General features: G+C 50.7%; 218 protein-coding genes, 1 other RNA gene and 1 riboswitch (2 of these 220 running past the window's edge). Of the genes, 89 read left to right on the top strand and 130 right to left on the bottom strand.

The features are described 5' to 3' along the window. A protein-coding gene (locus J9260_RS03055) for an SdrD B-like domain-containing protein (protein ID WP_210219587.1) crosses the window boundary here: on the top strand, window positions 1-845 show its final stretch. 2,305 nt of this gene lie to the left of the window's left edge; only the last 845 of its 3,150 coding nucleotides appear in the window; the start codon falls outside the window, past its left edge; the stop codon is at window positions 843-845. 10 nt (window positions 846-855) lie between these two features. Here the strand turns inward: J9260_RS03055 and J9260_RS03050 are convergent, their stop codons facing one another. The 6 genes from J9260_RS03050 to J9260_RS03025 all read right to left on the bottom strand — a co-directional run bounded on the left by J9260_RS03050 (window position 856) and on the right by J9260_RS03025 (window position 9,762). Beyond that, window positions 856-2,445, bottom strand: a complete 1,590-nt coding sequence (locus J9260_RS03050) for a peptide chain release factor 3 (protein ID WP_210219586.1) — start codon at window positions 2,443-2,445, stop codon at window positions 856-858. Window positions 2,446-2,569: 124 nt separating this feature from the next. Next, window positions 2,570-5,017, bottom strand: coding sequence for a S8 family peptidase (locus J9260_RS03045; RefSeq protein ID WP_210219585.1), 2,448 nt, complete (start codon window positions 5,015-5,017; stop codon window positions 2,570-2,572). Window positions 5,018-5,220: 203 nt separating this feature from the next. After that, complete coding sequence (locus tag J9260_RS03040; RefSeq protein ID WP_210219584.1) at window positions 5,221-6,402, bottom strand: lytic murein transglycosylase; 1,182 nt, start codon at window positions 6,400-6,402, stop codon at window positions 5,221-5,223. A 72-nt stretch (window positions 6,403-6,474) separates the two neighbouring features. Then, window positions 6,475-7,029 carry a 16S rRNA (guanine(966)-N(2))-methyltransferase RsmD gene (rsmD, locus tag J9260_RS03035; RefSeq protein WP_210219583.1) on the bottom strand — a complete coding sequence of 185 codons (555 nt, stop codon included), beginning with the start codon at window positions 7,027-7,029 and terminating at the stop codon, window positions 6,475-6,477. Beyond that, window positions 7,019-8,332, bottom strand: coding sequence for a M16 family metallopeptidase (locus tag J9260_RS03030; RefSeq protein ID WP_210219582.1), 1,314 nt, complete (start codon window positions 8,330-8,332; stop codon window positions 7,019-7,021). Before J9260_RS03030 ends, rsmD begins: the two co-directional genes overlap by 11 nt. Window positions 8,333-8,337: 5 nt before the next feature. Next, window positions 8,338-9,762, bottom strand: a complete 1,425-nt coding sequence (locus J9260_RS03025; protein WP_210219581.1) for a M16 family metallopeptidase — start codon at window positions 9,760-9,762, stop codon at window positions 8,338-8,340. 45 nt (window positions 9,763-9,807) lie between these two features. Between J9260_RS03025 and ftsY the strand changes: the two genes are divergently transcribed. From ftsY to ftsX, 3 genes are read left to right on the top strand one after another with little or no spacing between them, the layout of a single operon-like run. Next, window positions 9,808-10,818, top strand: a complete 1,011-nt coding sequence (ftsY, locus tag J9260_RS03020; RefSeq protein WP_210219580.1) for a signal recognition particle-docking protein FtsY — start codon at window positions 9,808-9,810, stop codon at window positions 10,816-10,818. 12 nt (window positions 10,819-10,830) lie between these two features. After that, a complete protein-coding gene (gene ftsE / locus J9260_RS03015; RefSeq protein ID WP_210219579.1) occupies window positions 10,831-11,478 on the top strand; it encodes a cell division ATP-binding protein FtsE in 648 nt (215 codons plus the stop codon). Next, window positions 11,475-12,461: a permease-like cell division protein FtsX gene (gene ftsX, locus J9260_RS03010; RefSeq protein WP_210219578.1), complete on the top strand. Its 987-nt coding sequence runs from the start codon at window positions 11,475-11,477 to the stop codon at window positions 12,459-12,461. Before ftsE ends, ftsX begins: the two co-directional genes overlap by 4 nt. A 1-nt stretch (window position 12,462) precedes the next feature. Here ftsX and J9260_RS03005 read toward each other — a convergent pair whose 3' ends face one another. The 4 genes from J9260_RS03005 to J9260_RS02990 are packed head-to-tail and all read right to left on the bottom strand — an operon-like array spanning window position 12,463 to window position 18,207. Further along, window positions 12,463-14,091, bottom strand: coding sequence for an ABC transporter ATP-binding protein (locus tag J9260_RS03005; protein ID WP_210219577.1), 1,629 nt, complete (start codon window positions 14,089-14,091; stop codon window positions 12,463-12,465). Continuing rightward, window positions 14,088-15,269 (bottom strand): ABC transporter permease, encoded by a 1,182-nt coding sequence (locus tag J9260_RS03000; RefSeq protein ID WP_210219576.1) that lies wholly within the window; start codon window positions 15,267-15,269, stop codon window positions 14,088-14,090. Before J9260_RS03000 ends, J9260_RS03005 begins: the two co-directional genes overlap by 4 nt. Beyond that, window positions 15,262-16,338 (bottom strand): ABC transporter permease, encoded by a 1,077-nt coding sequence (locus J9260_RS02995; RefSeq protein WP_210219575.1) that lies wholly within the window; start codon window positions 16,336-16,338, stop codon window positions 15,262-15,264. Before J9260_RS02995 ends, J9260_RS03000 begins: the two co-directional genes overlap by 8 nt. 12 nt (window positions 16,339-16,350) lie before the next feature. Then, a complete protein-coding gene (locus J9260_RS02990; protein ID WP_210219574.1) occupies window positions 16,351-18,207 on the bottom strand; it encodes a peptide-binding protein in 1,857 nt (618 codons plus the stop codon). Between the two features lie 60 nt (window positions 18,208-18,267). On the opposite strand from J9260_RS02990, the gene J9260_RS02985 reads away from it, so the two are divergent. The 9 genes from J9260_RS02985 (at window position 18,268) to dapE (ending at window position 25,080) form a co-directional block, all read left to right on the top strand. Next, entirely contained in the window at window positions 18,268-19,059 is a 792-nt protein-coding gene (locus J9260_RS02985) for an enoyl-ACP reductase FabI (RefSeq protein WP_210219573.1), read from the top strand. Between the two features lie 165 nt (window positions 19,060-19,224). Further along, window positions 19,225-19,770: a hypothetical protein gene (locus tag J9260_RS02980; protein WP_210219572.1), complete on the top strand. Its 546-nt coding sequence runs from the start codon at window positions 19,225-19,227 to the stop codon at window positions 19,768-19,770. 95 nt (window positions 19,771-19,865) lie between these two features. Then, window positions 19,866-20,987 carry a hypothetical protein gene (locus J9260_RS02975; protein WP_210219571.1) on the top strand — a complete coding sequence of 374 codons (1,122 nt, stop codon included), beginning with the start codon at window positions 19,866-19,868 and terminating at the stop codon, window positions 20,985-20,987. 8 nt (window positions 20,988-20,995) lie between these two features. Further along, the gene (locus J9260_RS02970; RefSeq protein WP_210219570.1) at window positions 20,996-21,232 is read left to right on the top strand and encodes a hypothetical protein; all 237 of its coding nucleotides are present in this window, start codon (window positions 20,996-20,998) and stop codon (window positions 21,230-21,232) included. A 7-nt stretch (window positions 21,233-21,239) separates the two neighbouring features. Continuing rightward, complete coding sequence (locus tag J9260_RS02965; protein ID WP_210219569.1) at window positions 21,240-21,692, top strand: hypothetical protein; 453 nt, start codon at window positions 21,240-21,242, stop codon at window positions 21,690-21,692. Window positions 21,693-21,715: 23 nt separating this feature from the next. Then, window positions 21,716-23,155: a siroheme synthase CysG gene (cysG, locus tag J9260_RS02960; protein WP_210219568.1), complete on the top strand. Its 1,440-nt coding sequence runs from the start codon at window positions 21,716-21,718 to the stop codon at window positions 23,153-23,155. 3 nt (window positions 23,156-23,158) lie between these two features. Continuing rightward, the gene (locus J9260_RS02955) at window positions 23,159-23,581 is read left to right on the top strand and encodes a S24 family peptidase (RefSeq protein ID WP_210219567.1); all 423 of its coding nucleotides are present in this window, start codon (window positions 23,159-23,161) and stop codon (window positions 23,579-23,581) included. Next, window positions 23,578-23,925, top strand: a complete 348-nt coding sequence (locus tag J9260_RS02950) for an ArsC family reductase (RefSeq protein ID WP_210219566.1) — start codon at window positions 23,578-23,580, stop codon at window positions 23,923-23,925. Before J9260_RS02955 ends, J9260_RS02950 begins: the two co-directional genes overlap by 4 nt. Window positions 23,926-23,940: 15 nt before the next feature. Further along, window positions 23,941-25,080, top strand: coding sequence for a succinyl-diaminopimelate desuccinylase (gene dapE, locus J9260_RS02945; protein WP_210219565.1), 1,140 nt, complete (start codon window positions 23,941-23,943; stop codon window positions 25,078-25,080). 15 nt (window positions 25,081-25,095) lie between these two features. Here the strand turns inward: dapE and J9260_RS02940 are convergent, their stop codons facing one another. After that, complete coding sequence (locus J9260_RS02940) at window positions 25,096-25,560, bottom strand: DNA-binding protein (protein ID WP_246499606.1); 465 nt, start codon at window positions 25,558-25,560, stop codon at window positions 25,096-25,098. A gap of 349 nt (window positions 25,561-25,909) precedes the next feature. On the opposite strand from J9260_RS02940, the gene J9260_RS02935 reads away from it, so the two are divergent. The 11 genes from J9260_RS02935 to J9260_RS02885 all read left to right on the top strand — a co-directional run bounded on the left by J9260_RS02935 (window position 25,910) and on the right by J9260_RS02885 (window position 36,691). Beyond that, a complete protein-coding gene (locus J9260_RS02935; RefSeq protein WP_210219564.1) occupies window positions 25,910-28,090 on the top strand; it encodes an LPS-assembly protein LptD in 2,181 nt (726 codons plus the stop codon). Further along, entirely contained in the window at window positions 28,083-29,219 is a 1,137-nt protein-coding gene (locus J9260_RS02930; RefSeq protein ID WP_210219563.1) for a peptidylprolyl isomerase, read from the top strand. The genes J9260_RS02935 and J9260_RS02930 overlap by 8 nt, the downstream gene beginning before the upstream one ends. Window positions 29,220-29,224: 5 nt before the next feature. Further along, window positions 29,225-30,214 carry a 4-hydroxythreonine-4-phosphate dehydrogenase PdxA gene (pdxA, locus tag J9260_RS02925; protein ID WP_210219562.1) on the top strand — a complete coding sequence of 330 codons (990 nt, stop codon included), beginning with the start codon at window positions 29,225-29,227 and terminating at the stop codon, window positions 30,212-30,214. Between the two features lie 342 nt (window positions 30,215-30,556). After that, a complete protein-coding gene (rsxA, locus tag J9260_RS02920; RefSeq protein WP_210219561.1) occupies window positions 30,557-31,138 on the top strand; it encodes an electron transport complex subunit RsxA in 582 nt (193 codons plus the stop codon). Then, window positions 31,138-31,731 carry an electron transport complex subunit RsxB gene (rsxB, locus tag J9260_RS02915; RefSeq protein WP_210219560.1) on the top strand — a complete coding sequence of 198 codons (594 nt, stop codon included), beginning with the start codon at window positions 31,138-31,140 and terminating at the stop codon, window positions 31,729-31,731. Before rsxA ends, rsxB begins: the two co-directional genes overlap by 1 nt. Then, window positions 31,728-33,317 (top strand): electron transport complex subunit RsxC, encoded by a 1,590-nt coding sequence (rsxC, locus tag J9260_RS02910; protein WP_210219559.1) that lies wholly within the window; start codon window positions 31,728-31,730, stop codon window positions 33,315-33,317. The genes rsxB and rsxC overlap by 4 nt, the downstream gene beginning before the upstream one ends. Further along, window positions 33,314-34,339 (top strand): electron transport complex subunit RsxD, encoded by a 1,026-nt coding sequence (gene rsxD, locus J9260_RS02905; protein ID WP_210219558.1) that lies wholly within the window; start codon window positions 33,314-33,316, stop codon window positions 34,337-34,339. The genes rsxC and rsxD overlap by 4 nt, the downstream gene beginning before the upstream one ends. 3 nt (window positions 34,340-34,342) lie before the next feature. Then, entirely contained in the window at window positions 34,343-34,993 is a 651-nt protein-coding gene (rsxG, locus tag J9260_RS02900; RefSeq protein ID WP_210219557.1) for an electron transport complex subunit RsxG, read from the top strand. Continuing rightward, window positions 34,993-35,643, top strand: a complete 651-nt coding sequence (locus J9260_RS02895) for an electron transport complex subunit E (RefSeq protein WP_210219556.1) — start codon at window positions 34,993-34,995, stop codon at window positions 35,641-35,643. The genes rsxG and J9260_RS02895 overlap by 1 nt, the downstream gene beginning before the upstream one ends. After that, window positions 35,640-36,272 (top strand): endonuclease III, encoded by a 633-nt coding sequence (gene nth, locus J9260_RS02890; protein WP_210219555.1) that lies wholly within the window; start codon window positions 35,640-35,642, stop codon window positions 36,270-36,272. Before J9260_RS02895 ends, nth begins: the two co-directional genes overlap by 4 nt. Then, a complete protein-coding gene (locus J9260_RS02885) occupies window positions 36,272-36,691 on the top strand; it encodes a DUF1841 family protein (protein WP_210219554.1) in 420 nt (139 codons plus the stop codon). The genes nth and J9260_RS02885 overlap by 1 nt, the downstream gene beginning before the upstream one ends. Window positions 36,692-36,722: 31 nt before the next feature. On the opposite strand, the gene J9260_RS02880 is transcribed toward J9260_RS02885, so the two are convergent. Next, the gene (locus tag J9260_RS02880) at window positions 36,723-37,067 is read right to left on the bottom strand and encodes a hypothetical protein (protein ID WP_210219553.1); all 345 of its coding nucleotides are present in this window, start codon (window positions 37,065-37,067) and stop codon (window positions 36,723-36,725) included. 296 nt (window positions 37,068-37,363) lie between these two features. Between J9260_RS02880 and J9260_RS02875 the strand changes: the two genes are divergently transcribed. The 3 genes from J9260_RS02875 (at window position 37,364) to J9260_RS02865 (ending at window position 40,444) form a co-directional block, all read left to right on the top strand. Beyond that, window positions 37,364-38,155 (top strand): inositol monophosphatase family protein, encoded by a 792-nt coding sequence (locus tag J9260_RS02875; protein ID WP_210219552.1) that lies wholly within the window; start codon window positions 37,364-37,366, stop codon window positions 38,153-38,155. Window positions 38,156-38,296: 141 nt separating this feature from the next. Then, a complete protein-coding gene (locus J9260_RS02870) occupies window positions 38,297-39,751 on the top strand; it encodes a hypothetical protein (RefSeq protein WP_210219551.1) in 1,455 nt (484 codons plus the stop codon). Between the two features lie 204 nt (window positions 39,752-39,955). Then, a complete protein-coding gene (locus J9260_RS02865) occupies window positions 39,956-40,444 on the top strand; it encodes a hypothetical protein (RefSeq protein WP_210219550.1) in 489 nt (162 codons plus the stop codon). Between the two features lie 57 nt (window positions 40,445-40,501). Here the strand turns inward: J9260_RS02865 and nrfD are convergent, their stop codons facing one another. The 12 genes from nrfD to dsrA all read right to left on the bottom strand — a co-directional run bounded on the left by nrfD (window position 40,502) and on the right by dsrA (window position 51,471). Further along, window positions 40,502-41,710, bottom strand: coding sequence for an NrfD/PsrC family molybdoenzyme membrane anchor subunit (nrfD, locus tag J9260_RS02860; protein ID WP_210219549.1), 1,209 nt, complete (start codon window positions 41,708-41,710; stop codon window positions 40,502-40,504). Between the two features lie 20 nt (window positions 41,711-41,730). Beyond that, on the bottom strand, window positions 41,731-42,483 hold the full coding sequence (gene dsrO, locus J9260_RS02855; protein WP_210219548.1) for a sulfate reduction electron transfer complex DsrMKJOP subunit DsrO: 753 nt from the start codon (window positions 42,481-42,483) through the stop codon (window positions 41,731-41,733). Then, window positions 42,480-43,001, bottom strand: a complete 522-nt coding sequence (locus J9260_RS02850; protein ID WP_210219547.1) for a hypothetical protein — start codon at window positions 42,999-43,001, stop codon at window positions 42,480-42,482. Before J9260_RS02850 ends, dsrO begins: the two co-directional genes overlap by 4 nt. Before the next feature lie 38 nt (window positions 43,002-43,039). Continuing rightward, window positions 43,040-45,001 carry an NAD(P)-binding protein gene (locus J9260_RS02845; RefSeq protein WP_210219546.1) on the bottom strand — a complete coding sequence of 654 codons (1,962 nt, stop codon included), beginning with the start codon at window positions 44,999-45,001 and terminating at the stop codon, window positions 43,040-43,042. Between the two features lie 26 nt (window positions 45,002-45,027). Continuing rightward, window positions 45,028-46,584 carry a sulfate reduction electron transfer complex DsrMKJOP subunit DsrK gene (gene dsrK, locus J9260_RS02840; RefSeq protein WP_210219545.1) on the bottom strand — a complete coding sequence of 519 codons (1,557 nt, stop codon included), beginning with the start codon at window positions 46,582-46,584 and terminating at the stop codon, window positions 45,028-45,030. Between the two features lie 12 nt (window positions 46,585-46,596). Further along, window positions 46,597-47,364: a respiratory nitrate reductase subunit gamma gene (locus J9260_RS02835; protein ID WP_210219544.1), complete on the bottom strand. Its 768-nt coding sequence runs from the start codon at window positions 47,362-47,364 to the stop codon at window positions 46,597-46,599. Between the two features lie 119 nt (window positions 47,365-47,483). After that, window positions 47,484-47,819 carry a TusE/DsrC/DsvC family sulfur relay protein gene (locus J9260_RS02830; protein ID WP_202717955.1) on the bottom strand — a complete coding sequence of 112 codons (336 nt, stop codon included), beginning with the start codon at window positions 47,817-47,819 and terminating at the stop codon, window positions 47,484-47,486. Window positions 47,820-47,850: 31 nt separating this feature from the next. Next, window positions 47,851-48,156, bottom strand: coding sequence for a sulfurtransferase complex subunit TusB (gene tusB / locus J9260_RS02825; protein WP_210219543.1), 306 nt, complete (start codon window positions 48,154-48,156; stop codon window positions 47,851-47,853). Between the two features lie 14 nt (window positions 48,157-48,170). Continuing rightward, window positions 48,171-48,575 carry a sulfurtransferase complex subunit TusC gene (gene tusC / locus J9260_RS02820; RefSeq protein WP_210219542.1) on the bottom strand — a complete coding sequence of 135 codons (405 nt, stop codon included), beginning with the start codon at window positions 48,573-48,575 and terminating at the stop codon, window positions 48,171-48,173. Window positions 48,576-48,588: 13 nt separating this feature from the next. Beyond that, on the bottom strand, window positions 48,589-48,981 hold the full coding sequence (gene tusD / locus J9260_RS02815; RefSeq protein ID WP_202717958.1) for a sulfurtransferase complex subunit TusD: 393 nt from the start codon (window positions 48,979-48,981) through the stop codon (window positions 48,589-48,591). Window positions 48,982-49,009: 28 nt separating this feature from the next. Continuing rightward, window positions 49,010-50,086, bottom strand: coding sequence for a dissimilatory-type sulfite reductase subunit beta (gene dsrB / locus J9260_RS02810; RefSeq protein ID WP_210219541.1), 1,077 nt, complete (start codon window positions 50,084-50,086; stop codon window positions 49,010-49,012). Window positions 50,087-50,169: 83 nt separating this feature from the next. Next, window positions 50,170-51,471: a dissimilatory-type sulfite reductase subunit alpha gene (gene dsrA / locus J9260_RS02805; RefSeq protein ID WP_207251252.1), complete on the bottom strand. Its 1,302-nt coding sequence runs from the start codon at window positions 51,469-51,471 to the stop codon at window positions 50,170-50,172. 321 nt (window positions 51,472-51,792) lie between these two features. On the opposite strand from dsrA, the gene J9260_RS02800 reads away from it, so the two are divergent. The 5 genes from J9260_RS02800 (at window position 51,793) to J9260_RS02780 (ending at window position 54,320) form a co-directional block, all read left to right on the top strand. Then, entirely contained in the window at window positions 51,793-52,698 is a 906-nt protein-coding gene (locus J9260_RS02800; RefSeq protein WP_210219540.1) for a TauD/TfdA family dioxygenase, read from the top strand. Beyond that, entirely contained in the window at window positions 52,686-52,883 is a 198-nt protein-coding gene (locus tag J9260_RS02795; RefSeq protein ID WP_210219539.1) for a hypothetical protein, read from the top strand. Before J9260_RS02800 ends, J9260_RS02795 begins: the two co-directional genes overlap by 13 nt. 5 nt (window positions 52,884-52,888) lie before the next feature. Then, window positions 52,889-53,578, top strand: coding sequence for a type I-MYXAN CRISPR-associated protein Cas6/Cmx6 (gene cas6, locus J9260_RS02790; protein ID WP_210219538.1), 690 nt, complete (start codon window positions 52,889-52,891; stop codon window positions 53,576-53,578). A 117-nt stretch (window positions 53,579-53,695) separates the two neighbouring features. Beyond that, the gene (locus J9260_RS02785) at window positions 53,696-54,040 is read left to right on the top strand and encodes a TusE/DsrC/DsvC family sulfur relay protein (protein WP_207251250.1); all 345 of its coding nucleotides are present in this window, start codon (window positions 53,696-53,698) and stop codon (window positions 54,038-54,040) included. An 88-nt stretch (window positions 54,041-54,128) separates the two neighbouring features. Continuing rightward, a complete protein-coding gene (locus tag J9260_RS02780; RefSeq protein ID WP_093069477.1) occupies window positions 54,129-54,320 on the top strand; it encodes a hypothetical protein in 192 nt (63 codons plus the stop codon). A 56-nt stretch (window positions 54,321-54,376) separates the two neighbouring features. Here J9260_RS02780 and J9260_RS02775 read toward each other — a convergent pair whose 3' ends face one another. Together J9260_RS02775 and J9260_RS02770 are read right to left on the bottom strand one after the other, a co-directional pair. Next, the gene (locus tag J9260_RS02775) at window positions 54,377-55,198 is read right to left on the bottom strand and encodes a hypothetical protein (RefSeq protein ID WP_210219537.1); all 822 of its coding nucleotides are present in this window, start codon (window positions 55,196-55,198) and stop codon (window positions 54,377-54,379) included. Window positions 55,199-55,318: 120 nt separating this feature from the next. Next, a complete protein-coding gene (locus J9260_RS02770) occupies window positions 55,319-55,987 on the bottom strand; it encodes a Fe2+-dependent dioxygenase (RefSeq protein WP_210219536.1) in 669 nt (222 codons plus the stop codon). A 64-nt stretch (window positions 55,988-56,051) separates the two neighbouring features. Between J9260_RS02770 and J9260_RS02765 the strand changes: the two genes are divergently transcribed. Next, on the top strand, window positions 56,052-56,369 hold the full coding sequence (locus tag J9260_RS02765; protein ID WP_210219535.1) for a hypothetical protein: 318 nt from the start codon (window positions 56,052-56,054) through the stop codon (window positions 56,367-56,369). Window position 56,370: 1 nt separating this feature from the next. Here J9260_RS02765 and J9260_RS02760 read toward each other — a convergent pair whose 3' ends face one another. From J9260_RS02760 to aroC, 12 genes are read right to left on the bottom strand one after another with little or no spacing between them, the layout of a single operon-like run. Continuing rightward, a complete protein-coding gene (locus tag J9260_RS02760; protein WP_210219534.1) occupies window positions 56,371-56,724 on the bottom strand; it encodes a YajD family HNH nuclease in 354 nt (117 codons plus the stop codon). 29 nt (window positions 56,725-56,753) lie between these two features. Continuing rightward, window positions 56,754-57,356: a 2OG-Fe(II) oxygenase gene (locus J9260_RS02755; protein WP_210219533.1), complete on the bottom strand. Its 603-nt coding sequence runs from the start codon at window positions 57,354-57,356 to the stop codon at window positions 56,754-56,756. A 14-nt stretch (window positions 57,357-57,370) separates the two neighbouring features. Beyond that, window positions 57,371-59,980, bottom strand: coding sequence for an aminopeptidase N (gene pepN, locus J9260_RS02750; protein ID WP_210219532.1), 2,610 nt, complete (start codon window positions 59,978-59,980; stop codon window positions 57,371-57,373). Window positions 59,981-59,992: 12 nt separating this feature from the next. Next, window positions 59,993-60,838: a DUF4743 domain-containing protein gene (locus J9260_RS02745; protein ID WP_210219531.1), complete on the bottom strand. Its 846-nt coding sequence runs from the start codon at window positions 60,836-60,838 to the stop codon at window positions 59,993-59,995. Window positions 60,839-60,842: 4 nt separating this feature from the next. Beyond that, window positions 60,843-61,487, bottom strand: a complete 645-nt coding sequence (locus tag J9260_RS02740; RefSeq protein WP_210219530.1) for an SPOR domain-containing protein — start codon at window positions 61,485-61,487, stop codon at window positions 60,843-60,845. Next, window positions 61,472-62,233 (bottom strand): type III pantothenate kinase, encoded by a 762-nt coding sequence (locus J9260_RS02735; protein ID WP_210219529.1) that lies wholly within the window; start codon window positions 62,231-62,233, stop codon window positions 61,472-61,474. The genes J9260_RS02740 and J9260_RS02735 overlap by 16 nt, the downstream gene beginning before the upstream one ends. Continuing rightward, complete coding sequence (locus J9260_RS02730; protein ID WP_210219528.1) at window positions 62,230-63,018, bottom strand: biotin--[acetyl-CoA-carboxylase] ligase; 789 nt, start codon at window positions 63,016-63,018, stop codon at window positions 62,230-62,232. Before J9260_RS02730 ends, J9260_RS02735 begins: the two co-directional genes overlap by 4 nt. Continuing rightward, entirely contained in the window at window positions 63,008-64,192 is a 1,185-nt protein-coding gene (locus tag J9260_RS02725; protein WP_210219527.1) for an MFS transporter, read from the bottom strand. The genes J9260_RS02730 and J9260_RS02725 overlap by 11 nt, the downstream gene beginning before the upstream one ends. 18 nt (window positions 64,193-64,210) lie before the next feature. Beyond that, the gene (locus J9260_RS02720; RefSeq protein WP_210219526.1) at window positions 64,211-64,687 is read right to left on the bottom strand and encodes a PIN domain-containing protein; all 477 of its coding nucleotides are present in this window, start codon (window positions 64,685-64,687) and stop codon (window positions 64,211-64,213) included. Further along, entirely contained in the window at window positions 64,684-64,938 is a 255-nt protein-coding gene (locus J9260_RS02715; protein WP_210219525.1) for a UPF0175 family protein, read from the bottom strand. The genes J9260_RS02720 and J9260_RS02715 overlap by 4 nt, the downstream gene beginning before the upstream one ends. 13 nt (window positions 64,939-64,951) lie before the next feature. Further along, window positions 64,952-65,521 (bottom strand): Uma2 family endonuclease, encoded by a 570-nt coding sequence (locus tag J9260_RS02710; protein ID WP_210219524.1) that lies wholly within the window; start codon window positions 65,519-65,521, stop codon window positions 64,952-64,954. After that, window positions 65,508-66,617 carry a chorismate synthase gene (gene aroC / locus J9260_RS02705; protein WP_210219523.1) on the bottom strand — a complete coding sequence of 370 codons (1,110 nt, stop codon included), beginning with the start codon at window positions 66,615-66,617 and terminating at the stop codon, window positions 65,508-65,510. Before aroC ends, J9260_RS02710 begins: the two co-directional genes overlap by 14 nt. 277 nt (window positions 66,618-66,894) lie before the next feature. On the opposite strand from aroC, the gene J9260_RS02700 reads away from it, so the two are divergent. Beyond that, entirely contained in the window at window positions 66,895-67,509 is a 615-nt protein-coding gene (locus tag J9260_RS02700; protein WP_210219522.1) for a metal-dependent hydrolase, read from the top strand. Here J9260_RS02700 and J9260_RS02695 read toward each other — a convergent pair. Beyond that, complete coding sequence (locus J9260_RS02695) at window positions 67,495-67,857, bottom strand: hypothetical protein (protein WP_210219521.1); 363 nt, start codon at window positions 67,855-67,857, stop codon at window positions 67,495-67,497. The genes J9260_RS02700 and J9260_RS02695 overlap by 15 nt on opposite strands. Before the next feature lie 81 nt (window positions 67,858-67,938). Here J9260_RS02695 and J9260_RS02690 point away from each other — a divergent pair, with 81 nt between their 5' ends. Both J9260_RS02690 and J9260_RS02685 read left to right on the top strand, forming a co-directional pair. Then, complete coding sequence (locus J9260_RS02690; protein WP_210219520.1) at window positions 67,939-70,221, top strand: hybrid sensor histidine kinase/response regulator; 2,283 nt, start codon at window positions 67,939-67,941, stop codon at window positions 70,219-70,221. Between the two features lie 96 nt (window positions 70,222-70,317). Then, window positions 70,318-71,010: a response regulator transcription factor gene (locus J9260_RS02685; protein ID WP_210219519.1), complete on the top strand. Its 693-nt coding sequence runs from the start codon at window positions 70,318-70,320 to the stop codon at window positions 71,008-71,010. Window positions 71,011-71,012: 2 nt separating this feature from the next. Here J9260_RS02685 and J9260_RS02680 read toward each other — a convergent pair whose 3' ends face one another. The 6 genes from J9260_RS02680 to J9260_RS02655 form a co-directional block, all read right to left on the bottom strand. Then, complete coding sequence (locus tag J9260_RS02680) at window positions 71,013-75,188, bottom strand: DUF11 domain-containing protein (protein ID WP_210219518.1); 4,176 nt, start codon at window positions 75,186-75,188, stop codon at window positions 71,013-71,015. Between the two features lie 72 nt (window positions 75,189-75,260). Then, a complete protein-coding gene (locus J9260_RS02675; RefSeq protein ID WP_210219517.1) occupies window positions 75,261-75,668 on the bottom strand; it encodes a type II toxin-antitoxin system VapC family toxin in 408 nt (135 codons plus the stop codon). 2 nt (window positions 75,669-75,670) lie between these two features. Beyond that, complete coding sequence (locus J9260_RS02670) at window positions 75,671-75,925, bottom strand: ribbon-helix-helix protein, CopG family (RefSeq protein ID WP_210219516.1); 255 nt, start codon at window positions 75,923-75,925, stop codon at window positions 75,671-75,673. Between the two features lie 178 nt (window positions 75,926-76,103). Then, window positions 76,104-77,525, bottom strand: a complete 1,422-nt coding sequence (locus tag J9260_RS02665) for a lectin-like protein (RefSeq protein WP_210219515.1) — start codon at window positions 77,523-77,525, stop codon at window positions 76,104-76,106. A gap of 168 nt (window positions 77,526-77,693) precedes the next feature. Next, a complete protein-coding gene (locus J9260_RS02660; RefSeq protein ID WP_210219514.1) occupies window positions 77,694-79,055 on the bottom strand; it encodes a C-type lectin domain-containing protein in 1,362 nt (453 codons plus the stop codon). Window positions 79,056-79,123: 68 nt separating this feature from the next. Continuing rightward, window positions 79,124-79,609 carry a hypothetical protein gene (locus J9260_RS02655; RefSeq protein WP_210219513.1) on the bottom strand — a complete coding sequence of 162 codons (486 nt, stop codon included), beginning with the start codon at window positions 79,607-79,609 and terminating at the stop codon, window positions 79,124-79,126. Between the two features lie 335 nt (window positions 79,610-79,944). On the opposite strand from J9260_RS02655, the gene aceK reads away from it, so the two are divergent. Beyond that, the gene (gene aceK, locus J9260_RS02650) at window positions 79,945-81,690 is read left to right on the top strand and encodes a bifunctional isocitrate dehydrogenase kinase/phosphatase (protein ID WP_210219512.1); all 1,746 of its coding nucleotides are present in this window, start codon (window positions 79,945-79,947) and stop codon (window positions 81,688-81,690) included. A 61-nt stretch (window positions 81,691-81,751) separates the two neighbouring features. Here aceK and J9260_RS02645 read toward each other — a convergent pair whose 3' ends face one another. The 3 genes from J9260_RS02645 to J9260_RS02635 form a co-directional block, all read right to left on the bottom strand. After that, a complete protein-coding gene (locus J9260_RS02645) occupies window positions 81,752-98,395 on the bottom strand; it encodes an IPTL-CTERM sorting domain-containing protein (protein WP_210219511.1) in 16,644 nt (5,547 codons plus the stop codon). A 282-nt stretch (window positions 98,396-98,677) separates the two neighbouring features. After that, on the bottom strand, window positions 98,678-99,736 hold the full coding sequence (locus J9260_RS02640) for an IS701 family transposase (RefSeq protein ID WP_210217672.1): 1,059 nt from the start codon (window positions 99,734-99,736) through the stop codon (window positions 98,678-98,680). After that, complete coding sequence (locus tag J9260_RS02635; RefSeq protein WP_210219510.1) at window positions 99,733-101,775, bottom strand: hypothetical protein; 2,043 nt, start codon at window positions 101,773-101,775, stop codon at window positions 99,733-99,735. Before J9260_RS02635 ends, J9260_RS02640 begins: the two co-directional genes overlap by 4 nt. Window positions 101,776-102,031: 256 nt before the next feature. Here J9260_RS02635 and J9260_RS02630 point away from each other — a divergent pair, with 256 nt between their 5' ends. Further along, window positions 102,032-102,406: a UPF0175 family protein gene (locus tag J9260_RS02630; RefSeq protein ID WP_210219509.1), complete on the top strand. Its 375-nt coding sequence runs from the start codon at window positions 102,032-102,034 to the stop codon at window positions 102,404-102,406. Beyond that, window positions 102,403-102,909, top strand: coding sequence for a PIN domain-containing protein (locus J9260_RS02625; RefSeq protein ID WP_210219508.1), 507 nt, complete (start codon window positions 102,403-102,405; stop codon window positions 102,907-102,909). The genes J9260_RS02630 and J9260_RS02625 overlap by 4 nt, the downstream gene beginning before the upstream one ends. An 86-nt stretch (window positions 102,910-102,995) precedes the next feature. On the opposite strand, the gene trxA is transcribed toward J9260_RS02625, so the two are convergent. The 14 genes from trxA to ffh all read right to left on the bottom strand — a co-directional run bounded on the left by trxA (window position 102,996) and on the right by ffh (window position 114,646). Beyond that, window positions 102,996-103,370 (bottom strand): thioredoxin, encoded by a 375-nt coding sequence (gene trxA / locus J9260_RS02620; protein ID WP_210219507.1) that lies wholly within the window; start codon window positions 103,368-103,370, stop codon window positions 102,996-102,998. 21 nt (window positions 103,371-103,391) lie between these two features. Next, window positions 103,392-103,994: a UbiX family flavin prenyltransferase gene (locus J9260_RS02615; RefSeq protein ID WP_281419422.1), complete on the bottom strand. Its 603-nt coding sequence runs from the start codon at window positions 103,992-103,994 to the stop codon at window positions 103,392-103,394. Window positions 103,995-104,003: 9 nt separating this feature from the next. Then, complete coding sequence (gene mpl, locus J9260_RS02610) at window positions 104,004-105,353, bottom strand: UDP-N-acetylmuramate:L-alanyl-gamma-D-glutamyl-meso-diaminopimelate ligase (RefSeq protein ID WP_210219506.1); 1,350 nt, start codon at window positions 105,351-105,353, stop codon at window positions 104,004-104,006. Window positions 105,354-105,369: 16 nt separating this feature from the next. Beyond that, the gene (locus J9260_RS02605) at window positions 105,370-107,181 is read right to left on the bottom strand and encodes a putative bifunctional diguanylate cyclase/phosphodiesterase (protein ID WP_210219505.1); all 1,812 of its coding nucleotides are present in this window, start codon (window positions 107,179-107,181) and stop codon (window positions 105,370-105,372) included. A 79-nt stretch (window positions 107,182-107,260) separates the two neighbouring features. Further along, window positions 107,261-107,605, bottom strand: coding sequence for a 50S ribosomal protein L19 (gene rplS, locus J9260_RS02600; protein ID WP_210219504.1), 345 nt, complete (start codon window positions 107,603-107,605; stop codon window positions 107,261-107,263). A 9-nt stretch (window positions 107,606-107,614) separates the two neighbouring features. Further along, entirely contained in the window at window positions 107,615-108,364 is a 750-nt protein-coding gene (gene trmD, locus J9260_RS02595) for a tRNA (guanosine(37)-N1)-methyltransferase TrmD (protein ID WP_407058184.1), read from the bottom strand. Window positions 108,365-108,370: 6 nt separating this feature from the next. Continuing rightward, complete coding sequence (rimM, locus tag J9260_RS02590; RefSeq protein ID WP_210219502.1) at window positions 108,371-108,877, bottom strand: ribosome maturation factor RimM; 507 nt, start codon at window positions 108,875-108,877, stop codon at window positions 108,371-108,373. A 3-nt stretch (window positions 108,878-108,880) separates the two neighbouring features. After that, window positions 108,881-109,135 (bottom strand): 30S ribosomal protein S16, encoded by a 255-nt coding sequence (gene rpsP, locus J9260_RS02585; protein ID WP_210219501.1) that lies wholly within the window; start codon window positions 109,133-109,135, stop codon window positions 108,881-108,883. Window positions 109,136-109,305: 170 nt separating this feature from the next. Beyond that, a complete protein-coding gene (locus tag J9260_RS02580; RefSeq protein ID WP_210219500.1) occupies window positions 109,306-110,013 on the bottom strand; it encodes a DUF1287 domain-containing protein in 708 nt (235 codons plus the stop codon). 130 nt (window positions 110,014-110,143) lie between these two features. After that, window positions 110,144-111,382, bottom strand: coding sequence for a hypothetical protein (locus J9260_RS02575; RefSeq protein ID WP_210219499.1), 1,239 nt, complete (start codon window positions 111,380-111,382; stop codon window positions 110,144-110,146). Window positions 111,383-111,591: 209 nt separating this feature from the next. Next, window positions 111,592-111,981, bottom strand: coding sequence for a hypothetical protein (locus J9260_RS02570; RefSeq protein WP_210219498.1), 390 nt, complete (start codon window positions 111,979-111,981; stop codon window positions 111,592-111,594). Between the two features lie 264 nt (window positions 111,982-112,245). Next, window positions 112,246-112,548, bottom strand: coding sequence for a hypothetical protein (locus J9260_RS02565; RefSeq protein WP_210219497.1), 303 nt, complete (start codon window positions 112,546-112,548; stop codon window positions 112,246-112,248). Between the two features lie 223 nt (window positions 112,549-112,771). Further along, window positions 112,772-113,035, bottom strand: a complete 264-nt coding sequence (locus J9260_RS02560) for a hypothetical protein (protein ID WP_210219496.1) — start codon at window positions 113,033-113,035, stop codon at window positions 112,772-112,774. A 228-nt stretch (window positions 113,036-113,263) separates the two neighbouring features. Beyond that, the gene (gene ffh / locus J9260_RS02555) at window positions 113,264-114,646 is read right to left on the bottom strand and encodes a signal recognition particle protein (protein WP_210219495.1); all 1,383 of its coding nucleotides are present in this window, start codon (window positions 114,644-114,646) and stop codon (window positions 113,264-113,266) included. A gap of 128 nt (window positions 114,647-114,774) precedes the next feature. Between ffh and J9260_RS02550 the strand changes: the two genes are divergently transcribed. From J9260_RS02550 to J9260_RS02530, 5 genes are all read left to right on the top strand, one after another. Next, window positions 114,775-115,602, top strand: coding sequence for a cytochrome C assembly family protein (locus tag J9260_RS02550; protein ID WP_210219494.1), 828 nt, complete (start codon window positions 114,775-114,777; stop codon window positions 115,600-115,602). Then, complete coding sequence (locus J9260_RS02545) at window positions 115,599-116,888, top strand: HlyC/CorC family transporter (protein WP_210219493.1); 1,290 nt, start codon at window positions 115,599-115,601, stop codon at window positions 116,886-116,888. The genes J9260_RS02550 and J9260_RS02545 overlap by 4 nt, the downstream gene beginning before the upstream one ends. After that, on the top strand, window positions 116,881-118,242 hold the full coding sequence (radA, locus tag J9260_RS02540) for a DNA repair protein RadA (RefSeq protein ID WP_210219492.1): 1,362 nt from the start codon (window positions 116,881-116,883) through the stop codon (window positions 118,240-118,242). The genes J9260_RS02545 and radA overlap by 8 nt, the downstream gene beginning before the upstream one ends. 206 nt (window positions 118,243-118,448) lie before the next feature. Beyond that, window positions 118,449-120,077, top strand: a complete 1,629-nt coding sequence (locus tag J9260_RS02535; protein WP_210219491.1) for a DEAD/DEAH box helicase — start codon at window positions 118,449-118,451, stop codon at window positions 120,075-120,077. Window positions 120,078-120,081: 4 nt separating this feature from the next. Beyond that, complete coding sequence (locus J9260_RS02530) at window positions 120,082-120,285, top strand: YdcH family protein (RefSeq protein ID WP_210219490.1); 204 nt, start codon at window positions 120,082-120,084, stop codon at window positions 120,283-120,285. On the opposite strand, the gene J9260_RS02525 is transcribed toward J9260_RS02530, so the two are convergent. From J9260_RS02525 to J9260_RS02510, 4 genes are all read right to left on the bottom strand, one after another. After that, the gene (locus J9260_RS02525) at window positions 120,282-121,229 is read right to left on the bottom strand and encodes a Nudix family hydrolase (protein ID WP_210219489.1); all 948 of its coding nucleotides are present in this window, start codon (window positions 121,227-121,229) and stop codon (window positions 120,282-120,284) included. The two genes, J9260_RS02530 and J9260_RS02525, sit on opposite strands and share 4 nt — an antisense overlap. Further along, window positions 121,229-122,437 carry a bifunctional glutamate N-acetyltransferase/amino-acid acetyltransferase ArgJ gene (gene argJ / locus J9260_RS02520; protein WP_210219488.1) on the bottom strand — a complete coding sequence of 403 codons (1,209 nt, stop codon included), beginning with the start codon at window positions 122,435-122,437 and terminating at the stop codon, window positions 121,229-121,231. The genes J9260_RS02525 and argJ overlap by 1 nt, the downstream gene beginning before the upstream one ends. Before the next feature lie 25 nt (window positions 122,438-122,462). Next, window positions 122,463-125,159, bottom strand: a complete 2,697-nt coding sequence (secA, locus tag J9260_RS02515; RefSeq protein ID WP_320374342.1) for a preprotein translocase subunit SecA — start codon at window positions 125,157-125,159, stop codon at window positions 122,463-122,465. A 140-nt stretch (window positions 125,160-125,299) separates the two neighbouring features. Then, window positions 125,300-126,259 (bottom strand): M23 family metallopeptidase, encoded by a 960-nt coding sequence (locus J9260_RS02510; protein ID WP_210219486.1) that lies wholly within the window; start codon window positions 126,257-126,259, stop codon window positions 125,300-125,302. An 89-nt stretch (window positions 126,260-126,348) separates the two neighbouring features. Between J9260_RS02510 and J9260_RS02505 the strand changes: the two genes are divergently transcribed. Next, window positions 126,349-126,774 carry a hypothetical protein gene (locus J9260_RS02505; RefSeq protein WP_210219485.1) on the top strand — a complete coding sequence of 142 codons (426 nt, stop codon included), beginning with the start codon at window positions 126,349-126,351 and terminating at the stop codon, window positions 126,772-126,774. Here J9260_RS02505 and lpxC read toward each other — a convergent pair. The 18 genes from lpxC to J9260_RS02415 all read right to left on the bottom strand — a co-directional run bounded on the left by lpxC (window position 126,771) and on the right by J9260_RS02415 (window position 145,488). Continuing rightward, entirely contained in the window at window positions 126,771-127,688 is a 918-nt protein-coding gene (gene lpxC / locus J9260_RS02500; protein ID WP_210219484.1) for a UDP-3-O-acyl-N-acetylglucosamine deacetylase, read from the bottom strand. The genes J9260_RS02505 and lpxC overlap by 4 nt on opposite strands. A gap of 234 nt (window positions 127,689-127,922) precedes the next feature. Beyond that, window positions 127,923-129,089 (bottom strand): cell division protein FtsZ, encoded by a 1,167-nt coding sequence (gene ftsZ, locus J9260_RS02495; protein ID WP_210219483.1) that lies wholly within the window; start codon window positions 129,087-129,089, stop codon window positions 127,923-127,925. A gap of 17 nt (window positions 129,090-129,106) precedes the next feature. Beyond that, a complete protein-coding gene (gene ftsA / locus J9260_RS02490; protein WP_210219482.1) occupies window positions 129,107-130,348 on the bottom strand; it encodes a cell division protein FtsA in 1,242 nt (413 codons plus the stop codon). Between the two features lie 2 nt (window positions 130,349-130,350). After that, a complete protein-coding gene (locus J9260_RS02485) occupies window positions 130,351-131,148 on the bottom strand; it encodes a cell division protein FtsQ/DivIB (protein WP_210219481.1) in 798 nt (265 codons plus the stop codon). Continuing rightward, a complete protein-coding gene (locus tag J9260_RS02480; protein ID WP_246499601.1) occupies window positions 131,145-132,071 on the bottom strand; it encodes a D-alanine--D-alanine ligase in 927 nt (308 codons plus the stop codon). The genes J9260_RS02485 and J9260_RS02480 overlap by 4 nt, the downstream gene beginning before the upstream one ends. Beyond that, window positions 132,071-133,504, bottom strand: coding sequence for a UDP-N-acetylmuramate--L-alanine ligase (gene murC / locus J9260_RS02475; protein WP_210219480.1), 1,434 nt, complete (start codon window positions 133,502-133,504; stop codon window positions 132,071-132,073). The genes J9260_RS02480 and murC overlap by 1 nt, the downstream gene beginning before the upstream one ends. Beyond that, window positions 133,501-134,622: an undecaprenyldiphospho-muramoylpentapeptide beta-N-acetylglucosaminyltransferase gene (gene murG, locus J9260_RS02470; protein WP_210219479.1), complete on the bottom strand. Its 1,122-nt coding sequence runs from the start codon at window positions 134,620-134,622 to the stop codon at window positions 133,501-133,503. Before murG ends, murC begins: the two co-directional genes overlap by 4 nt. After that, window positions 134,619-135,839, bottom strand: coding sequence for a putative lipid II flippase FtsW (ftsW, locus tag J9260_RS02465; RefSeq protein ID WP_210219478.1), 1,221 nt, complete (start codon window positions 135,837-135,839; stop codon window positions 134,619-134,621). The genes murG and ftsW overlap by 4 nt, the downstream gene beginning before the upstream one ends. Continuing rightward, window positions 135,836-137,209 (bottom strand): UDP-N-acetylmuramoyl-L-alanine--D-glutamate ligase, encoded by a 1,374-nt coding sequence (gene murD / locus J9260_RS02460; protein ID WP_246499599.1) that lies wholly within the window; start codon window positions 137,207-137,209, stop codon window positions 135,836-135,838. Before murD ends, ftsW begins: the two co-directional genes overlap by 4 nt. Further along, window positions 137,209-138,291, bottom strand: a complete 1,083-nt coding sequence (gene mraY / locus J9260_RS02455; protein ID WP_210219477.1) for a phospho-N-acetylmuramoyl-pentapeptide-transferase — start codon at window positions 138,289-138,291, stop codon at window positions 137,209-137,211. Before mraY ends, murD begins: the two co-directional genes overlap by 1 nt. Next, a complete protein-coding gene (locus tag J9260_RS02450; protein WP_210219476.1) occupies window positions 138,291-139,637 on the bottom strand; it encodes a UDP-N-acetylmuramoyl-tripeptide--D-alanyl-D-alanine ligase in 1,347 nt (448 codons plus the stop codon). The genes mraY and J9260_RS02450 overlap by 1 nt, the downstream gene beginning before the upstream one ends. Then, window positions 139,634-141,148, bottom strand: a complete 1,515-nt coding sequence (locus tag J9260_RS02445) for a UDP-N-acetylmuramoyl-L-alanyl-D-glutamate--2,6-diaminopimelate ligase (protein ID WP_210219475.1) — start codon at window positions 141,146-141,148, stop codon at window positions 139,634-139,636. The genes J9260_RS02450 and J9260_RS02445 overlap by 4 nt, the downstream gene beginning before the upstream one ends. Further along, window positions 141,145-142,941, bottom strand: a complete 1,797-nt coding sequence (locus tag J9260_RS02440; RefSeq protein WP_210219474.1) for a peptidoglycan D,D-transpeptidase FtsI family protein — start codon at window positions 142,939-142,941, stop codon at window positions 141,145-141,147. Before J9260_RS02440 ends, J9260_RS02445 begins: the two co-directional genes overlap by 4 nt. 50 nt (window positions 142,942-142,991) lie before the next feature. Next, window positions 142,992-143,264: a cell division protein FtsL gene (gene ftsL, locus J9260_RS02435; RefSeq protein WP_210219473.1), complete on the bottom strand. Its 273-nt coding sequence runs from the start codon at window positions 143,262-143,264 to the stop codon at window positions 142,992-142,994. Further along, the gene (rsmH, locus tag J9260_RS02430) at window positions 143,261-144,208 is read right to left on the bottom strand and encodes a 16S rRNA (cytosine(1402)-N(4))-methyltransferase RsmH (RefSeq protein ID WP_210219472.1); all 948 of its coding nucleotides are present in this window, start codon (window positions 144,206-144,208) and stop codon (window positions 143,261-143,263) included. Before rsmH ends, ftsL begins: the two co-directional genes overlap by 4 nt. Beyond that, window positions 144,208-144,663, bottom strand: coding sequence for a division/cell wall cluster transcriptional repressor MraZ (mraZ, locus tag J9260_RS02425; protein ID WP_210219471.1), 456 nt, complete (start codon window positions 144,661-144,663; stop codon window positions 144,208-144,210). Before mraZ ends, rsmH begins: the two co-directional genes overlap by 1 nt. 280 nt (window positions 144,664-144,943) lie before the next feature. Next, window positions 144,944-145,292, bottom strand: an RNA gene (gene rnpB / locus J9260_RS02420) — RNase P RNA component class A. Between the two features lie 25 nt (window positions 145,293-145,317). After that, on the bottom strand, window positions 145,318-145,488 hold the full coding sequence (locus tag J9260_RS02415) for a hypothetical protein (RefSeq protein ID WP_210219470.1): 171 nt from the start codon (window positions 145,486-145,488) through the stop codon (window positions 145,318-145,320). Window positions 145,489-145,659: 171 nt separating this feature from the next. Beyond that, a riboswitch (TPP riboswitch) is annotated at window positions 145,660-145,756 on the top strand. A gap of 27 nt (window positions 145,757-145,783) precedes the next feature. Here J9260_RS02415 and thiC point away from each other — a divergent pair. Continuing rightward, window positions 145,784-147,646 (top strand): phosphomethylpyrimidine synthase ThiC, encoded by a 1,863-nt coding sequence (gene thiC, locus J9260_RS02410; protein ID WP_246499597.1) that lies wholly within the window; start codon window positions 145,784-145,786, stop codon window positions 147,644-147,646. Window positions 147,647-147,701: 55 nt separating this feature from the next. Further along, window positions 147,702-148,658 carry a hypothetical protein gene (locus tag J9260_RS02405; RefSeq protein ID WP_210219469.1) on the top strand — a complete coding sequence of 319 codons (957 nt, stop codon included), beginning with the start codon at window positions 147,702-147,704 and terminating at the stop codon, window positions 148,656-148,658. Here J9260_RS02405 and J9260_RS02400 read toward each other — a convergent pair whose 3' ends face one another. The 6 genes from J9260_RS02400 to J9260_RS02375 form a co-directional block, all read right to left on the bottom strand. Next, window positions 148,659-149,576, bottom strand: a complete 918-nt coding sequence (locus J9260_RS02400; RefSeq protein ID WP_210219468.1) for a Na+/H+ antiporter NhaC family protein — start codon at window positions 149,574-149,576, stop codon at window positions 148,659-148,661. Then, the gene (locus J9260_RS02395; RefSeq protein WP_210219467.1) at window positions 149,534-150,085 is read right to left on the bottom strand and encodes a Na+/H+ antiporter NhaC family protein; all 552 of its coding nucleotides are present in this window, start codon (window positions 150,083-150,085) and stop codon (window positions 149,534-149,536) included. Before J9260_RS02395 ends, J9260_RS02400 begins: the two co-directional genes overlap by 43 nt. A 381-nt stretch (window positions 150,086-150,466) precedes the next feature. Continuing rightward, window positions 150,467-151,075: an exosortase H-associated membrane protein gene (locus J9260_RS02390; protein ID WP_210219466.1), complete on the bottom strand. Its 609-nt coding sequence runs from the start codon at window positions 151,073-151,075 to the stop codon at window positions 150,467-150,469. Next, window positions 151,072-151,557 (bottom strand): exosortase H, encoded by a 486-nt coding sequence (xrtH, locus tag J9260_RS02385; RefSeq protein ID WP_210219465.1) that lies wholly within the window; start codon window positions 151,555-151,557, stop codon window positions 151,072-151,074. Before xrtH ends, J9260_RS02390 begins: the two co-directional genes overlap by 4 nt. Window positions 151,558-151,604: 47 nt before the next feature. Next, window positions 151,605-151,928, bottom strand: a complete 324-nt coding sequence (locus J9260_RS02380; RefSeq protein WP_210219464.1) for a hypothetical protein — start codon at window positions 151,926-151,928, stop codon at window positions 151,605-151,607. 18 nt (window positions 151,929-151,946) lie between these two features. Then, complete coding sequence (locus J9260_RS02375) at window positions 151,947-152,867, bottom strand: serine/threonine protein kinase (protein ID WP_210219463.1); 921 nt, start codon at window positions 152,865-152,867, stop codon at window positions 151,947-151,949. Window positions 152,868-153,105: 238 nt separating this feature from the next. Here J9260_RS02375 and rpsF point away from each other — a divergent pair, with 238 nt between their 5' ends. From rpsF to J9260_RS02325, 10 genes are all read left to right on the top strand, one after another. Beyond that, complete coding sequence (gene rpsF / locus J9260_RS02370; protein ID WP_210219462.1) at window positions 153,106-153,495, top strand: 30S ribosomal protein S6; 390 nt, start codon at window positions 153,106-153,108, stop codon at window positions 153,493-153,495. A 23-nt stretch (window positions 153,496-153,518) separates the two neighbouring features. Then, on the top strand, window positions 153,519-153,746 hold the full coding sequence (gene rpsR / locus J9260_RS02365; protein ID WP_210219461.1) for a 30S ribosomal protein S18: 228 nt from the start codon (window positions 153,519-153,521) through the stop codon (window positions 153,744-153,746). A 57-nt stretch (window positions 153,747-153,803) separates the two neighbouring features. Then, a complete protein-coding gene (locus J9260_RS02360) occupies window positions 153,804-154,712 on the top strand; it encodes a DUF2232 domain-containing protein (protein ID WP_210219460.1) in 909 nt (302 codons plus the stop codon). A 46-nt stretch (window positions 154,713-154,758) separates the two neighbouring features. Then, the gene (rplI, locus tag J9260_RS02355) at window positions 154,759-155,205 is read left to right on the top strand and encodes a 50S ribosomal protein L9 (RefSeq protein ID WP_210219459.1); all 447 of its coding nucleotides are present in this window, start codon (window positions 154,759-154,761) and stop codon (window positions 155,203-155,205) included. A 163-nt stretch (window positions 155,206-155,368) separates the two neighbouring features. After that, window positions 155,369-156,751 carry a replicative DNA helicase gene (dnaB, locus tag J9260_RS02350; RefSeq protein WP_210219458.1) on the top strand — a complete coding sequence of 461 codons (1,383 nt, stop codon included), beginning with the start codon at window positions 155,369-155,371 and terminating at the stop codon, window positions 156,749-156,751. A 26-nt stretch (window positions 156,752-156,777) separates the two neighbouring features. After that, window positions 156,778-157,851, top strand: coding sequence for an alanine racemase (alr, locus tag J9260_RS02345; RefSeq protein WP_210219457.1), 1,074 nt, complete (start codon window positions 156,778-156,780; stop codon window positions 157,849-157,851). A 93-nt stretch (window positions 157,852-157,944) separates the two neighbouring features. Next, window positions 157,945-158,685, top strand: a complete 741-nt coding sequence (locus J9260_RS02340; RefSeq protein WP_210219456.1) for a hypothetical protein — start codon at window positions 157,945-157,947, stop codon at window positions 158,683-158,685. A gap of 84 nt (window positions 158,686-158,769) precedes the next feature. After that, window positions 158,770-160,233, top strand: coding sequence for an ATP-binding protein (locus tag J9260_RS02335; RefSeq protein WP_210219455.1), 1,464 nt, complete (start codon window positions 158,770-158,772; stop codon window positions 160,231-160,233). Between the two features lie 13 nt (window positions 160,234-160,246). Continuing rightward, window positions 160,247-160,927, top strand: a complete 681-nt coding sequence (locus J9260_RS02330; protein WP_210219454.1) for a response regulator — start codon at window positions 160,247-160,249, stop codon at window positions 160,925-160,927. Between the two features lie 143 nt (window positions 160,928-161,070). Beyond that, complete coding sequence (locus tag J9260_RS02325; protein WP_210219453.1) at window positions 161,071-161,475, top strand: periplasmic heavy metal sensor; 405 nt, start codon at window positions 161,071-161,073, stop codon at window positions 161,473-161,475. Window positions 161,476-161,548: 73 nt separating this feature from the next. On the opposite strand, the gene J9260_RS02320 is transcribed toward J9260_RS02325, so the two are convergent. Further along, complete coding sequence (locus J9260_RS02320) at window positions 161,549-162,151, bottom strand: L,D-transpeptidase (protein ID WP_210219452.1); 603 nt, start codon at window positions 162,149-162,151, stop codon at window positions 161,549-161,551. Between the two features lie 132 nt (window positions 162,152-162,283). Here J9260_RS02320 and J9260_RS02315 point away from each other — a divergent pair, with 132 nt between their 5' ends. Beyond that, a complete protein-coding gene (locus J9260_RS02315; protein WP_210219451.1) occupies window positions 162,284-162,838 on the top strand; it encodes an SPOR domain-containing protein in 555 nt (184 codons plus the stop codon). Between the two features lies 1 nt (window position 162,839). On the opposite strand, the gene J9260_RS02310 is transcribed toward J9260_RS02315, so the two are convergent. The 3 genes from J9260_RS02310 to rpoH all read right to left on the bottom strand — a co-directional run bounded on the left by J9260_RS02310 (window position 162,840) and on the right by rpoH (window position 165,430). After that, the gene (locus tag J9260_RS02310) at window positions 162,840-163,322 is read right to left on the bottom strand and encodes a hypothetical protein (protein ID WP_210219450.1); all 483 of its coding nucleotides are present in this window, start codon (window positions 163,320-163,322) and stop codon (window positions 162,840-162,842) included. After that, window positions 163,307-164,074, bottom strand: coding sequence for a T6SS effector amidase Tae4 family protein (locus tag J9260_RS02305; RefSeq protein ID WP_210219449.1), 768 nt, complete (start codon window positions 164,072-164,074; stop codon window positions 163,307-163,309). The genes J9260_RS02310 and J9260_RS02305 overlap by 16 nt, the downstream gene beginning before the upstream one ends. 486 nt (window positions 164,075-164,560) lie before the next feature. Continuing rightward, window positions 164,561-165,430, bottom strand: coding sequence for an RNA polymerase sigma factor RpoH (rpoH, locus tag J9260_RS02300; RefSeq protein WP_210219448.1), 870 nt, complete (start codon window positions 165,428-165,430; stop codon window positions 164,561-164,563). Between the two features lie 162 nt (window positions 165,431-165,592). Here rpoH and J9260_RS02295 point away from each other — a divergent pair, with 162 nt between their 5' ends. After that, complete coding sequence (locus J9260_RS02295; RefSeq protein ID WP_210219447.1) at window positions 165,593-167,302, top strand: coiled-coil domain-containing protein; 1,710 nt, start codon at window positions 165,593-165,595, stop codon at window positions 167,300-167,302. 6 nt (window positions 167,303-167,308) lie between these two features. Here J9260_RS02295 and J9260_RS02290 read toward each other — a convergent pair whose 3' ends face one another. Together J9260_RS02290 and J9260_RS02285 are read right to left on the bottom strand one after the other, a co-directional pair. After that, window positions 167,309-167,788, bottom strand: a complete 480-nt coding sequence (locus J9260_RS02290; protein WP_210219446.1) for a DUF302 domain-containing protein — start codon at window positions 167,786-167,788, stop codon at window positions 167,309-167,311. Beyond that, window positions 167,785-168,207, bottom strand: a complete 423-nt coding sequence (locus tag J9260_RS02285) for a DUF302 domain-containing protein (RefSeq protein ID WP_210219445.1) — start codon at window positions 168,205-168,207, stop codon at window positions 167,785-167,787. The genes J9260_RS02290 and J9260_RS02285 overlap by 4 nt, the downstream gene beginning before the upstream one ends. Window positions 168,208-168,466: 259 nt before the next feature. On the opposite strand from J9260_RS02285, the gene J9260_RS02280 reads away from it, so the two are divergent. Further along, complete coding sequence (locus J9260_RS02280; RefSeq protein ID WP_210219444.1) at window positions 168,467-168,724, top strand: hypothetical protein; 258 nt, start codon at window positions 168,467-168,469, stop codon at window positions 168,722-168,724. 45 nt (window positions 168,725-168,769) lie between these two features. On the opposite strand, the gene J9260_RS02275 is transcribed toward J9260_RS02280, so the two are convergent. From J9260_RS02275 to J9260_RS02240, 8 genes are all read right to left on the bottom strand, one after another. Beyond that, window positions 168,770-169,393, bottom strand: a complete 624-nt coding sequence (locus J9260_RS02275) for a DoxX family protein (protein WP_210219443.1) — start codon at window positions 169,391-169,393, stop codon at window positions 168,770-168,772. 124 nt (window positions 169,394-169,517) lie between these two features. Next, window positions 169,518-169,895: a 6-carboxytetrahydropterin synthase QueD gene (queD, locus tag J9260_RS02270; RefSeq protein WP_210219442.1), complete on the bottom strand. Its 378-nt coding sequence runs from the start codon at window positions 169,893-169,895 to the stop codon at window positions 169,518-169,520. A 77-nt stretch (window positions 169,896-169,972) separates the two neighbouring features. Next, the gene (locus J9260_RS02265; RefSeq protein WP_210219441.1) at window positions 169,973-171,289 is read right to left on the bottom strand and encodes a DUF3131 domain-containing protein; all 1,317 of its coding nucleotides are present in this window, start codon (window positions 171,287-171,289) and stop codon (window positions 169,973-169,975) included. Further along, window positions 171,286-173,166 (bottom strand): glycosyltransferase, encoded by a 1,881-nt coding sequence (locus J9260_RS02260; protein WP_246499595.1) that lies wholly within the window; start codon window positions 173,164-173,166, stop codon window positions 171,286-171,288. The genes J9260_RS02265 and J9260_RS02260 overlap by 4 nt, the downstream gene beginning before the upstream one ends. Then, window positions 173,132-175,279 (bottom strand): glycoside hydrolase family 2 protein, encoded by a 2,148-nt coding sequence (locus tag J9260_RS02255; RefSeq protein WP_210219440.1) that lies wholly within the window; start codon window positions 175,277-175,279, stop codon window positions 173,132-173,134. The genes J9260_RS02260 and J9260_RS02255 overlap by 35 nt, the downstream gene beginning before the upstream one ends. Before the next feature lies 1 nt (window position 175,280). Continuing rightward, window positions 175,281-175,712: an ATP-binding protein gene (locus tag J9260_RS02250; protein WP_210219439.1), complete on the bottom strand. Its 432-nt coding sequence runs from the start codon at window positions 175,710-175,712 to the stop codon at window positions 175,281-175,283. Beyond that, entirely contained in the window at window positions 175,712-176,914 is a 1,203-nt protein-coding gene (locus tag J9260_RS02245; protein WP_210219438.1) for a nucleotidyltransferase family protein, read from the bottom strand. Before J9260_RS02245 ends, J9260_RS02250 begins: the two co-directional genes overlap by 1 nt. Before the next feature lie 42 nt (window positions 176,915-176,956). Beyond that, window positions 176,957-177,295 carry an STAS domain-containing protein gene (locus tag J9260_RS02240; RefSeq protein ID WP_210219437.1) on the bottom strand — a complete coding sequence of 113 codons (339 nt, stop codon included), beginning with the start codon at window positions 177,293-177,295 and terminating at the stop codon, window positions 176,957-176,959. Between the two features lie 199 nt (window positions 177,296-177,494). Between J9260_RS02240 and J9260_RS02235 the strand changes: the two genes are divergently transcribed. Together J9260_RS02235 and J9260_RS02230 are read left to right on the top strand one after the other, a co-directional pair. Then, window positions 177,495-178,646: an FIST signal transduction protein gene (locus J9260_RS02235; RefSeq protein ID WP_210219436.1), complete on the top strand. Its 1,152-nt coding sequence runs from the start codon at window positions 177,495-177,497 to the stop codon at window positions 178,644-178,646. Next, window positions 178,643-180,304 (top strand): response regulator, encoded by a 1,662-nt coding sequence (locus J9260_RS02230; RefSeq protein WP_210219435.1) that lies wholly within the window; start codon window positions 178,643-178,645, stop codon window positions 180,302-180,304. The genes J9260_RS02235 and J9260_RS02230 overlap by 4 nt, the downstream gene beginning before the upstream one ends. Here the strand turns inward: J9260_RS02230 and J9260_RS02225 are convergent. Next, window positions 180,288-181,487, bottom strand: coding sequence for a PP2C family protein-serine/threonine phosphatase (locus J9260_RS02225; RefSeq protein ID WP_210219434.1), 1,200 nt, complete (start codon window positions 181,485-181,487; stop codon window positions 180,288-180,290). The genes J9260_RS02230 and J9260_RS02225 overlap by 17 nt on opposite strands. 106 nt (window positions 181,488-181,593) lie before the next feature. Between J9260_RS02225 and J9260_RS02220 the strand changes: the two genes are divergently transcribed. Genes J9260_RS02220 through J9260_RS02195 form a run of 6 tightly spaced genes read left to right on the top strand, consistent with a single transcriptional unit; the run spans window position 181,594 to window position 187,516 of the window. Then, window positions 181,594-181,965 (top strand): Hpt domain-containing protein, encoded by a 372-nt coding sequence (locus J9260_RS02220; RefSeq protein ID WP_210219433.1) that lies wholly within the window; start codon window positions 181,594-181,596, stop codon window positions 181,963-181,965. A gap of 24 nt (window positions 181,966-181,989) precedes the next feature. Then, window positions 181,990-182,541, top strand: a complete 552-nt coding sequence (locus tag J9260_RS02215) for a heme NO-binding domain-containing protein (RefSeq protein ID WP_210219432.1) — start codon at window positions 181,990-181,992, stop codon at window positions 182,539-182,541. Next, window positions 182,507-183,895 (top strand): ATP-binding protein, encoded by a 1,389-nt coding sequence (locus tag J9260_RS02210; RefSeq protein WP_210219431.1) that lies wholly within the window; start codon window positions 182,507-182,509, stop codon window positions 183,893-183,895. The genes J9260_RS02215 and J9260_RS02210 overlap by 35 nt, the downstream gene beginning before the upstream one ends. A 16-nt stretch (window positions 183,896-183,911) precedes the next feature. Then, window positions 183,912-184,424, top strand: coding sequence for a hypothetical protein (locus J9260_RS02205; RefSeq protein ID WP_210219430.1), 513 nt, complete (start codon window positions 183,912-183,914; stop codon window positions 184,422-184,424). Further along, window positions 184,417-185,880 carry a DUF3131 domain-containing protein gene (locus J9260_RS02200; RefSeq protein ID WP_210219429.1) on the top strand — a complete coding sequence of 488 codons (1,464 nt, stop codon included), beginning with the start codon at window positions 184,417-184,419 and terminating at the stop codon, window positions 185,878-185,880. The genes J9260_RS02205 and J9260_RS02200 overlap by 8 nt, the downstream gene beginning before the upstream one ends. 34 nt (window positions 185,881-185,914) lie before the next feature. Further along, complete coding sequence (locus J9260_RS02195; protein ID WP_210219428.1) at window positions 185,915-187,516, top strand: DUF3131 domain-containing protein; 1,602 nt, start codon at window positions 185,915-185,917, stop codon at window positions 187,514-187,516. 19 nt (window positions 187,517-187,535) lie between these two features. Here the strand turns inward: J9260_RS02195 and opgC are convergent, their stop codons facing one another. Then, window positions 187,536-188,765, bottom strand: a complete 1,230-nt coding sequence (gene opgC / locus J9260_RS02190; RefSeq protein ID WP_210219427.1) for an OpgC domain-containing protein — start codon at window positions 188,763-188,765, stop codon at window positions 187,536-187,538. Between the two features lie 171 nt (window positions 188,766-188,936). Between opgC and smpB the strand changes: the two genes are divergently transcribed. Continuing rightward, on the top strand, window positions 188,937-189,419 hold the full coding sequence (gene smpB, locus J9260_RS02185; RefSeq protein WP_210219426.1) for an SsrA-binding protein SmpB: 483 nt from the start codon (window positions 188,937-188,939) through the stop codon (window positions 189,417-189,419). Between the two features lies 1 nt (window position 189,420). Here smpB and J9260_RS02180 read toward each other — a convergent pair whose 3' ends face one another. Beyond that, window positions 189,421-189,861 carry a molybdenum cofactor biosynthesis protein MoaE gene (locus J9260_RS02180; RefSeq protein ID WP_210219425.1) on the bottom strand — a complete coding sequence of 147 codons (441 nt, stop codon included), beginning with the start codon at window positions 189,859-189,861 and terminating at the stop codon, window positions 189,421-189,423. A 1-nt stretch (window position 189,862) separates the two neighbouring features. Further along, entirely contained in the window at window positions 189,863-190,096 is a 234-nt protein-coding gene (locus tag J9260_RS02175; protein WP_210219424.1) for a MoaD/ThiS family protein, read from the bottom strand. A gap of 104 nt (window positions 190,097-190,200) precedes the next feature. Here J9260_RS02175 and recQ point away from each other — a divergent pair, with 104 nt between their 5' ends. Together recQ and J9260_RS02165 are read left to right on the top strand one after the other, a co-directional pair. Then, window positions 190,201-192,042 (top strand): DNA helicase RecQ, encoded by a 1,842-nt coding sequence (gene recQ, locus J9260_RS02170; RefSeq protein ID WP_210220693.1) that lies wholly within the window; start codon window positions 190,201-190,203, stop codon window positions 192,040-192,042. 153 nt (window positions 192,043-192,195) lie between these two features. After that, window positions 192,196-193,695, top strand: coding sequence for a prolyl hydroxylase family protein (locus tag J9260_RS02165; RefSeq protein ID WP_210219423.1), 1,500 nt, complete (start codon window positions 192,196-192,198; stop codon window positions 193,693-193,695). Here the strand turns inward: J9260_RS02165 and rsmA are convergent. The 3 genes from rsmA to J9260_RS02150 all read right to left on the bottom strand — a co-directional run bounded on the left by rsmA (window position 193,667) and on the right by J9260_RS02150 (window position 197,101). Then, the gene (gene rsmA, locus J9260_RS02160; RefSeq protein WP_210219422.1) at window positions 193,667-194,455 is read right to left on the bottom strand and encodes a 16S rRNA (adenine(1518)-N(6)/adenine(1519)-N(6))-dimethyltransferase RsmA; all 789 of its coding nucleotides are present in this window, start codon (window positions 194,453-194,455) and stop codon (window positions 193,667-193,669) included. The genes J9260_RS02165 and rsmA overlap by 29 nt on opposite strands. 61 nt (window positions 194,456-194,516) lie before the next feature. After that, complete coding sequence (locus tag J9260_RS02155; RefSeq protein WP_210219421.1) at window positions 194,517-196,637, bottom strand: OmpA family protein; 2,121 nt, start codon at window positions 196,635-196,637, stop codon at window positions 194,517-194,519. Between the two features lie 50 nt (window positions 196,638-196,687). Continuing rightward, a complete protein-coding gene (locus tag J9260_RS02150; RefSeq protein ID WP_210219420.1) occupies window positions 196,688-197,101 on the bottom strand; it encodes a hypothetical protein in 414 nt (137 codons plus the stop codon). A 191-nt stretch (window positions 197,102-197,292) separates the two neighbouring features. Between J9260_RS02150 and J9260_RS02145 the strand changes: the two genes are divergently transcribed. Then, window positions 197,293-199,908 (top strand): OmpA family protein, encoded by a 2,616-nt coding sequence (locus tag J9260_RS02145; protein WP_210219419.1) that lies wholly within the window; start codon window positions 197,293-197,295, stop codon window positions 199,906-199,908. Between the two features lie 78 nt (window positions 199,909-199,986). Here J9260_RS02145 and J9260_RS02140 read toward each other — a convergent pair whose 3' ends face one another. Genes J9260_RS02140 through J9260_RS02125 form a run of 4 tightly spaced genes read right to left on the bottom strand, consistent with a single transcriptional unit; the run spans window position 199,987 to window position 202,871 of the window. Beyond that, window positions 199,987-200,394, bottom strand: coding sequence for a PIN domain-containing protein (locus J9260_RS02140; RefSeq protein ID WP_210219418.1), 408 nt, complete (start codon window positions 200,392-200,394; stop codon window positions 199,987-199,989). Further along, window positions 200,384-200,620, bottom strand: a complete 237-nt coding sequence (locus J9260_RS02135) for a hypothetical protein (RefSeq protein WP_210219417.1) — start codon at window positions 200,618-200,620, stop codon at window positions 200,384-200,386. The genes J9260_RS02140 and J9260_RS02135 overlap by 11 nt, the downstream gene beginning before the upstream one ends. 31 nt (window positions 200,621-200,651) lie before the next feature. Further along, window positions 200,652-202,292, bottom strand: coding sequence for a ubiquinone biosynthesis regulatory protein kinase UbiB (gene ubiB / locus J9260_RS02130; RefSeq protein WP_210219416.1), 1,641 nt, complete (start codon window positions 202,290-202,292; stop codon window positions 200,652-200,654). A 9-nt stretch (window positions 202,293-202,301) separates the two neighbouring features. Next, window positions 202,302-202,871, bottom strand: a complete 570-nt coding sequence (locus J9260_RS02125; protein WP_210219415.1) for a DUF2058 domain-containing protein — start codon at window positions 202,869-202,871, stop codon at window positions 202,302-202,304. 117 nt (window positions 202,872-202,988) lie between these two features. Between J9260_RS02125 and J9260_RS02120 the strand changes: the two genes are divergently transcribed. The 5 genes from J9260_RS02120 (at window position 202,989) to hemW (ending at window position 206,457) form a co-directional block, all read left to right on the top strand. Further along, the gene (locus J9260_RS02120) at window positions 202,989-203,660 is read left to right on the top strand and encodes a cytochrome b/b6 domain-containing protein (protein ID WP_210219414.1); all 672 of its coding nucleotides are present in this window, start codon (window positions 202,989-202,991) and stop codon (window positions 203,658-203,660) included. 64 nt (window positions 203,661-203,724) lie between these two features. Beyond that, the gene (locus J9260_RS02115; RefSeq protein ID WP_210219413.1) at window positions 203,725-204,012 is read left to right on the top strand and encodes a type II toxin-antitoxin system Phd/YefM family antitoxin; all 288 of its coding nucleotides are present in this window, start codon (window positions 203,725-203,727) and stop codon (window positions 204,010-204,012) included. 3 nt (window positions 204,013-204,015) lie between these two features. Next, entirely contained in the window at window positions 204,016-204,432 is a 417-nt protein-coding gene (locus J9260_RS02110) for a type II toxin-antitoxin system VapC family toxin (protein WP_210219412.1), read from the top strand. A gap of 31 nt (window positions 204,433-204,463) precedes the next feature. Continuing rightward, window positions 204,464-205,312: an ATP-binding protein gene (locus tag J9260_RS02105; RefSeq protein ID WP_246499593.1), complete on the top strand. Its 849-nt coding sequence runs from the start codon at window positions 204,464-204,466 to the stop codon at window positions 205,310-205,312. Then, a complete protein-coding gene (hemW, locus tag J9260_RS02100) occupies window positions 205,309-206,457 on the top strand; it encodes a radical SAM family heme chaperone HemW (protein WP_210219411.1) in 1,149 nt (382 codons plus the stop codon). The genes J9260_RS02105 and hemW overlap by 4 nt, the downstream gene beginning before the upstream one ends. On the opposite strand, the gene J9260_RS02095 is transcribed toward hemW, so the two are convergent. Then, window positions 206,454-207,383, bottom strand: coding sequence for a lysylphosphatidylglycerol synthase domain-containing protein (locus J9260_RS02095; protein ID WP_210219410.1), 930 nt, complete (start codon window positions 207,381-207,383; stop codon window positions 206,454-206,456). The two genes, hemW and J9260_RS02095, sit on opposite strands and share 4 nt — an antisense overlap. A gap of 68 nt (window positions 207,384-207,451) precedes the next feature. On the opposite strand from J9260_RS02095, the gene lptF reads away from it, so the two are divergent. From lptF to J9260_RS02080, 3 genes are read left to right on the top strand one after another with little or no spacing between them, the layout of a single operon-like run. Then, window positions 207,452-208,522: an LPS export ABC transporter permease LptF gene (lptF, locus tag J9260_RS02090; protein WP_210219409.1), complete on the top strand. Its 1,071-nt coding sequence runs from the start codon at window positions 207,452-207,454 to the stop codon at window positions 208,520-208,522. Next, window positions 208,519-209,586 carry an LPS export ABC transporter permease LptG gene (lptG, locus tag J9260_RS02085; RefSeq protein ID WP_210219408.1) on the top strand — a complete coding sequence of 356 codons (1,068 nt, stop codon included), beginning with the start codon at window positions 208,519-208,521 and terminating at the stop codon, window positions 209,584-209,586. The genes lptF and lptG overlap by 4 nt, the downstream gene beginning before the upstream one ends. A 16-nt stretch (window positions 209,587-209,602) precedes the next feature. Beyond that, window positions 209,603-210,670, top strand: coding sequence for an EndoU domain-containing protein (locus J9260_RS02080; RefSeq protein ID WP_210219407.1), 1,068 nt, complete (start codon window positions 209,603-209,605; stop codon window positions 210,668-210,670). Here J9260_RS02080 and J9260_RS02075 read toward each other — a convergent pair. From J9260_RS02075 to J9260_RS02050, 6 genes are all read right to left on the bottom strand, one after another. Further along, complete coding sequence (locus J9260_RS02075; RefSeq protein WP_246499591.1) at window positions 210,667-212,226, bottom strand: AmpG family muropeptide MFS transporter; 1,560 nt, start codon at window positions 212,224-212,226, stop codon at window positions 210,667-210,669. The genes J9260_RS02080 and J9260_RS02075 overlap by 4 nt on opposite strands. Window positions 212,227-212,279: 53 nt before the next feature. After that, a complete protein-coding gene (locus J9260_RS02070) occupies window positions 212,280-213,065 on the bottom strand; it encodes an exodeoxyribonuclease III (RefSeq protein ID WP_210219406.1) in 786 nt (261 codons plus the stop codon). After that, window positions 213,065-213,994, bottom strand: a complete 930-nt coding sequence (argF, locus tag J9260_RS02065; RefSeq protein WP_210219405.1) for an ornithine carbamoyltransferase — start codon at window positions 213,992-213,994, stop codon at window positions 213,065-213,067. The genes J9260_RS02070 and argF overlap by 1 nt, the downstream gene beginning before the upstream one ends. A gap of 63 nt (window positions 213,995-214,057) precedes the next feature. Next, window positions 214,058-215,224, bottom strand: a complete 1,167-nt coding sequence (locus J9260_RS02060) for an aspartate aminotransferase family protein (protein WP_246499589.1) — start codon at window positions 215,222-215,224, stop codon at window positions 214,058-214,060. Window positions 215,225-215,374: 150 nt separating this feature from the next. Further along, on the bottom strand, window positions 215,375-215,962 hold the full coding sequence (locus J9260_RS02055) for a superoxide dismutase (protein WP_210219404.1): 588 nt from the start codon (window positions 215,960-215,962) through the stop codon (window positions 215,375-215,377). Window positions 215,963-216,055: 93 nt separating this feature from the next. Further along, a complete protein-coding gene (locus J9260_RS02050; protein ID WP_210219403.1) occupies window positions 216,056-217,240 on the bottom strand; it encodes a PDC sensor domain-containing protein in 1,185 nt (394 codons plus the stop codon). A 198-nt stretch (window positions 217,241-217,438) separates the two neighbouring features. Between J9260_RS02050 and J9260_RS02045 the strand changes: the two genes are divergently transcribed. Then, window positions 217,439-218,464 carry a hypothetical protein gene (locus J9260_RS02045; protein ID WP_210219402.1) on the top strand — a complete coding sequence of 342 codons (1,026 nt, stop codon included), beginning with the start codon at window positions 217,439-217,441 and terminating at the stop codon, window positions 218,462-218,464. A gap of 12 nt (window positions 218,465-218,476) precedes the next feature. Here the strand turns inward: J9260_RS02045 and J9260_RS02040 are convergent, their stop codons facing one another. Beyond that, window positions 218,477-218,734 carry a Txe/YoeB family addiction module toxin gene (locus J9260_RS02040; RefSeq protein ID WP_210219401.1) on the bottom strand — a complete coding sequence of 86 codons (258 nt, stop codon included), beginning with the start codon at window positions 218,732-218,734 and terminating at the stop codon, window positions 218,477-218,479. After that, window positions 218,725-218,982, bottom strand: a complete 258-nt coding sequence (locus J9260_RS02035) for a type II toxin-antitoxin system Phd/YefM family antitoxin (protein ID WP_210219400.1) — start codon at window positions 218,980-218,982, stop codon at window positions 218,725-218,727. Before J9260_RS02035 ends, J9260_RS02040 begins: the two co-directional genes overlap by 10 nt. 177 nt (window positions 218,983-219,159) lie before the next feature. On the opposite strand from J9260_RS02035, the gene J9260_RS02030 reads away from it, so the two are divergent. The 5 genes from J9260_RS02030 to J9260_RS02010 all read left to right on the top strand — a co-directional run bounded on the left by J9260_RS02030 (window position 219,160) and on the right by J9260_RS02010 (window position 223,576). Continuing rightward, window positions 219,160-220,086, top strand: coding sequence for an ATP-binding protein (locus tag J9260_RS02030; protein ID WP_210219399.1), 927 nt, complete (start codon window positions 219,160-219,162; stop codon window positions 220,084-220,086). Further along, window positions 220,083-220,418: a hypothetical protein gene (locus J9260_RS02025; protein ID WP_210219398.1), complete on the top strand. Its 336-nt coding sequence runs from the start codon at window positions 220,083-220,085 to the stop codon at window positions 220,416-220,418. The genes J9260_RS02030 and J9260_RS02025 overlap by 4 nt, the downstream gene beginning before the upstream one ends. Before the next feature lie 29 nt (window positions 220,419-220,447). Then, window positions 220,448-220,846 carry a hypothetical protein gene (locus J9260_RS02020; protein ID WP_210219397.1) on the top strand — a complete coding sequence of 133 codons (399 nt, stop codon included), beginning with the start codon at window positions 220,448-220,450 and terminating at the stop codon, window positions 220,844-220,846. 517 nt (window positions 220,847-221,363) lie between these two features. Continuing rightward, window positions 221,364-221,717: a hypothetical protein gene (locus J9260_RS02015; protein WP_210219396.1), complete on the top strand. Its 354-nt coding sequence runs from the start codon at window positions 221,364-221,366 to the stop codon at window positions 221,715-221,717. Between the two features lie 83 nt (window positions 221,718-221,800). Next, on the top strand, window positions 221,801-223,576 hold the full coding sequence (locus J9260_RS02010) for an N-acetylglutaminylglutamine amidotransferase (RefSeq protein ID WP_210219395.1): 1,776 nt from the start codon (window positions 221,801-221,803) through the stop codon (window positions 223,574-223,576). Window positions 223,577-223,580: 4 nt separating this feature from the next. Here J9260_RS02010 and J9260_RS02005 read toward each other — a convergent pair whose 3' ends face one another. Together J9260_RS02005 and J9260_RS02000 are read right to left on the bottom strand one after the other, a co-directional pair. Beyond that, window positions 223,581-224,072, bottom strand: coding sequence for a PIN domain-containing protein (locus J9260_RS02005; protein ID WP_246499736.1), 492 nt, complete (start codon window positions 224,070-224,072; stop codon window positions 223,581-223,583). Further along, window positions 224,059-224,409, bottom strand: coding sequence for a type II toxin-antitoxin system prevent-host-death family antitoxin (locus J9260_RS02000; RefSeq protein WP_210219393.1), 351 nt, complete (start codon window positions 224,407-224,409; stop codon window positions 224,059-224,061). The genes J9260_RS02005 and J9260_RS02000 overlap by 14 nt, the downstream gene beginning before the upstream one ends. 209 nt (window positions 224,410-224,618) lie before the next feature. Here J9260_RS02000 and J9260_RS01995 point away from each other — a divergent pair, with 209 nt between their 5' ends. Continuing rightward, window positions 224,619-225,818 (top strand): pyridoxal-phosphate-dependent aminotransferase family protein, encoded by a 1,200-nt coding sequence (locus J9260_RS01995; RefSeq protein ID WP_210219392.1) that lies wholly within the window; start codon window positions 224,619-224,621, stop codon window positions 225,816-225,818. 6 nt (window positions 225,819-225,824) lie between these two features. Here the strand turns inward: J9260_RS01995 and J9260_RS01990 are convergent, their stop codons facing one another. Further along, a complete protein-coding gene (locus tag J9260_RS01990) occupies window positions 225,825-226,628 on the bottom strand; it encodes a transglycosylase SLT domain-containing protein (RefSeq protein ID WP_210219391.1) in 804 nt (267 codons plus the stop codon). Between the two features lie 58 nt (window positions 226,629-226,686). Between J9260_RS01990 and J9260_RS01985 the strand changes: the two genes are divergently transcribed. Continuing rightward, window positions 226,687-227,256 (top strand): protein disulfide oxidoreductase, encoded by a 570-nt coding sequence (locus J9260_RS01985; protein ID WP_246499587.1) that lies wholly within the window; start codon window positions 226,687-226,689, stop codon window positions 227,254-227,256. Window positions 227,257-227,264: 8 nt separating this feature from the next. On the opposite strand, the gene J9260_RS01980 is transcribed toward J9260_RS01985, so the two are convergent. From J9260_RS01980 to J9260_RS01970, 3 genes are read right to left on the bottom strand one after another with little or no spacing between them, the layout of a single operon-like run. After that, window positions 227,265-227,969 carry a sulfite exporter TauE/SafE family protein gene (locus J9260_RS01980; protein WP_210219390.1) on the bottom strand — a complete coding sequence of 235 codons (705 nt, stop codon included), beginning with the start codon at window positions 227,967-227,969 and terminating at the stop codon, window positions 227,265-227,267. Then, window positions 227,969-228,298 (bottom strand): heat shock protein HspQ, encoded by a 330-nt coding sequence (gene hspQ / locus J9260_RS01975; RefSeq protein WP_210219389.1) that lies wholly within the window; start codon window positions 228,296-228,298, stop codon window positions 227,969-227,971. Before hspQ ends, J9260_RS01980 begins: the two co-directional genes overlap by 1 nt. A 50-nt stretch (window positions 228,299-228,348) precedes the next feature. Further along, on the bottom strand, window positions 228,349-229,596 hold the full coding sequence (locus J9260_RS01970) for a multifunctional CCA addition/repair protein (RefSeq protein WP_281419413.1): 1,248 nt from the start codon (window positions 229,594-229,596) through the stop codon (window positions 228,349-228,351). A 211-nt stretch (window positions 229,597-229,807) separates the two neighbouring features. On the opposite strand from J9260_RS01970, the gene J9260_RS01965 reads away from it, so the two are divergent. Further along, window positions 229,808-230,686: the 5' portion of an NAD(P)/FAD-dependent oxidoreductase gene (locus tag J9260_RS01965; RefSeq protein ID WP_210219388.1), read on the top strand. Its footprint extends 393 nt past the window's final position; 879 of the gene's 1,272 nt are visible here — the first part of the coding sequence; its start codon is at window positions 229,808-229,810; the stop codon falls past the right edge of the window.

Raw genomic sequence — 230,686 nt, 5'->3', positions numbered from 1 at the left:
GGGTGTACGACGGCGCGGGACGCATTGCCGAAACATTGACGGATGCCAACGGCAATTACATGTTTTGGGGATTAAAAACGCATTACAGCTATCAACTGGTATTGGATAAACCCGACGATTACCTTGCAGGCAATCCGCTCGGCGGCTTTCCAGAGCATACCGCATTGGAAGCAACCACGGGTGCAGCAGGCAGTTTTACCCCGGATTACGCGATTGGCTTGAGCCAGCCTGCCAGTTTGGGCAACAAAGTGTGGTTTGACCGCAATGCTGATGGTGTACAAGACCCGGATGAAACCGGCATCGCTAATGTCAGCGTTAGCTTACACAATACGCAACACACGCTGGTGGCAAGCACGCGCACCAATGCGGACGGGCATTACGGCTTTGACAATGTTCCGGCGGGCGATTATTACTTGCGCTTTGCGGAGTGGCCTGCGGGTTACGTCGCATCACCTATTCACGCCAGTGGTGATAAAAATACTGACAGCGATGTAGCGGCAAACACTAGCACGGCAATGCTGACGTTAACGGCGGGCGCACGTGATTACACTTGGGATTTCGGCTTAACCCTACCGCGCCAAATTGATTTACAACTCAGCAAACAAGCCAATAAAAACAGCGTCACGCGCGGCGAAAGTGTCACATACACCTTGAGCCTGCTCAATGCCGGAACCGATGAAGCATCCGGGGTGCAAGTGCAAGACCGTTTGCCGCCGGAGTTACGCTTTCAAACCGCCACGCCGCCGGGCGATTATGATCCCGCGACGGGCGTGTGGAACGTTGGCTGGTTAGGCGCAGGGCAACGCGCGGAATTGCAAATTACCGCGCAGGTGGTTGCACCGTGAAGTCAGCGGTTTACACCGCTACGCCATGCTCACGAGTAGAGTGGAACTTAATATCCGGCCATTTTTCCTGCGCCATTTGCAGGTTAATGCGGGTCGGCGCGATGTACACCAGTTCCCCCGAATGGTCGTAAGCGAGGTTTTGCGAGGCTTTCGCTTTGAACTCTTCAAACTTTTTCTCGTTGGTGGACGTAACCCAGCGTGCGGTTTGCACGTTTACGCCTTCAAACAGCGCGTCGACTTTGTATTCGTCTTTGAGGCGTTGCGCCACTACATCGAACTGCAACACACCGACCGCACCGAGGATCAGGTCATTGTTATTGAGCGGTTTGAAAAGCTGAGTCGCGCCTTCTTCGCACAATTCCGCCAAACCTTTTTGCAATTGCTTCATTTTCAGCGGATCACGTAATTGCGCACGACGGAATAATTCCGGGGCAAAGTTAGGAATCCCGGTAAATTGCAGATTTTCGCCTTGGGTAAAAGTATCGCCGATGCGAATGCTGCCGTGATTGTGGATGCCGATAATATCGCCGGGGTAAGCGTCCTGCACGTGTTCGCGGTCGGAAGCCATAAAGGTGAGCGCGTCGGGGATTTTCACTTCTTTACCGATGCGCACGTGCTTGGCTTTCATGCCCTTTTCAAACTTGCCGGAACAGATGCGCATAAACGCCATGCGGTCACGGTGTTGCGGATCCATATTCGCTTGGATTTTGAAAACAAAGCCGGTGAAAGGCTCTTCGGCGGCTTCGACTTTGCGGGTAGTGGTCGGGCGGGCTTGCGGCGCGGGCGCGTTTTCCACGAAACCATCCAGCAATTCGCGGATACCGAAACTGTTTAACGCGGTGCCGAAATACACCGGAGTGAGCTTGCCGTCGAGATAAGCTTGCAAGTCGAATTCGTGGCTTGCGCCTTTCACCAATTCGATTTCTTCGCGTAACTCGTCGGCTTGCGTGCCTAGTAGTGTATCGAGTTCGGGGTTATCTAAGCCTTGGACTTCTTCGTAATCCTGACGGCGTTCGGTGCTGGGTTTGTAGAGGATTACTTTGTCTTCGTAGAGGTGGTAAATCCCTTTGAGGCGTTTGCCCATACCAATAGGCCAGGTAATCGGGGCGCATTTAATCTTCAGCACCGTTTCCACTTCATCCAATAACTCAATCGGCTCTTTGCCTTCGCGGTCAAGCTTATTAATGAAGGTCATAATCGGGGTATCGCGCAACCGGCACACTTCCATCAAATTAATGGTGCGTTCCTCAACCCCTTTTGCCACGTCGATGACCATCAACGCAGAGTCCACCGCCGTCAATACCCGGTAAGTATCTTCCGAGAAATCCTCATGCCCCGGCGTATCGAGTAGGTTAACAATGCGCCCATTGTAGGGAAACTGCATCACCGATGAAGTCACGGAAATGCCCCGTTCCTTTTCCATCGTCATCCAGTCCGAAGTCGCATGACGACCCGCTTTACGACCCTTGATCGTACCCGCAAGCTGGATCGCGCCCCCGAACAACAACACCTTTTCGGTCATGGTGGTTTTGCCCGCATCCGGGTGGGAAATGATAGCGAAAGTACGGCGGCGAGCAGTTTCTTGTTGAAGTTCGGTCATGGTATTCACAGGGTTCGAGCTGTTGGAAACGGCGGATTATAGCGGAAAACCGTAAATTGCCGCTATGCTGCTTTTAGTGCTAAATCCTTTACCGTACTTTCACTATGCCACAATCAAAACATGATCACTTCACCGTAACAGAAAACGCCCCCGTTTTTTGCCGATAGTAAGTCGTTGCTTCCAGCGTATAAGTCCCCGCTGCCAGCGTCCGCTTGATTTGTGAATTGGTGGAGCCATTACTGTCGTCATTAGAAGCCAGCACACTGCTATCCGCGCTGCTGCCGTTTAATAAATACAAGAAGGTATCTTGCTGATCAGACTTGAGGTCAATGGTAACGGTAGCAGCTTGGGTCAAGGTAAAGCGGTAATAACCTGCGAAGTAAGTGCTGCCGCGTTTACGCGCCGCACACGTTTCCCACTGCCCATTGGTAGTCGCGCCCAAAGCCACTGCGGTAGGTTCGCAATTGTTCTGTGTGGTGGGAGCAGTTGCCAGTGTTGCACTGATGGTGAATTCGCCTGCACGCCCTGCGGCATAAGTGGTGGCTTCCAGCACGTAAGTGCCCGCTGGCAGATTACGTACAAGCTGCGAGTCGGTCGTGCCATTACTATCATCATTGCTCGCCAGCACACTGCTAGTGGTTTGATCACCTGCCAGCAAATAGAGATAAGCATCTTGTTTGCTGGATTTCAGATCAAATTTTACGGTGGCTGCCGTCGCTAAGGTAAAGCGGTAATAACGTGCGTAAAACCCACTACCGCGATGCTGGGAAGCGCAACCCGCTGCCCATTGCCCCGTCAAAGTTTCCGCATTATTTAACACCACCGGATCACATACCGAGGTAGAGATTGGAGTCGCGCCCACAGTCACATTGGTAACACTGGTGGCAGTTAAGCCCACGTCATTGGTAACTGTTAAACGAAACGCCAGCGTGTCAGCCGTTGCCGGAGCTACGAACGTGGGGTTCGCGGCAGTATTATTGCTCAAGGCAACAGGTGTGCCAGCGGTTTGTTGCCAACGATACTGGCGAATATTACCGCCGTATCCACCCGCCGTTCCCGTACCTTGCAACGTTACCCCCGCACCCATAGACACGTTTTGATTCGCACCTGCTTGTGCCAAAGGTGGTGTTTTCACCGACATAACCGCCCGATAAGCATCCAATGCCCCCGCGCCACACAAGGCAGTGCTGCAATCGTTGCCCGTTCCGGTAACAAACAAACGCGCAGATGCTTTGAGCTTTTGTTCCAGTAATGCGGGAATTTCACCAGCGGGAATGCTGCCATCACGCAAATGCGGATTAGCCGCCAACATCAGCGCAATCACCCCCGAAACGTGCGGTGTTGCCATGCTTGTGCCGTGATAAGCCGCGTAAGTATGTTGATCGGTGGGCGTGGTTTTACCGCCATTCACTGTTGATAAAATTGACACACCGGGTGCAGCAATATCAACGCCCGCGCCGGTATTACTGAAACTGGCTTTACCGCCGGTACGCGCCAAGGCGGCGACAGCAATCACGTTGTTGCAGTTTGCGGGGCGATGGGTGGAAACGTTTTGGTTGCTATTGCCCGCCGCGACGACGACCGCTGCACCACGCGCGGTGGCAGCATCAATAGCATTTTGGTAAGTCGAGCCGCAACTTCCGCTACCACCTAAGCTCAGATTAATCACTTTCGCAGGGTTGGGGTTCGGCACACCGTTGATGGTTTCACCGGATGACCAACGAATCGCATCGCTAATATCCGACAAATAACCGCCGCATTTACCCATGCCCCGCGCCATTAAAATTTTGGCATTCCACGCGACACCTGCCACACCCACAGCGTTATTGCTGACCGCGCCAACAGTGCCTGCAACGTGTGTGCCGTGCCATGAACTGTTGCGTACCGAACATCCTGAAAACGCACTGTCAGCAGCATCCGTCGCGGAAATCCAATCCCCCGGATCGCTGGGGTTGTTATCGCGCCCATCACCATCATTAGCGCGTGCAGGCGTATTGACGAAATCGTAACCCGACGTTGCCGCTTGCCCACCCAATAAACGTGCGGATAAATCCGGGTGATCCAGCACGCCCGTATCAACAACGGCAACCACAATCTCCGGTGCGTTAGTGACCTCACCCCACGCTGCGGGCAAATTTGCCGCACCACCGTCGGCATTTGCCGAACCGTAATGCCACTGGCTCAAAAACTGCGGATCATTCGGGGTAATATCAGCGGTGGGAAACATTAACTGATCCGGCTCGGCGTATTCCACATCCGGGTCAGTGCGCAATAATGTGGCGTAATCTTGCGCTTCCTGAATCGTCATGATGCCGGGTAATTGCACCACATGCGCATTGCCGCCCATTGAGCGTTCATAACTCGCCGGAATGCCCAGCCCCACGTTTGCAATCGCCGCTTCCACTTGGGTTTCCGCGCTAAACATCATCGAACGCTGTGCCGTCGGGCGCAATTTAACAATGATCTGGTCGGTTGCCCCCGCTAACTGCGGTTGTAACGGTGGCGGCTCTGCTGCCCAAACCTGAGCGGTTAACAACAAAACCAGCGGACTCAACCATAAACGCGGGAGCATAAACAATACCTCGTCGACCCAAACCCATAAAGAAAAATACACTTAAAAATCAATGATCAAAGTGTATTTAGCCAAGAACTATGGGGTTAAGCATAACGAGGACTGCTTAAAAAACCGTGCGCACCCTAGACTAGTGCCGTTTATTTCCAGACTAGAGCCGTTAGAGTATAAAAAAAGCGGATAAGCGGCATAAGCGCAATGCCTTACAACTGACTCAATAATTGTGCATCAGGATAACCGTCAGCAGGTAACTTCAACTCCTGTTGAACCGAACGCACGGCATTGCGGGTTTCTTCACCGATAATGCCGTCAACTTTGGTAATGTTTAAACCACGCTGCTTCAACTTCGCTTGTAGTTGTTTAGCCTGCCCCAAGCTCAAGGTCGCTACCGGGCCATTACCAGAGCGCAATACCGGCGCACCCGACAACCGAGTGGCGAAATAAGCGGCGGTCGTGGAATACACCGAGGACTCATTCCACGCCAAAAATACATCAAAGTTAGGAAATGCCAAAAATGCTGGGCCATTGCGCCCCATCGGTAACAACAACGCTGCCGTGCCACTACCACTCAATGCGCCGCCGTCTGCTTGAGTAACGCCCTGTTCTGCCCAACTAGACAGCGGTAATTTATTATCCAAACGCGCTTGCGACCAATCCATTTCGCGGGGAGCTTTTACCTCCTGCAACCACGGCTCACCCGCACGCCAACCTGCTTCCTTCAACATCACTGCCGCAGAAGCCAACGCATCAGCATGGGAACGGATCAAATCACGCTTACCATCGCCGTCAAAATCAATTGCATGTTGATCATAACGCGATGCCAATAACTGCAACTGCCCCAATTCGCCCGCCCATGCGCCGCGCATTTTCGCCGGGGTTAAATCACCTTTTTGCACCAACCACAAAGCGTGTTTGAGTTCAGTACGAAAGAAATCGGAGCGGCGGCAATCCCACGCCAATGTCAGCAACGAACGTAACGTCGACATATCGCCGGTATTGCCACCAAAATCGGTTTCCAAGCCCCAAAATGCGGCTAACACTTCACCCGGTACGCCGAATTGCTGTTCAATGCGTTTGAATAAATCGGCATTTTTCTTGAGTAATTCCCGCCCTTTACCCAAACGGTAAGGCACAACTTTTTTCCCGGCAAAACTCAAAAAATCCAATGCGAAGGTTTGTTGCGAACGGTCACGCTGAATCACCGATTTGTCCGGTGTCATCCCTGCTAAAGCTGAATCGAATACTGCTGGCTTTAACCCTGCCGCCACCGCCTCCGCTTTGAAATCCTTCAACCAGGCGGGGAAAGCTTGTTCAGAAGTACACTCCGCCATCACTGGCGTTGACGCTAGGCACGCCAACAGGCATACGAATTTTAAATAGCGCATAAATCATCCTTGATGAAATTTCAAATAAGCAACGAGTGGAGTATAGCAGGTACAGGCATTTTCAAGGGTGCGTCAACTCTGAACCAACAACAAACTCCGCACCTGCCCCGCAGTGGTTTCCCGATGCACCTGCAATCCGAAACGCGCAAAATCCGTTTCCGCTTCGCTTTCCTGCTCCAAATAAATCATCCCATCCTGTTTAAGCAATGCCTGCGCAAACAGCTTTTCCAACACCGGCTCTAACAACTTTTGGCGAAATGGAGGATCAAGAAAAATGAGGTCGAACGCTTCCGTCTCACGCCCCAAATAGCGTAACGCATCGTCATGCACCAACCGCGCATTCCGTGCTCCCAGCAACGTCAAGTTATCACGCAACGCTTGCGCCGCCGCAGGATGCTTTTCCACCATCACCACGTCCCGCGCTCCACGCGATAAGGCTTCCAGCCCCAACGCGCCGCTGCCCGCAAACAGATCGAGGCAACGCGCACCCGGCACATGCCATTGTAGCCAGTTGAACAAGGTTTCACGCACCCGATCCGGCGTAGGCCGCAACCCCGGCACATCCGCAAATTTCAACTTACGGCTGCGCCATTCGCCACCAATAATGCGTAACAGATTATTTTTCATCGCCACCCACGATTACCGTCACCATTTTGTCGGGTTGCACGCGCCGCTTAAACGCCTCCGTAATCGCTTCACTGCTTAACGCATTGACTTTACTGGTAAACGTATCCAGATAATCCAACGGCAATTGATAAAAACCAATCATCCCCACGTATTCCACGATTTGGCTGTTATTTGCAGTGCGTAACGGAAATCCGCCGGTAATGTCTTTTTTTGCCGCTTCCAGCTCTTCCGCAGTCGCGCCTTCTTGCTGAAACTGCTGCAACGTATCACGCGCCACTTTCAAGGCTTCATCGGTTTGTTCCAGTTTGGTTTGCAAGCCCAATTCAAACACCCCTAACTGCGCAAACGGTGCAAAATAGCTATAAACGCTGTAACTCAAACCGCGTTTAGTGCGCACTTCCTTCATCAAACGCGATGCAAAACCACTGCCCCCCAACACCTGATTGCCCATGTACAAGGTGTAAAAATCGGCATCGCCGCGTTTATTACCAATCTGCCCGATTAAAATGTGCGCTTGCGCTGAAGGGTAAGGAATCTTCACCGTTTTTGCCTCAGTTAACGGCTTCACTTCAGGAATCGAAGCTGCTGCCGCACCCGCTGGCAATGCCGCAGCAATTTTTTCCGCCAACGCTTCTGCTTGCGCACGCTCAACCGCGCCCACCATCGCCAGTAAACCGTTTTTCGCCACGTAATATTGCTGATAAAACGCTTTAAGATCAGCCACTTTCAACGCCGGAATGCTACTTTCCGTGCCGTTCGCAGGCTGCCCGTAAGGGTGATCGCCATACAACGCTTTATAAAACGCTTTATTCGCCAAACTTTCTGGGTCTTGCTTCTCGCCCTGCAATGCCACCAACGTCAGCTTTTGAATGCGCTTGAAAGCAGGTTGCGGAAAATCCGGTTGGGTAATGACTTTTAACCACAAATCCAACGCCGTTTGCTGGGGTTTTTCCAGGGTAATCGTGCGCAAACTAATCGCTGTCATATCCATTGACGCACTTGCTGAAAACTGCGCCCCCACCGATTCAAATTGCTCAGCAAGCTGGTCTTCACTCAAGCCCGCAGCACCCGTATCCAGCATTTGCGCGGTCAACATCGCCAACCCCGGCTTTGCACCATCACGCGCACTGCCTGCGTCAAACTGCAAACGTAAATCCAGCATCGGTAATTCCGGTGCGTGCACGTAATACACCCGCAAACCATTGCTGGTTGTCCAATGTTCGATCTTCGGGGCGGCCTGAGCAACACCGCTCACACTCAACAACCACAACACCAACGGTACTAAAACGATTTTTTTCAACATGGTGCTTATCTCACAAAATTAGGCGCGATTTTCGGCTTGTTCGGGTCAATCGGTTGCGGGTCAAGTTCGGCGATGGTCAAACCGTCTTCCACGAGGTACTTTTTCGCAACGGCTTGCACTTGTTCGGGAGTAATCGCCAAAATATTATCCACATAAGCATCCGCTACCGCATAACCCAAGCCCACCGATTCATACGAACCCAACAGTGTGGCTTGATGGCGTTGCGAATCACGCTGGTAAATTTCACCGGCAATCACTTGCGCTTTGACCCGTTCCAACTCCTCGGCACTCACTGGCTGTTGTTGCAATTTCGTCACCTGTTCCAGCAACGCAGTTTTCACGGTTTCCAGCTTTTCGCCTTTCGTAGGCATTCCGCTCAACACAAACAAATCCGGCAAACGCCCGTCATTGCTGTACCAAGCACTGGCTTCTGAGGCAATCGCCTTGCCACGCACCAGATCCTTGGCGAAACGCGAGCTATTGCCGCCGTCTAAAATGCTTGCCAACACATCCAATGCATACGGCTCCCACGCCTCTTTTGCACCCAATAAACCTGGTGCTTTGTAACCCATCATCAAATACGGCAACTCCGCCGGAGCTTTCACCTTAATATGACGCACGCCTGTTTGCGCGACTTCTTGCTGCGGTTTGGGCGGCGGAATCACTTCCGTCGGTTTAATCGCGCCATAATATTGCTGGGCTAAATCACGCACTTTTTGCGGATCTACGTCACCAACCACCACCAGCGTGGCGTTATTGGGGGCATACCAACGTTCATACCATGCGCGTAAATCTTCCACCTGCATCGCATTCAAATCCGCCATCCAACCAATCACAGGGTTGCGGTAAGGGCTATTCATAAACGCCATTGCATTGAATTGCTCGTAGGTGAGCGAGGTCGGTTTATCATCAGTGCGCCACCGCCGCTCCTCCTTCACCACCTCAATTTCTTTTTTGAACTCTGCCGGGGGTAACAGCAAATTGCGCATCCGGTCGGCTTCCAATTCCATCGCCACCTGCAAACGATCTGCCGCGATGACCTGATAGTACGCGGTGTAATCCTTGCTGGTGAAGGCGTTATCCTGCGCCCCATTTTCATTGATAATGCGGTTAAACTCACCATCGGGGTGCTTTTGCGTGCCTTTGAACATCATGTGCTCAAGAACGTGCGACACCCCGGTTAAACCATTTTGCTCGTAACTGGAACCGACTTTGTACCACAATTGCATCACCGCAATTGGCGCACGTTTATCCTGTTTCACTAGAATTTTCAAACCGTTATCCAGTTTATATTCATAGACAGGGTTTTCTGTTTTGACGCGCTCAATCGCAACGGCGGGGAGTGTAAAAAAACCTGCAAATAAACAGGAGAAGGCTAAAATTGTTTTGGGATTACGGATTTTGCCGGTAAATGTTAGTATTCTTCGCATCTTTCACCTGTATAGCATAAATAAGCTTGGGCGGTTCATTGTACGATGTTTGGATTCGGAAAGAAAAAAAACCAGGAATTGGCTGACGTTAGCCCTTCCCCTCAACCCGTAGCGCAACCCGTCACACAAGATGCGGGTTTGTTTGCACGCTTAAAACGCGGCCTTTCAAAAACCAGTAATACGCTCACCGAAGGAATGAGTGCCCTGGTATTAGGCAAGAAGAAGGTCGATGATGAGGTTCTTGAGGAATTAGAAATGCGCTTGCTGACTGCCGATGTGGGTGTGGATGCCACTCGCGCAATCATGAGCGACCTGTCGAGCCGTGTCAGCCGCAACGAACTGGCGGACATGGACGCACTGATGCAAGCTCTTTACAACAAGATGCACCGCATTTTGCGCCCCTGCGCTCAACCGTTGGAAATCGTTTCGGAACATCAACCGTTTGTGATTTTAATGGTTGGCATTAACGGCGCGGGTAAAACCACCACGATTGGTAAACTCGCCAAAAAATTCCAGCAGCAAGGTAAATCGGTAATGTTGGCAGCAGGTGATACGTTTCGCGCCGCAGCGGTGGAACAGCTCACCATTTGGGGCGAACGCAACCAGATTCCGGTGATTGCGCAAGGCAACGGTGCGGATTCTGCCTCGGTTATTTTCGACGCGGTGCAGGCCGCCAAAGCGCGTAAGATTGATATTTTGCTCGCCGATACCGCTGGTCGGTTACACACGCAAACTAACCTGATGGATGAGTTGAAAAAAGTTAAACGTGTGATACAAAAGTTTGATAAACAAGCCCCGCACGAAGTGATGCTGATTGTGGACGCGAGTATCGGGCAAAACGCCTTGGTACAAGCCCGGCAATTTAACGAAGCTTTAGGTCTGACGGGGATTACGGTCACAAAATTGGACGGGACTGCCAAAGGCGGTATCCTGTTCGCGATTGCCGAACAACTGAAAATTCCGGTACGTTTCATTGGCGTAGGTGAAAGCATTGACGACTTGCAAGAGTTTGATGCTTACGAATTCACCAGTGCCTTGCTTGCCGGAGATGATTAAAACGAAAGCACCATGATTGAATTCAAGCAGGTCAGCAAGAAATACCCCACGGGGCAGCTCGCGCTTTACAACGTCGATTTAACCCTAGAATCGGGCGAAATGGTGTTTATCACCGGGCATTCCGGCGCGGGTAAAAGCACCTTGTTAAAACTGGTGGCGATGCTTGAACGCCCCAGTCGCGGTGAAGTCTGGATCGGCGGGAAATCGTTAAGCCAAATGGGGAAAGCCCACATCCCTAATTACCGCCGCCGCATTGGGTTTATTTTCCAAGACCCCCACCTGTTGTACGACCGCAGCGTGTTCGACAATATCGCGCTACCGTTACGCATTGCGGGGATGGGACACAGCGAAATCCGCCGCCGGGTACAGGCCGCTTTGGATAAAGTAGGCTTGCTGGGCAAGGAAAAAACCTTTCCGCTGATGCTTTCCGCCGGGGAAAAACAACGGGTAGGCATTGCGCGAGCAATGGTCAATAAACCTACCATTATTCTGGCAGACGAACCCACCGGCAACCTCGACCCGGAACTGGCGCAGGACATTATGTTTACCTTTGCGCAATTCAATGAGCTGGGGGCAACCGTAATGATTGCCAGCCACGACCACACCCTCGTGGAGCGGATGCAAAAACGCACCATCGTGCTGCAAAAGGTGGAAGCATGAGCTCACCAACCAACACTAAACAACCACCAAAACGCAAAGCCAGTGCCACTAAAAATCCGTTGGCGGCATGGTTTAACCAGCAGCGCAATGCGATTCAATTCAGCATGGAACGCTTGTGGATCAACCCTTTATCAACGTGGATTACCCTCGCGGCAATTGCGATTGCGCTGTCATTACCCACCAGCTTGCACTTGCTGCTGAAAAACTTGCAAACACTCACCGCAGATAAACGTGAAGTGCCGACCATTACTCTGTTTCTCAAGCAAAATGTGGGTGAGCAACAAGCCAAAGACATGGCAGAACTGGCTTCCGCACTCCCAGAGGTGGAAGGCGTGCGTGTCGTTACCCGCGATCAGGCATTGGAAAATTTCCGTAAAATCACCGGCTTTGCCGAAACTTTGGACAGCCTCGATGATAATCCTTTGCCCAATGTGCTGATTATTACCCCGCGATTGCAATTACTGGGTAATGCAACGCTGGATGTCGAGGCGTTTTCCACCAAGTTGAAAAAGTACAACGAAGTCGAAGATGTGCAAATCGACGTGGAATGGATTCAGCGACTCCGCGCTATTTTGAGCATTGCCGAGCGCATTATACTGGTGGTTTCGGTACTGTTGGGCTTGACCGTGTTATTGGTGGTGGGGAATACCATTCGCCTTGATATTGAAAATCGCAAAGATGAAATCCGCGTCACCCGCCTGATTGGGGCTACCAATGCCTACATTCGCCGCCCGTTTATTTACGGCGGCATTTGGTTTGGCTTGTTTGGCGGGGTGCTGAGCTTAGTTATTGTGCATCTTGCCCTGCTATTTTTGGTGCAACCTGTAGGGCAATTGGCAACGCTTTATGGCAATACCTTTATCATTAGCGGTGTCGATGTCGCCATGACGCTCAAGATTCTGTTAGCCAGCAGCTTGCTAGGGATTGTTGGTGCGTGGCTTGCGGTCGGGCGTTATTTGTGGCGCGATGAACAGCTTGCTTAAGTCAACACGTTAAACGTGGCACTGCGGCGAGTAATTTTTGAGTGTAAGCATTTTGCGGGTCGCCACACACTTGCGCAGTTGCGCCCTGCTCCACCACTTTGCCTTTATACATCACCACAGTTTGGTCGCTGAGGTATTCGACCACCCCGATATTGTGGGTAATAAACAGCAAAGTCAGGTTACGATCAGCACGGATTTTCAACAGCAATTGCAGGATTTCCGCCTGCACTGACACATCCAGCGCACTGGTTATTTCGTCGCATACGATAAATTCCGGGTTCAGTACCAATGCGCGTGCCAATCCAATCCGCTGACGTTGCCCACCGGAAAATTCGTGCGGATAACGCCACAATGCTTCACGCGGCATTTGCAAATCAGCCAGAATTTGTGCCGCTCGCTCTAAACGCTCTTCTTGATTTGCACCGATACCGTGTACTTTCATCGGCTCAGTCAGCGTAGTTTCAATCAATAAACGCGGGTTCAACGACGACTGCGGGTCTTGAAACACCATCTGCATTTTCGGACGTAACGGGCGCAATTCACTGGCAGACAACCCAGTCAATTCCTGCCCATGCAACTGAATGCTACCGCTGGTGGGTTTTCCCAACTGCAATACTGCCCGCCCTAGCGTGGTTTTTCCACACCCCGATTCCCCCACCAACGCCACGATTTGCCCCGCTGTCACCGACAGCGACACATCATCGACTGCCCGCAGATGATCGACAGTACGCCGGAAAATGCCTTTACGCAGCGGGAACCATACGTTGAGATTGCGGATAGAAAGCAGCGGGGAGGGTGCATTAACAGACGACAGTACTTCCTTACGCTCCCGCTTCAAATTCTCTGGCACTGCCGCCAGCAACTGCTGCGTATACGGATGTTGCGGATGGCGTAACACCTGTTGAGTGCTACCCACTTCCACCAGTTTACCGCGTTGCATCACCCCCACTTGTTGCGCCATTTGTGCGACTACGCCGAAATCGTGGGTAATAAACAGGGTACTCATCCCAGTATCGTCTTGCAGTTTACGCAGCAACCGCAAAATTTCTGCCTGCACGGTGACATCCAACGCGGTCGTTGGTTCGTCAGCAATCAGCAACTCAGGCTCACACGCCAATGCCATCGCAATCATGACGCGCTGGCGTTGCCCACCGGATAATTGGTGTGGGTAATCGCGCAACCGTTCACGAGCGTGGGGAATTTGCACTTGCTCCAAGGCCAATAACACCCGTTCCTGCGCTTCCTCATCACTCATCTGCGGGCGGTGTAACTGCAAAGCCTCGCTAATTTGTTCACCAATCGTGAATACCGGATTCAGCGAGGTCATCGGTTCCTGGAAAATCATTGCTATTTGTGAACCGCGTAGCTCCCGCAACTGCGCGTCTTCCATGCGCAACACATCACGCCCGTTAAATAAAATTTCACCGTGCGGATGCGAAGCCAAACCCTGTGGCAACAGCCGAATAACTGACAGCGCGGAAATGGATTTACCACTGCCCGACTCGCCCACCAAACAAAACGTTTCGCCCTTGGCAATGCTGAAACTGATGTCATCCACCGCTTTCACCAGCGTCGCACCCGTGTGCAAGTGAGTGTGTAAGTGCTTTACCTCAAGTAACGGCTGGCTCATCCATTGACTCCCGCGTTACGCGACAATTGCGGGTCAATCGCATCGCGGAATGCCTCCCCAATCAGATTATAAGCAAATACCGTGAGGAAAATCGCCCCGCCCGGAAACACCGCCATCCACCAGTTAAACAGCGACGATTTCACCGCCTGATTCAACATTTGCCCCCACGACGGCGCGTCCACTAAGCCTAAGCCTAAAAAGCTCAAGGTCGCTTCCGCCAAAATCGCCGAAGCCACCCCAAAACTCACCCCGACTAATAACGGCGCAACCCCGTTCGGTAGCATGTGCCTGAACAAAATCGACGACAGCGGCAAACCACCCGCCACCGCTGCCTGCACATAATCTTGTTTACGCAATTTCAGGAATTCCGCCCGAATGTACCGCGCATACCCCGACCAACTGGTGACACCGATAATGATCATCATCATGTATAAACTGCGCCCGAAAAACGCTACGAATGTCAGCAGCAAAAACAGCGTCGGAATCGACTCAAAAATCTCCACCAAGCGCATTCCCAGCATGTCGATTACGCCGGAAAAATACCCCATTAAACCGCCCAGAATCACCCCGATTACCAAGGAAATGCCTGTAGCAATCAAGCCAATACTCAAAGCAATCCGCGAGGCATGAATCATTCGGCTCAATACATCCGCGCCGTTTTCCTCAGTCCCCATCCAATGGGTGCGCTCAGTCGCCTCTAATGGCTCTTCCAAACCGGTATCGCCAAAATCGCGTAAATAATCCTGCGGGGTGTACTCAATCGGCGGCATCACCCGCCACTCGACTTGGGTGTAAGCTGCGCTGCGAAACTGATCGTAAATCACCACACTCGGCGGCGTAAGTAAGGCGTTGATTAGCAACGTTGCCAGCAATGTCCCCGCGATAAAAACCAGCAACCGTTTCCCCGCACTCCACGACACCCCCGCTAAAATCACCAACAGCGCGAACATCGCCAGCACCAACACATCTTCCTTGGTCAAATAATCCAATACCGGCGCGGAAATCACCCCGTCTTTACGCATTAACAACGGCATCGAATTCGCCAGAAACGGCGCGAATACTCCCGCAAAACCCAGCACCGCAATCCACGCAAAACCCAGTTTTACGCCCCAGCCTTGCCAAGTTTTACGCCAAATACGCCGGGAAAATGACTCGCGGCTGACTTCATGTTTAGTCATAGCTCACCCTCGGATCAGCCAAGGTGTAACAAAAATCAGCAATCAAATACCCTATCAAGGTCAAAAATCCGCTAATCCAAGTAATCGACAGCACCAACTCACGGTCACGGCCTTTCACTGCCTCCACCGCTAACTGCCCCATTCCATTGATACTAAAAATATTTTCCACAATCAGCGAACCAGCTAATAAACTCGGCAATAGCCCCGCCGATACTGTAATCAACGGCAATAAACTGTTACGAAACACGTGCCGCCATAACACATCTGGCTCTGCCAGCCCCTTAGCGCGGGCAGTGCGTGCGTAATCCGCGTGCAAATTTTCCAACACCGATGTTCGGGTCAATTTTGCCAAACCCGCAAACCCGGCATACGACAAACAAATAACCGGCAAAACCAAATGCCACACCCGATCCAGCAAGAAACCGGACACAAACACGCCGTTCAAGAAGTGCGGCAAAAACGGCATATCTTGTGCTGCACGACTGGAAATCCCGGCGGTCGGGAACCACTGAAAATGTTGCACATTAGCGAAAAACCCCAGCAACAATACCCCCGCCAGCATCGTTGGCATCGACCACAACGCCAGCATCGACACGTTAGAAAACACGTCAAAACGCCCGCCGCGATCTTGCGCCGCCTTCACCCCAACAATAATCGCAACCAAATAAATCAACGGAATCGTTACCGCATTCAGCAACAAAGTAATCGGAATGCGTTCCGCCAGAATCTCCCCCACCGGTCGCCCGTACATAAAACTCGTGCCTAAATCCATGCCCTTGGTGAAGGAAAACCCGTTGTAATCACCTTCAGCATCTTGGGTAAAGCCAATCGGCGACACATTATTCAACCAGCGCAAATACTGAATCGGCGCAGGCTGATCCAACCCATAACGCTGGTTGTAATACGCCATTAACGCCTGTTTTTCCTGCGGCTTCATATCCGAGCCTTCTACCAGCGTTTGCGCACTGATCCCGCCCGGCGACAATACCATGACGCTAAACACCACCAGCGTAATCCCCAACAAGGTGGGAATCATCAGCAACACACGACGTAACAGGTAAGTCAGCATCGTAACACCCCGTTACTGTTGGTACTTTTGCTGGGCGGAAGGCACGTAATTTTCCAACGGCAACAGCCCACGGTTTAACCCCAGCTTGGTCATTTGCAGGTTGTGAATGCGCTTATCAATAAACGCCAAAGTCTTACGGCGCATTAAAAACGTATAAGGTTGATCGTCATACATAATATGCTCCGCCTGTTGCCACAACGGCATCCGCGTTGCTTCATCCACCGTCGCCCGCGCCTTATCAATCAAGCTATCCAATGCCGGATTTTTGTAGCTGATGGTATTATCACCGTCGGTTTTTGCCTGCGAACTGTGGAACATCTGGTAAATGTCGGTTTCAATACCGCTCGTCCAACCCAGCGTAATCGCGTCAAAATCCTTTTTATTCAAAGACTCCAACATGACCGGCCATTCTTGTGGGAACGGGATCATTTTCACCCCAGCCTTAGCGTATAAATCCTTGAGTAGCAACACCATACGTTTGGTATCTTCATTCGCATCGAAATACGTCAACTTGAATTCAAACGGCTGCCCCGCTGCATCTTCCAGCACCCCGTCTTTATTGCGGTCTTCGTAACCCACTTCCTTCAACAAGGCTTGGGCTTTTTCCAGATTAAACGCATACGGCTGTAACGCAGGGTCGTGTTGCTTACTGGTATTGCTAAACGGGCTAACCGCAGGCTCGGCGTAATCCAAAAACACGTCTTTAATCACGCGCTGCACGTCGGTCAAATGCGACATCGCTTGACGCACTCGCTTATCTGCAAAGCGCGTTGGTTTGCCGCCACGTTCTTGATTCCAGCCAATGTAACTGTAACCAGCCACAGGCGGCATGTACTCGAAATTCTGACTTTTACCCATCATTTGCGGGTCTTGTTTCAAATCCGCGTATTCGTTGGGGCGTGCGCCGTAAGCATCAATTTCACCATTGCGATAGGTGGTTAAACGCGCACTGTCGTTTTGAATGATTTTCCACAAAATGCGGTTGTAAGACGGCTGTACATCACCCCAGTAACGCTCATTGCGCACCAGTTCCACATTGCCTTTATCCGGTGTCCAGCCTTTAGGATCAGGCATTTGATAAGGGCCGCTCCCCAATAACAAACCTTTTGACTCATTAAACGCCTGCGGGGTTTTCAGGTAAGGCTCGTAAAAATGTTTGGGGAAAATCGTCATGCCGCCCGCCAGCGACAATGCCTCGAAATACGGCTCTTTGTAAGTGAACACGACTTCGTATTTACCATTGGCTTTGACACTCGCGATTTTCTCCAGATACGCACGCTCACGCGGAGCTTGAATCGCCTCAGTCATAATAAAATTAAAGGTGAACGCCACATCGTCCGCCGTCAGCGGTTTACCATCTGAAAAGGTCACGTCATCGCGCATCTGGAAAGTAATCGTCAAGCCATCCGCGCTCACTTGCCAGCTTTTGGCAATCAAACCTTCCCACTCTAGCGTATCGGGGTTGCGGGTAATCAGACTTTCCTGCACGTAACTTTGCACATCAGAGGCATATGCATCGGTAGATACCAGCGGGGTAAGCGTTTTAAGGTTATTGCCAAACGCATTCACGCTCCAGTCGCCTTGTGCATAACCGGCTTGTTGGGTCATGGCGTGAGCGCGGTTAAAGGCAGCCGCCACCGCAGGCGTGGTTGTTGCTGTAGCAGCATTATCACTGCGGGCAAGCGTGCCACTACTCACCGCACTGCGTAAGTCGCGCATGTCTTTGGCCTGAGCTTGCAACGCGGTTTGCATTTCCGTCAGCCGCAACCATTGGCGGTCAATCTGGTACATAACCAGCAGCAACAGCGTGATTAATACGGCGATAAGGGCGTAGAGAATCCAGTCTTTGGCGGTGAGTCGTTTTTGCATGTTGTTCGTGTATACTGATGAATTTTACCAAAGCATAACACCAAGTTTAAGGAGAATCACATGGGTTTTCTCACTGGCAAACGCGCCCTGATCACCGGGATCGCAAGTGACCGTTCCATCGCTTACGGTATTGCCGAAGCCATGCACCGCGAAGGCGCGGAACTGGCCTTCACTTACCAAAACGACAAACTCAAAAGCCGGGTGGAAAAAACCGCCGCTGCCTTCGGCTCCAGCATTGTGATTCACTGCGACGTGGCAACTGACGACAGCATCGCGGCGGCGTTCACCGAACTCGGTACGCACTGGGATGGCGTGGACATTGTGGTTCACTCCATTGCTTTCGCCCCCAAAGAACAACTGAACGGGAGCATCGTCGACAATACCACCCGCGAAGGCTCAATGATTGCGCACGACATCAGTGCTTACAGCTTTATCGCCATGGCACGTTACGCGAAACCGTTGATGGCAGGCCGTAACGGTTCTTTGCTGGCGTTGAGCTATTTGGGCGCGGTTGCCGCTATCCCCAACTACAACGTGATGGGCATGGCAAAAGCCAGTTTGGAAGCGGCGGTACGTTTCATGGCCGCTGATTTGGGGCCACAAGGCATCCGGGTTAATGCGATTTCCGCAGGCCCGATTCGTACTCTTGCAGCGGCTGGCATCGCCGGATTCCGCAAAATGCTCGACCATTTCGAGAAATATGCGCCCATGCGTCGTAATGTCACCATTGAAGAAGTCGGCAATGTTGCAGCGTTCCTGTCATCTGATTTAGCATCCGGTGTCACGGGTGAAATCACCTATGTGGATGGCGGTTGGAATATTCTGGGCATGTCCGGGTTAGGCGAAGAATAACCCCCGGAGCGGAGCACTGGTGGTGATGTTAGCAAGCAAATCCTTGCTGCATCACCACTCACCGCGCCAATAACGTTGACCGCCAGCCTCAAATAATAATGAAAAAATAACATAAAATTTATCCACGCTATACTACGGTATAAGCTGTGTTTAGGAGGAACAACAATGACAACTGCTATTTTTGGCAAAACCCCCAAAGGCATCCAAGAAGTTGAAACCAAAGCGAATGGTTTATCCATGATCGAACGCTGGGTTCTAATTTCGGTTGATGGTAAACGTACTTTTGAAGACCTTAAAGCCCTGCCGCGTGTCAACGACCTCAATGCGGTGCTGACACTGTTGGAAACCGGCGGTTACATCCGCAAAGTGGGGTCATCATCCGCTTCGGTTGCCAACGCTGCGGCCAATACCGCAACACCAACAACGCCGAATACTACGAACGCCGCTTCCGGCTCTGCTACACGTTTTCGTGAATTACCTGCTAGATTTGATCCCGCCACTTTTAACATGGCAAAAAACTTTATGGTTAACACCTTGAATGCGTTCAAAGGCTTTTACGGCGCAACCAGTTTGGTGCGCAGCATTGATCATTGCCAAACCCATGAAGAACTACGCGATTTGTTCGATGCATGGCACGAGTCCATTTCCGGCACCCGTCAATGGCAAAAACAAGGCGCAGACTTACAGAAAAAGTTGCTGGATGTGATTTGAAGGCAACGGCTAACTACCACAACAGGGTTATTGGCATCGTACCGCCCTACCCCCGATAATCTTGAGTCATTATCTGGGAAATAGGTACACGCCCCTTGCAGCTTTCCAACGAAGACAACCTGCGGCTCAACGTCCTGCTTGCCCAACCGCTGCAAGCCGTGCGCATCAACGAGTCCACCATGACCGTCCACGCCCTGACCGATCGGGGCGAAGCGAAAGTGCGCCTTAATCCCACCGCGCGTGACGAGCAATACCTGCGCTGGGTACGCGAATTACTCTCCATGAAAGTCACCGGCTCACCCGGCGGCTACCCGATCTTCCTGAAACGCTGGACGCGCATGGGTCACGCCCGCAATAACCTCGACCAAATGCTGCTCCTCGGCGAACCCGAAGCCGTCGCCGCCGTCGTCTACACCCCCGGTTTAAGCCACGACATCGCAAAACGCGCTTGGTGGGCAAGCCCCAGTGCCACCAACGCCCGCTGCCTCCTAGAAAATCCCGAAGTTGTCGCGGGCGAACTTGGCAAAGAACTCACCGCTTACCTGCTCGAATTCCTGCCCTTCGAGGAAATCCAACTCGACGTAGTAGACACCGTGCGCCTCTGCCTGCAAGGTGAACTCATTACCCCCGCCGAACGCAGCAAACTGTGGGAACGCGCCAAACGCAAAAACCCGTTCTACATCGGTTTCCTGCACGCTGACCCCACGTACATTCCCTTGCCCACCAAGCCGCACCGCCACCACGCTAACCTCATCGCACAACTGGCAACGCAACTCGACGCAAACAACCCCTACGCCCAAGCCCTCAGCCAAACCCTAGATAGCGCAGGGCAAAACTGGTTACGCGCCCTGCAACTCGCACTCGAAAAGCCCGTCGATCAAGAAGTCGTCATTTCCTTGTTCATCGCCATCGACAAACGCTTCCCGCTACCTTTACCGGAATCGCGCGGAGTACGCGACCTGAATACCGCCCTGCAACGCGCTGAACAATTCTGCCACACGGATGATGATAGCCCTGCCGACGCAAAAGCCGTGCGTGACACCTTGAATCCCGATACATTGCCCCTATTTAAGGCTATGTTAATATTGGCGCAAATGGGGGAAGACTCCCTCATTCCGTATTTTGGCGGCAACGATTCGGTCGGTTCAGTGATGCGCAAACGCCTCGAACCCTTGATCAACCCCTTGTTGGCGCAAACCACCCTTTTACTCAAATAGGTACACCCATGCCCTACTACGTGTTCACAATCACCCAACCCAACCCGATGATCAAAAATCTGGACATGCAGCAAGCCTGTGAAGTTTACAAAGACGCGCGTGAACTGGCGCGTGACTTGCGAGCCAAGCAAGAACCGGGCGACAAAGCCATCGTCAAAATCGTCTTCGCTGCCAGCCAACTCGAAGCCGAAGAAAACCTGCACGAAACCCGCGAAAAACCCATCCTGATGGAATGGGAAAAGTAAGCAGCGCATGGATGAAGACCAATACCGCAGTGTTTACCGCGAAGTTAACGCCAACCGCTGCGTATTCGAGAAGGCATTAAATAATCGCCGTTGCGATTGCAGCCGTCACGAGCGTTTCCTGCTGGCAACCCGCGAAGCTGTCGGCTGCCTGTCAGAGGCGAGTCTCGCCAATTGCACAGTCTTTTTGGAGACATTGCGTGAAAAATCCCGCTTTGCGCTGCGTGAAACCCTGATTGATGGCCCATTGCCACACAATAAGGAACTCAAAGTGCAAGCAGGTGGCACATTAGCCCTGCAACAGCACCTTTTTCCTGAGCAAACAGCGGCAAAAACCACGCAAGACATCTACGAATTGGTCAACATTGCGCTGTCAAAATACGCTAACATTGCCGATTTCCCGTATGGCGAACTCATCAAAGGTGTCGTCCACTACGAAAGCCGCCCCAAACGTGGCAAATAAACATACCCAGTTTTAGGTGACAAATGGATCGTTTTCCCGTTTTTCTCGACCTGCATAACCGTCAGTGCCTCGTGGTTGGCGGTGGCAAAGTAGCCGAACGCAAAGTGGATAGCCTGCTCAAAGCGGGAGCTGTCGTCACGTTAATTGCCCCCGACATCACCACGGAAATGGGCATTATCACTAGCGGACAAAACGTCCAGTACCATGCACGTCCGTTTGTTGATAGCGACATTGATGGGCAATTCCTCGTCATTGCTGCCACCAATAACCCTAGCGTCAATGCGCATATTGCCAGCCTTGCCGATGCGCGGAATATGCCGGTGAATGTGGTCGATGATGCCTCGGTTGGCAATTTCATTATCCCCTCTGTCGTTGACCGCTCGCCCGTCACTATTGCCATTTCCACCGGCGGAGCGTCCCCCGTGTTGGCTCGGCAATTGCGCATGAAGCTGGAAACCATGATTCCGCCCCAATGCGGCGAACTCGCCGGTATCACCGAAGAATACCGCGACATTGTGAAAAAACACCTGCCCGAAGCACAGCGCAAAACCTTCTGGGAACAAGCCCTGAAAGGCCCCTTTGCCGAACTGGTGTACGCAGGTCACGTCGAGGATGCGCGGCGTTTGCTGGATGAAATGCTGGCAAGCTACCCCAACGGACAAACGATGGGCGAAGTGTATTTGGTCGGCGCAGGCCCCGGCGACCCGGATTTGCTGACCTTCAAAGCCTTACGCCTAATGCAGCAAGCCGATGTAATGGTGTACGACCGCCTCGTCTCCAAGTCGATTCTGGACATGGCAAACCAACGCGCCGAACGCATTTACGTCGGTAAAGAAAAAGCCAGCCACGCCGTACCGCAAGACCAAATCAACGACTTGCTGGTAAAACTCGCCAAGCAAGGCAAGCGCGTGTTGCGTCTGAAAGGCGGCGATCCGTTCATTTTCGGGCGCGGCGGCGAAGAAATCGAAACGCTGGCGGAAAATGGCGTACCGTTCCAAGTTGTTCCCGGCATTACCGCCGCATCCGGCTGTTCGTCTTACGCGGGGATTCCGCTGACCCATCGCGATTACGCGCAATCCTGCACCTTTGCCACCGGGCATTTGAAAGACGGCAGCATCGACCTGAATTGGGCGCAATTGTCACAACCGAATCAAACCGTGGTGTTCTACATGGGTTTAACTGGCATTGAAGTGATCAGCCAGCAATTGCAAGCCTTCGGGCGTTCCGGCGATACGCCTGCGGCATTGGTCGAGCAAGGCACAACCCGCAACCAACGTGTTCACATCGGCACGATTGCCACCTTGCCGCAATTGGTGAAAGACAGCGGGGTTCGCGCCCCCACCCTCACCATCGTCGGCGAAGTGGTGCAGTTGCATAGCAAATTGCATTGGTACGAACCGCAACGCCACGTGATTGCCAGCGAATTCAGCCTCGATCACCCTGTTGCCCCTGTAGAGGTATAAGCCATGTCCGAAACCCGCATCAGCGTTGAAACCTTCAAGCAAAACTTGACTGCCACCGGGCAAGATTTCAAACACAACATGAGTTCCGAGGGGAATTGTTCCGAAAACGAACCCTACGCCATGCAAGTCATCGACGACAGCATGGAACCAGAATTCGCCAAAGGTTGCGTGATCGTGATCGACCCGACCGGCATCGTGCGGGATGGCGCGTATGTGTTCGCGATTGACGACAAAGACGAATACATTTTCCGCCAGTTGCGTATTGTCGAAGGCAAATACATCCTCGTTGCCCTCAATGACGACTACGAAGCCATCGAAATCAGCGGCATGAACCGCATCGAAGGCGTGATTACCCAACGTTCGGCGGGCAGTTACCGACCACCGAACGGTAAACGCCGCACTTACCACAAGTGGTACGACAAATGACGATTATGTACGGCATCCCCAACTGCGACACCGTGAAAAAAGCCCGTGCTTGGCTGGGCGAACGCGGCATTGAATACACCTTCCACGATTTTCGTAAGGATGGCGTAAATCCGGTATGGTTACGTGCATGGGTAGCAGAATTTGGCTGGGAAACGCTAGTCAACCGCAAAGGCACGACTTGGCGCAAACTGCCAGAAGAAACCCGCGAAAACATGGATGAAGCGATTGCGTTAGTGGTGATGGAAGAATTGCCGTCGATCATTAAACGTCCGCTGCTTGATACGGGAACGCGTCATGTGGTGGGCTTTTCACCGGATGCTTACCGCGAGCTTTTTCAAAACTAAAACAGAGATTCTTTGATGTCCGCTACTCTCGATCTTGCTATCGACCTGATTTCGCGTCCCTCCGTCACGCCATTGGACGAAGGTTGCCAGCAATTACTGGCTGACCGCCTTGCGTCGCTGGGCTTTGTGGCTGAACACCTGCGCTTTGGTGACGTGGATAATATCTGGCTACGCCGTGGCACGACCTCACCCGTGTTTTGCTTTGCAGGGCACACCGATGTTGTCCCCACCGGGCCTTTAGAAGCATGGGATAGCCACCCATTCCAACCGGAAATCCGTGATGGAATGCTCTACGGGCGCGGTGCGGCGGATATGAAAGGCAGCATTGCTGCGTTCACCATTGCCTGCGAAAACTTCGTGCGCGAAAACCCTGATCATCAAGGGTCGATTGCATTTCTGATCACCAGTGACGAAGAAGGCCCGTCCATCAATGGCACGGTCAAGGTCGTGGAATTGCTGGAACAACGCAATGAGAAAATCGACTGGTGCTTGGTCGGCGAACCTTCCAGCACTTGCTGCGTGGGTGACGTGGTGAAAAACGGGCGGCGTGGCTCACTCAATGGCGTACTAACCGTGATCGGGCAGCAAGGGCATGTGGCTTACCCACATTTAGCAGATAACCCTATTCACCGTGCCGCACCTGCTTTAGCGGAACTGGTGAGCATTGAATGGGATAAGGGCAATGAGTTTTTCCCACCAACCAGCTTCCAGATTTCCAATATCAAGGGCGGGACGGGTGCAAACAATGTGATTCCGGGTACGCTACACGTGGAATTTAACTTCCGCTTTTCGACGCAACAGACTGAAATGGGTTTACGCGAACAGGTAGAAGCGATCTTTAACCGTCACGGGTTTGGCTATGAATTGAAGTGGACGCTTTCAGGCAATCCGTTTTTGACACCGCGCGGGGATTTAGTCGATGCGAGTGTCGCAGCGATTCAGGCGGTAAATGGGCAAGCGACGGAATTATCGACTTCTGGCGGCACATCTGACGGACGCTTCATTGCACCCACAGGTGCGCAGGTGATGGAACTGGGGCCAGTCAATAAGACCATTCACAAGGTCAACGAATGTGTCGCAGTGGATGATTTAAACGCGCTCACCATCATTTACCAAAAAGTCTTGGAGCGGTTGCTGGGGCAAGTGTCGGGCTAATGCCCGACAAACCCACTATTTAAAAGTCTTGCGAGGGCGACCGCGCTTACGCTGGGTAATTTGCCCCTCTTCCAATTCGGCGGTTGCCCAATCGGTCAAGCTTTTGTGAATATGCTCGGCGACAACGTGTAAGCGTTCCTCTAACGCAGCGCGGAAAAAGTTTTCGCGTTGCTCGCTGATACGTAGTGCTTCTTGCAACTCACGAATTTCTTCACGTGCTCGCGCTTCCATTTCCTCTAATTGGCCGCGCAATTGCTCCACTTTGTTACTTAACTCTTCCCTGATTTTGCGTTTTTCTTCAGCAGCTTGCGCACGCACGTCGGATAACGTACTGGAAGTTGCACCTTTTGGACGACCCCGCCCACGCTTTTTGGTAGTTTCTAATTGCATTTTCGTTTGACCTGCATGTTTCTGTTCAGCCTCATCCTTGATTGCCGTTTGCCGCTCTGCTATTTCATCCGAATATTCAGCCATCATCATTTTTTCCCTCAATCAAATACCGTTATTTGATACCTGATAACACTCCACTCACGTACATTATCTGAATAAGTTTTATACAAATCAAGTTGATTCGTAAATTTTATCTATGAACAAATAAAACTTGGATAAATCACCCAACAGCACCATAGGTTACACCGCAGACTGTAACCGTTTCAAATAAAATGTCACCCCCTACCGTAGATGGCAGACGTGGTGTCCCTCGCTGGGCGTAGCATATCACGATACTTGGTGAATTCACTCGCATAAGTAGCACTTTTGGCGATTTTCGATTGAGTCTACTGGCAGAGTGTGCGATGTTAACACGCTTTAAAATACCACATTGAAGCGCATGGCAAGCTCACTGCATAAAACCCTAACCTGTATTGCCGCTTTAGGATTGTCCGTCAGTCCAACGGTTGCTCTTGCCCAAACGCAATGGATGTCGTGCCCGATACCACCTTATCCGACTGATAATATTGAGCGTCCTGCCGATTTGCCGCCGCAAGCCGTACACATTGAAGCCAATACCGCGCTGTTCCGCGAGCAAGGTGTGTCGGAAATGTCCGGTGATGTGCAAATTTCCCAACAAGATAAAAAAATGCGGGCAGACAATGCGACTTACGAACAAAGCAGTTCGCAAGTGACCGGCAAAGGCAATGTTACCTTTAGCACACCGACCCTAAAGGCCAAGAGCACTGATTTTAATTACAATTTAAACCAAGACAAAGGCGAGTTGCAAAATGCTGACTACCGTTTACCGGTAACAGAAGGTCGTGGTTCCAGCAAACGCATTGTACGCGAAAGCCAGCAATTGACCCGACTTGAGCAAGCATCGTACACCACCTGCCCACCCGGAAATGCGGCATGGAGCTTGAACTCGCCGAATATTCGCCTTTACCACGAGCAAGAACAGGGCACAGCAACTAATGTCACCCTCAAGATACGTAAAGTGCCCATTCTGTATTTGCCCTACATTTCTTTCCCGTTAACCGACAAGCGTAAATCAGGCTTTTTGTTCCCTGTGATTGGTTCCTCAGAAAAAACCGGAATACAAGCGGGCATCCCCTATTACTTTAATCTCGCTCCAAACTACGACATGACGCTCACGCCCACTGTATTGAGCAAGCGGGGTTTGCAGTTGGGGACAGAGTTTCGCTATTTGACGGAAAAGCACCAAGGCGAAGTGAAATACACCCTGCTGCCCAATGACAAAATCGGCACGGTTAGCAATCGTTATTACTACGACCTGAAACACAATACCCAGATCGACGAACGCTCCAGTGTCTCATTGAAAGCAGAAGGCGTTTCCGACGATCAATATTTCGTTGACTTAGGTAACTCGTTGCAAGCAACCAGTGAAGTCAAACTTGAACGACGATTAACTTACAAAACCAGCGGTGACAAGTGGACATTTTCTGCGATGACCCAGGATTACCAAGTCCTTGACGGCGGCATCAAACCACACTCGCGTTTACCACAATTGCTGCTAAATTACCGTCCCCTAGAAAACAGCAAGGGTCTAGACATGCTGGTCACGACCGAATACACCAAGTTTTCAGGCAGTAAAACCGCAACTAACGGTTCACGCTTAGACCTAAAAACGACTGTCAGCAAAAACTTCGCGAACGATGCCGCTTACATCAAACCTTCCGTAAGCCTGCGCCATAGCGAATACACCTTAGACGATGCCAACAAAACCCGTGTGAGTCGCACCTTACCAACCGCCACCGTAGATGCTGGATTGTTTTTTGAACGCGATGTCAAACAAGGCAAGTATTTACAAACGCTGGAACCGCGCTTGTATTACACCCAAACGCCGTACAAAGATCAAAGCAATATTCCGGTGTTTGACTCTTCCGAAAACACCTTTAGCTACGGGCAATTGTTTAGCGAAAATCGTTTTACCGGGAAAGACCGCATTGAAGATGCCAATCGCCTGTCAGCGTCCGTCACCACCCGTTTTCAAGATCAAAAAAGCGGTCGCGAAGTGCTGCGAGCCAGCGTCGGACAAATCTACCACTTTGATGAGCGCAAAGTGACCTTACCAGGTCAAACCGCACAGACAGGCAAACGCTCCGAGATCGTATTTGAAACCGGCGGGCAACTTAACCCACGCACCAATCTCAGCAGCACCACGTTTTGGGACAGTGACACTAAAAAGCTCACCGCCAACCAAGTGGATTTACGTTACAAGGACGATAAAAAGCGCATTGTTAACGTCGGTTACACCAAGCGTAAAGACGAATTTGAAGCAGGTCGTCTATCCTTCGTTGCTCCGGTAAAAGAAAATTGGAAAGCCATCGGCGGCGTGGAATACGACTTACTCAATAACCGCAATCTGGAATCAGTAGTCGGTGCGGAATACGAAAGCTGCTGCTGGAAAACCCGTGTCGCTGGTCGTAATTACCTTCTTCCTGACAATAAAACCCGTGATAATGCCGTATTCATTGAATTTGAATTAAAAGGCTTGGGGAATTTTGGTAGTGGCACTCGTGACCTATTGCAAGACCGCGTTTACGGCTATGAATAAAGTATGGCTGCTGTTAGTGCTGGCGATTACACCGTTAGTGCAAGCAGCAGAAGATGTCGCTATCGACCGAATTGCCGCCGTCGTCAATGACGATTCGGTGTTAATGAGCGAAGCACAGCAACGCATGAATGCCCGTCAACTGAGCTTACGTCAAGCGGTAGACGAGTTAGTGCTGGAACACTTACAACTTCAACAAGCTAAAGACAAGGGCATTCCAGAAGGTGATCCGCAAACGGTTATTACCGCATTACGCGCTCAAATGCTCAAAAATTCGGTTAAAGTCAGTGATCAAGAAGTTGCCGAACTGATTGCCAGTCAAAGCGATACTGTTACTAAGGGTGAAAGCTACCATTTACAGCACATCTTATTGGCAACACCTGCGGGTGTTTCTGCTGATCAAGCCAACCAGACTCGTGAACGCGCAGAGCAAGTGCGCCACCGACTGCTAGCCGGTGAAGATTTTGCGCAACTGGCAAAAACCACCTCCGACTCGCACGCAGCAAAACAAGGCGGCGATTTAGGCTGGCAAGCGGCGGCAAACTTGCCTGCGAGTTTTATTCGCGCACTGGCGTTATTGAAAACCGGTGATATTTCCGAAGTTATTCGTGACGACAGTGGTTTCCATCTCTTAAAGCTGCTGGAGCGCGAAGGTGGAAAGCGCAAGATGACGGAAAATATCCGCACGCGCCATATTTTGGTCAGCACCACTACCCGCGATGAGACCTTAGCCAAGCAAAAAATTGATGATTTGTATCAGCAAGCGATGCAAGGAGGCAGCTTTGCGCAATTGGCAAAAGCCCATTCAGATGATCCCGGTAGTGCCGCCAAAGGTGGTGATTTGGGTTGGGTTACACCCGGTAAAACCGTTCCTGAGTTTGAGCAGGTCATGGCGCAAACACCGCCAAACACCCTGAGCCAGCCGTTTAAAACCAGCTTTGGTTGGCATATTTTACAAGTATTAGCCCGTCAACCTGTGGATCAAACGGTGGATAGCCTGCGCGATAAAGCGGGAGATTTCCTCGCCGAACGCAAAGCGGAAGAGCAATACCAAGCATGGCTGCAAGGTTTACGCAGCAAAGCTTTTATTGAATATCGCATTCCCAGCGATAACAACCTGCAACTACATTGAGCATTATGACAACACGTTTACGGATTGCGCTAACAGCGGGGGAGCCTGCGGGTATTGGCCCTGACATTATTCTGTTACTGCTGCAACAACAGCAATGGGCGGAAGTCGATTTGGTGGTAATTGCTGATCCTGTGGTGTTGCAAACACGGGCGGATGCATTAGGGATTAGCGTGCGCTTACGTGAATATTCGCCGACGACGCTGACAAGCGCGTGTCCGCCGGGTGAATGCTGGGTATTACCCATACCCACCGCCGTACCCGTTGAAGCCGGAGTGTTAAATCCAGCCAATGCACCCTACGTGTTAGCTACCTTGCGACGTGCGGTGGAAGGCTGTTTGAACGGTGAATTTGCCAGCATAGTAACTGCGCCGTTACACAAGGGGGTTATCAATGACGCGGGTATTCCATTCACCGGACACACGGAATTTTTGGCGGAATTAACCCACGCGCCGTTGCCCGTAATGATGTTAGCCAGCCATAACCTACGGGTGGCACTCGCCACCACGCATGTGCCATTAGCACAGGTAAGCTCACAAATTACCCGTGAATCCCTAACCCAAGTATTGACGATTTTGCATCACGATTTGCAGCATAAATTCGCGATTGCGCATCCGCGAATTTTGGTGTGCGGCTTGAATCCTCATGCGGGTGAAGGCGGGCATTTAGGCACGGAAGAGTTAGACACGATCATTCCGGTGGTACAGGCATTGCAACAGCAAGGCATGGATTTACGTGGCCCGTTACCGGCAGATACTTTATTTACCCAGCGTCATTTGCAAGGGGCGGATGCGGTGTTGGCGATGTATCACGATCAAGGCTTACCCGTATTGAAACACGCCAGCTTTGGGAAAGGCATTAATATTACGCTGGGATTGCCGATTATCCGTACCTCCGTCGATCACGGGACGGCTTTGGATTTGGCGGGAACGGGTCAGGTCGAAACCGGAAGCTTGTACGAAGCCATTGCGCTGGCAGTGCAACTGAGCCTGAAATAAAAAAGGGCATCCCGCAGGATGCCCAACCGCTAGGAGGGTAGAATCAGAACCTTTCACCCGTTCTGGTTATGCCTTCCTGCTTTGTTCTGCTATGACGTTGCCATTAGCCATTCGGTTCAAAATAATATAAGAATTTTATAATTTAATTATATAGGTACATCCTAGTCTATGTATGGGAGGCAAGGCAAGTAGGAAAAACACTCACCTGTCAAGGCAATAGGGATAGAAACTTTCTGACAATTATCATAGGCAAGGGCTTTGCTGTAGGTTATAACACAGAAGCTGTGGCACAATGCGCCACCCTAATTGCGTTACAACAACGTCAGGAAAATCGTTACCTGTATGACTGATTATTTGCTCATTATCGTCGGCACTGTGTGGGTCAACAATTTCGTGCTGTCCCACTTCTTGGGATTGTGCCCATTCATGGGAGTTTCACGACGGCTGGAAACCGCGATGGGGATGGGACTCGCCACCACCTTCGTACTCACACTGTCGTCCATCAGCAGTTATTTGGTTAATGCGTATTTATTGGAACCGTTGAGTTTGGAATATTTACGCACCATCAGCTTTATTCTCGTCATTGCTACGGTGGTGGGTTTTACAGAAATGGTTATCCGTAAAACCAGCCCGGTTTTGCACAATATTTTGGGTATTTACCTGCCGCTGATTACCACCAACTGCGCGGTGTTGGGCGTGGCATTGCTGAATGTGCAGGAAAGCCATGACTTTATTGAATCCGCACTCTATGGCATGGGTGCTGCGCTGGGCTTCACCTTGGTATTAGTGCTGTTTGCGGGGATTCGGGAACGCATTGCTGCGAGTGATGTTCCCGGTATTTTTCAAGGCAATGCTATCGGTTTAATCACCGCAGGCTTAATGGCTCTGGCTTTCATGGGATTTTCTGGACTGGTAAAAACCTAATGATTAGCGCGATTCTCGTTATTTGTGGTATGTCGGCCGCCTTTGGTTTGTTGCTGGGCTATGCCGCTATTCGTTACAAAGTGGAAGGCAACCCCTTAGCCGAAAAAGTGGATGCGATTTTGCCGCAAACCCAATGCGGACAATGCGGTTTTGTAGGCTGCCGTCCGTATGCCGAAGCAATGGCGGCGGGTGAAGCCGACATTAATCGCTGCCCTCCCGGTGGTGAAGCAGTGATTAAATCGCTGGCAGAATTGCTAGGGGTGGAAGCCAAACCACTGGATGCAGAAAACGGCGAACATTCCGATGTGCCGTTACTCGCCATTATTGATGAAAACACCTGTATTGGTTGCACCTTGTGTATTCAAGCCTGCCCGGTTGACGCAATTGTCGGCGCGGCTAAACACATGCATACCGTGATTGCCAGCGAATGCACCGGCTGTAAATTGTGCTTACCACCCTGCCCGGTGGATTGCATTGCAATGGTTCCGCTCAAAGCCGAACCCGCTAACTGGAAATGGCCTTACCCGGTATTCTCCCTCGTGCAACAACCTGCCAATGACGCGCAAGCCACCGCGCTTAAGGTGTCGCCATGATTCAGACCTTACGCAAGCTATGGCAAATTCACGGTGGTTTGCACCTTGATTACCACAAGGAAGCATCCAACAACACTCACGCCCGTAATGTGCCGTTAGCCGCAGAATTCATTATTCCTTTGCAGCAACACGCCGGTTACAAGCCCACGCTGACCGCTAAAGTCGGTGATTACGTCTACAAGGGGCAGGAACTCGCATCCCACACGGGCTTTATGAAAGTGCCGGTACACGCCAGCACCTCCGGCACGATTACAGCGATTGAAGAACGCCCGATTGCTCATCCTTCCGGCCTCAAGGATTTGTGCTTAATTTTAACCCCCGACGGTAAGGACGACTGGGGCAATGCCCGGATGTCACCCTACCCCGACCCGCAACAAATCGATCCTGAAACCTTACGCAAACGCATTTGTGCTGCCGGAATCGTCGGCATGGGCGGCGCGGTATTTCCGTCAGCGATCAAACTCAATGTTCACGATCATATTCCGGTGGAAAGCCTGATTATTAATGGCGCGGAATGCGAACCTTACATTACCTGCGATGATCGTTTGATGCAGGAACAGCCGGAAGAAATCATCGGCGGCATCCAAATCATGATGCACATTATCAATGCCCCACAGTGTTTGATCGGGATTGAGGATAATAAACCGCAAGCCATTGCTGCGTTACAAACCGCATTGGAAAAACTGGGTGAAACCCGCGTGCAGGTGATTGCGGTTCCCACGCTTTACCCGACAGGCAGCGAAAAACAACTGATTCAAATCCTTACCGGCAAGGAAGTTCCCAGCGGTGGTCGTCCCGCGAACATTGGTATTGTGTGCCATAACCCTGCGACTGCACGCGCGATTTACCGCGCTATTCGTTGCGGTGAACCGTTGATTGACCGCTATGTCACGGTCACGGGTGAAGGCATTACCCAACCTGCGAATTTCAATGTGCCACTGGGTACGCCGATTGCGCATTTGGTGCAACACGCGGGTGGTTACGCACAACCAGACCCGCAATTGGCGATGGGCGGGCCGATGATGGGGGTGAAATTACCCAGCGATCAAATTCCGATTGTCAAAGCGACTAACTGCATCTTGATTACGCGCCCGGCTGATACCACACCGACCGTGATGCCGTGCATCCGCTGCGGACGTTGCGCACAGAGCTGCCCTGCCAGCTTGTTACCGCAACAATTGTATTGGCACGCCCGCGCCCGCGAATTTGAAAAAGCAGAAAATTACCATTTGTTTGACTGCATTGAATGCGGTTGCTGCGCTTATGTGTGCCCCAGCCACATTCCGCTGGTGGATTATTACCGCTTTGCCAAAGCGGAAATCCGCACACAACGCGATGCCAAAAACAAAGCCGAACGCGCCCGCGAACGCCATGATTTTCATCAGGAACGGCTGGAACGTGCCAAACGTGAAAAGGCTGAAAAGCTGGCAAAACACAAACAACAAGCACAAACCGGCAACGCCGACGACAGCAAACAAGCCGCTATTCAAGCTGCACTGGAACGCGCCAAAGCCAAAAAAGCCCAAACCGCAACGACTGCCAGTAGCGATGCGCCTGTAACGACTTCAGAGAATGCCCCGGAATGATAGTGAACCAACGTCCTGCTCATTCGCTTACCCAACAACGCAATGTCGGCGACATTATGCGCCAAGTGCTGTACGCCCTGCTTCCCGGCACGGCAGTATTGCTGTGGTATTTCGGTTGGGGGGTAATCACCAATCTGGTGTTGGCCATCCTGTTTGCCGAATTGTTGGAATGGGGCATGTTGAAACTGCGCCAACGCCCAGTGCGACCGTTTTTGAGTGATTACAGCGCGGTCGTTACTGCGTGGTTATTGGCTGTCGCCATGCCCGCGTTTTCACCTTGGTGGTTAATCGCGGTTGCGATGCTGTTTGCGATTGTGTTGGCGAAACACTTGTACGGAGGCTTGGGTTATAACCCGTTCAACCCCGCCATGATCGGTTACGCCGCCATGTTGGTATCGTATCCGGTGCAAATGACCATTTGGCCTGCGCCGTTGGATTTCAGCATGAGCCACATCAGCCTTGTGCAAACCTTGCAACAGGTGTTCCTCGGTGGGACCAACGGTTGGGACGCTTTTACCGCTGCAACCGTTTTGGATCACGTTAAAGTCAGTTTAGGCATGGGGCAAACCCTCGGCGAATTACACGCGCAAACGGGCTTTGGCTGGCTGGCTGGCAAGGGTTTGGAATGGGTGAGCCTCGGTTGGTTATTGGGCGGTTTGTGGCTGCTGTATCGGCGCATTATCACTTGGCAAATCCCCGTAGGCTTGCTCGGTGGTTTGCTGCTCATCGCTGGGGTATTTTGGCTGATTAATCCGCAAGCTTACGCTTCACCGCTGTTCCATGCTTTTAGTGGTGCGGCAATGTTGGGGGCATTTTTCATAGCGACTGATCCGGTTTCCGCCAGTACCACACCTAAGGGTAAGTTGCTTTACGCAGCGGGCATCGGCATTTTCACCTACATTATCCGCACTTGGGGCGGCTACCCGGACGGGGTGGCGTTCTCTGTCATTATTATGAATATGGCAGTACCGTTGATTGATTATTACACCCAACCACGGGTTTACGGCACGCCACGGAACTAACCCATGAACGATAATCTGTTGAAAAGCATTCTCAAACCCGGCGGATTCCTCGCTGCTTTCGCGTTATTGGGAACGGTGGCGTTGGCTTCAGCCTACAATTTAACCTTGCCGCGTATTGCTGCCAATGAACGTACCGCCACCTTAACGCGCCTCAACGCACTGGTTAGCCCCTCGGAATACGACAACGACTTGCTGAACGACCAGCGTGTGCTGCCTGCTGCTGCATTCAACAGTGCGGAACCTGTTACCGTTTACCTTGCCCGTAAGCAAAATCAACCGGTTGCCGCACTCTTCACCGTTACACCCGCCAATGGTTACAGCGGTAAAATCCGCCTCGTGGTGGCAGTACGTGCCGATCAAAGTGTTGCCGGAGTGCGCATTTTATCCCACAAGGAAACCCCCGGCTTAGGCGATAAAATCGACGTAGAAAAAAGCGATTGGATTACCCGCTTCAACGGTAAATCCTTGCAAAACCCGCTACTGGAAGGCTGGGCAGTGCGTAAAGACGGTGGTGAATTTGATCAGTTTACCGGCGCAACCATTACCCCGCGTGCAGTCGTCGGCGCGGTAAAAAACACCCTACTTTGGTCGCAACAACACTTTAACGAATTGTTTATTGCACAACCGAGCCGCATCACTCAGGAGTCGAAGTAATGTTTAAACCCGATTACGCCGCCTACCGTGAAATTACCCTCAATGGCTTGTGGAAAAACAACCCCGGTTTGGTGCAGTTGCTGGGTTTATGCCCGCTCATGGCGGTAACGACCAATATGGTCAATGGCCTTGGACTAGGGTTAGCGACGCTGATCGCATTAGTGAGTTCCAATGTGGCAATTTCCATCGTGCGTCATTACATCAGTGAAGAAATCCGCATTCCCGCATTCGTGATGATTATTGCCGCGAACGTGACCCTGATTGAAATGCTGATCAAAGCGTATTTTCACGACCTCTATAATATTCTCGGTATTTTCATTCCGCTGATCGTCACCAACTGCATTGTCATCGGACGTTCAGAAGCCTATGCCGCAAAAAATCCGCCAATTCACGCGGGTTTGGACAGTCTTATGATGGGCATTGGTTTTATGTTGGTGTTGATGGTGTTGGGCGGTCTGCGCGAGTTGGTTGGCAACGGCACATTATTCTCCGAAGCACACCTGATGTTTGGTGAAGCCGCACGCAGTTTAACCTTAAGCTTTGGCGATGACTTCAAAGGCTTGTTGCTGGCGGCACTGCCTCCCGGTGCTTTCATTGGTTTGGGCTTTTTAGTCGCGCTGAAAAACTGGTTAGATCGACGTTCTGCATGAATAAAATCAAACGCGAAGCCATTTTTCAGCGGTTACAACAGGCCAATCCTAATCCCACCACCGAGCTGGTTTACAACAGTACCTTTGAGCTGCTGATTGCGGTTATATTGTCGGCACAAGCCACTGACAAAGGGGTAAACAAAGCCACTGCCAAGCTGTTTCCAGTGGCTAATACCCCAGAAACCATTGCCGCACTGGGCGAAGATGGTTTAAAACCTTACATAAAAACCATTGGCTTATTTAACAGTAAGGGCAAAAACATTATTGCCACCTGTCAACGCTTGATTGAGCAACACCAATCGCAAGTCCCGGCGCAACGCGAAGCCTTGGAAGCCCTGCCCGGTGTTGGTCGTAAAACAGCTAATGTCATACTCAATACCGCATTTCACCAGCCGACGATGGCGGTGGATACGCACATTTTCCGTGTCGCCAACCGCACCGGACTTGCTCCCGGAAAAACGGTGTTAGCCGTTGAAAAAGCCTTGCTGAAACACATTCCCAAAGCATATTTACTGGATGCGCACCACTGGTTAATTTTGTTGGGGCGTTATACCTGCGTTGCTCGCAACCCGCGCTGTGGGGAATGTTTGATTGCCGATTTATGCGATTTTAAGGAGAAAACGGCCTAATGTTTGGCAATGACCGTGATGCGATGCGGCGTTATTACCGCCAATCTTGGCAAAAATTCCAGCTCAAACAACCACTGGACGCGCTCGAACAACAAATCGCGCAAGTCGTCGCAGAACACCCGGAATACCATCATTTGCTGGCTGATGATGAGCGCACCCTGCAACATACCTACCGCCCCGAAGAGGGTCGTACTAATCCATTTTTACACATGGGATTGCATTTGGGGATTCGCGAACAAGCAGCGACTAACCGCCCGCTTGGCATTTTGGCACTTTACCAGCAGCTCACGAATAAGTTTGGAGTGCTTGAAGCCGAACATCGCATGATGGAATGTTTAGCACAAAGCTTATGGCAGGCGCAGCGCAATAACACTGCACCCGATGAAGTGGCGTACCTTGAATGCCTAAAAAAGCTCTAAGACCCTTTGAAAACAGGGTTGTTTGAGCTATTTAATCTAAGGCCACCACGATATTATTTGCCGCATAACTCCCCACATCAAAGGTGCGGGTACGACTCACAGACTCACGACTAGCCTCTGCGACATAACGACCGGGTGGCAGACGGATCGCTAAAGAGTGGCGATTATCGTACACAATGTACGGTTGTAACTCGCGCACGCCATTTTCCACCCGAAACACCGACCAGCGTACCGATGAGTTAAATGCAGGACTTTGATCCAACGTCGCCATTAGCGTGACATTGGGGTTGGGTGTTGCCATTGCAGGCACTGCGACAAAACCACTGATTACGACAGCAGTTGTAGCGAATATTTTACGAATAATGTTCATGGTCATAACGGCATCTCCTTTGCCTTGGCTAATTTTCTAACGTGAAAACCAGTTGCTATGCCATAACATTAATAGAACCCTGCGAAATTACAATTAGATTGTACTTCTGACTCGGATAATTTTTTATTATGAAACTTTATCAAAAAACCTTAACACATATAAAAATATTAACTTCCATCCATGAAACTTATCAATGGCGAACAGATAAGCACCGCAATCACTAAAAAACCCACTGTAGAACTTGCAGAGAACTGTGCTATGCTACTGCGCCCGTAGACCCAGTCCTGTAACGGAGTTCCTTAATGCACCCCATGCTCAGAAAAGCCATCGAAGCCTCTCGTTTGGCTGGTGAAGCCATCCGCCATTACGCCAATCAGGTGCAAAAGCTGGATGTAGAAAATAAAGCTCACAACGATTTTGTGACTAAAGTTGACCGCGAGGCCGAAAACATTGCGATTCGCTTGTTACAACGCGCCTATCCCGACCATGCTTTTTTCGGTGAAGAAACCGGCAAACAAGGGCCTGACAGTGATTACGAGTGGGTAATTGATCCACTGGATGGAACCACTAACTTCCTTTACGGCATTCCGCAGTTTTCTGTGTCGATCGCCTTAAAATATAAAGGTCGTTTGAGCGTTGGTGTGGTTTATGACCCGTTACGTGATGAAACCTTTGCTGCCGCACGTGGTGAAGGTGCGACATTAAACGGACGACGCATCCGCGTTTCTGAGCGCAGCAGTATGCAAAATGCCTTGCTGGGCACAGGTATTCCGTTTCGCGCCAACCAAAACCTTGATTTGTATCTGCAAACCCTGAAAGTGCTAGTGCCTGACACCGCCGGAATACGCCGCCCCGGTTCTGCCGCGCTAGATTTAGCTTACGTGGCCTCGGGTCGCTTTGACGGTTTCTGGGAATTCGGTCTCAATGAGTGGGACATCGCCGCAGGGGTATTACTGATCCAAGAAGCCGGTGGCCTGATCAGCGATATGCACGGCAATAACACTCACATGAGTACCGGCAATGTGCTTGCCGCAAACCCCAAAGTGTTCAAAGAAATGTTGAAACGCTTACACCCGGTTATGCAAAAATACTAAACACACGCGGGGTGGCAATCTTGCTGCCCCTTGCAACCGTTGGTCGCTACCTTTTATCCGTCTTCGCACCTAAATTTGCCGTTATGAACTACAGTCAAAGGGACTAAACACAATAATCACCCTTGCGACAAGGAGTAGCTCATGTCCGACACAGAACAGCAACTTAACGATTTCTTACAAGCTTTTGATGCTGACCCCATCAGCATGATGGAACGCATTCCGCAAAAGTTTGATCAAGATGGCAACCCGATTACCCCGCGTTCCATTTTTTCCCCCACTGCGATTGCCAACAATGCTTATGTGGAAGCCCGCGACAGTATTCGTCAGCAATTTCAGGAAACTGACGGTGAAATGGGAACTCGCGCTGCCTATGAAGCCCACGACAAAGCCGAAAATCTTGTTGATAAGTTCACCTACAGCGATCTCAAGGCAATGGAAACTGCCGGATTACGCTCGGCAAAACTGGCGGAATCACCTTGGTCAGACGACTATTGGGCGATTTATAAAGGCATTTTAGGGGCTCGTTACGCCGATCCTAATTTTCCACAAGTGGAAGACTGGAAACAAAATTACGATTACATCCGTGCTCACAATGCACCTGATATTTTCAAAACTGGCAACGCGGCTGCAATTAATCGGCTGGCACCGGCTGAAAAATACGATCTGCTGGTCGGCGATGCCAACGGCACGTTAACCCGGCGGATGTGGGCGGATGGTAAGTCCATTTATGATGCCAACGGTTCCGTAGAAACCTGGATGGGAATTTGTCACGGTTGGTCGCCTGCGGCTTACATGCTACCACGCCCACGTAAAGCGGTTGTGGCGCAAGCACCTAACGGGGTTGCGATTACCTTTTATCCATCTGATATTAAAGCACTCGCTTCAGTACTCTGGGCAAATGCGATGCCTGCCACGTGCTTTATTGGCGGACGCTGTAACGATGCTAATCCAGCCAAAGATCCGGCAACCGGGCGCGTGACTTCCAGCAAATGCTTCGACACCAACCCCGGCACTTGGCACTTGGCAATGGTCAATCAACTGGGTGCGGGCAAGCGCAGTATGGTGATGGATGTCACTTACGATTACGAGGTCTGGAATCAGCCAGTGTATTCCTACGAATACAGCTACTTTAATCCTAAGCGCATGGCTGCGAGTAACCTTGCGGATGCAATTGTTGCCCGTAATGCGTTTACCAACGATAAATTCAAAGCCTTCCGTAGCAGCCGTACCGTATCTATCGCAGGCATTAATATGCGCGTCGGCTATGTAGTCGAAACCAGCCCTAGCCAACGCCCGGACGATAACCCTAGTCACGATGCGATTCAGTACGTGGATTACCGTTACGACGTGGAATTGGATGCGAATAATAAAATTATCGGTGGTGAATGGTATACCAATAAGCACCCCGACTTTTTATGGACAGCACCGAAAAGCGTTCGCGCTACCACCCGCTACGATCACCTCGCTACTGGCACATGGCAAGCAGGTAAACCATTGCCACAAACATGGCAGAGTGCCGCACCACAAGCCTCCAAAGCCAATGGCGCACCGTTAGCGGCAATCGTTGAACGTCTACTCAACTTTGCCAACAGTTAACCCAATCCGGGGCAGTGCTTTGGTGCTGCCCCACTTTTTAGCAAACCGTGGCGGTTCATGAAAACGACCTTTTCACACTTTACCCCCTTATTATTAGGCAGCCTGTTGAGCCTACTCATGGGCTGCGAGCCTCAAGAATCACCCCAAAAATCTGAACCGGCTCCTCAGAACCCACCAACGACACCCACAGCAATACCCTCACCCATGCCAACAGCAACACCCTCTGAACCCCAAGCACCACCGCCTACTGCCACCACACCACAGGAAGATCACCGTTTGTACTTGCGTTATCTCATCAGTGGGGAAAGTTTTTACAGCGAAATCAAACTCGAACAAGGCATTCTTTACCATACGCAATTTCAAGATACCGATAATCGTTGCGCACAATGGGTGAAAAGCAGTCCTTGCTGGACAGAAGATGATCTAAAAACGACCAGCATGGCACTTAGCCGCGAAGACATCGACAACCTTTACGATGTTATTGGTGAAAGCGGTATTTTCGACATACAGGAAACTCAGCTCGGTGGCGCGAAAAAAGGACAACGCTATTACGCGCAACGTTTAGAGATTCACATGGGAGAGGTAGAAAAACACCTGATTTATCAAAGCTTCCCCGGCGCAACACCGAAACCAGAAGCCTTTCAACGCATGGAAACGGCTTTACAGGAATATGCGCGTAACATACCGCAGTAAGCATAAAAAAACCGGCACAAGGCCGGTTTTTTAGTCGAGACGAACAATAAAACGTATTTACTTGCTGTGCGGATCAGCCACCGCATTCGACAAAGAATCTGGCAGGAAGCGTAATACTTTCACACCGATAGTCACCATGACTAACGCGAGTGCCACACCTCCCAGACCCAACATCAATTCCCAGATACTTGGCGCATACGCATTAATCGCACCGTCAAAGTAATCACTGGAAACTTCAGCACCGGGGAACAAGGTCAACGGGTACGCTTGTCCACCAATCAAAATCACATACAGTTGCGCAAAGCCACCCACGATGGTGAACGCTGCGGCTAACAATAACGCCACGCGGTTATTTGCCAACTTGCGACAGAAAATCAGCGACAGTGGCAACAAACTACCCAACAGGATTTGTCCAACCCAGAACAACTGTGTGTAAACACCGCCGTCGAACAGAATAAAGTTTTCCACACCCGCTTTCTGCGCAATGTACAAACCGGTGAAGTGACGCGCACCTTCCAGCAACAATACACCACCAATGAACACTGCCAACAAGTAACGCAAGCGATTCATCACCACATCACCCAACGGACGACCTGTCCACGTATACGCGAAGTGCAGCACCAGAATGAAAACCGCCAAACCCATTGCAAAGGACATCACGATAAACAACGGAGCCATGACCGCAGAGTTGTAGAAATCACGCGCCACCAAAAAACCGAAGATTGAACCCGTACCAGTGGTCAGAATCAAACGCCATGTAAACGCTGCAACCCCCGCCAACTTGTAAAACTTCTTGACCTTACGATCCATCATTGTCCAAATGTACACCGCAGACAACGCCATGAAGCCGTTATACAGAATGATGTTCCACGCGAAGATCGACTTGAAGTTATAAGTGGTCATGGCAACGATCAAACGATCAGGATGCCCCAAGTCCAACACCAGCACGATCAAACCACCGACCAGCAACGAAATCGCCAGCAATGCCGACAAACGCCCCATTGGTTGATAGATTTTCTTGCCGAATACCGTACCGATTGAACCGACGTTCAATGCACCTGATGCTGCGACGATTAAACCAATCGCAAAAACGTGTGGCAAACCCCAAACAACTTGGTTAGTCATGCCAGTAACATGATGCCCATGATGTTCAGCGTGGAAAAACGCCAGCGCACCCAGCGCGAGGAATGCACCCAAAACCGCCAGCAGGATATAAAAACCCTTGCTGTCTTTGGTTTCGCGGAAAATGATTGCTTGACTAGCCATTGCTGTTTACGTCCTTTCCGTTAGATGCCGTGGTAACGCACGCCAGTGTTCAAACCGAGATCGGCACGGATTTGCTTGCCACCGATGGTTTTCATCGCTTGGCTGACTGCGCTGTTCGGGTCATTCAAATCACCGAAGATCACAGCATCCGGTGCGGCTTCCACACACGCGGGCAACTTGCCTTCGTCAATGCGGTGAACACACATATTGCAGGATTCCACCGTACCCATGCCCCGTGGGGAATGCGGCTTTTGATCTTGCAAGGCTTCATGCACAAAGCTACGCGCTTTGTACGGGCAAGCCATCATGCAATAACGACAACCGATACAGATGTGTTTATTGACTTGCACAATGCCATCCGCACGCTTCATGGATGCACCGGTCGGGCAAACATCGACGCACGGCGGGTTTTCGCAATGCTGGCACATGACCGGCAAGCTGAAACTGTTTTGAGTCAGTTTATCCGTGACTTTCACCACCCGCGCCCAATGCGCTTTTTGGGTGTCAGCAGAATGGGCTTCATCGCCCCAACCGTGTTCTTTTTTGCACGCTGCCACCATGCCTGCCCCACCATCGGTGAGTTTGGTCACGTCAATCAACATACCCCAACGCTTGGCATTGGTGACAGCTTGATCAGCGGGTTTTGCGGCAACTTCGCCAGCGGCGTGTGCAGTTTGCAAGACAAAACTGGGGGCAACCGCAGCCACTGCCGCAACACCACCCAAGGTTGTCATAAAATTGCGACGGTATTCATCAACACGGTTCTGATTCATTTCGCAGCTCCTTGTTGTGGTTGCGTCACCATTTGAACTTCAGCCGCTGTCGGTGCTGCTGCTGCCGTTACACCTTGCGTAAAGTGATGGCCTTCAACGCTACCGACGGTATGCTGATAATTCGGATCTTGATCAATTTGCGGACGATCAGCATGACATTGGAAGCAGTCAATTTTCTGCCCCACCGCTGCATGGCAGGTGGTACAGAAATGTTCCTTGTCACCGTAATGCAAAGGCGTACCGTCTTGCTTAGTCGTGGAAACGTGGCAATTAATGCACTCTTTCAGACTGTGCTGTTTGGTACGGATACCTTCAATCATGGTCGCATCACGCTGATGCATGAGCAGATCCATGTGTTTGGTACGGATAACATCTTCTGGTTCAACACACTGATCAGCCTTTGCTTTTGCTGTGGCAAGGTTGAGGTCAGCCTCCGTAGGGGCTTTGCTACAACCTGCCAACAGCGTGGCAAAAGCCAACGTTGCTGCCAGAAATACGCTTGAAAACTTGCTAGTCATGCTGATTCCTGTCGAGCCTGCACTCATGGAAAGGACGATTACTCGCCCAGACCCATTTCGATGTACCCAGTTGGGCAAACGTCTGCGCAGATATGGCAGCCGATACATTTGGAGTAATCGGTTGCAACATAACGACCCAGTGTCGCCTGTTTCTTAGGCACGCGGTAAACGGCAGTTTGTGGGCAGTAAATAACGCAGTTGTCGCACTCGAAGCACATACCGCAGCTCATGCAACGCTTGGCTTCATTAACCGCATCGGCTTCTGCCAGTGGGTTCATACGTTCTGCAAAGTGACCTAGTACTTCTTCAGCCGTGGGTACGTCTTCAGTACGCAGGTTACGTGCTACAGTATTGAAGTGTCCCAAGAACAAATCTTTGGAAGGCACGATCACGTTTTTAGAACGGTCGTCGTAGTTGTGGACAGCGTATTTCGCACCGTCAGTACCGCGCATGTCTTCCGCACGACTATCTTCATAACCTGCTGGATCTAAACCGGCTTCGTGCAGTTTTTCCATCAGGTCGAAGTGGTGCTTGTCGACTTTAGGACGCTTTTTCAGCTCTTCCGCACGCAAGTACTGATTGATGGTTTCAGACGCAATCGACGCTTGACCGATAGCGGTTGTCAGCAAATGCGGACGTACCGCATCACCAGCAGCGAAGTGACCAGGCTTACCCGGTACTTGATACAGCGCGTCGGCATTGATCTGGTTACGACCATTGTTCAGGGCTTCGATACCGTCCAGCTTACCGAACTGACCGATCGCAGAAACAATGATGTCAGCTTCGATGATGGTTTCTTTGCCGCCTTCTTTCGCGACAGGCATATTGCCTTTCATCACGCACTCAACCACTTTCAAGCCAATTGCACGACCATTCTCATCCAATACCAAGGCAGTTGGCATCACTTCTGTCAGGATGGTAACGCCTTCTTTCAGCGCGTCCTGTACTTCGTGTTCCGCAGCGGTCATTTGATCCAGCGGGAACAACGTGGTCAGGGTAACAGCAGGAGCAGCTTTCTCACCGACTTCACCGTGAACCAGTTTACCAGTCGCGGAATCTTCCGCATTTTCAGCGTAGTTAGCCAGTGTACCGATACGACGTGACACGGAAACCACGTCGATGGAGGTATCACCACCACCTACGCACACCACGCGAGGTGCAGTGTATTTCATCGTGCCTTTGTTATAGGCTTCGAGGAAGTCAACCGCAGACACGCAGTTTGGCGTTTCAGCAAATTTGTCAACGAACAGGCCACGACCGTTCCAGCAACCGACAGTCCACAGGATTGCGTCGAAATCGCTTTCCAGTGTTTCAATGGTTACGTCTTTGCCGACAGTGGTATTGCACTTGATGGTGATGTCACCCATGTCGATGATACGTTGCATTTCAGCACCCAGCTTGTCACGCGGTACGCGATAGCCTGGAATACCGTAGCGCATCATGCCGCCCAGTTCAGGGTGTTGTTCAAAGACAGTAGACGCATGACCCATGCGACGCAACTGATACGCAGCCGCCATACCCGCTGGGCCGCCGCCAACGATGGCTACTTTCTTGCCGCTCAGTTCAGCCGGTGCTTCAAATTTGAAACCAGCAGCAATCGCGCTGTCACCAATGTATTGTTCAACTGAGTTAATGCCGACGAAATCGTCAACATCGTTACGGTTACAGCCGGTTTGGCAAGGAGCTGGGCAAACACGACCCATCATGGATGGGAACGGGTTAGCGTTGGTGGAACGGCGGAAAGCGTATTCCTGCATGGTCATACCAACAGGTGGCTTCTCAATGCCGCGCACGATTTGCAACCAACCACGGATGTCTTCACCCGATGGGCAGCTACCTTGGCAAGGTGGCGTTTTGTGAATATAGGTAGGGCACTTGTGGCTAGTATCCTGCACGAAAATACTGTCGTGCATATTACCCCACTCGTGATCACCGTCTTTAAAACGACGGTACGTGTGACCTTGACCTGAAAGCTTGCTGTCGTGAGCTGCGGTTGCCATGCCTATCTCCTCAATAAATGTCGTAATTAGTCTTCGTCGCCGTCTTCGTCGTCGGGACGTGCCTGCACGGACACTTGCCGTTGCAGGACAAGCGCGTTACTCACCAACTGGTGAACACTAACAATTTGATCCATCGTGAAACCGTAGTACGGCAACACTTTCGTAAACTGTGATTTGCAAATCGCACAAATCGCTGCCATGTGCGTCACACCGTTATTGATGCTGACATGCTTAAGGGCTTCCGCACGCGGCTGAATGCCTTTCACGCGAATTTCCATCAAGTCATCGGTCAGCAAACCGCCACCGCCACCGCAACAGAAGGTCGCGTCATGGATGGTATCGGCTGGCATGTCCACAAAGTTGTTACACACCGCACGGATAACGTTACGTGGAATGTCGAACTGACCACCGGGGTAATCACCCATCCGGCTACCACGCGCTACGTTGCACGAGTCGTGGAAGGTCAATACTTTATCGTCATTCTCGGTCTTGTCGATTTTCAACGTACCGGCTTGGAGATGACTCCACGTAAATTCCAGAATGTGCTGTGGAATCGGGTAACGCTGATCCAAGAAATCAAACGGCCCAGCCAAGGTATTCAGGAAGCTGTACGCCACACGCCATGCGTGACCACATTCCCCAAACACAATGCGCTTAACCTTGTGCTTGATGGCTGCTTCACGAACCCGCAAAGAAACCCGGCGCATGGTCTCGTAAGAGCCGATGAACATGCCGAAGTTACCCGCTTCTGACGCGATAGTACTCATCGTCCAAGTCACGCCGGTTTCGTGGAACACTTTCGCGTAACCAATCAAACCGTCGATATGCGGTTCGGCAAAGAAGTCCGCTGATGGCGTTACCAACAATACTTCCGCACCGTCTTCATCGAGCGGGAAACGGACTTTAATGCCGGTATCCATCTCAACGTCTTCTTCCAAACCTTCCACTGTGTCAAACAGTGCAGGGCCTGGCAAACCGAGGTTATTGCCGATCTTAAAGACCTTGCCGATAATCTCGTTGCAATACTTTTGACCGTAACCAACGTGGTCAAGAATTTCACGTGCTGCCATTGAAATTTCAGCCGTATCAATGCCATAGGGGCAGAATACGGAACAACGACGGCACTGTGAACACTGGTGATAATAGTTATACCAGTCAGCCAACACTTCTTCGGTCAGGTCGGTTGCCCCGACCAGTTTGGGGAAATATTTACCCGCAAACGTGAAGTAACGGCGATAAACTTTACGCAGCAAATCCTGACGTGCCACTGGCATGTTTTTCGCGTCAGACGTGCCGATGAAGTAATGGCACTTATCAGTACACGCGCCACATTTGACGCAAATATCCAAGAACACTTGCAGCGAACGGTAACGGCCTTTCAAATCAGCCATTTTATCCAGTGCGCGTTCTTTCCAGTTAGGGACTAACGAGCCTGCTGCGTCGAAATCTGCCGGAAAATGCAATGCTGTCTGAAAGTCGGGTTTCGCAATGTAGGGGCCTTTGCCCTTCATTACATCGTCGCGTACTGCCGGAACTTCGCAATACCCTTCACCCGTCAACTTTGGAACTTCGTAATCAGCCACGGTGCTTACCTCTTATTTCTTCAGTTCGTCGAGGTAGTTTTTACCTTGACGTTCCAGTTCCAATGCCCAGCCGGATACATGGCGTTTTTCACGCGGGTTATCCACTTGGTTACGAGTCGGGCTGAAAAAGATACCCGGAGCGTGCATTAACTTACTGATCGGGAAAATGATCATCAGCAATGCCACCAACAACAAATGCACCAATACAATCGGTTCGGCTGGCAGACCGGCTTCACCAAAGAAACCAAAGGTCAACATACCACCAAAGAATGCTTTCACTTGCGTCACATCAGTATGCGTTACAAAGCTCATCATCAAGCCGCTCATACCAATCGCAATTAGCAGCGCCAGCATCAAATGGTCAGACGGCGCGGAAATGTAACGCACACGATCCACGAGGAAACGACGCGCCCACAAACCAGCCAAACCCAATACCATTGTGAAACCGGCATAACGACCAAATGGCTGCAAGAACACCAACAAATCACTCATGCCCACGAAATAACGGCTATGGCGGATCAATACCAGCCACAAGGAGATGTGGAACAGGAACGCAAACAACCACAAGGTTTTGTTTGAACGAAACAAGCTCTGGAAAAACACCACTTCACGGAACATGCGCCATACAACACCGCCCTGCGTAATAGGCGCGGGTGTGGTCGGAATTTTCAATGGGGCTGGGGTGTTCCAGTATTGACGGACTTTTACAGCCACACCGCCAATCAAAATCAACGTTGCCGCCCAAAACAACAGTCCGTAAAGGATACTTACGAATGTCACTGCGTACTCCTGAAGTCATTAGTCTCTCTTCTGAAAACCTGTCAACAACAGGGCTTAAGAAGAGGCTCCGGCGAACCGGAGCAATCTTCGCGTCTTACGACCTAACTAGCGACGTATAATTATACGCAACCAGTTGGCTTAGGCAGACCGCCGTATTTACAAGCTTGCTTGCCAGGGCCGTATGGGAACAGGCTGTACAGGTACTTGGAGTTACCTTTGTCAGCACCCAAACGCTTACCAACTGCTTTAGTCAGAACGCGAACCGCTGGAGCGATTTGATATTCTTCGTAGTATTCACGCAGGAAATTCAGGATTTCCCAGTGTTCAGAAGTCAGAGTTACGTCTTCGCCTTTAGCCAGAACTTCTGCAACTTCTGGAGTCCAGTCGTTCAGGTTTTCCAGATAGCCTTCTTCGTCCAGCGCGATGTCTTTGCCGCCAACGTTAATTGATGCCATTGTGTGGCCTCCTGTCAAAAAATGTTAAAACTTACAGCCAGCTTTGGGTGGTGTCGTTATTTGCCGTCAAGTCTACAAAACCTGCGTAATCAACGCTCACAATCCCATCCATTGCTTTGCCTTCCAAACCGCGTGCCGCTAGGTCTGCACCTAACACATACACAGTCTTATCAGACATCGCAGCCTTTATCTTACCAGAAAAGCTTGATCCATCGACTGCACCAACCACGGCATCTTCAATCATCAGGATCGAATCACCTGCATTGGCGTGTGCCAAGCAGCTTTCAAAAGCCACACGTTCAAACGGGGACTTGTTGACAATATGTAACATAGACATGTTCAAATCCTCCGTTAGAAGCTCAAAATCACTTCTTGCTCTGCCATCATTGCAGCCATTTCCTCGCGGTTGACCAGAATAATGGAAGGCTTTTCAGCGTAATCGTCGTCAGCGTCTTCGTAGGTGAGTTCCATCAGGTCATCAACCGTCAGGCCACGCTCTGCCAAAGACTCGGTGGAAACATACAACTTGGTAATGTCGTAGTCACCCAGCGCACGGAAAGTCGGCGAGAAATTCTTCATGCCGGTTGCTTTGCTGTTTTGGCCTTTGGTAATTTGGTAAACACCGTCGTCGATGAATGCCAAACTAACATTTTGCTCAAACGCAGCGGAAATCAATACGACTTCCAAGGCTTCCAGTGCGTAGACCGTGCCGTAAGGAGCTTTGCGGTTTACAAACAGAAAATTCTTTGTAGACATCTTTCTCAGCTCCTTAATCGCCAAACACGACTAAACGATCAGACTGGATACCGCCTTCAACCAACTGACCCAAGCCCGAAATACGGAAACCGGGGGCAATGTTGTTAGCATCCAAACCTTGACGTTTCGCTTCATCGGCATCCATCAAGCCGCGACGTTGTGCCGCTGCGATACAGATAACCAAGTCCAAACCGTGCTTTTCAGCCAACTCTGACCAGGATTTCTGGATCAGGCGGTCGTCAGCCGGTGGAACGCTCAGACGCGTGCCGTTATTTACGCCGTCGTGGTAGAAGAAAACACGGAAAATCTCGTGTCCCTTCTCCAGCGCGGCACGGGTGAACTGCAAGGCAGTATCAGCAGACTGGTGCTGATACGGGCCTTCGTTAACCATAATTGTGTATTTCATTCCGTGCTATTCCTCGTATCGTTGTCGATCAGAAGCGGATGTGCGTTGAAGAGTTCAGGTTCGCACGCGCACCACGCCAGTTGTCGATGTGATACTTGGTGAATGGCAAACCAGTCACTTCAAAGAAACGCGGCCAGCCGATACGCTCAACCCACTCGTTGATACGCTCCCAATCTTTCGCGCCAGCTTTGTAGCACTCCAGAATTTTCTTAACGATCGCGGTCGCTTCAGGCCAACGTGGTGGATTGTTCGGGATACCCGCTGCAACCAAACGTTGGAAAGTAGGCTTACCACGTGCGTTGGAGTGATTACCACCGATCCAAACAGCCAACTGAGTTGCTTCGTGGTCATTGATTTGCATTGGAGGGCATGGCGGGTAGCAAGCACCACAGCAAATGCACTTCTTCTCATCAACTTCCAAGGAAGGCTTACCGTCAACCATTGCAGGGCGAATCGCCGCTACCGGGCAACGTGCTACCACTGTTGGACGTTCGCACACATTACCAACCAGCGCGTGGTTGATTTTTGGTGGCTTAGTGTGTTGAACGTTGATCGCGATGTCACCTTGACCGCCGCAGTTGATCTGGCAGCAAGAAGTGGTGATATGTACGCGGTTAGGCATGTTCCATGACTTAAACTCAGGCAGCAACTCATCCATCATCGCTTTCACAACGCCGGATGCGTCAGTACCCGGAATGTCGCAGTGCAACCAACCTTGAGTATGAGACAGTGAAGTAACAGAGTTACGTGTACCACCGACTGGGAAGCCAGCATCTTCCAATGCTTTTACCAGTGGTTCGACTTTCGCGCCATCCGCTACTTGGAATTCGATATTAGAACGAATGGTGAAGTGAACATAACCTTCGCCATAAGTATCGCCGATGTCCATCAGCTTACGCAGGGTGAACACATCGAGGATACGTTGAGTACCAGCACGAACTGTCCAAACTTTTTCGCCAGTTTTGGATACGTGAACCAAAACGCCTGGGCGTGGGTCTTCGTGATATGCCCACAGGCCGAAGTTACGGCGCATAACTGGGTGCATGTACTGGAAACCATCCGGGCATCCAGATTCAATAGGATCGCGCATTTCTGGTGCGGCCATGTGAAGCCTCCGTCAAACTCAAATTTATCAATAATCTGGGCAACAAGGCAGGGTTAAACACTGCCTTGTTGCGAAGTGCCGTCTTAGGCAGCAGCAGCCATTTTCTCTTCGCGCTTGCGGTTGAACCAAGCTTCAGCAGCCTCGTCCCAACCGTCAGTACGCACGTAAGAAACGTTACGTGGTTGCTTGATCATGTTTGGATCTGGGTCGATACCGATACCTTCGAGGAAGTTCACCAGACCGATACGCTCAATCATTTCGCCGCAACGTTCGTGTTCCAGACCGTTTTCAGCCCAGAAGTCGATGATGGAAGCAGCCAGTTCAACGATGCGCTCGTAATCTTCTTCAGTATCCAGCTTCATGAACGGGATCGTGACGATACCCATCAAGTCGCCGATTTTCAGAGTACGCTTACCGCCGATCAAAACCGTTACGCCTTTGTCGTCACCAACTTGCAGTGCTTTTGGCATAACGTTCAGGCAGTGCATACAACGTACACAGTTGCTGTTATCAACCGTAATGGTGTCGTCATCGTTCAGCTTGATCGCTTGCGTTGGGCAGCGGCTGATAACGTTGTCGAACATGTATTGACGACCCGCAGAACGATCACCTTCTTTGCCAATCTCTTTGGCTTTCTTCATGATCATTTCTTTAACGGCTTCTTGGTTGACTTTCATGTCATCACGCCAAGTACCGATAACGGCGAAGTCCGCACGTTCAATCGCGTTCTGACAGTCGTTCGGGCAGCCAGAAATTTTGAATTTGAACTTGTAAGGCAGAGCCGGGCGATGCACGTCATCCGTGAAGTTATTCATCAGACGGCGATGGATCGCGTGTTCGTTACAGTTGGACATTTCGCAACGTGCTGCACCGACGCAAGACATACCAGTACGCACGCAAGGGCCTGCGCCACCCAAGTCCCAACCGTATTCGTTGATTTCATCAAAGAAGTGTTGGAAGTTAACGCTGTTCGCACCGATGAACATGATGTTGCCGGTCTGACCGTGGAAAGTCTGCAAACCAGAACCCCACTTTTCCCAGCTATCAGCCAATTGGCGCAGCATGTCAGTGGTGTAGTAGTTGCCAGCCGGTGGCTGTACACGCAGGGTGTGGAATTCTTTGGATTCCGGGAACATGTGACCGACTTCAGAGAAGCGCGGGATAATGCCGCCGCCGTAACCGAAGACAGAAATAGTACCACCTTTCCAGTAGCCCATTTTGGTTTCGTAAGAATGCTCCAACTGACCCATCAGGCCGTTGATAACGTTGCGGATGCGCTCATCTGGATGCTCATCACGCAGTTTCTTGAAACCGCTGATGAAGCTAGGCCATGGGCCTTCTTCCAGTACATCCAGCATCGGCGTTGGATAATTGTTCGTTGCCATACCTGCCTCCTCAGTAAAACGATTGCAATGGCGTTTCCTCTTGACCAGCTCTACAACCTAAAAGCCAAGGGGAATGTCAAATCAAAAACGGGTCGCGTAACGTAGTTTCGCTCTATTTGCGAGTGGGCTAAGTGTATGCGTCATATCCTTAACAAAGAATCTCACCCATGGGGTGTTGCTTGAAACCGGGGCATATCCCGAAGGGGATAGACTCTCAACATAATCAAAAATAGTCCACTTGCAGCGGTACAATAGCATATTCGGATTTTTTAATATTGCAAATAGCTATAGTGATTATCGGTCTTTGTCGAGGTCTATAAGATGTACAACTCCCCTTTTAATCTCAATGAGTTAAATACCTATCAAACATGGCGCAACAAAAAATTATCGGCTTACCCTTTACTGCCAGAATCCTTGCTCGTCACGATTGAAGACCCAGAAAACCCCAGTGAAGCCGAAATAGCGCAACTCCAGCACATTTGCCACCAATACAATCTCGCGTTGTACCATTTTGCTCAAGGCGACGTGCGCAGCAAGCGTCATGTGCACCGTTTAGGGCACAAAGTGGGCTTGTTTCGGCTGGATAGCAATTTGTGCGCTGACGAAGATAGCCTCACCTCCTTACACGTTACCTCGCACGCGGGGCAGCATGATTACATTCCCTATACCAACAAACCGCTGAGTTGGCATACTGATGGTTACTACAACCTGCCCGAAGAGCAAATTCACGGTATGTTGCTGCATTGCGCCCAACCGGCACTTGAAGGCGGTGAAAGCTGGTTGATGGATCATGAAATTGCCTACATTTTATTGCGTGATACCAACCCTGATTACATTCACGCATTGATGCACCCGAATGCCTTCACGATTCCTGCCAATATATTGAACGGGGAAATCATTCGCCCCGAACAATCCGGCCCCGTGTTTAGCGTCACCACTGCGGGTCATTTGCACATGCGCTATTCCGCCCGCCAGCGCAATGTGATTTGGCGCGATGACCCGATGACGCGGGAAGCCGCCGATTTCCTATTGAATTTATGGCAACAGGACTCACCTTACAAAATAAGGTACACATTGCAAGCAGGCGAAGGCTTACTGTGCAACAACGTGCTGCACAATCGCACCGCATTTAAAGACAGCGACGATCCGACACAAACCCGCCTACTATACCGTGGACGTTATTTTGATCGGGTGGAAGAACCTAAGGAGACAATATGCTCAGTTTAAGCCAAATTTTGATGGTAGACGGCGACAAGATCAGCAATTTCGAGGAGCTAAAACAGCTCGTGCAGCAACGCGCTCTCGAAACCGGCTCGATCTTTTTCCAGATTGATATTGAACCACCCGGCTACAAAGACCGCCCCGACGATTGGTACGACCAGTTAGAAATCACTTTTTCGTCGGCGAGGTAAGCACGATGTTTTGGCAGGAAGACGAGGACAAAACCCTCCCCTATCAAGCACCCGATGACGTGCTGGACGTGAGTTTCGCCATTTCGTGCAAGCAATTGCCGCTGGATCATGCGTGGGATTTGGCACAAGCCGTCCAGCAAGCCCTGCCTTGGTTTGCCGATGAAATCGTCGCCGGTGTCCACCCCATCCACGTTGCCGAAAGTGGTAATGGTTGGGAACGCCCCGATGATGCGAGCAATCAATTCCTGTTGCCGTCACGGCGCACACGGATGTTTTTACGCATTCCCAAATCACGCATTCCAGAAACCCAAGCACTGTCCGGCACAACGTTGGATGTGAACGGCTACGCGGTCGGTTTGCGGGACATGAAGGAAAAACCGTTCGTACACACCTCGGTAATTTTTGCACGTTACGTATTATCAGATGAAGCGGAAGACGAAAACAGCTTCCTGCAACGCATGGCAGCAGAAGTAAAACGGGTAGCAGATTTCAAGGTGAAAAAGATGCTGTGCGGCAAAAGTCACGCACTGCGTACCCCGCAAGGCGTGTTACACACCCGTCACTTAATGCTGGCAGATTTGGACAGTGACCCGTCTATTCGCTTGCAGCAATACGGCTTAGGCGATGGGCGTAAGCTGGGTTGCGGGCTGTTTATGCCACACAAAGGCATTAAAACCCTGAAACCAACGGAATAGTCACGCACCCTCCCCCTATCCCTTTTGAGGAATGGGAGGCGCACTGCTTTTTCGTATAATTTTGCGGTCAAGAATTTCATCGAATGGCTACATTCACTTTTGCATGAGGAATTAAACATGGCTTACGAAGTAAACGGCACAACCATCGAAACCACTGAAGCAGGTTATCTGGTAGACCTCAACGATTGGAACGAAGAAGTTGCTAAAGTTATTGCTGTTGAAGAAGGCATTGGCGAATTGAGCGAGCGTCATTGGGATGTGATCAACTATTTGCGCGATCAATACATCAACAACGGCGGCACGCAGCCAATGGAACGCATCATCCAGAAAGCAATGGCTGATCAGTGGGGCGACAAAAAGCTGACAAGTAAAGACATGTACACCCTGTTCCCACGCGCACCCAGCAAGCAAGGTCTGAAAGTCGCTGGCCTGCCAGCCACTAACCGTAAAGGCGGCTATTGATTTCTACCCGAAAGGGGGTATTCCCCCTTTTACCGGAATCCGTTTATCCTGTTGTCAGGATTTGGTTAATTTTAAAGAGGCATCGGACATGAGCACTAAGCAAGAGCTGATCAGCGAAATGATTGAAATGCAGGCAAAATTCACTGCTTATGAGCAATCAGGCGAATTCAGTGCTGAAGAGTACTACGTTGGTGAGTGGAAATCTTACCGTGAACGTTATCAGGAACTGGCTAACGAAGTCCGCGAAATGGCTTCTAAAGAAGCGAATTTCTGGAAATAAGCTGCAAAGCTTATGCACCGTAAAAAGCCGCTTATTGCGGCTTTTTTATTGCACGTTCACTGTGCAGAAACCAAACCCCACACATCATCACCGCGCCCACGCCGCACATCATGTACCAACACGCGCTCACCAAGGTGAAATTTACCCGCTAACTGCCTACCGTAAGGTGCGGCATGTACACTCGCAATATACTGCGTCAGATAAACATTCCCCACTGCCGGTAAACCACTGCTAGGAGCGATATGCAACTTCTGGTCGTACCAACCGTAATCACGCAACTCGCCTAAATACACCCACACCCTATCGACCTGTACCGGCAATGGCTCAATATCCGGGCGTTTCGTGGTATTGGTTAATTGACGCACCACACTCCCCGAACGATTCGCCGTCGCAGTACGGTCACTAGCAGCCGCTGGTGGTTTAGTTTTAACTTCACGCTTTACCGGTGCAGGCGCAGGTGTCGCTACGGGTTTAGCAGGCTTAATAGGTTCAACAGGAGCCTTAGGCTCTGGCTCTGACTTAGCAGGCAATGGCGGCGGGGAAACATTAGCATCACGCACATCCGGTACGTCATGTGCGGGCGACGGCGGAGTTAGGGTGGCGACGACTATCGGCTCCGGCGCAATCACAACGGGAGAAGGTGCAGGCGGGGCGATAACCACAGGTGCAGGTGTTGCAACCGGCGCGGAAGCGGTAATCGGCGCAGGCGTAGTCAGCGCACTGGTTTCCGTTTTCTGCTCCAGATCATCTAAGCGATGGTAAAAATACCCAAGCCCAGCCAACGTTGCCGCTTGCAGACTTGCTAAAGGTAGCCACACCACCACTAACTTTCTGTGTGCTACCCACCACGGGGTTCTCTTCACCACCAACCGCGCCATCACAATACTCCTTGATACACCTTCACGGAAATCCCTTCCAGTTTTTACTTCACTAGGTTTTTTGACAAGTCAATATTCGACAAAAAAAGACTTTTTACTGCCGAGTGGTTGCAAGCAAGTTTATACCTCACTCCACATCCGCAATAAGTTGATGTGTACCGTGCTGATATTAGCCGCTTCTTCCGATTGTGGCAGCTTGTTGATTACACCCTCGCGAGCCTGTGCTAACTGGTAAAGCAATTCGCGTTGCATGGGGTCTTTCACCAGGCTTTGCGCCCATGTCACCGCGACTAAACGTTCACCACGTGTCACTTCAGCAACCTGATGCCAACTGCCAGAATCATAGATCACTGCGTCACCGGCTGCACCGCGAATTTTTTGTTCGCCATAAGCGGTGCGAATCACAATTTCCCCACCTTCGTAGTCATCATTGAGAAATACGGTGGTGGAAACGTCGGTACGATACCGCCCGGACATCGGCCCCATTACCGGATCATCCACGTGAAAACCGTAAGTCATACCGGGTTGATAACGTGCGTAAAACGCTGTCGCCACCCGTAATGGCAACACCGCTGCCTGATATTGCGGGTGTTGCACCAACGGTGACATTACCATCGCATTTAAGCGACGATGCAACGGGCTATTCGGGGAAAGTTCTTGATTATACTTAACTTTCGCCGCTTCCATCCCGGCAGAAAAACGCCCGTCGACAAATTCACCCGTGGCTAATAGCTCCTGAACTTCTTTCAGGCGTTGAGAATCAAGTACATTTTTAATCAGTAACAGCATGGCATTTCCTTTCAGGTGTGGAATCGGGTAATCTGCCCTCGAAGCAAACTACAGGTTAACGATGATGCAATTACGGATACAAATCAACGACACCACACGCGATATTGACGTACCGGATTTTATGCTGACAGAGGGCGAAGATTTTTTTGCCCAGATGGATCAGGACATGAGCAAAGGCTACCAAATGAGCCGTTATTGGGTCGACCGCCCAGATCAAGAACAACGCTGCCAGATTGTCGCGGATAAAATTCTCACGGCTTTATCCAACGGCAATCAAAAAAGCGGCACACTAATGGCGGCCTACATTCTCAAACGGATGCCACGGGTGCGTGAAATCCACATGAATACCGAAGGCGATATGAGCGGTCACGAGTTAATTTAACTTAGCCCTTAGACTTCATCCGCTCTTTTAAATCCGCAAAGGGGTTGTGAGTCGCAATTCCCACCCCTTTGGTTCCCGCTGACCCGCCGTGTGCGGCTTCCAGTATTTTTTGATGCTCGTAATCATGGCAATACAAACACAGTAATTCCCAGTTGCTGCCGTCAGTGGGATTATTATCGTGATTATGGTCACGGTGATGCACGGTTAATTCACGCAAATTGGCGTGATTAAATTCACGGGCGCACCGCCCACAAATCCACGGGTATAATTTTAACGCTTGCTCGCGATAACCCTTGGCGCGTTCTTCCGAATTTTTACGGGCTTTGAGAACGACTTTTTCTTGTTCAGGATTCATGCTAAACCTACCCACATCATAAGAAATTATCAGGCAAAAATAACCCACGTTGTCGCGATGTATTTCACCCCAGATTTGATTAAACCAGCGCGGTGTTCATGCGTCCAGAATGGCGGGAATAATACCAGCTTGCCTTTTTCCGGTTGCACACTTAAGTTTTGAAACAAAAAGTCGGTTGAACCACCCGCTTCCACCGGCACATCATTCAAATACCACAATGCTACCAATTGACGCATGGCAAATTGATGACTACCACCGTCAATGTGCCAGTGATAATACTCACCGCTTTGGTAGCGTTGCAGGTTATAACCCATGTCTTTAAACGGGCCTTTGAAATACGGGAACGCTTCCCGAAACTCCCGCAACGCCAACCCCAACGAGCGGTGTAAATTATTATCCACGTCTTTCCAGTGCGGTTTGTCATCGCCACTGACGAAAATATCCGTGGTTTTTTTCACCTGCTGATTGCTGCCCATGTCTTGCCCAATGCGCCCCGCGTATTGATCCGCAAGGTTTTGCTCAAAACGCGCCACCATGTTGTCACACAAAAAACCAGGAATCGCATCGCGCTTTTCAAAGATAAACGAATTAGGCGCGAGTTCACGCAAACTGGATAACGCTGTTTGGGTCATTTCATGTCCTTCCATCAGGTCAAACTTTTACTCACAATTTCAAACACATCACCCGATAAACCTTGCTGTGCTTGAATACGTTCGAGTTGCGCCTTCATTAAACCGCTACGCACTGGCTCATAATGCCGCCAGCTCATTAATGGGCGCACCATCCGTGAGGCAATTTGCGGGTTCATCGCATCCAATTGCAATACATTATCCGCGAGGAACACATAACCGCTACCGTCTTGCGCGTGGAAATGTAATGGGTTACGCATCGCAAAGCTGCCGATTAACGCCCGCACTTTATTGGGGTTGCGCAAATCAAACAACGGATGTTGCATCAGGGTTTGGATTTCCGCCAAGGTTTCAGGCAATGGTGATACCGCTTGCACCGCAAACCATTTATCCATCACCAGCGCGTCGTGTTGCCAACGGTCGTGGAAATGCTGTAATGCCGCATCACGTTCTGGGCATTGAATCCGGTTCAGCACCGCCAACGCTGCCAGCGCGTCGGTCATATTACCCGCCTCTTGGTATTGCTGGTGACACAGCGCGTGAATACCTTCATCTTTAACCCGCCCTAAGTAATCAAGACACACGTTTTTCAAACTGCGTCGCCCGATACTGAGTGCGTCCACCGTGTATTCGCCGTCGGTATTGAGCGCGTCGTATAACGTTTCCAAATCAATCCGCAACGCATTCGCCAACGTGGAGTAAATCAACTCGCGTATCGCATGAATCGCTTCCGGGTCACAAGGCCGTGCCACTTCCGCAATATCCGCTTCCGAAGGCAAGGTCATCGCCTCCGCACGTAGAGCCGGATCTAGGTTGGCATCGGTTAATACCGCCTGATACGCACTGATGAAATCGTGTTCCAAGCCGCAAGCTTCACCGCGCTCTTGCGCCGCCAACATCGCTAAAATCGTTTCCATCGCCAAGCGTTGCCCCGCATCCCAACGGTTAAACGCATCGCTATCGTGTTTCATCAAAAAGATTAATTCAGCCGAGGTGTACGGGTAACTCAGGCGCACAGGCGCAGAGAAACCGCGTAATAATGACGGTACGGGCATTTCAGGAATATCATTAAAGCTGAATTGCTGTGCGGATTCGGTGAGTTTTAATACTGCTGTTCCCACCAAATCCTGCCCTTCACTACCCAGTAAACCCACCGCCAGAGGAATCAAAAACGGCTGTTTGAGCGCAGCTTCGGGGGTTGCCGGACAGTTTTGGGTAACGTGCAAAGTACAGGTTTTTGCTGCCGCGTCGTAATCCATCCGCACCGCGACTTCCGGCGTACCGGCTTGATCATACCAGCGTTGGAATTGCGCCAAATCTGCGCCATTCGCATCCGCCATTGCCGCGAGGAAATCTTCAGTCGTCACCGCTTGCCCATCATGTCGTTGGAAATACAGATCCATGCCGTTGCGGAAACCGTCGCGCCCAAGCAATGTTTGGTACATACGCACCACTTCTGAGCCTTTTTCGTACACGGTCATGGTATAGAAATTGTTAATTTCCATGTAAGCCGCCGGACGAATCGGGTGCGCCATCGGGCTGGCATCTTCCGCAAACTGGTGAGTGCGCAATTTACGCACATCCTCAATACGCTTTACCGCCCGCGAATGCAAATCTGAGGTAAATTCCTGATCACGGAAAACCGTCAACCCCTCTTTCAACGACAACTGAAACCAATCACGGCACGTCACCCGATTGCCCGTCCAGTTATGGAAATACTCATGCCCGATCACCGATTCAATCGCAATGTAATCGCCATCGGTGGCGGTTTCCGGGCTGGCGAATACCAACTTGGAGTTGAACACGTTCAACCCTTTGTTTTCCATCGCCCCCATATTGAAGTCGTCGACGGCTACCACCATGTAAATATCAAGGTCGTATTCCAGCCCGAAACGCTGTTCATCCCACTGCATCGCACGCTTTAACGACTGCATAGCATGATCACATTTGTCGATATTGTGCGCTTCGGTATAAATCCGCAGGGTCACATCACGCCCCGACAGCGTGGTGTAATGATCCTCAACGTGTTGCAAATTACCCGCCACTAATGCGAATAAATACGCTGGTTTATGGAACGGGTCTTCCCACCGCGCCCAATGCCGACCGTCTGGCAAATCACCGCTACCGGTTAAATTGCCGTTGGATAACAACACCGGATACTTGGCTTTATCCGCCAGAATTTGCGTGGTAAACACACTCATCACATCCGGGCGATCCGGGTAATAGGTGATTTTGCGAAAACCCTGCGCTTCGCATTGGGTGCAAAAATTACCGCTGGACTGATACAAGCCTTCCAACGAGGTATTTTTTTGCGGGTAAATCCGCGTCACTATTTCCACCGTTGCCAACGCTGACATCCCAAAAATACGCAAATCGGTATCGCTTAATGCGTAATCATCCGCCGTCAAGGTGCGCCCATTAACCCGCAGAGCCAGCAATTCCAACCTTTCACCGTACAATTCCAACGGCGCGTCCGTAGCCACACCCGCATTACGCCGGTAATTCGCCACGCACGTCACTTGGGTTGATTCCTCACCCAGTTCAAACACCAGCGAAACCGCATCCACCCGATACGCAGGCGCACAATAATCTTTGAGGTAAATGGTTTGGGGTTGTCCTTGTTTCATCTTTTTTTCCTATTATCGGGTTAAAGCAGCGTGAATCGCGCTGTATTCAGGGTGTTGCGGGGTAATCACGCCCATGCGCAACAACAAGTCGATATTCACCAAATTGCAATTGTCTTTGAAATCATCGGTGGTTTCCGTCATCCGGGCAATTTCCACCAACGGAAGTAGTTCAAATTGAAGCACTTCACCGTCGGTATTTTCCGGCTCAAAATCTTCCGGCAACCACAGATCGTAAATGTAAATCGTGGAATTATCCAAGCCGCGCCACCCTGCCTGACGGTAACTGACCGTGCCTACGGCTTGCGCTTGACGGGCTAATGCAGCGGGAATATTGGCTTCTTCTTGGGATTCTTTCACCACATTATCCAATAATCCCAAGCCAACGGGTTGCCCGCCAGCCACCATCTGATCCAGCTTACCCGGCCAAAACGGTTTATCGCGGGAGCGTGTTGCCACCCACACATGAATACCATCGGCTTTACGCACCAAACCGTTCAGGTGTATGCCGAAACTTTTCACACCCAAAAAATTAGTCGCGGCACGCTCGACTTCCATCTGTGCAGTCGCGCCGAACGCGTGGGTAACAGGGTAAGCCTCACCGACCCAACTGTCGATCACACCGCGTGCGTGCAATTCCTGAAACACTGGTGCAACAGCCAGCGTGCGCTCATGGTAATCCAGCAGCGCGGGATTTAAGCGCACTGCGTCGGCTGTCACCGTAAACAGCTCAGCCCATTCGCGCAAATGTTCGGCGAAATCCGGCTGCACCTGCCCGTAAATCTCACCGTCAATCAACAACCCATGGTAATCAGTAGGATCAAAATTATTGCAAGTTTGAATGCGATCTAGGTAACTCATGGTATTACTGACAAGCTCGTGGAATCCGTTGTACGTCCGAAGTAGCATCAATCGCCGCGCTCCAGGTTTGCACCGGCGCGTTGCTGCCAAACGGTTCATCATAGTCCAGCCAAAAGACTTCGCGGGGCGTTTGTTGCTCGGTATAACGCGCATCGTAGCCAAGGTAACGAATGTATTCCGCGTGGCGTTTCGCTTTATTTAAGTTATTGAAAAAGCCGAGTGAAATCGCATTGCGGTAAGGCCCTTCGGTAATCAATGACGCATCCTGCACCGCCGAACGGGTTAAATCATCCACCACTTTGTGAGCTTCTGCTTCATCCGGCAATGGCGGCACGTAAACCAGAAAGTTCAGCGTTTCCATGCTGCGCATTGGGCGGGTGTTCACTGCCAAACCAAAGCCCTGAATTTTTTCCGCCACCAACTGCGCCGCTTTCGCGCTGTTGTAAGGCCCCAACGTATAACAACTGCTTTGCGTGCCTGCTGCGCTGCTGCGATAAACCACTTCCCCGACATCTTGGCGTAACTCCAACGCCGGAATCGACGGTTCCACCAAACTGGGCAAACCCGGCTGCGCATCGGGCGACCAAAAAAAGCCCCACGCGAACAGCGTTGCATTGAGTAATACCAACAGAATCAACACCGGGTACATGCTTCATGCTCCGTAATGTAGCGCAACCCCTGCATCAACAAATCCGGGACAAGGTGGCATTCAAACCGCAACCACGTCTGTAAGCGTTGCGCATCCCCGCCCGTCAACACGTATTGCAATGCGGTATCAAACGCAGGCTGCATTCGCGCACAAATGCCTTCAATCGCCCCCACCACCCCGAACAAACAGCCACCACCAATCGCACGACTGGTGGCATCAGCAAATACACTCGGTTGCTCAAACGATAAACTCAAACGGTTTTGCGCCCGCGCAATCAACGCATCCGCCGACAGTTGCAGGCCGGGCAAAATCAATCCGCCCAAATGCCGCCCGTCGCCATCCAATGCATCCAAGGTAATCGCTGTGCCGCAATCAATGACCACGCACGCTTTTTTACCCAATAAATGATGCGCCGCCACCAACCCCACGAAACGATCCGCCCCCAAAGTCGATGGTTGTTGATAGCCTGACACCACGCCATAAGCCTGCGCCGCCGAACGCGCAATGTGCAATCCAATCGCCCGTTCCTGACACGCCGCCATCACGCTGTCATCAAACAAACCGCTTAACACATGCACCAAGGTAATGTGCGTTGCGCACGGATACCTGTCCAGCAAATCCAGAAACGCCGCCAACGCAGGGCGTTCCCCATACGCCAACGCCTGCTGCACCGAGGCATTCCCCGCAGCATCAAGCTCCGCCCATTTCAGGCGTGAATTGCCTGCATCCACCAGCAAAATTGTCACATGCGCACCGATACATCCGCTGAAGAAAACGCCTTAATAACACCATCCCTGACTTCGAGCCGTAACTGTCCCTGAACATCGACCCCGCAGGCAATCCCTTCGATCACCTCGCTACCCGCCAATACCCGTACCGGGCAGCCGTGCAGCACATCCCAGTGTTGCCAATTGCGTTGGAATTGTGCCATATCCAGCCGCGAAAATACCTGTAATCCTGGTAATAATCGCGTGAGTATCGCCGCAACCACCTGATTACGGTCAAATTCCCGCCCCGCGCACGCCCGTAAACTGCTCCAAGGCTGATCAATCGCACTCGTAGCGGTAGGCAAGCGATTCACGTTTAAACCAATCCCGATCACCACCTGCTGCAACGAACCGACCGCTTCCAACAAGATGCCACCGAGTTTCTGGAGGTGATTATTACCCCCCACAACAATATCGTTAGGCCACTTAATCCCATGCCCTTCAATACCACAATCGCGTAACGCTTCCGCCACTGCCAGCCCCGTCACCAAGCCCAGCATCGGCAAATGCGCCGGTACGGTTTCAAAACACCAACGTAACGACAAATACACATTCGTACCAGCGGGCGATTCCCACGCCTTACCACGCCGCCCGCGTCCCGCCGTTTGTTGTTCAGCGAGGCACACATCGCCACATTGCGCGTGTTGCAAAGCCCAAGCATTGGTCGAGTCCAGACTCGCAAATACCTGAATATCACCCAGCAATTGCGCCACATCCGCCGTTAACGCTGCCCGGATTAACCCCGCATCCAACTCATTGTGCATAATGCTTCCCCAAATCACGCATCGCGTACAAGCTCATAAACAACCCCAGATTGACCACGACCGTCGCAATATAAAACGTTTGTGTTGACCCCAGCGTTTCCCAACCATACCCACTGAGCAAACTACCCAGCGCACCGCCCACGCCATAACTTACCCCGGAATACAACGCCTGCCCACGCCCTTGCAGCCGCCCCGGAAACACATGATGAATCAAATGAATCGCCGATGCATGAAACAACCCGTAAGTTGCCGCGTGTAACACCTGCGCCACCAATAACACCAGCAAATGATCCACCCACACGCCCAACAATATCCAGCGAATTCCCGTTAACAACATCGCCAGCACGAACAAGCGTTCCGCCCCAAAACGCCCGATTAAGCGATGCATAAACACAAACAGCACCACTTCCGCAATCACACCCAACGCCCACATCCAGCCGGTAAAGTTGCGCGAATAGCCGTGATCTTCCAAATACAAACTGAAAAATGTGTAATAAACCCCGTGACTCCCCTGTTGCAGCGCACACGCCAACAACAACAGCCATACCGCCGGTTGACGCATCACTTCACGCAAACGACTGGTATTTTCTGCATGGGCATGGTGCGGTTTATCACGCACCAACCCCGTCGCCACCCAAATCGCAATAAACAGCAGCAACATGGCATCAACTGCACGCTCAATGCCGTAACGCTCCAATAATGGCGGCAAACTCACCACCATCACAATGAAACCCACCGACCCCCACAAGCGAATCCGGCTATACCGCCCAATGTCTGTACCCAAATGATTCAGCGTTAACGCCTCAAACTGCGGCAACGACGCATTCCAGAAAAACCCGAAACTCGCCATCACCAACACCATCCAGCCGTAACTGTTTTGCCAATACACCCCCGCAAAACACACCACCGCCAACGCACTCGCCAACCGAATAATGCGCAACCGCTGCCCGGTATGATCCGCCAACCACCCCCAAATAAACGGCGCGACTACCTTACTCGCCATGAATACCGCCATCAGCTCACCGATTTGCGCAGCCGAAAACCCGGCAACTTTTTTCAGGTACACCGTCCAATACGGCACAAACACGCCGAGTGCAGCAAAATAGGTGAAATAGAAAACCGAAAGCCGCACATAGGGCGGCTTTACGGGGGATGTTGGTAGTGGGAAGTTCATTAGTCAGACTGACTCATTTTATTCATTCACACGCTGTGCCAGTTTTTGCACCAGATTAGGGTGATAACGGATACCATACTGTTGCATGGAATGGACAGCTTCCAGAAATGAATCAATCCAACCTTGTTGTTTCGCTTTTAGGAGAATACCTAGTGTTCCTGTTACCCGTAAACCAAGATACTCTGCCAAATTTCGCCCGATTTTCTCATCAATGATGACCCAATCCGCTTGATTGCGTTTTGCCATGTCGATGGTATGTTTTTCGCCCTTATCTAGCTCTAACAACAATGTAGTATGCACGACAGGTTGCGAAACCACCGGAATCACCCAATCCAACATGCGTAAATTCGGCACTTTAACCCTGCCTCCCACAGCACATTCATCAATTACTTCGGTGACAACATGGACATCCCCAAAACAACGCGGCATCAGGTCAAGACGGTTAATACTGGCAAGAGCGATAAAGGGCGTGGTATTGCAAAAGACGACACTCATAACAGAGCCGTTTCCCGCATCAGGTCATCACCAGAATCTTCCATCAAGACAGCTCCGGCATCCCAAGCCAAATGCAAGAAATTAGCACGAGGAATCTCTAACCAAGTGGCCGCCATACCGGAACTGATACGCCCTTCCTTGAACAAGCTAATAGCTGCCTGCCGCTTCAAGTAATCTGCAAAACGCTCAGCATTCAAATGTAGCCCGATCAGCAGTTCGGGCGGGCAATCTATTTCGATGATGCGATTCATAGGAGTTACTCCTCTATTCATCCCCAAACACATACCCAAAATCCAGCACCTGCCCTGTAAACGGCGGTATTATGAGCTGGCTGCAAGTGGCGACATCATGGCATTCCACCGAAAATGCCACGCGATAACGCCCATTATCCAGTTCATACGCAATCAGGGTTTTGTCTTCCGGGGAAATCAGCCAATAATAAGGCACTTGATAGGCTTGTAAGCGTAGCAACTGAGTGAAGGTATCTTTACGCTCATGCCCCGGCGATGTGATTTCACATACCCAGTCCGGGAGAATTTCCATCATTCCAGTGGGACGGTGAGGTACACGCTCTTTACGCCAACCAGCCAAGTCATGAGCAGGGCAATGGTGCTCGTTATAGCGCACACTGATTTCGCTCATAATCCACCACCCACCGTCGCTGCCCTTACGCCACAACGGTAGAAACTGCCCCGACAAACCTGCCTGCGCCAAGGCATGATCAGATCGTGCCATTGGGCGTTTGACGATTTCACCGTTGATTAACTCAATACGCTCATCCTGCTGACTGGCAAGCAATAAATCATCAACGGTTTTAAGTTTAAGGGCTTCCATCGACAGCTCCCGGAATATCCGGTAAATCCGTCGTCACATCCGCATTCTGCCCGCGATGCCGCAACGCATGATCCATCAACGTAATCGCCAACATTGCCTCGCAAATCGGCGTAGCACGAATCCCCACGCACGGGTCATGCCGACCCTTGGTGATCACTTCCACCGCTTCTCCATCCAAATTCACGGTACGCCCCGGAATGCGCATACTGGAAGTTGGTTTGAACGCCGTATGCACCACGATTTCCTGCCCCGACGAAATACCGCCCAATACGCCCCCGGAATGATTGCTGAGGAAGCCTTGCATCGTAATTTCATCGCGGTGCTCTGTGCCTTTTTGCGCCACGCAAGCGAAACCCGCACCGATTTCCACGCCCTTTGCCGCATTGATCGACATCATCGCGTGGGCAATATCGGCATCCAGCCGGTCGAAAATCGGTTCACCCCAACCGGGTGGTACGTTGGAAGCTACTGTGGTGATTTTCGCACCGACGGAATTGCCCTCTTTGCGCAAGGCATCCATGTAATCTTCCATCGGCTGCACTTTACTGACATCCGGGCAGAAGAACGGATTATTGGCGATTTCGTCCCAATCCAAGGTTTCTGCAACGATGGGGCCGAGTTGCGACAAATAGCCGCGAATCACCACACCGTAACGTTCCAGCAACCACTTTTTGGCAATCGACCCGGCAGCGACACGCATTGCGGTTTCGCGGGCAGACGAACGCCCTCCCCCACGGTAATCGCGGAAGCCGTATTTTTTGTAATACGTGTAATCGGCATGACCGGGGCGGAAGCGATCCATAATATCGCCGTAATCCTTAGAACGCTGATCCGTGTTGTGGATGAGCAGCGCAATCGTTGTACCCGTGGTTTTACCCTCGAATACCCCCGATAGGATTTGCACTTCGTCGGCTTCGCGCCGCTGGGTGGTGTGGCGACTTTGCCCCGGCTTGCGCCGATCAAGGTCAATTTGAATATCGCTTGCAGTGAGGGCGAGTCCGGGCGGGCAGCCATCGACGATGCAACCGATTGCGGGGCCGTGACTCTCACCGAAGGAGGTCACGGAAAATAGTTTTCCAAAAGTATTTCCTGACATAGCTTCCGATTGTAACAGTTATTCTAAAACCTTAGCAGTGGTTGCGAATGCATATTTATTGACCATGCCAAAGGCTTGCTATAAACTCCAGTTTGCCATGATAAAAATAACTGCTAGATCACTTTAACGCAAAAGCCCGTATGGAGAGGGATGCCCGTTCCCTCTCTTCTTTTTGCGCACTTGTCACCGTCATTAAAATTTTGTTCATCACCAAGTAGGAATTTATCTGGCATAATCTTGTCATAAATTACAGCAAAAACAACTTGGGGACATTGCCATGAAAGAATGCAACACGCATCAATTGGCAGCACTAGCGATGGGCATAGGCGCAGGTGCAACGGCTGCTACATTTTTACCAACGTTAGACTGGGCTGTGATTGGGGTCACGGCAATTAGCGGTTACGCAGGCGGTCTCTTGCCTGACATTGATGATCAGGAATCAAGCAACTTCGCCGTCATTAAGAACCTTACGCGCATCGCGGCAGTCATCGTGCCCGGTATTCAGTTTTTTTACCGCCCGACGGACTTATTGCTGGCAATACCGTTAGCATTATTCATGCTGTCGCATTTTTGGGATTTGTTGCATCAAATGACCAAACGCGGCGGCGGTACGCACTCAGTACTAGCGGCGGTTTGTTTGTCGCTGGGGGTGTCATGGGTGGCGTATTTAACCGCAGGGTATGCGGCAGTCGTGCCTGCCTTTATCGCAGCGGGAGTCGGCTATGTGGTTCACCTGTTGCTGGATGATTTGAGCCGCCCACCGCTTCCCCCTAACGCAGAACCTTCGCGTATGGGGTACGCTTTAACAATACTCGGCAAAGGTAAAAGTGTGGAATTTTACGGGCTGCTGAGTATCGGTTTAGCGTGCGCAATCGCGCTATGGGGAATTTAAGCGGTTGCGTTCAATCGTTCCCAGCCATGCTTCAACCCTGGCTAATACGCGCTTAAACGTGTCCTGCAAATCCTGCTGAAAAGCTGCTTGGCTGATCTCAGCCACGGCTTGCCGCTCAACGGTAAGTAACGCGGCTTCTAACGAGCCATCGTCATAAACGCGCACCGAACTGAGTGTTTTATGCGCAAGAGACGCTGCTGCCTTCCAATCCCCCTGATCCAATAATGTGTGCAATAACTCGCGCCGCTCGTTCAGGCGCGGCAAGGCAAAGCGCACGAAGTCAACGGCTTCTTCCTCCCCTAAATCGGCGATAAGTGTGTCTAATGCTAATGTAATTTTGTATTCCATGACTTTAGTAGCTATTTGTATTGAACCTATTGATGCATTATTGCGCCACAGGAGATACCTGTAAAATTTACCACACATTTGATGCTGCTGACTTTGCCAAAATACCTGCTACTGCTATTGATCCTGCTAATAAGCAGCCAAACGTGTGCCGCAGGTTTGGTTGTGCCTGATCAGCGAGCGCAATCGCTTGACCTTGCCCCCTACCTTGAACTGCTGGAAGACCCCAGTGGGCAACTCGACATTACACAAGTCAGCTCAGCAACCTATGCCAAGCATTTTGCAGTAAATAACGCCAGCGTGCCGGATATGGGGCATACCCGTTCAACTTGGTGGGCGCGTTTCCAACTAAGTTCCGGGCAAGCGCAGAAATGGTATTTGTTGCTTGATCGCCCCATCGGGGGTTCAGTCGAAGCTTTTGTCGTACAACAGGGCATATTCTCCCGTTTACAACATCTGGAAGATTTCCGCCTACCTGTATGGAATTTGCAGAATACAGCACAGGACACGCTGACGATATATGTCAAAGCATACAACGACAAAGCACTCCTCAGCCTTCCGCTCAAATTGTTGGCAGCAGATGAGTTGCTCAAAACCAGTAATCAGGAAACCGGATGGTTTATGGCACTGTTTGCCGGGATGTGCATCTTGACTTTGTACAATGCACTTCAGTATTTCAGTTTGCGGGAAAGGGATCATCTCTACCTAAGCTTATTTCTGCTCATGTGCAATTTGTTATTCCTGCGGGATAACAAATTATTCACAATCCCACCATTAACAGATCCAACAAACTTTTTTTACTCTGCGCTCTTTTTGTTAACTCTCGCTGCTGGTTTTTACTACTGGCGTAGTGTTAACAAAAAAAATAATCCGATTCTGGAGCGATTAGGTATCTGGATACCTCTATTATCCGTAGCAACTCTTCCGCTGAGCGGACTGTACTACACAGAGCAGTTCTTTTACGGGTTAACACTTACGCTCGCACCGATTTTCCTCATTCTAATGCCTTACGTTATTCTGACTCACGAAGTGCTGTACGTCCGCCTTGTGGCTTGGGCAACGTTATTAATCGAATTTTCCGTAATCCCTTATCTACTCATGCAGTGCGAATGGATTCCCTACAATACTGACTTTATTTTCCTTGCTCAAATCGGCATTTTGCTAGCGTCCTTGTTGTTATCATTTGCGCAGACAGAACAGACCCGTTACTTGCGGGAAGAAAAAGAACGCATGGAAGCGACTAGCCAAGCCAAAGATGCATTTCTCACCACCATGAGCCATGAATTGCGCACCCCCATTCATGCGATTACAGGGGTTGCTGATTTATTGGGTAAAACAGCGCAATCAGCGGAACAATCGGTGTATCTGGAGAAATTATTATCCTCATCACAACACTTGCAATCGTTGGTAGATGGCATTCTTGATCTGTCACGAATTGAAGCAGGACGGTTGGAACTGGAAACCACGGTTTTCCGGCTGGATGAGGAGTTGGAAAAACTGCGCCAGATGTTCAGTGTACCCGCCCAGCAAAAAGGCTTGCTGTTTTCGGTGTTACAAACTCTGCCTCACGCTTTACAAGTGCGCGGCGACCCCATGCGGCTGAGGCAAATATTGGTCAACTTGTTGGGTAACGCGCTGAAATTTACCGCCAACGGCAGTATTAGCTTATCAGTCCAACCACAGGCAGGAACGCGAGAAGGGCATATCCACCTGCACTTTGTGGTAACGGATACCGGCATTGGAATCAGTTTGAAACAACAACAAAACCTGTTCCAGCCATTTACCCAAGCGGATAGCAGCACCGCCCGCCGTTACGGTGGTTCGGGAATGGGGTTAGTTATCAGCCAAAGGCTGGTGCGATTAATGGGAGGGGAATTGGAGCTGGAGAGCACCCCGGAACAAGGCAGTCGCTTCTTTTTTACATTGGATTTACCTATCGCTGCATCTGAAACACCGCGATTAACTTTGCCCGTAGCGGAAGACAAAAAAGACTTGAGCGGATACCGGGTATTACTCGTCGATGATGATGAGGTAAATTGTTACCTCGGCGAGCGGATGCTGGAACGTTTAGGCATCAAAGCCACGGTAGCCGATAGCGGAAAAGCCGCCCTGCAACAACTGGAACAACACCCGTTTGATTTGGTGATGATGGATGTGAGTATGCCCGATATGGATGGTTACACCACCACACGCTATATACGCAATGCCGGACACACCCAATTACCCGTTATCGCCGTGACCGCCCACGCAATTGAAGGCGAGCGCGAACGCTGTCTGGCGGCGGGTATGAACGACTACCTCACCAAACCTTTTAATCTTGTAACGTTACATCGCTTACTTATCAGCAACCTTATGAAAAGTAACTGAAATGTGACATAAAAAAACGAGGCATATGGGGTGTTTATCGCTATCATTGAGGGATTGATGAGATAACACGCATAATTGTTACAAAAAGTGGCTGCAATGAAACATTTACAAGGGCATATCCTGCTGGTTGAAGACGACGACTTGACCTCCGAGTTGTTGGAAAAATACCTACATTCACACAATCTCAGTGTCACCGTGCTACCTGACGGCGAACGGCTAATTTCAACCATGCAACACCAAAAGGTTGATGCGGTGATTTTAGACATCGTATTACCTGGCAAGTCCGGTCTGGAATGGTTGGAATGGCTGCGAATACACTACCCACAAATTCCTGTGTTGCTGTGCTCACGCCATGTCACCGCCGAAGACCGGGTTATCGGCTTGAGTAAAGGTGCTGTGGATTACATTGTGAAACCCTTCCACCCCAAAGAAGTTTTACTGCGTTTGCATAATGTTTTAGCAAAACCCACCGTGACGTTACCGAGAGTCGGTATTTTCCAACTCGACGCACAACGTGCCATCTTGATTCCCTACAACGGCTCAAGCGAACATCAAAACACCAACCTGACCTTGCATGAAGTGCTGCTGTTGCAGTTATTCTTTGCGCATGTTGGCGACTTGGTGACACGCGATCAGATTGCCGAATGTTTGCACGGCAGCGGCCACGATCCCACCAAGCGCAGCCTTGATATGTTGATTAATCGCCTGCGCAAAAAACTGGGGGATTCGGGCGAGGCTTCGCGCTACTTGCATACCGTTTGGGGCAAGGGGTATCGGTTTACGCCATAACATCACAACACCTTATCACTCGCTAACGGAGCCTCCTCTGCCTGAATTGCCTTGAATAGGGTTTCGCCGATTTTGGCTTGCAAACGCACATACACCCCGTCAGCATTTTTCTTGCCGGGGTCGAGGTCTTTGTCGGTGAAACCTTTGAAGTTGTAGCCTACGCCTGCCCGCCAGTCGTCTGCCACCGTCATGTTGACACCCGCCCCGGCGGAATAGCGGGTTGCACCACCGCTGCTCAGAATACCGCCACGCAATTCCCCGTCAATTTTGTCAGAGAAAGGCACGCTGACACTGGCATCCGCCAGCGCGGTTTTGGTGGTGATGCTTTCACCGTTATCCAGTTTCGTGGTTTGCACTTTACCAGCGGCACGCCCAGAAAGTTCCGTGCCGTTGTCCATACGGAAATTTTTCCAAGCGGAGGCAATGTGGGTATTGCGGTCGCCAGCCGTGCCTTCCACATCGTCGGCTTTCCACTGATACATATACTGGCTGTTAAATTTGCCTTCACCTGCGGGGCGATGTGCTGCACCGACAGTTAAGGTATTACTGAAATCTGCACCGACGGAACTGGATTCTTTGTGTAAGTCATTGCGCACCACACCCGTCCAGTCTTCGCTCATTTTGGCAACGTAACTGCCTTTGACCGCGTAATAATCGCGCTTATCGCCGTTGCGGGTTTCCACTTTCAGGTATTTCTGGCGGTCGGGGTCGCGCTTGTCATCCACTGCAACGGAGACAGCGGTAGCATTTTCCAAAACTTCGCCTTCATTGACTTTGACCACTTCCAACGCGGGGCTGATGGTGAGGTTTTTGTCCACCACATAGTTGCCTTTGACCCCGGTAGCGGTTTCAGCATTGATCATATCGGTGTCACTGAACAAACCTTCGGAGCGGTATTCGGAATACAGTTCGGTGGTTTGTTTGACTTTGGTTTTCGCACCAACGCTGACCACGCTGCGGCGTTGCTCATCCGACAAACCGGAAGTGCCGAGCATATCGTTGCCGTTATCGTATTTGGCGTAAACGGAGGAATCTTTACCCACCAGCAATTCTGCATCGGCTGACAGGTGATTAAAGGCGGAATCGCGGATGTCCTGCTCGTATTCACCCCGTATCCGCCCGCCACGACCAAACACTTTGATATTACGTTTCGCGGCAATCAATGCGGTATCGCGGGAAGACGATTCTTCGCCCACTTGCTGTTCGATATGGCGTAACCCACCTGCAACGCGCCATTCACCAACGCGGGTTTCAGCGCGTGCGCCGACCGCTTGATGCAAAGTTTCGGTGCTGATGTTTTCGGAATGGATACCTTCCAGCTTTAAATCGGTGTCTTTGTTGAGTTGCTGGGTGTGGTCAATCCGCGCTTCGCGGCGGTCTGAACCAATCCCTGCGCCACTGTTGGTAAAGCCTTTGTCGGCTTGCGCTAGGGTGACGGAGGTATTTGCTTCCTTTGACCAGCGGTGGCTGGCTTGCACCCGGTAAGCATTGCCGCCTTCCGCGTCGTCATTGTGCTGCATTTGTGCGCTGCTGACGCTGACGCGGGTATCCTTGTCGGGCTGGTAATCTGCATACACGCCAGACAGGGTATGCCCGTCGGTCGGGTGTGAATCCTTGGTGTAACTGCCGCCAACACTGACGGTTTCGCTAATAGCACGCTTAATCCGCACCCCGGAAACCAAGTAATCTTGCTCGCCCTCCGCCTGCTCACGGTCGTAGCTAACCCGCACAAACACCGGATTCAAGTTGTCATCGTAAGTCGGAATGACGCGGTGGAAACGCAAATCACCCGATACATCATCCAAGGTGTAATCCGTCACCCGTTGCAAAGTGGTGCTAGAAAGCGTCAAGCCGGGATTGTTTTTATCGCGCACCAACAACTCGATCACCGCGCTATTGGCGAGGATGTCGCCCTGCCCCACGCGGAAATTCATGCTCGTACCGTTACCGGGCAGCACTTGCACAAAGCGGCGGTTGTCCTGTTTCGCCGCGAACACATCCACTTCGGTATCTTTGTCGCCGTAATGTGCTGCCGCGCCCGTCAGGTAACGTGCATCCCGCGCCAAATCCAGTTGCGCGGTTTCATTGCTCATGCCTGCGTCAGAACTGTCGACTTCGTAATCGCCGTACATGACGCTGTGTTGCCCCTTTTCCAGCTTGACGTATACCTTGTCCTTGCTGCGGGCTTCTTGGTCACGGATCGAGCCATCGCCACGAGCGGGGGCGTAACTGCTGTCGTATTCGTCTTTCAGGTAAGCACTGTAATTGTAAGTGTCATCATTTTCCTTGGTGCTATCGTAGGCAAAGGTCAGGTGTAAGCCGCCCTTGATCTTGCCTTTGAGGAACACCTTGCCTTCGCCTGTCAATTTTTTGTCGGCAATGTCGCCGTCATGTGCGCTGATGTCCAGATAACCCGTAGCAATCAGCGGGCGCATATACACCACCTGCGCCAGTTTGGATTCGCCCGTCATCTGTTCCGAAGTCACTTTAACCCGGACTTTGCCGGTGCGGTGCGAGCTGCGTAAATGCACCACGCCTTCGCCGTTACGGATCATTACCTGATGACCGGGGGTGGAATCTTGGATGTCGGGTTCAGCCCAACGCCCATCGGAAGCTTCCAACGTCAGGTAGTAATCGCCAGCGGCAAGGTTGCCGTTTTCATCGACAATGCGCACCTTGAGCGGTACTTTGGATACGCCACCATCGGCGGGGAGTTCGTCCTGTTCCGGGGTAATTTCGAGATGTGCGCCCCGTCCGGGGTTGATGAAGGTGGATTTCAAGGCAACCGTTTCTTTGCCAGCAGCGTCTTTGCTGCGCACTTCGACGGTGTTTTCACCTTTTTTCAGCGTCACACCGTACCAGCTTGCGACTTGCACTTGCTTGGCTTCATCACCTAGTTGTTCGCCCAACTGGGTTTCGGGAATCGCGTTGCCATTGACATACAATGTCACGGCGGTGGAAGCCAACGGCAATGCCGCCATGAAACGCCCGTCAGTGCTGGTGTTTTGCTTAGGCCATAACCATGCACCGTTACCGACCGCTTCTTTGCTGACATCCTTGATGGCATCACGCGATGCCCACGGCTTTTCTTCTTCCACCGTTGTTGCCGCTGATTTGGCTTCGTCCTCTAACAACGGGCCAATGAAATCAGGGGAAACTTTGCGTTCGCCCTGCTCAAACACATCGCTGTCGGTGAGTTTTTCGTTAAATTTTTTGACGGCAGCAAACACTTTTGCCGCGTCTTGTTTAGGGCATTCCGCGCTGAAATCAACACGCTTGAAACCGCCATCGGGCATTTCCGCGAAATGGCTGGACGCTTCACCCGCTTGCTGATTGGAAGTGACGCGCAAACCCGTGCCTTTGGGTAACGTGAGGCTGTCGAGTTTGACGGTATGCATCCCCGGTTTGACCGCGTGGAAGTTGAAATCCCCGGTTTTATCGGTGATGGCGTAACGCCCGTCTTCCAGATAAATGCGCACCCCACCGATAGGCAGCAAGGCAGCGTCTTTTTTGTTGGGAGCGCATTCAGCGGGGAAACTGACTTTACCGAAAATCGCGCCTTCGTCTGACAATACGCCATTACGCAGCCGCTTGACTTTGGCTTGCACCGTAGCAGAAGACAAGGTGATGTTATCGGCACGGGTCGCGCTGGCGTAAGCAGTGCTGATATTGTCGTCGTTGCTGCTGGCAGTTACACGCACAACGTAGGTTAAAGTGCGCACCTGTTCCGCCGCCAGCTCGTTCAGTTCAAAGCTGTAACGCCCGTTACCAAGATCGGTCACACCGCTAAACGCACCACCATCCAAGCGCACTGAACCGTCCACCAGCTTGAAACCTTGCGCAAGACGGGTGTTGATCCGGTAATACGGCAGGGTTGCGCCCGTGTGGTTGGCAAAGCTGAAAGTAAACGTCAGCACATCGCCCACTTCGGCTTCGCGCTGGCTGGCATCGAGGCTTAGTGCCAATGGCTGCGTCGTCGCAGTTTCTTTGGCAACGGGTTTGCTTTCTGTGACCGTTAAAGTCACAGCTTGGGATTCATTGACCAGCACCTGCTGAGTAGCAGGATCGGTGTATTGCACCGTCATCGGTGCGCTGACTTCTACAGCGGCTGATGCGTTCGCTGCCATGAGCAACATCGGCATCAGGGAACGCGGCAGTGCTTGGGGTAACTGCGGCATGACACTCTACCTGTTTTTATTATTGTTTTGTTGTCACGGCGGATTGGGTTTGTCAGCTGCGACTATTATTTTTTAGGGGTTGACTGGTAAGCAGTGCAGCCCGTAAGCGCGAAAATCACTATCAATGGCAATCGCCGTTCCAATCTGGAGGCGTTGCGTCACAATAAAGCTGGTGCAGTCTGTAAAGCTGAAACAATGGTCACTGTATTTCAGGAACAATGCCCAAGCCTTCTGTTGATCAGCTTTGGTGATGTACTCAAGACGACAAAGTGTGCCTGAATACAGCAACTCGCCAAACCGGACAGCGGCATTTCGACCCGCCCGATAACGCAGCAAGGTCAATGCTTCATCTGCAATAAAATCCGTTGTCAGTAGTAACGGATAGTGTGCTTCCAGCACTTCAGCGACCCGCTCATGGTCTGGGTCATCTTTATCCATGTAGGCATACCATGCACCTGTATCAACCAAAATGTGCTGCATGGTTAATCCTCGTTCCAACGTTTTTCATGCGTGTATAGAAAATCGTTGTGGTTTCTGCCTGTCGTCTTCCCTTTCCCAGACACAACGCCTTTCAGTGCGAGCAGTGGGTTTTCTGCCCCTTTGGGTTGTGCCGCAACGGGAATATGTGCATCTAACAACTCACGAATAACAGCGGAAATGCTGCGGTTCTTGAGTTTGGCGTAGCGTTGCAGGTTGCGGTACTGCTTATCCTCCAGCGAAACTTGCGTTCTGTGCATGGCGTAGTCTCCTAACATTACATGATGTAATTATTATAGTGATGTAAGTTATCGTCCGCCATATTAATAAACCCTCACCCCAACCCCTCTCCCAGAGGTAGAGGGGCTTAAGAAGGGGAGTTCTCCTGTTCCCCCTCTACCGCTTGGCGGGAGAGGGGGCTAGGGGGTGAGGGTCTTTTTAGTCGATCTTCACACTGAACTGCGCATTCGGGCTAGTTGCACCGACTGCCAAATCACCCGCATTAACCATGATTTTCTTCAGGGTAGCGTCGTATTTGCCTTCATCGTCACCCGCTGCATCGGTTTTCGCCGCACCGCCGAATGTCAATGAATTCGCTACATAAGAGGCATATTGCGGAAGGCTGTAATGCAGATCTACACCTTTCGCTAAGGATTTGCCGCCATTCGTAGCGCGGGTACGCAAGATCGCGCACTGCCCTGAATCCATTTCAGCCAAACGTTCAGTGCCGAAAGCACCATCCGCTTCACCGTCACACGCCACGTCTTTCGCACCTTCCAGCTCTACCGCAACACTTGGCAGTGGGCAGTCAATCTCAAATTCAATCAGGTAGCCTTTATTAGCTGAGCTGGCAATATCATTCCATCTACCGTCGGTATACATCTCTGTTTGAGCTTCGGCACCAGCAGAGTTGTCCGGTTGCGCGGTACTCCAGTTAGTGTAGGCAAATGGCTCATCCCAAGCGGCCTGCGCAACGCCGGGTTTCGCCCAGAAGAACGCTCCACCACCAACTTTACGGCCACCACCGATGAACAATGTTCCAGAATTTTGAGCTTTAGCCACGTTCAGGACAAATGCATTTTCCTGTGCGCTGGCGATGGTTACTAAACGCCCGCGCTTACCGTTATAGATATATTTGTCAGAGTCTGCGAGTGAATCCCACCAACTTAAGTTCTTCTTAACCACGCCATACGCATGACAGTTACCACCTGCTGCTTGCTCCCAAATAACTGGAGTGAAGTCAACGTTAGTATCTTTGAAAGTGATGGTGGCAGTGTTGTCGGTAAGATCAGGACTCCCATCAGCACTGGTGCTAGAAGCCGTATTCCCTTTAGAATCCGTGGCATCCAAGCTCACTTTTAATACGTCATCAACGGCTATTGCCGCAGGCAACACGCTTTCCACGATCAACTTAGCCGACGCGCCCGCCGCCAAGGTGGTGGACGTGATAGGTGTTGTTTCGCCAGAATCCAGCACACCATTGCCGTTGGCATCAAGGTAAATTTTCACCGCAGTAGCATCCAGCGTATCAACACCGTCTGTGAGGTTGGCCGCTGCCAGTGCAAACGTTTCAGAAACGTTACCGTTATTGGTTAAGGTGTGGACGCTGTAAACCTTGCTGGAAGGAATCATCGCCACTTGTTGCTCTGCACCTTGCGTGATGGTCAAGGTGGCTTTACGCACTTCGCGGATGCTGATTTCAACGATGTTGGATTCGGCAGAGTAAGTTTTGCCGCCAATGTCGCTGTAGGTAGCAATGACTTTGTTTTGCAGAATTGCGCCACCGGGCGCAGCAGCAACCGCAATGCCTGTTACCAATGACAAGGTAATCGCACTTGCGAGGGGTTTTAATTTGAACATTTCTATGACTCTCTATTTTTTATATTGTTGGGTTTGTGGTTTTAAGCGTGCCCTCACCCCAACCCCTCTCCCAGAGGTAGAGGGGCTTAAGAAGGGGGGATTCTCCTGTTCCCCCTCTACCGCTAGGCGGGAGAGGGGGCTAGGGGGTGAGGGGTTTCTTGGTATTTATTAGTCGATCTTCACACTGAACTGCGCATATGGGCTAGTTGCATCCACTGCCAAATCACCCGCCAACACAGACACACGCTTGGTAGATGCATCATATTTGCCTGCATCCTCGTCTACTGCATCGGTTTGATCTGTGCCATCAAACTTGATTGAGCCGGTGAGATAGCTAGCGTAAGTCGGCACGGTGTAGTTCAGCAGCACATTCTTAGCGAGCGATTTGCCGTTGTTAGTAGCGCGGCTACGCAGGATTGCACACTCACCGGAATACATATCTTCCAACTTCGCTGTACCAAAAGCCGTATCTGCCGTGCCATCACAGGCGATGTCTTTTGCACCTTCTAGTTCAACCGCTACCGCTGGCAGTGGGCAGTCAATATCAAACTCGATGACGTAAAATGCTGATGCGCTGCTCGTTACGTCGTGCCATACGCCGTCATACCGCCAAGCAAGTGCATCTTCCCCTGCATTGTCAGGTTGTCCTGACATCCAGTTGGTATAAGAGAATGCCTCACCCGTTACCCATGCAAATGGCGAGGTAGCACCACCTGTACGTTTTGCACCAATCCAGTAGTTATTGTTGTTACTATTGACGGCATTTTTGACAAAAGTATTCTCTGCTGCACTGGTAATGGTTGCCAAATGCCCCATTTTACCATTGAACATCGACGCTTCTGCATCAGCCTTTGCTGGCAAATACGACAGTGCTTTATTGACCCCTGCGTAAGCATGGCAGTTGCCGCCCGCCGCTTGTTCCCAAATGACCGGGGTATAGCTGACATTGCTATTTTTGAACGTGATCTTGACCGTATTGGTGCTGGCAGCCGCAGTACCTTTGGAATCCGTAGCGTCCAAGGTTACGTTTAATTTGTCACTGAGCGCGACAGCCGCAGGCAACACGCTTTCCACAATCAACTTAGCCGATGCGCCCGCCGCCAAGGTGGTAGACGTGATGGGTGTTGTTTCGCCAGAATCCAGCACACCATTGCCGTTGGCATCAAGGTAAACTTTCAGCGTGGCTGCATCAAGGCTGTCATCGCTGCCTGTGACGTTAGCCGCCGCCAGTGTGTAGGTTTCAGAAACGTTACCGTTGTTGGTTAAGGTGTGGACGCTGTAGACCTTGCTGGATGGGATCATCGCCACTTGTTGCTCTGCACCGGACGTGATGGTCAAGGTTGCAGTGCGCACTTCGCGGATACTGATTTCAACAATGTTGGATTCAGCAGTGTAAGTTTTGCCGCCAATGTCGCTGTAGGTGGCAATGACTTTGTTTTGCAGGATTGCGCCACCGGGAGCAGCAGCAACAGCAATGCCTGTCATCAGCGACAGTGCGATGGAACTCGCGATGGGTTTCATTTTAAACATGGTTTTGACTCTCATTGGTTTTTTATGATTAGGAGAAAAGGCGTATTCGATACGCCCCTACGGGGAACTTATTTCACCTTAACGCGGTAGCTGTACACTTGCTCCGCATTGCCCGGAATGCCTTCTGTTGGCATCCAGCGCACGTGGGTGTATTGGGAAGCGGGGATAATCGTTTCAACGTTTTCCACCATGCGCTTGACTGGCTCACCTTCAAAGGTTTTGCCGCCGTCAATGCTCACTTCAAACGCTGCGTCTACCGGGGCGTGGGCAGTGTCAGCTTGGTATTCGGTGGTTTTAGGAATCGGCCCGACCACCATCACATTGGACAGCTCATCAGCACTGTTGTTTTTGTAAACAGCACGGAATTCAACAGTGGACTTACGATCAACTTCTTTAGTGGCAGTAGCCACTTCATTGCCTTGCGCATCGGTGGAGATGGCGTAGGCATTCATGGCGATTTGCAGCGGGCCTTTGTCAGCAGCAAAAGCAGCAGCGGCAGAAATTGCCAATGTACCAGCGATCAGAAGGCTTGCGAATTTGGTTTTGATATTCATAGTTGTAACCCAGTTGTTATTAAATTTTGCTATTCCGGCTTTATTTCCGTAGACAAAAAATAACATTTATTTTATCCGGCACACAACACCGCCCATCCTTAATTCACTTGTTTACGATGCGCGGTTTATTGTTTTAAATTAGTTAGTTGCACTTACACATCCGCAACATTTATATTTAACTTTCGCACAAAAGAAACTTATTTGTTTCAAAAATAATAATTTTGTAACTTTTTAGTGCCGTTACTGATGGGACAAACGCTCATTTGTTGCGATGCACAACCATATCTTGTAGTATCAAGCGCATCCTTTAGCGTTTTACTAAGGTTTGTGCAGCCATGTCAGAGCTTTCCTTACACAGCAACCAACTGGCGCGTGGCATTGCCACTACCATCTTGCAAGGTTTTAACCGCCACTTTGAAATCTTCCAGCGCATTACCGTGGATGCCATCAAACGCTTTGAAGCCGCAGACTGGCAGGCGGTGCAACTGGCTTCGCGGGAACGCATTGTGTTGTACGACCGCCGCATTGCGGAAACCGTCGCGATGGTGCGTGATTTGTACGAGGTCAAAACCCTTGATCTAAAGCTGTGGCAGGAAGTAAAGCATTGCTACATCCGTATGTTATTGGATCACCAACAACCGGAATTGGCAGAAACGTTTTATAACTCGGTCTTTTGCCGCCAATTTCCGCGCCAGTATTACACCAACCATTTCATTTTCCTGCGTAGCTCAATTTCGACGGAATACATTGACTCCGAAGAAGCCAGCTACATCGCCTATTACCCCGGTGTCATCGGGTTGCGGGAAAGCATTGCGCAGATTTTGGAGAATGCGGGCTTTGCGCTGCCCTTTGAAGATTTGGGGCGTGATTTACGCAATATTTACAAAACCATTGTGCGGCACTATCGCAATAAAGCGAACCGTAAAGCGCAGCTCAATTTCCAATTAGCGGTGATTCGCAGCCCGTTTTTCCGTAATAAGGCGGCTTATATTGTGGGGCGCATGATCAATGGGCGGGAAGAGATTCCTTTTTGCCTGCCTATTTTGAATAACGAAAACGGTGGTTTATACATCGACACCTTATTGCTGGGGGAAAAAGCCCTGTCGGTGGTGTTCAGTTATTCACAGGCGTATTTTATGATGCCGCATCAAGTGCCTTCTGCGGTGGTGTCATTCCTGCAAAATTTATTGCCGCGCCGTAATACCTCGGAGCTGTATTCCGCGCTGGGGTTGCACAAACAAGGCAAGTCCACATTTTACCGCGATTTTTTGCACCATTTAAAACATTCCACGGATCAATTCGTGGTTGCACCCGGTATTCGCGGCATGGTGATGATGGTATTCACCCTGCCCTCTTACCCGTATGTGTTTAAAATTATTAAGGATAAATTTGCCCCGCAAAAGGAATTTACCCGTAAAGTGGTTGAGGAAAAGTATCAACTGGTTAAACGCCATGACCGCGTAGGACGCATGGCGGATATGCTGGAATACTCAATGGTGGCGTTGCCGACAGCACGGTTCTCCCCGGAATTATTGCAAGAGCTGCAAGATACCTGTGCCAGCAGCATGAGTTACGAAGACGGTAATGTGGTGTTCCGCCATATTTACCTTGAACGGCGCATGATTCCGCTGAATATGTTTATTGAAACCGCTAATGATGAGCAATTAGAAAAAGTCATCGAAGATTACGGCATGGCGATTAAACAATTGGCTGGCACGAATATTTTCCCCGGTGATTTCCTTTACAAAAACTTTGGGGTAACGCAGTTAGGGCGCGTGGTGTTTTACGACTACGATGAAATTAGCTATATGACGGAATGCAATTTCCGCAAGATTCCACCGCCACGTTTCCCTGAAGACGAATTCCGCTCAGAACCTTGGTATTCCATCGAACCCAACGATGTATTCCCGGAAGAGTTCGGCACATTCTTGCTGGCAAACCCACGGATTCGTAAGACATTTTTGAAGCACCACAAGGATTTATTAAGTGCTAAATATTGGCAGGACAAACAAACACGCATCCGCGCAGGTCAGTACGAAGATGTGTTCCCTTATCCGGTAACTGCGCGTTTTAAACGTTAATTGCATCTTCTCTCCATTAAAAAAGGCTCCCGAAGGAGCCTTCATTGCCAGTTACACTTACTTAGCCTTTGCGCCCCCGGCGTTGGTAGCCAAAGGCCACCCACACCATCAGCAAACTCAGGAATAGCAAGCTCCACTCACCCAAAGTCGGGATTTGCGCCGCAGAACCCAGCGAGATGTCGGTAGTATCGTTCGGATCATCCGTACCGCCATTGTCGGTAGTGATGTCGTCGTACTCCGGTTTACCGTCGCCGTCCAAATCCCAGCTTGAATGCGCTTGGTTGGAAATGGTCTGCTGTTCACCTGCTTTGTCGAGCATACTGTAGAAGCGGATGACCACTTCGTTCGCCGCCGTAGCCTCGGTGACATTACCCACATCCGCGCCAATCGTACCGATCCAAATCACCCGACCACGTGGGTAATCGGCACTTGGAGCTTCGTACTTACACGTTTCAGTAACGGATGTGCCACGCGCTTCACAGTAAACACCGTCCGCACTGACAAACTCACCCGCAGACATTGCCGCGTAGTGCGTACCTTCCGGTACACCGTCGTAGACCTTGACCTTAGCTACGCTGTCGCTGCTGCTATTGATCCACACCATTTGCCACAACATCACGTAATCGCCGGTAGCGGTAACGGTTTTGTAAGCACTCGGCGGATCAAAGATGAAGTGCAGTTTCGCCGTGCTTTCATCTTGTGCATTCAGCTCCGCATCAAACACCGTACCGTCTTCCAACACCGGTTTCGCGGTGACTGTCGCGGTATTCACCAAGCTGGTGGTAATACGGTGTTCGTAGTAGTAACGAATCCGCGCATTTGCATCCTTACTCAGCGGTACTAACGAAGTCGGTACAGTACCCAGCGGCTTAAGCTGTGCAGCAGTCAGATTCAGCGTGTTATCGACCAGTGCGATTTGTGCCAAGCCAGTTTCACCCGGATTGGTAATCTCGAAGCAGTAAGTCACGTTTTCCTGCTTGTCCTTGTCGATGTCAACGATGCTCAACTCGCTGGTTGCCGCATCCGTACCACATTTCGCACCTGCGTCGTGGCCTTGGTAAGCGGTTTTCAGCAATTTGATCTCGCTTTTCAGTGCGCTATCAAGAAAGTCCAGCCCGGTACAACCCACATTACCATCCGGCAAGGTGCAGGTGTTTTTACCGTCTGCCACCGATACCAGCACCGGAATGCGGTTATCGTTGCCTTCTGAACGATCAGCCGTGGAAATGTGCGCCGGTTTATCCTTCTCGACGATGACGTAATGACCGGTAATGACTTCATCAAAGGCATAACGCCCGTCTGCATCCGTTACCACCGTTGCAATCCGCACACCATCAGACGGGTCGCCATTACCATCAGGATCGGTGAACAACTCCAGCGTGACACCAGCGATACCGCCACTGGCTTGGGTCAAATCACCCTTACGCTCAGGATCAGGACGGACATACCCTGTCAGGCTACCTTTCGGTTCAGCATCGAGGAACATCAACCCTTGCGGTGCTTCACTTGCCACCAAGGTAAACGGAATCCGGTTGTCATTCTTGTCCGCGCTGTCAGCGGTAGACTCATAATTTGCCGGATCAGTTTCCACCAGCAGGTAACGACCGGGCGGTACTTTCGCAAAGGTAAACGTACCGCTGACATCCGTCAGCACGGTTTCCAGCAAACGACCATCCGCCGGATCACTATCACCATTCGGGTCGGTGTACAAGGCCACACTCACACCCACCAAACCACGTTCAGTGACACCTGCTTGGGTATCGTGGTTGTGGTCGTCAATGACCTTACCGGCTGGAGCCACCCAAGTGGACGGATCGTAAGCCAAGAAGCTAGCATCTTTCGCATCCGAGCCACTTTTCACTACGACCGTCAGGTGTTCGTGGTCAATTACCACACTACCGTCAGTGGTTGCTGGGGTGCTGCCTGTTGCCACAAAACCGGGCTTATGGGTAACGCTCACGGTGTAAGTACCCGGTGGAACCAGCAATTGATAACTGCCATCTTCACCCGTAGTCGTGGTCATCGTTACCGGATTACCGAAGCTATCCGTGCCTGTCACGGTAATCGTTACCCCACCAAGGCCGCCATCTTCCGGCTCAATCGTGCCATTTGCCCACAGGTCATTCAGCACTTTACCGCTGATTACCGCTGGGGTAATGCCCACATCCACCGCGTCATTCAGCGAACCAGACAGGTAAGCTTGCAGCGGACTTGTACCGGAAGCATCCACATCGGAGTCGAGAGCGCGATCTTCACCCTGTTTTGCCGGGGTAAAGCTGCTGTCCAGCGACACCACTTGAATGCTGTATTTACCTTCTGGCACGGCAAACTGGTATTTGCCTTGGGCATCAGTGGTCGTCGCTGCCACAAAACCGCCGTCTTCATTCAGCAGGGTAACGCTGACGTTAGCCAGTGGTGTTTCACCCTCGTCCTGAATGCCGTTGCGATTGCTATCCAGCCACACGTAATCGCCGATCTTGGCAGGCAAAATACCCGCGTCGATAGTTTGATCACCTGACGTACCGGAACCCACCGTTACCGTTGCTATCCCCGTTGCCGGATCAGCGTTGGAATCGGTTGCACGGTCTTCACCTTGCTGGGCAGCAGTCAGTTTCAATGCACCAACCACGAATTGCACGCTGTAAGTCGCCGGAGCCACGTCACGGAAAGCGTAGAAACCGCTGGCATCCGTTACCTGAGTATCCATCGTTTTACCTTTGGCATTAATCAGCTTCACGGTAATGCCAGCAACACCCGGCTCGCCCTCGTCCTGCATTCCATTTTCATTGAGGTCAGTCCAGACCCGATCACCCAATGCCCCGGCAACAACACCGGCATCCAGATTAGTAATGGTATTGGTCGAAGTCACGGTAAACGCATCAGTCAACCCGGTTTCAGGATCAGCGTCAGAATCCACCGCCAAGTCTTCACCCACACCTTTCTCCACCAGCTTCAGGGTTTCCGGCATCACGAACGCGACACGGTATTCACCCGGCAATACGCCAGTGAAGTGGTAAATGCCATCCGCGCCTGTCGTGGTTGTGTCTACGATAGTGCCGTTTTTATCCAGCAAGTTAACCGTAATCCCCACCGCGCCCGGCTCATCGTACAGGCCATCATCCGTGCCGTTGCTGGCACTGTGGTCAAGCCACACGCGCCCGGTCACACTGGCAGGCAATACCCCTGCGTCTACTGTGTCGTTAAAGCCATCCGAGGTTACTAATGCAGTCATGCGGCCGTTAGCATTGGTATCGCTATCCTTCGCATCGTCTGCACCAGCATCGGTTTGGGTAAACACAAAGCCCGTCATGTCTTCCAGTTGCACCTGATACTTACCCGGTAACAAGCCTGTGAACTGGTACAAACCGTTCACGTCGCTCACTACGCGGTAAGGCATTGGTGGTTCTTGATCAACCGCCGGACGCATCACCGGATTACCCGCGTTATCCAGCAATACCAGCGTCACATCACGTACTGAAGGTTCACTTTCATCCTGAACACCATTGGCGTTAACGTCCAGCCACACGCGATTGCCGAAGCCACCCGCACGGTAGAAGCCCGCATCCACACTGCTGATGTCAGCCGATACCAAGGTCACTGGCACACTCAGGTTAGGACGAATATCGCTATCCACGCCATCGTCATTGCCTTGGTCTTGTGCCACCAGTGTGTAGGTTGCTGGCGGATTCACCACCACAACGTAAGCTCCCGGCAACAAACCAGCCACTTCGTATTCACCATTAGGGTTGGTCGTCGTTGTCGCTACCGCCACACCATCCGCCGGATCGCCATCACCGTTAGGGTCAGTGAACACCGTCACCCCCACGCCCGGCAAAATCGGCTCAAACGGATCAGCCTGACCATTACCATCGGTGTCTTCCCATGCAAAACCCATCAAGATTGCTGGTGCAACACCCGCATCCAGATCACGGTTTTGCTCACCCGACAACAGGGTAATAGTCGCTTTACGGCTGATCATATCCGGGTCGGAATCCAACTCGCGTGCCGCACCTTGCGCTGCCGGAACCAACTGCATTCCTTCAGGTAATGTGAACTCCACGGTGTAAACACCCGGCTTCAACCCAGCAAAGTTGTATTTGCCGTTAGCATCGGTCGTAGTGGTTGCATTCACCGCCAGACCTGCGCCATCCGCACCGGACAACACCACCGTAATGCCGCTGATACCCACTTCGTTCGGGTCTTGCAATGCATTTTCATTGGCATCCAACCACACGGTATCGCCAATGCTACCCAAACCGCTATCGAGGAAATCCTGCGCCAGTTTGTCTTCGCCAGAGGCTACGGTTACGTTGATTTGGTTGTCGTTCGCACCTTCCACATCAGCGGTGGAAATCCAGCCGTCGAGATCGGTTGCACGCACGCTGTAAACACCCGGTTTCAAGCCTGTAAAGGTATAGAACCCGTTCGCATCCGTCGTTGTCGGCGTACCAATTTGGGTGTCGCCTTGCCACAAGGTTACGCTGACATTGGCCACCCCACTTTCCAGATCTGCGAATGCAGCATCAGCGTCGATGTCATTACGCACTTGCCCACTGATACTGGCTGGCTGGTAATTCAGGAAGTCGTTTTGCGTGGAAGTTTGACCACTGGTCACCACTACGCTCACCACATCCATGCTTACCACAGTACTGCCTTGGGTTCCGGCTTCGCTACCGGTGGAAACCGCACCGTCAGGGGTGGTTTCAGTGATGCTGTAAGTACCCGGCGGCACAATAAAGCTGTACGTGCCATCCGCAGCGGTAGTCGTGGTTTTAATCACAGGATTACCCAGCAAATCCGTACCGGTCAGCGTAATCACCACACCAGCAACCACTGGTTCGTTAGCGTCTTGCACCCCATTGGCGTTCAGATCGTCCAACACCGCGCCCGAAATCAGCGCAGGTTTTACGCCCGCATCCACACTTTGATTGCCGACGGTGGAAACCACAGTCACTGCCACATTCCCAGCCGCATCAACATCGGAATCCAGATCGTCGTCAGTACCACGGTCGGTTGCAGTAAATTGCGCACCTTCCGGCAATACCACTTGCACGCGGTATTCACCCGGCAATACCCCGGTAAAGTTGTAGAAACCGTTGGCATCCGTGGTTTGCGTCAGCACCGTTTTACCGCTGCTATCCAGCAGGTTAACCGTCACATTTGCCAAACCGAGTTCGCCAGCGTCCTGTATTCCGTCGAGGTTTTCATCAACCCACACACGATCACCCAAGCCGCCAGGTTCAATACCCGCGTCAAGGTTGGTCACGCTATCGGTCGATTTCAGCACAAAGTTAGGGCTATGACCGTCGGCGATTTGCACATCGGAATCCACTGCATCGTCACCACCGGTATCAGGAGTAACAAACTTCATATTGGCAGGCTGGGTAATTTCCACACGGTATTCACCCGGCAAGATACCGCTAAAGCTGTATTGGCCTTCCGAACCTGTGGTAGTCGTCGCCACCATTTCACCGGTTTTTACATCCACCAGTTTCACGCTGACACCGACCACACCGGATTCCGTGTCATCCTGCGCATTCGCATTGCGGTCAATCCATACCCGACCGCTAATCGCGGCTGGCAAAATGCCCGCATCCGTATCACGCAAGTGCTGCCCGGAAACCAATGTTACCAAGGCACTGCCATTCGCTGCCGGATCAGAATCCGCCGCACGGTTATCGCCTTGTGCCGTTTTGGTCAGGACAATGCCCTCCGGTGTCACAAACTTGACGCTGTAATCGCCCGGAATCTTGTTATTGAACAGGTACTGCCCTTCCGCATTGGTGGTGGTAGTCGCTACCACTTCACTTGCTTTATTGAGCAATTGCACTTCCAGACCCACAATCGCTGGTTCTTTAGCGTTTTGAATACCATCTTCGTTAACATCCAACCACACGTAGTCGCCGATACTGCCCAACTGGTAGTAACCCGCATCCACCGCCGTTGAAGAACCTGATTTCAAGCTCACCGCAGCCACACCGCTAGCATTAGCATTGGAATCCAACGCCGTATCATCACCCTGCTGGGCAAGGCTGCGCTGATAGCCATCCGGCAAGCTAAAGGTCACGAGGTAATCCAGTGGCAACAATTGCTCAAAGCGGTATTCACCATTGGTTGCAGTAAAGCTGGCTTTGACCTGCTCAGTTGCTTGCGCCACACCGTCTGCATTCACGTCGCGGTAAAGCGTAACCATCACACCTGCCAGACCCGGCTCTTCCGCATCCTGCACCCCGTTAGCATTGAGGTCGTGCCAAACTTTATCGCCCACCGACACTAAACCAATGTAACCAAAGTCCAGACCGCTAGTGGTTTGCATCGGCAACACTTCCGCTGGTGTCTGATGATCAAACAAACCATCAGGATCGCCGGTTTGCTGCGTACCTGCTGCCAAGCTCGTTGGGTCAACCTTCACGGTATAATCACCCGGCGGCAAATCCGCTGCGGTATACACACCATCCGCGCCCGTTGTCAGCGTCGCAACCGTTTCACCCGCAGCATTCACCACAGTAACCGTAATGTTTGCCAGCAATGCTTCGTCAGGGTCACGTATCCCGTCGGTATCGCTGTCTGTCCACACTACGCCGGTCAATGTGCCTTTTTGCAATGCATCAAGGAAATCATTACCCGTGCTATTTTGTGCCGAAGCCAATACCACCAACACCTTATTGTCATTAGGCGCGGTCACGTCAAAAGTGGATTGCCACTTAGCCAAGTCCGCTTCCACCACCACATAATTTTGTGGTTTCAGGTTAGTGAACAGGTAACGACCTTCGCTGTCGGTAGCGGTTTTCGCCACTTGCACGCCATCGCTGCTGTCACCATTGCCGTCTGGGTCAGTAAACAGGGTAATAGTTACCCCACCAATACCATTGTCAGTATCGGCTGGGTTGCCATTGTAGTTAAGGTCATTACGTACCTGACCCGCAATGCTGCCCACGCGGTAATCGAAGAAGTTGTTGTTTTCCGATTTACCACCGCTGCTCACTGGCGTAGTCAAGGTATCCGCATTCACCACGGCTGCCCCGGTTGCTGTCCCCGGCTGGCTACCGCTGGAGAGGTAATCCACCAGATTAGTCGCTACCAGCGTGTAATTCCCTGCCGGAACCGTGAAGCTGTATTCACCGTTATCATTGGTAGTGGTGGTTGCGGTCACTGGCGTACCGAAGACATCCGTGCCAGTCAACGTTACTGTCACGTTCTTCAGTGCAGTTTCAGCCGCATCCAAGTTGCCATCAGCATTAGTGTCTTCAATCACGTAACCAGACACGACGGCTGGCGGTAAACCAGCATCCAAATCCTGATGATTGTCACCGGAAACCACTGTTACCGCTGCGGTAATACCTGTGGTCAAATCCGCATCCGAATCGGCGGCTGGATTCGCACCCTGTTTGAGCTTGGTAAACGCTGCCAAATCCGGCAATACAAACTCAACGCGGTATTCACCCGGCAATACCGTGAACTGGTATTTACCGGTAGCGTCCGTCAACGCGGTTAATGGATTACCGCCCGCGTCTTTCACCGGATTGCTTTCTTTATCCAGCAAGTTAACCGTAACACCCGCAACCGCAGGCTCACCCGCGCCTTGCGTACCGTCACCGTTCAAATCCAGCCACACGTAATCACCGAGTTTGGCAGGCACAATCCCCGCATCCACGGTTTGATTACCTACACCGGAAATCACCGTCACTTTCACTTCGCCATCCGCTGCCGGATCGGAATCCAGCGTGGTGTCTGTGCCTTGTTTCGCAGTTACAAAAGTCATACCGGTAGGTGGCACAAATTTCACGCTGTAATCACCCGGTTGTACCGCTGCAAAGTTGTAGAAACCATTCGCATCGGTAGTTTGGGTATCGACGGTTGCACCCTTGCTATCCAACAAATTCACCACCACGTTGGCAACGCCCGGTTCACCGCTGTCTTGCAAGTTATTGCCGTTGAGATCCAGCCACACGCGGTCGCCCAACGCACCGGCTGCAATCCCCGCGTCTACGTCACTGACAGTCGTGCCGGAAGCAACGTTAAAGGTATGGCTCTTACCATCTTCCACGCCAACATCGCTGTCTTTGACATCATCGCCGCCTTTGTCTTGTTCCACAAAGCCCATGTTCGCTGGCTCTTGCACCTGCACTTGGTAGCTACCCGGCAATACGCCCGTAAAGGTGTAAACGCCATCCGCACCTGTGGTAGTGGTTGCCACAACCGCTTGGGTGGCGGTGTTAATCAAGCTCACACTGACACCAATCACACCCGTTTCTGGAGCATCTTCCACGCCATTAGCGGTATTGCTGTCAGTCCAAACACGCCCTGTTACGGTAGCCGGTTGCACGCCTGCATCAATGCTTTGGTTGTTTTCACCAGACTTGAGCGTAACGCTGGCTTTGCCATCGGCTGCCGCGTCACTGTCGATCAAATCTGTACCTTCGTCTTGGGTGGTAAACGCCATTCCCGTCGGTAACGTGAACACAACGTCATAAGCACCCGGATACAAGTTGCTGAACTGGTATTTGCCGTTCGCATCGGTTTGCGCTGCTTGTGGTGGCACATCATTGCCATTGCCCAACTTACCGCCCAACGTCACCGTCACACCCGACACACCGGTTTCAGACGCTTGCTGAATGCCATCGCCGTTACTGTCAAACCACACCACATCGCCGATGCTGGCGTATTTATACAGACCCGCATCCACGTCGAGTAGATTCGCGCCACCCGCCAAAGTAATTACCGCAGTACGTCCATTGACCGCACCTGCTACCGCTTGAATATCAACCGCATCGGAATCAGCAGCTTCATCCGGGGCAACATCTGCCGCTACAAAGCCTGCATAAGTTTCCGGTTTCTTAAATTCAACACGGTAATCACCCGGCAACAATTGTTCAAAACGGTACAGCCCCGCGCTAGTCGTGGTGGTGGTTTTGAGAATATTCATGCCGCTGGCATCCAGCAAATGCACGGTCACGCCTGCCACACCCGGTTCACCCGCGTCTTGCAAGCCGTTAGCGTTGAGGTCATCCCACACCTTGTCACCCAAGGCCGCAGCACCCACGTAACCAAAATCCAACCCGCTAGTTTCCGCGCCTGCGGTTACTGTCGTAGCAGTCTGATGATCTTTGAGTGCGTCAGGATCAGCGGTTTGCAATACACCGGCTGGCAACGTGGTGGCATCCACTTTCACGCTGTATTTACCGGGTGGCAAACCTTCGGCTTTGTACGCACCGTCTGGCGTAGTTTGCAGGGTAGCCACGGTCTTACCGTCAGCATCCAGCACCAATACCTTGATATTGGCTAAACCGGTTTCGGTCGGCTCACGCATCCCGTCCGGTTTTGCATCTGTCCACACTACACCGCTCAAGCTGCCTTTTTGTTGCGCATCGAGGAAATCATTACCCGTGCTGGTTTGTGCCGAAGCCAACGCCAACGGAATGCGGTTATCGTTACCACCTTGAATATCGGCGGTGGAAGCCCACTGCTCAAGGTCGGTTTCCACGACTACATAATTGCCCGGTTTCACTGCGTTAAACACGTAGCTGCCCGCGCTATTGGTAGTTGCTGTGCCAACATTGACACCATCCGCCGGATCGCCGTTGCCATCAGGGTCGGTAAACAACGTAATCGTGACACCAGCGATACCCGCATCGGCATCAGCAAAGCTGCCGTCATAATCGCTGTCATTACGCACCTGACCCGCAATGCTGCCCACGCGGTAATCGAGGAAGTCATTGTGTTCGGAAGTTGCGCCACCCACTGCTGGTGTGGTCAATTCATCTTCGTTAACAATCGCCGCACCCGTTGCCGAACCTGCCAAACTACCGCTGGAGAGGTAATCCACAGGCGTGGTTTCCTTGAGGGTGTAAGTTCCCGGCAATACTGCAAAGCTGTATACGCCGTTAGCATCGGTCGTCGCTGTCGCGGTGACTGGCTGGCCTAACGCATCCACACCCGTCAGGGTAATGGTTACACCTGCAATACCGGTTTCGCCGCTGTCTTTCACGCCGTTGGCATTGAGATCTTTCAGCACCGTACCACTAATGCGTGCCGGAGCTAAACCTGCATCCAAGGTTTGATCGCTTGCGCCCGAAGCCAAGGTAACGCTGGTCGTGCTGCCGGTGGTGGTATCCGCGTTGGAATCCTGTTCGGCTGTACCTTGCGCCGCCTGCGTAAATGCCGCGCCGGTTGGCAAGGTAAACTTCACGCTGTATTCACCCGGCAATACCACAAACTGATATTTACCCGCTGCATCGGTCAGCGTTGTTACCGCATTACCCGCAACATCCAATACGGGCGCACCGGCTTTATCCAGCAATGCTACGGTAATGCCTGCAACAGGCGGTTCGCCCGCGTCTTGCTTGCCATCGCCATTGGTATCCAGCCACACGTAATCGCCCAGTTTCGCTGGCACAACACCTGCGTCCACGGTTTGATTACCCACACCGGAAACCACTGTTACCGCGACTTTGCCATCGCCGGAAGGGTCGGAATCCAATGTGTCATCCGTGCCTTGATTTGCACCCACCAGCGTCATGCCTGCCGGGGTTTCAAACTGCACGGTGTAATTACCCGGTAAAACGGCTGCGAAGTTGTAGAAGCCGGAAGCATCGGTAGTTTTGGTGTCAACAACCTTATTGGTGCCATCGAGCAATTTCACGGTAACGTTAGGCACGCCCGGTTCGCCGCTGTCTTGCAGGTTATTGCCGTTGAGATCCAACCACACGCGGTCGCCCAAAGAGCCGGATTTAATCCCCGCGTCGACATCCACAATCGCATCGCCGGAAGCAACCGGGAAGCTGTGGCTAGTGCCGTTCGCAGGGTCTACGTCGCTGTCTTTGGTGTCGTTACCGCCTTCGTCTTTGAGGACGAATTCCATATTGGCAGGTTGCAGCACTTGCACGCTGTAATTACCCGGCACTACGCCAGTGAAGGTGTAAACGCCATCCGCACCACTGGTGGTAGTAGCAATGACTTTACCGCTGGTAGCATCAAGTAAGTTAACCGTTACCCCAACTACGCCGTTTTCCGCACCGTCATCGTCAATGCTGTTGGGGGTATTGTTATCACTCCACACCCGACCGCTAATACTGGCTGGGCGTACCCCGGCATCCAGTGTCAAATTGGTTTCACCTGATTTTAAGGTGGCGGAAACTGTACCGGCTGCGGCTACGTCGCTATCCAAGCTATCGTCCGCACCTTGATCTTGCAGGGTAAAGCCCATGCCTGCTGGCAGGTTGAATTTCACGCTGTAAGTACCCGGATACAGGTTGCTAAAGCGATAATTACCCGCTGCATCAGTAGTGACATCGGTGGCAGTGATTGCCGTACCATCACCGCGTGTACCGGTCAATGTAACCGTCGTCGCAGCCATGCCCGCTTCGTTTACGTCTTGCTTGCCATCACCATCTGCATCGAACCACAAGGTATCGCCAAGGTTAGCGGCTTTATACAAACCTGCATCCACATCGCGTGGTGCTGCACCGCCCGCCAAGGTAAATACCGCAGTGCGCCCGGTCAGCAAATCCGCATCGGAATCTTTCGCAGTATCCCCGCCCTGTTTGGCAGTCACAAAACCGCTGAAGGTTTCTGGTTTCGCAAACTCAATCTGATAATCGCCCGGCGCAAGGTGCGTAAACAGGTATTCACCGTTCACGTCAGTGGTGGTGGTTTTAATCACCGTGTCACCCGCGCTGTTCAACAAGCGCACCGTTACACCGGCAACACCGTTTTCATTCGCGTCCTGCTCACCGTTACCGTTGAGGTCTTCCCACACCCGATCACCAACGCTGGCACTACCCACGTAACCAAAATCCAAACCGCTGGTTTCCGCACCGGCATTCACTGCCGCTGAAGTCTGGTGATCTTTGAGTGCGTCAGGGTCAGCCGTTTGCAATACACCGGCTGGCAACGTCGCCGTGGTGACTTTCACGCTATAGGTTCCCGGCGGTAAGTTATCCGCACGGTACGAACCATTCGCCAGTGTGGTCAACGTGGCTACGGTATTACCCGCTGAATCCAGCACCAACACTGTGACATTCGCTAACGCTGTTTCGCCCGCATCACGTGCGCCATTGCTGCTCGCATCTGTCCACACCACACCGCTCAAGCTGCCTTTACGTTTGGCATCGAGGTAATCGTTACCGATACTGTCTTGACCGGAAGCCAACGCCAGCGCAATGCGGTTATCGTTTGCCGCTTGAATGTCCGCCGTTGATTCCCATTTATCCAAATCCGTTTCAACAATGACGTAACTGCCCGGTTTCACTGCACTAAACAGGTAATTGCCGGTAGCGTTAGTCGTCGCCGTCGCCACACTTACGCCATCAGCCGGATTGCCGTCGTTATTCGGATCGGTAAACAGAGTAATCGTGACACCGGCAATGCCTTCATCCGTATCTGTCAGGCTTGCATCGTAATCCGCATCATGGCGCACTTGCCCCGCAATGCTACCGATGTGGTAATCCAAGAAATCGTTGTTGGCAGAAACACCACCACCCGGTACTGGCGTGGTTAATTCATCCACCGACACCACTGCTGCACCTATCGCAGTTCCGGCAATGCTGCCGCTGGACAGGTAATCAACCGGATTGGTTTCTTTGAGGGTGTAAGTTCCCGGCAATACCGCAAAGTTGTACGCACCGTTCGCATCGGTGGTAGCAGTTGCATTCACGCTATGACCCAGCGCATCAACCCCGCTCAGGGTAACGGTTACGCCTGCAATGCCGACTTCACCCGCATCTTTTACGCCATTAGCGTTCGCGTCTTTAATCACCGCACCGCTAATCCGTGCCGTTGCCAAACCAGCGTCCAGCGTTGGATTATCCGCCCCCGAAGCTACCGTCACGACAGCGGTTACACCCGTCGTAATATCAGCATCGGAATCCTTATCCGCCGCACCTTGGTTCTTTTGGGTGAAGGCTGCATTGGCTGGCAACACAAATTTCACGCTGTACTCACCCGGCAATACACTGAATTGGTATTTGCCCGCCGCATCCGTGGTAGCGGTCATGGCATTGCCACCCGCATCCAATACTGGCGCACCGAGTTTATCCAACAGTTTCACCGTCATGCCTACAACCGGCGGTTCACCTGCATCTTGCTTGCCGTCGCCGTTGCTATCCAACCACACGTAATCACCCAGTTTCGCAGGCACAATGCCCGCATCCACGGTTTGATTACCCACGCCGGAAACGACGGTTACAGCAACTTTGCCATCACCAGCCGGGTCGGAATCGAGGGTATCGTCCTTGCCTTGATTTGCGCCCACCAAGGTCATGCCTGCGGGTGGCACAAATTGCACGGTGTAATTACCCGGCAACAGGGCAGCGAAATTGTAGAAGCCGGTAGCATCCGTGGTTTGTGTTGCCACCACCGCATTCGTGCCATCGAGCAAATTCACCACAACATTAGGCACGCCCGGTTCACCGCTATCCTGCAAGTTATTGCCGTTGAGGTCTAACCACACCCGGTCGCCTAACGAACCCGGTTTAATCCCTGCATCGACATCCACAATCGCGTCACCGGAAGCAACCGGGAAGCTGTGGCTGGTGCCATTTGCTGGGTCTACGTCACTGTCTTTAGTGTCGTTACCGCCTTCATCCTTCAATACGAATTCCATATTGGCAGGTTGCAGCACTTGCACTTTATAGTTACCCGGCAATACGCCCGTGAACGAGTAAGCACCATTCACACCACTGGTGGTAGTGGCAACGACTTTGCCGGTAGCAGCATCCATCAAATTGACGGTAACACCGACCACGCCATTTTCCACGCCGTCGTCGTCAATGCTGTTGTGCGTATTGTTATCGCTCCACACCCGACCACTGACGGTGGCAGGCAATACCCCGGCATCCAGCGTAGTGTTGCTTGCACCAGAAATCAGCGTCGCGCTTACCAAACCAGTAGCAGGAACCACGTCGCTATCCGCCGCATCATCACCCGCCTGATCTTGCAGGGTGAACTTCATATTCGCCGCGATATTGAATTTAACGCTGTAATTACCCGGATACAGATCGGTAAAAGCGTATTTACCAGTAGCATCGGTATTGGTATCCACTGCTGTCAGTGCCACACCATCACCGCGCGTCCCGGTCAAGGTCACACGTACACCGGAAACCCCGACTTCGTTGACATCTTGCACCCCGTCCGCATCGGCATCAAACCACAAGGTATCGCCGAGGTTAGCCGCTTTATACAAGCCCGCGTCTATGTCACGCAGATTGGTTGCACCCGCCAGAACAAAGGAAGAAGTACGACCCGTTGACACATTCACATCAGAATCTTTGGCGTTATCAGCACCTTGATCAGCAGTAACGAACCCCTTATAGGCCGCCGGTTTAGCAAATTCCACCAAGTATTCACCCGGCAAAACGCTGCTGAACAAATACAGCCCGTTTGCGTCAGTCGTTGTGGTTTTAACCACTGTCGCGCCGGTTTTATCCAGCAAGCGCACCACGACACCAGCCACACCCGGTTCACCCGCGTCTTGTAAGCCGTTACCGTTGAGGTCTTCCCACACTAAATCACCCACAGAGGCGTAATTAATGAAGCCAAAGTCAGCATCCACATACGCTTGGCCTTCTGCCAAGGTAACGCTGTGCGGATCATTGTTACTGGTCAGGGAATAACCCACCAAATCAGCATCGGTTTCCTCAATATCGACTTTGTAGAAACCGGGCTTTAAACCGCTGAACAAATAGTTACCGTTAGCATCGGTGGTGGTGGTTGCTAATACCGCATCCGTACCGCTTTTCAGCACCACGGTAACATTCGCCAGATTGGTAGTTTCAGTCGGGTCTTGCTTACCGTCCGCGTTGCTATCCAACCACACACGATCGCCAATACCCGCCGCTTTATACAAACCTGCATCCACGTCGACCAGATTGACCCCGACACCCAAAGTAATCAGCGCGGTACGACCTGTTGCCGCATCCACATCACTATCGGCGAGATCATCAGCCAGTTGGTCTTTTGGCGAACCGAAGTAGCCAGTCGGTTTCACGACTTCCACGAAATATTCACCACCCGCGAGTTCGGTAAACACGTATTTACCCGCGCCATCGGTACGCACGTTTTTCAGTTCCACGCCGGACTTATTCAGCAATTTCACCAGCACATTGGAAAGCCCTTGCTCACCCACGTCCTGAATACCGTTTTGGTTAATGTCGTTCCACACCGTATCGCCCAAGCTGGACGGAGGCGGAATCAATGCGATGTCGAGTGTCAGGTTGGAAAAGTCGTCGCCGGTTGGGTCGGCAATTGGCTGCGCATTATCACCCGTTGGTTCATTACCGGTAGGTACGCCGCCCGGTGGTGGCGGGTTTGCAGACAATTCAATCAAACCGGTACGCACGCCACTGCTGGTCACGCCGCTGACGCTGTAACCGTGTTGGTCAACAGCTTCGTTTTTATCGTCAGCTTCTTTCGCATCTTCTGACAACAGACCGGTTTTCCAACCAAACAACTTGCCGCCGGTTTGGAATTGGCTTGCTGGAATTTTGACGTAATAACTGCCTGAAGACAGTGGCTGGAACAAGAACCGTCCTGCACCGACCACACCCGTCGTAGTGGTAGCAATTTTCTTATCCGCACTGTTATACAAATCGACGGTTACGCCATCCGGCGCAGGCGCATCCACACCCGCGTCATACATACCATTTTGGTTATTATCAGCAAAAATGAAGTCACCAATGGAATACGCAGCCACTTGCACCGACACATTGTTGGAACGCAGGAATTGCGGCGGGTCAATGGAAGTGGTGTCAAACGCAAAACGGTTGGTGTAAATATCACCCGGTTTATTTGCATTCGCAGAATTAGGATCAGTCGTGTCGCCTGCTTGCAGGGTAAACTGTGCTGTCATCCCTTTGCGTGGATTGCCATCTTTTTCCAAGTCATAATGGGAAACAAATTTCAACGCGGTGACTGCTGCAAAATTAGCAGGACAACCTGATGTACCAAATGCCGATTCCAAACACCATTTCGTAGTGGCTTCAGTCGCATTGTCATCAGGATTGTAATTAATCGTTTCCGGTGCGTCAGAGCTGTAAAACCAATCACCCAAGGTCGGGAAAGGATCAGCACCAGTTGGCGAGTTACCATCCAACCATGTGATTGTCGGGGCAGCCGTCAGCGTCAATTTACCGTGGAAATTGGAAGCCGGAGTACGCGCAGATTTCGCATCCGCGCCATCACCATCGCCGGACATAAATGGCAACACATCAATAATGGTCGGCTTATTGATCTTGAATGCAGGTGCAAAGTTTGCCCAAGACAATGTGTATACCTGATCATCATCCAGGTCATCCAGTGGCATATCCACTTTCTTGGCAACCTGAATTGAGCCAGTTTGTTCCAAACGAATCGAGTGAGTGTCTGAACGTGCGGACAGTGCAGTAATCACATTATCGGCACGGATTTCAGCATAATTGACAACCGATGTGCCGTGCGGCGCAAGCGGATCAGTATCTGTACAGAAAATACGTGGCGGAATAATCGTGTTCGCGGTGACATTGCCAAAATTCCACAACAAACGTGTGTAACCGAGTTTGGCATTACCATAACGGTCTTTATTGTATTCTACCAAACTGGGTGGTGTACCTCCTGTTTGAGCAGCAGTACAACTACCGTTATAAGAGGCTTCCGGCGGCAATTCGTCAATAATTTGTAGGTTTTCTGCTGCCGAGGGTTTTGCCAAGGTGGATTGCACCGCTGTATTCACCTTCCAAACAATTTGACTACCCGCCAAGGTGTTTGCAGTGTTGCCCTGTATCGCTTTTGGCTCTAATGATTCAGAATCCAGCGTGATTTTAATGCGCGAAATGGTAACGCGGTCGCCATCAGTATGCCCGGTTTCCGGTGCTGCATCGTAGTTACGCGCTGTCCACCCTGATGCCCAGTTATCGGAACGTACCCCACCAAAGTTAGCTGCAACCGTTCCGACCGGAATGGTTTGTCCTGCATAAGATCCTGAATAGAATTTATCGCGAATTTTTAACTGATGTTACGCAGCCCTAAGCACCTGTAGCTCATCAAAAGCGCCCCGAATTGCCTTGGCGTAGAGCTTTGAACGCAAGGCAAAGTGGTTAAGATGCTTGCTGATGGTCAAACACTCCATTTTGAAGACGGCGACGATGGAGGCGAATAAGTGATTCGCTTGTGTTTTAGCGGTGTGGGCAGGGGATTTCGCAAAGGCAGCATTGGATTTGAGCGATTTATGGAAGACCTCGACTTTCCACCGTTTTTGGTAGGTTGTCGTGATTTCGTCCCACTCTGCTGCCAAGCGGCTACAGACCAGATACAAAATGCCGCTGCTGCCGTCTTTGTTCGTAAAGACTTGCCGGGCGAGCTTGACGGGGAAGGTTAGCCCCTTCAACCAGCCCTTGATGGCTTTTTGTTCTGTCCATACCAATTGGTCGAGTCGTGTGTAACGTTTTGCCTTGCTGTCTACTTCGCTCAATGCCACTAATCGGTTACTTTTCAATGCCATAATGAAGTCCTTTTGCCGTTTCTCCTTGATGTGTTCCATATTCTCGGCGGAGGCGAACCAAATGTCGCTCAACACCCATGAAAATGTCAGTTGGTTTTGAATGCAGGTGTCAATCATGGAGCGCATTTGCTCATTTTTGGTGACATCGCTGCACCGCTTTTCTTGGCGTGTATTGATGTCACAGAAACGGAACGGTTTCCGTATCAGTTCAAATGCAACAGGAATGGATGCACCATTGCTATGATATAGACAGTTTAACAAGTTGATTCCCTTGATATTACGCCCTTTGCAGTGGTCGTAATGCCAACAAATTAGATCGTTTTCGTCCATGTAGGGCTTTTCTTGCACCGTATCGTCGATGATCAGGATGCCATCGGCTGATTCGACCTCCCTGACGGTCTTTTTTACCTGTTTCCACAGGTCTTTCGAGGTGTACTCATCTCCCGAAAGAAAACGACTGATCGCATCGTGGCTAATTTCGCCGTCCAATAATTGGGATAAACCCGTTGCTGTGGCGTAGCCAAAGGTCACGGTCAGGTAGTCGGTGTAGAGGTCAAGACGTGTTTGATTCATACCTGAAATATAGTCGAGGAGAGGTCGGACTGCGTAACATCAGTTTTTAAAGGTACGGCAAAACGTATTTGATGCCCAGGGTCAAATGCAATTCCAGCCGCTTTTGCAGTGTCACTCAAGCGGGCGCGGGCTGCGTTAACGTTATCAATACCACCCGGAACTTGACTCGGATCAGTAAACCAACCACCAGTAGGTGCGGCATCATCACAACGTGCGGCACGCGCTTTGCTCCAATCCCCTCGGTAACGTCCCGTAGTAATATCATAATCCGTTGTGCCATCGTGGTTGCGATCAATCGGGTCATCACCCGTCAAATCAATGTGTGCATACTCCACCACATAATTACGGTAGTCAAAACCATTAGGTGCATACGTACCCACATACGCATAAGTACCCGGCGTAGCCGTGCCACCCGTGTCACTACGATCAGTCAAGCGTTGCACAGTATTATCAAACACATCGCAAGCTACTGGATTTTGCAGGGCTTTCGTACCATTATTCAAAAAGTACACAAAACCAGCATATGCTTGCTCCGGCTCCATTTCACCGTCACCGCCATGATAAGACGATGGGCTAGTATGAATGTAATTAGTCACCGAGTTATCGACATTCTTGACATTCCGCTTATCAAAACTACCGGCAACTGTTAATAAATATTGTGTGGGGCCTAAACGGTTATTGCCGCGTAACCCATTCATTTGTGCCCCATCGTACCCTGGCTCGACATCTGTACCGTAGTTCGAGACACCTGACATACTCTGCGGGTCAAAGCCACTCAATACACTGGACAGATAAACACTACCTTGGTCATTCATCACCCCGTCGGTCATATCAATCGAACGGAAAGGGATGAAAAACTGCACGCGGTAATCAGCGGCATAATAAGGGCCCGCTGAATAATCAACACCACCAAAACCTAAAGCCGGGTAATGCGTACCGGATAAATCAACATTATTTAACGTTGCGGTAAACGCTACAGAGGTCGGATCAGCCGGAGTATCTCGTACCAACTGACAAGTTCCAGAATTCAACGCATGGTATTTATAAGAATAGTTATCAAACGAAGAGTAATAGCTTTTGCTACCAAATACTTCACCACCCCATTGCGAGGGGTTATCTCTACATTCTGTGACATAAAACTCTAACGGAAAATCTGCGCCATTCTCGGCTAATGCTGTCGCCTTAAAGGTATCTTTAAACTCAATCGGCTGGGTAACTGCCTCAATACCCGTTTTTCTGGCAGCCGCCAAACGAATTAAGCTATAGGTGTAATAACCTGCTTCGTTGTCCGCAGTATTAATAACGCCATCACCGTTCAAGTCTTTAACAGCACGCACCCCCGTATCCGCATTATAAAAACCGTGCGTGGTATTAATAGAGTGCACCAAGTCATAAGCAGGCTGTGCTGAAATCTTAATGGGGCCAACATCAGCATAGGAAGCACCTGCCGCATTCTCAGTAACGCCGTCATCCGCGACCGAATAGACCCGCTGACTAGAGATATAATCTGATCCGTTCCATGACTTACCTGAAATTTTCACGTTAACCGTCAGTGACTTCTGCTGACCTTCACTGAATTCACCAAGGTTACAGGTTAACTTCCAACTGCCATTTCCGTTATCCACAATACCAGATGCAGGTTTACTCCCCCCACCAGCTTTAGGGGTACAGGCAACTGGCAAGCTATCAAATTGAACGACTGCATTCGTGCTCGGCTTGATAATTTGCTCCAGCACCACATTCTTTAAATTAGGCGCACCGGGAACATAGCCATCAGCGGTAATCGACCAAATGTGGCTCACCGAATCTTGGGTACGCACCACGCCGTTGCTTTCACCGCAGTCCTCGCCGTCAATATCTTGATCAGCATCATCAGCGCAAGCACCCAAAACCTTGAATGGTGCAGTACCATCAATCGTACCGGGACCAAATCTGCCAATAGTGACGCTCGGCGCAGCATTCGCCAACGCAGGAAGTAGTAGCAAGATTAAGCACAGCCAAAGGATGCGCAACCCAAGCGAGGAAGGAGGATGAGACATGAGGAACCCCTGTTCTTATCGTTTTATCAGTCAGCCAGCATTAAGATTTTTTATATACTCGAATATTGTCCCATAGTTTCAAACTGGTGGGCATAAAAAAGCCGGAGCGAACCCGGCATTTCCGATAAACGGTACTAATAGCTAAACGCTGCCTGAATGAATCAGCAACGCTTTCAGAGGCCATGATGAAAGCTGGAGAATGCAGCTTAACAGTGCTATATTCGAGACCATTGTTCCTACATCATGAGAGAACACGATGCAAGTTGTTAATATACGTCAATTAAAAGCCAATCCCTCCGTCGCTTTGCGTGAAGCCAAGAATGGGCTGGTAATGGTCACAAACCGTGATAAGCCAGACTCCTTATTGGTTAGTATGGAGCAACTTTCTGGCATACCCAACCTCGCACAAGTGCAATTAGTGCTGGGTGTGGCATTGTTTCGAGACAAGCTACTTTCTATTTCCGCAGCCGCAAAAGTCGCAGGAAAGTCGCTCTCAGAAATGTTATCCATAGTTTCAGCGATGGGTATCCCTGTCGTCGATTATTCGACACAAGAAGCCGAAACCGAAGCCCTGATGATTGAAAAACTCGTTCAGGAACATCAAGAAAAGTCGAAGCTAGAAGCTGCATGAAGCCCGTGGTTGTTATTGCTGACGCAAGCCCCTTGATTGCACTCGCACGGATTCAACACCTTCACCTGTTACGTGAAATATTTACCGATGTTGTGATGACGGAAATTGTTCAACAAGAAGTGTTATCGGGTGGAAACTTTGCGGACTCAGTAGCGATCAGAGCAGCCATTCAGGAAGGATGGCTGCAAGTCTGCCATTCACCCAGTGATAATGACGGCACACACTTGGAATGGCTTGATCCGGGAGAAAGAAGCTCTATTTTACTGGCATTAGAATATCAACGTAACAGACACACACCCCGTTTAGTCATTGATGAAGCCAAAGGGCGTGCCGCCGCTCAAAATCTCTCACTGGAACTGATCGGCAGCGCAGGTATTATTGCAACCGCTGCTCGCTTAGGACTGATACCCCAAGCTCGCCCCTTGCTGGAATCACTTCGTGCATCAGGTTACTACCTCTCTCAAACGGTGATTGAGTTAGCATTAAAATCTGCGGGGGAGTAACAAGCGGAGTTTACCCACCATTACCCCCAATAAAAAGCCGGAACGAATCCGGCTCTTTTCAATAAACGCGAGTCTAACCCTAACGCTTAAGACTGTGGCTGCGCTTCTTCTGCGGCGATGTCCGCGTGAACTTTCGCCATATCCAAACTGCGCACCTGCGTAATCACTTGCTCCAACTGGCTTTCGCTCAACATGCCCGGCTGTGCGAATAACACCACTTGCTCGCGGAAAATCATCAGCGTAGGAATCGAACGGATCTGGAAATGTTCTGCCAGATCTTGCTCTTCTTCAGTATTCACCTTAGCAAACACGATGTCAGAATGGTTTTCTGAAACCTTTTCATAAATCGGTGCGAAAGAACGGCATGGCCCACACCAAGGAGCCCAGAAGTCGATAATCACGATGTCATTCTGGGTGATGGTTTCCTCGAACGTTTGCGAGGTAATTTCTTCAGTCGCCATAGCTAGTTCCTTATATAAAATTTAAGTTGGTTCGCCCCAACGGGGCATTAATTCGTGGGCAAGCCCCAGATGATCGAGTACCCGCGCCACCATGAAATCCACCAGTTGCTCAACGCTCTGTGGGCGGTTATAAAAGCCCGGATTGGCAGGCATGATAATAACCCCCATCCGCGCCAGTTTCAGCATGTTTTCCAGATGAATCTCGGAAAACGGGGTTTCGCGCACTACCAAGATCAGCTTTTTGCGCTCCTTCAAGGTCACATCCGCCGCCCGCTCAATCAAGTTGCGGCTGCTACCACAGGCAATCGCGGAAAGCGTACCCGTGGTACACGGGCAAACTACCGTCGCATCCGCCACCGCACTGCCGCTGGCGATGGGTGCTGTCCATTGTTCGCGCTCAAATACCTGCAATTGATCCGGTTGCGCAGCGTACAACTGGGTAAAATACGCCTGAATTTCACTCGCACGCCCCGGCAAACGGTGCTCAGTTTCCATATTCACCACGATTTGCGCCGGACGCGACAGCAGCAAATACACCCGATGCCCCGCGCGGAGCAAACACTCCAGCAAGCGCAAACCGTATTGCGCCCCAGATGCCCCGGTCATAATCAGTGTAATGGTCAAAACAAATCCCTATTCAGCCAATCCCGCCAATAGCTTGTCATGGATGCCGCCGAAACCGCCATTACTCATAACCAGAATATGGTCTCCCGCTCCCGCTAGTTGCGCCACTTGCGTCGCCAAGGCATCAATATCTTGCACTAATTGGGCTTTTTCACCGATTTGCGCCACCACATCCGCTAAATCCCAGCCCAAACCTTGCGGTTGATACAGCAGCACCACGTCAGCCGCCTGCAACGCCGTTGCCAATTGCGCCTTGTGCGTCCCCATCCGCATGGTATTGGAACGCGGTTCCAGCAAGGCAATAATCCGTGCCGCACCCACTTTTGCCCGCAATCCCGCCAAGGTGGTAGTAATCGCGGTCGGGTGATGCGCAAAATCGTCGTAAACCGCCACATCGCGCACCACACCACGCAATTGCATCCGCCGTTTCACACCTTTAAACGCCGCCAATGCTTCGACCGCATGAGCAACCGGCACACCTGCATGACGCGCCGCCGCAATCGCCGCCAACGCATTGTTTACATTGTGTTCGCCCAGCAACTCCCAACGTACCACGCCTTGCGCCTGTTCTTTGAAAAACACCTGAAATTCACTGCCATCCGCCTGCAAATAGTGTGCGCGCCAATCGCCATCCGCAAACGTTTCCACTGGAGTCCAGCAACCCATCGCCAAGGTTTCTTTGAGGTGCGCATCGCCACCATTCACCACTGCCAAACCGCTACTGGGAACCGTGCGCATTAAATGATGAAACTGGGTTTTAATCGCCTGCACATCCGGGAAAATATCCGCATGATCGTATTCAAGATTATTTAAAATAACGGTGCGCGGGTGATAATGCACAAATTTAGAACGTTTATCGAAAAATGCAGTGTCGTATTCATCCGCTTCCACCACGAAAAACGGAGATTCACCCAAACGCGCTGACACCCCAAAATTTTCTGGCACACCACCGATTAAAAAACCGGGCTGCAAACCTGCGTATTCCAGAATCCACGCCAACATACTCGCGGTGGTAGTTTTACCATGGGTTCCGGCAACCGCTAACACCCAGCGTTCGCGCAAAATCTGCTCGCCTAACCACTGCGGCCCCGACGTATAAGGCAAGTTGTGATCGAGCATGTGTTCCACCACATCTAAGCCGCGCTTCATCACATTGCCGACCACAATGGCATCCGCATCCGCCGGTAAATCTTGCGGCAAATACCCCGGTATAATCGCGACACCCTGCTCTGCCAGCATGGTACTCATCGGTGGGTAAACATTGCTATCCGCACCCGTTACTTCATGGCCTTGCGCCCGTGCTAATAAGGCAATACCGCCCATAAATGTGCCGCAAATACCCAGAATATGAATTTTCATGCTTATCCTTTTTGATTTACAGGGTATGACGTTGAATCACTTCAGCCAATGGCAATGGCTTGGAAATGCCGTAACCTTGCCCGTAATCCACACCAATGTCGCGCAAAATCCCGATAATTTGTTCATTTTCGACATACTCTGCAATCACCTGTATGCCCATCAAATGCCCAACCTGATTAACTGAACGCACCATTGCCTCGGCGATACCATCAGTGGCAATGTCTTTGATAAAGCTACCATCAATTTTTAAATAATCGACCGCCAAAGTCTTCAAGTAGCTAAAAGAGCTTACCCCTGTGCCGAAGTCATCCAAGGAAAAACTGCAACCCAAGCCTTTTAGGGTTTCAATGAATTTTTGTGCCAGTTCCACATTGTGAATCGCCACCCGCTCAGTGATTTCAAAACACAACATTGCCGGACTGATACCCGCCTGACGAATTTCTTCCAGCACGAATGGCAAGAAATCAGGTTCATCCAAGCTCTGCCCTGATAGATTAATCGCAAATACCGGGCGCGGCACTTTTTGGGTAATTTCCTGCAAAGCTTGCAATAAATTCCGCACTACCCAACGGTCCAAACGCGGCATCATCGAATAATATTCAGCGGCAGGAATAAATTCATCGGGGGAAATCGGCTGATTATTTTCATCATAAAGCCGAATCAGCACTTCGTAATGCGTAAACGGCCGTTTGAAGGCTTGCGGTTCTAACAGATGAATAGGCTGGGCTACCAAACGGAAATTACCGCCTTCAAAAGCTTTTTTCAAACGCCCCAGCCATACCATATTGCCACGGTGTTTGAGAATTTCCTGGTCATTCGGCTTATAGATATGGATGCGATTACCACCCTTATCCTTAGCTACCCGACACGCGGCATCGGCTACTGACAGCACCCGATTCGGCGTACCTAATGTTTTGTATAAAGGCACAAAAGCAATACTGGCAGTAACTTGATGACGTGTTTTATTCCACTCAAATTCGTAATTTTCTAAACGCTGACGAATTTGTTCCGTGGCACGTGCAGCAACCGCCGGTTCGCTTTCTTGGAATAAAATACCGAACTCATCACCGCCCAAACGCGCCAACACATCACGACGCGGATCCACTTCTTCTTTAAGAATGCGCGAAATACGTTCAATCAACACATCCCCTGCACTATGCCCCAGCGTATCATTCACGAGTTTGAACTGATCCATCGACACCAAACAGAAAACGTGTTTAACGCCATGCTGACGCACCTGATCAATAGCCACTTTTAAACGCGATTCAAAACTCTTGCTGTTTAACAACATGGTTTGTTGATCGTGCATTTCCAAGTGATCTAAACGCAATTGCAGTGCGTACAATTCGGTTTGGTCACGCAACAACAATAAATACAGCGGTTGCTGGGTATCCGTATACACAAACGGGCGCACTGTGTAGGACACTTGTAAGGCATTAATTCCCGAGGCATTGAGCAAAGCATGGCCTGATTGTGGGCGGACATCGCCTTGCGCCGCATTAAGCCATACCATAGATTCTAAGGTAACGGGATTAACTAAGGTGAATAATTCGCTGAAATGCTTGCCGCGCGCACTGCGTAATTTGTATTTAAGGATTTTTTCGGCAGCCGGATTGACGAAATCAACAATACCCCGTGCATCCACGAGCACCGCCGCTTCTAACGTATCCGTTAAAACGTAAGACAAGACACTGTATTGCGCCCATTGCAAACGGGCACGAGAACGCTGTCGGGAAATAAACCAAACAGCAAGCGGAAGTAATAGGGCAACGGCGAGTAATCCGTAGACTAATACACTGCTTTGTACTGGAAGACCGAGGAGTTCCATTATTCAAACCCTCAGCTAAATGAAGGTAAAACCGGTAAGCCAAAACAGCATTACCGGCCTCCCTGCCATGACAGCAGAATCAGAGTTTTTCTTTGATACGCGCAGACTTACCAGTACGACCACGCAGGTAGTACAACTTCGCACGGCGTACATCACCGCTACGTTTTACTTCAATGCTGGCGATGCTGTTGCTGTATGTTTGGAAAACACGCTCAACACCTTCACCGTAAGACATTTTACGTACTGTGAAAGCAGAGTTCAGACCACGATTACGCTTGGCGATAACAACGCCTTCGTATGCCTGTTGACGCTCTTTATCGCCTTCTTTAACCCGTACTTGAACGATGACTGTATCACCCGGATTAAACGCGGGGATAACTTTCGTCATTTGCTCTTGTTCAAGCTGCTGAATAATCGTGCTCATGATAATCCTCTAATGAAGTTCTGTACTTCTATCTAACTCGTTTATGTACTCGTCCAGCAGCACACGCTCACTGTCCGTTAACTGTCGCGCCTGTAACAACTCTGGCCTACGTTGCCAAGTTCTACCCAAGGCTTGCTTTTTACGCCAGCGGGCAATATCGGCATGGTTGCCACTTTTCAAAACGGCGGGAGCCACTAAACCTTCCAAATTTTCTGGTCGAGTATAATGCGGGCAATCCAACAATCCGTCAAAAAAAGAATCCTGAGCGGCAGACTCGGCATGACCTAATGCCCCCGGTAATAAGCGGGTAACAGCATCAATCAACACCATCGCACCCAGTTCACCACCGCTTAACACGTAGTCACCTACTGAGCACTCCAGATCGACTTCCAGCGCGATAACACGCTCATCAATCCCTTCGTAACGTCCACACAACAAGATCAACCCTGTCTGTGCTGCCAACTCGCTCACCATCGCTTGATTCAGAAGCCGACCTTGCGGACTCAGGTAAACGACCTTCCCCGGATTTTCCCGACGAATATCGCGTATTGCCTGAAGCAAACAATCCGCCTTCATCACCATTCCCGGCCCACCGCCATACGGTCGGTCGTCTACGGTACGATGAACATCCTGCGCATAATCACGCGGATTCCATGAATGCAAGCTGATAATGTCGCGCTCCACTGCCCTACCCGTAACGCCGCTTTCAACCACCGCATTAACTAAAGCAGGAAACAGCGTAATGACATCAAAACGCATGGTCATTTAAAAGTCGGGATCCCAGTCCACCACAATGATGCGGTCATCTAATGACACCGACTTAATAACATCACCCATAATCCAAGGAACTAAACGCTCCCGCTCACCGTTCACGACCATGACATCATTGGCTCCGGTTTCAAACAATGCATCCACCACCCCGAAATCAACATCCGTGTCAGTCACAACACGCATACCTTTCAGGTCTGCCCAATAATACTCACCGTCGCGCAAGCTCTGTAACTGCTCACGTGGAATGGCAATTTCACACCCTAACAAACGCTCTGCTTGTTCGCGCGTATCAATGCCCTGCAACTGAGCCACAAGGATTTTACCTTGTGCTTGACCAACCAATACTTTGAAAACCTGCCACTCACCCGCAATACGCAAAAACCAAGGGTTATACCCTAAAATGCCATCACGCTGTTCAGTGTGTGAAAAGACCTTCACCCAACCTTTAACACCGAAAACACCGGCAATCTTACCTAGTATAATCATGTCCGGCTGGGACATGGGTTAAGCCGCTGCCTGCTCTGCCGTTTCTTTCAACAGCTTGGCAACACGTTCTGTCGGCTGTGCGCCACAACCCAGCCAATAAGTTGCACGATCCTGCTCAATGTGCAGACGCACTTCTTGACCACGGGCAACCGGGTTAAAGTAACCAATACGCTCAATATAACCACTGTCACGTGGCTTACGCTTATCGCTTACAACGATGTGATAGAAAGGACGCTTTTTCGCGCCGCCTCTTGCCAGACGAATGTTGACCATTACAAAACCTTAAAATAATACCGTTAACATAGGGCAGTCTACCCACCCCGAAGTAAACGCGGAATTGTACGTTAATTTCAGAAAAAGTGAAGTATTGATTACATTCTTAGGAAAGAAAAAAGCCCCCGACTTAAGCGGAGGCTTGGCAAGACAGAAGGATTAACTACACATCAACGTGCTGATGCGTACTTCATACCCCGACTGGAGCGCGGGAAATAACGGTAGTGACCGCTAATAGGCATCTGGAACAGCACATCTTCAATCTTCTCACCTTCGGCAATGTTATGCACCACCAAAGGACGATCAGGATCTGCGGTCGATTTACGATCAACGATAATACCAATATGCTCTTGATCACCACCAAGATTCCACGTCACCAAATCACCGGGGCGATAGTCACGCGGATTAGCACTCACAGGAACCCGTGCCCCGTGGCGAGTGAAAAACGCCTTCAGATTATGTACCCGGCGATGATCAATATTAGGATCCGGCGCATTCAAACCCCACTTTGGCAAGTTCGGGTAAGAATAAAAATTGCGCGACATATCTTCATGCACCAAACGCTGAAGATCGACCCCCAACTTACGGTAGGAACGAATCACCGTATCCGTACATACCCCAACATTTTGCGGAACATCCCCATTCGGATAACCAATGGGAATGTAACGACCATCGTATACAACACGGTGTCGCAGCCGGTCTAAAGCTGCATACGATAAACGTTCCGGCGTGGCTAAACCCTGCTTAGCCGACGGGGAGCGTTTCATGTTAAACGAATGACCACTATCCGAACTTTGTGTTGAACAACCACTAATATTGCCCAAGACTACAGTGCTAACCACCAACATTGCCAAACTGACACCAGACAGACTTCTCATCTACCCCTCTCTTGCTTATGCAACTGAAACACTACACTCAATAAAAAGAGACCTTCAAGAAACGCCATCTAATAATAGTTGTATATTCAGCGTTAGCACTGAGTCTAACCATCCCAAATGATACCCAAGCTTAATAAGTTGGGCATTCTGCACGGAACGGTTCTTTCACTACACCCCAACGGAATGGTAACGGGGCATTAGGATCAGAACTCAGCGAACCTGCATCCACGTTTTGACGTAACTCACGTAAGGTCATGTAATACTCTTCACCCAACGTCATTTGCACCATACAGAAATCATTCAAATGCTTCATTTCTGATTGTGGCGGCTGATCGTTAGAGAATACTGCCTTTGCCCAACGTGCAGGCTGTGAACGACTATCAAACCGACCAACTCGATCCAAGTGGCGACGAATGGAGTCAAAGAACATTTTCAAACGCTTGTCACGACCAGGTGTGGAGTGATCATCATACTCACGTGCATTCATACAACGACGACCTTCGCCACGAATTTTCTGCAAATACCACAGCGCATCGTAAACGTAGACGCTACGGTCATTCGCGTACATACACAGGGCAAGCAATAAACGCATGGTTTTTTCATCGGGTTTTTCTTCACGCTTACCTAATTTTTTGGAAATAATATCGGTAAATGCCACGTAATCGAAGTTCAACTCAGCCGCCAAACGGAACTGCTCTTCACTATACCCCGGCTGCGCTGATGCAGGCTTACCAAGATTCTGTGGCTGTTTGAAACGGCGATAACCATCACCCAAACGCTTATCTTCAGGCACGTAGAATGGGAAAGAGGGAGTACGCAATAAATAACGCGCTTGTTTAGGCGTAGTTGAGGCCATGACCTCAGCGATACCAGCATCTGTTACTTCAACAATTTGGTAGGAATGCACGCCCGGCGCGACATACACGTCACCCGGCTGAATATCATTTAAAGCAACAGGATAGGTGTCGTTACGCAAGGATTCACTACTGGTCATATCGCCAACATAATCCATGAAACGGCGCACACGTTGCGGAGGTGACAAATTATCCCACGTCTTCATGCGATTACTAACGACCTGTCCAGCTTTATCGCGGTTATTAATCACGAAGGGCAGACGGTGTTCAAATGCGAAAATCAACCGCATGGCATAAACCGCATCCGCGCAATCGTTTTCGTATTTGTAGTAAACAGGCTTGGAAGGATCCATGAAAATATCATCTTTCCAGTTAGTTCTCACCCATTGGCGATAACGCCCTTCCCACAGATCATCCCATTGATTCTCTTCCGCCCACACATCTGCTGAGGCAGTGGATGGCAAGAAAGTTAGCAGGGCAAGTAATACACAAAACAAACTGAATATTCTTTTCATGGCTACAACTTGATAAAAAATTTAGTAAACGCGCTAGGGCAACATTGATGCAGGCGCAAAAGAAGACACACTACCCGCACAACGCGATGACTAGGTTAGAGTGCATTACGCGGGATTTCAACCAAAAAAATGCCCAACTGATTAACAATTGGGCATTTGGACAAATATCGTATTTGTCATACCAACAAGAAACCTAGTAATAGCCTAGATTACTTCTGGTATTGCTGCATGGTAGCCTTAGAAGCGTCGTCAATAGCGACTGGACCTTTGTAGTTCCCTTTAGCTTTCACTTGTGGCACAACAACTTTCTGCTTCGCGCCTGCCAAGCAACCGTAAGTGTGCTTATGGCCTGGATCTTTGTAAGGGTGGCTGTGCCATTTGCTCATAGCACAATCCGGTGCTTCTGGATGCTGGTGGCAATTTTTATCTGATTTTGGATCGCACGCTTGACCTGCGGTGCTACCACCTGTGCTGCCACCATCGGTAGAAGCAGTCTGCTGGCTTGAGCCGCCAGCGGTTTGTTGCATTTGCTGACAGCCCGTCGCAAACATACCAGCAACGATAATCGCTGCGAGAGTGAGTTGGGATTTGATTTTCATCGTATTGATCTCTTTCGTTGTTTAAGGGAAAGCATTTCAGAGTGTAGCAAAGAATTCTGACTTTTCTTGCCTGACACAAAAATAAATTTAGCACGGTTTTCCATAAAAACCGACAATAACAGGGAAATTTCTTTTAAAAACTCCACCAATCGCATGGATTAATCAAAATCACTAATAAGCACCAAAAAGAAGCATGTTGCAACACACTTTCAAAAAAAAACCCCTACCGTTACCGATAAGGGTTTTGAATGCTTAGGTCAAACCTTAGCGTTGATACTGTTGCATCATGCCACGGGAAGACTGATCCATCTGCACAGCACCCTTATAGTTGCCTTTTGCTTTAATTGGCGGAACTTTAATAGGTGGCATTGCGGGTGGGCGTTGAACAGGTGGACGTTGAGCAGGCGGACGCTGTACCGGCGGACGTTGAACCGGCGTTTCAGGTGCTGCTGTTTGTTGGCTGGATGCAGTTTGTTGGCTGCCCGCTGACTGCTGTTGGCTACAACCTGTAGCAAATAAACCTGCAACTAGCAGAGTGGCAATTGTCAATTTTGACTTTAATTCCATGGCTTTGGCCTCATTTCATAAAAGAACGTATGTTCAGAAAAAGTTATCTGAGTGCAAGCAAGGATGTCCCACCTCACTCACACACGCCTTATAATCTAGTACAAATCCGCACTAATCGCCGATAAACGGTAAAACTTTCCTATTCAACGGATAAAAAAAAGCCCCTTGCCGTAAAGCAAGAGGCTTTGGATAGGCCATCCGAGGATGGCTAACCCCACAAGAATTACTTCTTGTACTGTTGCATAGCAGCAGCAGCAGCAGCGTCTTGTGCGACTGGGCCCTTGTAGTTGCCTTTAGCTTTTACTTTAGGAACCATTGGAGCTTTTGCAGCAGGAGCAACAGGAGCGGTAGCAGCAGGAGCAGCTTCAGCAGTTTGCTGTGCGGAACCAGTAGATTGCTCACCAGCAGCTTGTTGTTGGCTGCAACCAGAAGCCAGCAGACCAGCGAACAGCAGGCCAGCGATAGCGATTTGTGATTTCATGTTCATAGTCAAACTCTCTCACGATTAACAAAAAAAAGGGAATCTTGAACCGGATCAAAACCAACCCGGAACATTAAAGGGCATATCCAGTTTTCGGCACAACAACCCCTGTCATGCCTATCACGTGGAACCTCTGGACGATGCGCATCATACAACTAGATAATTCAACAGGCAAACCCCACTTATGACAAACATGACGAAGTAAGCCTAAAAACACTAAAAAACCGCAGAAATTTACCCAGGAAATCCACCCATGGGGGGAAATCCGCCCCCCGGCGGGAGCTTTCCTTTGAGTCCGCTCATCAATTTTCGCATCCCGCCTTTGGAAAACTGCTTCATGGCTTTGCTCATCTGCAAATGCTGCTTCAGCAAGCGGTTAACATCCTGTACTTGCAGGCCACAACCCGCAGCAATCCTACGTTTGCGGCCGGATTTAATCAGATCCGGGTTACGCCTTTCTGCCACTGTCATGGAGTTAATAATCGCGATCATGCGTCGAATTTCTTTGTCGTTAGCCTGATCTTTGACCCCAGCGGGCAAATTTCCCATACCCGGCAGCTTGTCTAACAAACCAGCAACACCACCCATTTTTAACATTTGCGTCATTTGTTCACGCAAATCTTCAAAATCGAAGCCTTTACCCTTGTTAAGTTTCTTTGCGAGGGCTTGGGCTTTCTTGTGGTCAACGTTGCGCTGGGCTTCCTCGATCAGGCTGAGAACGTCGCCCATGCCCAAAATACGCGAGGCCATGCGGTCAGGATAAAACGGTTCCAGCGCATCCAGCTTTTCACCCATCCCGATAAACTTGATGGGCTTACCGGTAACATGACGCACTGATAATGCCGCACCACCACGCGCATCACCATCAGCCTTAGTCAGCACTACGCCCGTCAATGGCAAGGCATCACCAAACGCTTTAGCCGTATTCGCCGCATCTTGCCCGGTCATGCTATCAACGACGAACAGGGTTTCTATCGGGTTAACAGCGGCGTGAATCGCCTGAATTTCAGCCATCATCTCAGCATCAACGTGTAAACGCCCTGCCGTATCAATGATCAGCACATCCATGTATTTCAGCTTGGCCTGCGCCACCGCTGCTTTGGCAATATCGACCGGACGCTGTGCAACTTCGCTGGGGAAGAAAACCCCGCCCGTTTGAGTGGCAATTGTTTCTAACTGCTTAATCGCCGCCGGACGATACACGTCACAACTGGCGACCATCACCGACTTGTTTTGGCGTTCCTTCAGGAAACGGGTCAATTTACCGACAGTGGTGGTTTTACCAGCACCTTGTAAACCTGCCATCAAGATGACAGCCGGTGGCTGGGCATTCAATGACAAGGTTTCGTTGGCCTTGCCCATAATGGCTACCAATTCGTCATTCACCACCTTGATCAGGGCTTGCCCGGGGCTGAGACTTTCTAAGACCTCTTGCCCAATCGCGCGTTCCCGCACCTTATTAGTGAATTCACGCACCACTGGGAGCGCGACATCCGCTTCCAGTAACGCCATACGTACATCACGTAAGGCATCTTTGATGTTGTCATCGGTCAGTCGTGCCTGACCACGCAATTTTTTTACCGTCTGCGAAAGACGTTCACTTAAATTCTCAAACATGTTTGACTTCTTTCTAGTCCCATTCAGGCACAAATTGCTATCATAGCATTAAAGCAAAAACGAATGCGTTCCCGAAAGGGTACGTTTCACGTAACATCTCAAGAGCTAACACACGAAACCCGTTGACAATGATAATAACGTTTAACTTGTTTGCCATCCCGAATTTGCTCGCCATGCTGGCGTGGTTGGCGACGTGGCTGTTAATCGGAGTGCGGTTACGCAACCGCTTACAAGGACAGCCGCAGGAATACCGTCAATTACTGATAGTCGTGTGGCTATTGGCACTGGGTATGCACGGCTGGACAATTCTGCACGCCATTTCGCAGACACCTGGAATCACTATCGACTTTGCACGCGCAAGCTCCATCGTCATGTGGCTGTGCAGCGTCTTGCTGTTTATTACGATGTTGCGCCGCCCGCTGGAGACACTCGGAATTTTCGTTGTACCGTTCACACTATCAGCCATGCTGTTACCGTTGATAAATGAGGGAAATAGCGCAGCGTTGGATTTACGCAACGGCTTAGGCGTACATATTTTCACTTCACTGCTGGCCTACAGCATGTTAACCCTAGCCGCACTGCAAGCTCTGTTACTGGCATGGCAAAACAAGCACTTACACAATCACAATCCCGGTGGTCTGATTCGCACTTTACCGCCATTGCTGGATATGGAAGCCTTATTGTTCAAGTTGATCCTGCTTGGGGTTATGCTACTGAGCGCGGGGCTGCTCAGTGGTGCGCTGTATGTTGACAATCTTTTCAGCCAGCACCTTGTCCATAAAACGGTGTTATCCATCATTGCATTGCTCGTGTTTGCTACCCTGCTGGCAGGACATTGGCGGTATGGCTGGCGCGGACGTATTGCGATTCGCTGGACACTTAGCGGATTCTTCATTTTGATGCTGGCGTTTTTTGGCAGTAAATTTGTGCTGGAGTTCTTGGTAAAATCATCGTGAATATTAACGACATTCCCCTAGGTATTTTGATTTTTGCGCTATTGATCTTGTTTTCGCTTTCGGCATTTTTTTCCGGCTCAGAAACCGCCTTGATGTCGTTAAACCGCTATAAACTCAAACACCAAGCAGAAAAAGGACATACCGGGGCGCGGCTTGCACAAAAATTACTGGCAAAGCCGGATCGTTTAATCAGCCTGATTCTACTAGGCAACAATTTCGTTAACATCTTGATTACGCAGCTCGCCACGCTGTTGGGTTTGCGCGTATTCGGGGATGCCGGATTAGCGATTGCTACGGGTATACTGACATTCCTGCTGCTGATTTTTGGGGAAATAACCCCTAAAACTTTAGGGGCAATGTACCCCGAACGTATTGCATTTGTGGCTGCACGCATTTACGCCACCCTAATGAAAGTCATGTGGCCTTTTGTTTGGTTACTCAATCTGTTTACCAACGGCATTTTGCGCCTTTTTGGTGCACGTAATGATGATGCTAACCGGGTGGCATTGAGCCACGAGGAATTGCGCACCGTGGTTAGCTCGGCTGGTACACACATTCCGCAATCGCATCTCGATATGCTGTTACGGGTGATGGACATGGAAAGCACCACCGTTAGCGATATTATGATTCCACGCAGCCAGTTACAGGGGCTGGACATCAATGACGACTGGAACGAGCTTGAAGAGCAAATCATCAACAGTAATTTTACCCGACTGTTGATTTACAGCGAAAATTTAGACAATGTGCTTGGTTTTGTACACTTGCGCAAATTATTACCGCTGTTTCGGGATGGACATCTGGATCGGGAACGCTTTGAGGCCATTATCCGCCCTGCTTATTTTATTCCAGAAAGCACCAGCTTGACGCAACAACTGCTAAACTTCCAAGAGGAAAGCCGCCGGATTGCCTTGGTGGTTGATGAATACGGTGAAATTCTCGGCCTTATCGCACTGGAAGATATTTTAGAAGAAATCGTGGGCGAATTTTCTACTGTACCCAGCAACCAAACCCGCGAAATCCAGCAACTTGACGATGGCAGTTATTGGGTAGACGGCTCCATGCCAATTCGCGAAGTCAACCGCCAGATAGGCAGTCACTTCGCATCCGAAGAAGCCAATACAATCAATGGACTAATACTGGAATATCTGGAATCCATCCCCGTACCCGGCATGACCGTATTGATAGACGACTACCCGATGGAAATTCGCAAAACCCGCAATAACGCGGTTAAAACCCTGATTATTCACCCCCGCATCCAACGCGCGACCACGGAAGACGATGAGTAAAGCCAAACTTCAATACCATTGTTCTGCTTGCGGCTGCCTTCACAGTAAGTGGAGCGGGCAATGCAGCGATTGTGGCGCGTGGAATACCCTCGAAGAAAGCCTGAACCTTCCCACCAGTAAGCAAGTAACAGAACGCACCGGCAATTATACCGGCGAGCAGGCAGTCATTCGCTCGTTGCAAGAAGTCAGTTTGCACGAAAGTCCGCGCATCCCCACCCAACAAGCAGAACTGGATCGTGTTTTGGGTGGTGGTTTGGTTGCTGGCTCGGTTATCTTGATGGGTGGCGACCCCGGCATCGGCAAATCCACGATTTTATTGCAAACCCTCACCGAACTGACCGCGCTCGACAGCCTCTACGTCACCGGGGAAGAATCGTTGCAACAAGTGGGCTTACGTGCAAAACGCCTAGGCTTACCCACCGACCGTTTGCGCTTGCTCACCGAAACATGCGTCGAAAATATTCTCAATTTAGCCGCGAAAGAAAAACCGGGACTAATGGTAATCGACTCGATTCAAACCATTTTCACCGATCACTTGCAATCGGCACCCGGCTCAGTCAGCCAAATCCGTGAAGCGGCAGCGAAATTGGTACGTTTTGCCAAACAAACCCAGACTACAATGTTTCTTGTCGGACACGTTACCAAAGAAGGGACGCTTGCAGGCCCGCGCGTGCTGGAGCACATGGTTGACACCGTGCTATATTTTGAAGGCGACCCCGGCGGGCGTTACCGCATTTTACGCGCGGTGAAAAACCGTTTCGGCGCGGTCAACGAACTCGGCGTATTCGCCATGACCGAGCACGGCCTCAAAGGAGTGAGCAATCCTTCTGCCATTTTCCTGTCACGCCATGACGAACCGGTCTCCGGCAGCGTGATTATGGTGACGCGCGAAGGCACACGTCCGCTCATGGTCGAGATGCAAGCATTGGTCGATCAAAGTCACGGCAATGCGCCCCGACGGGTCACGTTGGGACTGGAACAAAACCGTCTTGCGATGTTATTAGCCGTATTGCACCGCCACGGCGGTATTTCGATGTTTGATCAGGATGTTTTTATCAATATTGTGGGCGGCGTTAAGATTTCAGAAACCGCCGCTGATTTACCATTGTTGCTAGCGGCACTCTCAAGTTTCCGCAATCGTCCTTTACCTGCTGATCTGGTGGTTTTCGGAGAGGTTGGACTGGCGGGCGAAATTCGCCCCGTTCCAAACGGTGAGGAAAGATTACGGGAAGCTGCCAAGCACGGTTTCCGCCGCGCTATTGTGCCCAAGGGAAACCAACCAAGGCAGCCGATTGAAGGAATCACCGTTGAGGCAGTTTCACGATTGGAAAAAGCCGTTCAAGCAGTGATGTAAAATTACCACAAAAGGTTTATACTCGTTGACTATACGCAACAGATATAATAATTTTATCCAATATACCCATGCATTCATTCGAGTCATAAATACGGGTTTTTGGAAAGTTGATGTGGGTAGCGTTGCTGGTTCGTCCTTGTCCAGTGTGGCAGTTGCCTTCACTTTTTTAAATCACTCTCACCCATTACAGACGGGGAGTACGTGTCTTGTCGTTCTCAGAACTAGGTCTTAACGAAACATTCGCAGCTACCATCGAGGCGGCTGGTTACGAAAATCCGACTGAGCTGCAAAAGCAGTTGATACCCCTTATGACGGCGCATAAAAGCGTTATCATTTGGACGCAATCTGCTTCCGGCAAAACAGGTGCGTTCCTGATTCCCGCCATGAATCATGTGCTGGGTAATCCTTTGGAAGAACATCGCCACGCGCGTGTTTTAATCCTGACCTCACGCCGTGACCGGGTGAATCAGATTAATTACACCATCAAGCGTTTATTAGGTGATGGGCAGCAAATTCGCTCCGGTTTTATTGTCAGTGGTCGCCCATATCAACCGCAAATGCGCTTGTTACGCCGCCCTTTGGATTTAATGATTGCCACACCCGGGCGTTTAAATGATTTGGTCGATAATAACAAAGCCGACTTTTCCAAGCTGGAAATGCTGATTATTGACGACCTGAGCGCGATTTATCACAAGGGCTTGCACGGGCTGATTAATAAAATTCTCTCCGAACGCTCTTCTGAATGCCCGATTATTGCGTTTGTGCGTAAAGAAGATGACATCGCCGGGTACGCCCGCACGATTTTAGCGGGTGCGGAAGAATTAGAGATTGAAGACGACCGCAATCCTTTACTGCAAATTCCGCAAGTCGTGCACCTTGCTGACGATTACACTCACAAAATCGCGTTAATGGATCATTTGCTGGATGAATTTGCCGGTGAACCCACTGTTATTTTCACGATTACCAGCAAAGTCGCCAAAGCTTTAGCAGAAAGCCTGAGTAATCATGGGCATAGCGCAGACGTAGCGGCGGATATTCCGGCGGATGAGCGCAACGGTGAAACCAGCCCAATTTTGATTTACGCTGACCAAGATGGGCTTACCCCGCAATTACGCGGCGATGAACACGTCATTAACTTCGAGTTACCGGCGAAAGTGGAAGATTACGAAGCACGCTTACGTGACCTCGCCACGGCTACCCGCGAAGAAGCTGTCATTGCAGTCGTATTGCCACGCGAACGCGAAAACCTGAAATTAATCGAAGAATCACTAGGCGATTCGATTGAACAATGCAACCTGCCCGGACTTGCACCACTGGAACACACCTCCGGTAGCTTCACGCCGACAGTGCGCTCACCGCGTAGCCATCGTGATAACGACGGACGCGGGCAACGCAATCAAGGTGGCGGCGCAGCACGCGGTGGTTCGCGCCAACACGGTGCAAGCAATGGACGCAACGCTCCCAACCAACAAGGGCGCAGCAACCATAATCCCAGCCAAGGGCGCAACCCAGAACAACGTCCACCTGATGATCGTCAAGCCGCCGCCGGAAGTGCCGATCCGCGTCAACAACGCAAAGGTCCTTACGGTCGTCTTAATGGCGGAGCGCAGCGCAAACGCACTGACGGTGGCGGCGGCGGCGGTGAAGCACCACGCCCTTACCACAATAATCCGCGTCCTAACACAGGCGCACGCCGTGACAATGGCGGCTCTTACGAAATCGGTAGCTGGGAAAAACCCAATTACGCACCACAGCAACCTGCTGGCGATAAAGCCGCAGATGATAAAAAAGTGGTGATTCGTTACAAAGAAAAACGCCGAATTGTGACGCAATAAGACCATGCACCAAGATACGGAAATGCTTCACCAACAACTAGCAACACTGATGCAAGAGCATCGGGAGTTGGATGAAGCCATTGCGCAATTACAAGCCCAAGCTGATCACGATCAGTTTAAGGCCACGCGCATGAAAAAACGCAAGTTACTGTTGAAAGACATGATTTCACGGATTAACAGCCAGCTCATCCCTGATCAGCCCGCTTAAACCACACCCCATAACCCTCGGATGGCAGCGATTCCCTGCCCGCCGTGTCGGCGTGCGATAGCTAGGTCAGCAACATTCAAACCACCCAGCGCGTATACTGGGAAATTCACCGCATCTGCCAACTCCTGAAAAGCATCCCAGCCTAACGTTGGCGCATTCGGGTGTGTCGCGGTGGGCAGTACCGGTGCAAGCAGCGCAAAATCCACACCCAATGTAGCAGCTTGTACTAACTCTTGCGCATTATGACAAGCCGCCGACAACCATTGCCCCGGCAAACGCAGCTTAAGGATGTCATCAGATGGTTGCTGCAATTGCCGACTGGTTAAATGCACCCCATCTGCTGCCGCTATCGCCAGAGGTGGCGCATTGACAATCACCTTTCCCTGATAAGCGTGCGTCAGCGCAATCACATCTTGCGCTAAAGCCAGATACGCGGACGAGTCCAGTGATTTGGCGCGAAACTGCACCAAACGTACACCCGCCTGCAAACAGGTCTCCAAACGCAGTAAAAAGGCGGAGAAGTCTTCAGGTTCAGGGGTAATTAGATACTGAGCGGGCAATAATGCCGCCGTCACAATCGGTGCATTCGCCGCCGGAAATTCTAAAGTGGGTAATTGCGCTGCGGTAAACCACGCGACTGGCTGACCTTCACAACCGTGCGGAATGCCTTCAAAAGCAGTAACCTCCCAAACATCGAGCAATACACTGCGTTCGGGATAGGTGTAACGCACTTTAATCAGAGGTTGAGCTTGTAGCGGGGTAATGCCCAGTTCTTCGTGCAATTCGCGCCCCAATGCCTGCAACGGAGTTTCACCGACTTCTAATTTGCCGCCTGGAAACTCCCACTTGCCACCTTGGTGTTTATTGCTGGGGCGTTGCGCTAATAAAATTCTGCCATCATCACCGCGAATCACCGCCGCAACCACATAAAGCGGTTCGTTCATTAACTGCGGTATTCAGCGTTGATTTTGACGTAATCGTAAGAGAAATCGCACGTCCAAGTGGTTGCAGAGGCTTCACCACGCCCTAAATCAATGCGAATGGTGATTTCATCGCGGCGCATTTCTGCCGCACCCAATGCTTCTTGGTAACTAGGCGCAGGCTCGCCATTGACGATTAACACGGTTTCACCCAGCCAAATGCTGATGCGATCAACGGCTAAATCGTCCACATGGCTACGACCAACTGCGGCAAGAATACGCCCCCAGTTAGGGTCACTGGCGAACAACGCCGTTTTCACCAACGGCGACAGCGCGACAGTATTTCCCACCACACGGGCTTCGGCACGGGTAGCCGCACCTTGCACATCAATACTGATAAATTTTGTTGCGCCTTCGCCATCACGAATAATCGCCTGAGCAAGGTACAAGCACACTTCCTGCAATGCTTGCTGGAATATTGCCAAACCCGCGCCACCCACATAAACGCCGGAACTACCCGTCGCCATAACCACCAAAGAATCATTGGTAGAAGTGTCGCCATCGACAGTGATGCAGTTGAAAGTTTCTTCAACCACCGTATTCAAGACCCGCTGTAAAGTCTCTTTTTCCAGCAATGCATCAGTCGCCACATACGCCAACATGGTTGCCATATTGGGGTGAATCATCCCTGCACCCTTAGCAATACCCGTAATTGTGATGGTTTCGCCAAAGATTTCCACCTGACGGCTGATCGCTTTCGCCACGGTATCGGTAGTCATAATGGTGCGCGAAGCATCCATCCAACCGTTTTCGTCTAATTGCGCTAAAGCTTGCGGCAATGCGGCCGTAATTTTTTCCACCGGGAGCTGCATTCCAATCACGCCGGTAGAAAATGGCAGGACTTGTTCGGCCCAGCATTCACCTTGTTCGGCGAGTTGCTCGCAACATTCACGCGCCGCCTGCATTCCTTGCTCACCCGTACCGGCATTCGCATTGCCCGCATTGACCAACAAATAACGTGGACTGGAGTGTTGTAAATGGCTGCGGCAAACATGAACTGGTGCAGCACAAAACGCATTACGGGTAAAAACCGCTGCGGTATGGCTACCGTTTTCCAACTCAATCAATAACAAATCGTTACGGTTTTTGTAACGGATACCGGCGTTAACCGATGCTAAACGCACGCCCGCAACAGGCAATAACGTTTCAGGTGCTTGTAAATTGACTGCCATATTACCTACTCCAACTCGTCGATGCTTAACTCAACTTACCGTGGCAATGCTTGTATTTCTTGCCGGAACCGCACGGGCACAGGTCATTGCGCCCAACTTTATCGCCTTCGCGTTTAAAGGTATCGTCACCCACAACGGCATCTACCACTTCATCATCTGCCAATACGCTACCCGCATCCGCGTGAGTAAACTGCATTGGCTGCTCTGGGTGAGTTTCCAATTCCGCTATTGCTGCTTGCGGTTCTTGTAATTGAATCCGCATCAGGAAAGCAATTACATCGTGTTTGATGCGCTCCAGCAATTGCTCGAACATTTCAAACGCTTCACGCTTGTATTCTTGCTTGGGGTTTTTCTGCGCATAACCACGCAAGCCCACGCTTTGGCGCAAATAGTCCATTGCTGCCAAGTGTTCTTTCCACTCGGTATCCAGCACATGCAACATCACGTCACGTTCCAAACGACGCATATTCGGCGCGGAAATCATTTCCTCTTTGTTGGTCAATACCGCAGCCACTTGCTCTTGGATACGATCACGCAAGGTTTCTTCGTACAAATTCTTTTCAGTTGCCAACCACTGTTTAATCGGCAAATCCAAACCAAAATCGGTATAAAGCTGCTTGTAAAGACCGTCAAGATCCCATTGCTCGTCAATACTACCCGCTGGAATATGCGCCGAGAACATGGTGTCCGCCACGTCTTCACGAATATTCGCAATCATGTCAGCGATGTCATCGGCTTCCAGCAACTCATTGCGCTGCCCATAAATGACTTTACGCTGGTCATTTGCCACGTCATCGTATTCGAGCAAATGCTTACGAATATCGTAGTTGTGCGCTTCCACCTTACGCTGCGCATTTTCAATCGACTTGGAAACCAAACCCGCTTCAATCGCTTGGCCTTTTTCCATCCCCAAACGCTGCATCATGCCCTTGACTCGCTCAGAGGCAAAAATACGCATGAGGGTGTCTTCGAGCGACAAGAAGAAACGTGAAGAACCGGGGTCACCCTGACGACCGGAACGCCCGCGCAACTGATTGTCGATCCGGCGCGATTCGTGGCGTTCAGTGCCCAAAATGTGTAAACCACCAGAAGCAACCACCGCATCATGGCGTTTTTGCCACAACGCACGGATTTTCTGTTCCGCTTCAGGATTTGGCGCAGCTAATTGACGTAACTCTTCTTCTAAACTACCGCCTAACACGATGTCCGTACCGCGACCAGCCATGTTGGTGGCAATCGTTACCGCACCGGGTCGCCCTGCGTTCGCAACAATGTGTGCTTCACGCTCATGTTGTTTCGCATTGAGGACTTCATGCGGAATCCGCAGAGCCTTTAGCTTGTCAGAAACCAATTCCGAAGTATCAATCGAAGCCGTACCCACCAATATCGGGCGACCTTTTTCCACTTCGGTTTGAATTTCTTTAATGATAGCTTCGTATTTTTCTTCAGCCGTCAAGAACACCAAGTCATTGGCATCTTTACGAATCATCGGACGATGGGTTGGAATAACCACCACTTCCAAACCGTAAATTTGCTGCAATTCAAAGGCTTCGGTATCCGCCGTACCGGTCATACCTGACAGCTTTTCGTACAAACGGAAATAGTTCTGGAAAGTAATGGAAGCCAACGTCTGGTTTTCAGCCTGAATTTCGACTTCTTCTTTAGCTTCAATCGCTTGATGTAAGCCTTCAGACCAACGCCGACCCGGCATGGTACGCCCAGTAAACTCATCGACGATGATGATTTTGCCATCGCGCACAATGTAATCCACGTTACGCTGGAATAACACGTGCGCCCGCAAACCCGCATTCAAGTGGTGCAGCACGCTAATGCTCACCGTATCGTATAAACCTTGACCTTCCGGCAAAATCTTCGCGGCAGTCAGTAACTGCTCAATACGCTCTTGCCCGGACTCAGTTAAGTACACCTGACGCGCTTTCTCGTCGACGGAATAATCGCCTTCGCCCTCTTCTTCGAGCTGCTTAGTCAACTGAGGAATAATGCTGTTAATCGCGGTGTATAATTGCGAAGCGTCGTGACTCGGCCCGGAAATAATCAACGGGGTACGTGCTTCATCAATCAAAATGGAGTCAACTTCGTCCACAATCGCGTAATGCAACGGACGCTGCACCCTGTCTTCCTTACGGAAAGCCATATTGTCGCGCAGGTAATCGAAGCCGAATTCATTATTTGTGCCGTAAGTAATGTCCGCCGCATACGCTTCACGCCGCTGATCAGAACTTAAACCGTTAATAATGACACCCGTGGTCAAGCCAAGAAAGCTGTACAACCGCGCCATCTGTGCCGCATCGCGCTGCGCCAGATAGTCATTGACGGTAATGACGTGCATCCCGCGCCCCGGTAACGCATTTAAATATGCAGCTACCGTCGCCACCAAGGTTTTACCTTCACCCGTGCGCATTTCGGCAATTTTACCGTCATGCAACACCATGCCACCAATCATTTGTACATCGTAATGACGCATTCCCAAGGTACGATGCCCTGCTTCACGCACCACAGCAAAAGCTTCTGGCAATAAATTATCTAAAGCTTCACCCTGCGCTAAACGCGCCCGAAACTCTACGGTCTTAGCCGCTAATTGCGCATCAGACAAGGCACGGCACTGGTCTTCCAGTACGTTGATTTTCTTGACTAGTTTGGAATAAGACTTAACCAGACGGTCATTGCGGCTGCCAAAAATTTTTCTGGCTACGGAACCCAACATAGTTTTGCTCTCTTGTATCCTTGTCCAAAGAAAAAGTCCGGCTGTAGTTATATGCCAAGCATATGACTACACCGGACGGTGTGTATCTAGTATATAGTGGATTAACTGGCTGTACGGTGAATTTTTGGCAATGTTAATTACTCGGCATGACCAAGGTAATCGCGCGGGTTTAATTGCTCACCGTTGCGTAACACTTCCAAATGCAAATGCGGCCCGGTAGAACGCCCCGTGCTACCCATATTAGCCACCAAATCACCTTTTTTAACCACAGCACCCTCATTGACCCCTAAACGGCTCAAGTGAGCATAACGGCTTATCAAGCCATCGCCATGATCAACTTCCAGCACATTGCCGTAACCATCGCCACGGTTACCTGCAAAAGACACCACGCCGCCGCCGACAGCATGAATCTCCGTTCCACTAGGACCTGCGTAATCAATACCCTTGTGCATTTTGTAACGCCCATTGAACGGATCACGCCGGAAGCCAAACTCCGAAGAAATATAGCCGCTCAACACCGGACGACCGGATGGCAGCACTTCCTCTTGTAGACTCAAGCCTTCCATGATTTGTTCCAACGTCGCCATCATACCGCGCTGACGGTCGATGTCGTTTTCCGCTTTCTGAAAAGCCGCCAACAACTCACGTGAGGTGGAATGCTGCACTGGTGGTGCGGGATCGGTGTCTAAACCACCGCGCCCCGGTTTTTGATCCAAGGCAAACTCTGCCGGGTCCAGCTTGGCTTTATCTGCCACCCGCTTCGCCAGTGCGTTTAAACGTACAATTTCTGCTTCTAACGACCCTAGACGTACCGCCAAGGTATCCACATCCACGGTGTAATTCGCGTAAGCTTTTTTGATTTGGTCTACGGTGCTGATTTGCTGCTCAATGGCAGAGATCATTTTGCCCGCTTCGCCTTGTGACAAGGACGCATTCTGGGGGGTAGCATCAAGCCGGTACAAACCCAACATCTGATTAATGGAAAGCCCTATGATCAATAGAGCTACAACACCGGCTGGAATAATCAAATGCTTCCACGGGTGAAGACTAAATGACGCACGGCGCGAACCGTCATCACTCAAACAAATTACTTTCACAGTCGTAAATCCCTCAACTTCCTTACTAGGTTAGACGTGCTGCCATCCTTATAATAGTGTTTATTGTAGCTGATGGACGTATAGACAGCATGAGAAAGATCAACCATTTGATAAATCCACAAATAGCTGAAAGGCTGGAACAACAGGATAAACTGTCGGCGGAGATCAGTCAGTTTCTGTCGTTGACGACAGAAAACCGCATCTGGCCAATACTGAAAAATCACCGGCTGACACTCTTGACCGATGACCCCCATCTTGCACTGCAAGCTAGGTTTCAGCAAAACACGCTGGGTAAACATCTAAGCAAACGCCTAAACCTCAAAATTAGTGCGCTGCATATTAAATTGATTAGTTTACCGTTTGCAAGCTTTGTGCAAAAAAACAACGGTTTCCAACTATCCGATAACGCCGCTCAAGTCGTGCGCAGCATTGCCCAGGGCATCACCGATAGTGAGTTACAAGCTTGTGTGCTGCGGCTTGTCACTACCGCCAACACCCCGCGCAACCAGTTTTAGATCGGAGCCAACAGGTAATCGTTACCGAAGATCACTTGTTGTTTATTATCTTCTGCCATTGTGACCATTTCCCACGCATCCTGCTGCTGAAGCAAAGCCCGCACTAGCAAATTATTGATCGCGTGCCCTGACTTGTGGGCTTGGTAATAACCAATAATACCGTGACCCAAGGTGTACAAATCACCAATCGCATCCAAAATCTTGTGGCGAATAAACTCATCACCGTAGCGCAACCCCTCATGGTTTAATACCCGGTAATCGTCCAACACGATGGCATTTTCCAGACTACCGCCCAATCCTAGGTTACGGGAACGCAACATTTCGACATCACGCATAAAACCAAAAGTACGTGCTCGCGAGATTTCACTGGCATACGCTTGCTGGGAAAAGTCAATTTCAAGGTATTGCGCCGTCGAATTTACTGCCGGATGGTTGAAATCAATCTCAAAACTGGCCTTAAAACCGTCATAAGGCAGTAGTTTTGCCCAACCATCACCACGACTGGCTTCAATCGGCTTTTTGATACGGATAAAGCGTTTCGGCGACATCAACTCCTCGATGCCTGCCGACTGTAACAGGTACAGGAAAGGCGAGGCACTGCCATCCATAATAGGGATTTCTGGCGCGTCTAAGTCGACATAGAGATTATCAATGCCCAAGGCTGCCAATGCCGATAATAAATGCTCAACCGTGGCAACTTTCGCATCGTTTTGTACGAGAGCCGTACACAACATGGTTTCCGCGACACGCTCAGGGTGCAACTCCACCAAAGTGGGCGGGGTCATATCCACACGCCGGAATACAATGCCGGTGTTAGAAGCCGCAGGACGCAACGCCATCGACACTTTCTTACCGGAATGTAAGCCAATACCGATAGTTGAGACTACTTGTTTAATCGTCCGTTGCCTTAGCATGATGCCCCCGAATAGGATTTTAACTGCGCTACTTTTAATAATAGACGCATTTTATTGGATTTGAACACATCTGGCCTGAACGACTTTCCCCCACAAACGAAAAATCACCTGAAAATCCACTCGCCCAAGCAGACTTTCAGGTGATCCTGCGCAACAACACCCCATAAAAAGTGGCTGAGGGAAAACACCTCAACCACCAAGGGCATGTTGTGACGTACTAAAATCAGGCGTGCATTAATCCGCCTGTTTGCGCAGGAACGCAGGAATATCCAAATTATTTTCCCCACCTTGGCGGGCATAAGCTGGAATATCCAACACGTTGTCGTAACGACCTCTTCCTGCTCCGACCGCAACTTTTTGCACTGGTTCCAATTGAACCGGCTGCAAACGTGCGACTTTACTAGGATGCTCAACGGCTTTAGGTGGCGCAACGGCTGCTTTGCCCACATCTTCCAAACCGGTTGCGACGATGGTGACACGGATCTTGTCGCCCAATTCTGGGTTCAGGGTCGTACCAATAATCACATTGGCATCATCAGCTGCAAATTGCCCGACCACAGAGCCGACTTCCTCGAACTCGTGCATGGTCATGTCCAAGCCGCCACTGATGCTAACCAGAATGCCGCGCGAACCGTCCAAACGGATGTCTTCGAGTAACGGGCTGGAAATCGCCATTTGAGCCGCTTTGGAAGCACGGTCTTCACCTTGCGCTTCACCAGAACCCATCATAGTAATACCACCACCTGACATTACCGCACGCACGTCTGCAAAGTCGACGTTGATCAAGCCGGGGCTGGTAATCAACTCAGCGATGCCTTGTACGGCTTTCAGTAACACATCATTCGCCGCCTCAAAAGCAGACAGTAACGACACGTTCTTACCCAAGGAAGTCAGCAACTTTTGGTTAGGAATAGTGATTAAGGAATCAACGTGCTTGTACAGCTCGGCGATACCTTCGTCGGCAGACTTTTTACGACGTGCACCTTCCAGAATAAACGGGCGAGTAACCACGGCGACGGTCAAAATCCCCATATCACGGGCAATTTCCGCAATCACTGGAGCTGCACCTGTGCCAGTACCACCACCCATGCCAGCAGTAATGAACAGCATGTCCGTACCACTGACCAGTTCTTTAATGCGTTCACGGTCTTCGATAGCCGACTCACGCCCGATGTCTGGGTTTGCGCCCGCACCCAAGCCTTTGGTTAAAGATGCACCCAACTGCAACACGCTTTTAACGCCAATTCCGGCCAATGCCTGGGAATCGGTATTCGCGCAAATGTATTCAACGCCTTCGATACCGGATGCCAGCATGTGCTTGACAGCATTACCACCGCCTCCGCCGACACCGATTACCTTGATTGCAGCACCTTTGGCTGCACTGTCCATTAGTTCAAACATGCCCGTATCTCCGACTGTTAAAAGTTACCGTTAAACCAGTTCTTCAAGCGTTCTACCCACCCTTCTGACGAAGCGGTATTGGTAGCGTAAGTACGCTTAGTCCCGTAAGCCTGCTGCGCCATTCCGTACAACAGCAGCCCTACCCCAGTGGAATGGATAGGGTTTTCAACCTCACCGTGCAGGCCACTTAAATTACGAGGCATACCGATTCGCACCGGCATGTGGAACACCTCTTCTGCTAACTCGCGAACGCCCCGCATTTTGGAGGAACCACCTGTTAACACGATACCTGCACCAATTCGCTCTTCATAACCGCTACGCCGCAGCTCTTGCAGAACGAGTGAAAAAAGTTCTTCGTAACGCGGCTCAATCACCGACGCTAAGGTTTGTACCGACAGGCTGCGGGGTTCCCGCTCGCCTACACCCGGCACTTCAATCAATTCATCCGCATCAACCAGTTGCCGTAATGCCCGTCCGTAACGAATCTTGATTTCTTCGGCGTGCTGCGTAGGGGTACGTACCGCAACCGCAATATCATTCGTTACCTGATCACCTGCAATGGGAATAACTGCTGTGTGGTGAATCGAGCCATTCATAAACACCGCAATGTCGCTGGTTCCGCCGCCAATATCGACCAAACACACGCCTAACTCTTTCTCATCCTCTTCCAGCACCGCGTAACTGGAAGCCACCTGTTCGAGAATAATGTCTTCAACCGCAAGGCCGCACCGCTCCACGCATTTCACTAGGTTTTGCGCCGCGCTGTGTGCCGCCGTAACCAGATGCACTCTAGCCTCCAAGCGCACCCCGGACATTCCCACGGGTTCGCGGATACCTTCTTGCTGGTCAATCACGTATTCTTGTGGCAACACATGCAAAATACGCTGATCTGCTGGAATAGCCACCGCACGCGCCGCATCCATGACCCGTTCCACATCACTCTCGGTCACTTCTTTGTCTTTAATCGCGACAATGCCGTGGGAATTCAAACTGCGCACGTGGCTACCTGCGATACCCACATACACTGTGCGAATCTGTGTGCCTGCCATCAATTCCGCTTCTTCCACCGCGCGTTGAATCGACTGGATGGTGGACTCAATATTAACCACCACACCTTTTTTCATCCCGCGTGACGGGTAAGAACCCAATCCAATGATTCCCAAACGCCCGTTATCATTAACTTCACCGACAAGGGCAACCACTTTTGAAGTGCCCAAATCCAGTGCCACGATCACGTCATGTTCTGCTTTCTTTGACATCATTAACTCCTGCGGCTCTCGCCTGCTGAATCCCGCAAGCCGAGCGGGGTTTGCCTCCATTCCACTGCAAAACCGTTGGTGTAACGCAGGTCAATACGCCGTACATTACCCAGCTTACTCGCCAGTTCCCGCTGAAAACCGACCTTGAACCGAGCGATCCGTCGCTCGTGTTCTTCTGTGCCAATCAATACTTCAGGGCCGCCCTTGAGCTTCATACGCCATGAACCACTGGCATCTTCCGTCAATTCCGACAACTCCAGCGGTAAACCACGCAACCACTCATTCACGGTAATAAAACGTTGCGCCATTTCCCGCCCCTTATCTTCAGGGCTATAAAGCGTTGGTAATGTGGCTCCCGGCAATTCCGCCGTAAACAACTCACCAAATTGATTCATAATCCGCTCTTTTCCCCAAAACGCCAGCGGACGCTGTTCTTCTACCACCACTATCAAGCGATCAGGCCATGATTTACGCAATGTCACACTGCGTACCCACGGTTGCGTTTCTAAATCCACTTCCAACGCTTCCGCATCCAATAAATACAGATTGGTTTGGGTGTATTTTTCAATAACCTTGCGCATCTCTTCATCTTTGATAAATTTCAAGTCACCTTGAACATCAATCTGACTAATGGGCAGGTTTTTTGGATTATTCAACATTGTCCGCCCAGCAAGCACCCCGCCAAGCACCACCATGACCAAAGCCACGACCGCACCCAACTTCAACCACCGTGGAGGTAATTGCTTCAGGTTAAAGCCTGAAGTGGCACGTTTTGGTGCAGGGCGACGACGTTGAGTCATGACAAAGTAGTCTCCAAAATACGTACAACCAGCGCGTTAAAGTCCAAACCAATGGCACGCGCACCCATCGGAATGAGGCTGTGATCAGTCATACCGGGGTTGGTATTGACCTCAATTAACCACGCTTTACCTTGTTGATCACGCATCATATCGACACGCCCCCAGCCACGCCCGCCAACCGCATCGAATGCTTGTTGTGCGAGGACTTGCATTGCCTGCTCTTGCACTGTATCCAGTCCGCAAGGGCAATGGTAACGGGTGTCATCGCGCAAATATTTAGCTTCGTAATCGTAAAACTCACCCGGCACTTCCAAGCGAATCAACGGCAACGACTGCCCCGCGACGATCCCAGCGGTATATTCATCGCCAGTCACCCACTGCTCCGCAATCACCACCGCGCTGCACTGTGCCGCTTTGTGGTAAGCACCCTCCAGATCCGCTGCAAGCGTCACTTTGCTCATGCCAATGCTGGAGCCTTCCGTCGCCGGTTTTACCATCAACGGCAAACCCAATTCAGCCACCACACCCGCGAAATCGGTTTGTGCAGTCAGCACCCGGTAAGCCGGAGTCGGCAACCCAGCTCCTGCCCACACGCGCTTGGTCATCAGCTTATCCATACTGATTGCGGAAGCCATTACGCCGCAGCCGGTATAGGGGATACCTAAAATTTCTAACGCACCTTGCAATACACCGTCTTCGCCGCCCGCACCGTGCAAAATATTGAACACCCGGTCAAAATTACCGGCCTGCAATACACTGATAATGTCGCGGTCAACATCAATTCCATGCGCATCGACACCGCTGGCCTGCAACGCTGCCAGCACCGCCGCGCCACTACGCAAGGACACAGGGCGTTCTGCCGCCCAACCGCCGAACAATACCGCCACCTTGCCAAATTTTTCCTGCATTGCCGCTTGAATCATTATTCGCCCCCTTTCATGCTGAGTTTTTCTGGCAAACTGGCTGCTAAACCACCAACACTGCCCGCGCCTTGGGTCAAAATAATGTCACCATCCTGCAAAATGTGTTTCAACACACCCGGCACATCTTCCACATCGGCTACGAAAATCGGGTCAACTTTGCCGCGAATCCGTACCGCACGCGCTAATGCACGCCCATCCGCACCCGGAATCGGTTGTTCGCTGGCGGCATACACATCCATCAGCACCAATACATCGGTTTCGGACAACACTTGCGCAAAATCTTCAAACAAATCGCGGGTACGGGTGTAACGGTGCGGCTGGAAAATTTGCACTAAACGCCGCTCAGGCCACGCATTACGCACCGCATCCAGCGTTGCTTTCATTTCACGCGGGTGGTGTCCGTAATCATCAACCAACGTCGCTTTTTTACCCACGGCAAAACTAATATCGCCGTACTGTTGGAAACGTCGCCCCACACCGTCAAATTTTTGCAAACCCGCGATAATGGCTTCGTCTGCCACGTCCAGTTCTGTCGCAATAGCAATCGCTGCCAAAGCATTCAAGACGTTATGGCGACCCGGAAGGTTCAAGGTAATATCCAAACTGGCCTTGCCGCGCGGACGATGCACCGTAAACAAGCTTTGTGTACCCACAAACCGCATATCCGTGGCTTTCACATCCGCAGCTTCATCATCAATACCGTAAGTCACGATAGGACGGCTGACTTGCGGCAAAATTTCACGCACGTATTCATCATCCACGCACAATACCGCCAGCCCGTAAAACGGCAAATGGTGCAAAAACTCAATAAACGTCTGCTTCAATTTGGCGAAATCATTGCCATAAGTTGACATATGGTCTTCGTCAATATTAGTCACGACAGCAATCATTGGCTGTAAGTGCAGGAACGAAGCATCGCTTTCATCCGCTTCTGCCACCAAATATTCGCCCGTACCCAACTTGGAATTGCTCGCGGAACTATTCAACTTACCGCCAATCACGTAAGTCGGATCCATCCCGCCCTCCACTAACAAACTGGTTGTCAAGCTTGTGGTGGTGGTTTTTCCGTGCGTACCTGCTACCGCAATGCCTTGGCGGAAGCGCATTAACTCAGCCAGCATTTCCGCACGCCGGATAATCGGAATGCGTTGTTCACGTGCCGCGACGATTTCCGGGTTGTGGCTATCAATCGCAGTAGACACCACAATAACATCCGCGCCTTGGACATTTTCTGCCGTATGGCCTTTATGAACTGTCACGCCCAACGCTGCCAAACGGCGCGTCATGGCACTTTCGGACAAATCCGAACCTGATACCGTATAGCCCAAATTCGCCACCACCTCGGCGATGCCACCCATTCCTGCGCCACCGATACCGATGAAATGCAAGCGGCTAATGCGTTTCCGAGCGAGCTGGTCGTTGCCTATTTTCATTGTTGTTTCCCTGCTGTGTTGTCGAAGTCATAACCAGCGTAAGCTGCGCAAATCGCCGCTACCTGAGCGGTTGCATACGGTTTCGCCAATTGCCGCGAAGCGATGCTCATTTGGCGCAATTTCACGCGGTCAGTTCCCAAATCTTGTAAAATCGCCGCTAACTTTTCAGGCGTTAGCTCACGTTGCTGTACCAGCAAAGCCGCACCGTTATCGGCAAGGTATTTGCCATTGGCGGTTTGATGATCATCCACTGCATGAGGGAACGGCACTAACAGCGCAGCAACACCGGCTGCTGCCAATTCCGCCACGGTCAATGCACCCGCACGACAAATCACCAAATCTGCCCACGCATACGCTTCCGCCATATCTTCAATAAACGCGGTGACATCCGCCGTCACCCCTGCCGCTGCGTAATGCTTACTCGCATCTTCAAGGTTTTTACCACCCGCCTGATGCCGTACCTGCGGACGTTGTTCTGGCGGTAATTGCGCCAGTGCTTGCGGAACCATTTGGTTCAACGCTTGCGCACCCAAGCTACCGCCCACCACTAAGACGTGAATCGGCTGGTCATCACGATCGGCTAAACGCTCCAACGGTGCGGGCAAACCAGCAATGTCTAAACGTACCGGATTGCCGGTTGCCATGACTTTGCTACTGTTTGAAAACGTACCGGGGAAGCCTTCCAACACGCGCCGCGCCACCCACGACAGCAGGGTATTAGTCAAACCCGCTACCGCATTTTGCTCGTGGATCACCACTGGCTTGCCCAATAACGCCGCTACCAAACCACCGGGGCCTGCAACAAAACCGCCCATACCCAGTACTGCTGCGGGTTTGTGCTTCACCATGATTTGCACCGACTGCACCAAAGCACGCACCAAATTCACCGGAGCCAACACCAAGGTTTTCCAGCCTTTACCGCGTAAACCGTTGACATCAAGCCATGCCACTTCAATACCAGCCGCTGGAATAATCCGTGCTTCCAAGCCAGTGCGCGTACCCATCCACACCACCGGAATGCCTTGCGCCATCAACGCACGTGCCACGGCTAAACCGGGGTACACATGACCGCCCGTGCCACCGGCTGTAATCATAATGGGACGTTGTTGCTGGCTCATGCGCTAGTTCTCCTTATCGTTGCGGCTTTGCGCGTATTCGTTGCTTTACGCTCTGGCAAACCAAAACGGGCAACACAATTTTCACGGTGGACGCGCATCAATAACGCCATTGCCATTAACGTCACCATCAAACTACTGCCGCCGTAACTCATCAGCGGCAAGGTCAAACCTTTCGGCGGCAACATCCCCAGATTCACCCCGATGTGCAGAATCACCTGAAACCCCATCCAAAAGCCGATGCCGTAAGCTACATACGCGCCAAAATGTTTACCGCTTTTATCGGCCTGAAAACCGATCACAAACGCGCGTAACACCAGCCAACCGTAAAGTGCCAACACCACCAAAATACCGATAAAGCCGAATTCTTCCGCTAAAATCGAGAAAATAAAATCGTTATGCGCTTCCGGCAAATAAAGTAATTTCTGTACGCCACCGCCCAAGCCCGAACCAAACCAGCCACCTTCGCCAATCGCCATTTGCGCATTAACCATTTGATAACCGATGCCCGATTCGTAATCCCATGGGTTTAAAAACGCTTGTAAACGCCGTCCGCGATACCCCATGAAAGCCAAGGGAATCATCACTAAAATCGCCCCGCCGAGCAGGATGCCTAAGCGTTTCAACGGCACACCACCCAGAAACAACAAAGCCAGACCCGTAACAAATATAATCACGGTGGAACCAAAATCAGGTTCCATCAGCAACAACGCCCCGGTAACAGCCAGCACCAGCAACGGAATTAACAACGGCTGATACGACGGAGACAACGCGAGATTTTTACCGTGACGCACCAAATAACCTGATAAATACAACAACATAATCAGTTTCGCCAACTCCGACACTTGAATCGAGGCAAAACCAAAATTCAACCAGCGACGGCTGCCATTGACTTCATTACCAATGCCGGGGATCAACACCAGAATCAACAGCACCAACACCAATGGCAACAAACGTACTCCCAATTGCTGCCAGAAACGCATGGTGATCTGATACAACGCAATCGCAAAGACGACCCCAACACCTAAAAACATTAATTGCCGCTCTAAGAACACATACGGATCAGCGTATTTTTTCTCCGACACCCACAAGGAAGCCGAAGCCAGCATCACAATGCCAATGCCCAGTAATGCCAACAATGCCACCAGCAAATCACGGTCGACATAACGCCCCCACGTGGTTTGGGTTAACATTTCAGTTGGCGTTACTGGCGTATTCATGGCAAGCCTCGCACTGCATCGCTGAACACATCACCGCGATGCCCGTAACCTTTAAACATATCGAAACTGGCACAGGCCGGAGACAGCAACACATTATCACCGGGTTGAGCGAGTTCTGCGGCGACTTCCACCGCGTCTTCCATGCTTTGTGCCAGTAAATAAGTCACGTAACCTTCCAGCACATCAGCGATTTTATTACGGTCTTCACCGATTAAAATCACCGCACGGGCTTTTTCCGCTGCAACCGGGCGTAATGGCGAGAAATCCGCACCCTTACCTTGTCCGCCTGCAATCAGCACTGTTTTGCCGGATAAACCTGCCAATGCCGCGAGGGTTGCACCAACATTCGTGCCTTTGGAATCGTTGTACCAATTCACCCCTTGACGTTCGCGTACCCACTGGGTACGATGCGCTAAACCGGTAAATTCACACAATGCTGTCAGCATACCCGCCAACGGAATACCTGCCGCTTCACCCAATGCCAACGCCGCTAACGCATTTGCCAGATTATGTTCACCCGGCAATTTCATCGCATCGGCTGCCAGCAACAGGGTTTCACCTTTCGCCAACCAACGCCTGCCGTTGTGTTCGCGCACCCCGTAATGACCAGCCGCCGGAATATCCAAACCGAAACTAACACTTCGACTGCGCTCAACATCCGTCCAATCTGCCAACATCGCCATTACCAGCGGGTCATCACGGTTCACCACCGCGCAGCCGCAATTGTGGTAAATCACTGCTTTGGTGGCAGCATAATCCGCATAACTGTCGTAGCGATCCAGATGATCTTCACTGACATTTAGTACCACCGCAGATACTGCTTGCAGCGATTGCGTGGTTTCCAACTGAAAGCTGGAAAGCTCCATCACGTACAAATCCGGTACGGGTTGCGCCAATAAATCCAACGCCGCGTAACCCAGATTGCCGCCCGCGTAAGAACGCATACCCGCTGTTTTTGCCATTAAATCGACCAGCGTGGTGACACTGCTCTTCCCATTAGAACCAGTAATCGCAATCACCGGAGCTTGGGCTTCGCGCACAAACAGCTCAATATCACCAATAATCGCCGCGCCGCGTTCACCCGCAGCCCGAATTTCCGGGGTAGCAATGGCAATACCGGGGCTTACCACCAGCGTTGCTGCCTGCGTAAACAATTCGCTTGCATCGCTAAATGCCCCAAACGCATAAGGTGCTGCGGGGAACTGCTCCAGCAACTCATCCTTACCCGGTGGATTAACACGGCTATCCACCACCGCAAACGCAATGCCGCGTGAATGCAGATAACGCGCAACCGACAGCCCAGTCTGACCGAGGCCGACCACCAGCGTGTTCCAGTTGTAAGCAGTTGTTGCCATATTCACGTTACCCATTAACGAATCTTCAATGTTGCTAAACCAATCATGACTAAAATGACCGTTACGATCCAAAACCGCACAATCACTCGCGGCTCAGGCCAACCCTTTTTTTCATAGTGGTGGTGCAACGGAGCCATCCGAAAAATACGCTTGCCACCAGTTGCCTTGAAATAGCCGACCTGCAAAATCACCGACAGGGTTTCCAGCACGAAAATCCCACCCATAATCGCCAGCACAATTTCCTGACGTACCACCACCGCGACGATCCCTAACGCTGCACCCAATGCCAACGCGCCGACATCGCCCATAAAAACTTGCGCTGGGTAAGTGTTGAACCACAAAAAGCCCAAACCTGCCCCGAAAATTGCCGCGCAAAACACCACGATCTCACCAACCCCAGCGACACGCGGCACACCCAGATACTGAGAAATACCCGCATGACCACTCACGTAAGCGAAAACAGCTAAACCACCCGCCACCATAATGGTCGGCATAATTGCCAAACCGTCCAAGCCATCGGTTAAATTAACCGCGTTACTCGCGCCCACAACCACCAGATACACCCACGGAATGAACAACCAACCCATCTGCCAATTCGCATCCTTCAGGATCGGCAAAAAGAACGTGGTTTCCACCGGGCTTTGCGCAGAAAAATACAGGTAAAACGCCGCTGCGAAGCCAATCGCGCTTAAACCCAGGTATTTTTGACGCGCGGTTAAGCCCATATTGCGACGCTTTTTCAGCTTGATGTAATCGTCCAAACCGCCGACCAAACCAAAGCCCACGGTGACACCCAACACCACCCAAACGTAGCGGTTAGTCAAATCCGCCCACAGTAACGTAGCCACCCCAATCGCCAGAATAATCATCACCCCACCCATCGTCGGGGTTCCTGCCTTCATTTGGTGTTGCGGCCCGTCTTCGCGGATGTATTGCCCAATCTTCAAACGTGTTAACGCCCGAATCATTCCGGGGCCTGTCCACAACGCGATAAACAAGGCGGTCAACAATCCCAAAATAGCGCGTAAAGTCAAATACTTAAAAACGTTAAAACCGCTGTAAAAATCACTTAAAAAATCAAATAGCCACACCAACATTATGCAGCCTCCTGTACAGCAACGGCTGTCAATGCATCCACCACCCGTTCCATCCGAGCCGAACGCGAACCCTTCACTAACACGTGAGTTCCCGCGTGTAATGCAGATTGCGCCGTTGCTAACAAGCTCTCTAAATCGTTAAAAGCGTAACCTTTTGCGCCAAACGCAGCACTCGCTGCGGCACTCAAGCTACCCAAGGTGTACATTTCATCCACGCCCAACGCTGCCGCTTGCTGCCCAATCGCAGCATGCAACTGCTCGCCGGTTTCGCCTAATTCGCCCATATCGCCCAATATCAACATTTTTTTTCCTTTTAAGCCCGCCAATACCGCCACTGCCGCTGCGGTCGACGTGGGGTTGGCATTATAAGTATCATCAATCACCAAACCGCCGTGCGCACCCTGCTTCGGGCATAACCGCCCTTTCACCGGTTGCAAACATCCTAAACCTTGCACAATCGTGGCTAACGGCACATTCAGTGCCAACGCTGCTGCCGCTGCCGCCAACGCATTCATCTGATTGTGGCGACCCAACAATTGCAGGTTCACCGCCAAAGTTTGCCCTTGGGCTTGCAGATAAAACTGATTATCTGCATCGGTAAAACCTTGCACATCCGCTGCGTTATCCATGCCAAAACGCAACACCTTGCGCTGTGGATTCAGGCTTTGCCAGTAATCCGCGTAAGTATCATCCGCATTAATAACCGCTACGCCTGCCGCACTCAAACCGTTGAAAATCTCACCTTTGGCACGTGCGACTCCAGCAATATCGCCGAAACCTTCCAAATGCGCCGCACCTGCATTGTTCAGCACTGCCACATCCGGGCAAGCAATGCGCGTCAAATAATCAATTTCGCCGAAATGGTTTGCCCCCATTTCAATCACTGCGTATTGATCGCTTGCACGCAACCGCAACAAGGTTAACGGCATTCCAATATCGTTATTCAGATTGCCTAATGTGGCTAAAGTTTGCCCTTGCAGCGACAAAATCGCGGTGAGCATTTCTTTCAGCGTGGTTTTGCCATTGCTGCCAGTCAAGCCAACCACTGGTTGTTGGTATTGTTGCCGCCAAGCCGCCGCTAACCGCCCTAGAGCCAAACGCACATCGTCCACTACCACTTGCGGAATCGCTGCATCCACGTACCGCGATACCAATGCGCCACTGGCTTTACCAGCTACTTGTGGTAAAAAATCGTGCGCATCAAACCGCTCACCGTGTAACGCAATGAACAAATCACCCGCCTGCACCGCCCGCGAATCACGCTCTACCCGTGTCACTGCAACATCCTGCCCGTGCAATACACCGCCGGTCATTTGTGCCACTTGTGTCAAAGTTAACCATGTCATGCCGCACACTCCTGCAACGCTTGCGCTGCTTGTTCGCGGTCATCAAATGGCACTGTGCCAGTAGCTAAGATTTGTACGGTTTCATGGCCTTTGCCAGCAATCAACACGGTGTCACCGGGTTGCGCCTGAGCAATGGCAAGACGGATAGCGGTAGCGCGGTCGTGCTCAAACGTCACGTCCGCAGGATGAGTAAAGCCCTGCATAATGTCCTCAAATATTTGGTATGGATTTTCAGTGCGCGGATTATCGTCGGTTACGATCACCACGTCAGCACCTGTTTCCGCCATTTGAGCCATTAATGGGCGTTTACCGCGATCACGATCACCACCACAACCAAATACACACAGCAACCGCCCACGGGTATGCACCCGCGCCGCTTTTAACACCTGCTGCAATGCACCGGGGGTATGCGCATAATCCACCACCACCAGTTTGCCGTTACCTTCCCCACTGCCACTGAGCGAAGGCGCAGTGACACGTTCCATCCGTCCAGGCACAACCCAAACCTGCTGCAAACACGCCAAGGCTTGCGCCATCGGCACACCTTTTGCCAACAACACACCTAACGCTGCCAACAAATTGTGTAAATTAAACTGCCCCAGCACCGGAGCTTGCAATACACCTTCGCCCCATGCACTGACCACCTTGGCACGAATGCCTGCATGATCAAATACGGTATCAGTTGCCACCAAAGTATTCGCCGGATAATCCGCTGGATTACCGACCGCATAACCGATGATTTGTGGCGCAGAATCTGCTAAATCAGCCGCCAATTGCCGTCCGAACGCATCATCGCGATTCAACACCACCGCGCGTAACCCGTCCCACAAAAACAACCGACGTTTCGCAGCCGCATAAGCTTCAACCGTACCGTGATAATCCAAGTGGTCACGGGTTAAATTACTCAGCACCGCCACGTCAAAGCGCACGTTATTCACGCGCCCCTGATCCAATGCGTGCGAAGACACTTCCATCGCCACACATTGAAAACCTTCATCACGTAAACCACGCAATACACCCTGCACTGTCAATGCATCCGGCGTAGTGTGCGTCGCGGGGCGCAACGCACGCGGTTCACCGATGCCAATCGTGCCAATGACGGCGGCGGATTGTGGCTCAAGTGCGTTCAACGCCTCTGCCACAAAGTGCGTAATCGACGTTTTACCATCAGTCCCAGTCACGCCCACCATGAACAAATCCGCAGTCGGCGCGTGATAAAAACGCTCGGCAATCATTCCCAACGATTCCCGCAAAGCAGGCACGGGAACTAAAGGCACGGGCAAATTGGGCAAATTCAAACCATCTTCAGGTTCGTATAGCACCACGCTTGCACCGGCTTCCACAGCGGCAGCCGCATAATGCAAACCGTGTTGGCGCGTGCCACGCAAAGCCACAAAAGCCATGCCCGCTTGAATCTGGCGATTATCCAAACTCAACCCAGTCACATTGACCGCTGGTACATCAACAACCAAATCAAGCAACAGATCCGCTAATGGCATGGATTGCATCATGTTGCCCCCTCTGTAACAGGCTGTGCCGGAGCAGGCACTACCGCCGGTTTAGCAACGGGTAAATTATCCGGGGGTATATCCAATAAACGTAACGATTCCGCCATTACTTTAGCGAATACGGGTGCAGCCGCACGCCCACCACTGTCATCCACTTTCGGCTCATCAATTTGCACCGACACCACCAAGCGTGGACGACTCGCAGGCGCGATGCCAATGAAACTGGTCAAGTAACGATCATCGCGATAGCTATTATTAATATATTTGTAAGCTGTCCCGGTTTTACCCGCAATCCGATAACCATCTACCATTGCCTTTTCACCCGTGCCACCTTTTTGCACCACTGCTTCCATCATGCGTAATACCGCGCGTGCCGTTTCTGGAGCCATCACCTGTTGCGGCTGCCCAGCCTGTTCAACTTTGTAAATATTGGTAGGCATTAACAAACCATTCGCCGCCAATGGCCCGTAAGCACGAGTCAACTGCAACAAACTGGTCGATAAACCGTAACCATAACCGTGAGAGGCGCGATCAACTTTACCCCACTGTGCGTAATTGGTGAGCTTGCCTTGCGTCTCCCCGGAAAAACCCGCGTCTGGCGCACGTCCAAAACCCAAACGGCTCAAAAACATCCAATGCTGCCGCGCATCCATCAATAAAGCGACACGGCTTGCACCCACGTTACTGGATTTCGCCAATAACATTGGTAAGCTGACTGAACCGTAATCTTTCGGGTCTTTCACCACGTATTTACCAAAATTGATCTTGCCCGGTGAGGTATTAATTTCCACATCCGCACCCAATACCCGCGCCTCCAAGGCAGCAGCGATGGTCAACGGCTTCAAGGTTGAACCCGGCTCAGATTTATCCGTAACGGCACGATTGCGGTACAAATACGGCTCAATGGCTTCACGATTGTTCGGGTTAAACGATGGCACGTTCGCCATTGCCAAAATCTCACCCGAATGCGCATCCAAGACCACCACTGAACCGGCTTTCGCATTCAATTCGCTCACGCGGGTTTTTAATTCTTTGTAAGCCAAATACTGAATACGACGGTCGATGCTCAAATAAACGTCCTGCCCTGGCTGCATTTCTTCCAAGCGCACCACGCTTTCCACCAAACGCCCGTTAGCGTCACGCACCACGCGCGTCTTACCGTTTTTACCACCGAGTAAACTATCCTTAGCTTTTTCAATGCCCTCAATACCGTCATCATCCAAGTTGGTCATGCCCACGACATGCCCAGCCGTTTCAGCCAAAGGGTAATAACGCCGGTATTCGCGGGTGGAACCAATTTCCGGCAAACCTAAATCTTTAATACTTTGCGCAACTTCCAGCGGCAAATGCCGACCCAAATACAAAAAATGTTTGTCGCCTGCATCAACCAGTTTTTTCAGCAAACCACCTTCAGGCATCGCCAAAGCTTTCTCAATCGCCCGAAAACCGCTTTCCAAACGCGCGAAATCAGTAGCCGCTAACTCATGCGCTTCATCAGCTTCCGCGCCGTCGTTACCCACTGTGGCATCGGTAACTTTGCGGGTAAGCTCGTATTGCTTTTGTAATTTTTCACGCGCTTTCAGTAAATCTTGCGGGTTACACCACAACGACTCAACCGGCGAACTAATTGCCATTGGTTCACCGTGACGATCCAGAATCATACCGCGATACGCAGGCACAACCACTTCACGTAATTGGCGTTTATCCGCCTGTTTTTGCAACCACTCTTGCTGAAAAATTTCTAACCAAGCTGCACGCAACAATAAAATCCCAATCACAACCAACAAGGCAAGCATCAGGAAAAGCCTCCTGCCTTGAAAAACGGGTGATTTTAATTGTCTGCGTTTCACTCTCGGATAACCTTCAATTCATTAGCGGCGGGTTTTTTCATACCCAAACTTTCTTTTGCCTGTGTTTCCACATGGACTTGGTTTAATAACGTGCTGTGTTCCAGCTTCAAGCGACTCCAATCTGCACGTAAGCTGTCGCGCTCCTGCTCCAGTTTTTGCACTTCTGCAAATAAACGCCGCGCTTCGTGCCGATTTGCCACCACCAATAACGCCAAACCGATGACCAGCACATACAACACCAGTAGCGTCATCATGTTAAAGCGATTCATGCGACGCGCTCGCCGATGCGCATAATCGCACTGCGTGAACGCACATTACCTTGCACCTCCGCATCACTGGGGCGCACGGCTTTACCGATCAAACGCATCGGCGGCTGTATCATTTTTGGCATCACTGGCAACCCCCTTGGGATATTGGGTGGCGTAGAAACATCGCGCAAATAGTGTTTAACAATACGGTCTTCCAACGAATGAAAACTAATCACCACCAAGCGTCCACCGGGAGCCAGAGAATCAACCGCGTGCTGCAAGCACGCTTCAACGTCATCCAGTTCCTGATTCACTTTGATACGAATCGCCTGAAAGCTGCGGGTGGCGGGGTGCTTGCCCGGTTCACGTTTACGAATGACACTCGCGATTAAATCAGCCAACTGCGTGGTGGTTTGTAAAGGCGTTTGTTGGCGGATTCGCACAATTTCACGCCCAATCTGGCGAGAAAAGCGTTCCTCACCATAACGCCACAGCACATCAGCAATCTCCGTATCGCTGGCCTGATTCAGCCAATCGGCAGCACTCAAACCTTTGGAAGTATCCATGCGCATATCCAACTGGCCTTCGCGCATAAAACTAAACCCGCGTTCAGCATCATCCAACTGCGGTGATGACACCCCCAAATCCAACAATAACCCATCAATCTTATCCGTAACCCCCGCCGCTAATACTGCCTGCGGAAAATCCCGGAATGACCCGTGCCAAACAAAAACCCGTGCGTCATGTGCGTAACGTTCACGCGCATGGGCAATCGCTACCGGATCTTTATCTATCACGATTAACCGCCCATTCGCGCCCAATTGTTGCAACAGCAACGCCGAATGCCCGCCACGCCCATAAGTGCCATCAACATAAATACCGGCAGGTTGAATTGCCAAAGCAGCAACCGCCTCATCAAGAAGCACCGTGTCGTGCTTCCAGATCTCCCCTATTGAAGCCACCATTACAGTAAAACCTGACTGAGAATCGCCGTAGCTTCAGGGCTTTGTTGCGCATCAAGCAACCAACTATCACGGGCTTTATCCCAAGCATCCGCATCCCATAACTCAAACTTGGTTGCCTGCCCGACTAATACCACATGCTTATCAATAGCTGCATATTCACGCAAGGGCCATGGCAATAGGACGCGGCCTTGCGCATCCAACTCCACTTCGGCGGCATGACCAAGCAGCAAGCGTTGCATGTGACGAACACTAGGGTTCACGTTAGGCAAAGACATTAGGGTTTTCTCAAGTTTAAGCCACTGATCCATTGGGTAAATCAGTAAACATTTATCCGCGTGGTCAACAGTGATAATTATTTGCCCATTTGCAGCTTGCGTGAGCGCATCACGGTGCTTAGCAGGCACTGCCAAGCGTCCCTTAGGATCGACTGTGATGTGAGAGATGCCACGAAACATGCCCGAAATTCCACCTTTGCAGGGAAACAAACCCACTTATTTCCACTTTTTTCCACTTGAAAAGGAATATAGGCAGACATCCACATACTGTCAACGAAATTCCGAAGAAATTACTTTAAAGTTAAATAATTAGCGTTTTAAAGTGAAAATTTATTCAATTTAAAATAATAAGTTTTGATTTATTTCAATAGCTTAGAATAACAACATGACAACTTACATGCAGTGTGTAAGCGAAGATATTCTAATAAGAAGCCCGCCAGACAAGCGGTAAAGAAAAAGAATAGAGAGCTGACCTATAAGCCGGGTTCTGTCGAGGACAATCATTCATCTGGGATGTACGTCACCGTACACCTCAAGCAACCTACCCGGGTGCAGTGCGGGTCACACCATAGCACCCCTATTTGGTTTTGCTTCAGACGGGGTTTGCCGTGCCGTCGACTGTTACCAGCGACGCGGTGCGCTCTTACCGCACCGTTTCACCCTTACCGACGAGCGAACTCGCAGGCGGTTTATTTTCTGTTGCACTTTCCGTCGGCTCACGCCGCCTAGGCGTTACCTAGCGTCTTACCCTGTGAAGCCCGGACTTTCCTCCCTCCTGCAAGCAGGACAGCGATTGCCCAGTCAGCTCTCAGGCTGCACCATAACAGATAGTGCCTAACGATGCACCTGCGGTTGCACATCCACCTGCGACACAACACCCCAATATTGCTGAAAACGTTCAGGGAAAAACGAAGGGTAACGACTCGCGCCCCACCACAACAACAATGTCGCCAACGCAAATACCAACAGTAAATCCACCAAGCGGCTAATAATCCAGTTTGACACAAGCACTCCTTACAGCGACCGTTATAGGAAACGGTGAAAAGCTCCTCACCGCATATATAGACCAAATTACGGTAACTGCGGTAAAAATCTACGGCTCACTTGACTATCGTATTTCTATATCCGCTGGACGGGTTATACCTGCATCGCGCCGAATCTGTTACAGTTCGACCTCAAACGAGCTAGGGGTGCTTGCATGTGCAGGCTGAGATTAGACCCTTGGAACCTGATACGGATGATACCGGCGCAGGGAATGCTCCATTGGAGTGCTATTCCCCGCCACAATGGAGCAAAAAACATGAGTGCAATACCCGCAGCCTTCTTAAAAAAAACTGCTGAACTTTCTAGCGAAGTCACCAAACCCTTTCCCAACTCCCGCAAAGTTTACGTGCAGGGTTCACGCTCAGACATCCGTGTGGGAATGCGAGAAATCGACCAAGACTCAACCTCTGCCAGCTTTGGCGCGGAAGAAAATCCGCCGATTCCGGTTTACGATACCTCCGGCCCATTTACCGACCCTAACGTTACCATCAACTTGCTGGAAGGCATTCCCGATGTGCGCCTGAACTGGATTTTGGAACGCAACGACACCGAACAGCTCGACGGCCCTACTTCGGATTTTGGCCTAGCCCGTCAAAACGACCCGAAACTGGCACATTTACGTTTCGCACACCTTCGCGCTCCGCGTCGCGCCAAAGCGGGCAAAAACGTCTCGCAAATGCACTACGCCCGCCAAGGCATGATTACCCCGGAAATGGAATACGTCGCCATCCGCGAAAACCTGCGCTTGCAAGAATTACGCGCTGACCCGCGTTATAGCAAATTGCTACGCCAGCACGGTGGACAAGCATGGGGCGCAAACCTGCCTGCGGAAGTCACCCCCGAATTCGTGCGTAAAGAAGTAGCGGAAGGTCGGGCGATTATCCCCGCGAATATCAACCACCCCGAACTCGAGCCGATGATTATCGGGCGCAATTTCCGCGTCAAGATCAATACCAATATCGGTAATTCGGCGGTCTCCTCTTCCATTGAAGAAGAAGTCGAAAAAATGGCATGGTCGGCACGCTGGGGTGGTGACACCTTAATGGATTTATCCACCGGCAAAAATATTCACGAAACCCGTGAATGGATTCTGCGCAATGCGCCCATGCCCATCGGCACAGTACCCATCTATCAAGCACTGGAAAAAGTGAACGGCAAAGCCGAAGACCTGACATGGGAAATCTTCCGCGACACCCTGATTGAACAGGCGGAACAAGGCGTGGATTACTTCACCATCCACGCAGGCGTGCGCTTGGCGTATGTGCCGATGACCGCAGATCGTGTTACCGGCATTGTGTCACGTGGCGGCTCAATCATGGCGAAATGGTGCTTGGCACATCACAAGGAAAACTTCCTGTACACCCACTTTGAAGACATTTGCGAAATCATGAAAGCTTACGACGTGAGCTTCTCGCTGGGTGACGGCTTACGCCCCGGTTCTGCTGCGGATGCCAACGATGAGGCGCAATTCGCTGAACTCGAAACCTTGGGTGAATTGACCAAAATCGCTTGGCAACACGACGTGCAAGTGATGATCGAAGGCCCCGGACACGTGCCGTTGCACATGGTCAAAGAGAACATGGACAAGGAATTGCAGGACTGCTTTGAAGCACCCTTCTACACCTTGGGGCCATTGGTTACGGACATTGCGCCCGGTTACGACCACATTACCTCCGGCATTGGTGCGGCAAATATCGGCTGGTACGGTTGCGCGATGTTGTGCTACGTCACCCCCAAAGAGCATTTAGGCTTGCCGAATAAGGAAGATGTGCGCGTCGGCATTATCACCTACAAAATTGCAGCACACGCGGCGGATTTGGCGAAAGGTTGGCCGGGCGCACAAGTACGTGATAACGCCATGTCGAAAGCTCGTTTTGAATTCCGGTGGGAAGACCAATTCAATCTGGGGCTAGACCCGGATCGGGCGCGTGAATACCACGATGAAACCTTGCCGAAAGATTCCGCGAAAGTGGCGCATTTCTGCTCGATGTGCGGCCCGCATTTCTGCTCGATGAAAATTACCCAAGACGTGCGCGATTACGCTGCACAGCAAAAGGGTATGCAGGAAAAAGCGGTCGAATTCGTAAAAATGGGCGGAAAACTGTATCACGAAGCCTAAATTTTACCGCGCGAATTTTTCGGTGCATTTGTCACTATTTTGGTAAAATGCGCCAATGGAAGAATCGCTATCATTTGTCGTCACGCTCGAAGGCGGGCAGCCCTCCGTGCAACTGGTTGTACTGGAGGGTTATCGCCATCCGAGTAACATTCTTGAAATCCCGTTTGGTCTGTTGGATTTCCGTTCGCTTGTGCGCAGCGCACAGGCAACAGGTGATTACTGGATCGTCAACAGCACCCCGGATTTACCCGAATTTCAGGTGGAATCTGCTATTTTTGTGCGCCACCGCGACGGTAAAATCTTATGGGATTTGGTTTACGAGCATTACGAACCCTTCCTCGAAGTGGAACTCGACACCAGCGAAGACGAACCTGATGACGAATACGAGGAAAATGTCATCACTTTGACGTTTAACCCTTACCAGTACGTCAGTGCGATGTACCAATTTTGCCAACTGTACCCACAATTTCATCCGGTGACATTTCAGCCAGCCACGGCGGAAGACAGTCAGCGACTGGAGCAGTTTTTAGGGCCGTTGTACATTTTGTGGCGACGTTATGGCGAAGCTTACGGCGCGATTGATACCGAAGGTAAACTCATTAGCGACAGCGATAATTTTGCACGCCAAGCCGAAGAACAGTGGACAGACGAAGTGCTGCGTTCATTACTGGAAATGCGTTTCGGGAAGATTTTAGGCAATATCGACGCTTATTTAGATTCTTTACCCGAAGACGTGCTGGAAAAACTTGAAGCCGACAGCGAAAGCATTGAAAAAGCATTAAATGAACGCTGGGAGAAACTGGTGAATTCATTGACAGAGGAAGAGGCGGAAGCCTTAGAAAATGATCAAAGTGCCAGCAAATTTCCCAACAGCCTCAAACTACGCCTGATGCGCGAGTTTCTATCAGGAAATCCATCGGTGTTACTGGGCCATCACCCGTTTGATACCGACAATACTGACAACCCCGACAAGGTCGTCAGCATTGCGAATTGGCGCAAAGAAAAGCAGTAATTACAGCAGCGCGAAGCCAAACACTGTAAACAGTACCGCTGCACCTGCACCCGCGAGCAGCGCGTAAGGCAGTTGTGAAGCGGTGTGATCTACAACATCACAACCTGCCGCCAGTGACGAAATAATCGTCGTATCGGAAATCGGCGAGCTATGATCGCCAAAAACACCGCCGGACACGACTGCACCCACCACCAAATACACATCCGCACCGGTAGCAACCGCCAAAGACACCCCAATCGGCATCATAATCGAGAAGGTTCCCCAACTCGTTCCCGTGGCAAATGCAATCACCGCCGATAGCAAGAAAACCAATACCGGAATCCAGCCAGCCGACAACCAACCTTGCGCCAATGATGCTAAATAGTTACCCGCATCCAGCTCTTTTACCAAATTACCAATCACAAACGCCAACACCAAAATGGTCACAATCGGCAACAACTCACCCGCACCGGCAAACATACTGCGGAAATAATCTTGCCGACTCATGCTGCCCAAGATAACGTATTGCACAAACGCTACCAATAACGTCGCTAATACCGCGTAAAATACCGAAGTAGAGCCACTACCCGCAAAAATCGTATCCAAGAACGTTTGGCTTTCTAATGCTTTACCCTCACCCAGCAAACTCGCTTGCCCGGTAAAATACAACGACAACGGCATCATCCCAATCAACACCGCCAAGGGCAACAACATGCGGCTAAGGTGCACACCTTCCGGCGGCACAGGAATATTAACGGGCGTGGTGTTTTCTTCAAAACGGCGCATTGGCCCAATATCCCAGTTACGCAAAATCACTACCAGCACCAATAACAATGCCAGCCATGCATAAAAATTATAAAAGATAGATTTCAAAAGAATTTCAACGGCACTGCCGCTCAATACTCCGGCGGTAATTTGCGTCGCCAACAACCCCAGCAATAATGCCCCCAACCATTCAGGGGAATCAAAGAACAGACCGGTGCGGAAGTCGCATCACAAATGTAAGCCAGTTTCTGGCGCGACACCCCGTATTTATCACATAGCGGACGCGCCACCGTACCTGCCACCAACGAGGTAATCGAGGACTCAATAAAAATTACTATTCCAATCAGATATGCCAGCAACATCGCACCGCGAGCTGAGCGCACCGCACGACTTTTCTGCGTCAAAAAATGTACCAGCCCTGCAACGCCGCCGCTGTCCACCATCAAGCGAATCACTGAACCGACGAACAGCGAGAAAATCAGGGTTTTCACCACCCAACCTTCCGCAAACAACGCCACAATGCTGTCAAGCATTGCCAAAACAGCATCCAGCGGTTGGTAATTATTGAGGATCAAAAAACCGGCGAGAATCCCCACCGTTAAAGAAATAAGCACATCGCGCGTCACCAATGCCAGCGTAATCGCTAACAAGGGTGGCAAAATTGACAATACACCGTAATCCATGAAGCACTACTCATAGGAAGGACAAACGCCGTGAAGCATAGCACAAGCATGGAATAAGCAGGTAAGCGCATTTATTTGAATCGATTATCAGATGCGCAACAGCGAACTAAACACAGCCGCTGTGAATTCGCGGTTTAATTCGCGAACGGTGACAGACCATTTAATGTCAGAACGACGTTCAATAACACCAACAGTGTCATCAAAACAATCGCAACATACAGTCCCTTAATTGAGGGTTCCATTACATAACTCCAAAAGATAACACACACGAGTCACATGCTAGTGACCGGGCGCATTGTATGCAAAGCACTACACGACTAACACTAGGGCACACCCTCAAATCAGCAAGATAAACCGCGAAAAACCGACCGTTTATCGCAACTATCGAAAAACCTGCTCTAATTGTGGCGCAAGTCGCACAATAAATGCGCGATTTAATCCAACCCACACAATCAACGGCATTATCATCGGCAACAATAACGTGCCAACCTGATACCCCAACGCAATCGCATCTGCCCCAGTTTGTGAAATACCCTGCTGCACCTGAAACGCATGACCCACATCAAACGTTAATGTTTTTAATACGCTAAATACCATACTGAAAACTTCGGCAGGCAATACCAACAAGATTCCCCACAATAAATTCAGCCACTTATCCTGCCCCGGTGTTGCCAGCATCAATGCCGCCACCAAAGGCAAACTGTAACTGTAAATCAACGGATTCAAATGAAAGCCCAACACATCCTCACCCACAGGCGGAGAAACCACCTGCCCAGCCGCATCGTGCCCAAAATTAGAGGCCATCACTAACGTATGCCCGTCCAGACGCAACCACATTACGGCATCAGGAATCACGCCATGCAGCACACTTTCACTAATCAAGGTCACTGGTGCAAGGTGAAAGGCTGCTGTCACATACCACACAAAAAACGTCAGCGGAAAAAACACCAGCACACCCAACATAAAACGCTGTAACGGTTTATGTGTCATACTTTTTCCTCAGGCAAATAGCGGATCCACACCAAAAATACCACTAGCGCATCCAACATGATTAACGCCTGCCAAATGTACAAATGCGCCCAATCAAACAGCTCTTGGCTCCACTGCCCCAAATAAAACAGGCTAATAACCCGCACCAAATTCAGCCCCTGAATGGCAATAAAACCCAGTAATAAACCGTAAATTTTATAAAGCAACGGCGCAGGGAATGCGATAATTGCCGCCAGCAACACGATCATAGCCTCGACACCGTTACAACCTGGCTCAATCGAAACCGCGAAACCGTTCAGTGTGCTGCTAATGATTTTGCCAGACGTGGCAACATGAGGATCAAACGCGGACATCAACCAGCCACTCACATCGGCGAGTAAGCTTGTCCAAGGCAAGATGAGCGCAGTTTGCACTGGCTGAAGCATTTCCAGCCCAAAGAAAATACCCTGCACCAGCAGGAATACCAGCAGAAAACGTAACATAGCCCCTACTTTTGATTATTTTTGTCAGGCCGTCAGTGTAAACCGTTTTATGACCTGACGATAGTTTGCCCGACAGACGCAGGTGTTGTTAATGACGCGGCTTTGGCACAGCTCCCCGCACGCTTCATGGTGCTACATTCCGTCTGCATCAGGCATTGCCCCAACCAAAACAACATCAGACCGCTGGCAACACACACACCCAAAAAGACCCAACTAATGTTTTCATGGCGGTAAAACTCCAACGCGGTCAAACCGATACCCACGCCACACAACAACAGCAACGCCACCCAACGAGCCGCTTGCATAAAATGAAACGTCAAACTTTTCTGACACGAATTTGCACTAGCACATTTTGAAATTCTTGCAGTCATACCATGCACTCCTCATACCTAAACACCACCGAACGAATCTTCGCCCTGTATTTCATGCAACATATGTACCACCGCAGTAACGCTTGGCAATCTGTTCTCAGGAAACTTCGCCAACAAACCGTTTAATAACGGCTGATACCGCGCGACCCACAGCGGCAATTGCGGTATGGGGGCTAACGCCTGTTTTTTCAAGATTTCCGCTAATGAGCGTCCCTCATAAGGCTTTTGCCCCACCAGCAATTCGTAAAAAATCACCCCCAAAGCGTACAAGTCTGTTCGCACATCCGCTGGCTCACCCAGTAAACGTTCGGGACTGACGTAGTAAGGTGTACAGTAAATTTCGTCTTCGTGCAAAAAACCCGCCTCAACGAGGAGTTGTGTTTCCATCCCGAAATCCAGCAACACCAGCGATTGATCATTACGCACCAAAATATTGGACGTTTTCAGGTCACGGTGCAACAAACCCGCTGCATGAACCCGCCCCAACACCGCCAGCAATTCACTAAACCAACGCAAACGCTGCGCCAATGCAGGCAGCGATAACGTTGCTAAATGATTTTTTAACGTGTCACCGTGAACGTACTCCATCACCAAATAAATGGCCTGATGATTCACTCCCGCGTCCCACAAATGCACCAAACCGGGTTGTTCCGACAAACCTAACGCCCGACAATCACGTAAAAAGTGCGCGACACGCGCCAATGCAACGGCTTGCACATCAAATTTAAAACGTTTGATCGCGGCTTGTTGGCCTTGTGCATTTTGAGCAAGAAAAATAATAGCGTTATCACTGTTATGCAGCACTTCCAACGGCTGCCAGTCTGCGATACTGATAGGAAACTGCTGCAAACGGCATTGCAATTCACGTTCCAGAAAAAAAACGCCGCTACTAGCCACTCCAGAGTCCGCCGAACTCATCCCACATCCGTTATCCAACACGGTTTTACCCCCTACCCATTTATTGATTTTATGCTCGACTTCAAATTATAGGACAAATCCCCGCATTATTTGACCCTGCTACCCCTATTGACCGAAAAATAACTGATTCACTGTTTGACAAGTACTAGGCATTTTACCGATAATTCCGCGCTTTTATGTGCGTTAGCCGCTTGGCTGCGCCTTAACCCTTGCCTCACCGTACAGAGCGGGAGGCTTTAAACCCGAAAGGAAGACCCACATGAGACATTATGAAATTGTCTTTCTGGTTCACCCCGACCAGAGTGAACAAGTACCGGCAATGGTAGAACGCTACCGTGGCATGGTGCAGGAAAGCGGTGGCGCAATCCACCGTTTGGAAGACTGGGGCCGCCGTCAATTGGCTTACCCAATCAACAAACTGCACAAAGCGCATTACGTGCTGATGAATATCGAATGCGATGCAACCACATTGGCTGAACTGGAAACCATTTTCCGCTTCAACGATGCTGTTATCCGCAGCGTTACCATCCGTTGTGATCAGGCTATCACTGAAGCTTCTCCGCTCAAGAAAGACGGCGAAGGCAAGCCTGCCAAGCGTATGCGCGAAGAACTGCCTGAAGATGACGACGATTCATCTGACGACGAATAACCACGGCTGATCTGGAGATACCTATGTCACGTCAATTCCGCCGCAAAAAATACTGCCGTTTCACGGCTGAAGGCATTACCGAAGTCGATTACAAAGACCTCGATATTTTGAAAAGCTTTATTACCGAAACCGGCAAAATCGTACCGAGCCGCATTACCGGCACGAAAGCGAAATACCAACGTCAATTGGCAACCGCGATCAAACGCGCACGCTTCTTGGCTTTGTTGCCGTTTTCAGACCAACACAAGTAATGGTTGGTGCTGTCACGCTTTTAGCGTGACATGACTGCGTAACGGCAAGAGCAAATTATGGCAAAGTTCATTATGGCAGGGCCATTGCAAGCAGTTGGATTTATCCTGCTGTTTTCCATTTTGTCCCTGTTTCTGCCGCTCATGGGCTTATTAGGCAATGCAGCCGTTGGGCTGATTACCTTGCGCATGGGCTGGCGACGTGGGCTGCTCATCGCCATGATTAGCAGTGCCGTACTAGGTGGGTTAAGCCTGCTACTGCAAATGAACCCCTTCGTGGGTTTCGGTTTCAGTATGCTGACTTGGTTGTCGGTTATCTTACTGGCAACCCTACTGGGCAATAGCGTTTCTTGGTCAAAAACCTTAACGGTATTGTTAGCGATCACAGTCGGAGCAGTGTTGCTGTTCCATCTGCAAGTCAGCGATCCAGTAGCTTTTTGGCAAAACCAGCCGTTGTGGATGCAATTTGTTGAAGTGGCAAAAAGTATGCAGGTGATGCCAGCAGAAATGCCAGCCAGTGAGCAACAACAACTGATGGATAATGCTGCCAGCATCTTATCAGGTAGCATTGCCGGAGCTGTCAGCGGATTGCTGATACTCTCGCTGTTAATTGCCCGACACTGGCAAGCGATGCTGTACAACCCCGGTGGATTCAGCGCGGAATGGCGCGAATTGCAACTGGGGAAGCCTGCGGCACTGTTGATGATTGCGGTCATTACCTTGGCTTTATTCAGCCAACAAATAACTGCCATCAATATGGTATTTGCAGGGCTAACTGTGTTCCTGTTTCAAGGCATTGCCTTGGTGCATGGGTTGGTCGCATTGCTACAGCAGCATAAAGCTTGGCTCATTGGTATGTACATTTTGCTGTTTTTGATGCCCGCTCACGGTGGCATTTTGCTCGCCGCTTTTGGCATTATCGACAGCCTAGCCGGATTTCGCAGTCAAATTAAGGCACGTAAACGTTAAGTTTTAAGCGCAGGTCACAAACCTGCTTACAGACAAGGTGAGAACGATGGAAATCATTCTGCTGAAGAAAGTAGAAAATCTGGGCACACTGGGCAACGTTGTCAATGTACGCCCCGGTTATGCGCGTAACTTCCTGATCCCTCAGGGAAAAGCAAAAATGGCAACCAAAACCAATATCGCGGAGTTTGAAACCCGCCGTGCGGAATTGGAAGCTGAAGCGGCTGACATTTTAGCGGCTGCACAAGCACGTAAAGCACAATTGGATGACATGGTTATTACCATTCAGGCCAAAGCTGGCAACGAAGGCAAACTGTTTGGTTCCGTGTCTAACCACGAAATCGCAGAAGCTATCAATGCAGCCGGTGTTACGCTTGAACGTCGTGAAATTCGTATGCCAGAAGGCGCACTGCGTCATTTGGGCGAATTTGAAGTAGGCGTACACCTGCACAGCGAAGTCGATGCTACCGTTAAAGTTGTTATCGAAGCGGAATAATCGCACCGTTAGCTACTGAGGTATCCTCAAATCCCGCACATACGTTTATGTTGCGGGATTTTTAGCTGTTTACTTATCTACAGCATTTTCACTGCTTATCCCTAGCATCCGCACCGGACTGCTACTAACATACTGCCTCTAATTTCCAGTACACTTGGCGGCTATGGCAGAATCTTACGAATCCCTGAAAATTCCTCCCCACTCCATCGAAGCCGAACAATCTGTTCTGGGCGGTTTGCTCCTGAGCGGGTTATCCAACGACAGCAGCGCGTGGGACACCATCGCCGATAAAGTGGTGGAAACCGATTTCTACCGTCAAGACCATCGGTTGATTTTCCGTGCGATTGCAGATCTTGCGGAAGACAGCAAACCGCTGGACTTAATCACCGTTTCCGAATGGCTAAAACAGCGCAATGAATTGGAAAACGCGGGAGGCTTTGTCTACCTTGCAACGATGGCGAAAGACACGCCCAGTGCTGCCAATATCAAAGCTTACGCGGAAATCGTGCGGGAAAAATCCATCCTGCGACAATTGATCAGTGTCGGCACTGGCATTGCAGATTCAGCCTTCAACTCCCAAGGGCGTGCCAGCAAAGAGTTATTGGACGAAGCAGAACAAAAAGTATTCAAAATTGCTGAACACGGTTCAAAGCAAGGGCAAGTATTCAAACCCTTGAAAAAACTCTTGAAAGTTACCCTAGAACACATCGAAGAACTCAGCAAAATCAACACCAATATTACGGGTGTTTCCACAGGTTACACCGACCTCGACGAAATGACTTCCGGGTTACAGAAAGGGGATTTGGTGATTGTCGCTGGACGGCCATCGATGGGAAAGACCACATTCTCGATGAACATCGCCGAATATGCCGCCGCTCACAAAAAATTACCGACCGCCATTTTCAGTATGGAAATGCCCGCTGAACAATTGACCCTGCGGATGTTGTCGTCAATGGGTCGGGTAGACCAGCATCGCTTGCGCACCGGGAAACTGACCGACGAAGACTGGCCGCGTGTGGCGACGGCGGTAAAAATCTTTTCCGATGTGCCAATGTTTATCGACGACAGCCCTGCCCTATCACCTACGGAAGTCCGCGCCCGCGCCCGTCGTTTAATGCGCGAACACGGGCAACTCGGCTTGATTGTGCTCGACTACCTACAATTGATGCAAACCGGGGCGGCAACAGAAAACCGCGCCACTGAGATTTCGGAAATTTCTCGCTCACTCAAAGCCATAGCCAAAGAGTTAAGCGTGCCCGTCATCGCGCTTTCCCAGCTTAACCGCAGTTTGGAACAACGCCCTAACAAGCGACCTGTAATGTCGGATTTGCGTGAATCGGGCGCGATTGAGCAAGACGCGGACATTATCATCTTCATTTACCGTGATGAGGTCTACAACCCCGAATCCCCCGACAAAGGCACGGCAGAAATCATTATCGCCAAGCAGCGTAATGGCCCGATTGGTACGTGTCGGCTCACCTTCCTCGGTAAATACACTCGGTTTGAAAATTATACCCCTGATGTTTATACCCCCGGATTTGAATAATTGTCACAAACCGCTACACTGCCCGCATGAAACGATCTGCACACGCTATTATTGACACCGCCGCTTTACGTCACAACCTTGCGCGTTGCCGCGAGGTTGCGCCCAACAGTTTGGCAATGGCTGTCATCAAAGCCAATGCGTATGGGCACAATATGCTCAAAGCTGCTGAAACCCTGAGCCATGCCAATGGTTTTGCAGTATCTTGCCTGCAAGAAGCTTTGGAACTGCGGCAAGCACGTTTCATTCACCCGATTGTGGTGCTGCAAGGCTTTCACACCATGCAAAGCATGAAAGCCATTGCCGAACACCGCCTGCGAGCCGTCATCCACGACCGTCACCAACTGGAATTGCTGGACAGCGCACCTGCCTCCGTCAAGTTAGATGTAGCGTTAAAACTCGACACCGGAATGCACCGCTTAGGCTTACCCATCGAACAGGCACGCACCCTGTTTGAACGCCTCAGCAAACACCCCAACATTAAACCGACCCCGTGGTTAATGACCCACATGGCCTGCGCGGACGAGCCAGACAACCCGCACACGCAGCAACAACTGGAACGTTTCGCAAAATATACCGATGGCCTGCAAGCTCCACGCAGTATCGGCAATTCCGCCAGCATCCTCGCTTGGCCTGAAAGTCACGTTAACTGGGTACGCCCCGGCATTATGTTGTACGGCTCTTCACCGTTTGCGCATGGCAATGCACGCCGCGACGGGCTGGAAGCGGTGATGACCCTGAGTGCACCACTGGTCGCGATTCATACCATTCCCAAGGGTGAAAGCATTGGCTATGGCGCAAGCTGGACGTGCCCGGAAGACACCCGTACCGGCGTTGTCGCCTGCGGTTACGCTGATGGCTATCCACGCCACGCACCCACCGGCACACCGGTATGGATCAATGGCAAAGAAAGTCGGATTCTGGGGCGGGTTTCAATGGACATGATCGTCATCGACTTAACCGCGATTGAAGCCCGCGCGGGGGATCAAGTCGAGTTGTGGGGTAAACACCTTTCTGTTGACCGTATCGCTCAGGCAGCAGGAACGATCAGTTACGAATTACTCTGCAATGCTGGCAATCAATGCCAACACACCTACATTTGATCAAAAAATAACAAAAAAACACTGGCAATTGCGTAAATTTTTGCTAGTCTCTGCCCATCTGTAATAAATTTAGTCAATGGATGGACAAGCGCAATGACTGACCGGATCCGGGTTAAACAAACCAATCGTAAAGAAGCAATGGCACGCGCCCTCGCGATGCTCATTATCGGTTTCGGGGTTTTATTGATTGGTGCTGGCTGGTGGGTTCAGCAAAGCACCAAAACACCAACCCCGTCGCTGAACGAATTGCAAGCACTAGCCGCGCAACCCTTACCACCCACCCCACCGATTACCCAACCCACTATCGCAGAACCAGCACCCGCGCCTGCGGCATTACCAATCGCTGCTAATTTAACTCTGCAAGACAAGCCGGAACCCAACACCCAGAACGAACCACCAGCCGTCACTGTGCAACCGATTTTACCCCCAAAACCCGAACCCGTGGTAAAACCACAACCCGCACCTGTCGAAAAACCTCAGCCTGTTGCAACACCTGAAGTCACCACACCGCCTCCACCACAGGAAACTGCAACAGTAACGCCACAACCTGTGCCAAGCAGCGCACCAAGTGATGCTCCCGAAGGCTGGATTTACGCCGGGCAATTCATTGATGGCGCGTGGGTAGAACGCGGCTTGGTGATTGGTGAAACACTACCTGCGGCTGGGCAACGTTACGCACTGAACTGGGGAGCAAACATTCGTTCTGAACCACCTGGCAAAAATACCTCATTAAGTGAAACTGTTGGCTACCTTGCCCAAGGCCATACGGTCGATATTCTTCAAGTGAAAAAATCCGGGAGCAAAGGTCACGTCTGGCTAAAAATAAAACGCTAAACGGCATCTCCCACGTTATCTTTCGGGCAAGGCTTTGCGTTAAACTGGCAACCAAACCTCAGTTGTCGTGTCAAACCTGAAATCATGATCTTAACTATTCGCACCAAGCTATTTATTGCCATCTTTTTGGCCTGCCTACTCACCGTAGGCGGGGTAGCGGGCGTGATGCAATTTAATTTCAAACGCAGCTTTTTAGACTACCTCAATGAGCAAGAAAGTCGCTCACTCACCCAAATTGAAACCCAACTGATCAACTTGTATGCCGCTAAGGGCAGTTGGGACATTTTGGATGAAGAGCCGCGTCAATGGGAAAAGTTATTGCACACTGCGGTGCGTAGCAGCTTATTTCCTGCTAACGGCGATGAGCCTGACGATGCGCAACCACCGTTTCTGCCCCCTCCCAATACTCATGAATTAGGCGGAATGCCCCCGCCACGCCATCCGCTCAAACACCGCATGGATCGCTTTACCTCGCGTATCGTGTTACTCGATAGCCAACGCAAGTTGCTCAAAGGCAATAACCGCTTTGGCACGCCGGAAGATTTACACAGCCTGCAACTGCAAGGCAAAACCATCGGTTACTTAGGCTTACACCGCCGTCAAAGTTTAACCGAAAAAGTTGATGTGGAATTTGCCGATCGTTGGCAGCGCATTGTGTGGCTGGTCGGGTTACTGGCGTTACCGATTACCGGCATTTTGTCGTTTTTAGTGGCACGGCACTTAGGCAGACCGATTCAGGCGTTGCGGGCAGGTACTCAACAATTAACCAGTGGCAATTACGCACTGCGCATGGCAAGCAGCGGGCGTGACGAATTGGGGCAACTGACGCACGATTTCAATAAGCTGGCGGAACGTTTGCAACAAAATGAAACCTCACGCAAGCAATGGATTGCCGATATTGCCCATGAATTACGCACGCCCTTGTCGGTTTTACGCGGGGAAATCGAAGCCCTGCAAGACGGTATTAATCAACCTGACGCGCAAACTTTCAACTCCTTGCATCAGGAAGTCAGCCAGTTGCAGCACTTGGTTGATGACCTTTACAACCTGTCAATGTCGGACAGCGGCGCACTCAGCTACCACAAACGCCCGCTAGATGTGCTTGCGCTCTTGCGTGAAACCTTGACGTTACACAGCACCCAATTGCACGAACAAAACTTACAAGTGGATACATTGGGGCTTGGGGTGCAGCCGGTGATGATTCAGGGCGACCCGCAGCGTTTGCAGCAATTATTTACTAACTTATTGGAAAACAGCCTGCGGTATACTGACAAACCGGGGCAGTTACGCATTGTCAGCAGCCTGCAACCACAATGGCTGGAAATTCGTTTTGAAGATTCACCGCCGGATGTGCCAGATACCGCGTTACCGCGATTGTTTGAACGTCTTTATCGGGTCGAAAGCTCACGCAATCGCGCCACGGGCGGCGCAGGCATTGGCTTAAGCATTTGCCACAATATTGTCACCGCGCACGACGGCAGTATTAGCGCACACCACGCAGCATTAGGCGGCTTGGAAATTCGGGTGCGTTTGCCGCTAAATACCTAAACGGAAATACCTGATGGAACGCATACTGATTGTCGAAGACGAACCCAAAATCGCCGACTTGCTGCAAAAATATTTACAAAATGCCAACTTTCAAACCGATTGGCTGGCGAATGGCACGGAAGTCAGCGCGTGGGTTAAAGCGCACTCCCCCGCGTTGATTTTGCTGGATGTGATGCTCCCCGGCAAAGACGGCTTGAGCGTGTGCAAAGACATCCGCCAGTTTTCCGGCGTACCCATCATTATGCTGACCGCTCGGGTAGAAGAAATTGACCGCTTATTGGGTTTAGAATTGGGAGCGGATGATTACATTTGCAAACCGTTTAGCCCGCGCGAAGTTGTCGCCCGTGTCAAAGCCGTGTTACGCCGCTGGGAAAGCGTCACTCACGCCTCGCAGACGGATACTGCACCGGGTGCGCTGGTGTTAGAGCGTGACCGCCTGATCGTGCGCTCAGGGCAAGCTGAAGTCAGCCTAACGCTGGTTGAATTTGAATTACTTGAAATTTTATATAAACAACCGGGCAGAATTTTCGGGCGGGATCAACTCATGTCGAAAGTGTACAGCGACAACCGCATTGTTTCTGATCGCACGATTGACAGCCATATTAAAAAACTGCGCAAAAAACTCTCCGATATTGCCCCAGATCAGGAATGGATTCATTCCGTGTACTCCGTAGGCTACAAATTCGAGCCTTGACCACAACACAGTCGCATAGTTCCACATTGTTTACACAATTGCAGCAAAATTGCTGCGCAATCGGCGCGTATTCTTCATCTCAACGGAAAGGCAAACGCCGCTTCCGAAGAAAACATCCACACAACAGTTTAAGGAATATTCAGATGAAAAAGGCATTGATTGCAACAGCACTGATTGGGGTTTTGGGCATGACTGTCGCATTCGCAGGCCCTGGTGGTGGTGATTGTGGTGCTAAAGGTGGTCATGGCGGCTTCGGCGGACATCGCGCTCAAATGGGCGAAATGCTCACTAAAAAGCTCGACCTGACCGCTGAACAGCAAACCCAAGTTGACGCGATTATGAAAGAGCAGCGCACCAAAATGGACGAAATGCGCCAGCAAATGCAAAAGCAAATGCAGGCGATGCGTACCGAAGGCGAAACTAAAGTAGCTGCGCTGTTAACCCCAGAACAAGCAGCAACCTTCCAGAAAATGCAAGACGAGCGTAAGCAACGTCAGGAAGAACGCCGCGAAGAAATGAAAAAGCGTTTGGAAAGCGACGTGCTGTAAGGTACTTTCGCAGTTTGAGATTTGATTTCACCTCGCATTGGGCAGCTACACACGGGCTGCCCCTTTTGCGTATTCACGGTTGAATGTAAACCAAGGTGTCAACCGGCACTTGCGGAAATAACTTAATGATTTCGTCATTATTCATCCGAATACATCCGTGAGAAGCGCGTTTGCCTAAATTACCTTCCTTATTTGTGCCGTGAAAATAAATGGCACGATTGAATGTATCAACGTTACCGCCTTTATTTTTACCCGGTTCCAAACCATCCAAACGCAATACCCGTGTCAGCACTAATGCCGTCACACCGGGTGCAGGTGCTGTGTAAATTTTGGCAATACGCCCGGTATTTTGTAATTTATCGAACACCGCACCACGTTTAGCCGTACTCCCAATTTTGGTACTGATGCGATGCGCACCGCTTGGTGTTTTATTGCTGCCTGAACGCGACCCCAAGCCTTTCGCGGCGGTAGAAATCGCGTAAGTACGCATCAATTCTGCATCGCGATACCAATACATTTGCTGCTCACTGTCATCCACCAGCAATACCCCATTCGCGTAATACCCCGGATATTTCACCTGTAAATCGCTTAAAACTGCCGAATGATCGGCGGCCTGAACTGTGCCTATGCTAAAAATCAAGCCGCAAAGTATAAAAATTAACCATTGTTTTTTCATCACCAATCCTCAGTTGTTTTAATTACTTAGCTTTAGTCCAAAAAATGCAGGTTTGCCGAAAGATTCCTGTTTCCGTATCCCTGCGTTTTTGTCTATAGTCAGTGAGACAACAACACAGTCAAAGAGGTCAGTGTGAAGCATTCGGGTTGGATTGCGGAAAAATCGTCCTTACAGCGGCAACGCGGGTTTGTTTTTAAACTCCTGCATTCGTTGTTAATTGTTGCCATTGTCGTTGGGTTAATCGTCTTATATAAAACCGGAAACCTCGCCTTTTTACGTGACATACCTTACTACCTCGGCAGAGTGTTCGAGATGCCAGAACGTCAACAACGTGCCTCACAGGAAACACCGCGTTGGAATGATGACCTTTACGTTCAAGCCCATCATACACGCCCATCCGATACGGTGGAACGCCCGCAAGAAGACGCAGATTATGCCGAAAATACGCGCTATGCCATACAAGTAGCAGCGGGCTACGATTCACGCCAACTGTATGAGCTACGTGATGCCCTGATTCGTGACGGTTACGACGCATACCTCGTGAGCTTGAGCGGCTCACAAGGTATATCATTTAAATTGCGGGTTGGCTCTTACACGCAACGCATGGATGCTGAAGCCATGCGTGACCGCCTACGTCGACGCTACCCGCAAAAACTGGGGGGCAGTTTCATTATTCAAGGCGAATAGCTCAGGGTTTGGCAAATAAACCGTACTGAAAATTTTGTAACCCCTGATCAGCACAATACACGCTGCCCTGCATAATGTAAGTCGATGGTTTAAAGTGACTACCGTTAATCACTAAGCCCTGCACTTCCTGCCCACATCGCCACTGTTTCGCCGGAGTGCCGACCACTGCCACAATTTGCGTGGTTTTATCCAAACGAAACACCTGCACCTGATCGCGCCCCGGTGATTTGATAAAATGGCACGGAGCCATTGGTTTCAACCAAACCGGCGGCTGCGCTTTACCCGATTGCAATTGACAACCGCCGCCTTGGTTCCACAACACCAAATCCAATCCCGCGACACGCGCCTGATCGGTGATGTGCGCCTGCTCCAGTTGCGCGGGCAGTGCTAACGCTTCGCTCTCAGGTTCAGCGTTATCGCCACACCCCGCCAACAAACCGCCCAGCAAACTTACCCAAACAACGTGTTTCAATGTACTGGCCAAAACCAGACCTCCTCGGAACGCTCGAAATAGTCGAACGCACCATCAGCCAATCCCGGCCCCTCCAATGATGGATCAAGTTCACGCCGGATAATGCCTGTTCCATCCCACAAATCAATGTGATCACCCTGATTACCGGCTCCCCAGAAATTATGGAAACAAATAAAACCGGTACGCCCTTTGTACGCGCCCCAACTCACGTTACTGCGCACTTCCACCCGACCAAACCGCTCCGGGTGACGACGCATCCAACCGGATAATTCCTGCGCCCGTAACGTATGACCTTTATGCCCACGATACCAGCAAGTCGTTTTGTCATAACCGTGCAACAAACCGCTACGTAATAAACACGTTCCCATCAAAATGGCGCACTGATTATCAAAATGCGGCACACCCTCTTCATCACGGCACGGAAACACCTCGCCCTCCCCGGAAGTCGGGTGATTGCGCCACAGTTTTCGGAAATCTAAGTTAGGCCCTTCGGTGGGTAAGGTCATTGTCCCTAATGGCGTAACTGGAGGAGCTGGAATAACCGGTGGCGGCACAGGTGTAACAGGCGGCACAGGTGTAACAGGCGGTGTGGGTGTCGGCAGTGGCGTGGGCGTGGGCGTCACCGTTGGCGCAGGTACGGGGTTCTGCGGTGGCGTAATAGATACTGGCGGCTCCACAGGCGTTGGCAGCGTAATTACCGGGGCGGGTGGTCGTCTCAGCCAAGAGAACAAACGTTCCCATAACGTAGGGCTTGGGCTAGGCATTCAATGGCTCCTTAATGAATTACTACCTAGACTATAGGAAAGAATGTTTTGTTGAGCCAGATCAAGTTTCTATTTTCCGCTGTAAGGCATACTTCACCTCACTGATTCACCCAGCAAGAGAGGGAATGACGATGTTTAGTTTTGATTATGGCCTGCCAGCGGCGATTGTGATTGCGTTGATCCTGTTCTCATGGTTCAGCTTTTTCTCGGTTGTTTTCGCTTAAGCGAACCCGAACCTGCATTTGTACACGCGCTTGCTTGTCAGCGGCGCGGGTTTCTTTTATCCTTGCCTCTAGAAAGTGCTTTAGAGGTATGTATAAATGTTGAGCTGGGATTTTGGAATACCAATGCTGATCGTGATAGCTTTGATTGCGTTCTCATGGTTTAGCTTTTTGTCTGTCGCCTTTTTAGGTTAATCAGATAGCAAAACGCCAAGAAAAAGGCCGCTAACGCGGCCTTTTTTATGTGGGTCACATCCGTTGTTGATCAAACCGCCTCGACAACTGCCAACCGCAACTTGCTCACCGCCGCATTTTCTAGTTGGCGAATCCGTTCCGCAGAAACGTTATATTTCGCAGCCAACTCATGCAGTGTTGCTTTTTCTTCGACTAACCAACGACTGGCTAAAATGTCTTGGCTACGCGCATCCAATCCCTTTAATGCTGTCTGCAAACGCTCGCGGGTAAAACTGTCCCACTCTTCCGCTTCCAACCGCTCCGATGGATCAGCAGATTCCGCTGCCAAATATTGACTGGGTGAAAAACTTGCGGAGTCGTCATCGTCATGATCAGCACTCAAGTCAAACGATACGTCGCTGGCACTCAAACGCTTTTCCATTTCCAACACTTCAGCGGTTGTCACCCCTAAATCGTTAGCCATCGACTGCGCTTCTTCGTGGTTCAACCAGCCCATGCGTTGCTTGCTGCTGCGTAAATTAAAGAACAACTTGCGCTGCGCTTTGGTAGTGGCGATTTTGACAATTTTCCAGTTACGCAGAATAAATTCGTGGATTTCCGCACGAATCCAATGCACCGCGAACGAAATCAGGCGCACATTCATTTCAGGGTCAAAGCGTTTCACCGCCTTCATCAAGCCGACATTACCCTCTTGCACCAAATCGCCCAAAGGCAAGCCGTAGCCGTTGTAACCACGCGCCACTTTCACCACAAAGCGTAAATTGTGCAAAATCAACTGACGTGCAGCTTCCAAATCATCGTGGTATTTGAGGCGTTCCGCCAAACCGCGTTCCTGCTCGACATCAAGCACCGGAATGGCGTGAATCGCATGGATGTAACTTTCCAGATTACCTACCGGGACGGGTAAGGTTTGTCCTCTTAGCATCAATGCGTGGGTCATTAGGGTAGTCTCCTTATTTGCTATGGGCTTATATTAGCACTCTACCTATTGGAGTGCTAATTACCTGTTAAGGTTCCCGTTATTATTAGTGGTTCATGTCCGGTTCTTTTTAGCATATTATTATGCGACAACAGCGCGTAAACCGATAAGCAGACAATAAAAATGAATCGCGAAGAACAAACTCTGATTGAAAAAATCGAAGGCAACCGTTTCCTGACGGCAACCGACCGGCAAATCCTGATCGACCGTTGGAAGGATGCCAACGAACGTCTGCAAGCAACAGAAAGTACCCTGCACCAGTTGGATGAAAAACGCCAAGAGCAAGAGAAGCGGATTAACACCCTAGAAACGGCTTTGATTGAGCGCGATCAGCATTTAGAGCGCAAAGAACACCTGTTGCACCAAAAAGAACAGTTGCTGCAAAACACCCACGACACCCTGCACGAACGCGATCAGCAAATTCAGGCGCGGGATGCCACTATTGCGCACAAAGAAGAAACCGTGCGTGAACGTGATCACTTGATTCGTGAGCTGGAAAAGCGTTCGCGTGAGATTGAGCAATTCATCAATCAAAAAGAAAAGTTCATTTTAGAGCGTGAAGATCAGATCCACATCCGTAACCGCCGTCTCGAAGAAAAAGATAATCACATCGGCAAACGCGACCGTGAAATCGAAACCCGCGACAAACAAATCGGCAAACGCGATGCCAATATTCAGGAACTTAGCCAGCAACTCACTGCCGTCAATCGTTGGCTCAATGATCAACAACAACGCATTTACACCCAAGAACACCTGATCAACGAGCGCAACCGCCAACTCTCCGAACGTGACCGTCAGCTAAAAGCACGGGATCAGGAAGTGCATTACCGCGACCAACGCCTGCGCGATGTTGACCGTTTATTGCAACGCCGTGACGACACCATTTCAGAAAAAGAGCAGCAATTACGCCAGCGTGATTCCTTGCTACGGCGCAAGATTGAGCAAATCAGTTTACGCAACGAACAACTTGCGGAACAAACCCGCTTATTGCACGAAAAAGACCGTTACACGCAAGAACGTGAACAATTACTGTTGGAATCGGTGCAGCAGCTTCAAGAAAAAGAACGGCACTTAATCAATCGCGATCAAGTAATCAGCGAACGCGAACAGCATTTACAACGCCGCGATACCCAAATTGCCGCGCAATTTCAGCAACTGCAAGAGCGTGACAAGGAAATCCAAAACCGCGACCAATTGCTCGTCACCTTGCAGCAACACATTCTGGATCTTGATGGCAGCTTACAAGAACAGCAAAAATATCTGGAAAGCCATAGCATTCAGGTGATAACGCTGCAAAATTTGCTGTTACAAAAAGATCAGCAAATCGCCGAACAAAGCAAATTACTCAGCGACAAGGAACAGCTTTTACAAGCCAAAGACGAACTGTTGCACCAACAAGAACAACATTTGCGCGACAGTAGCGCACAACTCGAAACCCATACGCAGGCATTGCAAGCCAAAGACCGCTACGTGCTGGAGCACTCCCAGCAACTCGAACACCGCACAACCGCATTGCAACAGCGCGAACACACTTTGCAACAACGTGAAGAACAACTCAACGAACGTGAACGTCAACAAGCAGGGCGCGAATCGGTGCTATTGCAGCACGTCGAAACCCTCACCAATCTCACGGAAAAATACCAAGAAGGCAGCAGTGAGACGGAAAATATTGCGCATAAAATCGAGCAGCGCGATAAAGTAATCAACCTCAAAGACACCATTATCGCCCAGCTCAATCAACAATTGCTGCACAAGGAAAAAGCTTTGCAACAACGCGATGCGATGCTGCAAAAACTGGGGCAACAATTGCGCCATTACAGCGCGACGGCTTGAGGCTGATTAGTTAGCCTGAGCCACCCGCGTGGTTTTCATGGCTGCTAACACCGCGCGAAAATCTTTTTCCCACGCTTTCAGTTGCTGCTGCAACGCCGGATCAGCATCCAACAACGGAGCTAATTCCACCGGATTGAGGACGGACATCACCGTGTCTTTACCATCCGCGTAGATTGCCAGCTTAAAAGGAAACAATGGCACAAGATCAGGGTATTGCTTGCTTAACGCGCGAACTTCTTCAAGCCGCCCAAAAAACACAATTTTATAATTGTCTGTTTTGTAGCCCATATCATGCAAACCGCCATCGCATTTTTGAATATGGGCGACACTAAAACCCTGCTGCTTCAAGACATCCTGCACCTGTTCCAAGGTTGCATCAAACCCTTGCGTAGTGCGTGCGCTTAATACCTTTTCTTGCGCCTGTAGCGGACTGTTTAATATGACCAGACTCAGGCCAACGCCTAACCAACGCGCTAATGCTTTCATAAGGTCACCTCATCAATAATCGCCTGATACTTGCCTTCTAAATCTTTAAAGGCAGCGGTCAAACGCGGGTTATCGAACAAAGTAAGCATGGCTTTCACATTGCCTGTTACCAATGTCACCTTACCAGTGTCATCCTCTATCACCGTAATCGTACACGGCAACAGCACCCCGACTTGCGGCTCAATTTGCAACGCTTCGTGTAAGTCACTGAAATTACAAAAACGCACGCTAACCTGCTTGGTATTCACTGACAATTCATCGGTCAAACCTTCTTCCAGATAACGGTCGGGGAATACCCGAAAATTATGCGCATGAATGGTGTTACGTAGCGACTCCAAGGTTTCTTCAAAACCATAAGGCGACTCTTGTACCAAGGTCAATTTCAAACCACTGGGTGTCGCCGTCGCATTGGCTGTCATGCTCAAACACCACACAGTGATGCCCATTACTATTAACTTTTTTAACATTTTCATTGCAATAGCCCATCGACAATAAATATTAGATTTTTCTAATATACTGTCAAGTGATGACAACTTCAAGGCCATTGACACAAATTCATCAAGCATAAATCCGCTAAACTACCAAGGATTGAGAAGCATCAATTACCCCGGATTCAATTGCGGCGGATAATGAGAGCTGTCCACCTTCCCTTTCCATGTTTCTACAAATAGGTATGCCATGAACGAAAAACGACTAACTCACCTGATGTACGCACTGATTGTGGTCGGGTTAGGCACTGCTGCCGTCGGTGTGGGCTTGGTGATTTTCACTGACATTGTGACCGGACATGGTGTGCAAGGTATTGCGATTGTCGCCGCGCTGATTGCTGGCGGGTTATTTTTATCCATTCCCGCAAAGATTTACCTGACGTTTCAACTGATGAAACACAACGATGAGAAGGTGAAACTGATGCGTGAGCGCGGTGAAAGCCGCTAATAAAAAAGGCTACCGAGGTAGCCTTTTTAACGTTATGTCGCGGGTTTAGTGCTTTTGCAGACCCGGTTCATCGGTAGCATCAATTTCAAACGGGTCGTGACGCACCGCTTTATTGTCTAAACGCTTCACGAAACTGCGGTAGATATACCAATCCAAGCTAAACCAACGCCCTGCCCCCATGAAGAACAACGCCAGCAGCAGGATAAAGTACACCAAATACACTTCCGTCAGATTGTTGGTCATATTGGTATAACCGTGGCTCATCACCAATTGCTGCATGGTGGTGAGGAAGCCAGCTTCGCCCATTGCCATCAAACCCAGTAATACCACCACGAACATCAGTGCCAATACAATCCAGCGCACTGCAAAACCCAACACCAACAATACTGCTGCGGCAATTTCAATTGACCCCAGCAAAATCACCAGCGTTTCCGCACCCAAACCCGAAATCACGGTATTGGTAACGGCAGCAACACTTTGCTGGAACGCTTCGGTATTAACCCATGTCAGTGGATTCCACAGCACAAAATCAGTGCTGGAAAATAATCCTAAACGTTGAACACCTGAAATCCAGAACATCGGTGCTAAAAATAAACGGATCGCTAAGGGTGCTAAAAAATCAAAAACGCGCATCCACTCAAGGCTGAAAAAGCCAACAAGAAATTTCATGGAACAGCTCCTTGAAAATTAAAAATACGACCAAAAATCAACATCCACTCGAATTGTAGTTAATCTTGACCGGTAATGTTTGGGTCGTATTGTGGCACAGGAAGCCATCTGAATCCAATCTGAATCAACCTTCAGCGTAACGCACGCACGCTCGCTCGGTTTCCCAAATGGTCAATGCGCACACCCGTACCCGTTCGTCATTCAAACGCTGGCTTAAGGTTTGAAAGAAGTAACGCGCAATGTGTTCCGCCGTGGGGTTGATCGTCTGGAAAGGCGCGAGATCGTTTAAATACTGATGATCTAATTCTTCAGCAATCGCCCGAACTTCACGCTTAATGTCTTTAAAATCAATCGCCATCCCGATGCTATTGAGGGTATTGGCTTCCACTTCGGCTTCCACTTTCCAATTGTGTCCGTGCATCCGGCTGCACGCACCCGGATAGTCACGCAAGGTGTGAGCGGAGGCAAAATCAGCGATAACTTTCAGTGTATACAAGGCCATAAGAGGTACTTCAACGTAAACCGGCGGATGATAGTGAAGCCGCTGAATATACGCAAGATTTCCCACGCTTGCCAGTACTACCGCCCCAAACGCATCAACTTGCCGCCTTGCTTATACGCCAACGCTTCCAGAACAATCCCGTTGGTATTGGCGGTAATCGCTTTATTCGGTTGCCCGTTAGATTCATACACGCCGGAATACCAACCACGTTGCGGATTCGCTAATGTCGCAACTTTTTCCACCAGTTGTTTGGTGTAAGCCGTTTCGTAAAGCATGTGCCAACCGAATGCCGCTTTGGTACTCAAGCTCTTAAATTGGCTGGCATCCGCACCTTTTTCGGAAATCGCATTCCACGCTTTGCCATCGGTAAACACGGTGTTGTAAACGAAGTACGGCGGCTGGTCGATATTGTCTTCAGAAACGGCAGTCAATACACCGGTATTAGCTGCGCGTTTTTCCTGCGCTTTGTAAACGCGCCATGCCAGCTCTTGCGACAAATGATCCCAGCCGAACTCAATACCATCAAGAATATAAGGCTCACTGACCACGTAGTTGTGCGCCCCGTATTGCTGCGGATCACGACTGTCAGTGCCAATCTCCACCCCTTCAATGTTCACAAATTTGAGGAAATCGGTGTAACGCAACGAGTTGGCGACATCTAACCCCATCAAATTAAAGGATTTCGCGGCGTATTCTTCGTAACCCAACCGCCCTTCTTGCAAGTATTCGGTGTCGCCCGCATCGGTCACAACCGCGCCATGCAACACACCGTTAACCAGCATCGGCTTAGTGTCCCAACTGGCTAATACCTGTTTCACCGCTGTGGTGTGTTGCGGGTAATGCCAAGTCAACACATTGAGCGGCACGAGCAACCGCCCAATATCAATTGCCGACCAACCGATACCTTTTTCGCTGGGTTGATTGGTGTAATCGACCATTTGCAGCGACACAGTATTGTACGATTTATTGGGCAGTTTACCTTCAAACAACGGCAGTTTCGCCAATGTATCCAAGGCTTTAAAAATACGCGCATCGAACTCAGTTTGCTCAATAATACCCAAACGTTGTGCAGCAATAACCGCCATCAGGTAAGACGAGGTGTCCCACAACGTTGATGCGGGATAGTTATCAACCGAGTTCACCAACCCCGTGGCGGGAACAGTGTTGTTCTGGAAATATTTCCATGCGGTTTGCGCCCATTGCATTTCCTGCGCAGTCAACGCACGAGTCGGGGCGATGCTGACATCGTTGCTGGGTGCGACTATCGCCTCCGGGGTTGCAGCGTTACCCATGCTAATCCCCTCCAGCCAACCGACCATGCCAAATGCCGTGACCAAACCTGTCAGAAAGATAATGTGGCTGCGGGCGCGAACCAATCCTTGTTTAAAGCTCATGCAATCACCTCGTTATATTGTTGTTCTTCCTCTGGCTTCCAAAATGCAGCGAATACAATTCCGCTCAACGCGAAAATATTATTCAGCCCCCAGAAAATATTGACCAAAACTCCACCCAGCGAATAAGCGTTATTGCCCAGCACAAAATACTGCACCGATGCATACACCAAACCCGCCAACGTCAACACAATCACCGTAAACTGCGGCAACACCAGATGAAAGAAATTACCTTCCTGACGGTCTTTGGGCGTAACCGGAAACTTGATTTTTTCGCCTTTCAACACCGTCCAAATCGCCTGTAAATTCACCGGGAAGAATGATAAATAACTAGCCTTAGAACGGTAGCCAGCGATGCCCCACGTCCCCACCATAAAGGCCAGTTCCATGAAAATCAGGAACGGTAAAATATGCTTGAAAAAGTCGCCCGTATACGCGCTTACCGGTGCAATGCCGCTGAACAAATACACCAACGGAGCCAGCAAAAACACCATATTCCAGATACCGCCAAGGTATGACCAAGCGGTCGCGCCGTACATCAAACGCTGCGCCCAGCTCATGCCTTTGCGCGTCATCGGATTATCGTGCAACACAATGTCGAGCGTGCCACCCGCGTATTTGAAACGTTGCACCGTCCAGCTCAGTAAATCCTGCGGGGAAAGCATTTTCGACTCAACCGCCGGATGCATTACCGATTTCCAGTGACGGTCTTGATCAGCGTGCAACACAATAGAAGTGTAAATGTCTTCGGAAACGTGGAAACGATACGGGGTAAACTCTTCTTCACCCGCTACCTGATGGCGCATTTCCTGCACTAACTCACTGTCCAGTTCGGCATTTCCCATCAGTTTTTGTAATTGTTTTGATTGTTTGCCGACCTGCGCTTCAATGGTATCGGCGTAACATTTAAGCGCGGCTTCCATCACTGCTTCACGGCGGTGAATGGAGCCAGCACCGCAACAAAACGATGCATTGGCCCAATTACGGCGGCGTTGAATCACGTCGTAAAACATTTTCGGCTCATTCACAAACGGGTCTTCGCCGACACGCACTTCACCGATAAGGGCTTCCACACCTTTGCCCAGCCAGCGTCCCGGTGCTTTGAGGTAACGCCCCCAAACTTCCGGCAAACGTTTACCTTCGGGTAAATCAAAAAACCACTGCGGGGTTTGCACCCACGCCACATCCGGGTCACGGAAATAACCGAGGGTATGTTCCAAAATGGTTGGAAACGGGCGCGTATCCGCATCGCAAATCACGATAAAATCACCGTGAGTCTGTTCCATTGCATTGCGTAAATTACCCGCTTTGAAACCGATATTGCTGCTACGGGTCAGATAGCCCACACCTTCTTCGGTGGCGACTTGCTGCATTTCCGGGCGTTTACCATCATCCAGCACGAAAATACTTAACTCAAGCGGATGAGGGTAGGTGACTTTTTTCGCGTCAATGATGCTTAAACGCACCAATTCCACCTCTTCGTTGTAAGTGGGGAAAAACACGTCGACTTTAATGGGGCGATCTTCCGCTTGATCCGGGCGCACCACGTCCTTGAAATTGGCAGGCGGGGGCAGTTGCTCGTAATCTTTCACCTTCCACAAGTTGAAAACGAATAAACCCAAGCCGAAATACGAGGCGGTTTCTGCCACAGCTAACGGGATGGCATACCACAGCGCGTCCGGGTTAAGCGATTGAGTCCACCGCCACCACAAATACCATGCACCGAGAGTCATCGCGATCACCGCGAGAAATTGCCAGATACCTTCCGTCACTGCCGAATAAGGTAGCGGCGGTTCGGGCTGACGCGCTTCAAATTTGTCGAAATAGAATCCCATAACAGTACGCTTATTGTTGTGATTGGATGGTAAAACGGTATTCATTGCGGCTAACGACCTTGCCTTGCGCATCAAGAATCTCAGCCTCAAGGCGATAAGCACCCGCCGCATTCACTGGCACAAGGTAGTCGCGCAACTGGCGGTGCATATCGGGCGTAAGTTCAAACTGCCAGTCTTGAGTATCGCGCTTTTGCTTACCCTGCCATAGCGTGAGCCGATAATGGGCATGAGGAATGCGGGTCAGGCTGTCATTTAACGCCCACACCCCAACGCGCACCGGCTCATTGGCGGCATATTCCACCTTAGTCCACGCCAGACTTGGCAAAATCGGCTGGTAAGCGTGTTGTAAAGCGTAATAACCCGGTTTGGGTTTACGCCAAAAATCGACCACACCCCAATTCATCGAAGGCCAATCTTCCACCAGCATAAACTGAAATAACGCACCAACCGGCTGATAGGCTTGCCGTCGGTACGATTCCGCTGCAAGTTGCGTGAGTTGCACCTGATATTGCTGGGTGTTGGTAATGAATTGTTCCAGCGTTTTTCCTGACGCGACTTTGGCAATTTCCAAAGTCTCTTTACGTTGGAAATTGTGATATTCCCACGGCTTCCAATCAGCCTTGCTGCTGGGTAATTCAGGCTCTTCGCCCAAAATCTTTGCCAGTGCGAAGCGGTCGGGTAATGCTTGCGCCCCGAATTCCGCAATGGTGGATTGCTTGGTGGGTTTGGCGTAATCCAACCAATGCCCAGAATACCAACCCAACCACGGATGCTCTTTAGTAGAAGAAATCGCAGAAATCGGACGGGTGTTATCCAGCGTTTTCGCCGCTTTGTAGAGCTTTGCGTCGAGCAATTTATTTTGCTGCGGATGGTAGTCTTGGTATTTCCACTTCATCCAATCCGCATCCCACGGCGGTTCATTGTGCAATGTCCAGTGGATAATGGATGGGTATTGCCCAAACTGGCGGATCATATCGCCAACCTGCGAAACCGCTTGCTGGTGGAACTCTGGCGTATCCTGATAGCCCCATTGCAGCGGAAAATCCTGCCACACCATTAACCCCATTTCATCGCACAAACGGTAGAAATCCGGCGCGGTGACGTGGGCGTGGACGCGCACCGTATTAATGTGAGCCGCTTGCATCAAAGCAATATCACGCCGGAAATCTTGCGGTGTCATCGCACTCAACCACTGATGAGCGATGTAATTAGTGCCTTTGAGCAAGATACGCTGATGATTAATTTTCCAGATGCCTTGCGCAGAACGCTCGACTTTGCGGAAACCGATAGTGCGCTGGAAGCTGTCTAGCACTGTGCCGTTTTGCACCGCACTAACGCTAAGCGTGTAAAGGTGTTGCTCACCGTAACCCTTGGGTTGCCAGAGTTTGGGGTGAGCGATGGGGATAGTAAGAGTGTCACGGACTGGGCTTGTGCCTTGCCATTGACCCAATGTCCACTGCAACTGCGCATCTGCTGGCAACGCCCCCAGCACATCAAGATCCACGTTAACCCGCCAATGCGTCAAACCTTGAGTCGGTTGCACCAATACTTGTTGCGGCACAAGCTGTACTTGCGGCGATTGCTGTAAGCGCACCTCACCCCAAATCCCGCCAGTATTGCGTTCCTGCCCGCGTTCCGACCAAGCACCACCGGGGCGCGTATCGTGATGCGCAAAAATCCCTTTAATCAGTCGCTTGTGTAACGAAAAATCTTGCGGTTTTTCCAGCGGGCTATTCACCCGCACCAGCAAGGTATTCTGACCCGTTTTAAGGTGCGGCGTTACGTCAAAAGCAAAGCGTTGGAAATAGCCTTCATGCGCGCCAAGCTTCTGCCCGTTTAGCCACACATCCGCGAAGTAATCCACCCCGCCGAAGTGCAACCGAGAAACCATAGCGGGATCAGCAACCGCATTAAATTGCAGCCGATACCAAGCAATCCCATGATGATCGTAACCTTGCGTATACCAGTTAGCGGGAACCTGAATACGTTGCCAACGCGCATCCGCAGCAGGCATAGCCACAGAACCAGATGGCAAAAACGCCCAAGTTCCTGCCAACGAACGGCTATTACCCGACGTTGCTGGCTGAGTAGCTGGCAGGGTACTGCAACCCTGTAAGAGCAGCAGTATTAACAGCACAATCCACAGCCCACGTTGCATATCAGGTCAACTGCTTGCTGACGTGCAAGTGATTGCCCTTGGCATCGCGGCTGTAACGGATCGAATCCGCCAGCAGGTGAATTAACCCCATGCCCCAACCGCCTTCCGGTAAATCATCCGGGTTCGGCATTTCACGGGTTTCGGTATGCAATGCGTCCGGCATCGCGTGACCTTGATCGGAAATGACTAAATGCACTTCCTGCGGGCTGTATTCCACCCGCACCTGCACATCATTGCCATGCTGCATTTGGTAAGCGTGTTCAATTACATTGTTGACGGCTTCCACCATCATCAATTCGAGTTGCCCCAGTTGCTCTTCGGACAGCGACAGCTCTTGCCCAATACCGCGCAATGCCCCGGAAAGTACCCGCACCTGCTCCAAACGGCTGTCGATGGAAAGCCGGATATTGTATTCACGGTAGGTGGCCTCCATTACGCCACCTCCAGCTCAGGTAAGGTTTCACGCGCATTCAATTCGTGGAAACTGAGCATATTGCTAAACAGCAACATGTCGTGAATATCACCGGGATTCAGCGCACGACGCATATCATCAACCAGCCAGCGGATTTGAGTTTCACCCAGATTCAACACACTGCCATCCGGGGAAATGCAGTCACCACCAAACACCAATTTGTTATCGAGCACGGCAATACCGCCCACGCGGGTGTAATCGCTAATCAGGCATTGGCTGATTTCCGCACCGGATTCAATCACGCAGTTTGCACCAATCATGCACGGCCCGACGATTTCTGCACCTGCTTCAATTTTGGTGCTGCTGCCGATATAAACTGGCGGGATAATTTTCACCTTTTCCCAGTTGATGCTGGTATTAATGCCCGTCCACACGCCGGGGCGCACTTCCTTACCAGGCATCGGGAAACCTTTGATCTGACCTTGTAATGCCATACGCGTCGCTGCCCATACATCAGGTACAGAGCCAATATCGACCCACTGAAAATCCATCGGCAAACCGTAGAATTCCTCACCCGCCGCGACTAGTGCAGGGAACAATTGACTGCCAATGTCGTATTCCACGCCGGAAGGAATGTAGCGGAAAATCTCCGGCTCAAACAGGTAAATACCCGTATTGATGGTGTTGGAAACTGCCTCTTCCTGCTTGGGCTTTTCCTGAAACTGCACAATACGTTCACGTGCATCCAATTTTACCACGCCGTATTTATGTACTTCCTCATGCGGCACTTCCTGCAAGATTACTGTGGCAATCCCGCCCTTTTCTTTATGCCAGCGCAGCGCGGCACTGATGTCGAGGTCGATCCACGCATCACCGCACAACACGATAAAGGTTTCATCGAAAAAGCCGGAAAAATCCTGAATCCGTTTCATCCCACCCGCCGAACCGAGGGCTTTACCTTCGAGTCCGGCATGAGTCATGTGACCTTCGTAGGAATACGCCATGTGCACCCCATGCTGGCTGCCATCCCGAAAATAGTTTTCGATCACCGGAGCTAAATGGCTGGTATTCACCACCACTTCATGCACATCGTGGGCACGTAGCAGGTCGATAATCGACTCCATCACCGGCTTACGCAAAATGGGAATCATCGGTTTTGGCATTTCGTTGGTGATAGGGCGTACCCGTGTCCCCTTACCTGCCGCCAGAATCATCGCTTTCATCGCCCCCTCCCCTCGCATCTATCGACGCTTATTCAATTATTATTAGGCTGGAATAGCTTCCATCGCCGCATCGACAGTCGCAGCCATGCGGAACACCCGCTCCATGCGGGTTAATTTGAATAATTCCGCGACAATGCCCGTCGCGCCAACGATAATCAGGTCGCCTTTATTACCTACCATTTTCAGCAAACTGACCAGTGCGCCAAGGCTGCTACTGTCCATGAAAGTCACGTCAGTGATGTCGAGTACAATACGGGTTTTGCCTTCGGTGAGTAATTGAGCAATGTGGATTTTGAGTGCTGGCGCAATGGCGGCATCCATGCGGGTTTCCAGAATGGTGGCAATGATGAAATCACCTTCGGTACGGGTTGCAAATTGCATTGTTATTATCCTCGTTGTTGGGAAAGCTATTAGCACTTATCATTTTAATTAATAGGGACATTGTACACACGCCACCCGACTCACGGCAATATCAAGATTGGCATTCCGATTGCTTTGATAAAACTTTCTTATGCACATGAGCTTGGGTAGAATGTTGAGCCATACTCATCAGAACAATAATCGCGCAGAGATCATCACCATGCTTACGTATCAAACACCTGTTGAATTATTTGTGGAAACCAGCGGAAGCTGCGACGGTTTGTTTCAACTGTTGGATCAAGCACTTGCCACAGGAGCACGCAGCCTGTTAGTGCTGGCAGCCGATGCTAACGGGTTTACCCCGGAACAACTCGACGCACGCTTACACGCCCTGCCCGTTCCAGTGTTTGGTGGCATTTTCCCGGAGATTATTGCTAACGGGCAAACCTTGCGCCAAGGCAGTTTAGTGTGCGCATTGCCCGGGACGGCGCAAGTGCATGTGGTTGAACATTTATCCAACCCTGACAGCGATTACTTTGCAGCGACGGAAGCACTCGCAACACACATAGCACCCGGTTCCACCCTCGTCACCTTGGTGGATGGTTTGAGCAAGCGCATTGCCGCACTACTCGAAAGCCTTTACGAAGTTTTTGGCAGTCATTGCCACTACATTGGCGGTGGCGCGGGTTCGCTGAGTTTCGTGCAAAAACCTTGCATCATTAGCAATCAAGGGTTGCTGATGGATTGCGCTCAAATTACCGCCCTACCCTTACAGGTTAGCATTGGCATTGAACACGGCTGGCATAAGTTTGCGGGGCCGTTTTTCGTTACGGGCGCGTACAACAACACGATTACTACGCTCGATTACCAGCCTGCTTTCGCGGTTTACCGTCAGGTGGTGGAAGCTGACAGTGGTAAATCGTTTGATACCGACAATTTTTTCGAGTTGGCGAAAGCCTACCCGTTTGGCTTGGAACGCCTCACCGGTGATGTGGTGGTGCGTGACCCCTTGTTCAATGAAGGTGATAAATTGGTATGCGTGGGGGAAGTCCCCGCTAATCACATTATTTACATCCTCAAGGGCAATACTGAAAACCTGCTGAGTGCGTCGCGCCAATGCGCTGCCAAACTGCACCTTCCTGATGCACCGCCGGTATTGGGTTTGTTGTTTGACTGCATTAGCCGCACCCTGTTTTTGCAAGACCGCTTCCATGAAGAAGTCGACAATATTCGTAACGCCTTACCGCCCGGTGTTCCGCTGGCAGGCTGCTTATCGTTGGGGGAAATTGCCGACGCGGGTAACACCTGTCTGGAGTTTTTCAACAAAACCATCGTGCTGGGCGTGCTGACACAAGCGGAGAACAAGGCATGAATTCAACCTTGGAATTGGTGTCGGTTCAGTACGCCCTCGCCTTACTGATTGGGCAAGATTTGGATTTGCGCAGTATGTTACGCAAATTCCTGCCGCCCGCACTGAAATTGCTGAACTGCCGCAGCGGTTACATTTGGTTGCACAACGGTATTACCCCGTCGGAAAATCATACTGCCCCCGCCCCCACCTACAGTTACCCCGCAGTACGCGGCTCGATTGAGCAAGATAGCCCACTGCTGGCAACCCGCATCCAGCAGATCGCCAGCCAACAATGGCGCGTCAAAAGACCGGGGGAAATCCTGACATTGGACGCAAACCACTACCACTTCATGCCGCTGGGGGATAATGGTTTACTGGTCTTGGTGCGTGACCCACCGCTGCCGGAAACTTACTTACTCGCACTAGGCTTGGTGTTAAAACGCTTGGAAACCGCGTGTCTGGCCTGTCAACAACACGCTTTTCTGGAAGAAGCCCGCGCCGAAGCCCTCAAAGCCAAAGCCCACGCCGAACAAGCCAGCAAAGCCAAAAGCGAATTTCTGGCAATGATCAGCCACGAAATCCGCACCCCGATGAATGGCATTATTGGCCTCACCGATTTAATGCTGTACAGCGAAGTTTCAGAAACGCAGCGCGAATACTTGGGGATGATTAAATCATCATCCAATGCCTTGCTCGACATTATCAATGAAATCCTCGACTTCTCACGTATTGAAGCCGGAAGCTTTGACCTGATTAACGCCCCCTTCGCGCTGCGCCCGCTATTGCAGGACACCTTTACCCCGTTACGGATGCAGGCACTGGAAAAGCAACTCGATTTCCATTGGGAAGTCGCCGCCGACGTGCCGGATTTAATCGCTGGCGATAGCGGACGTTTACGTCAAGTGATGATTAATTTGGTGGGTAATGCGATTAAATTCACCGAACGTGGCGCGATACGCATCACAATTAGCGAGCAAAGCGGTGCGCCCAACGACAAAGTCCGGCTATTGTTTGCGGTACACGATACCGGCATTGGTATTTCCCCGGAAAGGCAGGCCAGCATCTTCCAGCCGTTTCAACAAGCGGATAACTCCATCACCCGGCGTTATGGCGGCACGGGTTTGGGCTTAACCATTTCCGCGCAATTGATTGGAATGATGGGCGGGCATTTACAGGTGGAAAGCGACGCAGGACAAGGCAGCATTTTCCACTTTGACCTATTGTTAGAAGTCGCCGCGCAAGCCGTACAACCACAACCTGTCACCACCAGCACACTAGCGTTAAGCACACGCCCGTTACACGTATTACTGGCGGAAGATAATCCGGTAAATCGGATGTTGGCGGTGCGTTTATTAAACAAAGCAGGTCATCAAGTCACTGTCGCAGAAAACGGTCGTGAAGCCCTGCAAGCGTGGGAAATCAACCCGCCGGACGTAATTTTAATGGATGTGCAAATGCCAGAAATGGATGGCTTAGAAGCCACACGCCTGATCCGCACCGCAGAACAACACCAGCAATTAGCACGCACCCCAATTATCGCCTTGACCGCAAATGCCATGCACAGCGACAAAATGCATTGCCTGCAAACCGGAATGGACGACTTCCTGAGCAAGCCGTTTAAGGTACAGGCATTGCTAGAGGTGCTACAACGCGCCTGTCCTGTCAGTGCAGCTCCATAATCAGCAAAGAAATATCATCAGGGCGCGTTTGCACCGCCTGATCCAACCCTAGCTGTACCCGCAACGGCTCAATCAATGTATTCACCGGCTGCCCGATGGAGGCTTGCAAGGCTTGCAACAATCCTGTTTCGGTTAACAATTCATCGTGCGCTGTCGGCAATTCCAGTAACCCGTCGGAATACAACACAAACCGGCTACCACTCGGAAACGGCACGCTAATGGTTTCGTATTCCACCTCCGGCAATAAACCTATCGGAAACCCAGTACACTCGACCTGTACCAATCCGCTGGTTCCCGGCGTGTATAAAAATGGCTGCGGATGCCCTGCTTGCACAAAATGTAACCGCTCTTGCTGGGTATCGACCACACCCATGATCATGGTTAAATAGTGATCCCCGGTATCCAGCTTTTCGTGTAAATGCTGATTCAAGCGGGCTGCCAAACGCGATGGCACGTTTGCAATCGCCTCCGCATTTAACTCGGTCAAACAATGCAATTCACTGGTTGCACTCAGCAAGGTTTGTAAACACATCGACAGCAACGCCGATGCGATACCATGCCCGGAAACATCAATCGAATAAAAAAAGAACAAATCATCATTTAACGGAAAATAGTTAAAAGTATCGCCGCCAATGTATTGCGCAGGCTGGAAAAACCAATCGACGCTTACCCGCCCAAAGTTTTTCTGACTCGGCAATACCCCCGTCTGCAACACTGCGGCGCGTTCCAAATCACTTTGAATCAAGCGTTGCGCAGCGGATAAGGAGTGATTAACACTTTCCAAATGACGGTTTTTATCTTCCAGACGGTGTTCCAGATCCAGCACACGCTGGGCTGCACGCAGGCGTACTTCCAGCTCTTCACGCACAATCGGCTTGGTGGCGAAATCATCCGCACCCGCTTCCATACCTTGGATCAGATTTTGCTTGCCTGACATACCCGTGAGCAAAATAATGTACACGTAATGCGGTAAGCTCGCCGCGCGAATAGTGCGGCATAAGGTGGGGCCGTCCATAAACGGCATTACCCAATCGCTAATCACCAGTTGAAAATGCTGTTGTTGGATCAGCTCCCACGCGGCTTCACCGTGATCCGCGAGTACCACATGATGTCCCATCAGGGTCAAGATGCGGCGCAGAATCAACTGCATATCTCTGGCATCATCTACCACTAGGATATTCATCTTCGATATGTCTTTTTTATGATTTGAATGAAATAAGTTATTAGGTGTATCCTAGCACCAATCAAAACTCAAAATACACAACTATAAGCCTATGGGTAATGGAATGATGACAATAACGACAGCCCACACCATTGATGCGGATACTTACCACGAACTGCAAGAAATCATGGCAGACGAATTTACCGAACTGCTGGACGTTTTCCACCAGGATGTGGTTGCCGCCATCGACGCTTTACAGCAAAGCATTACCCAAGGTGATAGCCAACAAGTCGGCATTATTTGCCACAAACTCAAGTCCAGCAGCCGCCTGATTGGTGCATTCGGCATGGCAGAGCTGGCACGCTTGCTGGAAGAATACAAAGACGATCAAGATCAAATCCGCGCTATGCAACACTGGCAACAGCTCAACACCACTTACGCCGAAGTTTGTGTGTGGCTGAATGCCCACGCGCCAATCGTTACCGCCCTATCCGCATAACAACAGTAAACAGGGGAATACCCAATGAAAGGTCTGGTTTTTACCGAATTTCTCGACATGGTTGAGCAAAAATTTTCTGCCGCAATGGTGGACGATATTATTGACGATGCCAACCTGCCATCCGGTGGCGCGTATACCGCCGTAGGCACTTACCCGCATTCTGAAATGCTGGCGTTGGTGCAATGCCTATCCAAAGAAACCCGCTTACCGATTCCGGCTTTAGTGAAAATTTTTGGACAACATTTGTTCGGGCGTTTTGTGGAACTGTATCCGGCGTTTTTCCACAATACCCGCACCGCTTTCGATTTTCTGGATTCGATTGAAAATTACGTGCACATCGAAGTGCGCAAACTTTACCCCGATGCGGAATTACCCAGCTTTGAAACTACCCGCAGCGATAACGATCAGCAATTGGTGATGGTGTACCGTTCCCAGCATCCGTTTTCCTCACTCGCCGAAGGTTTGATCGAAGGCTGTCTCTACCATTACCAAGAACCTGCAAAAATCGACATCCGCGATTGTTCGCAAGGCCGGGGCACGCATGTTGAATTCCATATCCAACGCATTGCAGCCTGAAACCATGAGTGCGGAACTGGTCGCACGGCTGGAAAAACGCTTAGAACGCGAACGTAATGCGCGTAAACAAGCGGAGCAATTGCTGGAATCGAAAAGCTTGGAACTGTATCAAGCTAATCAGGAATTACGCGCTGTCGCCGATTCGCTGGAGCAAACCGTGACGGAACGCACCCGCGAATTGGTCGAAGCGCGTGATCAGGCAATGGCTGCTAACCGGGCGAAAAGTGCGTTTCTCGCCGCCATGAGTCACGAAATCCGCACCCCGATGAATGGCATTATCGGTATGACCACCCTATTGCAGCACACCACGCTGGAGTCGGAACAACGCTTGCAGGTTGATACTATTTTGCAATCGGCGCAGTCATTACTGGGCATTATCAACGACATTCTCGACATTTCCCGCTTAGAAGCAGGCAAGCTGGAACTGCTGGATGAAGGCTTCCTGATTTGCGATATTTTACCCAATATCATTGCCACGATGCGTACCATTGCCGTGCAAAAGCAGTTAACGCTGGAGGTCTGCATTGCGGAAGATTTGCCAACACGCTTACACGGCGATTCGCTGCGTTTGCGTCAGGTGTTACTGAATTTAGTGGGTAATGCGATTAAATTTACCGAACGCGGCGGCGTGCAAGTGCGTATTAGCCATCCCGGCGGAGAAACCTTACGCTTTGAAGTGCAAGATTCTGGCGTAGGCATTCCCCCCGAAAAACAGCGCAAACTGTTTCACGCTTTCAGCCAAATCAGCCGTTACGATCAGCACAAACAAAGCGGTACGGGTTTGGGGCTGGCGATTAGCCGTAAACTGGTGAACTTAATGGGCGGCACGATTGGGATCGAAAGTACCTTGGGCGCGGGCAGTACCTTCTGGTTTGAAATCCCGATTGTGGATTTAACCGCCGTGCCACCCGGTGCAGTCACACCGATTACCGACAGCACGCCACCTCGCGCCGCTGTTACCAGCAATAAAGATCAGCAACTCGCCCGCATTTTGGTAGTGGAAGACCACAAGGTTAACCAAATGGTAGCGCGGGGAATGCTCACTAAACTGGGTTATCACATCACGCTGGCGGAAGACGGCTATCAAGCCCTTGATTACCTGCATACCGAAAGCTTCGCGCTGGTGTTAATGGATATTCAAATGCCCGGTATCAGCGGCGTAGAAACTACCCGCCGTATCCGCGCTGAATTTCCGCAACTCGCTGCGATGCCGATCATCGCCTTGACCGCCAACGCCATGAAAGGCGATGAACTGGAATACCTCGCAGCGGGCATGAACGACTGCCTCACCAAACCCATCCAAATGGACGTATTGGCAACCACTTTGCGGGCATGGTGTCCCGCCATAACCTAAAGCCGAGGAACTGTCGATGAATACCTTGCAACACGTTTTACTGAGTATGCTGCTGGTGCTGGTCGTTTATCTCACCTTCCAAAATCAGCAATTACACGCTGCATTACAACAAGGGCAACAAGCATCCGCCGCCAGCGTTACCGCCGCGCTCACCCCACTCACCGAAAAGCTGGACGCAATCCACGGTGTAACCAGCAAACTGGGTAAAGCCGCTGACGATGCCGCCGAACAAAAGCTCACCGCGCTGCAAAAACGCTTAAACCTTTACAAAACCCTGTCAGTGGTCAATCAAGCAGAACAATTACGTGCGGAAGGTAAAGGCGTGCCTGCTGCTGAAAAGCTTGCCACCACAAAAAAGCCACTGTGGGAAGCAGGTGAAACTTTTGCCGATAAAAAAGCCCGCCTGCAAGGTTTAATGAACCCTATCGACAAACTGGTCAGCGCGTGGAAAGGCGGTGACACTAATACTAACGTTGCTGCTATCCGCAAAGAAATCGAAGCCGTTTTAGGGGAACTGGGCAATGACTGAGCATAATAATAAACAACAAATCTGGACACGTCGCCCCGTGCGCATTGGTCTGGCATGGCTTACCGGGATATTGCTCGCGACAGGAATTATCTACGCAATTACCCAAACCGCCCCCACTCCCCATCAAACTGGCAGTGTGTGGAGTTTGCTGTCATCCAGTAACAGCGCGTCACGCAACGACACTTTTTGCGCACTGGCTCAAGCCCCCGACAACAGTTGCTTAGGCAACCCGCAAGGCTTATGCAGCAAAGACCTAGAAATGGCAAAAGTCGCTTGGAAATACTTTGAAAACAATTACAACCCCAAGACCGGCTTGTATAACGCGGCGGATAAATACCAATCCACCACGATGTGGGACACGGGTTCGGCACTGGCTGCCACCATAGCCGCGCACGATTTTGGTTTGATTGACGAAAAGGATTTCGACGAACGCATTCAAGCGATGTTCAAAACCCTCACCACAATGGAACTGTTCAACAAGGAAGCCCCCAACAAGGTGTATCACGCAGGCACGGGCGCAATGGTGGATTACCGCAATCAACCCGCGCCGGACGGGATCGGGGTTTCTGCCTTGGATCTGGCGCGAATCATTTCCTGGCTGAATACGCTGGGCTGTATGCATCCGAAATACGCCTACCCAGCTAAAAAAGCAGTGGAACGCTGGGATTTAACCCGCTTGATTAAAGACGGGCAAATGTTCGGGCTTTACCGTGACCCCGCCACTAAAGCGATGGTGGTAGCGCAGGAAGGGCGGTTGGGTTACGAGCAATACGCGGGGAAAATTTTCCGCGAATTGGGTTACGATCAGCGAGTTTCAGCCACTTACAACAATGAATTCCGCGAAACAATCAATATTTACGACGTGCCAGTGGCGTATGACCGCCGCGATCCACGTGATTTGGGCGCGTACAACTACGTGGTAACAGAATCGTATGCAATGGATGCGGTTGAAAACGGTATTGATGCCGAGAACCAACCGTTACTGGCAAATATTTACCAAGTACAAAAACGCCGCTGGGAAGAAACCGGGGTAATCACGGCTGTTTCAGAAGACAATATCGACCAAAAACCGTACTTCCTTTACAACACCATTTTCACCGCCGGATTGCCTTGGAATACCACCACCGACAAAGGGGTGCGCTACGACAACCTCAAAACCATTTCGGTGAAAGCCGCAATGTCGATGGCGTTGCTGTTCCCCGATGATCCATACAGTAAGCAACTGGCCTATACCGTAAATACCGCTTACGACCCAGAACGCGGCTGGTATTCGGGCATTTACGAAAACGGCGGCGGCTACAATAAAGCGATTACCGCCAACACCAACGGGATTATTTTGAGCCTGCTGCTGCACAAAAAATACGGTGAATTTTACCCAACGTGCAAACGCTGCCAGCGCGGGATGAAGCTGGACGTAGCCAAAACTCAAACGTGCGATGCTTGCGCGGTTAAATAAAAGCCTGTTACTGGCAGTAACAGGCGGGTTATGGATGCCAACAACACTGGCACAACCGCAACCGCCGTTACTGCAAACATTGGAAACCCTCGCCTGTGCAGTGGATAGCCCGACCGCAGCGCATCACCTTCAGCGACTTTTCAATATTTCCCCGGCGGGGCAACAATGGCCGGATGAATGGCTCGGCAAACGCCCCGCCCAACCCAGCCTGCACGCCGGAACGCTCGACATTGCCCTGCATACCTTGCAGCAAACGGCGACGCGCTTCCCCGATTTGCGCGAAACGGCGGAACGGGTAGCGTTGCAATGGGACTATTGCGAAGTGCTGGATGATCAGCAGTTTTACGATGTATCGCTGCAAAATGCCGTGCTGCAAAAACAACGCGCTGGCGATGTGCCACTAAAATGGGAAGGTTTTCGCCAATGGGGTTTCCTCACACCTGATCCGACGACGCGCTTTGTGCCGTTACTGCTGGATGAAATCCGCATCGCCCCCCCGGCTTATCACCTGTTTTTACACCGGATTTACCGCCAGCAATGTTTTCCGCACCCGGAAACAGGCTTATTGGTGCGAGAAGCAGAAACCGCACCCGCATGGCTGCGACCGCTTACCGATAATGTGGAAGTAACTGCGGCAACCACGCCATTTCCGTTTAACTGGCAAACGACTTGCCCGGTTACGCCCATCAAAACGGCAGTAAAAGCCGAACCGCCAGCACTCGCAAGCAAGTCCGCACCAACCGTCGTGAAAACCGCAGCACCTCAGAAACCACCCGCACCCCAGCAGCCACCCAGCGCGGTCAACATGCCTGAATCACCGATAACGTTAGCCACGACTGCGATTACCCCTGCACCGCCACTGGAGGACACAGCAATCAGCAAGCCCGCACCGATGCCAAAAGTACGCCCCCCAACGCCAGCTAAAACAGTGACGCAGGAAGAGGTGGTGTTGCCAGCTATTCTTGCGCAATCGGCAGCCGGGGAGATTCCGATGTATCAGGAAATGCCAGATAACGGTGCGCTCCCCGCACACGACATGAGCGGGATTGCCAGCAGATCACAACGGTTACGCATCGCCGGTAGTATTGCTGACAGCGTTTCGCTCAAAGACGGCAGTAATAGCGTGTCTGCCAGCGTTACTTGGTCGCCCAAACCTGATTGGTTTATCAGCGGCAATGCCTCACTTAAAGACGGTGAACCGGGGTATGCATGGAGTGCGGGATACGCCAATAACAAACCGGGGGGCTGGTCGGTGCAAGCCAATAACTGGGGGCCGTTGCAACCGGGGGAAGGTTTAGCGTTGAAAAAAACCACGCTCAATATCGGGCATAAAATCAAATCCCGCACTTTAAGCAATCACAAACTTGCCGCATCCGCGAATCTCGGCATTCCCGCCAACGGCAAGCCCAGTCTCAGCGGAACCCTGCAATGGAACCCCAAATCCAAATGGTACGCCCGCACCACCGCGAGCGTGCCGTTAAGCGGCGGCAACCCGAACTGGACTTACGCCTTCGGTTACGCCGACCCGCGCCCCGGTAAGTGGCGGGTGGAATACAGCAATTACGGTACGAATGCCTTTCCCGGCGACAACCTCAACCAAGGTGCGGTAACAGTCAGTCAAGGCTGGCAGTTTTAAGCAATTCGCCGCACTGCACTCAATGCGGAATCCATTTAAACAGAAACTCTTTTTTCACCATTACCCACACCAACGCCAGCAACCCGGCATGAATCGCAGTATTAATCCAAAAATCGTTATACCCCGGCAGCGGCGTATTCATAATCGCCAGCAATAAAAATACGTGCGTAAAAAACACATACAACGATGCCTGCCCCAGCGGAATCAACAACCAGCCCAACGCACGATGCAACGGTTGCCAGCACACGGTTAACAGCGCGTAAATACTCACAAACAACACCACCGCATTAATCAGTCGCCCAATACCCAACTTGCTTTTCGGGAAATATTCATTGTAGATGTATAAAAAAGTATCCGGTGGAATCACCTGTAATCTTGCCCAATCTGGGAATTGTACCAGCGGATGATTCAGCGTCAGCCAGATAAATCCCAGCGTCATTAGCACGCACAAGTACAGCAAACGCTGCCCCCACGCACCCTTGAAAAAGTTCAGCACATCCTGTTTGTAATAACCCACCACCATGCCATGCACATAAATTAACTGCCAAGCCAGCAAGGGGAAAGCATACTCAAACTGCGCACCAGTCGGGCGCAACGATTGAAACGGTGCTCCATAATGAATCGCGTACAACACCCAACTTACCCCCAGCAGCAGCCCCACCCGTTGCTTAGTGAGCATAAAAAACACCAGCGGGGTAAACAAAACGAACATCGCCACGTACATCCCTATAACCTGAAACTGGTGCGGGCCGATTTGCAGCAATAACGCCTTGCTGATCACTGTCGACAAATTCGCATCCAACGCGGGGTAAAGCTGATAAGTGTTGCCGCCATAAGGGTCGTGAAAGGTGGTAATTACCGTACTATCCAGCCAAGGAATGTAGCGGATCGCCGCCACGATCAAAATCATCACCACACTAATCCGGTACAAATCCACCGAACGTTGCAGCAAACCGGGCATCACCGCTGCCAACCCGTCGCGTTTCACTTTTTTGCCGTACACCATGCCCACCACAATGCCGGAAAGAATCACGAAAACCTCAGCCGTTGACACCACCCCGATGCGTTCCCAGCCGATAAACATCAGCGCGGAAAAAAACTCAAAATGGCTGGCAAACAGCAACGGAATCACGAAACCGCGCATAAAATCGAGACGTAAATCACGGGTCGCACCGGTTTCGGGGTACGCCCAACTTGCTGGAATCCAGTCGCTGAAAGCACGGGACGTGCGTAGGGTTGCTGTAGTCATGGAATACCGCCGTTTATCAATTTTTATATAACGTTCATCCATACTATGAAGGGAAATCACCAGAAGCAAGCGCGTCCCGCCATACGGTTAACCGAATTCTGTGCAGAATCCTGCAATTGTGTGCCGTTTACGGTTATCATTCCTGCTTTACCGATACTGCATCTAAAGATCATGGCTAAAGCGACCAAGAAAAAAAGCTCCCCCGGCAGCAAAACCATTGCCCTCAACAAACAGGCACGCCACGACTATTACATCGAACAGACCTTCGAGGCCGGTTTAGTGCTGCAAGGTTGGGAAGTGAAAAGCCTGCGTGACGGGCGCATCCAGATGAAAGAAAGCTACGTGATCATGGAAAAAGGCGAAGCATTCCTGTTCGGTGCGCACATCAGTGCCCTGCTGTCAGCGTCCACGCACGTTATTCCTGACTCGGTACGCACCCGCAAACTGCTGCTGCACGGCACTGAAATCGTGCGCATCAACAATGCCGTTGACCGCAAAGGTTACGCCATCGTGCCACTGGCAATGTACTGGAAAAACAACCGCGTCAAGGTCGAAATCGGCTTAGGCAAAGGCAAGCAGTTACACGATAAGCGCGACACCGAAAAAGCACGCGATTGGGGTCGTGAAAAAGACCGGATTATGAAGCGTCATTAATTTAGCCCTGCGTATTCTTTTCCACCCAACGCACCGAACCATCCGCTAAAGTTTCGCGCTTCCAAAACGGCGCGGCGTGTTTGAGGGTTTCCATGATCTCACGGCACGCTGCAAACGCCGCCGCGCGGTGTGCCGACCAAACCGCCACCAATACAATCGGTTCGGCGGGGGTTAACTCCCCTACTCTATGCACCACCAACGCGGCATCCAGCGACCATTTTTCCATCGCTTGTTGGGTCAATTCGGTTAACTGACGCTGGGTCATGCTAGGGTAATGCTCTAAAAACATCCCGGTAACATCATCGCCTTCGTTAAAGTCACGCATTGTCCCCACGAAAACCGCAGTCGCACCGGAACGGGTATTCGCCGCTTGCGTGGCCTGCCATTGCGACAGCATTTGCCAAGGGTCAAACGCCGCTTCGCGCACTTCCACATGGATCATCTCAACCTCCGGTCACAGGCGGAAAAAACGCCACTTCATCACCGGCTTGCACCAGCGTTTCCAGATTCGCATACGCCTGATTAACTGAAACCAGCACATTCACAGGCAATGCCGCCCCACCGCTGCTGCGCTGCCAAACCTCGTGCGCGGTTAACGGCACATCGGTATCAATGCTGGCTTGGGCTTTCCCCAAACGTTCGCGCAGGCTGGCGAAAAATAATACATTAATCGGCATAATGTCCTCGAAAAGGTGATGAAACCCTGATGATGATACCTCAGCCGCCTATCGCCCGACCACGCGCTGTTGTAGGTACTCCCATCGCACCCTACAATACCCCCATGCAACGAGCCTACCACATTCTCAACAATACCTACGGCTACGCCGATTTTCGCCTGAACCAGCGCGATATTATCGGCTCATTGCTGCAAGATCATGATGTCCTCGCGCTAATGCCAACCGGCGGCGGCAAATCGCTGTGTTACCAGATTCCCGCCTTGGTGCGCGATGGCGTGGGGATTATCGTGTCGCCGCTGATTGCGTTGATGCAGGATCAGGTCGATGCGCTGCTGCAACTGGGTATCCGCGCCGCTTACCTCAATTCCTCGCTGAACTACGGCGCGGTGCAGCGGGTGGAGCGTGAATTGCTGGCGGGTGAAATCGACTTGCTGTATGTCGCGCCTGAACGCTTGCTCAGCGAAAAAATGCTGCCCTTGCTGGAACGTTTGCATTCCACCATCGGTATCAGCCTGTTCGCTATCGACGAAGCGCATTGCGTGTCGCAATGGGGGCATGATTTCCGCCCGGAATACCAGCAATTGTCGATGCTGGCGGAACGTTTCCCCGGTGTGCCGCGCATTGCGCTGACGGCGACGGCGGATCAGCGTACCCGTCAGGAAATCATTGAGCAGTTGCGCCTGCAACGCGCTGATATTTACGTCAACAGTTTTGACCGCCCCAATATTCACTACACTATCCAGCAAGGGCAGCAGGCGCGGCAACAATTGTGGCAGTTCATCGACGCAAATCATTCGCAGGATGCCGGGATTATGTACTGCCTGTCGCGCAAAAAGGTGGAAGATACTGCCGCATGGCTGGCGCAACAGGGGCGCACCGCGTTGCCGTATCACGCGGGGATGGATGCGGACACGCGCCGTAACCACCAGCAACGTTTCCTGCGCGAAGAGGGCGTGATCATCGTTGCCACCATCGCGTTCGGCATGGGGATTGATAAGCCGGATGTGCGTTTCGTGGCGCATTTGAGCTTGCCGAAAAGCATCGAAGCCTATTATCAGGAAACCGGGCGGGCTGGGCGCGACGGTTTGCCCGCGAATGCGTGGATGGCGTATGGCCTGCAAGATGTCATCACTTTGCGCCAGATGATGCTGGAATCAACCGCTAGCGAGCAGCAAAAGCGCATTGAACACCACAAGCTGCAAGCCATGTTGGGCTTGTGCGAAATGACGACCTGCCGCCGCCAAGCGTTGTTGAGCTACTTTGGTGAGCCTACACCGCAACCGTGTGGGAATTGCGATAATTGCCGGAATCCGCCGGAGGTGTGGGAAGCAGCGGTGGCGGCGCAAAAAGCCTTGTCGTGCGTGTACCGCACCGGGCAGCGTTTCGGGGTGAATTACATTATCGAGGTGTTGCTGGGCAAGGATGATGAGCGCATCCGCCAGTTTCGCCATGAGCAGCTTTCCACCTTTGGGATTGGCAAGGAGCATTCGGATGCGGAATGGCGCAATATTTTCCGCCAATTGATTGCGCTGGGGTATTTGACGGTGGATGTGGACGGGCATGGCGGCTTGCGCTTGACCGATAACGCCCGCCCGTTATTGCGTGGGGAAATCGAGCTGCATTTGCGCAAGGAGCAGAAGCGCGAACGGGTGCGGCGTGATCGTGTGCGGGGTGATCCTGTCGCCAAACCCCGGTTTAACCGCGATACCATGCCCATTGAGGTGGAAGCCTTGTGGGAAGCCTTGCGTGCGCTGCGACTACGCTTGGCACAGGAACAGGGTGTGCCGCCGTATGTCATTTTCCACGATTCCACCTTGCTGCAAATGGCGGATGAACGCCCGCAAACGCTGGAGGCGATGCGGGGTATTGCGGGGATTGGGGAACGTAAACTTACGCAGTATGGGCAGGCGTTTTTGGATGTGGTATCGGCCGCTTTAGTTCTGTGACATAGCATCCAAAGCCCACCAAGCGCAACAATGACCAGGAACACCACGTACCCGGCAATCTCACCCTTCCATCCAGTTGTTCTAAAATACCCGTCATCAGTTTTGTAGAATGGAGCGAGCAATTAACAAAAACAGCGTGCTGGAGTAATGATGATGAAACAACATTTCGATCAGGACTGGTTGAACTGGATTGATGCCAACCTAGCCCGTGAATGTGACAAAAACGGTATTTTCAAAATCTTGCTGGATAACGAGTTTGACTACCATACCATCGCAGCAAAACTCAACTATCACCCCACAACCAATCCTTACCTCTTTGAAAATCCCTTAATAGGGACGCAACAACCGCAAACCCAAGACACGTTACCACGCGCGGCAGGTGATATTAGTGGCACGGCACTAGAGCGTGCCTTGTATTTACCCAATGCTAAACGCCTTGACGATGAGCGATTAGAACTGTATCTCGTCGATGATTTTCTGACAGCCGAAGAATGCACACAAATCATTGCCGCCATGCGCACCCAGTTAACATCATCCACCCTGACCAATGACCTTGAACCTGACCAATATTACCGAACCAGCAAAACCTGTAATTTAGGGGCAAGCACTGATCCCTTTATCCACGAAATTGACCAACGCATTTGCCGCTACCTCGGTATCGACATCGCTTTTTCCGAAAGTATGCAAGGTCAATACTATGATGTCGGCGAGGAATTCAAAGCACACACCGATTATTTTGAAGCCTGTGATTGGGAAACGCACTGTGCGGTGCAAGGTCAGCGCACCTACACCTTCATGATTTACCTAAACGACACCGAAGCAGGCGGCGAAACCACGTTCACTCACCTTGAAAAAACCTTTCACCCCAAACAAGGCACCGCCGTAATTTGGAACAGCCTTAACCCCGATGGCTCGGTCAACCCCGATTCAATGCATTGGGGAAAACCGGTAAGCAAAGGCTACAAAGCCATCATCACCAAATGGTTTCGTAGCTGCACCCGTGATGGCAGCAAAACGGGGATGCAGACCAAGGTGGCTAACGAGTATATCCCCCACTACACCAAGATAGGCTTTGAAAAGCGGCAATTGCCTGAGCCGCTATTCCTGAAAATTAAAGCCTTTTACGAGCAAAACAAAATGATGCCGGAAAGCGAGAGCATTCCCGGTGATTTTGTCTACAAAGCAGGCGTACAAACCTTTCAGCCTAGCAGTGAACTAGTCAGTCTTAGCAGCGCGTTGCGCGACGAAATCCACGACACGCTGAAAGCCCTACTGGAACAATGGAGCAACACTGTTTTAGAGCCAACCTATGTTTACGGCATCCGCGTCTATCGCGATCAGGCTGTGTTAAAAACACACAGGGACAGGTTGGACACGCACATCATCAGTGCCATTATCAACGTCGATCAAGAGGTGCAGGAAGACTGGCCTTTGCTGATTGAGGACAACTATTACCGCCCCCACCAAGTCATCTTAAAACCGGGTGAGGTGGTATTCTACGAAGGTGCACGGTTAACGCACGGTCGCCCAACGCCCTTGCAGGGCAACAGCTTCGCTAACATCTTTACGCATTTCAAACCTGCATCCCCGCACTCAGACAGTACTAAAGCTGTGATGGCAAACATCACCCCGTTAGTAAATTCGCCAAATTAACAAAATCCTCTACCGATAACGTTTCCGCACGGCGCACAGGATCTATTCCCACGCTTTCAATCTGCTCTGCGCTCAGCAAGCCTTTCAGCGTATTGCGCAAGGTTTTGCGGCGTTGCGAAAACGCTTGCTGTACCAACTTACCAAATTGCTCCGGGTCATTGGCAACGTGCGGGGGCGTTGCCCACGGTTTCAAATACACCACCGCCGAATCAACCTTAGGCGGCGGAGTAAATGCGCCGGGGCCAATCTTCAGCAAATAATGCGGTTCGCAATAGTATTGCACCATCACCGAGAGCCGCCCGTAATCGGAACTGTCCGGCTCGGCAGTCAGACGATCCACCACTTCCTTTTGTAGCATGAACAACATGTCGCGGATGTGCGCCCGGTGTTCCAAAAAGTGGAAAATCAGCGGTGTGGAAATGTTGTACGGCAAGTTACCGATAATCCGCAGCGTATCGCCGTCGCCGCGCAACGCCGGAATATCCAGCTTGAGCGCGTCTTGGGCGTGGATGTGCAATTTACCTTCGGCTTGTGGCTGTTGTTGCCACCAGGCAATCACGTCGCGGTCGATTTCGACCACATCCAGACGCGGCAGCAATTCCAGCAGCGGGAAGGTGAGTGCGCCGGGGCCGGGGCCGATTTCGACGACGTGATCCGTGGGTTGCAAGTTAACAGCGCGGAGCATGTTGTCGATGACATTGCGGTCATGCAAGAAGTGTTGCCCGAAACGTTTTTTGGCGTGTTGTTGATATTGGGACATGTGAATCCGATGAGGTAAAGTTCCCTCCCCTGACAAGGGGAGGGTTAGGAGGGGGTTCTTCTTACGGCAGTATTTTCAGTTCAACCCGGCGGTTTTGCGCTTTGCCATCGGGTGTAGCGTTATCCGCCAACGGCGTATTGGAGCCGTAGCCTTTGGCACTCAGAAGTTCGGCTTTCGCACCTTTTTCCACCAGATATTTCATCACGGCTTCAGCACGGGACTGGGACAGCTTTTCATTAGCTGCTTTGTCGCCACTGCTGTCAGTGTGACCACCGACTTCGATTTTCAGATCGGGGTATTTTTTCAAGGTGGTAGCGGCTTCATCCAGAATCGGGAAAGACGTAGCCGTCAATACTGCCGAGCCAGTTTCAAAGGTGACACCTTTGAGGTTGATGTTTTCAGTTTTGGAACAGCCAACTTGGTTCACCTCTGAATCGGCGGCAGTGTCAGCGCACAAATCCGCGTCATCCGCCACACCGTCTTTGTCCGCATCCGCAATAGCGTCACAACCTTTGTCGTCGACCTTCACGCCTTCTTTGGTATCAAGGCACTTATCAGCATCGTCTGGAACGCCGTCTTTATCACCATCAACAGGCGCAGGCGGCGGTAAATCACACCCCTTGTCGTCGACTTTCACGCCTTCTTTGGTATCAAGGCACTTGTCAGCATCATCTGGAACACCGTCTTTGTCACCATCTGCTGGTGGCGGTGGTGGTAAATCACAACCCTTGTCGTCGACTTTCACGCCTTCTTTGGTATCGAGGCACTTATCAGCATCGTCTGGAACGCCATCTTTATCACCATCAGCCAGTGGCGGTGGTGGTAAGTCACAACCCTTGTCGTCGACTTTCACGCCTTCTTTAGTATCAAGGCACTTATCCGCATCGTCTGGAACACCGTCTTTGTCACCATCTGTCGGTGGTGGTGGCGGTAAATCACAACCTTTGTCGTCGACCTTCACGCCGTCTTTGGTGTCTAGGCACTTGTCAGCAGGATCAAGTACGCCGTCTTTGTCGCCATCTTTGGGTGGCTCACAACCGGTTGCGTCAACGGTTACGCCCGCTGCGGTTTCCAAACACTTGTCGAGTTTGTCAGGAATACCGTCTTTATCGCCGTCTTTGGTTTCGGTTTCGAGGGTACTGGCTAAACGTTGTTTTTCCGCTGCCAATTGCTGTTTTTCCGTTTCTAACGCCGCAAAATTCTGGCGCAATTGCGCAAACTGCTGGGAAACCTCAGCAATCGCGGAAACTTTTTGATCCATGTCTGTGACTTTGACTTCCAACTCGCCTTTTTCAGCTTTGCAGCTTTCGAGTTCGGCCTTTTTGACACTGGTTGCCAACTCGCCTTGCAACGCATCTAGCTTGCCCTGCAATTCACCTTTACCCTTACTCGCATCTTCCAATTGGCGTTTCAGGTCAGCAATGGTTTTATCTTGAGCAGACAAGGTTTCTTGGGTTTTGCTCATCAAATCGGTTTGCTGCTGGCGCAATGTGCCCAAGGAGCGATTCAATGTATCAATTTGCTGTGTGGTGTTGGTTTGGGTGGAGGTTACTGCCTGCGTTTGCGCTGGCTGCTGTTGTTGCGCACCAGTGTAATATTGGTTGGTAGTGGTCGCGTAACCGTTGCGATAGCCACCCATGTTAGGCCATGCGAAACTCGGCATTTGCGGTAAATACAATTGCGGTGGTGTCGGTGGTGTAAACAACGGCGCGGGCAAGAAGTAACCGGGGTTGTAAAACGGCATTCCCATTCCGGTGTTAAACGGTTGTGTGCCATAGCGGTAGTTATTCGCGCTCGTACTGTAAGGTTGCGCGTAATTGTAGGTGTAACCGTAAGTAGTCGGTGCAGCTGCCGTCGTGGTAGTCGCCGCAGTTGTCACTGGAGTTACGCTGGTAGTCGCAGCAGTATTCGCGGTAGCCGTATCCGTCATACTGGTGACACTGGTGGTGCTGGCGGGATAAACGTAACCCTGCGTGGTTTCAGTTTTCTCGGTAACACTAGTTCCCGTGGTTGCAGCTGTAACAGGCGCGGTTTCCGCCGTACTGGTCGTCGTCGTAGTCACTTGCGTAGTGCTGACGACTTCAGGTGGCACACTCGCCGGATCTGGAAATTGTAAGGTTTCAGCATAGGCCGACGTAACCAGCACGGAACTCATGCTTAGACAGGCAATGAATTTATACATAACGGGAACCTTCCTCATCTCAATACTTAAAATCGTTAGAATGACGCACACTAGCCCTTGCCCCCTAGTGACAGGTCTCTGCGGGCGGCTGATATGGTTATGGTAAAGCCTGCAATCACATCCAAAAAAGACATGCCTGCTAAAATCAGAAACACCGAGTTTCCACCCCAATCGTAAATCAGCCAAGCCGTTAAATAGGCAATCAACACAAACGTAGAAAACAAATGGTCAAAAATCGTTACTTCCGAAGTGCGGGTTGACTTGAACAGCTCTACATAAAGCGTCAGCACCCCCATTAAAATCATGAAGTCGCCCCATGTCGGCTTCCAGATCGACCCCGAAGGCAGACGCATATGAAATAAAACGTTATTTAATTTTTCAGGGAAAAAACCAACCTTCACCGCCAACCAATAAACGACGAATAATACGCCAAATAACGGAACGAGTTGCAGGGTTTTGAGCATGATTGTGGCACTATCAGTGAGTTGCGTGCCACCAAGTATAAAACAAAGCTACGCTGCCGTCAGGCTTAACCATCGTAAATGTACGTTCGTCGGATGAATTTGTGGTTTTCCGGCAACACATCCTATAGTTCGTGCAAGTGTCGTCTCATAGCCATAACAAAGACACGCAACGAAAAAAAGAGATAACAAACATGACTAACAAACACTCTCGTCTTTCCTATAGGGCTGCTCTTTTACCACTGCTGTTCTGCTCTGCTACCGTGTTAGCTGGCGACGGCGGCATTGATGCGCCTTACGGACAACTGCCCCCTCCTTCGCAAAATGAGCTGACTCTCGAAACCGAGCAAGCTGCTGATGTCAGTTGTGACAGCGGCGACCCGTCACGCGGCGAATGCGCGAATGTGGAAAGTGCTGCGGCGGCTGCCCCTGATTCCATGCAACAAGCCAAACAACTGAGCAATGAAAGCGATGGTTTCATCGAAGATGCTACCGAAACCGGCGCACCTAGCCTGAATACTGGCTACGTCGGCGGCAAAACCCGTATTGGTATCGGCATTGATTCTGAATTCAAAGGCAAAGCTGATTTGAGCCACGTGTTTACCGAAACTGAAGACACTGCGGTTATTGGTCAAGGTTACATCGGCGTTAACCCGAAAAAAGACGATGCCAAAGGTCACATTACCGGGGCGGGTGCGAAATTAAACTACCACTGGGTTTCTAAGGACGAAGCGGGTCAAGCCTCACACGTCAATAAAGTTTTTGGTGCGTATGACCAAAACGGCTCATCCGACAAAGACGGCAAACAAGCGAAAAAAGTAACCGTGGGTTACGGTCAAGAACGTGAAAATATGTTCTGGTCAGGTAGCGTCATGAAAGGCTTGGGTGACAAGTTTGATACCGGGCAAAAAGACAAAAACGGCAATACCATTTATGAAAAAGGCTACGACTGGGGCGTAGGCGGTCGTGTTGGTACATTTATTTCCGAACAGCAAATGCGCGTTCAAGGCGGTTTGGACTACGAATGGGGCACTGAACAAGCCGCCACCGAAAGCAAAGCAAAACAAGTTACCCTGACTGGCGGCGTGGAAAAATTCTTCCCCGACAGCCCACACAGCGTTAACGCCAATATTGACGTTTACAAAAAATCTGGCGGCTATGTCGAAGGTGAACAAAAAGCAGAAGTGCGTGGTGGCGTAGGCTACCGCTATGACTTAGCCAGCGAATCCGGCATTTGGCAAGCGGACAAAATGTATCGCCGGGTACGTACCGAAATTCCGGGTGAAGAAATCAAAAAACCAGCAAAAGTCGAGCGCAAACTGGTTAAGCACACAATGGAACTGGAAGCGGATAGCTTCTTCAAAGTCGACAGTGCCAAGCTGACTCCAGAAGCACTGGAACGCATGAACAGTGTTGCTGCGAAAATGCGTGAATGTGGTAGCGAAGGCAATATCCGCATCAGCGGCAACACTTGCGACATTGGCTCCACTGCGCACAACCAAAAACTGTCAGAACGCCGTGCTAACAGCGTCCGCGAGTTCCTGATTAAGAATGGCTTTCCGGCAGAAACTTTATTGGCACAAGGTTTAGGCGAAAGCAGCCCGAAATACCCGAACACCGAATCCGAGCGTCATAAAAATCGCCGGGTTGACGTGGAATACGTGTGCTACCAAAACGAGTACAAAGACCAAACCGTACAAGAAGGTGGCGTAACACGCACTGACCCGAAAGTCGTATGGAAGCAAGAGCTGATCCCAACGCCACCACTGTGGGTACGTCAAGGTTTACACAACGTTGCTGATCACAAACAACGGGTTGACACCTACAAAACGACTGCGGGTGGTGAAAATAAACCGGAAGTTTGCGAGGGTTTAGAAGCTAAAGATGATGGTGAAACCGTTATTACTAAAGGCAATACCAAAATCATCGACCTGCTCAAAAACGATGATTTCTGCCCTGACAGTAACACCAAAATCACCAAAGTCATGTGTGATGGTAAAGACGTTTCTGAATTCATCACAAGCGGTGGCAAAGACTTCACCATCACTACAGATGATACGACACCGGAAAGCACCAAACAGTGTACTTACACGATTGAAGATAAGAATGGCGATACTGACAGTGCTGATTTCTCAGTTACCGTTAAGAAAGCCGATGGCGGTGCAAAACCAACCGTGAAAGATGATACGTATGACTACAAAGGTACATCCGCACTGGGCAATGTATTAACTAACGATGCGGATGACATCACGGGTTATACCGTTGTTGACCGCAGCGTGTTATCGGTTCCAACGGGTGCAACAGGTTACACTTACACCATTTCTGATGCAGGTGAATTAACGTTTAATCCTAACGGCGTGGCTGGCACATACAAGTTCCAGTATTACACAGAGAAAGATGGCGTGAAATCAGCAACACCAGCGACAATTACTATCGTTGTTCCTGAAAGCAGTTGCCCAGCTAATGAATCAAAAACCGGATCATTGACTTATCAATACAGTAGTTCCAATCCAGTAGACCAACCTATTGATGTAACTAGTTTTCTACCTACAGGCAAAGGCTTAACAGATATTGAGTCAATTACCTTTGCACCAAGCACAGAAAACCCTAAGATTCCGGGACAAGTTTATGCAAAAGGAACTAACGGTAATCCAGTTTTAGCTGGTCTTCTCAGTGTATCGTCTGACAATAATGTGAAATTTACGCCAGCGACTAATGGATACTGTACAGATATAAAGAAAACGTTCTACATCAAACTGAAGAATTGCCCTACTACTATCACTGTAGATTACACCTTCAACGCAACATAATAACCCTAAAACGGTAATTGCGTAACGAAATCAGCCGCTGGGGAAACTCGGCGGCTTTTTGCGTTTATTGGTTGGAAATCAAGCAAAAGGATCAAGAATGGTTAATTGATTATCAACAAGTAAATTGTGTTGCATATCTTCGCTGTAAAGCACCTGACAGTCACTGAGTAAAGCAGATGACACAATGATGGAGTCGTAATACGAAAACCGATAGCGTTCCCTGAGTGAAGCAGCCTTACCAAACACCGCTTGCGAGAGATTTTCAATCTGATAACGACTGTAGCAATCATCGACAAAATCTTGAACATCCGCATTAACCAAACCGAGTTTTTTCAACAAATTATTGCTGACCTCGTTTACAACCTGCACAGAAATGGTGTGCCGTCCAGCTAACACCAATGCTTTAGCGATGTTCTGCTTAAGTGGTTCTTTATCGGTGAAGGTGTACAAAAACACATTGGAATCAATGAATACCTTAACGTTCATTGGCTTCCTCACGGGACAAAAACTTTACCGCTCTATCAACATGAATGGGATTATTAGCCAAACGCTCAATAAAGCCGATCTTTTTCACTGCCACTTGAGGTATTGCCAACTCGTCTTCTATCATGATGATAATTTTGGCTTTTGTTACAGACTGTAGTTTGCGGAATGTTTCGGGAATTTTAAACATTCCATCGTTAATACTCGCTTCAAATTCAACTGCATACATAAGTTTTACCTCTTACTTGAGTCCACTTAAATCATTTCAAGGAAGTATATATCAACAATACCACACCCGTACCCATCATACTCATTGCCAACAGTGACATAGCTGGCAACAACCCGAATGCCACCACGCCGCTAACCAATAACGCACCACCCACAATCGCCAGCCGATTACTACGCTGTGCTTGCCGCATTTCCTGACGCATGGCTTCCAATTGCTGTGATTCCCACTGCATTTTGAGCTTGTGCTGACTCGTTTGCTGCATAATGTCGTGCAACATATTCGGCATGTAGGGCAGGTTTTCAAGGAACTTCGGTAAGTTTACTTTTGCGCCATTGAACAAAGCACGCACCCCGACTTGCTCATCCATCCAGCGTTCAATAAACGGTTTAGCGGTCGACCACAAATCCAAATCGGGATAAAGCTGGCGGCCTAAACCCTCGATATTCAGCAAGGTTTTTTGCAGCAAAACCAATTGCGGCTGCACTTCCATATTAAAACGTCGTGCAGTCTGGAACAGGCGCAGCAAAAACTGCCCAAAAGATATGTCTTTAATCGGCAGGTTGAAAATCGGTTCGCACACCGAACGAATCGCCGATTCAAATTCATCCACACGAGTGGAAGGCGGAACCCAGCCCGATTCTACGTGTAATTCTGCTACCCGTTTGTAATCACGCTGGAAAAAGGCGTAAAAATTTTCCGCCAGATAACGTTTATCCGCTGGAGACAGCGTGCCGACAATGCCGAAATCCACCGCGATGTATTGCGGGTCATTCGGATTACTAGGGTCAATAAAAATATTGCCGGGGTGCATATCCGCGTGAAAAAAGTTGTGGCGGAAGACTTGGGTGAAAAAGATTTCCACTCCTAATTCGCCCAGCCGTTTGAAATTCACCCCCAACTCGCGCAAGCGCGGAATATCGCCCACGGGCACACCGTAAATGCGTTCCATCACAATCACATTGGGATGAGTGTAATCCCAGTAAATTTCCGGCACGTACAAGGTGGGGTTTGCCTCGAAATTGCGGCGAATTTGGCTGGCATTCGCGGCTTCACGCATCATATCGAGTTCGTCGAAAATGGTTTTTTCGTATTCGGCAACCACGTCCACCGGGCGCAAACGGCGGGCTTCTTTCCAGTAGCGTTGCAGCAAACCCGCCATTAAATACATCAGTTCCACGTCTTGGCGAATGGTTTTGTCGATGCCGGGGCGCAACACTTTTACCACCACTTCTTTGCCATCCCACAATTGTGCAGCATGGACTTGAGCAATGGAGGCGGATGCCAGCGGGTCGGTTTCAAACCGTTGAAACACTTCGGTGACGGATTTGCCGTAAGCCTTTTCGATCATTTTCCGCGCTTCAAGGCTGGAAAACGGTGGCACGCGGTCTTGCAAACGGGTCAATTCAGCCGCAATGTCGTCCGGCAACAAATCGCGGCGAGTGGAAAGCATTTGCCCAAATTTGATGAAAATGGGTCCTAAATCTTCCAAAGCGCGGCGGATGCGCTCCCCACGAGGGCGAGTTTCTTGTTTACCCCAGTTCCAAGGGGAAATGTGATAAACAAACGCCAGCGGGCGCATGAAGGGGATGTTGAAGACGAGTTCGTCCAAGCCGTGGCGGATAAAGACACGGTTGATCGTCCACAGACGCAGGATGCGGGTGAAGGGTTTCATTTAGGGTGTTTACCACATCAAATCGTCAGGGATTTTGAAATCGGCGTAAGGGTCGTCTGCGGCAGCGGCCTGTTGCTCCAGACTGCCCGCGTTTTGCACTAGAATGCAAGCGGCATCGCGTTGCGCAATTTTTTCCGCAATTTGGCGCGGCACCAGCTCATAACCGTCACCGAATTTGACCAAAGCAATCACCCCGTAAGCGAGTTGATCTTGCAGTAAATCAGTAACATAGATTTTTTTCACCTTGCTGCCATCAGCAAATTGGTAAGCCAAACCTCCGTGCTTGCGATCAATCCGATTCAGCTCAATCAGTTGTTTGACTTGCGCTTGAATGGCTTTTTGTTGGGCTTGTTCGCGTTGGATGCGGTTGAGTTCTTTGGAACGTTCAGCCTTTTCTTGCAGGGCTTTTTCCGCTAATAACTTGGCTTCGTCCACTAACGATTCGCCGGTTTTATGGGCTTTCTTTTGGGCTTTAGCGGTATGATTATGGGCTTTTTTACGCTGTTCGCGCTCAGCCGCATCGGCTTTGGATTTGTCGATTAAGCCAGCTTTGAGGAGTTGCTCGTGTAGTGATGCCATGTAGAAATCCATCAGATAAACGGTTGATGGCAGATAGTATACCATTTTGCAGCAGATCAAGGCATCCGCGCACATTCCTGTTAGGATGGCGGCATATCAGTAAGTAAAGAGGTTGTTATGCAACAAGAAAATATACGCTGCATTCCCGTGTGGTCGGGTTGGGTGCGGTTAACCCATTGGCTGATCGCGTTTGGGGTGTTGTTTCAAATCGTAAGTGCTTGGGCGATTCAACACGGCAATGTCGATTACGCTTTCTGGCGCGACTGGCACATGATCAGCGGGCAATTGCTGTTAATCAGTGTGGTGGGGCGGATTATTTTGCTGTTTTTATTACCGGGAAGCGGACATTGGCGAGCGTTATTACCGGATAAAGCGCAGTGGGATGGGCTGTTGCAAATGGCGCGTTTTTACCTGAGCTTCGGAAAATTTCCGTTGCCAAACTGGTTCGCGCACAACCCGTTTTGGCGGCAATTGTACCCACTGTTGTGGTTGGTGTTGATCGCAGCTTGTGCTACAGGATTGGTGTATAACGCGCCGTATACCTTGGCAGGTTTATCCATGCACAGCTTGCACGGCAATTTAGCCGTACTGATCAGTGGCTTTGTGATTTTGCACGTGTTGGCGGCGTTTTTGCACGACTTGAAAGGCAAAGGCGCGGCAATTTCGGGCATGATTAACGGTTTGCGCTATTTCCACGTCGCTGCGGCGCATAAACCACCGCCGGAAACGCCATTTAAGGGCAGTACCCCGCCGGTTTATGTGTCGGTGGATAGTATTAAGCGGCAGTAATTTACTCGGTAATTTCTGGCTACTTTTGTTATATTATGGCTATATCCCAATGAAAGGAATAGCCATGAGTGCCGCTACTATTTCCACGTTGAAAAACCAACTGCCTGAATGGGTACACAAAGCCGAACAGGGTGAAGACATCCAAATTACCCGCCACGGCAAACCGGTTGCGATGATCGTATCATTGGAACGTTACAACCGCGCCTTCCATACTGGCAAAGGGGCATTCAATACCTATTTACGCTGGCGTGCAAAATACCCCAACGCACAAGGTTTCACAGCGGATGAACTAGAACAATTGCACCAGCGTACTCGTGTTCAGCACGAAACACGGTCGGCGGCGTGGGATTAAATCATGCGCTATTTATTGGACACCAATATCCTCTCCGAACAGACCAAGCCTCTGCCTGATCCAAATGTGATTTCCCGACTGGAACTTGACGGCATTTTTGCTTGCACCTCCGCCACGGTTTGGCACGAGTTATGGCACGGCATTCACTTAATGCCCACAAGTCAGCGTCAACAAGAATTGACAGATTACATGACCATGCTAGTGGAAGATGGGCTGGAAATTCTACCCTTTTGCCAACATGCGGCGGAATGGCTGGCACAAGAGCGAGTACGTCTTAAGCGATTAGGCTTAACGCCTAGTAAATATGACAGCGAGATTGCGGCAGTTGCCATCGTCAACCATTTAACCATCGTGACTCGTAATGTAGATGATTTTGCGTCATTCGCAGATGTCCGCGTCGAAAATTGGTTTGGCTTGTGAACAGCCTCGGAAGAATTAAGGAAACAGCCTGATGACAACACTCACCCCTGAACAACTGGAGACTATCCTAGCCCAAGGTGAGGATAGCCAGTACGTAACCGCCCGCGAAGAAATCCAACGGATGTTTCAAGAAACCGGTTTGGTGTACGCCGAAGAAAATATTATTCCCGACAGCAGCTTGCAAGACCTGCACCGAACTCGCCTTGCCGTTTATTTTGAAAACCGCTACCAACAAACCTTGGAAGAATCTGGTTTAGATCTAGCACAAATTACCAAAAGTTTGCATATCAGTAATGGGGAACGCTTAAACCTAGCGGGCTTGCTTTTGTTCGGCAAAAATCCGCAACAGTTCCGCCCCGCGTTCATGGTAAAAGCGGTTTACATCGACGGTACGGACATTGCTTCCCAACACTACCGCGATAGCGAAGATATTGAAGGTTGCCTGCTTGATCAATACGAACGCAGCCTTGCTTTCATCACCCGTAACTTGCACCGTTTACAGGCGGGACAGGGCATCAATAGCCTCGGCAAACTAGAAATTCCCGAAATCACTTTGCAGGAAGTGTTGGTTAATGCCCTTATTCACCGCGATTATTTTATTCCCGCGCCTATCCGCATCCTGATGTTTATCGACAGGGTAGAAATCATTAGCCCCGGTCATTTACCCAATCATTTAACCATTGAGCAAATTCATTTTGGCTTATCCAATATGCGTAATCCGATCATTGCCTCACACGCTACACGGCAAATGCCTTATCGCGGATTGGGCAGTGGCATTCCTCGTGCTTTAGAAAATTACGCGGCAATTCAGTTGATTGACGATCGCGCAGGCAATCAGTTCAAAGTCATCATTCAGCGTCCGATCCTAGAAAAACCATGACCCATATCCCCCTTGCCCTCTACATCCACATCCCTTGGTGTATCCGTAAATGCCCGTATTGCGACTTCAACTCGCACGCCGCCGCCAGCGGTTTGCCGGAGTCAGCATATGTGCAAGCTTTGCTCACCAACCTTGCCAGCGAATTACCGCACGTCTGGGGACGCAAGCTGGAGTCCATCTTCATTGGCGGTGGCACGCCCAGCCTGTTTTCAGCGAACAGTATTGACGAATTGCTGTGCGGTATCCGCGCCCTGATGCCGTTTCGCCCCAATGTGGAAGTCACCTTAGAAGCCAACCCCGGCACGTTTGAGCAAGACAAATTCCGGGGATTTCGCGAAGCGGGCATCAATCGTCTGTCAGTAGGCATTCAAAGTTTCAACCCCGCGCATTTACAGGCATTAGGGCGCGTCCATAACCGCGAGGAAGCATTGCGTGCGGCAGACATTGCGCGGACGGCGGGTTTCGATAATTTTAATTTGGATCTGATGTTTGGCTTGCCGCAGCAAACATTAGCCGAAGCCATGCAAGATTTGCAGCAAGCAATTGATTTGCAACCGACGCACCTGTCTTGGTATCAGCTCACCCTAGAACCTAACACCCTGTTTTACAAACAACCACCGCCCTTGCCGGACGATGATTTAGTCGCTGATATGCAATTCGCGGGGCAAGCATTACTCAACGCGGCAAATTATCAGCAGTACGAAGTCTCCGCCTACGCGCAACCACAGCAACAATGCCGCCACAATCGTAATTACTGGGAGTTTGGCGATTATCTCGCCATCGGTGCAGGCGCACACGGTAAAATCACCCATCCGGCGGATGGCAGCGTGACCCGTTACCACAATTACCGCCAACCGAGCGAGTACCTGCAACACACGCCACAAGGCAATGCCCGCAGCGGCACACAAACGCTCACTACTGCCGATTTAAACTTTGAATTTATGCTCAATGCCCTGCGATTACGCGACGGTTTCGCCCTACCCTTATTCAGCGAACGCACCGGTTTAAGCGTGGAACACCTACAAACCGGCTTAGATCAAGCACTTCAACGCGGCTTACTCAGCGTAACCGGAGAGCAAGTGCGCCCTACAGAACACGGCTGGCAGTTTTTAAACGAGGTTATGCAGTTGTTTTTGGAGGATTAACCACGCAACTTGCCCAGAAAATTCGCCACTAAGCCACCGACTAACATCACTGCCAACACGAATAGATGCACATTAATCGCCGCGATCGCGCTGGGTTGCGCCGCGCTTACTGGCAGTAATCCTGCGATAATACCGCCTTCATACAACCCCGCATTCAGTGGGATAAACAACGGCAAACCACTGGCTAACTCGCCTAAAACGACCGCAGTGAGGCGCATGTTCCAAGTGACATCCGGTAAAAACTGCCCCAACAGCCACGCCAAAGTCAGCAATTTCACCATCCAACTTGCCCAAGTCATGAGCCAACTGCGCCAAAACTCACTCCAATTATCCGGCAATCCGTAAACCGTTTGCTGTACTAACTGACTGAAATAGCCGTCACGCCCAGCAAATCGTGCCTCAATAACATTGCGTAGTAAATACACCAGCAACGGTAACACCACCCACACCACAATCACTGGAATCGCCAAACGTTTCAATGGCGTTACCACCAACAACGGATAAATGAGAAACGCAAGAGCCGCATGAATATCCAAAAAACGGAACCACAGCAAAGCTGATACTGAATGCGCATGAGTGATCCCAAACTCACCTTTCATCGCAGCCGGAAAACTGCCCGTGCCAGTGTGCGTGGGGAAAAACTGACTACGCAAGGTGTGTGTGAGCAATAACCGCCAAGTTGCCAAACCCTTACCTTGCAATACCTGCGGAAAATAATCATACAGCCGCCATGCAGATAACCCGTAAGCCAGCAACAGCAATACAAAAGCCACCATCACCGCCGTTGGATTTACACCAGCCCAAACACCAACGACCTTACCCCAACCCAACAGGTATTCCACCCCTCCGACTAACAAAAGGAATAACAACCAGCCCAAGGGTTGTTGCCAAGCTTTGAGCGCACTAGGGTTCTGTTGTGTCATCATCCACCTGCTTTAACGTATAATCCAAAACCGATTGTAGCCCAAGCCGACGGCTGATTTATGGAAATCCGATGAAAATCATTGACCGCTACCTCCTCAAAGAAATTGCTCTCAGCTTCAGCGCAACTTTGTTAGTGCTGACATTAATTATTGTGGGCAATACCTTTGTGCGCCTGTTGGCGGATGCCAGCACCGGCGAACTGCCTTCCGACTTACTCGGCAGCCTATTATGGTTTGGCTCGTTAAAACAATTGATTCGCCTGATTCCAGTGGCTCTGCTGATTGGTATGATGCTGGCGTTTAGCCGTCTGTACCGCGACTCAGAAATGGCGGCACTTCGTGCAGCCGGGGTTGCACCACGTCACTTTTATCGGGCGATTTTTAGTTTTGTCTTGCCGTTAACCCTGTTTTTGGCGGGATTGGTATTGCTCGTTTCACCTTGGGTAGAGCAGCAGAATCTCGATTTACGCCGTCAAATTAACGAACGCCCAGAAGCCGCTGGTATTCCCCCCGGTGAATTTGTGACTGCTGGCTCAAGCAGTGGCGGCTATACCGCGTTGGCGGAAAATATTGATGCCAGCAATACCGTGATGGAACGCTTCTTTATTCGCGCCCAAAATGGCACACAAGAAACCGCTATCTGGGCGCGTTCCGCTGTGTTATTTGTTGATTCCGCGAACGGTGAGCGGGTGCTGCAAATTCGTGATGGCTACCGTTACGAATCCGACAGTGCTGAACCGGGTATGCGCATTACCCAGTTTGATGAACACGGGATTCGCATCCCGTTACGTGATGTGGCACAAGCCAGCAACCGGGGTTCCATACCCTCACAGACCTTATGGCAGCAATCTGATGCAGGTGCGCAAGCCGAATGGCAGTGGCGGATAGCCATTATTATTTCCGCACCCTTGTTGGCATTACTGGCGTTTCCTTTGAGTTATAGCGCACCGCGTCAGGGACGTTACGGCAAAGTGGCGGTTGCTATCCTAATTTACGCGGTTTACGCCAACGTGTTAGCAACGGTGCGCGGCATGGTCGAACGCGGGGATTTTCCGATTTTTCCGGGCTTATGGTGGATACACTTGGTCATGCTAGGCTTCGTGTTCTGGTTATTGCGTAAATACTACGGGAAACCCGCATGAACATTATCGAACGCTATTTGTGGAAAAGTGTCCTTTTCAGCATTTTGATTACTTGGTTATCGCTGGTGATGCTCGACAGCTTTTTCGCCTTTCTTGGTGAGATCGGTGATGTCGGGCAAAACAACAATTACGGCAATCTCCAAGCTCTGTATTACATATTGATGGGCGCACCGCGTCGCTTATACGACTACTTTCCGACTGCCACCTTGATTGGTAGTTTGTTGGGTTTGGGTAATTTAGCCGCCAACAGTGAATTAACCGCAATGCGAGCGGCGGGCGTTGCTATCCGCCAAATTGTGAGCATGACGTTAAAACTGGGGTTGGTTTTGGCGTTGATGGTCTTCGTATTGGGCGAATGGGTCGCGCCACGCACCGAACAAATCGCCAACAGTTTCAAACTGCAAATGCAGCAAAAGCAATTAGCCGTTGGGGTGCAGGGAACTTGGATCAAAGACGGCGAGCGCATTATCAATATTGGTAAATTATGGTCGGAAAAGAAACTCGAAAATATCACGATTTACCAAATCGACCAGCAGCAAGGCCGTATTGCCAGCATTACCCGCGCAGCGAGTGCCGAACGTGAGGCTGGCACTTGGGTCATGCGTCAAGTGGAACGCCAAACCTTGCGCAACGACGGCATTACCCCTGAAACCTACGCGGAACTGCGCGAAGATAAGCTGATTCCCGAACAAGTTCTCACCATTGCAGCGGTCAAACCTAATCAATTGGCAGCGCAAGAATTGGCGGAATTCATCGCCCATCAACGCGCCAATGACTTGAGCAGCGGACGCTTTGAACAAGCCTTCTGGCAACACTTCACAACGCCGTTGTCGACCTTGGTCATGCTGATTATTGCCGCGCCGTTTGTATTTGGGTTTCAACGTAATGCAGGCGCGGGGCAACGGATTTTTATCGGTATTCTGATTGGGATTGTTTTTTTCCTGTTCAACCGCATACTCGGCAATATGGGGATTGTGTACGGCATTCCGCCATTATTAGCGGCAACTTTACCACTGCTGTTATTTCTCGCTGGTGGGTTGTGGATGCTGCGGCGCGTGCGTTAATCACTCAAGGAATTTCATGAAAATCAATGTCTGGGGCGCAAGCCTTATTGCTGTCCTGTTCAGCGTGAGCGTACTCCCTGTTGCCGCACAAATGACCTTTCCGCAACCGCGCAACTTTGTGGTTGACCAAGCTTGCAGTGCCTACACCTCGCTAAAAAAATCCAGCGAGCCACTTGCACTCACGCCCAGCACACCTTACCGCGCATTAGCCGAAAATAAAGCCAATGACGCGACTCATGCCTTATTACAACTTCCGGAAGGCCAGCGTTGGGTTGCGCTAAGTTGTGGGCATTACGCCGACAATGTGCAAGCACCAATAGCTGCGCCGCCCGGCACTGCTGATAGCTGCTTGCCATTTTTTGACAATACCGACAATCCGGTAAAACTCAAAGGTAATACTTCGGCCGACATTACCCCCGTCGCACCGACACTGGATGCTTTCGATCTCGCCATTGATCAAACCTGTGGTGCAGTCGGCAAAGCGGTGAGCGAAACCGAGTTCAAAACCCTGCTGCAAAACCACCAAAACGTGTTAACCGACCTCATGGCATTTACCGGCGGTAAAATCTTTGCGCAACGCCCCGCGCACACCGACCCCGCAGCTTACCTAAACGACCTTACCGAAGCATGGTTTTCGCTCAAAGCTTTTGACCATATTTTCTGCGGCGAACTCGACGGCGGCAAAATCGGTGGTTTGCATTTTCACGGGCGTTACTTGCAATTACAGGAGAGCGGCGCGGCGTGCCGGATGGATAACTACCGTCAAAACGAAGTCGTGCCGGGAGTCATTTATACGATGGGTGTCACGCTGAAAACGGCTGACGGTAATCTTGCCCGTCATGCGACCAAAGGTTACGGCTTAACGCTAAGTGCCAGCGACATGCTCAAGGTCGTTACCCGCGCTTTTGCAGAAAACCCAAGCAGCAGCAAAGACAGCACCGCTTGTTTGTTACCGATTACGGATGATGGTAAAAGCTTCACCACCGTGTTTGTGCGCCGTGCCACCGGGATTCGTACCTTTTACCCGGATGCAACGCCAGCACACGATGATCCTGCGTGCCAAGCAGCGATTAGTGGATTTTAGGCGGATGGAGACTGCTCGACTTGCAAGTGCTTACCCACCGCCCACACCAGCCACAACACCGGAATTCCGATCAGTGTCACGAAGATAAAAAAGCCAGGATAGCCAATGCCATCCACCATCGTGCCGGAATACCCACCAATGGTTTTCGGCAACAAGGTCATCAGGGAACTGAAAATCGCGTATTGCACGGCGGTAAACGACACGTTGGTGAGGCTCGATAAAAACGCCACAAACGCCGCACTCGCAAAACCTGCCGCCAGATTATCCGCCGTTACTGCCAAATACATCACCGGCACGTCATGCCCTGCATACGCCAACCACACAAACACCAAGTTGGTAAATGCGGTCAACATCGCGCCCCACATTAAGGTGCGCATCACGCCAAAGCGCGTCGCAAACAAACCACCCGCAAAGCCACCGATAATGCTTACAATCACCCCGAAGGTTTTCACCGCTGTGGCAATTTCTGGTTTGCTAAAGCCCAAATCTTGGTAAAACACATTGGAAATCACCCCCGGCACAATATCGGTAATGCGGTACAACCCAATCAACGCCAACAGCAAGAACGCGGTTTTTAAGCCGTAACGCTGGAAAAAGTCCGCAATCGGGGCAATCCACGTATCTTTTGCCATTGCTTGGTTCACCGCCCCCGCTTGCACCAATGCCCAACCGATCAGCACTGCCACCGCAATTGCCAGCGCGAAATGCACGGTTTCCACCAAGAACCCCACGAACGCATCATTACCTGCCAGCGCAGTGACCGCCTTAAACACATCGCTTCCGTAGAAAAACGTCAACGCAAACCCCGTCACTGCACACCCAAACACCAACACCAGACGCAGGTAATCCGCCGTAGCGTAATGGTGTTTATCCACTGTCTGGCGTTGCGGTTCTGGAATCACCAACGTCGTTACCACCCCCACCAACATGGTTGCCGCCATAATGAAGTAAGTCCACTGCCAAGCACTGTACACGTAATGCCCTTTTTCCGACCCCATGCCCGAAGCCAGAAACAACGCTCCCGCCCCCGCTACAATCATCCCCAACCGATACCCTGCAATGTAGGTAGACGACATCATCGCCTGCAACCGGGTTTCCGCCGCTTCAATCCGATAAGCGTCAATCACCACATCTTGCGTTGCGGATGTAAAACCCAACAATACCGCCGCCAATGCCATGAACATTAAATTATCTTGGCTCGTCGCAGGGTCAATACTCCCCATCAACACAATCGCCAAAATAATGCCTATTTGCGCCACCAATAACCATGCCCGCCGCCGCCCTAAGGCTTTGGTCAAAAACGGTAATGGCAATTTATCAATCAACGGAGCCCACACAAACTTGAACGAATACGCCAACGCCGCCCAACTAAAAAACGTTACTGCCTTGCGCTCAACCCCCGCTTCGCCCAACCATAACGATAGCGAAGAAAAAATCAGCAACAACGGAATCCCCGCCGCAAAGCCGAGGAATAACATGGTAATAACACGCGGGTGGATGAAAGTGCGGAGGGATTCAGTCCAGCCCATCGGCTGTGTGGTGGAGCTTTCAGTCATGCGGCAGTTCCTTTGATCGTATTATGGTTAGGACTGCATCATCGGGGAATCGTTCAGGGTTGTAAAGGATACCCGTAATCCAAAATCAACGGCGCGTGATCCGAAAACCGTTCATCCTTATAGATAGCAGCAGCCTTGACCGTGCCTTTCAGCGAGGGGGTAATAATCTGGTAATCAATCCGCCAACCGACGTTTTTTGCCCACGCCTGTCCACGGTTTGACCACCATGTATATTGCTCGGCTTCTTGGTTCACTTCGCGGAAACCATCGACAAAACCGAGTTCATCGAACAGCTTATCTAACCAAGCACGTTCTTCGGGCAGGAAACCAGAATTCTTTAAATTGCCTTTCCAGTTTTTGATGTCGGCATTTTTGTGGGCAATGTTCCAGTCGCCGCAAATCACGCAATCGCGTCCGGAAGCCTTCATCGCCTCCATGACAGGCAGGAAATGCGTCATGCAACGGTATTTCGCTTGCTGGCGTTCATCGCCAGATGAACCTGACGGCAAATACAGGGAAATCACGCTCAGATTGCCGAAACGCGCTTCAATGTAACGCCCTTCCGCATCAAATTCCGCGTTGCCCATGCCTATAATGACCTGATCCGGCACGGCGCGGGCGTAGATTGCCACGCCACTGTAGCCTTTCTTTTCCGCATCATGGTAATAGCAGTGGTAGCCTTCCGGGAAAAACAAGGCGCGATCCTCTTCCAACTGGTGGATTTGCGCCTTGGTTTCTTGGATACACACCACATCCGCCGCTTGTTGCTTCATCCAGTCGAAGAAACCTTTTTTCGCGGCGGAACGGATACCGTTGGTGTTGGCGGAAATGATGCGCACTAAGCTGGCAACCCTTCCGGGAAACCACACACCAACACTTCCAGCAACGCTTTCTGGGCGTGCAAGCGGTTTTCCGCTTCATCCCATACCACGCTTTGCGCCCCGTCCATGACTTCGGCGGAAACTTCCAAACCACGGTAAGCAGGCAGGCAGTGCATGAAAATCGCGCCCGGTGTTGCCAGTTGCATCATCGCGCCATCCACTTGATAGCCAGCGAAAGCTTTTTCACGGGCTTTCTTTTCGGACTCTTGCCCCATGCTTGCCCAAGTGTCAGTCACCACCACTTCCGCACCTTTCACCGCTGCCGTTGGGTCACGGAAATAGGTCACAGAACCAGCAGTAGCTTTTACGATGTCTGCGTCAGGATCGTAACCTTCGGGGCAGGCGACATTGAGGTGGAAACCAAACAATTGCGCCGCTTCCATCCACGAATGGCACATATTATTGCCATCGCCAATCCATGCCACGGTTTTACCGTTGGGTAAGCCGCGCTGTTCCATCCACGTCATCATGTCTGCCAGCAATTGGCAGGGGTGGAACTTATCGGTCAGCGCGTTAATGACAGGCACACGCGAATGGGCAGCAAAGGTTTCCACCTTTTCTTGCTCAAAAGTGCGGATCATCACCACATCAACCATGCGCGAAATGACTTTGGCGGAATCTTCAATCGGTTCGCCACGCCCCAATTGGGTATCGTTAGGCGACAAAAACATCGAATGCCCGCCTAATTGGGTCATGCCCGCTTCAAATGACACGCGGGTGCGGGTCGATGATTTCTCGAAAATCATTGCCAAGGTGCGGTGTTTCAGTGAATCAATCACCTCACCGCGTTTATGCATTGCTTTTAAATCAATCGCACGACCGATAACGGCGTGCAACTCTACGGGGGTAAAGTCAGTCAGGGTCAAAAAATGTCTGACACGTTTCATTATAGTAATCCTCTCTCTGACCACCCGATAACAGGTGGTCACACTCCAAGGCGGGCTTAGACCTTAGACAAAAGCCCGCACCAATTCCACCACGGTTGTTATTATTTGATCCGCTTGCGCCTGGGTAATCACCAAAGGCGGTAATAAACGGATCACATTCCCCGCTGTAACGTTAATTAACAGCCCCTTCTCCAAGGCTTGTTTTACCAATTCTGCACAATCTTTTTCCAGTTCAATGCCCAGCATTAAACCGCTGCCACGCACTTCACGCACACCCGCTACATCAGCTAATTGCGCCCGGAATTGCGTCACGAAATAATCGCCCAAACTCGCGGCTTTTTCCGCCAACTGTTCGGCTTCCATCACCGCAATTACCGCACGCGCGGCACTGCACGCCAGCGGATTGCCACCAAACGTGGAACCGTGATTGCCGGGGCCAAATACATTGGCGGCTTTACCACCAGCAAGGCACGCTCCAATCGGTACGCCATTGCCAAGGGCTTTTGCCAAGGTCATGACATCAGGCTTAATCGCGGTATGCTGGAACGCAAACCACTTGCCGGTACGACACATACCGGACTGCACTTCGTCCAGCATCAGCAGCCAGTCGTTTTGGTCGCAAATCGCCCGCAAGCGCGGTAAATAATCCGCCGCCGGAATCCGAATCCCGCCTTCGCCTTGCACCGGCTCAACCAGTACGGCGACGATATTGGGGTTGCCTGCTAACGCTGCGACAGCATCGGCATCGCCATACTCCACCCGCACGAAACCTTCCACCAACGGGGCGAAACCGGTTTGTGATTTCACATTGCCCGTCGCGGTAACGGTAGCCATGGTGCGCCCGTGGAATGAATTACTCATGACCACCACGGTCGGGATCGCAACACCTTTGTGATGCCCGTACAAACGCGCAATTTTAATCGCGGCTTCGTTAGCTTCCGCCCCAGAATTACCAAAAAACACGCTATCCAAGCCGGACAAAGCACACAGCTTTTCCGCCAGTGCCTGCTGGTGCTCAATGTGGTAAAGGTTTGAGGTGTGCATTAAGGTATTGGCTTGCGCACAAATGGCATCCGCCACTTCACGTCGCGCATGACCGACGTTACAAACCGAGATGCCGCTGAGTGCATCTAAGTATTGCTTGCCTGCGGTATCCCACAGGAGTGCGCCTTCGCCTTTAACGAAAGTAACGGGTAAACGTGCATACGTCGGCATAATTGCATGAGTCACGGCAAAACCTCCAAAAAATCTGCCACAACAAGCCAAAAATGCGAAAGGCAGCCTCTGTTAGGCTGCCTTTGCAAATGAAGCGGACGACTATAGGCAATCAACAATCGCTTGTCAATCACCAATTTAGTGCGCTTGTCAAGCGGTTTGTGCTTACGCGGCGAAATTCGCTTGTGCAAAATCCCAGTTGACCAAAGAAGTCAGGAAGGTTTCAACAAACTTAGGGCGCAGGTTACGGTAATCAACGTAATAAGCGTGTTCCCACACGTCGATACACAGCAGCGCGGTATCGCCAGTGGTCAACGGCGTGCCAGCCGCACCCATGTTCACGATGTCAACGGAACCGTCAGCTTTTTTCACCAACCATGTCCAGCCAGAACCGAAGTTGCCAACCGCAGACGCAGTGAACGCTTTCTTGAATTCGTCAACAGAACCCCATTTCGCATTGATAGCATCAGCCAGCGCACCGGTAGGTTCACCGCCGCCATTAGCGGACAGGCAGTTCCAGAAAAAGGTGTGGTTCCAGACTTGCGCTGCATTGTTGTAAACGCCGCCAGCCGGAGCCGCTTTCACGATTTCTTCCAGACTCATGCTTTCAAAAGCAGTGCCAGGAATCAGGTTATTCAGGTTAGTCACGTAAGCGTTGTGGTGCTTACCGTGGTGGAATTCCAGCGTTTCTGCTGACATGTGCGGGGCAAGTGCGTCTTTCGCAAACGGCAGTTCTGGCAAAGTGTGCGTCATGGGTCGTTACTCCTCAAAATAGATTATCGGTAAAGCGCGTAAGATAGGCATTTAAGCTCCATCATGCAATAAGCCTGTACGTTAGGCATGGATTCACAACCCACACACCCCACCTTCGTACACATCCATCACCGCTTTCAGCTCACGGTAAATGTAATCGCGTTCAGCAGGCGCGAACTCACGCAACGACTCAGGAACGTCACTCTTTTCCAGCGCGTACAATAATTTATTCACCTGAATGCAACCGCTGCTGGCTAACTCATCCACTTGTTCATCCAAACGCGCCTTATCCAAAATCTCCGCCGGGGCAACCGCTTGCGGAAAACTCTCGGAACCAAACCAAAATTCCAAGCCTTTCGACAAAAACTCATCCCAGTTCAGATAATGGGTTCCATCACAGGAAAAATTCAAACCCACCTTGCCATTCACGGTATTGAGCGAACCATAACGCAGGTAAATGGTTTCATCCGCAAACCGTAATGCTTTGAATTGCGCTAAAACTTTACCAATATCCTCCGGTGGCACAATCGCCCGCTCAAAATACGGACGGCGCGGATACGCCAGACACATATTCGGGTCAGCCAACTCATCCATCGTCAAAATGCGGTAAACATACGGGTCATCCACGTGCCAAATGGTCGAACGGCTGCTGGAAAAGTGAATCTGGCAATGATGAACACCGTGGTCAATCATCAACGCCTCATGCACCGACATCACATGATCCAATTGCTGATCCATCATACTTTCAGCACGGTGTTGTAAAAACAAACCGTCACGAATCGCCGGATCACCCTTGATTTGCCGCCACTGGCGCGGTTCCTCGTACATGACATTGGAATGCGGCAACTCGCGTAAATCGTAATCCACCCCCAAAAAGCCCACGCGCCGCCCGTCTGCATCACGAATAGTTTGCACCGCCGTCACTGACGGGCGTTTCTTATTGCGGCTGATGTAAGCTTCCGACAAATTAAAATCTACCGCCGGATCATGAATATGGCTCATGTAAGGCCGTTCCGCACGGTCACGCCGCCGCCCTTCGCTGTCCGCGCCGTAGCGGTTAATGGTTGAGCTGAGTTGCACCCCATCCGCATCCATTACATACACGTATTTGCAATAATCCAACGCCGCGAATGCCTTACGCATACATTCATCCAAATGTTCGGCATCTTCCAAATACGGCACAATGCGCCCCGCGTAATCGCTCAACGCCGTGCCCAAGGTTTCTGTCAACAAAGCCCGTTGCTGCGCAATCGACTGTTGCAGTGCGGATTCATTCATACGTCACCTGATTGTTGTACCCACTAAAAAGACAGATTTACCACGGAACGTAAATAGGGGCAAAAGGTCTTTTTCTGGTAAGCTCACCCCATTCACCATCCAAGGGTAAAACACACAATGACAGGAAATGTTAAACGACTGATTGGCGGCCTTGTAATCGGTCTCCTAGTTATATTCGCGCTGGTTGGCATCAAAAGCATGTTAAGCGAAGATGAAAAACCGCCCGAACTCAATACTTGGCAACAACCCAACACGTCTGGCATTGTCGGTTTACCCGGAGCCAACGGCGTGCCGTCGTCCAGCCAACAAGACACCGCCATCGCCCCCGATAACACCAAAGTGGAACTGATTAACGAACCAGAGCCACTGGCTGCTGACGTTACCCCCACACCGCGCCCGGTCAGCAAACCCGCACCAACGCCGCCTAGCGCACCCGTGGTTGCACCACCTGTCACCACCGCACCAGCCGCACCGGTTAACGTTGCTCCGCCGGTTGCAGTCGCGCCCCCCGTGACCGCACCACCAGTTACCGCCAACGAAGGCACGCTCGAAATCGCGCTGCAAACGGCTGAAAATGGCATTCCACTTCCGGCGGACGTTTACGTGCAATTACCCAACGGCACTAACATTAGCAAAGCCAGCAGTACCCCCAACGCCAAGTTTTTACTGAAAAAAGGCACTTACCGTGTCACCGCTCGTGCTGACGGGCGTGCCAGCGTTAGCCGTACCATTAGCGTGCCGAACCAAGCGGTGGTCAATGAAATTTTCGCACTGCCGTTAGCCACTAACCCACCACCTGCTGCACCTGCCGCGCCGGTTGGTTTACCACCGACCAACATTAACCCAACCCCGATGCAACCATCGCCAATGCCACCTGTTAGCAACGTAGCGGCGGGGAAATTGCGTTTAGTCGCACTGGATGCGGATAACGGCTCACCGATTGCGGTCGATTTCACCATTAACCGTTTGGATGGCAGCACTTTTGAGCAAATCAACAGCGTGCCGGTGGCAGAAATCACCTTGCCTGCGGAAGAATTCGTAGTGCGCTTCAACTACCAAGGCACACAAGGCTACAAATCGCTCACCGTACAACCGGGGCAAACTCATACCCACACCTTCAATATCCAACGCGCACCTGCGGATGGGCAAATGCCAAACGCAATGCCAGAATTGCCCGTGCCGGATATTAATATGGAAGATTTGTTGAAGCGGATGCAACAGTGAGGGAATAACCAACTACGGGTAGTGATAGCGGCACATCGCTATCAGCAAGTCTTCCCCTTCCACTTTGTAGACCAGCCGATGTTCATCATTGATACGGCGTGACCAATAGCCAGAAAGCCCGTGCCGCAATGGTTCGGGCTTGCCGATACCCTCGAACGGTTCACGCGAAATCGCTTTGATCAGATCATTGATACGCTTGAGAATTTTCTTATCGGCTTGTTGCCAATGCCCGTAATCCTCCCACGCTTTGGATGAAAAGATTATTCGCATTCGATCAACTCACGCACTTGCCCTTGACCACGCTCCAATTCCGCAATGGACTCCAGCAAGCGGCTGGCATTGGCTGGACTACGCAATAAATACGCGGTTTCTTCCATCGCTTTGTAATCTTCCAGCGAAATCATCACCACGGCTTGATCGCGGTTGCGGGTAATAATGACGGGTTCATGGTCTTCGCAGACCCGATCCATCGTTTTGGCGAGATCCGCTCGCACAGCGGTGTAGGAAATGGCGTTCATGGCTAAAACCTGTACGTGATTATGTACGTAAACTATAGGGCAAAGGGGCATGGTCTACAAGCCTCAAACTTCGTATAAATACTACCCTTTCATCAGAAAAACATTGACGACAGCTTATATTTTCCATGAAAATCATGCACACATTATTAATACAAAAACATAATAACAGGAGTATATATGGCTATTGGAAATAGAATTTATCCAGAAAAACAAGAGAGTGAGATTCGTTCACAACCAAATTCTAGGATTAACACTTTTCTTTTAAGTGAGCCGAAATATTCATTGGATGACCTGATCATTCCAGATAGTACAAGGAGTCAAATAAATAAAGCTCTTGCATTTAGAAAACATAATGATCTTGTTTTTAATCACTGGGGATTAAAGCATACTCATCGAAATTCTAGTCGAGTTTGTCTTAATTTTTATGGTGCTCCAGGCACTGGAAAAACCATGGCTGCACATGCAGTAGCTCACTATCTTGAAAAGTCGTTGTTGATAGTAAATTATGCTGATATTGAATCAAAATATGTAGGTGATACGCCAAAAAATCTAATGGCTGCATTTGAGATGGCAAAGAAAAATGATGCTATTATATTTTTTGATGAAGCCGATGCGATGTTAAGCAAACGTGTCACTAATATGTCCAGCTCTACCGACACAAGTGTTAATCAAACAAGATCAGTATTGTTGAATATTTTGAACGATTATGATAAAACCATCCTATTTGCCACAAATTTCATAGAGAATTTTGATCCCGCATTTATGCGCCGAATATTAGCGCATGTAAAGTTTAACCTGCCTGACCAACAAAACAGAGTAAAACTTTTTGACATGTATATTCCAAACAATATGCCTCATCATATTGATACAAATTATTTATCTAAAAAATATGATAATTTATCAGGAAGTGATATATCAAATTCAGTATTATTAGCTGCCTTTTCTGCAGCAGAGCGTCAAGCTAACAGTGTAGATATGGATGATATATCAGAATCAATTGAATCCATACTAACAAGTAAACATGAAAACTCACGAAATTTCTCTATCGAAACCAGAGAAGTATCAAAATCAGAAGTGGAAAATAACATAGGGAAAGCGTTATGATTTTAACTGCATTACTCATAGGTGCACTTATTGGCGGAGTCGTTGCATCTCATTGGAAGGAACTCGCGTCATGGGTCAAAAGTGTTGTCATAAAACTAGAAGAAATGATCCAAAAAGCAATTATTGGATTTAAGGTGTTTATTCAAAAAGTTGGAGAAAAGATAAAAGAAATATCAAAGCATTATAGTCAGGATAAACAAGGGAAATGGTCTGAAACCATAGTCACTCGTGAAGTACCAGAATCAGAAATACCAGCCGATATATTGGAGAAAGCCAATAGAATAAATCAAGAGATTGATGTTAGTCATGAATTACAATTAGCATTATCTTGAATAAAAATCCACATATAGAAGAATAGCACATGAGCAATAAATTCAGTAATTTTTTTGACCTAACAAGCTCAAGTTTGAAAAAACTGGTGGATGAAGGCTTGTTATCAATTATTTTTGACAACGATCAACCGCCTCAGTCAATTGAAGAGGTAGCCAAGCTTTTTGAAAAGGCATGTGACTCATTAATTCATGATGCGCAAAATAAAGAATCATTAACTTATATTGCAGGGAAATTTCATATTTTCGCCACAGATGATAATAAGAGTTTCCATTGTCTAACTGAACTTTATTTTAAAGATAAGTCTGGGAAGTGGGTTACCAAAAAAGCTTCTTCTGAAAGTTTCTCACAACATGAAAAACTAAATCAAGAAGCCCAAGATGAACTAAAGAAATATCGCAAAATCTCATTGGAAATAACGAGTCCTTAACACCATTATGATAACAGGAGCTAAACATTCATCTTCGATAGTCTCATGATCAACTTTAAATAATTTATGATCTTTATAATGACTGAATAAGTAACTAGTACTAAGTTTTCGCACATTACCCCCTTTGAAACTCAATGAGTTATGAATCAGGAATACACGAAAACTTTGGCTCAGTTACTTATTTGTAACCATGCAGACCCCTAAAGTTTTTAACATTAATGCATTATACTGATACTGAATCAATAAATTTATTTGATTTGCGAATAATTTGATTAAACTTATCTCGCCACCCTGATTATGGGGTAATTTATTTAATGATCAAGTTGTTCTTTCATATTTTTTAATCATCTGCTTTCTAAAAGCCGGGGTCTAGATATTTTCGTTTCAAATATTTATCTTTCATTATTAATTTTTTTATTAAAAACAGGTTGTAAATTGGCCATATATAAATCACCCTAGCGTTCACCCATAAAAAACCTCACACAAATATCTGGCCCAATATTCTTAGGAGCTCGCCATGTGGATCAAAGATGCAATTGCTTATCTTTTAACATTTTTATTAGTTTATTATATTGCCGATTATTTTATTGGAAACTATGCCTATGGCGTAGTTGCTATTTCAGCATTTTCTTTATTCTATCAAAAGCAAAAAGAGAAGATAGTTATAGCTTTTTTTCTTCGCAAACAAGTTGGTACTATTGATGACATTTCACGAGAAACAGGTTTGAAAAAAGAAGACATATCAGTACATCTTAATTCATTGGAGGAAAAAGGGAAACTAGAGATACTTATTCCTTCTCCTAAGCTTTACAAATGGACAGAAGAAAGAACTTTTCCTGAAGGAATGAAAAGCATAGAAATTAAACTTTAAAAATCAATTACAGTCTTTTAGATTTGCTTACCAATTTGTGGCACACTGCATGGCAGACGTTTAACGGATAACAAGGATTTTCCATGTGCGGCATCTGCGGTGAACTACGCCTCGACGGGCAACTCCCCGAACTGAAATACCTCAACTCCATGATGGCGAAGCTGGAAAAGCGCGGCCCCGACCACGCGGGCAGCTTTTCCGACGGTGGCTTGATGTTTGGGCATCGCCGCTTGGCGATCATCGACCTGTCGTACAAATCCAGCCAGCCGATGGTCGACATCGAATCCGGCTTGGCACTGGTGTTCAACGGCACGATCTACAACCACCCCGAATTGCGGGCGGAATTGAAGGCTCGCGGGCATCATTTCTTCTCGGAAGGCGATACCGAAGTCATCCTCAAAGCCTACGCCGAATGGGGTGAAGACGCGCCCAAGCATTTGCTCGGCATGTTTGCCTTCGCGATTTGGGATATGCGTAAGAAAACGCTGTTCGTGGCGCGTGACCGCATGGGCATCAAGCCGCTGTACTACGCCGCTGACGGTAAAAGTTTCCGCTTTGCCTCCAACACGCAAGCCCTGCTGACCACGCCGGGGATTGATACCAGCCTCGACCCGCTGGCGATCCACAACCTGTTTTCACTGCACGCTGTCGTGCCAGCACCGCGCACCGTGCTGAACGGCATCCGCAAGCTGCAACCTGCGCACAGCCTCACCATCCACGCTGACGGGCGGCAGGAACTGAAACGCTACTGGAATCTGGTCGCACGTCGCCCCGCTGAAGCGCGTTCCGAACAGGAATGGATCGACGCCGTACACGCATCGCTGAAAACCGCCGTGCGCCGCCGCAATAATATCGCTGACGTACCCGTGGGCGTACTGCTTTCCGGCGGCTTGGATTCGAGCTTGTTGGTCGGTTTACTGTCTGAAATCGGTATCCAAGACATCCGCACCTTCACCATCGGTTTCGACGACCAGCCGGAGGAAAAAGGCAGCGAATACGAATATTCCGACGCGGTGGTGGAACGCTTCCAACCCAAACACCACAAGTTCCACATCCCCAACGAACACACCCTGTCACGCCTGCCGGAAGCGGTGGCGAACATGGCAGAACCGATGTTCGGGCAGGATGCGATTGGCTTTTACCTGCTCTCCGAACAAGTTTCCCAGCATGTGAAAGTGGTGCAATCCGGGCAAGGGGCGGATGAAGTATTCGGCGGGTATTTCTGGTATCCGCAAGCCCACGCCGACAAAAACCCCGATAGGCTGCAACGCCTCGCGCCGTATTATTTCGACCGCGACCACAGCGAAATGGCGGAGATGCTGCAAACCCCGTTCCAAACTCGCGATTACACCGGCGAATTGGTGCGCGAATTGCTGGAATCGGCGGATGCTGAAGAAACGCTGGATGCGGTATTACGCGCCGATGTAACAACTTTCATTGTCGATGATCCGGTCAAGCGCGTAGACAATATGACGATGGCGTGGGGGCTGGAAGCGCGTGTGCCATTCCTCGATCACGAACTGGTGGAACTGGCAGCGCAAATGCCGACCGAATTGAAACTGCGTGATGGCGGCAAGTATGTGCTGAAACAAATTGCGCGGGGACTCGTGCCGGATAGCGTGATTGATCGTCCGAAGGGGTATTTCCCTGTGCCTGCCCTTAAATTTGTTCGCGGTGAGTTTTTGGAAATGATGCGCGATTTGCTGGATTCGCAAGCGTGTCGGGAACGGGGTTTGTATCAGCGTAGCTATATCGACAAGGTGATTGCCCAACCTGAAGCGCATTTGACGCGGATTCAGGGGAGCAAGCTGTGGCACATGGCGGCGTTGGAGATGTGGTTGCAGAGTCAGGGAGTTTAATCACCTACTCCCCAGCCATCACCGCAAGCTGTTCACGCAACCGTGCCGACAGCCGATACCCACAACGAAACAACGCATCCAGCTCCGTTCTGACGCTGGTGATGTGCCCACGCCGCTTTGCCGTCACCAATACGATACCCGTACCGATAATGCGCACACCTTTTTGTTGCGCCACTACCCTGCCACGCTGTTCGTCGATCAGCAGTAAATCGGCTGAGAGATGCAGGGCAAGCGCAATGGCTTCCGCTTCGCCGGGGTCTAAACGCTGTTTTAACTCAGCAACAGCGGCGGCGGGAATAGCAGCATAATCTGCCGTTTCCAACCAACCTTCTGCTAACGCCTGCTGAAGTTCTGCACCACCCGGACGCAAGCTACCCGCCTGCAATTCCGCATGAACGGCAGGAGGAATCAAGATGTGTTGGTAAAGGTGTTGTAGCAGATTCAATCTGCCAATTTTTGCCAAGCCAATCAGCGGGCTGGCATCAGCAATGATCACAGGCAGCAAGCGCATCCTCCAGTTCGCGTTCCAACTCTTCTGGGGGATAATCCACCGCATCAATACCGCTTGCACCAAGCAATTCGATGAAGGATGACAAATCCATGTCTGCCAACTTAGCGGCCTGCGCCAGCGTTAACTGATGGGATTGCACCATGTGTAAAGCGATGACGCGATGAATGCCATGCTGCAATAAATTGGCATCAAACGGGATTGCTAAAATAGAGGGTTTGCCGTGCTTGGTGATGATGCTGATATTGCCATCGTGGGCATGTTGCAATAACTCCCCGGAACGATTGCGCAAATCGCGGGCGGTATAGACTTCGACAGCTTGCATATAACGACTCCTGCCTGGTTGTATGCACACAGTGTAGCACTTTTTCGTTAAGCCATGACAATTCCGCAGTACGTTGAGGAATCGTCATGACTATTTCGCAATACACTGCGGAATTGTCAGACGACGGATAGCCCTTCCATTACAAAACAATTACAGCTAACGTTAACACGGGTAAAATCACAAACATTTTTCTGCAAGGACACTTCTCCATGATCGAATCACTTCCCGCGCCCAATATTGTGCCGTTGGAACACATCCTCCCCGACGAACCGTTACTGATGATGGGTGCAGGGCCTGTGCCTATTCCGCAAAAAGTGGCGGCGGCGAACTCGATTGTTATCAATCACCTCGGTGAAACCATGAACCGGGTCATTGAGCAAGTGAAAGACATGGGGCGTTACGTGTTTCAAACCACGTCGAGTCACGTCATGGGAGTCAGCGGCCCCGGATCGGCGGCGATGGAAATGGCCGTGGCAAATCTGGTGCTGCCCGGTGAGCGCGTTTTGTGCATTACCAATGGCTATTTCAGTCAGCGTATGGCGGAAATCGTGCGCCGGGTGCGTGCCGAACCCACCCTGCTGGAAGTCGCACACAACGAAAGTGCGGATGTCGCCAGCGTCGAACGCGCCCTGCAACAAGGCCAGTTCGACGTTATCACCTTGGTGCAAGGCGAAACTTCCAACACCGTATGCAATAAAAATCTGCAAGACATCGCGAAACTGGCGAAACGCTACGGCTGTTTAGTCATTGTCGATGCGGTTTGCACCTTAAGCACGATGCCGCTGGAAATGGATAACTGGCAAGTTGATGCGATTATCACGGGCGGGCAAAAAGGGTTGTCGTCGATCCCCGGCGTGTCGTTGTTAGCTTTTTCCGAAAGCGCGTGGGAGAAAAAAATCGCCAACCGCGAAATTCTACCGTTCCACTGGTGCTTGGATGCGCAACTCGCTGACAAATTCTGGAACCAAAAATCCTACCATTACACCGCGCCAGTTTCCGGCATTCTCGCCTTACACGAAGCCTTGCGCTTGGTGTGTGAAGAAACTTTGCCGCACCGTTTCGAGCGTCATCAACGCTGTTCCGAAGCTCTGCAAGCCGGGATTGAAACCATGGGTTTAAAGCTGTTGATCGAAAAACAACACCGCTTAAATTCCGTGGTCGGCATTATTGTTCCCGAACACGTTTCCGCTGACGTAGTGCGTGCGCACATGTCGCGGGTGCATAAAGTCGAAATTTCCGGCGCGTTTGGCCTCAATATTCTGCGTATCGGGCAAATGGGCGAACAAAGCCGCGCTCATAACTTGTTCCGCACCTTGCACGCGCTGGGTTCGAGTATGCGTTCTGCTGGTGCAAGCATTGATTTACCCGCAGGCATGGCGGAACTGGAGCGGGTATTATCAGCCAGTTGAGGCCGCTTAATATTCTGACTTCAACAATTGCGCGATATTCCACAAATTAGGCACGTACTCGACCGCTGCCCGTAACGAGCGATCCCCCGGATTTTTCCGGTGGGTCGCGTACAAACGCTGGTAAAAGTTGGCGTAATTGGCCTCAATCCCCTCGGCTTGCAACTCAGCAATCAAGCGTTTCACATTGCCCGCACCCCAGTTAAACGCGGTAAATGTCAGCAACCACGCATCACTCTCGGAAAAGCCTGCCACATTCGCAAAATAAAAATGGTAACGGTGTAAATGCACCTGTGCTACTTCGGTACTCAACCGCGCATCGGCACGCACGCTATCAATATCGGTTGTACGAATCTTTGCTGGCACGTAATCCAACTGCTGAATTTCCTGAATCACTTCCGGGACTAGCTGCCAATACCCGTAATCGCCTGCGGTGCGGCCTTTATGCCCGTGCCATTGCGATTCCAGATAGGCCAGCAATAAGATGCTATCCGGCATTCCTTTCAAATCCAACGAGCGCACAAACGGCCAGGAACGCCGGAACGCATCGCTGTAAATATTATTCCCCTGCCCATTGCGCCAAGTAATCTTATTTTTAACCTGTTTACTCACCGTCAAAAAATCTTTGCGGCCTTTACCGCGTAATGCATTGTCCAAGAAAAATGCAAACAGCGCGTGTTGCTTGTGGGCTAAAGCACTTAAGGATTTACCGTTGGTCGGCTGATAAGCCACTTTATGCCATGCGGGTTGCTCGGCATGTGCCACACTCACTAAGCTCAGACACAGCAATAACACAAAACGTACTAACAACATAAACGTAACTTTTTAGGGACAATAGAACAGGATTTTAGCGGAAATTCTTCATTATGCTATGATGAATTCCATCAACAATACAGAAATGGGCAAGATGGATAAACACAAATTACCGGATGAAACATCCCGGAAACCGCGCCGTTGGCTGCGCTGGACGATTGAAATTCTCGTCATTGTTGCCATTGTTTTTGGGGTACGTGCATGGCAACAGCGCGGCATGTTAGACGGGGTTGCACCCGATTTTGAGCGCGGTTCCTTAAACGGGAGCGTGGTGCGCTTGGCGGATTACCAAGGCAAACCGTTGTTACTGCACTTTTGGGCGAGTTGGTGTCCGATGTGTGAAATGGAACAAGGCAGCATTACCGCCATTGCCAATGATCACCCGGTCGTTACCGTGGCGTTCCAATCTGGCACAAGCGAAGAAGTGCAACGTTACATGGAACGCAAAGGCATTACCGAGTGGGTTACAGTCGTCGACGAAGATGGCAAACTTGCCGAGCAATACGGCATTCACGGCGTGCCGACCAGTTATGTGCTGGATGGCGAGGGTAATATCCGCTTTCGGGAAGTCGGTTTAACCAGCGGCTGGGGCTTGCGCTTGCGTTTGTGGCTGGCAGAGGTGTGGTAAAGCCACACTCACACTAACGCACGCCACAGCAACAACAAACCCAGAGCCACCACCAAGAATCCGGCGGTACGTTTCACGTTTGAGTCACGGGTAAAGCGTGTCAACGTTGCCGCCGCTGCCCCCATCAACAGCAACGCGGGTAACGTTCCCGCGCCGAATGCCAGCATCAGTAACGCACCTTTAGCCACGCTGCCTGCCGCAAATGCCCAAGCCAGCACGCTATACACCAAACCGCACGGCAACCAGCCCCAAACAAAACCCAGCGGCAAAGCTTTCGCAGGCGAATTCACTGGCATGAAACGCCGTCCCAATGGTTCGACATACCGCCATAAGACCCGCCCGATTTGTTCTACTTTAGCCACACCGTACCAAATGCCTGCCAAATACAAACCCAGCGCGATCATGAATAAAGCCGCAAATACCTGCAAAATACGGTTGAACACCAGCACACTATCCGGCGATAACACCGCGAGAAACACCGCGCCTAAACCGCCCATCAATGCGCCAGCCAATACGTAACCGCCAATGCGCCCGGTATTATAAGCCAGCAACATGGGCGCGAGAGTGCGCAACGATTCGCGCTTTGTTTGCGGCAAACTGAAGGTCAACGCCCCCACAATCCCGCCACACATGCCGATGCAATGCACCCCGCCAAACAACCCCACCAAAAAGGCCGCGAGGTATTGCGAATGGGAAAGCCAGCCCCAGTCCATTAATTCAAGGTCTGGCGAGCTTGATAATGATCGCCGTTAAACCCGGTGAAGAAGTTTTCCAGCAACGGGTGTTCCACCGGCTCAGTCGGGTCATCCGCCAGCAAGTTACGCTCGGCGACATAGGCCACACGCCCGTCTTGATCAATCAACACGTGATACCACGGCTCTTCCTTGCTGGGATTACCCACCCCAACGTTTTTCTGAAACCACTCTTCCGTGCCTTGGAATACAGCATCCACGTCAAAAATGACACCCCGGTAATTGAATTCGCGGTGATGAATAACCTGACCAATGCCGAATGAGGCAATTTTTTCATCCATCGTTGTCATAACTGACCCCTTACTTGTGCTGTGCATAATCATTATCCTTCAATATGCGGCTAGTTGCCGCCAATATCAAGATGTTGCTGTATTTGTCGGATAGCCTCCGCCCGCCGCTGATGCAATTGCGTGCGAATTTGCTCACCCTGAAACCCGGCTGCAATCACCGCCTGCACATCCACTTGCTGACTCGCGGCTAACATCTGCCGAAACCAATCCGCTTGTGGATACGCACGCGCCTCAAAACCTGCACGCCCCCGCGCATCCGCCTCACACGCCAGCAACAACTGCTCAAACCGCGCCGGTTTACGAAATGCATCGGTAGCTTCCAGCACTTTCAACACCGTAGCTGCGCGTAACTCTCGCGCCTTGTGAATATACCCGTGATAGGCCGCTACGTGCTCCGCCAAGTCACGAAACCGCACCGGCACTTTTAAGCGTTCGCACAACGCGGTGGCCAAGGTTTTACTCACCGCTTCATGCCCGTAATGGCTGGGCAAGATTTCTGCCGGGGTCAAACCCTTACCCAAATCGTGACACAAGGCCGCGAAACGCACTTCAGGGGCTTCACTCAACTTCACCGCTTGTTGCAACACCAGTAGTGTGTGAATCCCGCAATCAATTTCCGGGTGATGTTGCTCAGGCTGCGGCACACCGAATAAACGCTCAATTTCCGGGAACAACACCCGCAATGCCCCACAATCACGTAAAACTTCAATAAAACGCTCAGGTGCGGGTTCACCCAAAGCACGCACTGTTTCCTGCCAAACCCGTTCTGGAACCAACGCGTCCACTTCACCCGCAGCCACCATATCGCGCATTAACTGCTGAGTTTCCGCCGCCACCTCAAACCCCAACCCCGCGAAACGTGCCGCAAACCGCGCAATCCGCAAAATCCGTACCGGGTCTTCGTTAAACGCTAGGGAAACATGGCGTAGAATTTTCTGCTGCAAATCCGCCTGCCCGCCGTAAGGGTCAATCACCGCACCCGTATCATCCTGCGCCATCGCATTGATGGTTAAATCGCGTCGCGCTAAATCATCTTCCAAACTCACATCCGGGGCAGCATAAAACTGAAAACCGTGGTAGCCCTTGGCAGTTTTACGCTCAGTACGTGCCAGTGCGTATTCCTCACCGGTTTGCGGATGCAAAAAAACCGGGAAGTCGCTCCCCACGGGTTTAAACCCTTGATCAAGCAAATCATCTGGGGTTGCACCCGTCACTACCCAATCACGGTCTTGCACAGGCAACCCTAATAAGCGGTCACGCACCGCACCGCCGACTAACCAATATTGAATGTTTTTCATGGGCTTCGATTTTGCAAATAACAGCGTGCAGTTTAACACCCTGATTGATATATTAGAAAACGCTAATTTATTGATAAACAAGGCCAAGATTGACGGTTCAGCCAATTTGTGGTGTGATGTGGTGTGACTGGGAGAGGTCACACTGAACGTCTTATTCAAGAACAAAGAACCCCCATGCCTTTAACGTTATTTTAGTTAGGAGTTTGCGCCCATGGCTCATGTTGTAATTCTCGGTGCAGGTACAGGCGGTATGCCTGCTGCCTATGAAATGAAGGATTTATTAGGAAAAGGACACGAAGTGACCGTCGTCAATGAGCGCGATTACTTCCAGTTTGTACCATCAAATCCTTGGGTTGCTGTTGGCTGGCGCACACGTTCAGACATTACCTTCCCTATCGAAAAATACTTAACCAAAAAGAACATCAACTTTATTTGCAGCCGTTGCAACAAAATTGACGCAGAAGGCAGCACCCTGCATTTAGATAACGGTCAAACCGTTACTTACGATTATTTGGTCATTGCGACTGGCCCTAAGTTATACTTCGAGGAAATCGAAGGTGCTGGCCCGCACGGTGGTCATACCCATTCCATCTGCGCAGTGGATCACGCTGAAAAAGCTTATATTGATTACCAAGCACTGTTGGCAAAAGGCTCCGGTCACATTGTTGTTGGCGCAATGCCATTTGCAAGCTGCTTCGGCCCTGCTTACGAATTTGCGTTCATTATGGATGCTGACATGCGCAAACGTGGCGTGCGTCATAAATTCAAAATGACCTACGTGTCTTCTGAACCGTATGTAGGCCAATTGGGCTTAGGCGGCGTGGGCGACTCCAAAGGCATGTTGGAATCCGAACTGCGTAACCACCACATTAACTGGATTGTGAATGCGAAAACCACCAAGGTTGAAGCAGGCAAAATGTACGTTACTGAACTGACTCCTAAAGGCGAAGTGGAAAAAGAACACGAAATCGCGTTCGATTTCGCCATGATGTTGCCAGCATTCAAAGGTGTGGATGCAGTCGCAGCCGTTGAAGGTCTGTGCAACCCACGTGGTTTCGTCATTGTTGACGAATTGCACCGTAACCCGAAA

This window comes from Thiothrix unzii (assembly GCF_017901175.1).
GTDB classification, from domain to species: domain Bacteria; phylum Pseudomonadota; class Gammaproteobacteria; order Thiotrichales; family Thiotrichaceae; genus Thiothrix; species Thiothrix unzii.
The sequence above is the reverse complement of the archived record's forward strand: the minus strand, read 5'-3'. Positions and strand labels throughout refer to the sequence as shown.

Bases quoted from the DNA above. Each gene is read 5' to 3' on its own strand.
- J9260_RS03050 (WP_210219586.1), bottom strand. From the start codon at position 2,445: ATGACCGAACTTCAACAAGAAACTGCTCGCCGCCGTACTTTCGCTATC.
- J9260_RS03045 (WP_210219585.1), bottom strand. From the start codon at position 5,017: ATGCTCCCGCGTTTATGGTTGAGTCCGCTGGTTTTGTTGTTAACCGCT.
- J9260_RS03040 (WP_210219584.1), bottom strand. From the start codon at position 6,402: ATGCGCTATTTAAAATTCGTATGCCTGTTGGCGTGCCTAGCGTCAACG.
- rsmD (WP_210219583.1), bottom strand. From the start codon at position 7,029: ATGAAAAATAATCTGTTACGCATTATTGGTGGCGAATGGCGCAGCCGT.
- J9260_RS03030 (WP_210219582.1), bottom strand. From the start codon at position 8,332: ATGTTGAAAAAAATCGTTTTAGTACCGTTGGTGTTGTGGTTGTTGAGT.
- J9260_RS03025 (WP_210219581.1), bottom strand. From the start codon at position 9,762: ATGCGAAGAATACTAACATTTACCGGCAAAATCCGTAATCCCAAAACA.
- ftsY (WP_210219580.1), top strand. From the start codon at position 9,808: ATGTTTGGATTCGGAAAGAAAAAAAACCAGGAATTGGCTGACGTTAGC.
- ftsE (WP_210219579.1), top strand. From the start codon at position 10,831: ATGATTGAATTCAAGCAGGTCAGCAAGAAATACCCCACGGGGCAGCTC.
- ftsX (WP_210219578.1), top strand. From the start codon at position 11,475: ATGAGCTCACCAACCAACACTAAACAACCACCAAAACGCAAAGCCAGT.
- J9260_RS03005 (WP_210219577.1), bottom strand. From the start codon at position 14,091: ATGAGCCAGCCGTTACTTGAGGTAAAGCACTTACACACTCACTTGCAC.
- J9260_RS03000 (WP_210219576.1), bottom strand. From the start codon at position 15,269: ATGACTAAACATGAAGTCAGCCGCGAGTCATTTTCCCGGCGTATTTGG.
- J9260_RS02995 (WP_210219575.1), bottom strand. From the start codon at position 16,338: ATGCTGACTTACCTGTTACGTCGTGTGTTGCTGATGATTCCCACCTTG.
- J9260_RS02990 (WP_210219574.1), bottom strand. From the start codon at position 18,207: ATGCAAAAACGACTCACCGCCAAAGACTGGATTCTCTACGCCCTTATC.
- J9260_RS02985 (WP_210219573.1), top strand. From the start codon at position 18,268: ATGGGTTTTCTCACTGGCAAACGCGCCCTGATCACCGGGATCGCAAGT.
- J9260_RS02980 (WP_210219572.1), top strand. From the start codon at position 19,225: ATGACAACTGCTATTTTTGGCAAAACCCCCAAAGGCATCCAAGAAGTT.
- J9260_RS02970 (WP_210219570.1), top strand. From the start codon at position 20,996: ATGCCCTACTACGTGTTCACAATCACCCAACCCAACCCGATGATCAAA.
- J9260_RS02965 (WP_210219569.1), top strand. From the start codon at position 21,240: ATGGATGAAGACCAATACCGCAGTGTTTACCGCGAAGTTAACGCCAAC.
- cysG (WP_210219568.1), top strand. From the start codon at position 21,716: ATGGATCGTTTTCCCGTTTTTCTCGACCTGCATAACCGTCAGTGCCTC.
- J9260_RS02955 (WP_210219567.1), top strand. From the start codon at position 23,159: ATGTCCGAAACCCGCATCAGCGTTGAAACCTTCAAGCAAAACTTGACT.
- J9260_RS02950 (WP_210219566.1), top strand. From the start codon at position 23,578: ATGACGATTATGTACGGCATCCCCAACTGCGACACCGTGAAAAAAGCC.
- dapE (WP_210219565.1), top strand. From the start codon at position 23,941: ATGTCCGCTACTCTCGATCTTGCTATCGACCTGATTTCGCGTCCCTCC.
- J9260_RS02940 (WP_246499606.1), bottom strand. From the start codon at position 25,560: ATGATGATGGCTGAATATTCGGATGAAATAGCAGAGCGGCAAACGGCA.
- J9260_RS02935 (WP_210219564.1), top strand. From the start codon at position 25,910: ATGGCAAGCTCACTGCATAAAACCCTAACCTGTATTGCCGCTTTAGGA.
- J9260_RS02930 (WP_210219563.1), top strand. From the start codon at position 28,083: ATGAATAAAGTATGGCTGCTGTTAGTGCTGGCGATTACACCGTTAGTG.
- pdxA (WP_210219562.1), top strand. From the start codon at position 29,225: ATGACAACACGTTTACGGATTGCGCTAACAGCGGGGGAGCCTGCGGGT.
- rsxA (WP_210219561.1), top strand. From the start codon at position 30,557: ATGACTGATTATTTGCTCATTATCGTCGGCACTGTGTGGGTCAACAAT.
- rsxB (WP_210219560.1), top strand. From the start codon at position 31,138: ATGATTAGCGCGATTCTCGTTATTTGTGGTATGTCGGCCGCCTTTGGT.
- rsxC (WP_210219559.1), top strand. From the start codon at position 31,728: ATGATTCAGACCTTACGCAAGCTATGGCAAATTCACGGTGGTTTGCAC.
- rsxD (WP_210219558.1), top strand. From the start codon at position 33,314: ATGATAGTGAACCAACGTCCTGCTCATTCGCTTACCCAACAACGCAAT.
- rsxG (WP_210219557.1), top strand. From the start codon at position 34,343: ATGAACGATAATCTGTTGAAAAGCATTCTCAAACCCGGCGGATTCCTC.
- J9260_RS02895 (WP_210219556.1), top strand. From the start codon at position 34,993: ATGTTTAAACCCGATTACGCCGCCTACCGTGAAATTACCCTCAATGGC.
- nth (WP_210219555.1), top strand. From the start codon at position 35,640: ATGAATAAAATCAAACGCGAAGCCATTTTTCAGCGGTTACAACAGGCC.
- J9260_RS02885 (WP_210219554.1), top strand. From the start codon at position 36,272: ATGTTTGGCAATGACCGTGATGCGATGCGGCGTTATTACCGCCAATCT.
- J9260_RS02880 (WP_210219553.1), bottom strand. From the start codon at position 37,067: ATGACCATGAACATTATTCGTAAAATATTCGCTACAACTGCTGTCGTA.
- J9260_RS02875 (WP_210219552.1), top strand. From the start codon at position 37,364: ATGCACCCCATGCTCAGAAAAGCCATCGAAGCCTCTCGTTTGGCTGGT.
- J9260_RS02870 (WP_210219551.1), top strand. From the start codon at position 38,297: ATGTCCGACACAGAACAGCAACTTAACGATTTCTTACAAGCTTTTGAT.
- J9260_RS02865 (WP_210219550.1), top strand. From the start codon at position 39,956: ATGCCAACAGCAACACCCTCTGAACCCCAAGCACCACCGCCTACTGCC.
- nrfD (WP_210219549.1), bottom strand. From the start codon at position 41,710: ATGGCTAGTCAAGCAATCATTTTCCGCGAAACCAAAGACAGCAAGGGT.
- dsrO (WP_210219548.1), bottom strand. From the start codon at position 42,483: ATGAATCAGAACCGTGTTGATGAATACCGTCGCAATTTTATGACAACC.
- J9260_RS02850 (WP_210219547.1), bottom strand. From the start codon at position 43,001: ATGACTAGCAAGTTTTCAAGCGTATTTCTGGCAGCAACGTTGGCTTTT.
- J9260_RS02845 (WP_210219546.1), bottom strand. From the start codon at position 45,001: ATGGCAACCGCAGCTCACGACAGCAAGCTTTCAGGTCAAGGTCACACG.
- J9260_RS02830 (WP_202717955.1), bottom strand. From the start codon at position 47,819: ATGGCATCAATTAACGTTGGCGGCAAAGACATCGCGCTGGACGAAGAA.
- tusB (WP_210219543.1), bottom strand. From the start codon at position 48,156: ATGTCTATGTTACATATTGTCAACAAGTCCCCGTTTGAACGTGTGGCT.
- tusC (WP_210219542.1), bottom strand. From the start codon at position 48,575: ATGTCTACAAAGAATTTTCTGTTTGTAAACCGCAAAGCTCCTTACGGC.
- tusD (WP_202717958.1), bottom strand. From the start codon at position 48,981: ATGAAATACACAATTATGGTTAACGAAGGCCCGTATCAGCACCAGTCT.
- dsrB (WP_210219541.1), bottom strand. From the start codon at position 50,086: ATGGCCGCACCAGAAATGCGCGATCCTATTGAATCTGGATGCCCGGAT.
- dsrA (WP_207251252.1), bottom strand. From the start codon at position 51,471: ATGGCAACGAACAATTATCCAACGCCGATGCTGGATGTACTGGAAGAA.
- J9260_RS02800 (WP_210219540.1), top strand. From the start codon at position 51,793: ATGTACAACTCCCCTTTTAATCTCAATGAGTTAAATACCTATCAAACA.
- J9260_RS02795 (WP_210219539.1), top strand. From the start codon at position 52,686: ATGCTCAGTTTAAGCCAAATTTTGATGGTAGACGGCGACAAGATCAGC.
- cas6 (WP_210219538.1), top strand. From the start codon at position 52,889: ATGTTTTGGCAGGAAGACGAGGACAAAACCCTCCCCTATCAAGCACCC.
- J9260_RS02785 (WP_207251250.1), top strand. From the start codon at position 53,696: ATGGCTTACGAAGTAAACGGCACAACCATCGAAACCACTGAAGCAGGT.
- J9260_RS02780 (WP_093069477.1), top strand. From the start codon at position 54,129: ATGAGCACTAAGCAAGAGCTGATCAGCGAAATGATTGAAATGCAGGCA.
- J9260_RS02775 (WP_210219537.1), bottom strand. From the start codon at position 55,198: ATGGCGCGGTTGGTGGTGAAGAGAACCCCGTGGTGGGTAGCACACAGA.
- J9260_RS02770 (WP_210219536.1), bottom strand. From the start codon at position 55,987: ATGCTGTTACTGATTAAAAATGTACTTGATTCTCAACGCCTGAAAGAA.
- J9260_RS02765 (WP_210219535.1), top strand. From the start codon at position 56,052: ATGCAATTACGGATACAAATCAACGACACCACACGCGATATTGACGTA.
- J9260_RS02760 (WP_210219534.1), bottom strand. From the start codon at position 56,724: ATGAATCCTGAACAAGAAAAAGTCGTTCTCAAAGCCCGTAAAAATTCG.
- J9260_RS02755 (WP_210219533.1), bottom strand. From the start codon at position 57,356: ATGACCCAAACAGCGTTATCCAGTTTGCGTGAACTCGCGCCTAATTCG.
- pepN (WP_210219532.1), bottom strand. From the start codon at position 59,980: ATGAAACAAGGACAACCCCAAACCATTTACCTCAAAGATTATTGTGCG.
- J9260_RS02745 (WP_210219531.1), bottom strand. From the start codon at position 60,838: ATGAGTTACCTAGATCGCATTCAAACTTGCAATAATTTTGATCCTACT.
- J9260_RS02740 (WP_210219530.1), bottom strand. From the start codon at position 61,487: ATGTACCCGGTGTTGATTCTGTTGGTATTACTCAATGCAACGCTGTTC.
- J9260_RS02730 (WP_210219528.1), bottom strand. From the start codon at position 63,018: ATGCACAATGAGTTGGATGCGGGGTTAATCCGGGCAGCGTTAACGGCG.
- J9260_RS02725 (WP_210219527.1), bottom strand. From the start codon at position 64,192: ATGAACTTCCCACTACCAACATCCCCCGTAAAGCCGCCCTATGTGCGG.
- J9260_RS02720 (WP_210219526.1), bottom strand. From the start codon at position 64,687: ATGAGTGTCGTCTTTTGCAATACCACGCCCTTTATCGCTCTTGCCAGT.
- J9260_RS02715 (WP_210219525.1), bottom strand. From the start codon at position 64,938: ATGAATCGCATCATCGAAATAGATTGCCCGCCCGAACTGCTGATCGGG.
- J9260_RS02710 (WP_210219524.1), bottom strand. From the start codon at position 65,521: ATGGAAGCCCTTAAACTTAAAACCGTTGATGATTTATTGCTTGCCAGT.
- aroC (WP_210219523.1), bottom strand. From the start codon at position 66,617: ATGTCAGGAAATACTTTTGGAAAACTATTTTCCGTGACCTCCTTCGGT.
- J9260_RS02700 (WP_210219522.1), top strand. From the start codon at position 66,895: ATGAAAGAATGCAACACGCATCAATTGGCAGCACTAGCGATGGGCATA.
- J9260_RS02695 (WP_210219521.1), bottom strand. From the start codon at position 67,857: ATGGAATACAAAATTACATTAGCATTAGACACACTTATCGCCGATTTA.
- J9260_RS02690 (WP_210219520.1), top strand. From the start codon at position 67,939: ATGCTGCTGACTTTGCCAAAATACCTGCTACTGCTATTGATCCTGCTA.
- J9260_RS02685 (WP_210219519.1), top strand. From the start codon at position 70,318: ATGAAACATTTACAAGGGCATATCCTGCTGGTTGAAGACGACGACTTG.
- J9260_RS02680 (WP_210219518.1), bottom strand. From the start codon at position 75,188: ATGCCGCAGTTACCCCAAGCACTGCCGCGTTCCCTGATGCCGATGTTG.
- J9260_RS02675 (WP_210219517.1), bottom strand. From the start codon at position 75,668: ATGCAGCACATTTTGGTTGATACAGGTGCATGGTATGCCTACATGGAT.
- J9260_RS02670 (WP_210219516.1), bottom strand. From the start codon at position 75,925: ATGCACAGAACGCAAGTTTCGCTGGAGGATAAGCAGTACCGCAACCTG.
- J9260_RS02665 (WP_210219515.1), bottom strand. From the start codon at position 77,525: ATGTTCAAATTAAAACCCCTCGCAAGTGCGATTACCTTGTCATTGGTA.
- J9260_RS02660 (WP_210219514.1), bottom strand. From the start codon at position 79,055: ATGTTTAAAATGAAACCCATCGCGAGTTCCATCGCACTGTCGCTGATG.
- J9260_RS02655 (WP_210219513.1), bottom strand. From the start codon at position 79,609: ATGAATATCAAAACCAAATTCGCAAGCCTTCTGATCGCTGGTACATTG.
- aceK (WP_210219512.1), top strand. From the start codon at position 79,945: ATGTCAGAGCTTTCCTTACACAGCAACCAACTGGCGCGTGGCATTGCC.
- J9260_RS02640 (WP_210217672.1), bottom strand. From the start codon at position 99,736: ATGAATCAAACACGTCTTGACCTCTACACCGACTACCTGACCGTGACC.
- J9260_RS02635 (WP_210219510.1), bottom strand. From the start codon at position 101,775: ATGTCTCATCCTCCTTCCTCGCTTGGGTTGCGCATCCTTTGGCTGTGC.
- J9260_RS02630 (WP_210219509.1), top strand. From the start codon at position 102,032: ATGCAAGTTGTTAATATACGTCAATTAAAAGCCAATCCCTCCGTCGCT.
- J9260_RS02625 (WP_210219508.1), top strand. From the start codon at position 102,403: ATGAAGCCCGTGGTTGTTATTGCTGACGCAAGCCCCTTGATTGCACTC.
- trxA (WP_210219507.1), bottom strand. From the start codon at position 103,370: ATGGCGACTGAAGAAATTACCTCGCAAACGTTCGAGGAAACCATCACC.
- mpl (WP_210219506.1), bottom strand. From the start codon at position 105,353: ATGAAAATTCATATTCTGGGTATTTGCGGCACATTTATGGGCGGTATT.
- J9260_RS02605 (WP_210219505.1), bottom strand. From the start codon at position 107,181: ATGGAACTCCTCGGTCTTCCAGTACAAAGCAGTGTATTAGTCTACGGA.
- rplS (WP_210219504.1), bottom strand. From the start codon at position 107,605: ATGAGCACGATTATTCAGCAGCTTGAACAAGAGCAAATGACGAAAGTT.
- trmD (WP_407058184.1), bottom strand. From the start codon at position 108,364: ATGCGTTTTGATGTCATTACGCTGTTTCCTGCTTTAGTTAATGCGGTG.
- rimM (WP_210219502.1), bottom strand. From the start codon at position 108,877: ATGTCCCAGCCGGACATGATTATACTAGGTAAGATTGCCGGTGTTTTC.
- rpsP (WP_210219501.1), bottom strand. From the start codon at position 109,135: ATGGTCAACATTCGTCTGGCAAGAGGCGGCGCGAAAAAGCGTCCTTTC.
- J9260_RS02580 (WP_210219500.1), bottom strand. From the start codon at position 110,013: ATGAGAAGTCTGTCTGGTGTCAGTTTGGCAATGTTGGTGGTTAGCACT.
- J9260_RS02575 (WP_210219499.1), bottom strand. From the start codon at position 111,382: ATGAAAAGAATATTCAGTTTGTTTTGTGTATTACTTGCCCTGCTAACT.
- J9260_RS02570 (WP_210219498.1), bottom strand. From the start codon at position 111,981: ATGAAAATCAAATCCCAACTCACTCTCGCAGCGATTATCGTTGCTGGT.
- J9260_RS02565 (WP_210219497.1), bottom strand. From the start codon at position 112,548: ATGGAATTAAAGTCAAAATTGACAATTGCCACTCTGCTAGTTGCAGGT.
- J9260_RS02560 (WP_210219496.1), bottom strand. From the start codon at position 113,035: ATGAACATGAAATCACAAATCGCTATCGCTGGCCTGCTGTTCGCTGGT.
- ffh (WP_210219495.1), bottom strand. From the start codon at position 114,646: ATGTTTGAGAATTTAAGTGAACGTCTTTCGCAGACGGTAAAAAAATTG.
- J9260_RS02550 (WP_210219494.1), top strand. From the start codon at position 114,775: ATGATAATAACGTTTAACTTGTTTGCCATCCCGAATTTGCTCGCCATG.
- radA (WP_210219492.1), top strand. From the start codon at position 116,881: ATGAGTAAAGCCAAACTTCAATACCATTGTTCTGCTTGCGGCTGCCTT.
- J9260_RS02530 (WP_210219490.1), top strand. From the start codon at position 120,082: ATGCACCAAGATACGGAAATGCTTCACCAACAACTAGCAACACTGATG.
- J9260_RS02525 (WP_210219489.1), bottom strand. From the start codon at position 121,229: ATGAACGAACCGCTTTATGTGGTTGCGGCGGTGATTCGCGGTGATGAT.
- argJ (WP_210219488.1), bottom strand. From the start codon at position 122,437: ATGGCAGTCAATTTACAAGCACCTGAAACGTTATTGCCTGTTGCGGGC.
- J9260_RS02505 (WP_210219485.1), top strand. From the start codon at position 126,349: ATGAGAAAGATCAACCATTTGATAAATCCACAAATAGCTGAAAGGCTG.
- lpxC (WP_210219484.1), bottom strand. From the start codon at position 127,688: ATGCTAAGGCAACGGACGATTAAACAAGTAGTCTCAACTATCGGTATT.
- ftsZ (WP_210219483.1), bottom strand. From the start codon at position 129,089: ATGTTTGAACTAATGGACAGTGCAGCCAAAGGTGCTGCAATCAAGGTA.
- ftsA (WP_210219482.1), bottom strand. From the start codon at position 130,348: ATGTCAAAGAAAGCAGAACATGACGTGATCGTGGCACTGGATTTGGGC.
- J9260_RS02485 (WP_210219481.1), bottom strand. From the start codon at position 131,148: ATGACTCAACGTCGTCGCCCTGCACCAAAACGTGCCACTTCAGGCTTT.
- J9260_RS02480 (WP_246499601.1), bottom strand. From the start codon at position 132,071: ATGATTCAAGCGGCAATGCAGGAAAAATTTGGCAAGGTGGCGGTATTG.
- murC (WP_210219480.1), bottom strand. From the start codon at position 133,504: ATGAAAATAGGCAACGACCAGCTCGCTCGGAAACGCATTAGCCGCTTG.
- murG (WP_210219479.1), bottom strand. From the start codon at position 134,622: ATGAGCCAGCAACAACGTCCCATTATGATTACAGCCGGTGGCACGGGC.
- ftsW (WP_210219478.1), bottom strand. From the start codon at position 135,839: ATGAATACGCCAGTAACGCCAACTGAAATGTTAACCCAAACCACGTGG.
- murD (WP_246499599.1), bottom strand. From the start codon at position 137,209: ATGGGTAACGTGAATATGGCAACAACTGCTTACAACTGGAACACGCTG.
- mraY (WP_210219477.1), bottom strand. From the start codon at position 138,291: ATGTTGGTGTGGCTATTTGATTTTTTAAGTGATTTTTACAGCGGTTTT.
- J9260_RS02450 (WP_210219476.1), bottom strand. From the start codon at position 139,637: ATGACATGGTTAACTTTGACACAAGTGGCACAAATGACCGGCGGTGTA.
- J9260_RS02445 (WP_210219475.1), bottom strand. From the start codon at position 141,148: ATGATGCAATCCATGCCATTAGCGGATCTGTTGCTTGATTTGGTTGTT.
- J9260_RS02440 (WP_210219474.1), bottom strand. From the start codon at position 142,941: ATGCTTGCCTTGTTGGTTGTGATTGGGATTTTATTGTTGCGTGCAGCT.
- ftsL (WP_210219473.1), bottom strand. From the start codon at position 143,264: ATGAATCGCTTTAACATGATGACGCTACTGGTGTTGTATGTGCTGGTC.
- rsmH (WP_210219472.1), bottom strand. From the start codon at position 144,208: ATGGTGGCTTCAATAGGGGAGATCTGGAAGCACGACACGGTGCTTCTT.
- mraZ (WP_210219471.1), bottom strand. From the start codon at position 144,663: ATGTTTCGTGGCATCTCTCACATCACAGTCGATCCTAAGGGACGCTTG.
- thiC (WP_246499597.1), top strand. From the start codon at position 145,784: ATGAGTGCAATACCCGCAGCCTTCTTAAAAAAAACTGCTGAACTTTCT.
- J9260_RS02405 (WP_210219469.1), top strand. From the start codon at position 147,702: ATGGAAGAATCGCTATCATTTGTCGTCACGCTCGAAGGCGGGCAGCCC.
- J9260_RS02395 (WP_210219467.1), bottom strand. From the start codon at position 150,085: ATGGATTACGGTGTATTGTCAATTTTGCCACCCTTGTTAGCGATTACG.
- J9260_RS02390 (WP_210219466.1), bottom strand. From the start codon at position 151,075: ATGACACATAAACCGTTACAGCGTTTTATGTTGGGTGTGCTGGTGTTT.
- xrtH (WP_210219465.1), bottom strand. From the start codon at position 151,557: ATGTTACGTTTTCTGCTGGTATTCCTGCTGGTGCAGGGTATTTTCTTT.
- J9260_RS02380 (WP_210219464.1), bottom strand. From the start codon at position 151,928: ATGACTGCAAGAATTTCAAAATGTGCTAGTGCAAATTCGTGTCAGAAA.
- rpsF (WP_210219462.1), top strand. From the start codon at position 153,106: ATGAGACATTATGAAATTGTCTTTCTGGTTCACCCCGACCAGAGTGAA.
- rpsR (WP_210219461.1), top strand. From the start codon at position 153,519: ATGTCACGTCAATTCCGCCGCAAAAAATACTGCCGTTTCACGGCTGAA.
- J9260_RS02360 (WP_210219460.1), top strand. From the start codon at position 153,804: ATGGCAAAGTTCATTATGGCAGGGCCATTGCAAGCAGTTGGATTTATC.
- rplI (WP_210219459.1), top strand. From the start codon at position 154,759: ATGGAAATCATTCTGCTGAAGAAAGTAGAAAATCTGGGCACACTGGGC.
- dnaB (WP_210219458.1), top strand. From the start codon at position 155,369: ATGGCAGAATCTTACGAATCCCTGAAAATTCCTCCCCACTCCATCGAA.
- alr (WP_210219457.1), top strand. From the start codon at position 156,778: ATGAAACGATCTGCACACGCTATTATTGACACCGCCGCTTTACGTCAC.
- J9260_RS02340 (WP_210219456.1), top strand. From the start codon at position 157,945: ATGACTGACCGGATCCGGGTTAAACAAACCAATCGTAAAGAAGCAATG.
- J9260_RS02335 (WP_210219455.1), top strand. From the start codon at position 158,770: ATGATCTTAACTATTCGCACCAAGCTATTTATTGCCATCTTTTTGGCC.
- J9260_RS02330 (WP_210219454.1), top strand. From the start codon at position 160,247: ATGGAACGCATACTGATTGTCGAAGACGAACCCAAAATCGCCGACTTG.
- J9260_RS02325 (WP_210219453.1), top strand. From the start codon at position 161,071: ATGAAAAAGGCATTGATTGCAACAGCACTGATTGGGGTTTTGGGCATG.
- J9260_RS02320 (WP_210219452.1), bottom strand. From the start codon at position 162,151: ATGAAAAAACAATGGTTAATTTTTATACTTTGCGGCTTGATTTTTAGC.
- J9260_RS02305 (WP_210219449.1), bottom strand. From the start codon at position 164,074: ATGCCTAGCCCAAGCCCTACGTTATGGGAACGTTTGTTCTCTTGGCTG.
- rpoH (WP_210219448.1), bottom strand. From the start codon at position 165,430: ATGACCCACGCATTGATGCTAAGAGGACAAACCTTACCCGTCCCGGTA.
- J9260_RS02295 (WP_210219447.1), top strand. From the start codon at position 165,593: ATGAATCGCGAAGAACAAACTCTGATTGAAAAAATCGAAGGCAACCGT.
- J9260_RS02290 (WP_210219446.1), bottom strand. From the start codon at position 167,788: ATGAAAGCATTAGCGCGTTGGTTAGGCGTTGGCCTGAGTCTGGTCATA.
- J9260_RS02285 (WP_210219445.1), bottom strand. From the start codon at position 168,207: ATGACAGCCAATGCGACGGCGACACCCAGTGGTTTGAAATTGACCTTG.
- J9260_RS02280 (WP_210219444.1), top strand. From the start codon at position 168,467: ATGAACGAAAAACGACTAACTCACCTGATGTACGCACTGATTGTGGTC.
- J9260_RS02275 (WP_210219443.1), bottom strand. From the start codon at position 169,393: ATGAAATTTCTTGTTGGCTTTTTCAGCCTTGAGTGGATGCGCGTTTTT.
- queD (WP_210219442.1), bottom strand. From the start codon at position 169,895: ATGGCCTTGTATACACTGAAAGTTATCGCTGATTTTGCCTCCGCTCAC.
- J9260_RS02265 (WP_210219441.1), bottom strand. From the start codon at position 171,289: ATGAGCTTTAAACAAGGATTGGTTCGCGCCCGCAGCCACATTATCTTT.
- J9260_RS02260 (WP_246499595.1), bottom strand. From the start codon at position 173,166: ATGAATACCGTTTTACCATCCAATCACAACAATAAGCGTACTGTTATG.
- J9260_RS02255 (WP_210219440.1), bottom strand. From the start codon at position 175,279: ATGCAACGTGGGCTGTGGATTGTGCTGTTAATACTGCTGCTCTTACAG.
- J9260_RS02250 (WP_210219439.1), bottom strand. From the start codon at position 175,712: ATGGAGGCCACCTACCGTGAATACAATATCCGGCTTTCCATCGACAGC.
- J9260_RS02245 (WP_210219438.1), bottom strand. From the start codon at position 176,914: ATGAAAGCGATGATTCTGGCGGCAGGTAAGGGGACACGGGTACGCCCT.
- J9260_RS02240 (WP_210219437.1), bottom strand. From the start codon at position 177,295: ATGCAATTTGCAACCCGTACCGAAGGTGATTTCATCATTGCCACCATT.
- J9260_RS02235 (WP_210219436.1), top strand. From the start codon at position 177,495: ATGCTTACGTATCAAACACCTGTTGAATTATTTGTGGAAACCAGCGGA.
- J9260_RS02230 (WP_210219435.1), top strand. From the start codon at position 178,643: ATGAATTCAACCTTGGAATTGGTGTCGGTTCAGTACGCCCTCGCCTTA.
- J9260_RS02225 (WP_210219434.1), bottom strand. From the start codon at position 181,487: ATGAATATCCTAGTGGTAGATGATGCCAGAGATATGCAGTTGATTCTG.
- J9260_RS02220 (WP_210219433.1), top strand. From the start codon at position 181,594: ATGACAATAACGACAGCCCACACCATTGATGCGGATACTTACCACGAA.
- J9260_RS02215 (WP_210219432.1), top strand. From the start codon at position 181,990: ATGAAAGGTCTGGTTTTTACCGAATTTCTCGACATGGTTGAGCAAAAA.
- J9260_RS02210 (WP_210219431.1), top strand. From the start codon at position 182,507: ATGTTGAATTCCATATCCAACGCATTGCAGCCTGAAACCATGAGTGCG.
- J9260_RS02205 (WP_210219430.1), top strand. From the start codon at position 183,912: ATGAATACCTTGCAACACGTTTTACTGAGTATGCTGCTGGTGCTGGTC.
- J9260_RS02200 (WP_210219429.1), top strand. From the start codon at position 184,417: ATGACTGAGCATAATAATAAACAACAAATCTGGACACGTCGCCCCGTG.
- J9260_RS02195 (WP_210219428.1), top strand. From the start codon at position 185,915: ATGCCAACAACACTGGCACAACCGCAACCGCCGTTACTGCAAACATTG.
- opgC (WP_210219427.1), bottom strand. From the start codon at position 188,765: ATGACTACAGCAACCCTACGCACGTCCCGTGCTTTCAGCGACTGGATT.
- smpB (WP_210219426.1), top strand. From the start codon at position 188,937: ATGGCTAAAGCGACCAAGAAAAAAAGCTCCCCCGGCAGCAAAACCATT.
- J9260_RS02180 (WP_210219425.1), bottom strand. From the start codon at position 189,861: ATGATCCATGTGGAAGTGCGCGAAGCGGCGTTTGACCCTTGGCAAATG.
- J9260_RS02175 (WP_210219424.1), bottom strand. From the start codon at position 190,096: ATGCCGATTAATGTATTATTTTTCGCCAGCCTGCGCGAACGTTTGGGG.
- recQ (WP_210220693.1), top strand. From the start codon at position 190,201: ATGCAACGAGCCTACCACATTCTCAACAATACCTACGGCTACGCCGAT.
- J9260_RS02165 (WP_210219423.1), top strand. From the start codon at position 192,196: ATGAAACAACATTTCGATCAGGACTGGTTGAACTGGATTGATGCCAAC.
- rsmA (WP_210219422.1), bottom strand. From the start codon at position 194,455: ATGTCCCAATATCAACAACACGCCAAAAAACGTTTCGGGCAACACTTC.
- J9260_RS02155 (WP_210219421.1), bottom strand. From the start codon at position 196,637: ATGTATAAATTCATTGCCTGTCTAAGCATGAGTTCCGTGCTGGTTACG.
- J9260_RS02150 (WP_210219420.1), bottom strand. From the start codon at position 197,101: ATGCTCAAAACCCTGCAACTCGTTCCGTTATTTGGCGTATTATTCGTC.
- J9260_RS02145 (WP_210219419.1), top strand. From the start codon at position 197,293: ATGACTAACAAACACTCTCGTCTTTCCTATAGGGCTGCTCTTTTACCA.
- J9260_RS02140 (WP_210219418.1), bottom strand. From the start codon at position 200,394: ATGAACGTTAAGGTATTCATTGATTCCAATGTGTTTTTGTACACCTTC.
- J9260_RS02135 (WP_210219417.1), bottom strand. From the start codon at position 200,620: ATGTATGCAGTTGAATTTGAAGCGAGTATTAACGATGGAATGTTTAAA.
- ubiB (WP_210219416.1), bottom strand. From the start codon at position 202,292: ATGAAACCCTTCACCCGCATCCTGCGTCTGTGGACGATCAACCGTGTC.
- J9260_RS02125 (WP_210219415.1), bottom strand. From the start codon at position 202,871: ATGGCATCACTACACGAGCAACTCCTCAAAGCTGGCTTAATCGACAAA.
- J9260_RS02120 (WP_210219414.1), top strand. From the start codon at position 202,989: ATGCAACAAGAAAATATACGCTGCATTCCCGTGTGGTCGGGTTGGGTG.
- J9260_RS02115 (WP_210219413.1), top strand. From the start codon at position 203,725: ATGAGTGCCGCTACTATTTCCACGTTGAAAAACCAACTGCCTGAATGG.
- J9260_RS02110 (WP_210219412.1), top strand. From the start codon at position 204,016: ATGCGCTATTTATTGGACACCAATATCCTCTCCGAACAGACCAAGCCT.
- J9260_RS02105 (WP_246499593.1), top strand. From the start codon at position 204,464: ATGACAACACTCACCCCTGAACAACTGGAGACTATCCTAGCCCAAGGT.
- hemW (WP_210219411.1), top strand. From the start codon at position 205,309: ATGACCCATATCCCCCTTGCCCTCTACATCCACATCCCTTGGTGTATC.
- J9260_RS02095 (WP_210219410.1), bottom strand. From the start codon at position 207,383: ATGATGACACAACAGAACCCTAGTGCGCTCAAAGCTTGGCAACAACCC.
- lptF (WP_210219409.1), top strand. From the start codon at position 207,452: ATGAAAATCATTGACCGCTACCTCCTCAAAGAAATTGCTCTCAGCTTC.
- lptG (WP_210219408.1), top strand. From the start codon at position 208,519: ATGAACATTATCGAACGCTATTTGTGGAAAAGTGTCCTTTTCAGCATT.
- J9260_RS02080 (WP_210219407.1), top strand. From the start codon at position 209,603: ATGAAAATCAATGTCTGGGGCGCAAGCCTTATTGCTGTCCTGTTCAGC.
- J9260_RS02075 (WP_246499591.1), bottom strand. From the start codon at position 212,226: ATGACTGAAAGCTCCACCACACAGCCGATGGGCTGGACTGAATCCCTC.
- argF (WP_210219405.1), bottom strand. From the start codon at position 213,994: ATGAAACGTGTCAGACATTTTTTGACCCTGACTGACTTTACCCCCGTA.
- J9260_RS02055 (WP_210219404.1), bottom strand. From the start codon at position 215,962: ATGACGCACACTTTGCCAGAACTGCCGTTTGCGAAAGACGCACTTGCC.
- J9260_RS02050 (WP_210219403.1), bottom strand. From the start codon at position 217,240: ATGAATGAATCCGCACTGCAACAGTCGATTGCGCAGCAACGGGCTTTG.
- J9260_RS02045 (WP_210219402.1), top strand. From the start codon at position 217,439: ATGTTAAGCGAAGATGAAAAACCGCCCGAACTCAATACTTGGCAACAA.
- J9260_RS02040 (WP_210219401.1), bottom strand. From the start codon at position 218,734: ATGCGAATAATCTTTTCATCCAAAGCGTGGGAGGATTACGGGCATTGG.
- J9260_RS02035 (WP_210219400.1), bottom strand. From the start codon at position 218,982: ATGAACGCCATTTCCTACACCGCTGTGCGAGCGGATCTCGCCAAAACG.
- J9260_RS02030 (WP_210219399.1), top strand. From the start codon at position 219,160: ATGGCTATTGGAAATAGAATTTATCCAGAAAAACAAGAGAGTGAGATT.
- J9260_RS02025 (WP_210219398.1), top strand. From the start codon at position 220,083: ATGATTTTAACTGCATTACTCATAGGTGCACTTATTGGCGGAGTCGTT.
- J9260_RS02020 (WP_210219397.1), top strand. From the start codon at position 220,448: ATGAGCAATAAATTCAGTAATTTTTTTGACCTAACAAGCTCAAGTTTG.
- J9260_RS02015 (WP_210219396.1), top strand. From the start codon at position 221,364: ATGTGGATCAAAGATGCAATTGCTTATCTTTTAACATTTTTATTAGTT.
- J9260_RS02010 (WP_210219395.1), top strand. From the start codon at position 221,801: ATGTGCGGCATCTGCGGTGAACTACGCCTCGACGGGCAACTCCCCGAA.
- J9260_RS02000 (WP_210219393.1), bottom strand. From the start codon at position 224,409: ATGCAAGCTGTCGAAGTCTATACCGCCCGCGATTTGCGCAATCGTTCC.
- J9260_RS01995 (WP_210219392.1), top strand. From the start codon at position 224,619: ATGATCGAATCACTTCCCGCGCCCAATATTGTGCCGTTGGAACACATC.
- J9260_RS01990 (WP_210219391.1), bottom strand. From the start codon at position 226,628: ATGTTGTTAGTACGTTTTGTGTTATTGCTGTGTCTGAGCTTAGTGAGT.
- J9260_RS01985 (WP_246499587.1), top strand. From the start codon at position 226,687: ATGATGAATTCCATCAACAATACAGAAATGGGCAAGATGGATAAACAC.
- J9260_RS01980 (WP_210219390.1), bottom strand. From the start codon at position 227,969: ATGGACTGGGGCTGGCTTTCCCATTCGCAATACCTCGCGGCCTTTTTG.
- hspQ (WP_210219389.1), bottom strand. From the start codon at position 228,298: ATGACAACGATGGATGAAAAAATTGCCTCATTCGGCATTGGTCAGGTT.
- J9260_RS01970 (WP_281419413.1), bottom strand. From the start codon at position 229,596: ATGAAAAACATTCAATATTGGTTAGTCGGCGGTGCGGTGCGTGACCGC.